This is a genomic window from Rathayibacter sp. PhB186, assembly GCF_003751825.1.
In the GTDB taxonomy this organism is placed as follows: domain Bacteria; phylum Actinomycetota; class Actinomycetes; order Actinomycetales; family Microbacteriaceae; genus Rathayibacter; species Rathayibacter festucae.
In genome coordinates, this window is sequence record NZ_RJKO01000006.1 from 1 (window position 1) to 229,392 (window position 229,392).

Below are 229,392 nucleotides of genomic sequence, written 5' to 3' on the forward strand. Positions count from 1 at the left end.
AACGCCCTCCGAACCCTCGCGACCCTCGGCTACGACGTCACCCTCACCCCCAGAACCGCGTGAAAGGTCACCATCCCTTTCCAAGTAGATCCACCACCGTCAAAACGCGAGTTTGCAGACCCGCTCTGCTGGTGGTGGCGGGTCTCGATACGCCCCTGCGGGGCTACTCGACCAACATGATGCGGTGCCGCCGCGCCCTTTTTCTCACCACCGAGACGCGAAGCGGCTTCGCCGCTCGATACGCCCCTGCGGGGCTACTCGACCAGCATGGTGAGCCGCGTCCGCGATCGGCGCGAGGCGCGTCCGAGGTCAGCCGGGGGGTGCGCCCGCGTCGACCGCCTGGACCGGCGCCGCGTCGGGGTGCAGCAGGCGCCAGACGCGGTCGCGGGAGACGGGCAGGGCGTGCGGCCGGACGCCGACGGCGTCGCGGACGGCATTGGCGAGTGCGGGCGCCACCGGGTTGTAGGGCGCCTCGCTCATCGACTTCGCGCCGAACGGGCCCAGCTCGTCGGCCGTGTCGGCGAAGCAGACCTCGGTCGGCGGCACGTCGGCCATCTGCGGGATGTGGTAGTTCCTCAGGATCGCCGTGGTCACGGTGCCCTCGCCGTCGAGGATCACCTCCTCGTACAGCGCCGAGCCGATCGCCTGGGCGACGCCGCCCTCGACCTGCCCGCGGAGCTGCGCCGGGTTGATCACGAAGCCGGCGTCCACCGCCTGGACCGACTGCAGGATCCGCACCTCACCGGTCGGCGCGTGCACCGCGACGCGGAAGCCCTGCACGTTGAAGGCGAGCGAGCGCTGCGCTCCGTCCTCGCTGCCGGTCGCCGACACCGGTCCGCCGGCCGCGAGCACCAGGTCGGCGTAGCTCACCCGGGTGCCGTCTGCGGCGAGCAGCCCCTCGTCGTCCGGCTCGAACTCGCTGCCGTCGTGCCCGGTGAGCCGCTTCGCCAGCGAGCGCAGGTCGGCGAGGAGCCGCAGCGCCGCGCTGTAGACGGCCTTGCCGGCGACGACCGTCCCCGCGGAGCCGAACGCGCCCGTGTCGTACCGGGCCGCGGCGGTGTCCGATTGGCGGATCCGCACCCGATCGGCCGAGGCCCCGAACGCACTCGCGACGAGCTGGGTGTGCACGGTCGTCGTCCCGTTGCCGAACTCCGCGGTGCCGACTCCGATCGTGAGCACGCCCTCGGCGTCGACCGACACGGTGGCCTCCGAGAAGTGGCCGCGCGGAGGCAGCGTCGCGATCATCGCGACCGCCATGCCGCGCCCGGTGCTCCAGCCCGGTCCCTCGGGAGCCTCAGCGCCCGTCGCGCGGTCGAGCGCCGCCTCCGCGAGATCGAGGCACTGGTCGAGCCCGTAGGAGGCGAAGCCGATGTCGTCGCCCTCCACGTGCGTGACGACGAGCGGCTCGCCCGGCTTCACCGCGTTGATCCGCCGCAGCTCGAACGGGTCGATCCCCAGCTCGCCGGCGAGCTCGTCCATCGCCGACTCGATGCCGAAGATCACCTGGCCGAGGCCGTAGCCGCGGAACGCGCCCGAGGGCAGGTTGTTCGTGTAGACCGCCTGCGCGTCGACGCGCTTGTTCGGCGCCGTGTAGGCCGCGACCGACTCCGACGTGCCGTGGAACATCACGCCGGGGCCGTGGTTGCCGTAGGCGCCGGTGTCCGAGAGCACATCGACGCTCAGCGCGGTCAGCCGCCCGTCGCGGCGCGCGCCGAGCGTGACGTCGACCCGCATCGGGTGCCGGCAGGGCGCCATCGTGAACTCGTCGGAGCGGGTGAACTCGAACTGCACCGGCCGCCCGGTCGCCAACACGGCCAGTGCGACGACGTCCTCGGTGAGGATCTCCTGCTTGCCGCCGAAGCCGCCGCCGACCCGCGCGGTGAAGACCCGCACGCTCGCGGGGTCGCGGTCGAAGATCCGCGCGATCTCGTCCCGGACCAGGAACGGCACCTGGGTGGAGGTGCGCAGCACCAGCTCGTCGCCCTCGAGCCAGCCGATCGTGCCGTGGGTCTCCAGCGCGGTGTGCGCGACGCGGGAGGTGGTCCACCGGCCCTCGACCACGACGTCCGCCTCGGCGAGGCCGGCGGCGACGTCGCCGTACTCGCCGTGCAGCTCGGCGACCACGTTCGAGCCGGGGTCGGCGATGCGCGAGGCGATCGGGTCCTTGTCCGCGTGCAGGAGCGGGGCACCGGGCGCGCGCGCCTCCTCCGGGTCGAAGACCGCGGGCAGCAGCTCGTACTCGACCTCGATCGCGCGGCAGGCGGCCTCGGCCACTCCTACCGACTCGGCGACGACGACCGCGACCCGCTGGCCGCGGAAGCGCACGACGGTGTCGAGCATCCGGGTGTCGTCGGGGTCGTCCAGCCGCGACTCGTGCCGCGCGGTGGAGTACAGGATGTCCGGCACGTCGGCGGCGGTCAGCACGGCGACGACGCCGGGCATCGTCGCGGCGACCGCGGTGTCCATCGAGAGGATGCGGGCGTGCGCGTGCGGGCTCTGCAGCACCTTGAGGTGCAGCAGCCCGGGCACGGCGACGTCGAGCGTGTACGGCTCGTGGCCGGAGACGATGCGGCGGCCGGCCGGGGCGCCGAGCGAGCGGCCCACCCGCGACTCGTCGGCGGAGGTGCGCCCGGTGCGCCGCACGGGGGTCAGCCCGGTGGGCGGCTCGCAGAGGTGCTCGGACAGCGCCTCGCGGATCGGCCGGTAGCCGGTGCAGCGGCAGAGGTTCCCCTTCATCAGGCGGGGGAGGTCCTCCTCGCGCGCCCCCTCGAGGGCGCTCGCGGTGACGACCATGCCGGCGGTGCAGAAGCCGCACTGGAACGCGGCGTGGTCGACGAACGACTGCTGCACCGCGCCGGGTTCCTCCGGAGTGCCGAGTCCCGCGGCGGTGGTGACCTCGCGCCCCTCGATGCGGTGCGCGGGGTAGAGGCAGGAGTGGAAGGGCGTGCCGTCGACGAGCACCGAGCAGGCGCCGCAGTCTCCGGCGTCGCAGCCCTTCTTGACTTCGAAGTGCTCGTGGTCGCGCAGCAGCGTCCGCAGCACCTGGCCGGGGCGGGGCGATGCGTCGACCGGCTCGCCGTTGACGGTGAATCTCATGCGGTGTCTCCCGCGGTCGGGCTGGTCTCGCCGCTCGTCGCCGGCTGGTCCGCTCCGCCCAGCTCGCCGCGGATCTCCTCGGCCAGCACGCCGACCACCGCGCGCCGCCAGTCGGCCGCGCCGTGCGGGTCGGTGAACCAGGTCGTGATCCCGCCGAGCGCGGCGTCGAGCTCCTCGGACGTCGGGAGCGCCGTCCACCGCAGCACCTCGGGCCGGATCGTCGCGGCGGTCACCGTGACCACGACCTCCCCGTCGGCGTCCACCCGGCCGATGACGAGCGCGCCGGAGCGCCCGAGCGGCGACAGCGCGATCTTCCGGTACGCCGTCCGCGCCGCCAGCGCCCGGCGCGGGAACTCGATCGAGCGGATCACGTCGCCGTGCCCGAGCGAGGTGGTCATGTTGCCGGTCACCAGCTCGGCGACCGGCACGAGAGCGTCGGAGCCGTCCGCGCGCCAGACGAGCGCCTCGGCGTCGAGCGCCGCGGCGAGGCTGATCATCGGCCCGGCGGGGAGTGCGTTGGCGATGTTGCCGCCGACGGTCGCGACGTTCCAGATCTTGAAGGAGCCCAGCAGCGCCGTGCAGCACTGGAAGAAGAGCGGGTGCGCGGGCCGACCGCCGTCCGGCATCGCCGACAGCTCAGCGAGGGTGCAGGTCGCCGCGATCGAGAGGCCCTCGGCCGTCTCGCGGTACGGCTCCCAGCCGAAGCCCTGCAGGTCGAGCAGCTCGTCGAGGTGGTCGTGCGGGAGCGAGAACACCCAGGACCCGCCGCCGATCACCGCGGTGCGCGGACCCATCGCGGCCAGCTCGGCGCGCTCGCGGACGACGCGCACGCGCTGGATCGTGTTCAGGTCCATGCCGCGCCCTCCGCTCCGTGCGCCGACGGCGCGCTCCTCCCAGTGAACCCCAGACGTGTGACGCTCGTGTTTCCGAGCCCGCCGCGGCCGATCAGCCGAGCGACGCGACCCACTCCGAGCTGCCGTCGACGAACGACTGCTCCTTCCAGATCGGCACGGTCGCCTTGATGTCGTCGACCAGCGCCGCGCAGGCCTCGAAGGCCGCGGCGCGGTGGGCTGAGGCGACGGCGCAGGCGAGCGCGAGGTCGCCGACCACGAGGTCGCCGACCCGGTGCACCGCGGCGACCCGCACCTCGGGGAAGCGCTCCGCGATCCGCCGGGCCGAGGCGAGCAGGGCCGCCGGCGCCTCCGGGTGCGCCTCGTAGGAGAGCCGGAGCACCCCGCGTCCCTCGTCGTGGTCACGGACGATCCCGGCGAAGGTGACGACGGCGCCGTGCGTCGGCGACTCGACGGCGTGCTCGCACTCGTCGACGGTGACGGGGTCGCGGGCGATCCGGGCCAGGGCGACGGGATCAGCGGACATGATCGCCCCCGCCCAGCTGGTCCAGCACGTGGCCGATGATCGGCTCGAGCACCTCGATGCCGTCGCGGACGCCGCCGGGGGAGCCGGGCAGGTTGACGATCACGCTCCGGCCGCTGACCCCCGCGCGCCCGCGGCTGAGCACGGCGGTGGGCACGTGTGCGGCACCGCGCGCGCGGATCGCCTCGGCGAGTCCGGGCAGCTCGCGCTCGAGCAGCGGCGCGGTCTGCTCCGGAGTGACGTCGCTCGGTGCGACACCCGTGCCGCCGGTGGTGATCACGACGTCGATGCCGGCCGAGAGGGCGTCGGAGATCGCCTCGCCCACCGCCTCGCCGTCCGCGACGACGACCACGCGGCCGCTCCAGCCGCGGCTCTCGAACCAGGTCAGCAGCGCCGGACCGGTGCGGTCCTCGTAGACGCCGGACGCGGCGCGGGTGGAGGCGACCACCGCGAGCGCGGTGCGGCTCACGACCGGCTCCACGAGCCGCTCCTGCCGCCCTCTTTCGCCAGGACGCGGATCCCGGTGATGACGGCGCCGCGGTCGACGGCCTTGATCATGTCGTAGACGGTGAGCGCGGCGACGCTGACGGCGGTGAGCGCCTCCATCTCGACGCCGGTGCGGCCGCTCGTGCGCACGCGCGCCTCGATCCGGACCCGGTCGTCGCCGGGCTCGAGGTCGATGTCGACGCCGTCGAGCACCAGCGGGTGGCAGAGCGGGATCAGCGCGGAGGTGGCCTTCGCGCCCATGATCCCGGCGATGCGCGCGACGCCGAGCGCCTCGCCCTTGGGCAGCTCGCCCTGCGCGAGGAGGCGGACGACGTCGGGGGTCGTCTCGACGAACCCCTCCGCGACCGCGACCCGCGAGGTGACCTGCTTGCCGCCGACGTCGACCATGTGCACGGCGCCGTCGCCGCGGACGTGGGTCAGCTCCGTGCCGTCGGGTGCTGCGCCGTTCCCGGGCGCTGCGCCGCTCCCGGTCGTTCCGCTCGTGTCAGTCATCGATCCTCCAGATCTCGACCGTGTCTCCGGTCGCGGCGTGCTCGGTCCCGATCGGGACGTGGATCAGCACGTTCGATCGAGCGTAGGACGCGAGCAGGTGCGAGCTCGGCCCGCCGACGGCGTGCACGAGCCCTTCGTCGTCGAGGGTGCCGCGCCGGATCTGGTGCAGATGCCCGGGGGAGTCGAGCGGTGTCGCCAGCCGCGCGCGCAGCCGCGGGCGCTCGGCCGGCAGCCGGCCCGCGAGCGAGCGGAGCACGGGCCGCAGGAACAGCTCGAACGAGACCAGGGCGCTGACCGGGTTGCCCGGCAGCGAGACGATCGGCAGGTGCAGGTCGTCGCGGACCCGGACGAGCCCGAGGCCCTGCGGTCCGCCCGGCTGCACGGCGACGTGGCCGAACTCCGAGCCGGCCGCCCCGAGCGCGTCGCGGACGACCTCGTAGGCGCCCGCGCTGACCCCGCCGACGGTGATCGCGAGGTCGGCGTCGGCCGCGTGCGCGTCGAGGAGCGCGAGGAGATCCTCCGGCCGGTCGCTGCCGCAGGGCACCACGATCGGCAGGCCGCCGGCCTCGCGGACCGCCTCGGCCAGCAGCGAGCCGTTCGCGTCGTAGATCTGCGCGTCCTCGAGCTCCGAGCCGGCCGCGCGGATCTCGTGCCCGGTCGGCACGACCAGCACGCGGACGCGGGGGAGCACCTCGACCTCGGTCAGGCCGAGCGAGGCGAGCAGCCCGTAGTGCGCGGCGCGGAGGACGGTGCCGGCGGGCAGCGCGAGCTCGCCCTGCCTCGCGTCGCTGCCCCGGGCGCGGACGAAGGCCGACGCGACGACGGGGCGCGAGAACGCCACCTGGGCGTCGGTGCTGCCCGGGGCGGGGAAGCGCGGCGGGTCGACGGTCTCGATCGCGACGACGGCGTCGGCCCCGGCCGGCAGCGGCGAGCCCGTCATGATCGGCACCGCGGTGCCCGCCTCGTGCCGGGGAGCGCGGTCGCCGGCCGGGATCGGCGCGGCCACGGGCAGCGAGACCGGGCTGCCGGCGCTCGCCGCGGCGAGGTCCGCCGCGCGCACCGCGAAGCCGTCCATCTGCGAGTTGTCGAAGCGGGGCAGATCGAGCGGAGCGTCGACCGAGCGCGCGAGCACCCGGCGGTCGTACGCACCCGGGTCGGCGGCGACGGCGGCGGGAGCGAGCGTCAGCGTCTCGCGGGCGCCGCGGGTGGCCAGCGGCGAGAGCAGCGCGCGCACGCGGGCGGCGTGCAGATCGATCGAGGTCATCGGGTCCTCTCGGAGGTCCTGGCCGGCGAAAGCGTTCCTGACGGGGCGGGGCGTTCCTGACGGGGCGGAGGCGTTCCTGACCGGCGGCAGGGACGTCTCCATCTTGCCCGCTCCGGCCCGGATCCGGCGCGTAGTCTGTCCGGATGAGCACAGCACTCGGGTTCCCCGGCATCCGGCCCCGCCCACGCGGTGCGGTCCTCCCGGCCGAGCGGCCCGAGACCCCGCTGCTGCTCGACAGCTACGGACGCGTCGCCGACGACCTGCGGATCTCGCTCACCGATCGCTGCAACCTCCGCTGCACCTACTGCATGCCGGCCGAGGGCCTGCCGTTCCAGCCGCCCGCCTCGCTGCTGAACCGCGAGGAGATCGTCCGCCTCGCCCGCATCGCCGTCGAGCAGTTCGGCGTCCGCCAGATCCGCTTCACCGGCGGCGAGCCGCTGCTGCGCAAGGACCTCGTCGACATCATCCGCGACGTCGCCGCGATCGAGCCGCGCCCCGAGATCTCGCTGACCACCAACGCGATCGGCCTCTCCGGCCGCGCGCAGTCGCTCGCCGACGCGGGCCTGGACCGGGTGAACGTCTCGCTCGACTCCATCTGCGCCGAGACCTTCGCGAAGGTCACCCGCCGCCCCTTCCTCGACCGGGTCCTCGCCGGCATCGACGCGCTCGGCCCCGCCGGGCTCCAGCAGACCAAGATCAACGCGGTTCTGCTGCCCGGGATCAACGACCACGAGGCGCCCGAGCTGCTCGCCTGGGCGCTCGCCGGAGGGCACCAGCTCCGCTTCATCGAGCAGATGGCCCTCGACGCCGACCACGGCTGGGACCGCTCCACCATGATCACGGCGGCGATGATCCGCGACCTGCTCTCGGAGCGCTTCGTCCTCACGCCGAACGCCGCGCCGCGCGACGGCGCGCCCGCCGAGCTCTTCGACGTCCGCGCGATCGGCTCCGACGAGCTGCTCGGCACCGTCGGCATCATCGCCTCGGTCACCGAGGCCTTCTGCGGCGACTGCCGCCGCACCCGGCTCACCGCCGAGGGCGGCGTCCGCAGCTGCCTCTTCTCCAACGAGGAGACCGACCTGCTCGGCGCGATGCGCTCCGGCGCCGACGACCACCACGTCGCCCAGCTCTGGCGCGGCGCGATGTGGGCCAAGCCGGCCGGCCACGAGATGAACCGGGCCGGATTCGTGCAGCCCGAGCGCACCATGAGCGCGATCGGCGGCTGAGCGTGCGCGTCCGCTACTTCGCCGCGGCGAAGGCCGCCCTCGGGCGCGCCTCCGACGAGCTCGACGGCGTGGCCGACCTCGCCGCCCTGGAGGCGGAGCTCGTCGCCTCCGCGCCGTCCGCCGCCGACGTCCTCTCCCGCTGCAGCTACCTGGTCGACGGCGTCTCGACGACCGACCGCGCCACTCCGCTGCCCGCCGGTGCGTCGGTCGACGTCCTGCCGCCCTTCGCCGGCGGCTGACCCCCGCCCCCTCTCGCCGTTCTGCAGGCTCCTGTCTGTTGTGCAGGAGATCTCGGCTCCGGTCGGCCTCGCCACGCGGCGAGACGGCACAGGGAACGCGGAAGACCTGCGAATCGAACCGCCGACCGGATCAGCGCCAGCCCACCATCCCGCCGAGCAGAGAGTCGGAGGCGACCCCCGCCGCCGCCGCGCGGTCGGCCGCGATCCTGGAGCGCACGCCCGAGGCGCAGTGCAGCACCAGCGGCCCCGCGGGCAGCAGCACCGGATCGAAGTGCGACATCGGCAGCCGCACGGCCCCGGGGATCGCGACGGAGCGGTCCTCGTCGTCCTCCCGCAGATCGACGACCGTCGGCGGCCTCGGCCCCGCGAGCCGCGCCCGCAGCTCGTCGGCGGTCACCGCTCCGGCCACGGCGAGCACCGCGGCCACCGGCGGCACCGCGCGGGCCAGCGGCAGCTCGCTCCACGAGCCGTCCAGTGCGTCGTGCACCACGACCCGCCCGAACAGCGGCTCGCCGACGCCCGTCACGAGCTTGACCACCTCGCTTGCCATCGCCGAGCCGATCGCCGCGCAGAGCGGGCCGAGCACCCCGACCGTCGCGCAGCTGTCGGCCGCGTCCTCGGCCCCGGGGTGCAGGGCGCGCAATGTGACCCCGCCGCCCGGCGCGGCCGCCCAGAAGGTGGACAGCTGCCCGTCGAAGCCCAGCGCCGACCCCCAGACGTGCGGAACGCCGGCCCGGGTCGTCGCGTCCGAGGCGAGGTAGCGCGAGCCGAAGGTGTCGAAGCCGTCGACCACCACGTCCCAGCCCGCGACGAGCGCGTCGGCGTTCGCACCGGTGAAGGAGACGGGGAAGGCCTGCACGTCGATCCCGGGGGAGAGCCGCCGCGCGGTCGCCGCCGCGGACTCCGCCTTCGACGAGCCGATCGACGACTCGTCGTGCGCCGTCTGCCGCGCGAGGTTCGACGCCTCGACGACGTCGCCGTCGACGATCCCGAGGTGCCCGATCCCGGCCGCGGCGAGCGCCGTGATCACCGGGGAGCCGATGCCGCCCGCGCCGAGGACGAGCACCCGCGCGTTCCGCAGGCGGCGCTGCCCGAGCTCGCCGAGCGGCGACAGCCGGATCTGCCGGGCGAAGCGCTCGCGCTCGGCGGCGCTCAGCGCCGGCCCCGGCTGTACCAGCGGGATCACGGCGCCACCTCGTCGAGCCGCCACTGGCCCTCCACTGCGATCGCGCGGAACCCCACGGCCTCGTTGACGGCGAGCATCGGCCGGTTCTCCTCCGCGTTCCAGGTGTAGACGGCACGGCAGTCGGGGTCGGCCGCGGCCAGGTGCTCGAGCGCGTCGAGCTTGAGCAGCATGCCGAGCCGGTGCCCACGATGCGTCGGCTGCACGAGCGTCGCGCCCCAGAGCGCGGCGCGGCCGGGCAGCACGTCGACGGTGCAGTAGCCGACCGGCCGGCCCTCGTGCAGGGCCACCGAGGTCAGCTCCACCCGTCCACCGGCGGTCGACTCGCGGTCGTGCGCCTCGAGGCGCTCGCGGGTCCAGGTCTCCTCCGGCACCGACAGCCCGGCCGTGGGCGCCTGCGCGGACATGCTCGCGCGCAGGGCGAGCATCCCGTCGACGAGCTCGGCGGGCGTCGCGCCGCTCCAGTGCCGCAGCTCGTAGCCCTCGGCGTGCGCCAGGGCACCGCGACGCCGGGACGCGGCGAGCACGGGGTCCAGCGGCAGCCGCACCGCGCTGACCCGCTCCACCTGCTCCAGCACCCAGCCGCGGGAGGCGAGCCAGCGCGCGCCGGGGTCGTCGGCGGGCACGGAGCCGGCCCCCGAGCGGGCGGCCAGGCGCGGCGCCGAGCGGTCGGCCCGGTGCGCCGTCCAGGTCTGCAGCACGGTGCGCCCGAGCGCGTGCGCCTCCGCCGTCAGCCGCTCCAGCAGGGCGGAGCCGACCCCGTGGCCGCGCTCCCCGGCGAGGACGGAGAACGCCAGCCAGGCCGCGTCGTCGCCCTCCTCGGTGCTCCAGTGCAGCTCGCCGCTGCCGACCGCGCGGACGCCGTCGTCCGTCATGACCTCGGCGAGGAACGCGCGGCGAGGGTCGAACTCCTGCTGCCGCCACTCGCCCAGGTTCGTCTCGGCGGGGAAGCCGAGCTCGTCCGTGCCGGTGCCCTCGGCCTCGACGGCGTTGCCGATCGCGGTGAGGGTGACGAAGTCGTCCCAGCCCTCGGCGCCCGGGTGCTCGGGGATCGGCAGCTCGCGGATCCGGAGCGCGGGGTCGGTGGGGCTCGTCACCTCCCCAGTGTGCACGCCGCCGGGCCGCACCGCGCGGTTCCGGGGCACGACGGAGCCCGTCGAGTACCGTAGGGAGCGTTTTCGAGCGGAGCGAGGCGGCCGGGTGTACCTGAAGAGCCTGACCCTCAAGGGGTTCAAGTCCTTCGCGCAGCCGACCACGTTCGCCTTCGAGCCCGGGGTCACCTGCGTCGTCGGGCCCAACGGCTCGGGCAAGAGCAACGTCGTCGACGCTCTCGCCTGGGTGATGGGGGAGCAGGGCGCGAAGACCCTCCGCGGCGGCAAGATGGAGGACGTCATCTTCGCCGGCACCTCCACCCGCGGCCCGCTCGGCCGCGCGGAGGTCGCGCTCACCATCGACAACACCGACGGCGCACTGCCGATCGAGTACACCGAGGTGACGATCAAGCGCACCCTGTTCCGCAACGGCGGCAGCGAGTACGCGATCAACGGCCGCGCCTGCCGGCTGCTCGACGTGCAGGAGCTGCTGAGCGACTCCGGTCTCGGCCGCGAGATGCACGTCATCGTCGGCCAGGGCCAGCTCGACGCCGTCCTGCACGCGACCCCGGAGGAGCGCCGCGGCTTCATCGAGGAGGCGGCCGGCATCCTCAAGCACCGCCGCCGCAAGGAGAAGACCCTCCGCAAGCTCGACGGCATGCAGGCGAACCTGACCCGCCTCTCCGACCTCGCCGGCGAGATCCGCCGCCAGCTCAAGCCGCTCGGCCGCCAGGCGGAGGTCGCCCGGCAGGCGCAGACCATCGCCGCCGTCGTCCGCGACGCCCGCGCGCGCCTGCTCGCCGACGACGTCGTCACCCTCCGCACCGCACTCGACGGCTTCGCGCGGACCGAGAACGAGCGGCACAGCGAGCGCCTCGTGCTGCAGGAGCGGCTCGAGCAGAGCACGCTGCGCACCGCCCGGATCGAGTCCGAGATGGTCGGCGACGCGGTCGACGACGCCCGGCGCACCACCTTCGAGCTCGAGTCGGTGCAGGAGCGGCTGCGCAATCTGGCGGCGCTCGCCGGCCAGCGCCTCGCCCTGCTCGAGGCGGAGTCGGAGCAGCCCGCCGTGCAGCCCCGCGTCACGGCGCCGATGGTCGAGGAGGCGCGCGCCGAGCTGGAGCGACTCCGCATCGCCGTCCTCGACGCGGAGACCGCGTGGACCGACTCGCAGAAGGCGACGGTGCGCGCCCGCGGCGCCCTGGACGCGACCGACGAGGAGATCGCGGCGCAGTCGGCGCTGGTCTCCCGGCACGACCTCGAGCTGTCCAAGCTGACCGGCCAGGCCGACACCGCGTCCTCCCGTCTCGCGGCCGTCCGCGGCGAGGTCCTCCGCGCGCAGAACACCCTCGACTCCGCCGTGCAGCGCCGCGAGGCGGCCCAGCGCCAGCTCGACGCGCTGGAGGACGAGATCGGCGAGGCGGGCGGCGGCACCGACGGCACGCTCGACGAGGGCTACGAGCTCGCGCAGTCCTCGGTCTTCGAGGCCGAGGGCGAGATCGAGCGGCTCCGCGAGGAGCTGCACGCCCTGGAGCGCGAGCGCGACGGACTCGCCGCCCGCCGCAGCGCCCTCTCGCTCGCCCTCGACGTCTCCGACGGCTCGGCCGAGCTGATCGCCACCCGCCTCGACGGCATCCGCGGCCGTGTCGCCGAGCGGATCCAGGTCCGCGGCGGCTACGAGGCGGCGATCGCGGCGGCCCTCGGTGCGGCCGCCGACTCCGTGCTCGCCGACTCGCAGCCGCACGCCGAGGCCGCACTCGACGAGGCGATCCGTCGCGAGCTCGGCCGGGTCGAGCTGCTGATCGGCGACGCCGCCCGCCCCGCCCTCGCGATCGAGGTGCCGGAGGGAGCGACCCGCGCCCGCGACCTGGTCACCGGCCCCGACGGCGTCCTCGCCCTGCTCGAGCAGGTCGTCGTCGTCGACGACCTCGACACCGCCCGCCGGCTCTGGCCCGCGCTGGCCGGCGGCGAGCACCCCGTCACCGTGGTCACCCGCGACGGCGCCTCGGTCTCCGACGCCGTCCTCAGCGGGGGAGCGGGCGGGCAGCGCAGCCGTCTCGAGCTGGTCTCCGAGCGCGACGCCGCCGCGAGTCGGCTGGAGGAGATCGAGGGCCGGATCGACCGCCTCCGCTTCGACCTCGCCGAGCAGACCGGCGCCCTGCGCGCCGCCAAGGAGCAGTCGCGCCTGGCCCTCGCCGCCCTGCGCGAGCACGACGCCGCCCGCGCCGCGCACACCGAGCGCCTCGGCCGGGTGCGCGCGCAGCTCGAGGGCGCCACCGCCGAGCTCGGGCGCGGCGAGAAGGCCCTGACCATCGCCACCGAGCGGGTCGGCGACGCCGAGGCCGCGGCGCAGAAGGCGAAGGGCGAGCTCGACGTCGCCCGCTCGCGCCCGCGCCCGGTCCTCGACGTCAGCGCCCGCGACGGCCTCCAGCGCGAGGTCGACGCGGCCCGCGAGCGCGAGATCGAGGCGCGCCTCGGCGTCGAGACCGCCAAGGAGCGGGTGCGAGCCGAGCAGTCCCGCGGCGAGTCGCTCGAGCGCCAGCTCGCCGCCGACCGCGCCGCCGCCGACGAGGCCGCCCGCCGCGCCGTGATCCGCCGCCGTCAGCAGGACGCCGCGGCCGACGTGACCGGCGCCATCCCCGCCGTGCTCGCCTCCGTCGACCGCTCGGTGCAGCAGTCGCGTGCCGAGCTGCTGCGCGCCGAGACCGCCCGCTCGCAGCAGAACGAGGAGCTGCAGGCGCTGCGCCGCGAGGAGGGCGTGCTCCGCGACCGGCTGCAGAGTGTCACCGAGAGCGTGCACGGTCTGGAGCTGCAGATCTACGAGAAGCGCCTGCAGCTCACCGGGCTGCTCGAGCGCGCCGGCTCCGAGCTCGGACTGGTCGAGGACGTGCTGGTCGCCGAGTACGGCCCCGAGGTCCCGGTCCCCGATGAGACCGACGCCGAAGCCGCCGCGCGCCCCTTCGTCCGCGACGAGCAGCGCCGCCGGCTGGACAAGGCCGAGAAGCAGCTCGGCCAGCTCGGCCGGGTGAACCCGCTCGCCCTCGAGGAGTTCGCGGCTCTGGAGCAGCGCCACGTCTTCCTCACCGAGCAGCTGACCGATCTGACGAACACGCGGCGCGACCTGCTGACGATCATCGAGGAGCTCGACGAGACGATGCAGACGGTCTTCGCCTCGGCCTTCGACGACACCCAGGCCGCCTTCGCGGACGTCTTCCCGGTGCTCTTCCCCGGCGGCACCGGCAGCATCCGGCTCACCGACCCGGAGAACCTGCTCACCACCGGCATCGAGGTCGCGGTGCGCCCGGCCGGCAAGAAGATCGAGCGGCTGTCGCTGCTCTCCGGCGGCGAGCGCTCGCTCGCGGCGGTGGCCTTCATGGTCGCGATCTTCAAGTCGCGGCCGAGCCCGTTCTACATCATGGACGAGGTGGAGGCGGCGCTCGACGACGCGAACCTCGGCCGCCTGCTCAGCATCTTCCAGGACCTCCGCACGTCGAGTCAGCTGATCGTCATCACCCACCAGAAGCGCACGATGGAGATCGCCGACGCCCTCTACGGCGTCTCGATGCGCCAGGACGGGGTCTCCGCCGTGGTCGGTCAGCGCGTGGAGGCGCCTGCGGTCTGATCCACGGGTTCGATTCGCAGGCGATGCCGGCCGGCAGGCCCGTCCTGCCGCAGGTCCAGGCTCCGCGAAGGGCGGATCGCCTGCAGATCGGACGTCCACCCGCCGGTAGCCTGGGCGCATGGCAGAACGCAGCTCCTGGTCGCTCGGTCGCGCACTCCGCGGCCTGTTCGAGAAGCGCACGATCGACGAGCAGACCTGGGACGACCTCGAGACGGCCCTGATCACCGCCGACTTCGGGCCGGACATCACCGAGGAGATGGTCGAGGACCTCCGTGCCAAGGTCGACCGCTACAACACGACCGACCCGCGCGACCTCCAGCGGATGCTCCGCGAGTCGCTGGAGGAGCGCCTCGCCAAGTACGACACGACCCTGAAGCTCAGCGAGCGGCCCGCGGTCATCCTGGTCGTCGGCGTCAACGGCGTCGGCAAGACCACGACCATCGGCAAGTTCGCGAAGTTCCTCCGCAACTTCGACCGCAGCGTCGTGGTCGGCGCCGCCGACACCTTCCGCGCTGCCGCGGTCGACCAGCTCGCCACCTGGGCGCAGCGCGCCGACGCGCAGATCGTCCGGCCGCAGCAGGAGCGCCAGGACCCGGCCTCCGTCGCCTACCAGACCGTCGAGTACGCGAAGACCCACGGCATCGAGATGGTCATCATCGACACTGCGGGCCGCCTGCACACCAAGGGCGGCCTGATGGACGAGCTCGGCAAGATCAAGCGCGTCGTCGAGAAGCAGGCGCCGATCTCCGAGATCCTGCTCGTCCTCGACGCGACCACCGGCCAGAACGGCCTGATGCAGGCCCAGGCCTTCATCGAGCACGCCGGCGTCACCGGCCTCGTCATCACCAAGCTCGACGGCTCGGCCAAGGGCGGCTTCGTCCTCGCCGTCCAGGAGAAGACCGGCATCCCCATCAAGCTCGTCGGCCAGGGCGAGGGCATCAACGACCTCACCGGCTTCACCCCCCACGTCTTCGCCGCCCAGCTCGTCGCCTGACCCGGGAGTCCCTCCTCCTCTTCTGCGAGATGCCACTTGTGCACGCGACACGCCGTGAAACGCGTGCACAACTGGCATCTCGCGAAGCAGTTCAGTCCCCGGCGCAGCGTGAGTCACCACTGACCGCCGGGCCGAGAGTGGACGCGAACCGAGTTCTGCGGGCGGGCCATGGCCCGAGACGGATCGACTCGGCGAACAGCCCTCTCGGAAGACCGGCCACTTTGCTGACCGAGTAGCCCGCGGAGCGGGCGTATCGAGATCCACCAGCGTCAGACAGCGAGTCTGCAGACCACCCCTGCTGACGATCGTGGGTCTCGATACGCCCCTGCCGGGCTACTCGACCAGCAAGGGCCCCCAGGACCCCATCCGCGAGATGCCACTTGTGCACGCGACACGCCGTGCAAGGCGTGCACAAGTGGCATCTCGCGGGGAGAGCGGGTCAGACCGCCTGGGAGAAGCCGAGGGCCGCGTCGGCCAGGTGGCGCAGGTGCTCCGGGACCGGCCGGCCCTTCGACTCCATCGAGCGGGCCCAGAGGCGGCCGGCGCGGTAGGAGGAGCGGACGAGCGGGCCGGAGAGCACGCCCAGGAAGCCGATGTCCTCCGCCTCCTCCTTGATCGCGACGAACTCCTCCGGGTGCACCCAGCGGTCCACCGGCAGATGCCGCGGCGTCGGGCGGAGGTACTGCGTGATCGTCACGATGTCGGTGCCCGCGTCATGCAGATCCTGCAGCGCCTGCGAGATCTCCTCGCGCTCCTCGCCCATGCCGAGGATGAGGTTCGACTTGGTGATCAGCCCCGCGTCGCGACCCTGGGTCAGCACGTCGAGCGAGCGCTCGTAGCGGAAGGCCGGCCGGATCCGCTTGAAGATGCGCGGCACCGTCTCGACGTTGTGCGCGAACACCTCCGGCCGGGCGTCGAACACCCGCTGCAGGTGCTCCGCCCGCCCGGTGAAGTCGGGGACCAGGATCTCGACCCCCGTCCCCGGCGCCTGCGCGTGGATCTGCCGGATCGTCTCGGCGTACAGCCAGGAGCCCTCGTCCGGCAGGTCGTCGCGGGCCACCCCGGTCACCGTCGCGTAGCGGAGGTTCATCCGCGCCACCGACTCGCCCACCCGGCGCGGCTCGTCGGCGTCGTAGTCCGCGGGCTTGCCGGTGTCGATCTGGCAGAAGTCGCAGCGCCGCGTGCACTGCGAGCCGCCGATCAGGAAGGTCGCCTCGCGGTCCTCCCAGCACTCGAAGATGTTCGGGCAGCCGGCCTCCTGGCAGACGGTGTGGAGCTCCTCGTCCTTCACCAGCGACTGCAGCTGCCGGTACTCCGGGCCCATCACGGCCTTGGTCTTGATCCACTCGGGCTTGCGCTCGATCGGCGTCTCGGCGTTGCGCACCTCGAGGCGCAGCAGCTTCCGGCCGCCGGTCTCGGCGCTCACGCCGCGACCCCGGCGACGACGTCCACGACCGCGAAGGCGGGCGCCGCCTCGCGGAACCGCGCCTCGACCCGGGCTCTCACCGACTCCATCGAGGGCGCCTCGCCGCGCTCGCGCTCGACGGTGGTCACTCCGGCGTCGGCGATGCCGCACGCGACGATCCTGGAGTAGGGCTCCAGGCTGTTCGACACGTTGAGCGCGAAGCCGTGCATCGTCACGCCGTGCGCCACCCGGATGCCGATGGCCGCGATCTTGTCGGCGCCCTCGCCCCGGCGGATCCAGACCCCCGAGCGACCGTCGACCCGCACCCCGGTGACACCGAGGTCGTCGAGCACGTCGATCAGCACGCCCTCGAGCGAGCGGACGTAGGCGACCACGTCCACCGGCTCGCGCAGCCGCACGATCGGGTAGCCGACCAGCTGCCCCGGCCCGTGCCAGGTCAGCCGTCCGCCTCGGTCGACATCGACCACCGGCGAGCCGTCGACCGGCCGCTCGTGCGACTCCGTGCGCTTGCCCGCCGTGTAGACGGCGGCGTGCTCGCAGAGCACGAGCGTGCCCGGCCGCGAACCGGCGACCACCTCGCCGTGCAGCCGGCGCTGCAGCTCCCAGCCGTCGCGGTAGTCCAGGGGATCCGCGGCGTCGCCCGCGAGCAGTGTCTCGATCACCCGGCCACCTTAGACGGGTTCCTGCACTCGGTACAGTTAATCGACGCGGGCCGCGGTCGTCCGACCTCCGGGAAGGCTCCGGTAGAATTCCCGGCATCATGGCTACTTTCGGCACCCTCTCCGATCGACTCGTCGAGACCTTCAAGAACCTGCGCACGAAGGGCAAGCTCTCGGCCTCGGACGTCGACGGCACCGTCCGCGAGATCCGGCGCGCGCTGCTCGACGCCGACGTCGCGCTCGACGTCGTCAAGTCGTTCACCGGCAAGATCCGGGAGCGCGCCCTCGGAGACGAGGTCAACAAGGCGCTGAACCCCGCGCAGCAGGTCGTGCAGATCGTCAACGAGGAGCTCGTCGCGATCCTCGGCGGCCAGTCGCGCCGCCTCGAGTTCGCCAAGCGCCCGCCGACGGTCATCATGCTCGCCGGCCTCCAGGGCGCGGGAAAGACGACCCTCGCCGGCAAGCTCGGCAAGTACCTCGGCAAGGACGGCCACACGCCGCTCCTCGTCGCGGCCGACCTCCAGCGCCCCAACGCGGTGCAGCAGCTGCAGGTCGTCGGCGAGCAGGCAGGCGTCGCCGTCTACGCGCCCGAGCCCGGCAACGGCGTCGGCAACCCGGTCAAGGTCGCGCAGAACGCGATCAAGTTCGCCACCGACAAGCAGTACGACACGGTCATCATCGACACCGCCGGCCGCCTCGGCGTCGACGCCGACATGATGAAGCAGGCCTCCGACATCCGCCGGGTGACGAACCCGGACGAGGTCCTCTTCGTCATCGACGCGATGATCGGCCAGGACGCGGTCGCCACCGCGAAGGCCTTCCAGGAGGGCGTCGACTTCACCGGCGTCGTCCTCTCCAAGCTCGACGGCGACGCCCGCGGTGGTGCGGCTCTCTCCGTCGCCTCGCTCACCGGCCGCCCGATCCTCTTCGCCTCCACCGGCGAGGGACTCGACGACTTCGAGCAGTTCCACCCGGACCGCATGGCGAGCCGCATCCTCGACCTCGGTGACGTCCTCACCCTCATCGAGCAGGCGCAGAGCGCGTTCGACGAGGACGAGGCGCGCAAGATCGCCGAGAAGATCATGGGGGACACGTTCACCCTCGACGACTTCCTCGGCCAGATGCAGCAGCTGCGCAACATGGGCTCGATCAAGAAGATGATCGGCATGCTGCCCGGCGCGAAGGGCATGCGCGAGCAGCTCGACCAGTTCGACGAGCGCGAGATCGTCCGTACCGAGGCGATCATCCAGTCGATGACCAAGGCCGAGCGGGTGAACCCGAAGCTGCTGAACGGCTCGCGGCGCCTGCGCATCGCGCGCGGATCCGGCATGACCGTGACCGACGTCAACCAGCTCGTCCTGCGCTTCGACCAGGCCGCGAAGATGATGAAGACCGTCGCCAAGGGCGGCGTGCCGAACGTCCCCGGCATGGGCCCCGTACCCGGTGCCGGCTACCAGGGCCGCCCGAAGCCGCAGAAGAAGAAGAGCAGCAAGTCGGGCAACCCGGCCAAGCGCGCCGCGGAGAACGCGGCGATCAGCTCCGGCCCGCAGTCCACGAACGCGGGCGGTTCGGGCTTCGGCCTCGGCGGAGGCTCCGGTGCGGGTGCGCAGCCCACTCCGGAGGAGCTGGAGCAGCTGCAGAAGCTCCTCGGCCGATGAGGGGCCTGCGCGCCGGTGTCGCAGTCGCAGCGGCGGCCGCAGTGGCCCTCGGGCTGGCCGGCTGCTCCGAGGGCTCGGGAGTGGACGCCGCCTCGGCCCCGTCGCCGGACGAGCTCGTCGGCCGCTGGGTCACGGGAGTGTCCTACGAGTCGCCGGACGTCCCGTTCCTGCTCCTCGCTGAGGACGGCACCTGGACCGGCTCCGACGGGTGCAACGGCGTGCAGGGCGAATGGTCGATCGACGGCGAGGGCGCGCTGACCGTCGACGCCGGCCCCAGCACGATGATCGCCTGCGACGGCGTCGCCCTGCCGATGATCTTCGCGGACGCGATGATGGCCTCGATCGACGGCGGCCGCCTCCGCCTCTTCGACGCCGACGGCGCCACCACCGTCAAGCTCGCCCGCTCCACCAGCGACGACGCCCCCACCGCGTCCCCCGACCCGGCCGGCGAGTAGCCGCCCCGATCGGATCTCGATACGCCCGCTGCGCGGCCTGCTCGATCAGCAGGGGTCCGCCTCATGCTGGTCGAGTAGTCCCGCAGGGGCGTATCGAGACCCACCACCGGCACGCCGCCCGCCGCGAGGTCTAGCGTGAAGGCATGACAACCGCTTCTCCGCGCCCCGTCCGCATCGGCGTCCAGATCGCTCCGCAGCACGTCTCCTACGAGGTCATCCGCGACACGCTCGCCGAGCTCGAGGACATCGGCGTCGACATCGCCTTCAACTGGGACCACTTCTACCCGCTCTCCGGCGAGCCCGACGGCCTGCACTTCGAGGGCTGGAGCATGCTCGCCGCCTGGGCCGAGCAGACCAGCCGCATCGAGTTCGGCCCGCTCGTCACCTGCAACAGCTACCGCAACCCCGACCTCCTCGCCGACATGGCCCGCACGGTCGACCACATCAGCGCCAAGGGCGCCGAGGGCCGCCTGATCTTCGGCATCGGCTCCGGCTGGTTCGAGCGCGACTACCAGGAGTACGGCTACGAGTTCGGCACCGCCGGCTCGCGCCTGGACGAGCTCTCCGAGGCCATGCCCCGCATCCGCGCCCGCTGGGACAAGCTGAACCCCGCTCCCACCCGCGACATCCCCGTGATGATCGGCGGCGGCGGCGAGAAGAAGACCCTCCGCATCGTCGCGGAGCACGCCGACATCTGGCACAGCTTCTCCGACGTCCCCACCCTCGAGCGCAAGCTCGGCGTCCTCGCCGACTGGTGCGGCCGCGTCGACCGCGACATGGACGCCATCGAGATCTCGACCGGCGCGAGCGTCCGCGGGGGAGTCGGCGACGCCTCCTTCGGCGTGCTCGACCAGCAGTTCGATCTCGGTGCCCGCCTCTTCACTCTCGGCATCACCGGCCCGGACATCGACCTCCAGCCGGTGCGCGACCTGCTCTCCTGGCGCGACGGCAAGAACAGCACCACCCGCTGAGCGGCTCCCCGGGGGTCAGCCGGGCGCGTCCGTCGCCCGCTGGTCCCCGGGGATCGCCTGCGCGAGCCCGGCCTTCTCGGCGGCGAGCACGAAGGCGTCCGCGAGCGCGACCTGGCCCTCGGCCGTCGGATGCACGCCGTCCTCGGCGAGCAGCCCGTCGGCGCGCAGCGGGTCCGGGTACTCGAGGGCGATCCCGCCCGCCGCGTCCACGGCGCCCACGAGCGCCGCATCGTAGGCGTCCAGGTCCTCGGGTCGCGGATCCGGCCCCCACACCGAGTCGAGCGCGATCAGCTTCGCGGAGGGGGAGGCCTCCGCGATCGCCTGCACCGCCGGGCCCATCGCGTCGGCGACCTCCTCGGGCGTCCAGCCGAGGTCGTTGCTGCTGGCGATCAGCACGATCGCGTCGGGCCGGGTGTCGGCGATCTCCTCGGCCCGGTCGCCGATCGCGACGCCGCAGTCGCCGGGCTCGATGAAGCCGCCGCCGTCGCAGCCCAGGTTGACGACGCTCCAGCCCAGGTCGGCGCCGACGAGCGCGGGCCAGGCCTGTCCGGGATCGAGGCCCAGGCCGCGGACGATGCTGTCGCCCACGATGGTCACCCGCGCGCCGGCCGGCAGTGCCCCGCCGAGCGCGAGCGGCGCGGAGTCGGACAGCGGATCCGAGGTCGGCGACGGCAGGGCAGTGGCCGTCGCGGCGGACGCCGTCGGTGTCGCACCCGCTCCGGCGGGAGCGCCGCTGGCACTCGAGCACCCGGCGAGAGCCAGCGCGCTCGCGCCGAGCAGCAGCGCGCCCGCGAGGAGCCGTCGGGTCATGCCCGCGGGTCCTTCAAACCGTCACGCAGCTCGCCGGCGAGCGCGCGGACGACGGCCTTCAGATCGCCGTCGTTCTCGGCCGCGGTGCGCAACTGGCGCTGGTAGCTGGCGCCCGCGACGAGGATCAGCTCGACGTCCGCGAGCTCCGCCGCGCAGCCGAGCCGCTCCGCCACCGGCGCGAGCGTCGTGAGCAGATCGCGGATGTCGTCCGTGACGAGCCGCTCGTTCCCGGCGGCGTCGAGGATGATCTCGGCGTCGAGTCCGTAGCGCGCGGCGCGCCACTTGTTCTCCCGGACGTACCAGGGCTGCATCGTCGCGAGCGTCCCGCCCTCGTCGAGCTGGGTGGAGAGGTGCTCGACCAGGCACTGGATCAGCGCCGCGACCGCACCGATCTCCTCCGGCGAGGACAGCCCGTCGCAGGCGCGCATCTCGATCGTGCCCCACTGCGGGGAGGGGCGGATGTCCCAGCGGACCTCGGTGTGGTCGTCGATGACGCCGGTGCGCATCATGTCGTCGACGTACTCCTCGTAGTTCGCCCAGGCGCCGAACTGCGGCGGCAGCCCGGCGGTCGGGAGCTGCTGGAACATCAGCGCGCGGTTCGAGGCGTAGCCGGTGTCGACGCCGCCCCAGAACGGGCTGGAGGCCGAGAGCGCCTGGAGGTGCGGGTAGTAGTCGAGGAGCGCGTTGAGGATCGTCAGGACCTTGTCGCGGTCCTCGATCCCCACGTGCACGTGGATGCCCCAGATCATCATGTTCCGACCCCACCACTGGGTGCGGTCGATGAGCCGGTGGTACCGCTCCTTGTCGGTGATGGTCTGGTCGTACCACTGCGCGAAGGGGTGCGAGCCGGAGCAGACGAGGTCCAGGCCCATCGGGTCGGTGATCTCGCGCACCTGGCGCAGCTGGTCCTGCAGGTCGGCGACGGCGTCGCGGACGGTGCGGTGCACCCCGGAGACCAGCTCGACCGTGTTCTTCAGCAGCTCGCCGGTGATCCGCGGATGCGGCGATCCGTCCTCGCCGCGGAGCGCCTCGAGCACGACGTCGGCGACGTTGGCGAGATCGCCCGTCTGCCGGTCGACGATGGCGACCTCCCACTCGATCCCGAGGGTGGAGCGGTCGGATTCGGCGAAGGTGATCTCCATGACGGCGTCCTCGTCAGTCCGGCGTCCACCGGGGCGGGACGCGCCCCCACATCCTCGCACCAGAGACCGGAGCGGACGCCGAGTGACGGGTGTCCGTGTCGGGGCCGCAGGCCGGGGGTTTTTCTGGCAGAATGATCCGTCGGGTCCGAGGCGGTCGACCCTCTACTCACCGCCGAAGAAACCCCCTCGAGCTTCCGGCCGGGTGTGCACCCCACGCTCACGGCTCAGTTCATCCATCATCGACCTCACGGTCAACGACCACACAGGAGAATTGTGGCTGTCAAGATTCGTCTGAAGCGCCTCGGCAAGATCCGAGCGCCCTACTACCGCATCGTCGTCGCCGACTCGCGCACCAAGCGCGACGGCCGCGTGATCGAGGAGATCGGCCAGTACCACCCGACCGAGCAGCCCTCGTTCATCAAGGTCGACTCGGAGCGCGCGCAGTACTGGCTCGGAGTCGGCGCGCAGCCGACCGAGCAGGTCGCCGCGATCCTCAAGCTGACCGGCGACTGGGGCCGCTTCAAGGGCGACGCCGACGCCGTCAGCACCGTCCAGGTGAAGGAGCCCAAGGCTCCGTTCGTCGTCGACGCCAAGAAGAAGCCGGTCCTCAAGCCGAAGTCCGAGGCTCCCGCCAAGGCCACCGCGCCCGAGGCGCCCGCCGCCGACGAAGCCTCCACCGAGGCGTAGTCCATGCTCGCTCCCGCCGTCGAACACCTCGTCAAGGGGATCGTCGAGAACCCCGATGAGGTCAAGGTCGTGGCTACGAGCTCCCCGCGCGGAGAGGTCCTCGAGGTGCGCGTGCACCCCGAGGACCTCGGCCGCGTGATCGGACGTTCCGGTCGCACCGCCAAGGCCGTCCGCACTCTCGTCGCTGCCCTCGCCGACGGGCGACGCGTGCGCGTCGACGTCGTCGACACCGACAAGTAGGGTGGCGGCCCCCGCAGCGGGCACGACGCAGCTCCGCGTCGCCCGACTCACCAAGGCCCACGGGCTCAAGGGCGCGATCAAGCTCGAGCTCTACACCGACGAGCCCGACAAGCGCTTCACCCCCGGCGCCTCCTTCACGCTCCAGGTGCCGCGCACCTCCGAGTGGCACGGCAAGAAGCTCGAGCTCGTCGAGCTGCGCTGGTACAACAGCCACCCCGTCGCGTTCTTCAAGGGCATCGCCGACCGCGACGCCGCCGAGACCCTCCTCAAGGCGATCCTCTGGATCGACGAGGAGGTGCAGACCGAGCCCGGCGACGACGACTCCTGGTACGACTACCAGCTGGTCGGCATGTCCGTCGTCCGCGACGGCCGCGAGGTCGGCACGGTCCGCCGCGTCGACCACTTCCCCGCGCAAGACCTCCTGATCGTCGGCACGCCGTCCGGCGAGGTGATGGTCCCGTTCGTGAACGCGATCGTCCCGTCCGTCGACCCGGTCGCCGGCGTCGTCACCGTCACGCCGCCGATCGGCCTCTTCGAGGAGGCTCCCGAGGAGGAGCCCGCCGAGGTGGACCTCAGCGGCGTCGACCTCTCCGACCCCGAGCTGGCCGCGGCCGCGCCGGTCGAGGACGAAGCCGACGCCGAAGCTGAATCCGAGTCCGCCGACGTGACAGCCGACTCCGCGGATGCCGCGACCCCGGACTCCCAGGAGGAGCCGCGGTCGTGAGGATCGACATCGTCACGATCTTCCCGGAGTTCTTCGGCGTCCTCGACATCAGCCTGCTCGGGCGCGCGCGCCAGAGCGGGCTGATCGAGCTCGGGGTGCACGACCTCCGCTCCTTCACGCACGACCGGCACCGCACCGTCGACGACACGCCCTACGGCGGCGGCGCCGGCATGGTGATGCGGCCCGAGCCGTGGGGTGAGGCGTTCGACACGATCCTCGATCCCGCGGCGGACCCGCTGGTGATCTTCCCCTCGCCCGCCGGCGAGGTCTTCACCCAGGCGACCGCGCGCGAGCTCGCGCAGGAGTCGTCCCTCGTGTTCGGCTGCGGCCGCTACGAGGGCATCGACCAGCGCGTCGTCGACCACACCGCCGAGCGCGCCCGCGTGCGGATGATCAGCCTCGGCGACTACGTCCTCAACGGGGGAGAGGTCGCCGTGATGGCGATGATCGAGGCCGTCGGCCGCCTCGTGCCCGGCGTCGTCGGCAACCCAGCGAGCCTGGTCGAGGAGAGCCACTCCGACGGCCTGCTCGAGTACCCCAGCTACACCAAGCCCGCGTCCTGGCGCGGCCTCGACGTCCCCCCGGTGCTGCTCAGCGGCAACCACGGAGCGATCGCCGCCTGGCGCCACGAGCAGAGCGTCGAGCGCACCCGCCGGGTCCGCCCGGAGCTCCTGCCCTGACCCACCTCCGCGAGATGCCACTTGCGTTCGCCTTCCTCGGCGTGTCGCGTACCGAAGTGGCATCTCGCGACTTCACGCCTGGCCCCGATCCCGCGAGATGCCACTTGTGCACGCCTTCTGCGACGTGTCGCGCTCATAAGTGGCATCTCGCGGCGGGGGTCAGGGCGCGCGCGTCAGGGTGAGGTGGCGTTCGCGGAGGGCGAGGAAGAGGGGGAAGGCGAAGGCCAGGGCGACCAGGGGCGCGAGCAGGACGAGGATCCAGACCCGCTTCATGCCGATGCGGCGCCCCTCCGCCAGCATGAAGGCGACGGCAGCGATCGCCACCACCAGCAGGTCCGTCGTGATCGACGAGACCGCCGGTCCGCCGCCCGCGAGGTCGCCGAGGATGTCGACGCTCTCCAGCACGGCGCGGACGTTGTACGTCCAGGTACCGACGAGGCCGGCGACGGCGAGCAGAAGGTAGATCACGGCGGGCGGCGTCCAGCCGCGGCGCAGCCGGCTCATCGCGCCACCTCGGCGGAGGCGCGGCGGACCGCGACGACTCCCGCGATCACGAGGGCGAGCGCGACAGCGCCGCCGACGGCGAGGGTGAGCGCATCCGGGGCCACGATCGACTGCCCGCGCAGCGCCTGCCAGCAGGTCAGCGCGACGAGGGCCGACCACGCGAGCGCCGCGAGCGCGACCAGTCGGAGGCGGAGGGTCGCGTCGCCGAGCAGCCGCACCCGCGTCGCCAGCCGTGCGAGCGCGAAGGCCAGCAGCGGCAGCCCCTGCAGCGCGTGCATCCCGAGGAAGTGCGGGATCCGGAGGTCGCCGCCCGTGGTGCTCCAGCCGAGCAGTGGCAGTCCTGCGCCGCCGTCGTCCACGCCGACCGCGTGCGCGCCGACGACGCCCTGGTAATCCGAGAGCTGCGAGGCGGTCGGCCCGGTCATCAGGAAGGCGAGCGCCATCCCGACGAGTCCGATCACGAGGCCGGCCCGGACCGCGAGAGTGAGCGAGGGGTCGCCGAGCGGCACCCGCGCCAGGAGCGCCGCGAGCACCAGCGTGACCAGCCAGACGACGACGATCGACACCGCCATCGCCGCCCAGAGCGCCGAGTGCAGCGGGGTGGTGACGTTGAAGTGGCTGGTGACGCCCACCGCGGCGGCGCCGCCGATGACGACCATCTCGATCGCAAGGCCGGCGACCGCGATGCTGCCGAGGATCCGCGCGAGTCGCCGGCGGCGCTCGGGGACGAGGCCGATCAGCCAGGCGAGCGTCAGTGCGTAGACGGCGATGGAGAGGCAGAACTTCAGCGGCTTCGCCCAGAGCGGCTGGCCGCCGAGCTCGCGCGGGTCGACGAGCAGCAGGACGAGGCAGGCCAGGACGCCGACCGCCATCGCCGCGGCGAGGACGAGGAGCGGGCGGTGCGGACGGGCGAGGACCGCTGCTGCACGCTCCGGACGCTGGATCGTGGCGGTCATCGCGCGACCTCGGCGTTCTCTCGCGCCACGACGTGCTCGGAGGCGGACGCCGAGTCCTGCCGCTCCCCGAACCTCCGCTGCGTCTCGCGGGCCTGGGCCACGCGGCGCATCGACTGCAGCACGACGTCGCCGAGGGCCGTGCCCACCGCCGCGATCGACGTCTGCTCGCTCACGCTGCTGCGGGCCTCGAGCTCGTCCAGGTCCGCGCCCGCGACGATCGCCGCCGCCCGGGCGTAGGCGTCGAGCCAGGACGGCGTCATCCCGCCCCCGGAGAGCTCCAGGGCGTCCAGCGCCCGCGCCGCCGTCCGCACCGCCGGGTGCTCGCAGTAGTCGTCGCCGACCACCGACCGCACCCGCTCGAGCGCGTCGTCCGAGGCGACGGCCTCGGAGTCGACGTTCGCGGAGACGACGTCCTGCGCCACCTCGAACGCGACCGCCGGGGGAGCGCCCTCGTCCAGCACGGCCGTGATCCGCTTCGCGCCGGCGATGCCGACTCCGCCGCTCTCGATCAGCGCGCGGAGCAGGCGGAGCCGGGCGAGGTGCTCGTCGCCGTACTCGGACCGCTGCGGCCCCGAGGCCGTGCCCGGTGGCAGCAGCCCCTCACGGATGTAGTACTTGATCGTGGGCAGGCTGACGCCGCTGAGGCGGCTGAGCTCCGAGACTCGCATGCGGATAGTATTGCTATCGGATACCGCTGCTGTCCAGTGCTCGCGGGAGAACCTTCCGGGGCTGGGCTCAGTCGCGCGCGGAGAGGACGATGTTGCCGGTCTCCGTGATCGCGATCGTGTGCTCCATGTGCGCGCCGCGCGAGCCGTCGCGGCTGCGGAGGGTCCAGCCGTCCTTGTCGGTGTAGATCTCGTCGGTGCTCTGCAGGAACCACGGCTCGATCGCCACGACCAGGCCCGGGCGCAGCGGGTAGCCGCGGCCGGCGCGGCCGTCGTTGGCGATGTGCGGGTCGCCGTGCATGGTGCGGCCGACGCCGTGGCCGCCGAAGTCGGTGTTGATGCTGAGCCCCTCGGCGCGGGCGACCGCGGCGATGGCGGCGGAGATGTCGCCAATCTTCTTGCCCGGCTGCGCGGCGGCGATGCCGGCCTCGAGCGCGCGGGTCGTGGTGTCGACGAGCTTCAGGTCCTCGGGGCGGGGCGTGCCGACGGCGACGGTGATCGCGGAGTCGGCGACCCAGCCGTCGACGGAGGCGGCGAAGTCCAGGGTCAGCAGGTCGCCGTCGCGCAGGCGGTAGTCGAAGGGGAGGCCGTGCAGCACGGCGTCGTTCACCGACGTGCAGATCACCTTGCCGAACGGGCTGGCGCCGAACGACGGGTGGTAGTCGATGTAGCAGGACTCCGCTCCGGCCGAGCGGATCATGTCGTGGGCGAGGCGGTCGAGCTCGAGCAGGTTGACGCCCACGGCGGCCGCGGCTGACGTCGCCGTCAGCACCTCGGCGACGAAGCGGCCGGCCGGGCGCATCTCCTCGATCTCGGCGGGTGTGCGCAGCTCGATCATGCTGATCCTCTCGGGGGTCGCTGAGGCGTTCTTCAGCGGTCATGGGTACCGTCGGTGCATGCGCACGAGACGGGCTTTCGGTTCCTGGCTGTACCCTGCGGCGGTCGTCCTGCCGCTCTGGATCCTCCTGGGGTACGGACTCTTCGGAGGATCGAGCGGCTGGACCGTGCTCGGCCTGGTCATCGCCCTCCCCATTCTGGCGGTCGCTCTGGCCGTCGTCGCGAGCGTCGTGGCGTTTCGGGTGACCGTGCGGCCCTCGCGGACCCCCGCCTGGGGCGACGTGGCGGCGCTCGGCGCCTGGCACGTGTCGCTGATCGCCTTCGGCTTCTTCCCTCCCGGGGCGTGGGCGCTCGGCCTGCTCTCGATCCTGCTGGGCGTCGTCGCGTTCACCCACTCCGTCTGGCGCTTCTTCACGGACGCGCGGGCGACGCTCCTCGCCTTCGCCGCGGCCGCCGAGGTGCAGGCCCAGGGCGGCCCGCAGCCGCAGCCGGTGACGGACGACCGCTTCGACCCGGAGCGCCCCCAGGACGGGCAGACGATCGTCCTCTGAAGCGACCGTGCCGGATCGCGGCTTCCACTCCTCGCAAGTTGTCGTAGTGGGCATCCGAGTACGACAACTTCTGCGCAGTTGCCCTCGCGCATCTGTCCTCAGGACCTCGCCGGGACCGCCGCTTTGACGCGCGCTCCGGCGCCATGGCAGAATGAGCGCTTGTGCCTCGCGCAGGCTCTGCCACAGGGGAGCCGCGACGACGTGGGCACGACCGACTTCCATCAACGAAACGGTGTTCGACCTGTGGCGGGCACGGAGAGCGATACAGCATGCACATCCTCGACTCACTCGATGCGGCGTCACTCCGCACCGACATCCCCGAGTTCCGCGCCGGCGACACCGTCAAGGTGCACGTCAACATCGTCGAGGGCACCCGCTCGCGCATCCAGATCTTCCAGGGCGTCGTCATCGGCCGCTCGAACGAGGGCGTCCGCGAGACCTTCACGGTCCGCAAGGTCAGCTTCCAGGTCGGCGTCGAGCGCACCTTCCCGGTCCACTCCCCGGTGATCGACCACATCGAGGTCGTCACCCGCGGTGACGTGCGTCGCGCGAAGCTCTACTACCTCCGCAACCTCCGCGGCAAGAAGGCGAAGATCAAGGAGAAGCGCGACTCCTGAGCGGCGTCCGCACAGCGATTCCCGGACCCCGGCCCATCTATGATGGACCGGGGTCCGACCCTTTTCCGGGGCGGTACGACCCGGTGATCCACAGACCGGCGCGGCACCGCGCGGGTCGACCACAGTAGGGGCCACGGCGAGCGATGACAGACAGCACGGCCCCCGTGACCCTCCCGCACGACGGCGGCCGCCACTCCGCCGATCCGGACGGCGAGCACCGGCCCCGCCGTCGCCGACGGGGAGTGCTCCTCTTCCTCCGCGACGTGCTCATCATCGTCGTCGTCGCCGTCCTGGTGTCCTTCCTCGTCAAGACGTTCCTGATCCGCTCGTTCTACATCCCGTCCTCCTCGATGGAGCAGACGCTGGTCGAGAACGACCGCATCCTCGTGAACGAGCTGGTCCCCGGGGTCGTCCCGATCTCGCGCGGCGACGTGGTCGTCTTCCGCGATCCGGGCGGCTGGCTCTCGCCGACCACCGAGCCCGAGGTCCCCGCCTTCCAGGCCGCCATCGACTCCGCACTCGCGCTCGTCGGCCTCACCGCGCCCGACAGCAACGACCACCTGATCAAGCGGGTGATCGGGCTGCCGGGCGACCACGTCACCTGCTGCACACCGCTCGGCCAGGTCGAGATCAACGGCAACCCCATCTCGGAGCCGTACGTGAAGCTCCCCGACGGCGTCCAGGCGGTCTCGGCGACCCCGTTCGACGTGGTCGTGCCCGAGGGCTCGCTCTGGGTGATGGGTGACAACCGCTACAACTCCGCCGACTCCCGCTACAACACCGACAAGCCCGGCAACGGCTTCGTGCCGATCGACAACGTCGTCGGCCGCGCGATCCTGGTCACCTGGCCGGTGCAGCAGTGGGCCTGGCTGGACGACTACCCGTCGGTGTTCCGTGGCGTCGACACCGAGGCGTCCGACGAGCAGTCGGAGGACGACCGGGCCAGCGCGGGCGGGCGCTAGGTGGTCGTCGCCGACCCGGACCTCCGCGAGGAGCGCCGGCTCTTCCGTCAGGGCTTCGAGAGCGTCATCGGCTGCGACGAGGTCGGCCGCGGCGCGATCGCCGGACCGGTCTCCGTCGGCGTCGTCGCGATCGGCTCGCGCTGCGGCCGCTTCCCGGAGGGCCTGCGAGACTCGAAGATGCTCGCCCCCGCCCGTCGCGAGGCGTTGCTGCCCGGCGTGGTGAAGTGGGTGTCCGGCTGGGCGATCGGCGAGTCCTCCGCCGACGAGATCGACGACACCGGGATCATCGCCGGCCTCGGCCGCGCCGCCTCGCGCGGCATCGAGCGCCTCGTCGACCAGGGCGTGGAGCTGTCCCGCGCCGTCGTCCTGCTGGACGGCAAGCACGACTGGCTCACGCCCGCGCTCGGCCCGTGGGCGGCGGGACTGACGATCGTCACCCGCGTCAAGGCCGACCGCGACTGCGCCTCCGTCTCGGCCGCCTCCGTGCTGGCGAAGGTCGGCCGCGACGGCCAGATGGTGCGCCACCACGACGACTTCGCCGACTACGCCTGGGACAGCAACAAGGGCTACGGCAGTGCCGCGCACTGGGCCGGCCTCGACCGCGTGGGGCCGTCGCCGCTGCACCGGGTGACCTGGCTGTCGCGCTCGCGCGAGGCCGGAGTGGATGCCGTCTCCGCCTAGGGCGGTCCCGGCGCCGGGCGGTGTCGCGTAGAATCGACGGACGATGGATGAGGACGAGTTCGAGGACTACGACCGCGAGGTCGAGCTGGCACTGTATCGGGAGTACCGCGACGTCGTCTCGCAGTTCTCGTACGTCGTCGAGACCGAGCGGCGCTTCTACCTCGCCAACGAGGTCGAGCTGGTCCGCCGCGACACCGAGCACGACTTCTACTTCGAGCTGACCATGCGCGACGTCTGGGTCTGGGACGTCTACCGCTCCGACCGCTTCGTGAAGTCCGTCCGCGTCCTCACCTTCAAGGACGTCAACGTCGAGGAGCTCTCCCGCAAGGAGTTCGAGCTCCCGAAGGAGCTGGCCCTCGACGAGTAGGGCTTCCGGCTCGTTCTCTCCGGGTTGAGAAGCGCTTCCGGCGCACACTCCCCCCTGCCGAGGAGCGCTTGCAGCGCTCCATTCTCCGGCTGAGGAGCGCCTGCAGCGCACCCTTCTCCGGCTGAGGAGCGCTTGCAGCGCACTCTTCCCTCCGCTGATCGAGTAGCGGTGGCGCTCATCGAAACTTCGCAGACGGACGTCGCTGACGGCTCTTCCCTCGGGCCGCGGCCGGCCTCATTCATGCTGGTCGAGTAGCCGCCGCAGGCGGTGGATCGAGACCCACCCTCACAAGGGGCCGGCACCGGCTGTTCCTCCGCTTCCGGAGCGCATCACGCACCGCCCGGCCTTCATGCTGGTCGAGTAGCCGCCGGAGGCGGCGTATCGAGACCCACTGTCGACGGACGATCCCGCGCCGATCGACGCCGCCGGACCCGCCCTCCACAGCTCCGGATTCCCCGCTCCCTCCCCAGTTCTACCGCCGCCCGCCCCGTGCCACCTCTCTCTCCGCGACCCTTCCCTCGGGAGGTTCTGCATGGACAAGGACGAGTTGGGCCGTCGCGGCGAGGAGATCGCTGCGGCGCACCTGAGGGAGCGCGGTTTCGAGATCCTCGACCGCAATTGGCGGGTGCGGGAGGGGGAGCTGGACATCGTGGCGCGGGAGGGTTCGGCGTTGGTGGTGGTGGAGGTGAAGACGCGGTCCTCGACGCGGTTCGGGTTGCCGATCGAGGCGATCACGCGGGTGAAGGCGCAGCGGCTGCGGCGGCTGGCGTATGCGTGGGCGCGGGAGCACGACGAGCGCTCGCGGCACCTGCGCATCGACGCGGTCGGCATCGTCGCGCCGGACGGAGTGCCGTCGCAGGTGCGTCATGTGCGGGCGGTGGCCTGATGGGGCTGGGGCGGACATCCGCGGTCGGTCTGGTCGGCTTCACCGGCGCGGTGGTGGGGGTGGAGGCGCACTCGGCGGACGGCACTCCGGGGATGGTGATCATCGGTCTGCCGGATGCGGCGCTGTCGCAGGCGAAGGAGCGGGTGCGGTCCGCAGCGATCAACTCGGGCAGCGGGATCGCGGAGTACAAGATGACGGTGAACCTGTCGCCGGGGGCGATGCCCAAGCACGGGTCCGCGTTCGACCTCGCGATCGGGCTCGCGGCGCTGGCGGCGCTGGGGGAGGTGAACCGGGAATCGGTCGCGGCGGTCGTGCACATCGGCGAGCTCGGGCTCGACGGGCGACTGCAATCGGTGCCGGGAGTGCTGCCCGCGGTACTCGCCGCGGCCCGGGCCGGCCGATACAGGGTGATGGTGCCCGAGGACGACCGGCTCGAAGCGGAGTTGGTGGACGGGGTGGACGTCATCCCGGTCTCGTCCCTGGCGGCGGCCGCCGTGTGGCACGGGGCGGAGTGGGACGTGCCGGTCCTGCCGGAGCGTTCCGCTGCGCCTCCAGCCGTTCGTGAGCCGGAGTCCCGGCTCGACTTCGCGGACGTGATCGGCAACGAGGAAGCGGCGTCCGCGATGATCGCCGCAGCGGCGGGCGGGCACCACGTGTTCCTCCTCGGTCCGCCCGGAGCGGGGAAGACGATGCTCGCCTCACGCCTGCCCGGGATCCTGCCGGATCTCGACGACGAGGCGGCACTCGAGGCGACCTGCATGCGCTCCCTCGTCGGCGAGCACACCGGCGGCACCCTTGTGAGGCGTCCGCCGTTCGAGAGTCCGCACCACTCCGCCTCCGCCGCAGCGATCGTCGGCGGCGGCAGCGGCAGGATCCGGCCGGGAGCCGTCGCACGCGCGACCCGCGGGGTCCTCTTCCTGGACGAGGCTCCGGAGTTCTCCGCGGTTGCCCTCGACGCGCTGCGGCAGCCGCTCGAGTCGGGCGTGATCCGCATCCACCGTGCGAACGTCATGGCGGAGTTCCCGGCCCGCGTGCAGCTCGTGCTCGCGGCGAATCCGTGCCCCTGCGGGCGCCACGGCATCCGGGGTGAGATCTGCTCGTGCTCGCCGCCGGTGCGGCGGCGCTACCTGGCGCGGCTGAGCGGTCCGCTGCTCGACCGCGTCGACATCCGGCTGACCGTACGGCGCATCGGGGCGGCACAGCTCGCCGTCCGTCGCGACGAGCCTGGGCTTTCGACGGCGCAGGCTCGCGCTCGGGTGGTCGCCGCGCGGGCCCGCGCTCGGGCGCGCTTGGCAGGCACCCCGTGGTCGGTGAACGCCGAGGTCGACGGCGCGTGGCTCCGCGCGACCCCGCAGCGCCCGACCGCCCGGGAGTCGGGCACCCTCGACCTGGCCCTGGAGCGCGGGCTGGTGACGATGCGCGGCTACGACCGCGTGCTGCGCCTCGCCTGGACGCTCGCCGACCTCGACGAGATCGACCGCCCCGCTGCGAGTCACCTGGCCCGCGCACTGATTCTGCGGGGAGCGGGCTCGTGACGGCCGTCGCCGAGCTCTTCGACCGGACCGAGACGCGCCTCGCGCGGCGGCTGCTTCCCGAGGACAGCGAGTCCGATCCGGTGGAGGCGCTCGCGCGCGCGGCGTGGTCCTCGCTCGCCGAGCCGGGCGACGCGGTGGCCGGGACGCTGATCGAGCGATTCGGCGCCGGCGGCGCGCTCGCACACGTCGTGGGGACGGCGTCGGCGGGGGAGATCCTCGCGGAGTCGGCAGCGGCGGACGTGCGCCGGAGGGGGACCGGATGCGCGGATGACGCTGCCGCGGAGACCGGCCGCTCCGAGAACTCGTTCGACTCGACAGGCGACGGAGAGAGCGACGGGGACGACTCCCGCAGCGGAACGCGGGTCCTCGCCGCAGGTCTGGCGCGCTGGCGCGCCCGGGTCGACAGGGCCCTGCTCCTCCGCCGCCTCGAGATCGCGCACCGTCTCGACGCACGCCTGCTGCTGCCGGGATGCGACGGCTGGCCGCAGCCGCTCGCCGACCTGGGGGAGCACGCGCCGTTCGTGCTCTGGAGCCGCGGCGATCCGCTCGCCCTCGCCGCTCCGCATCGGCTGGCCGTCGTCGGGGCCCGCGCGGCGACCGGCTACGGCGAGCACGTCGCCGCGGACCTCGCCGCCGGCACCGCCGAGCGCGGCGTCCTCATCGTGTCCGGTGCCGCCTTCGGTATCGATGCGGTCGCGCACAAGGCGGCACTCGGTGCGGGCGGGCGCACGGTCGCCTTCCTCGCCGGTGGTTCGGACCGGCTGTACCCGACGGCGCACACCGACCTCCTGCACCGCGTCATCGCGACGCCCGGCTGCTCGGTGGTGACGGAGGTGCCGCCGGGCACCACTCCGACGCGCTGGCGCTTCCTGCAGCGCAACAGGCTGATCGCCGCGTCGACCGCTGCCACGGTCGTCGTGGAGGCGGGAGCCCGCTCCGGGTCGTTGAACACCGCCGGCCACGCGGCGGCGCTCGGAAGGCCGCTCGGCGCGGTACCCGGCCCGGTGACGAGCGCCTCGTCGGCGGGCTGCCATCGGCTCCTCCGGGAGTACGCCGCGACCTGCGTGACGTCGGCTCCGGAGGTCGTCGAGCTGCTCGGCATGTCCGCGGTGCTCGCCACCGCGCCGGACGTCACGCGAACGGCCGCGCGCGTCCTCGACGTCCTTCGAGCGGAGGGCGCGCACGAGACGGAGCTGCTCGCTCAGCGCTCCGGTCTGTCCGTTCCCGAGACCCTCGACGTCCTCGGGACCTGCCTCGCGGGCGGGCTCGTCCAGCGCGACGCGGAGGGGAGGTGGCGGGCAGCCGCGTGAGGATCAGCGGCGCCGATCGGCGTCGCGGTCGCCGTCCACGGCAGCGCGACGACGGTCGGCCACACGAGTTCACGCCTTGGGGGAGCCGCCGCTCGAACCGACCGCCGCCGTTCGCTGCCGGCGCTGTCGGCGGTGCGCCCTACGCTGTCGATCAAGCAGCGAGGGGAGCCGCATGGGTGACGAGACGACGACGAGGACGCAGCCGGAGCATCCGCAGCTCGGGTACTTCCGGGCCGCCGACCGGGTGCTCGCGCACCTCAGCGACACGCACTTCCTCGCGGAGGGCGCTCCGCTCTACGGGCGCGTCGACACCGTCTCCCGGCTCGAGCAGGCCGTCGCGCGGCTCGTCGAGCGCGGCGGTCGGCTCGACGCGATCGTCGTCACGGGGGACGTCGCCGATCGCGGTGAGGAGGACGCCTACCGGCGGGTCAAGGACGTCCTCGATCCTATGGGCGAGCGCTTCGACTGCCCGATCGTCTGGGTGATGGGCAACCACGACGAGCGCGGCGCGTTCCGCCGGGTGCTCCTCGACCAGGAGGCGGGTGATGCGCCGATCGATACCCCGATCGACCAGGTCGTCGACCTCGGCGGGCTGCGGCTCATCGCGCTCGACAGCGCGGTGCCGGGCTACCACCACGGCGCGCTCACCGGCGAGCAGCTCGAGGCGCTCCGAGCCGAGCTCGCGACGCCTGCTCCACTCGGCACGATCCTCGCGCTGCACCACCCGCCGCTGCCGACACCGCTCGGCGCGATGACCGTGCTCGAGCTCCGAGGGATGGACCGGCTGGAGGAGGTGGTGCGCGGGACCGACGTGCGCGCGATCCTCGGCGGGCACCTGCACTATCCGACGGCGGCGACCTTCGCCGGCGTCCCGGTCTTCGTCGCCGGAGCGACCAGCTACACGATGGACCTCGGCGCTCCGGAGCGCGAGCTCGCCGGCATCGACGGAGCGCAGAGCTTCTCGCTCGTCCACGTACATCCCGAGACCGTCGTCACCTCGCTCGTCCCGAGCGCCACCGCGCCGATCGCCACCCGCTTCGGCACGGACCTGATCGAGAAGCTCGAGAGCCTCGACGAGCAGGGCCGCATCGACCTCTGGTCGCGGATGCCGGGCACCGATGGCTGACACTCCTCCCGCAGGCCTGCCCCCGCGTGGCGAGCCGCTCGCGGCGGCCGTGGAGGACTTCCTCCGCTACGTCCTCGACGAGCGCTCCCTCTCACCCGCCACGGCTCGCGGCTACAGGGCCGACCTCTCGACCCTCATCGACTTCGCCGCGAGCCGGAAGCAGCCGATGCTCGCCCAGCTCGACCTCGAGCTGCTGCGCGACTGGCTCTGGCACGAGTCGCAGACCGGCGTCGCCCGCGCGACGCTCGCCCGGCGGACCGCGGCCGTCCGCTCCTTCTCGTCCTGGGCGCAGCGCTCCGAGCGCCTGCCGATCGACGTCGCCGCGCGCCTGCGCACCCCGAAGGGCGGGCGCCCGCTGCCGCGCGTGCTCACCGAGCCGCAGACCGAGCACCTGATCGACGTGGTCGCGGCGCGCGGGGCGACCGAGGACCCGGTGGCCCTGCGCGACCTCGCGATCATCGAGCTGCTCTACGCCTCCGGCATCCGCGTCTCCGAGCTCGTCGCGATCGACGTCGGCGACCTCGACCTGAGCCGGCTCACCGTGCTGGTCACCGGCAAGGGGAGCAAGCAGCGCGTCGTGCCGTTCGGCGTGCCGGCGAAGGAGGCGCTCGTCGCCTACCTGGAGAAGGCCCGCCCGCAGCTGCTCCCGGACGCGGAGACCAGCACGACCGGGACGAGCACGACGGCCCTCCTCCTCGGCCGCCGCGGCGCCCGCCTCACGCCGCGGACCGTCTACGGCGTCGTCGCCCGGCTCCTCGACGGCGGCCAGGGCTCCGGCCCCTCCGGCCCGCACACCCTCCGGCACACCGCCGCGACGCACCTGCTCGACGGGGGAGCGGACCTCCGCGCCGTGCAGGAGCTGCTCGGCCACGCGAGCCTCGGCACCACCCAGATCTACACGCACGTTTCGACCGAGCGGATCCGCGAGGCCTACCGCCTCGCCCACCCGCGCGCCTGAGGTCGCCGCAGCAGGCGCGGCCACTCCGTCGATCGGCAGCAGCACCGCCCGCGGGATCCCGCCGAAGAACCGCATCGGGTTCACGTACTCCCCGTCCTCGCGCGCCCCGAGGTGCACGCACGAGCCGTCGCAGTGCCCGCCCGAGCCCACCGAGCCGATGACGTCCCCGGCGCGCACCTCCTGACCCTCCGCGACGGACGGCTCCACCGGCTCCACGCTCGACACCAGCCCGTCGGCGTGCGCGATGCTGACCACGCTCCGGTCGACCACCCGCCCCGCGAAGGACACCCGCCCGTCCGCGACGGCCCGCACCGGAGAACCCGCCGTGGCAGCGAGGTCGATCCCGCGATGCCCCGCGGCGTAGCGATGAGCGGGCGCCCGCCACGGCTCGACGACGGAGAAACCGTCCACCGGCGGGGTCCAGAGCATCGGAGCGAGCAGGGCGAGCACCAGGAACACGCCCGGGCGGAGGAGGAGAGGAGCAACCATGCGGACACCCTCGCCGACAGCGCAGAGGCGCGGGCGACTCGCGGCCCGACCGGGGGAGAAGCACCGGAGGACGCCGCCTGTGGAGGAGCGACTGCGAAAGCAGCGCTCCGCAACCCGTCCCGGCGGATTGGCAGGCGGGAGTAACGTGCCTGTGATCCGGAGCGGGCGCGGAGACACCGCACCCACCGGCGGCGAGAATCGGAGACGACCATGACCAGCGGACGATCTGACACCATCCCGAACCCCTCGGCGGCGAAACTGAAGAGGAAGGTGATCGGTCTCGCCATCGCGGCGGCGGTCGGCGGCTTCCTCTTCGGCTTCGACTCGTCCGTGGTCAACGGAGCGGTCGAGGCGGTGCAGGGCGAGTTCGAGCTGTCGGCCGCGCTGATCGGCTTCGCCGTCGCGTCGGCCCTCCTCGGCTGCGCGGTCGGCGCCTACCTCGCCGGTCGCCTCGCGGACCGCTGGGGCCGCATCAAGGTCATGCTGCTCGGCGCAGGCCTCTTCTTCATCTCCTCGATCGGCGCCGGCGCGGCCTTCGCCGTGTGGGACCTCGTCCTCTGGCGCGTCGTCGGCGGCCTGGGCATCGGCATCGCCTCGGTGATCGCCCCCACCTACATCTCCGAGATCGCGCCGAAGGCGATCCGCGGGGCGCTCGCGTCGCTGCAGCAGCTCGCGATCACGCTCGGCATCTTCGCCGCACTGCTCTCGGACACCGTCATCGCCGAGGGCGCCGGCGGAGCGTCCGAGCCGTACTGGTTCGGCGTCGCGGCCTGGCGCTGGATGTTCATCGCCTGCGCCGTGCCCGCCGTGATCTACGGACTGCTAGCCCTGACGCTGCCGGAGTCGCCGCGCTACCTCGCCACGCGGGGTCGCTCGCAGGACGCGCGCAAGGTCCTCGCGACGGTCACCCCGCGCGACGAGGTGGACGAGGCACTGGCCGACATCCAGAAGAAGATCGACGAGGACGCCGAGAACGCCCAGCGCTCGAGCCTGCGCGGTCCGGCGCTCGGCCTGCTGCCGGTGGTCTGGGTCGGTATCCTGCTCTCGGTGTTCCAGCAGTTCGTCGGCATCAACGTGATCTTCTACTACTCGACCTCGCTCTGGAGCGCGGTCGGCTTCGACGAGTCGAACTCGTTCGCCATCTCGGTCTTCACCTCGGTCGTGAACGTCGTGGTCACCTTCGTCGCGATCTTCCTGGTCGACAAGGTCGGCCGGAAGCCGCTGCTGCTCGTCGGCTCCGCCGGCATGGCGATCTCACTCGGACTGATGGCGCTCGCGTTCAGCCAGTCGACGATCAGCGGCGAGGACGTCTCGCTGCCCGGTGCCTGGGGCCCGATCGCCCTCGTCTCGGCCAACGCCTTCGTGGTCTTCTTCGGCGCGACCTGGGGCCCGCTGGTCTGGGTGCTGCTCGGCGAGATCTTCCCGAACCGGATCCGCGCCGCCGCCCTGGGCCTCGCCGCCTCGGCGCAGTGGATCGCCAACTTCGCAATCACGGTGACGTTCCCGATCCTGTCGCAGGACGTCTCGCTGACCCTCGCCTACGGCCTCTACGCGGCGTTCGCCCTCATCTCGTTCTTCTTCGTCTTCCTGTTCGTGCCCGAGACCAAGGGCCGCTCGCTGGAGGAGATGGACACCTTGCACATCCGCACCGTGATGAAGTCGGCGCGCAAGTAGCGCACGGCCTCGCCTTGCTCCGAGCTCCGGCTCGCGAGAACGCCTCCGGCTCGTGGAATCCCAGCGGTTCTGCGTGCCGGAGGCGTTTCCGCGTGCCGGAGCCGCGTGGCTGAGCTGCGCGGCGGACTTCGGGCACGTGATTGCGGGTCTGGCTCGTCAGATCGGGTGGTTCCTGCGTGCCGGAGGTGTTTCTGCGTGCCGGAGCCGCGCGGCGGGACGTCGGGCCCGAGGTTTCGGTCCGGGCTCGTGGGATCGGGCGGCTTCCGAGTGCCGGAGGTGTACTCACCTGCCGAACGTGGGTGGTGGAGCCCCGGGCTCGCGATTTCGGCTCGGGCTCGTCGGATCGGAGATTCTCCGCGTGCCGGAGGTGTTTCTGCGTGCCGGAGGTGAGCAGCGGGACCTCGGGCTCGTGATCTCGGCTCTGGCTCGTCGAATCGGGCGGTTTCCGCGTGCCGGAGGCGTCTCCGCGTGCCGGAGGTGGTCGGCAGCCGGGCGGCGGACGCGCGGGTCCCGCACCCGCGGGGGAGGCGGCCGTCCTGGTGCTAGTCTTCTCGGAGCACCTCGCTCGTCGGGGTGACTACGCGCGCCCATTCGGCCAACGCTCCCCACGGTCCCCTTCGCCCAGTGCGAGGAGGGCGGGAGCGCGCCGGGCGCCAGGGCGACGTGCCGACCGGCCGTCGCGGACAACCGAACGGGAGTTCGGCGCCGTCGTGCGCCCGAGCCCCAGAGAAGGAGAACGACTCATGGCAGTCGTCACCATGCGCCAGCTGCTCGACAGCGGCGTCCACTTCGGGCACCAGACCCGTCGCTGGAACCCGAAGATGAAGCGCTTCATCCTGACCGAGCGCTCGGGCAGCTACATCATCGACCTCCAGCAGTCGCTGGCCTACATCGACAAGACCTACGACTTCGTCAAGGAGACGGTCGCCCACGGCGGCACCATCCTCTTCGTCGGCACGAAGAAGCAGGCGCAGAACGCGATCTCCGAGCAGGCGACCCGCGTCGGCCAGCCCTACGTCAACCAGCGCTGGCTCGGTGGCCTCCTCACCAACTTCCAGACGGTCTCCAAGCGCCTCGCGCGCATGAAGGAGCTCGAGGAGCTCGACTTCGACGACACGTCGAAGAGCGGCTTCACGAAGAAGGAGCTCCTCATCAAGAAGCGGGAGCTCGACAAGCTGCACAAGTCGCTCGGCGGCATCCGCAACCTCTCGAAGACGCCGTCGGCCCTGTGGGTCGTCGACACCAAGAAGGAGCACCTCGCGATCGACGAGGCCAAGAAGCTGGGCATCCCGGTCATCGGCATCCTCGACACGAACTGCGACCCGGACGAGGTCCAGTACCCGATCCCGGGCAACGACGACGCGATCCGCTCGGTGAGCCTGCTCACCCGCATCGTCGCCGACGCCGCCGCCGAGGGCCTCATCCAGCGTCACCAGAAGCCCGAGGCCGAGGGCAACGTCTCCGCCGTCGAGCCGCTGGCCGAGTGGGAGAAGGAGCTGCTCACCACGAGCGACGACTCCGCCGCCTCGACCGACGCCGCCGCGACCGACGCCCCGGCGTCCGACGTCCAGGAGCCCGCCGAGCAGGCCGGCGCCGAGACCGAGAAGGTCGCCGACGCCGAGCTCGCGACCGCCGACGAGGCCGTCGCCGAGGCCGAGGCGCCCGCCGAGGCCGACTCGACCACCGAGTCCGTGACCGACGAGACCCCCGCGTCCGTCTGACACCCGCACTGAGCCGGGGGTCGGACGGGTCGCGAGAGCGCCCGGCCGACCCCCGCTCATTCGGTGCACGTTCACCACGAAGCAGAACCGCCGACACCCCGGCGTGACGGAGTCCTCGACACCGAGGCCCGTCGCCGCGGGACCGGCAGACCACGACGTCCTGGCGGGCGCGGGTGCGCGAAGCACCGCGCCGACCGGACACAACAGAGGAGTTCGCAGAACTATGGCTAATTTCAGCCTCGCTGACGTCAAGACGCTGCGCGAGCAGCTCGGAACCGGCATGGTCGACACCAAGAACGCGCTCGTCGAGGCCGACGGCGACCTGGACAAGGCGGTCGAGATCCTCCGCCTCAAGGGCGCCAAGGGCAACGCGAAGCGCGCCGACCGCTCCACGAGCGAGGGCCTCGTCGCCGCCGCCGAGAAGGACGGCGTCGCCACCCTGATCGAGCTCGCCTGCGAGACCGACTTCGTCGCCAAGGGCACGAAGTTCATCGCCCTGTCCGAGGGCGTGCTGGACGCGGTCGTCGCCGCCGGCGCCACCACCGTCGAGGAGGCTCTCGCGGCCCCCGCCGGCGACAAGACCGTCGCCGACCTCATCAACGACGAGGCCGCGATCCTCGGCGAGAAGGTCGAGCTCCGCCGCGTCGCCACCGTCTCCGGCGAGCACTTCGCCGTCTACCTGCACAAGACCAACAAGGACCTGCCCCCGCAGGTCGGCGTGGTCCTGGGCTACTCGGGAGACGACGCGGAGACCGCCCGCTCGATCGCGCAGCACATCTCGTTCGCCAACCCCTCCTACCTGTCGCGCGAGGACGTGCCGCAGTCGGAGGTCGACAACGAGCGCCGCATCGTCGAGGAGATCTCGCGCGGCGAGGGCAAGCCCGAGGCCGCCCTGCCGAAGATCATCGAGGGTCGCGTCAACGCGTACTTCAAGCAGGTCGCGCTGCTCGACCAGGACTACGCCAAGGACAACAAGCTGTCCATCAGCAAGGTCGTGGCGGACGCCGGTCTGACCGTGTCGGGCTTCGCCCGCTTCAAGGTCGGCGCGTAGCACGCACAGCGAGGGGAGTCCGGGTCGTTCAGTCGACCCGGACTCCCTTCGCTCTGCCCGGGGGAGGCGCCCGGGCGTGGTCGCGGGGCGTCCCCCGCGCGGGATAGGTTTGTACGGGTCTACGGGAGGAAACGTCCATGACGGAGACGGATGCGAAGACGACGGGCAAGCGCCGCAGGGTGCTGCTGAAGCTGTCGGGGGAGGCGTTCGGAGCCGGCACTCTCGGGGTGAACCCGGACGTGATCAGCGCCCTGGCGCGCGAGATCGCCGACGCCGCGACCGAGGTCGAGATCTCGGTGGTCGTCGGCGGCGGCAACTTCTTCCGCGGGGCCGAGCTCTCGCAGCGCGGCATGGACCGCGGCCGCGCGGACTACATGGGCATGCTCGGCACGGTGATGAACGCCCTCGCCCTGCAGGACTTCCTCGAGCAGGCCGGCGCGGAGACGCGCGTGCAGTCCGCGATCGCGATGACGCAGGTCGCCGAGCCCTACATCCCCCGCCGGGCGATCCGGCACATGGAGAAGGGCCGCGTCGTGATCTTCGGCGCGGGCGCGGGCCTGCCCTACTTCTCCACCGACACCGTCGCCGCGCAGCGCGCGCTCGAGACGCACGCCGACGTCGTGCTCGTCGCGAAGAACGGCGTCGACGGGGTCTACGACGCCGACCCGCGGACCAACCCGGACGCGAAGAAGCTCGACACCCTCACCTACCAGGAGGCGCTGCAGCGCGGTCTCAAGGTCGTCGACTCGACCGCCTTCAGCCTCTGCATGGACAACGGCATGCCGATGCAGGTCTTCGGGATGGAGCCGGCCGGCAACGTCGCGCGCGCCATCCGGGGCACCCGACTCGGCACGCTCGTCTCCAACTAGGGCGCCCCCGCCCCGAACTAGACTGACCACTTCCCTCTCTTAAGGAGCCCCCTGTGATCTCGGATGTACTCGCCGACGCGACCGTCAAGATGGACAAGGCCGTCGGAGTCGCCAAGGAGGACTTCTCCACGGTGCGCACCGGTCGGGCCAACCCCGGCCTGTTCCAGAAGGTGCTGGTGAGCTACTACGGCACGCCCACCCCGCTCTCGCAGCTCGCATCGCTGCAGAACATCGAGGCGCGAACCCTGCTGGTCACCCCCTACGACAAGGGCGCCCTGCGCGACATCGAGCAGGCCATCCGGGACATGCCCAACCTCGGCGCCAACCCGACGAACGACGGCTCGGTCATCCGCATCAACCTCCCCGAGCTCACCGCCGAGCGCCGCAAGGAGTTCGTGAAGATCGTGCGCACCAAGGCGGAGGACGCGAAGATCGCCGTCCGCAACATCCGCCGCAGCGCGAAGAGCGACCTCGACGCGCTCAAGGGCGACATCGGCGACGACGAGCTCTCGCGCGGCGAGAAGGAGCTCGAGGCCCTGACCAAGCAGCACGTGGACGCCATCGACGAGGCGCTCAAGCGCAAGGAATCCGAACTGCTCGAGGTGTAGTGCCGTGCCCGTGAACCCCGAGGATCCCGAGAGCAGCGACGACGCTCCGGCGCCGCACGTTCCGGGCGCCCGGGGTTCGCGCATGGTCACGCGCGACGCCCTGCGCGCGCGGGCCCAGCAGGGCCGGGCCGACGTCGAGCGACAGCTCGAGGCGACCCGTGCCCAGCTCGAGGCGACCAACGAGCGCCTCACCGCGCGCTCGGGCCGGAACCTCGTCTCCGCGACCGTCATCGGCCTCATCGGCGGCGGCGCGATGGTCGTCAGCCTGCTGGTCGTCAAAGAGCTCTTCATGGTGCTGGCCGGCGCGTTGGTGCTGCTGGCGGCGCTCGAGCTGTCGAACGCGCTGCGCCACGCCGGCCGCGACATCCCGCGCATCCCCACCGGGGTCGTCGCCGTGGTCGCCGTGCCGGCGGCCTACTACGGCGGGATGCAGGCCGCCTGGTTCGCCGTGCTGGGCGGCTCGGCGCTGGTCGCCCTCTGGCGGCTGGGGGAGCAGCTCCTCCGCCGGACGAGGTCGACCGGTCGCGAGCTCCTGCTCGACGTCGGGCTCGGCGCGTTCGTGCAGATCTACGTCACGTTCCTCGGCGCCTTCGCGATCCGTCTCGTCGCGGAGGAGGGCGGCCAGCTCTGGGCGCTGTCCTTCCTGATCCTCGTGATCGTCGTCGACACCGGCGCCTACGTCAGCGGTCTCACCTGGGGCAAGCACCCGATGGCGCCGCGGATCAGCCCGAAGAAGACCTGGGAGGGGTTCGCGGGAGCGGCGGTCGCGGGCGTCGTCGTCGGCGTGCTCCTCGCCCTCCTGCTGCTCGGCCAGCCCTGGTGGGTCGGCGCCGTGTTCGGCGCGGTCGTCCTCCTGACGGCGACGCTGGGCGATCTCGCCGAGTCGCTGATCAAGCGCGACATCGGCATCAAGGACATGAGCTCGTGGCTGCCTGGGCACGGCGGCTTCCTCGACCGGCTCGATTCGATCCTCCCGTCGGCCGCCGCGGCCTACGTGCTCTACTTCGTCTTCGCGCACTGACCGTGCGCGCGGTGATCGGGCCGTGGCCGAGCGCACGGGCTCCGGCCCCTCGCGGCGCGGTCGACGCGCCGATTCCCGGACCGGGCCGCCGTCTTGGCAGAATGACGGGATGAACGCTCCCTTCCCCCGCGCGCGCGAGTCCCGGCCCGGCTACGACACGGACGAGGTCGACTCCTTCCTCGCCTCGGCCAGGGACGCCTACGCCCAGCTCTCGGGCGGTCCGGCCGACCTGCGCGCGGTGGATCTGCGGCACACCGCCTTCTCGCTGAAGAAGGGCGGCTACTCGGCGCCGCACGTCGACGCCGCGCTGGAGCGCCTCGAGGACGCCTTCGCGGTGCGCGAGCGCCAGTACGCGATCGCGGCGCAGGGCGAGGAGGCCTGGCTCCGGAACGCCCGCGAGACGGCGCAGGAGATCGTGAACCGCCTGGCGCGGCCCGCGCGTGAGCGCTTCACCCGCGCCGGCGTGCTGACCACCGGCTACAACATCCGCCAGGTGGACGCCTTCTCGGACCGCGTCTCCGGCTACTTCCGGGACGGCTCCGTGCTGACCGTGGACGACGTGCGGACGGTGTCGTTCGCCCCGCAGCGCGGCGGCTACTCCGAGCCGCAGGTGGACCTCGTGCTCGACGCCGTGGTCGACGTGATGCTGGCGGTGCGCTGAGCGGTCGGCCCCGCACTGGCGGATCGAGAGGTCCTCCGTTATGCTTTCGTGATCGTGGGTATGCATCAGAGAACGTCCGTCGCGCAGCCACCCGTCTCCCGATCCTCGGTCGAGACCTCGAAGCGCCCGGCGGCCCGTCGGTCCAGGACCCGTGTCCCGCTGGCGTTCCTCGCCTTCGCCGCCTCCATCGGCTTCGTCGCCGTCAGCGCGGTCGACCCGTCGAGCGGCGCCGTCGCGTCGCCCTTCTACCAGGCCCCGGAGCGCTTCAACGGCGACCCGGCCCAGCGCCTCGTCGTCGCCGAGGCGGCGGTCGAGCGCACCGTCCAGCGCGACACCTTCGACGCGCAGGCCAAGCCGACCCCCACGCCGACTCCGACGCCGACCCCCACTCCGACGAAGTCGAAGCAGGCCGTCGTCGAGGACGACGAGGAGGAGGAGTCGGCCGCCGCGGCGCCCGTCGCCCGCTCGGCCGCCCCGGACCCCGGCTCGGCGAAGGCCCTCGCCTACGACCAGATCGTGCAGCGCGGCTGGGCCGACAGCGAGTACGACTGCCTCGTGCTGCTGTGGAACCGCGAGTCCGGCTGGAACGTCTACGCCGAGAACAAGTCCAGCGGTGCCTACGGCATCCCGCAGGCGCTCCCCGGCAGCAAGATGGCGACCGTCGGCGGCGACTGGCAGACCAACGCCAACACCCAGATCACCTGGGGTCTCGGCTACATCTCGGGCCGCTACGGCTCGCCGTGCGGCGCCTGGGCGCACTCGGAGAGCGTCGGCTGGTACTGATCGCCGCCGCCGTCCGTCCCCGGGGCGGTCGGTCCGCCCGATAGCCTGAGAGCGTGGATTACGCGCTGCTCGGGGTCGTCGGGATCATCACCGTCGTCACCGTCGCGCGCTTCTCGAGCCGGCTCGGAGTCGCGGCGCCGCTGCTGCTCGTCGTCATCGGCATCGGCGCGTCCTACCTCCCCGGCGTCCCCGAGATCGAGGTCGAGCCGGAGCTGATCCTCGCCGGGGTGCTGCCACCGCTGCTGTACTCCGCGGCGATCCAGGTGCCGCTCGCCGACTTCCGGCGGAATCTGCGCTCGATCTTCGGGCTGTCGGTGCTGCTCGTCGTCGTCACGGCGCTCGTCGTCGGCTTCTTCCTCTACATGCTGCTGCCGGACCTCAGCCTCCCGGCCGCCATTGCGCTCGGCGCCGTGGTCAGTCCGACCGATGCGGTCGCGGCCACCTCGATCGGCAAGAAGCTCGGCCTGCCACCCCGGCTCGTGACCGTGCTCGAGGGCGAGAGCCTCGTCAACGACGCGTCGGCGCTCGTGCTGCTGCGCGCCGCCACGGCCGCGACCGCCGTGGTGGGCGCCTCCGTCTCGAGCGACGCCATCGACATCGGCGAGGTCGGCGTGCTCTTCGTCTACTCGGTCGTGATGGCCGTCGTCCTCGGGCTGGTGATGGGCGTGCTGACCGTCTTCGTGCGCTCGAAGCTGCGCGACCCGGTGCTGGACACCGCGGTCTCGTTCGCGGTGCCCTTCCTCGCCTACATCCCGGCGGAGGAGCTCGGCGCCTCGGGTGTCCTCGCGGTGGTCGTCACCGGCATCTACACCGGGCACAACAGCGCGCGGTTCCTCAGCCCGCAGTCGCGGATCAGCGAGCGCGTCAACTGGCGGACGGCGCAGTTCCTGCTGGAGAACGGCGTGTTCCTCCTGATGGGCGCCGAGATCAAGGCGATCGTCGGCGACATCGAGCCGGGCGGCGTCGGCGTCGACACCGCGGTCCTCCTCGGGCTCGCGACGGTCGTGATCCTGATCGTGCTGCGCACCCTCTTCGTCTGGCCGCTGCTGCTCTGGCTGCGCGGCTCGGGCCGGCGGGCGGAGCGGATCAACCGCCGGCTCGCGGTCGGGGTGATGCGCCTGCGCAACAGCGCCAGCAGCGACGAGCGTTTCGTCCGCCGCCGGCAGCGGGCGGAGCGGCTGTACCAGCGGCGGGAGACGGACCTCGCGGCGACGACCAGCGAGGCGTTCGGCTGGCGCGGCGGCGTCATCCTCTCCTGGTCCGGGATGCGCGGCGTGGTCACGCTCGCGGCGGCGCAGTCGCTGCCGGAGGAGACGCCGTACCGCTCGCAGCTGATCCTGATCGCCTTCACGGTCGCGGTGGTCACCCTCCTGCTGCAGGGGGCGACGCTGCCGGCGCTCATCCGGGTCACGGGCATCCAGGGGAGCGACGGCGACGCCGACCGCCGCGAGCTGGCCACGCTGCTCGACGAGGTCGCCTCGACCGGCATCCAGGCGCTGCCGGAGGCGGTCGAGGACCTGCCGGCCGGCAGCGTCGGCGAGCGGGTGCTGGAGCGGGTCCGCCGGGACACGCTGACCCGCTCGCAGGTCGCGTGGGAGCAGGTGGAGCGCGAGGCCGACGGCCCGCTGGGCCCGCAGGGGCAGTATCTGCACCTGCGGCGGGCGGTGCTCAGCGCAGAGCGCGAGGCGCTGCTGGAGGCGCGCGGTCGAGGGGTCTACTCCTCGCGGATCCTGCGGCGGGCGCAGCTGATGCTCGACGCCGAGGAGACAAGGCTCGAGATGGACGACTCCTCGCACTGACCCGCCCGGGCGGGACGGCTGCGAGCGAGTGCTCGCGCGGCGGCTCCTAGACTGGAGCAATGCCGCGCAGCAATCGACCCCGCGGACGCGGGCGCGAGGACGACGACGAGCAGCGCGACCTCTCGCAGATGCTCGCCGGCTGGCGCCGCACCGAGACGCGCCGCGGCCGGGAGTGGAACGTCCAGCCCGTCTCCTCGTCGCGCGCGGTCAAGAACTACCTCTGCCCGGGCTGCGGCCAGACCATCGACATCGGCCTCGCGCACGTCGTCGTCTGGCGCGGCGACGGAGCACTCGGCGACGCCGCGGACCTCGCCGGCCGTCGCCACTGGCACACCCACTGCTGGCGGATCGAAGGAGCACGATGACGCACGAGATCCGCGGAGGCGTCGTCCTCCCCGCCCGCCGCGAGGAGGTGGAGCTGCACACCGCCGACGGGCTGACCCTGGTCGGCGAGCTGGCCCTGCCGCTCGAGGGCGAGCCGGTGGCCACGCTGGTCACCCTGCACCCGCTGCCGACGCACGGCGGCTTCATGGACTCGCACATCCTGCGGAAGGCCGGCGCGCGGCTGCCCGCCCTGGCCGGCGTGGCGGTGCTCCGCTTCAACACCCGCGGCACGAGCTCGCCGCGCGGGACGAGCGAGGGCGCCTTCGACGGCGGCGCCGCCGAGCGGGCCGACGTCGCCGCGGCGATGGCGCTCGTGGCCGAGCGCGGGCTGCCGCACCCCTGGCTGGTCGGCTGGTCCTTCGGCACCGAGCTGGCGCTGAAGTGGGGGAGGGAGCACCCCGTCGACGGCGCGATCCTGCTCTCGCCGCCGTTGCACCGGGCGACGGCCGAGGAGGTCGCGGCCTGGGGCGAGGACGGACGGCCCCTGGTCGCGCTCATCCCGGAGTTCGACGACTACCTGCGGCCGGAGGCGGCCGCCGAGCGGTTCGCCTCGGTCCCGCAGCTCGAGCTGGTCGCCGTCGAGGGCGGCAAGCACCTCTGGGTCGGCGAGGCGCAGACGCGCCGCGTGCTCGACGAGATCGTGCGGGTGGTGGCGCCGGAGTCGTCACCGCTGCCGACGGAGTGGGCGGGCGAGCTCGGCTGAGCCCGCCCACGCCGGTCAGCGGCTCTTCGAGCTGTCCTTCGAGTCGCCGTCGTCGTCCTTCGAGTCGTCGTCGTCGTCCGACAGGCCGTCGATGTGCCCGATCAGGCCGCGGAGGCCCGTGACGTAGCCGGCGATCGCGTCGCGCTCGGTGCGGATCTCGTCGAGACGGGACTCGGCCGTGTTCTGCAGCTCTCTGGTGCGGCGCTCGGCGTCGGCGATCATCTCGCGGGCGCGGTCGCGCGCGGAGTCGAGCAGCGCGTCCGACTCGTCCTGCGCCTCGCGGCGCAGGCGCGTGACGTCGTCGAGGGCGTCGCTGCGGAGCGCGTCGGCCTCGAGGCGCTTGTCGTTCGCGCGGCGGATGGCGTCGGCGAGCTGCAGGTTGGACTCGTCGAGGTAGCGCTGCGTCTGGGCGACCGCCTCCTGGTGGCGGAGCAGGTAGTCGCGGTCCGCCTCCTCGCGGCGGGCGGCGAGCTCCACGACGAGATCGATCCGGGCCTGCTCGACCTCGCGCGAGAGTGCGGCGGCCTCGTCGGAGGCGGCGGAGCGCAGCGCGGCGAGCTCGGCGTCCAGGAGTGCGACGGCGTCGGCTCGGTCGCGGGCGAGCGCGGTGCGCAGATCGGCGAGCTCGCGGGCGCCCTCGGCGCGACCGGTGGCCAGCTCGGCGGCGAGGTCGGCGCGGCCGGACAGGACCTCGGCCTCGAGGTCGGCGCGGGCGGCCAGGACCTCGGCCTCGATCGCGGCGCGGGCCTCGGCGACCTCGGCGGTGACGGCGGCGCGCAGGCGGTCGACCTCGGAGGCGACCTCCGCGCGCAGCAGCTCGTTGCTCTGCGCCAGGCGGGCGGCCTCGGCGCGGGCCACCTCGACCTCGCGGGCGGCGACGGCGCGCATCTCGGCGGCCTCGCGGCCGGCCTCGGAGCGGATCGCTGCGGCCTCGCGTTTCGCGGTCGCGCGGGTCTCGGCGGCCTCGGTGGCGACGGTGCCGCGGATGGCGGCGGCCTCGCGGACGGCGTCCTGGGTCATCACGTCGCGGTCGTCCGCGGCCTTGCCGAGCGTCGCGGCGGCCTGCGCCTCGGACTCCTCGCGGGTGCGGTCGGCGCGGCGGCGCGCCTCCGTCACGAGGCGCTCGGCCTCGTCGCGCGCGTCCTTCAGCAGGCCGTCCCGGTCGTCGCGAGTCGAGCGGCGCAGCGCGGACGCGTCGTTCTCCGCCTGCGCGATGATGCGCTCCGACTGCTCCTCGGCCACCCGGAGGGTGTGCTCGAGCTTCGCACCGAGTCCCGCGTAGGTGGGCGCACCGACCTGCTGCAGCTCCTTCTCGAGCCCGTCGATGCGGGAGGAGAGGCGCTTGGCCTCGCGACCGCTCTCGGCGGCCTGGGTGTTGGCGTGGATGAGCTCGCGGCGCAGACCCTGGATGGCCTTGTCGACCTCGTCCCGGTCGTAGCCCCGGAACACCTGGGTGAATTCGGCCTCGTCGCTTGCCACGTCGTCTCCTCCGGAACACGGCCGCGGTGGGGTCGCGGCACTCCAGGGAGTTTAGTCAGCGGGTGCCTCGCGGCCCGGGCCGACACCCGCACCGCGCGCCCCTGGATCGGGGCTCTCGGCCGATCCCTGGGTTCGGCTCGGCCCATCCGCTAACCTGGACTGTCTTTGTCTGTTGCCGTCGCGCCCCGGTCCGGCCGTCACCGGAGCCGTCCCGGGCCGCCACCCCCCGATCCGGCAACGCAGGAGGAGTTCTTTCGTGCGGTTCGTCTTCGCCATCATCGCCACCGTCATCGCCGCGGCGCTCATCGCGCTCGGCATCGGCCAGCGGACGGTGTGGGCTCCACCGGAGTCGCTCACCGCGCAGACCGCGCTCGAGTCCGGCGCCCCCTACGCCGTCATCGACGGCAGCACGCTCGGCGCCAATCCCGGCCGGCAGACCATCACGGTCGAGGGCGAGGGCGACCTCGTGATGGCGTACGCGCCGACGACCGACGTGCTGGGCTGGGTCGGCGGCTCCGACTACGACCGCATCGACTACGCGAGCAGCGAGGACGGCGCGGACAGCCTGTCCGCCGAGCAGGAGACCGGGACGGCGCTGACGCTGGCCTCCGACGTGGCGGACGCGAACGCCGCCGTCGTCGATCCCCGCGACTCCGACCTCTGGCTCGAGCAGTTCGAGGGCACCGGCAGCATCACCGTCGCCCTCGACCTGCCGGAGGACGTCTCGCTGATCGTCGCCACCGACGGGACCGCCCCGGCCGCGAGCGACATCCGGGTGAGCTGGCCGGTCGACACCGCGACGCCGCTGGCCGGTCCGCTGCTGCTGGGGGGAGCCGTGTTCCTGCTGATCGGGCTGATCCTCTACATCTGGGCGTTCCTGCACCTGCGCCGCCAGCACGGACCGCGCCGCAAGGGCCCGCAGGGCAAGGTGCCGCGCGGCGTCCGGCTGCCTCGCGCCCGCGCCGGCATCCAGTCCTCCCTCGCGGCGGCTCAGCCCTCGCGGCGCCGCCGGCTGCTGGTGCTCCCGATCGCGCTCGGTGCGACCGTGCTGCTCGCCGGCTGCAGCTCCGACTACTGGCCCGACCTCGCCGCGAGCGCCTCCGGGACGCCGACCGCGTCCGCCACCGCGACCCCGGGCGCCGAGCCCGTCGCCGAGGAGCCGACCCCGGTCGTCACCACCCAGCAGGCGGAGGCGATCGTGGCCTCGGTCTCCGAGGTCGCGGCCGCCGCCGACGCCGCTCGCGACGCGAGCATCCTCGCGGAGCGCTTCCAGGGCGAGGCACTGACCGAGCGCACCACGAACTACGAGGTCCTGACGAAGGGCGGCACGATCGACGCGCCGCAGGCGATCCCGGCGTCGCCGGTGAGCCTCGTCCTCCCGCAGGACACCGACAGCTGGCCGCGGCTGGTCACGGCGGTCGTGCAGAACACCGCCGACGCCACGCAGGCGCCGATCGCCCTGATGATGAGCCAGGCGAGCCCCCGCGTCGACTACAAGGTCGACTACGCGATCTCGCTCGAGGCCAACGCGCGGATCCCCGACGTCGCGCCGGTCACGGTCGGCACCTCGATCGTCGCCCCCGACTCGAAGCTGATGAAGCTCGCTCCGGAGAACGTCGGCGCGGCCTACGCGGACATCCTCGCCAACGGCGACTCCAGCCAGTACGCCGGGACCTTCTCGGGCGACGGCGACACCCTCCGCGGCCAGGTCGGCGTCGACAAGAAGAACGCCGATCGCGAGGCGCTGCCGGACACCGCCTCGATCGAGTTCACCAACGCGGCGGGGACCTCGGACACCATCGCCCTCGCCACCAACGACTCCGGCGCGCTCGTCGCCGCGAGCATCGCCGAGACCGCGACGGTCCGCCCGACCGCCGAGGGCTCGACCGTGTCGACGTCCGGCGCCTCGCAGACCCTGCTCGGGATCGACAAGTCGACCACGGGCATCGCGACCACCTACGGTTATCAGTTGCTGTTCTACGTACCGCCCGTCGGATCGGAGGAGAAGATCGTCATGCTCGGATGGAGCCAAGGACTCGTCTCGGTGGTGCAGCTGCCGTGAGCACCCCCCTGCCCCCGCTGCCCGGCAACCTGCGCGGTGCCGTCGACCTGTCCACCCTCGTGAACCGGCGCACCCCGCCGGCCGCGCCCTCCGCACCCGCGGGCGGCGGTGAGGCCCCCCAGGGTGCCCCCGTCGCCAATCCGCTGCTGCTCTCGGCCGGTGACGCCGAGTTCGACCAGGTCGTCCAGCTGTCCTCGCGGGTCCCCGTGATCATCGACCTGCGCGGCTCGTGGTCGGACCAGAGCCTGAGCATGACCGCGCTGCTCGAGAAGGTCGTGATCTCCTACGCCGGGGCCCTCGTGCTGGTCGGCGTCGACGTCGAATCGAGCCCCCAGCTCGCGCAGGCGTTCCAGGTGCAGTCGGTCCCGACGATCGCCGCCGTGATCGCCGGCCGGCCGGTGCCGATGTTCAACGGCCTCATCACCGAGGAGCAGCTCCGCGACCTGCTCGAGCAGGTCCTCCAGCTCGCCGCGCAGCAGGGCGTCACCGGCACCGTTCCCGTCGACCCGGCCGCCGGTGCCGAGCCGGGCGCCGAGCCCGAGGCCGCCCCGCTGCCCCCGCACCACCAGGAGGCGTACGACGCGATCGACCGCGGCGACTACTCCGCCGCGATCACCGAGTACGAGACCGCCATCGCGCAGAACCCGCGCGACGACCTCGCCGTCGCGGGACTCGCCCAGGTGAAGCTGCTGCAGCGCCTGCAGGGCCGCACCCTCGACGACATCCGCTCGACCGCGGCCGCCGAGCCCGCGAACCTCGATGCGCAGCTCGCCGTCGCCGACCTCGACGTCTCCGGCGGCCACGTGGAGGACGCGTTCGACCGCCTCCTCTCGATGTACCCGCGCCTCGACGTCGACGGCAAGGCGAGCGTCCGCGCCCGCCTGCTCGAGCTGTTCGAGATCGTCGGCACGACCGACCCGCGCGTGAACAAGGCGCGGGCGCGGCTCACGGGGCTGCTGTATTGAATTGCGGGAGGAGCGCGAGCGCTCCTCCCGCCGCGGTCGGCTGGGTCTGTGGTTGCGATTCGCAGAGCGTGTCGCCGACGGCTCGCGAGAAACGCTGGCACGCGTTTCTCGCCCATCGCCTCGAGGGCGGTCGGCTGGTTCTGCGGCCGTCGGCTCGGTAGTCGGTGCCCTCGGCGCTCGGGCTCCGCAGACGCCGGACCGGGCGTCAGTAGACGCGACCGGCCATGCTGGTCGAGTAGTCCGGCAGGGGTGAGCCGATCATGCTGGTCGAGTAGCCCGGAGGGGCGTATCGAGACCTGCCGTCGACCGGGGTGGAGGCTGCCGCCTCGGTGGATCGAGGGGTGCGATCGGGCCGCTGCGCGAGCTGCTCCTCGCGTGAGGTACCAGTGTTGAGGCCTGAGGTTGCGGGTCGGGCAGTGCACACGGCTCAGCGGCGCCCGCCGATCGAGGGCGGCGGGGGGCTGGCGTTGCCGCTTCCGACCGTGGTGGATCTCGATACGCCCGCTGCGCGGGCTACTCGATCAGCAGGAAGGGGACACGGTCGAAGCGTTCGGGCGGGGCGTCGCGCTCAGCTGCAGGGGCAGTTCGCGGAGCGGGGGGCGGTGATGCTGCGCTGGTGGACGAGCACCTCGCGGGCCACGATCGACAGGTCGAGGCCGCTCGCCGCCGCCTCGGCGCGCAGCGTGAGGAAGGCGACGTCGGCGGAGATCCGCAGGCTCGCGCTCAGGAAGCCGACGGCCTGGAGGACCGCCGCCTCCTCGTCCGTGACGTCGGGCAGGGACTCCACCCAGGAGACGAACACGCCGTCGACCGAGTCCTCAGGCACGGGGGCCACCACCGGCACGACGACGGCTCAGGGAGGTGCGGGACGGTGACAGCATTCCCACCAGTGTCACCGAAACGGTGACATGAGCGCGGGGGGCTCGCCGCTTCGGGAGGAACACGGACGAGGACGACCGGTCCCGCCTCGTGTCGGGCGCCTCAGTGGCGGTGCGTGCCGGGTGAGGAGTGGACACCCGGCGCTCGGAGTCGACGCGAGGTCCCGCGGGCAGCCGATCCGGCGGATCGCTTCGCGTCGGCGCGGATCGACCGCGGAGAAGTCCCATGATGGTCGTCCTGCCTGCCGGGGTCTCGGGTGGATCGGATTGTCGGATCGACGCAGACAAGGTAACTTTTTTGCCGGTATCGCCTTCCTGCGCGGTTGTCCGCTCAGCGCACTCCTCGCACCGCGAGGTCGCTCACGGCGGCGGCTACCGCGCATCGGCCCGGGCGGAAGGGGGAGCAGTGGCGGAGCACCTGCAGTTCGAGCCGAGCGGCGACCGGGCCGCGCGCCTCGTGGAAGCGGTCGTGCACGCGCAGGACGCCCAGCGCCGGCTGACCGCCCGAGGGCGAGTGCAGCTCGGCCTCGGCGCGACCGACATCGCGGCCCTGCAGTACGTGGCGCGGGCCGGCCGCTCCCCGGTGACCCTCGGCCAGCTCGCCGACTGGCTCGACGTCACTCGCGCTGCGGCGTCGATGGCCGCCAAGCGGCTGGTCGCGGCCGGCTACCTGCACCGCGTCGACGACGAGTCCGACGGCCGACGGCGGTGGCTCGCCCTCACTCCACGCGGTCGCGAGGCGATCGACGAGGCGTTCGGCGCTGCCGACCGGGAGGCGTCGGCGCTCGTCGCGCAGCTCGACGACACCGTGGTCGAGTCCGTGCTCTCGACCCTGCAGCAGCTCGCGACCGTGCTCGACCCGCCCGGTGGGCCGGAGCGGACGAGAGCGCCGCATGGCGACTGATCGGGCTCCGGACTCCGCACGGGAGGATCGGGGGAGCATCCGCATCGAGGCGGTCGGCACCGACCTCGAGCGCGCCTCCGAGGTCCTCGGCGGCTTCTACTCGGGGACGGGGTGGTCGGTGGCGGCCACCGAGCAGCCGTTCTCGTTCCGCTACGCGGCGCTCGGCGACCCGGTGATGACGCTGCGCACCTCGCAGATGCGCGGCGCGACCACCGGGGAGGACCCGGCCGGCGGCGACTACGTCGTGCAGTGGCTGGTCGAGGGCAGGGGGATCGTCGACGTCCACCGGGACGCGATGCCGGTGACGCGCGGCGTGCCGCTCCTGAATCCGGCCCACCGACCGTTCGTCTTCTCCTACGCCGACTACGACCAGAAGCTCGTGCATCTGAGCCGTGAGCACGTCGACCGCAGCGCCCGCGAGCACGGCTACCGCCGCACGGGCGTGCTCCGCTTCGACCACCTGCACCGCCACGGCGGGGAGCCCGTGGCGCAGTGGCACGCGGTGATCGGCGAGATCTCCACGGCGATCCGCACCGGCCGGGTGACGCCGCTGCTCTGGGACCGGCTGACCCGCCGGGCGGCGGCCGCGTTCCTGGAGCTGTACCCGCCCGAGGGCGCGGCGCTCCCGGAGGTCCTGCTCGCCCCGAGCAACGCCGGGATGCGCTCCGCCGTCGAGTTCGTGCACGAGAACGCGCATCTGCCGATCGGACCGATCGAGATCGCCGCGGCCGCGCACCTCAGCGTGCGCGGGCTGCAGGTCGCGTTCCAGCGCCTGCTCGGCACCACGCCGCTGCAGTACGTCCGGGACGTGCGCCTCGACCGGGTGCACGCGGACCTGCGCCTGGGCGACCCGGCACGATCGAGTGTCGCCGGCACGGCGCGCAGCTGGGGCTTCGGGCACCTCGGCCGGTTCTCCGCCGCCTACGCCTCGCGCTTCGGCGAGTACCCGAGCCGCACGCTCGGCCGCTGATGCGGGCGCCAAATCAGGGACGGTAGAGCGCCCACTCGTCCCGGGGCAGCTCGCGCAGCTCGTCGACGACCCGCAGCTGCCAGATCGCCGGCGTGTGCCCCTCGAGGCGCCCGTGCACGGTCTCGCTGGTCCAGCCGTCGCGGGTGCGGGTGTAGCGGATGAATCGGACGTGCCGGCCCTCGAGGGGTGCTCCGCTGGTGGCCATCCCTCGATGGTCCCCGATCCGGGGGGCGGTTATCCGCTCTTGACAATGCGCGCGTCCAGCTGGGCGACGCACGGGCAGGGGATCGGCGGCTGAGCACCGACCGCGGAGTGAGGTCGGGGCGCTCGCCACCGCACCCTAGGGTGAGCGGATGAGCACCGCCGCCCTGTCCCCGAGCGCCCGATTCCACCAGCGATTCCTCGTCGAGCAGCGGGAGATGACGGAGCCCGCCCGCCGCCGCCTGATGCGCGCGGGAGGCGGTTCGGTGGCGGTCGGGCTCGTGCTCTTCGCCGCGCTGATCGTGCAGGTCGCGACGGGCACCGGCCTCGCGGCGCTCGATCCCGCGGTCTCGGAGTGGTTCCGCGCGAAGCGCTTCGCGGAGGGGACGGTGGTGATGGACACGCTGGCCACGGTGTTCGGCCCGGTCTTCCTGCCGATCATCATCCTCGGCGTGCTCGTGCTGTGGATCGCGCTCGCCCGGCACCTCTGGCGGCCGCTCCTGCTCGCGGGCGGGATGATCACGGGGATGCTCAGCGTCCAGCTCGCCGCGCACCTGGTGCAGCGGATGCGGCCGCCCGTGGAGTACATGCTGCTCGGGGCCGACGGGACGTTCTCCTTCCCGTCCGGCCACGTGACCGGCGTCTGCGATTTCTTCCTGATCACGACCTTCCTGCTCGCGTCGCGCCGCTCCTCGCCCGTCTGGGCGATCGGCGGCTTCGCGCTCTCGCTCGGGATGATCGCCGGCCAGGTCGTCGCCCGCCTGTACCTCGGCTACCACTGGCTCACCGACACTCTCGCCTCGGTGGCGCTCGCGCTGGTGATGCTCGGGTCGGTCGTGCTCATCGACACCTGGCGCACCGCGGTGGCGCGCGGGGACGAGGCCTGACCGGAGGTCGCCGAACCGCACCGCTGAACGACGACACCCCCGGGCCGGAGGGCTCGGGGCGTCGTCGTCCATCGGGGGAGCGTCAGCCGCCGACGGCCTGGCGTGCGCTGTCGAGTCCGGAGGAGAAGGCGTCCGCCGACGACACGTTGCCGGACTCCAGCTCGACCAGGGCGCCGGAGAGCGCCGCGCCGATCACGCCGGTGTCGGGTCCGTTGACGAAGGACGGGAACTGCTCGACGGAGGTGGCGATCACGTCGCCGATCTTCGAGTCGCCGAAGAACGGGTCCGTGTAGGCGCGGACGCTCTCGCTCTCGAGGGCGTCGGTCGCCGCCGGGAAGGTGCCCGAGGTGGCGAAGTGTTCCTCCTGGCCCTCGGCCGACATCATCGTCTCGATGTACTGCCAGGCGGCCTCGGGGTGCTCGGCGCGGGCCGGGATGGCGATGACGCTGCCGCCCCAGTTGCCGCCGACGCCGGGGACCGTGGTGACCCGCCAGTTCCCCGCGGTGTCGGGAGCGTCGGTCTTGATGCCCTGCAGGATCCAGGACGGAGCGACGGTCACCGCGAACGCGCCGTTCGCGCGCCCGGGGCCCCAGCCCGAGGAGAACGCGGCGATGCCGGCGCTGATGCCCGCGTCGTGCGCCTGCACGGCGGTGTCGAAGGCGTCTTCGACCTGCGGGTTGGTGTCGTAGACCAGCTCGCCGTCGGGGGAGTAGTACTTCTCGGTCACCTGGTTGATGGTCGAGTAGAAGACGCTGGTCTCCACGTTGTCGACGAACGGCTTGCCGGTCGCGGCGGTGTACTTCTCGCCCGTCGCGAGGAAGCCGTCCCAGTCGCTCCAGAGCGCCGCGACCTCGGCAGGGTCGGTCGGGAGGCCGGCCTGCTCGAAGAGGTCGGCGCGGTAGGCGAAGCTCAGTCCGCCGACGTCGGTCGGGATGCCGACGACCGAGCCGTCCTGCGCGGTGCCGGCGTCGGCGGCCCACTTCAGAGAGGAGGCGTCGAGGTCGTCGCCGCCGAGGGTGCGCAGGTCGAGGAAGTTGGCGCTGTTCTCGACGAAGCGGGGCAGGTCGTCGCCCTGGATCATGACCAGGTCTGGCACCTTGCCGCCGGCGAGCGCGGCGGTCAGGGCGGTGGCGGTCTCCTGGGAGGAGCCGACCTCGGTCAGCTTGACCTTCGCGTCGGGCTTCTTGGCCAGGTACTCGCTGACGTTGTCCTTCGCCTGGATTCCGGTGAAGGACCAGAACTGGACCTCGGCGTTCGGGTCGTCGGACGCGCCGCCGCCACCGCCCGAGGAGCAGCCGGTCAGGGCGAGGGCGACGGTGGCGACCGCGGCGGCCGCGGTCAGGATTCTTCTTCTCACGGGGGAGTCCTCTTCATCGGGGAGTCGCGGTGGTGCCCGCGCGCGGGCGGGAGAACGATCTCTAGCTCGACGCTATCCCGCGCCTGCTCCCCTACGCAACAGCTGTCGGTCTCGGCGAGAGTTCGATCTCCCGTCGGTGGCGGATCCGTGCATGCTGGTCGAGTAGCCCCGCGGGGGCGTATCGAGACCCCACGTCCTCTGCAGTGCGGCCTGGAGACTCGGCTTCTGATGCCGGTGGATCTCGATACGCCCGCTCCGCGGGCTACTCGATCAGCATGAGGCTCGGTCCGCTGCGCGGGCCGCCCGACCGGCACGACGACGAAGGCGGGCGGAGGGACGCGTGTGCGTCCGCTCCGCCCGCCTCCGGGTGGGGTGGTGCCGGTCAGCCCAGGTGGCGCAGGAAGAGCGCGCCGAGCGGGGGCAGGATCAGCTCGGCCGAGGCGGGGCGGCCCGCCCAGGGCTCGTCGCGGGCCTCGACCGCGCCGAAGTTGCCGACTCCGGAGCCGCCGTAGATCTCGGCGTCCGTGTTGAGCAGCTCCTCCCAGCGGCCGGCCTCGGGGAGGCCGACGCGGTAGCCGTGCACCGGCGAGCCGGAGAAGTTGACGATGACCGCGACCGCGCGGCCGGCCTTGTCCTTGCGGAGGAAGGAGATCACGTTCGGCGCCGCGGCACCGCCGTCGATCCACTCGAAGCCGGCCTGGTCGTTGTCGAGCTCGTTCAGCGACGGGACCTCGCGGTAGAGCCGGTTCAGCTCGCCGACGAGGCTCCACAGCCCGCGGTGGCTCGGCTGGTCGAGGATCCACCAGTCCAGCCCGCGCTCCTCGGACCACTCCGAGTACTGCCCGAACTCCTGGCCCATGAAGAGCAGCTGCTTGCCCGGGTGCGCCCACATGAACGCCAGGTAGGCCCGCACGTTCGCCAGCTGCTGCCAGTGGTCGCCCGGCATCTTCTGGATCAGCGAGCCCTTGCCGTGCACGACCTCGTCGTGGCTGATCGGCAGCACGAACTGCTCGCTGAACGCGTAGACGAAGGAGAAGGTGATCTCACCCAGGTGGTACTGGCGCCACAGCGGGTCGTTCGCCATGTAGCGCAGCGAGTCGTTCATCCAGCCCATGTTCCACTTGAGCCCGAAGCCGAGCCCGCCGGAGACGGTGGGCTGGGTGACGCCGGGCCAGCTGGTGGACTCCTCGGCGATCATCATGATGCCGGGGTAGAGCTTGTAGGCGGTGGCGTTCACCTCCTGCAGGAAGCTGATCGCCTCGAGGTTCTCGCGGCCGCCGAACTGGTTTGGCAGCCACTCGCCCTCCTTGCGGGAGTAGTCGAGGTAGAGCATCGACGCCACGGCGTCGACCCGCAGGCCGTCGACGTGGAACTCCTCGAGCCAGAACAGCGCGTTGGCCACGAGGAAGTTGCGGACCTGGGTGTGCCCGAAGTCGAAGACGTAGGTGCCCCAGTCCATCTGCTCGCCGCGGCGCCAGTCCGGGTGCTCGTAGAGGGGCTCGCCGTCGAAGCGGGCGAGCGCGAAGTCGTCCTTCGGGAAGTGCCCGGGCACCCAGTCGACGAGCACGCCGATGCCGGCCTGGTGCAGCCGGTCGATCAGGTACTTGAGGTCGTCGGCGGTGCCGAAGCGGCTCGACGCGGCGTAGTAGCCGGTGACCTGGTAGCCCCAGGAGCCGCCGAAGGGGTGCTCGGCGAGCGGCATGAACTCGACGTGGGTGAAGCCCAGCGTGGTGACGTACTCGATCAGCGGATCCGCGAGGTCGCGGTAGCCGAGACCGGGCTTCCAGGAGCCGAGGTGCATCTCGTAGACGCTGATCGGCTGGGTGTGCGGGTCGACGCTCGCGCGCTGCTCCATCCAGCCGGAGTCGCTCCACTGGTGGTGCGAGACGGGGACGCGCGAGGCGGTCGCCGGCGGCACCTCCGTCGCGCGGGCCATCGGGTCGGCCTTGCGGACCCAGCGGCCGTCCCGCGAGAGCAGGTCGAACTTGTAGGAGGCGCCGGGCTCGACGCCGGGGACGAAGATCTCCCAGACGCCGTTGACGCCGAGGTTGCGCAGGGCGTGACCCTCGCCGCTCCAGTCGTTGAAGTCGCCGACGACGCGGGCGGCCTGAGCGTGCGGCGCCCAGACGGCGAACGAGGTGCCCCAGACGCCCTCGTGCTCGCGGTGCCGCGCGCCGAGCGCCTCCCAGAGCCGCTCGTGCCGGCCCTCGCCGATCAGGTAGAGGTCGAAGTCGCCGACCGTCTTCGAGAAGCGGTACGGGTCCTCGGCGGTCCAGGAGGAGCCGTCGCCGTAGTGCGCCTCGACGGTGTACGCCTGCGGGTCCTCGTCGTGGACGCCCTGCCAGAGGCCGTCGTGCAGGTGCTCGAGCTCGACGCGGACGCCGCCGGCCAGGACGGCCGTGACGGCGTCGGCGAGCGGTCGGCGCACGCGGACGACCGCGCCGCCGCCGGGGAGCGGGTGCTGACCGAGGACGTCGTGGGGGAGCGCGTTGCTGCCGGTCGCCAGCTGCTGGAGGACCCACTCGGGGAACTCGGGGAGCGCGTCGACCTCGGCGTCCGGCGTCGGGGCGGGGTCGGAGTCGCTCGTCTCGGCGATCGGTGCGTCGGCCGCGGCGGTCGGCTCGGGCGGCAGGAGCCGCTCGGGCGGCGCGACCGGCTCGGGCGGGGTGAGCCGCTCGGGCGCTGCGGACTCCTCGGCCGCGGGCTCCGCGACGTGCGCGCCCGTGGTCGTGGCCGAGCTCGTGCCGGTCGTCACGACCGTCTCCGCGCGCGGCTCGACGCCCGCCGCGTCGGCGGGGCTGCCGGCCTCGGCGGGGACGACGTTCTGCGCCGGCCCCGTCCCGCGCCTGCTCTCGTCCGTGCTCTCGGCCGGGCTCGTGCCCTTGTCCTCGGGAACCGTCATCGTCCGTCCGCCTTCACGCTCAGGATGTGCACGGGCTCGACGAAGGAGTCGAGCCGCACGTAGTTGTCGCTGCCCCAGGTCCACACGGCACCGGTGATCAGGTCCTCGACCTCGTAGGTCGAGCTCCAGTCCAGCCCGAGGGACGGCAGGTCGATGTGCACCGTGGTCTCGCGCGCCGAGTGCGGATCGGTGTTGACGACGACCAGGAGGGTGTCGTCGCTGCCGGTGCCGGTGAACGCGCGGTCCAGTTGCTTGGAGTAGACGAGGATCGCGTCGTCGTCGCTGCCGTGCACCTGCAGGTTGCGGCGCTGGGCGAGCGCGGGGTGCGCCCGGCGGATCTCGTTGAGCCGGGTGATGTACGGGGCGATCGTCGAGCCGTCGGCGTCGGCCGCCGCCCAGTCGCGCGTCTTGTACTCGAACTTCTCGTTGTCGATGTTCTCCTCGGCGCCGGGGCGTGCGACGTTCTCGATCAGCTCGTAGCCGGCGTAGACGCCCCAGAGCGGCGAGGCCGTCGCGGCGAGCGCGGCGCGGACCTTGTAGGCCGAGCGGCCGCCGTACTGCAGGTACTCGGTGAGGATGTCCGGCGTGTTCACGAAGAGGTTCGGCCGCATGTAGTCGGCCGTCTCGTGCGAGATGCTCGTGAAGAACTCCTCGAGCTCCTCCTTGGTGTTGCGCCAGGTGAAGTACGAGTACGACTGCTGGAAGCCGACCTTGCCGAGCGCCCGCATGATCGCCGGGCGGGTGAACGCCTCCGCGAGGAAGACGACCTCGGGGTTCTCGGCGTTGACCTCGTGGATGATCCACTCCCAGAAGTCGAGCGGCTTGGTGTGCGGGTTGTCGACGCGGAAGATCTTCACGCCGAGCGAGATCCAGTAGCGCAGGACGCGGAGCGCCTCCTGGCGGATGCCCTCGGGGTCGTTGTCGAAGTTGATCGGATAGATGTCCTGGTACTTCTTCGGCGGGTTCTCGGCGTAGGCGATCGAGCCGTCCGGCAGCGTCGTGAACCACTCCGGGTGGCTGGTCACCCAGGGGTGATCGGGCGAGGCCTGCAGCGCGAAATCGAGCGCGAGCTCGAGGCCCGCGGCGGTGACGGCGTCGTGGAAGGCGGTGAAGTCCTCGACCGTGCCGAGGTCCGGGTGGATCGCGTCGTGCCCGCCCTCGGGGGCGCCGATCGCCCACGGCGAGCCGGGGTCGCTCGGGCCGGCGTTCAGCGTGTTGTTCGGGCCCTTGCGGAAGTTGCGGCCGATCGGGTGGATCGGCGGCAGGTAGAGCACGTCGAAGCCCATCGCCGCGACGGCGGGGAGGCGGTCGATCGCGGTGCGGAAGGAGCCGGAGGTGACGGTGCCGTCCTCGTTCCGGACCGCGCCCTCGGAGCGGGGGAAGAACTCGTACCAGGCGCCGACGCCGGCGCGGGTGCGCTCGACGTGCACCGTGCGCGGCTCCGAGACGCTCGCGAGGCTCATCACGGGACGCGCGGTGAAGGCGCCGTGCACGGCGGGGTCCTCGGCGGCGGCGAGGCGCGCCTCGGGAGTGAGCGACTCGTCCGCCACGGTGGCGGCGGCATCGGAGAGCAGGGAGCGCTCGGCGTCGGAGCGGGAGTCGTCGCCCGCCGCGGTGCGGAGGAGGCCCTCGCCGATCGCGAAGGTGACGGCGATGTCCAGGCCGGCCGGGATCTTGACCTCGGCGGTGTGCAGCCACGTCGCCCAGTCGTCGGCGAAGGCGCGGATGCGGTACGTCCAGTCGCCCTCGTCGTCGAGGAGGACGAGGCGGCCGTAGCGGTCGGTCCCGGTGGCGATCAGCGCCATCCGGTGCTCCGACTCGGTGCCGGTGGGGGAGGTGAGCAGCAGGTCGACGCCGATCAGGTCGTGCCCCTCGCGGAACGCGGTCGCCGCGAACGGGACGACCTCGCCGACGAAGGCCTTCGCCGGCCAGCGGTCGTCCTCGAGCCGCGGCTGCGGGTCGATGATCGGGATGCGCTCGGCGCGCACCCGGTACCCGGAGCCGGTCGGAGGGGACTGCTCCGCGGTCTCCGCCGCAGCCTCGGGAGTCGGCGCCGTGTCGGCCGTCCCCGGTGCCACGGGCGCCTGCGCCTGCGCGGCCGGAGCCGGTGCCGTGCGATCCTGCGCATCCGGTGCCGCCGCCTCGGGCGACGGGGGTGTCTGCGCGGCGGGAGTCTCCTCCCGGGCCGCACCTCCCCGAGCCGCTCGTCGTGCGTCCTTGCCGTGCGAAGCCTTGCCGAAAGGTGTCTGAGCCACGTCACGACAGTAGCGACCGGCGATGCCTTTGGCACGCCGGTTGCGAACGCGCGCGCCGCTGTGCAAAAGGGCCTGCGCCACGGCCGACGGCGCCCGTGGGCACTCCGCTACAGTGTGCGAGCGCGACCGCCCCGGCCGTCCGCAGGGGGTGCTCGCCGGGGTCCGCAGTCGCCGGGATCAGCCGGTCGTCGTACCGGCAGAGAGTCGAGGAGTGCCGTGAAGGCCATCCGCCGCTTCACCGTCCGATCGGTCCTGCCGCCCGAGCTGTCCGCGCTCGGCGAGCTGGCGGGCAATCTGCGCTGGGCCTGGCACGAGCCGACCCGGCGCCTGTTCGAGCGAGCTGACGCCGAGCTGTGGCAGCGCAGCGGCGGCGACCCGACCGCGCTCCTCGGCGCGATCGCGCCCGAGCGCCTCGCCGAGCTGGCCCGCGACCAGGGCTTCGTCGACGACGCCTGGCGCCTCCGCGACGACCTCGAGCGCTACCGCACCGAGCCGCGCTGGTACCAGTCGCTGCCGGAGTCGGCGCCGCGCTCGATCGCCTACTTCTCGCCCGAGTTCGGCATCGCCGCGGCGCTCCCGCAGTACTCCGGCGGTCTGGGCATCCTCGCGGGCGACCATCTCAAGGCGTCCTCGGACCTCGGCGTCCCGCTGACGGGCGTCGGCCTCTTCTACCGCTCGGGCTACTTCTCCCAGGGCCTCTCCGCCGACGGCTGGCAGCTCGAGTCCTACCCCTCGCTCGACCCCGACGGTCTGCCGCTGCGGATCGTGCGGCTGGCCGACGGCTCGGCGGCGCGGATCGTACTGGCCCTCCCGGACGGGCGCGCGCTCTACGCCCGGGTCTGGCGGGCCGAGGTGGGCCGGGTGACGCTGCTGCTCCTCGACACCGACGTCCGCGAGAACGAGGACGCCCTGCGGACGGTCACCGACCGGCTCTACGGCGGCGGCGGCGAGCACCGCCTGCTGCAGGAGCTGCTGCTGGGCATCGGCGGCGTGCGCGCCCTTGAGCTGTGGGCCGAGGTCTCGGGCACGCCGCTCCCGGAGGTGTTCCACACCAACGAGGGGCATGCGGGCTTCCAGGGGCTCGAGCGCATCTCCGGCCTGATCGGCTCGGGTCTCGACTTCGACCAGGCGCTGCAGGTCGTGCGCGCGAGCACGGTCTTCACCACGCACACGCCGGTGCCGGCGGGCATCGACCGCTTCGACCGCGGGATGATCGAGCAGTACTTCACCACCGAGCTGCTGCCGGGCGTGCAGATCGAGGACGTGCTGGCGCTGGGCTCCGAGTCGACCACGGGCGGCGCGAGCGACGTCTTCAACATGGCGTTCATGGGGCTCCGCCTGGCGCAGCGCTCCAACGGCGTCTCGAAGCTGCACGGCGAGGTGAGCCGCTCGATGTTCTCCGGTCTCTGGCCGGGCTTCGACACGGCGGAGGTGCCGATCGGCTCGGTCACCAACGGCGTGCACGCGGCGACCTGGACCGATCCGATCCTCCGGGGTCTCGCCCGCGACCGGCTCGGCACCGACGACACCACCCGCGCCGACTGGGCCTCCGGCGCCCTGAGCGACGGCGAGCTCTGGCAGGCGCGGCGCTCGATGCGCGAGCAGCTGGTGCGCGACGCCCGGGCGCGCGCCGCCCGCTCCTGGCGCGAGCAGAACCCCGGCGGCCTCACTCCGGCCTGGCTGGACGAGCTGCTCGACCCGGACGTGCTCACCATCGGCTTCGCCCGGCGAGTGCCCACCTACAAGCGGCTGACGCTGATGCTGCACGACCCGGAGCGGCTGCGCGCGCTGCTGACCCACCCGGAGCACCCGATCCAGATCGTGATCGCCGGCAAGTCGCACCCCGCCGACGAGGAGGGCAAGCGGCTGATCCAGAAGCTGGTCCGCTTCGCGCAGGAGCCGGACGTGCGCCGGCGGATCGTCTTCCTGCCCGACTACGACATCGCGATGGCGCAGCTTCTCTACCCGGGCACCGACGTCTGGCTGAACAACCCGCTGCGTCCGCTCGAGGCCTGCGGCACCTCCGGGATGAAGGCCGCGCTGAACGGCTCGCTGAACCTGTCGATCCTCGACGGCTGGTGGAACGAGTACTTCGACGGCGAGAACGGCTGGGCGATCCCGTCCTCCGACCGCGACCTCGACCCGGAGTCGCGCGACACGCTCGAGGCGGACGCGCTCTACGAGCTGCTCGAGAGCGAGGTCGTGCCGCGCTACTACGAGCGCGACCACGACGGAGTGCCGCGCCGCTGGGTGCGCTCGATCCGCCACACGCTGGCGACGCTCTCGCCGGAGCTGTCGGCCGAGCGGATGGTGCGTCAGTACGTCGAGGCGCTCTACCAGCCCGCCGCCGAGGCCGGGCGCGAGATCGCGGCCGACCACTTCGAGCCGGCCAAGGAGCTGTCGGCGTGGAAGCAGCGGGTGCGCGCGGGCTGGCCGGGAGTGGCGGTCGCCTCCGTGGAGTCCGGCGGCATCGACGCGGTGCCCCAGCGCGGCGACCGGCTCGCCCTGCGCGCGGGGGTGCGCCTCGGCGAGCTCTCGCCGGAGGACGTCACCGTGCAGGTCGTCTCCGGCACGACCGGGGCGGACGGGTCGCTCGTCGACGTCCGCCTGCACGAGCTCGAGGTGGCGGAGGAGTCGGGCGCGGTCGTGCCCGCCGACGCGGTCGGCCGCGTGCCCTACGCCGGCGAGATCGTCCTCGACCGCAGCGGCTCCTTCGGCTACACCGTCCGCGTCGTGCCGCGGCACCCGCTGCTCGCCCGCTCGGCCGAGCTCGGCCTGGTCGCGGCGGCCGGCTGACGCGCCCGCGTGCCGGTCGAGTAGCCGCGCAGCGGCCGGTCAGATCCATGCTGGTCGAGTAGCCGCGCAGCGGCGTATCGAGACCCGGCCTCCGGATGACGGTGGATCTCGATACGCCCGCTCCGCGGGCTACTCGATCAGCATGGGAGCCCTCTGCGGGCGCTGCACGATCAACAGGGAAGCCCTCTGCGAGGGCTGCGCGATCAGCATGGAGGCGGCCTCCGTCCATGCTGATGGAGCTGCCGCGAAGCGTCCTCTCAGATGCATGCTGGTCGAGTAGCCGCGCAGCGGCGTATCGAGACCCGCCCCGCTCAGCGCGCGATGTCCGCCAGGGTCGCGCCCGTCGCGGCGACGAGGTCCGTCGGCGCGAGCTCGATGTCGAAGCCGCGCCGCCCGCCGGAGACCAGGACGGTGTCGTACAGCTCCGCCGTCTCGTCGAGCACGGTGCGGTGCCGCGTCTTCTGACCGATCGGCGAGATGCCGCCGAGCACGTAGCCGGTGCGCCGCTGCGCGAGCGCCGGGTCGGCCATCGCCGCCCGCTTGCCGCCGACCGCCGCCGCGAGCTCCTTGAGCCCCAGCTGCCCGGTCACCGGCACGATGCCGACGACCAGCTCGCCGTCGACGTCGACCAGCAGGGTCTTGAACACCCGCTCCGGCTCCACCCCGAGCGCCTCGGCCGCCTCGCCGCCGTAGCTCGCCGCCCCGGGATCGTGCCGGTACTCGCGCGGCACGAAGGCGATCCCCGCCGTGGTCAGCGCGAGCGTCGCCGGAGTCCCCGGTCCGCCCTTCATCAGCTCGCGGCGGCCGGACGCGGGCCGTGCGCGGCGAAGAGCTGCATCGACGTGCCGGCGACGCGGACGACCTGCCCCGGCTCGAACGACTCGCCGTGCTCGAGCGGCACCGACTCCTCGCTGCTCCACAGTCGCGTGTACCCGGTGACCCCCTCGCTCTCGGCGAGGACCACCGAGGTGTCCGCCTCGACGCCGTGCACGATCAGCAGGACGCGGTCGAACTCCTCCGTCTCGGGAGTGGACGCGGCCAGGTACTGCAGCGTGCGGTTCTCCGCGGAGGTCCAGTCGTGCTCCGACATCGTCCGCCCGTGCGCGTCGAACCACTGCATGCTCGTGGCTCCCGGTGTCACCGCACCGCCGCGCCCGTAGCGCGAGGGCCGCAGCGCCGGGTGCTCGCGGCGCAGGCGGATCAGCGTCCGTGCGTGCTCCCGCAGCTCGAGCTGCCAATCGCTGCGCCCGTCCCAGCGCAGCCAGGTGAGGTCGGAGTCCTGGCAGTAGGCGTTGTTGTTGCCTCGCTGGCTGCGGCCGAACTCGTCGCCGGCGGTGATCATCGGGACGCCGGCCGAGAGCAGCAGCGTCCCGAGCAGATTCCGCATCGCCTTCCGCCGGCCCTGGTTGACGCCGTCGTCGGCGGTCGGGCCCTCGAAGCCGTGGTTGAAGGAGCGGTTGGTGTCGGCGCCGTCCCGGTTCGACTCGCCGTTGCCGATGTTGTGCTTGACGTTGTAGGAGACCAGGTCGGCGAGCGTGAAGCCGTCGTGCGCCGTGACGAAGTTGACGGAGGCGAGCGGCCCGCGCTCGAGCGAGAACGTGTTCGACGAGCCGGAGAGCCGGGTCGCGAAGCCGCCGATGCCGACCGGCGCCGTTCCCGCGCGCCGGGCGTAGTCGATGTCCGAGAGCCAGAAGTTGCGGGCGCGGTCGCGGTAGCGGTCGTTCCACTCCGACCAGCCGTCCGGGAAGTTGCCGGTCTGCCAGCCGCCCATGCCGACGTCCCAGGGCTCGGCGATCATCTTCACGTCGGCGAGCGACGGGTCCTCGACGGCCGCGCGCAGCAGCGGGTGGTCGCGCTGGAAGTGCGCGATCTCGTCCCGCCCGAGGGTCGCGGCCAGATCGAGTCGGAAGCCGTCGACCCCGACCTCGTCGGACCAGTAGCGGAGCGAGTCGAGCACCAGGCGCTGCGCGACCGGCCGGCCGAAGTCGATCGTGTTGCCGCAGCCGGTCACGTCGATGTAGTGGCCCTCGCCGGTCTGGCGGTAGTACGCCTGGTCGTCGATCCCGCGCAGACTCGAGCGCGGACCCTGCGGCCCCTCCTCGGCGGTGTGGTTGTAGACCACGTCGAGGATCACCTCGAGCCCGGCCTCGTGCAGCAGCTTGACCATGCCCTTGAACTCGCGCAGCACCGCGGTCGGGCCGCCGCGCTGCGCGGCGGGGGAGGCGTAGGCGGCGTGCGGGCTGAAGAAGTTGAGGGTGTTGTAGCCCCAGTAGTTGGTGAGCCCCTGGCGCAGCAGGCGCTGCTCCGAGACGAACGCGTGCACGGGGAGGAGCTCGACGGCGGTGACCCCGAGGTCGAGGAGCGACGAGACGGTCGACTCGTGCGCGAGGCCGGCGTAGCTGCCGCGCAGCTCGACGGGCAGCGCCGGGTTGAGCTTAGTCAGGCCCTTCACGTGCGCCTCGTAGATCACGGTGCGATCCAGCGGCGTGCGCGGCTTCTCGGAGGAGCCCCAGTCGAAGGAGTCGTCCACGACGACGGAGCGCCACTCGTTCTCGGCGACCCGGTGCAGCCCGCGGGAGTAGGGCTCGAGCAGGGGGACCCGCGGATCGAAGCGCCCGGGGACGCCGGAGGGCCCGTCCACCTTGATCGCGTAGCGGCGGCCGACGGTCAGCTGCGCGGCCCGGGCCGACCAGACGGCGTCCTCCCCGCGCACCAGCGGCACCGTGCGGGTGACCCAGCTCGGGTCCTTCTCGTCGTAGAGCAGCAGATCGATGGCGGTCGCGTGCTCCGACCAGACCCGCAGCTCACCGCCCTCACGGTCCACGACGACTCCGAGGCGGGCCAGGGAGTCGCGTGTCTGCATGCGACCTACAGTAGTGAGGGGCCGGAGACCTGCTCCGCACCCCGGACGCGGGACGGAGGGCGCCATGATCTATCTCGACCACGCTGCGACCACCCCGCTCCGGGCCTCCGCGCTCGCCGCCTTCGCCGAGGCGTCCGCGCTCCCCGGCAACCCCTCCTCGGTGCACGGCTCGGGCCAGGAGGCGCGCCGCCGGCTCGAGGACGCCCGCTCGGCGATCGCCGTCGCGCTCGGCTGCGAGCCGATCGAGGTGATCCTCACCGCGGGCGGCACCGAGGCGATCAACCTGGCGCTGAAAGGCCTCTACTGGCAGCGCGTCGCGGAGTCCCCGGCGCGCACGCGCATCCTCGTGCCCGGCGGCGAGCACCACGCCACGATCGACACGGTGGAGTGGCTCGCCGCCCACGAGGGAGCCCGGATCGAATGGCTCGCGCTCGACGCGGAGGGGACGCTGCGGCCCGAGACGCTCGAGGCGGCGCTCGCCGCGGATCCCGGCTCCGTCGCGCTGGTCTCCGCGCTCTGGGTGAACAACGAGATCGGCACCATCGCCCCGGTCGCCGAGCTGGCCGCGGTCTGCGCCCGCGCCGGCGTGCCGCTGCACCTCGACGCCGTCGCGGCGCTCGGCCACGTCCCGCTCGAGATCGCAGCGGTGCGGCGCGCCTCCGGCTCCCGCGATGGCGCGGGTCTCGTCGCGGTCAGCGTCTCGGGGCACAAGGTCGGCGGGCCGATCGCGACCGGCGCCCTCGTCCTGGCGCGCGACGCCCGGGTCGTGCCGGTGCTGCACGGCGGTGGCCAGCAGCGCGGGGTCCGCTCGGGCACCCAGGACGTCCCCGGGGCGGCGGCGTTCGCGGCGGCCGTGACGGAGGCGGTCGCGGAGCTGCCCGGGGAGGCGCTGCGATTGGCGGCTCTGCGCGATCGGCTCGTCGCGGGGATCCTCGCGGCCGTCCCCGGTGCGACGCTGACCGGACCGGCCGTCGACTCCGGCCGGCGGGTCGCGAGCAACGCGCACGTCGCCTTCCCCGGCGCGCAGGGCGACTCGCTCCTCTTCCTCCTGGACATGGCGGGCGTCTCGGTGTCCACCGGCTCGGCCTGCACGGCGGGCATCCCCGAGCCCTCGCACGTGGTGCTGGCGCTCGGCCGCAGCGAGGACGAGGCGCGCGGCGTGCTCCGGATGACGCTGGGCTGGACCAGCACGGACGCCGACGTCGACGCGCTGCTCGCGGCGCTGCCCGACGTTTACGCGCGGGCGGCCCGCGCCGGCCTGTCCCGCCGCGCCGTGCTCCCCGCCTGACGCCGCCTCCGCGCGGTGCCCACCCGTTGTGCAGGCGCTCGTCCGTTGTGCAGGCGTCCGGCGCGAGTCGCCCGATCCTCCGTGCAGGTCTGCGCCGAATGCGCGCGATCACCTGCAGATCGGACGCGACCGGGGACGGACCGCCGCGAATCGCGCACACCGCACGCCCGCCGCCCGCTCGTAGACTCGAACGGTGAAGGTTCTTGCGGCGATGAGCGGTGGAGTGGACTCGGCGGTGGCCGCGGCCCGCGCGGTGGAGGCGGGGCACGAGGTGGTCGGCGTGCACCTCGCGCTGAGCAGGATGCCCGGCACGCTGCGCACCGGCAGCCGCGGCTGCTGCACGATCGAGGACTCGATGGACGCCCAGCGCGCCGCCAACGTCCTCGGCATCCCCTACTACGTGTGGGACTTCTCCGAGCGGTTCAAGCTCGACGTGGTCGACGACTTCGTAGCCGAGTACGCCGCCGGCCGCACCCCCAACCCGTGCATGCGCTGCAACGAGCGGATCAAGTTCGCTGCCCTGCTCGAAAAGGCGCTCGACCTCGGCTTCGACGCCGTCTGCACCGGCCACTACGCCTCCCTCGAGACGGCGGCCGACGGCAGCCCCGAGCTGCACCGCGCGAGCGACGAGGCGAAGGACCAGTCCTACGTCCTCGGCGTGCTCACCACCGCGCAGCTCGAGCACTCGATGTTCCCGCTCGGCTCGACGCCGTCGAAGGCGGTCGTCCGGGCGGAGGCGGCGCGTCGCGGCCTGAGCGTCGCGAACAAGCCGGACAGCTACGACATCTGCTTCATCCCCGACGGCGACACCCGCGGCTGGCTCTCGGAGCGCGTCGCCCCCGAGACCGGCGCGATCGTCGACCGCGACGGCGCGGTGGTCGGCGCCCACGAGGGAGCGCACGGCTACACCGTCGGCCAGCGCCGGGGCCTGCATCTCGGCGTGCCCGCGCCGGACGGCCGCCCGCGCTTCGTCCTCGAGGTGCGGCCGAAGACCAACGAGGTCGTCGTCGGTCCGCGGGAGGCGCTGCGCATCGGCGAGATCGCCGGCTCGCGCTTCACCTGGGCCGGCGCCGCGCCGGAGGACGCGTCGACGCCGTTCCGCTGCGACGTGCAGATCCGCGCGCACGCCGACCCGGTCCCGGCGACCGCCGTGGTGTCGGACGTCTCTGGGAAGGTGGAGCTCGTGATCACTCCCGACTCGCCGCTCGACGGCGTCGCCCCCGGCCAGACGGCCGTCGTCTACCTCGGCACCCGCGTGCTCGGCCAGTGCACCATCGACCGCACGGTCGCGGCCGACCTCGTCGGTGCCTCCGCGAACGGAGTGGTGCTCTGATGGCCGCGACGCCCGAGGCGAGCGCGACGCCGGCGGCGGACCTCGATCCGGCGCAGCGCGTCGACGAGCTGCGCGCGCGGATCCGCTCGGCGAGCGAGGACTACTACGCGGCCGACGCCTCGCCGCTCGCCGACGCCGAGTACGACGCGCTCGTCCGCGAGCTCGCCGAGCTCGAGACGGCGCACCCCGAGCTGGCCAGCGAGGACTCGCCGACGCAGACCGTCGGGGGAGTGGTCGCCGCCGGTCTCGACCCGATCGATCACGCCGAGCGGATGCTCTCGCTGGACAACGTCTTCTCGGCCGAGGAGCTGCGCGAGTGGTGTGACAAGACCGTCGCCTCCGCCGCCCGCCCGGTCGCCTGGCTGACCGAGCTCAAGATCGACGGCCTCGCCATCTCGCTGCACTACGAGAACGGCCGCCTCGTCACCGCGGCCACCCGCGGCGACGGGCGGACCGGCGAGGACGTCACCGTCAACGCTCTGCGCGTGGCCGGCATCCCGCAGCAGCTGGCAGGCGAGGGGCACCCCGCGCTGGTCGAGGTCCGCGGCGAGGTCTTCATCTCCGTGCGCGAGTTCGCGGCACTGAACGCCCTGCAGGAGACCCTGCGGGACGAGGCCGTCGAGGAGGCGCGCGAGCGCTGGTCGGCTCGGCCGAGCGCCACCCGCAAGCCCTTCGACGAGGAGCGGGTCCGCGACAGCGCCCTGCGCCGCTTCCCCACCTTCGCCAACCCGCGGAACGCCGCGAGCGGCGGGCTCCGCCAGCAGCTCGACAAGAAGTCCGGCCTCGACCTCCGCGCCGGCGAGGCCCGGGTCGGCTCGCTCGCGCTCTACGTGCACGGCATCGGCGCCTGGCCCGACCCGCCGGTGCAGAGCCAGTCCGAGGTCTACGGCCTGCTCGCCTCCTGGGGGCTGCCGGTCAGCGCGCACAACCGGGTCTCGGAGTCGGTCGACGAGGTCCTCGCCTTCGTCGAGCAGTACGGCCGCGAGCGACACTCGGTCGAGCACGAGATCGACGGCGTCGTCGTCAAGGTCGACGAGCTGGAGCTGCACGACGAGCTCGGCGCCACCAGCCGTGCCCCGCGCTGGGCCATCGCCTACAAGTACCCGCCCGAGGAGGTGCACACCAAGCTCCTCGACATCGTCGTCAGCGTCGGTCGCACCGGCCGGGCCACCCCGTTCGCGCAGATGGAGAAGGTCAAGGTCGCCGGCTCCGAGGTGCGCCAGGCCACGCTGCACAACGCCGACGTGGTGAAGGCCAAGGGCGTGCTTATCGGCGACACCGTCGTGCTGCGCAAGGCCGGCGACGTCATCCCCGAGGTGCTCGGCCCGGTGATCGAGCTGCGCGACGGCAGCGAGCGCGAGTTCGTGATGCCGACGCAGTGCCCCGAATGCGGCACGACCCTCGCTCCCGCCAAGGAGGGCGACGTCGATCTGCGCTGCCCGAACGCCCGCTCCTGCCCCGCGCAGGTGCGCGGCCGCGTCGAGCACATCGGCAGCCGCGGCGCGCTCGACATCGAGGTGCTCGGCGAGGTGACCGCCGCGGCGCTGACCCAGCCGTTCGTGCCCGCGGAGCCGCCGCTCGACACCGAGGCCGGTCTCTTCGAGCTGCGGATCGAGGACGTCTTCCCGATCGAGGTCGTCGTCCGCGACAGCGAGACCGGGCTGCAGAAGCTCGACGACCGGGGCGAGGCGAAGGTCGTCGGCCCGTTCAAGCGCAAGCGGCAGAAGCGCGACGGCCCGTTCGACCCGTCGGCGGAGGTGTTCGGCGGCGACGCGGAGTACGTGCCGTCGACGACCGGTCTCGCGCTGATCGCCAACATCGAGAAGGCGAAGACGTCGCCGCTCTGGCGCTTCCTGGTGTCGCTCAGCATCCGGCACGTCGGCCCGGTCGCCGCGCGCGCCCTGGCCGGGCACTTCGGCTCGCTCGACGCGATCCGCGCGGCCAGCCGCGAGGAGCTCGCCGCGGTCGACGGCGTCGGCGGCATCATCGGCGACGCGGTGCTCGCCTGGTTCGAGGTCGACTGGCACGCCGAGATCGTCGACCGCTGGGCGAAGGCCGGCGTGCAGTTCGCCACGCCCGGCCACCCCGGCCCCGGTGCGGCCGACGCCGCGGGCGGCGTGCTCGCCGGGCTGACCGTCGTCGCGACCGGCTCGCTCGAGGGCTACAGCCGCGAGGGGGCACAGGAGGCGATCCTCGCCGCCGGCGGCAAGGCCGGCTCGAGCGTCTCCAAGAAGACGCACTACGTCGCCGCCGGCCCCGGCGCCGGCAGCAAGCTCGGCAAGGCGGAGGCGCTCGGCGTGCGGATCATCACCGCCGCGGAGTTCCACCTGCTCGTGACCGAGGGGCCTGACTCGATCGCGCTGCCCGAGGAAGCGGCCTCGGAGGAGGCGGCCGGGGACGCGCCTGTGGCCGACGCACCCGCCGCCGACGGCACCGACCCGGTCGCCACCGAGGCGCCGGCCGACGAGACTGCCGATGCGCCGACCGCCGATGCGCCCGCCACTGAGGAGACCCCCGACGCGGATGTCTGACCGGCCCGGCGAGGAGCGGCGGGCGTTCCTCCGCCGCTCCTTCGCCGAGGCCGCCTCGACCGCGCTGGACGCCGCCGCCCGCGCCGTGCCGCTGACGCCGCGCGAGCGCGACGCCGCCGCCGCGCTGGCCCGGATCGATCACCTCGTCGTCCTGTCCTTCGACGGCCGGCCGCGCCGCCAGGTCTTCGGTGCCCTCGACGGCGAGCCGGGCAGCGACTTCGCCGGCGGCACCGACGAGGTGCTGACCGCCCCCGGCCCCGGGACTCCGGGCGACCGCTTCACCCCCGCGATGCTCCCCGTGCACACGCTGCTCGCGCACTCGTTCGCGCGCGCCGACCACTGGCGCGCGGACGGCCGTGACCCGCTCCGGTCGCTGCTCGACTCGGTCCGGCACGCCGGAACCGACTGGTCCCTGGTCGTCGACGATCGCCAGGGCGTCTCCACCACGCTGCTTGCCGATCCCGAGTGGCCGCACCACGATTTCGCGGTCGCCGCCGCCGCCGGGGGAGCCCTCCTTCCGCTCTCCGGTTTCGCGGGCGTGGCCGCCGCGGGCTCACTGCCGCCGGTCGTCCTGGTCGAGCCCCGCTCGCTCGTCGATCCGGCCGACTTCGCCGCCGCCGACGATCCGAGCGCCTCGCGGTCCGCGGACGCGCGCGTCGCCGAGCGGCTCCTGCACGAGAGCGTCGACGCGGCCAGGGCGGCGGAGTCGGCCGGGCGCCGGGTGCTGCTGCTCGTCACCGCGCGGGGGCAGGCCGATCGCCCCGGCGACGTCCCGGCCCTCCTCGTCGCCTCGAGCGCGCGGCCGGGCGAGCGCCTGAGCGCCGCACTCGCTCCGACCACCCCCGCCCTCCTGCACCGCGCCCGCTTCGCCGCGGACCGCCGGGCCCTGGCCGACGCCGGCGTGCTCGCCGTCGCCGAGGCGCTGTCCGGACCCGCCCGGCCGCTGTCGCGCTACCCGCGCACGGCACCCGCCTTCGCGCCGGAGGACCGGGGTCACTCGATGGGGCCGGCCCTGGCCGCAGCCCTCGCCGCGGCGGGCGTCACCGCCGAGCCCGGCGACGTCGAACAGGCCCTCATGATGCTCCGAGCCGCCGCGCCGGGCGCGTCGCTACACTCCCCGGAGGCACGGATCCGCGGCACGCGGGAAGGGCGGGACGCATGAGCGGCACCGACGGCGGCGGCGATCGCACCCCGCGCGACGACGCCCCTCGTTCGCGCTCCCGGCGGCGCTTCCTGGCCGGCAGCGCGGTCGCCGGCGGAGTCGCCGCCGCGGGCCTCACCGGCGGAGCGATCGGCGCGGCCGTCGCCTCCGGCCGGGACCGCGAGGCCGAATCGCCGCTGCCCGAGCGCAGCGAGCCGGGCTTCGACCACGTCGTCGTCGTGATGTTCGAGAACCGCTCCTTCGACAACATCCTCGGGCAGCTCTACGCGGCCGGCGGCCCGCCCGCGGGCGAGACCTTCGAGGGCCTGCAGACCGGCGAGCACTCCAACACCACCGCCGCGGGCGACACCGTCACCGCGCACGTCTACGAGGGCGCGACCGACACCGTCATGCGCCAGCCCGATCCCGACCCGGGCGAGGAGTACCCGCACGTCAACACCCAGCTCTTCGGCACGATCGACCCGCCGTCGAACGCCGGGGCGTCCGTCGGCGCGATGACGGCTCCCTACAACGCGCCCGCCGACGCCTCCGCGCCGACGATGAGCGGGTTCCTCGAGGACTACGTGCAGAACCTCCGCCACCTGAAGAAGGGCGAGGAGCCCACCCGCGAGGAGTACGGCACGATCATGGGCGGCTTCTCGCCGGACATGCTGCCCGTCTTCTCGACACTGGCCCGCGAGTTCGCCGTCTTCGACCACTGGTTCTGCGCCGTCCCCTCGCAGACCTTCTGCAACCGCTCGTTCTTCCACGCCTCGACCTCGCACGGCTTCGTCACCAACAAGCACGGCGGCGGCTACGAGAAGTGGCTCGCCGACGACCTGGCCGATGCGCCGACGGTCTTCAACCGCCTCGAGGAGGCCGGGAAGAGCTGGCGGGTGTACTTCGACGCGCTGCAGGTCGTCTCCTACACCGGCTTCCTGCACGCGCCGGTGCTCGAGAAGTACTGGAAGACCAACTTCGCCCCGATGGAGCAGTTCTACGCGGACGTCGCGAACGGCGAGCTGCCCGACTACGCCTTCGTCGAGCCGCGGCTCGTCTTCGACCACAACGACATGCACCCGCCGACCGGCGTCCTGCACGAGGACGAGGTCGACGGGCAGCCGCTCTACGACAGCGCGCTCTCCGACGTGCGCGCGGGGGAGCTGCTGCTGCACCAGATCTACTCGGCGATCCGCGAGAGCGCGTCGACGACGGGCTCGAACGCGATCAACACCCTGCTGCTGGCCACCTTCGACGAGCACGGCGGTCTCTACGACCACGTGCCGCCGCCCGCCGCGACCCCGCCCGGCGACGGCCGCGAGGGCGAGATGGGCTTCGGCTTCGATCGCCTCGGCTGCCGCGTGCCGGCCATCGCGATCTCCGCCTACACGCGGGCCGGCACGATCCTGCACGACGAGATGCACCACGGCGCCCTGATCCGCACCCTCAGCCGCCTGCACGGGCTCGAGCCGCTCACCGCCAGGGACGCGGACGCGCCCGACTTCTTCGGTGTGGTCACCCTCGACAACCCGCGGCAGATCGACGACTGGCCGACCACCGTGCCGCAGTACCTGCCGCCGAATCCGGAGGCGACCCCGCCGCACCCGGCCAACGCGAACAGGGACAAGCCGCTCAGCCCGCCGGCCCTCGGGCTGATGGGCCTGCTGCTCGCCCGCTACGGCGACCCGGGCGACGACCTGCCGACCACCTACCAGGGCGCCTACGAGGCGCTGCTGAAGCACGGCACGAGCCTCTTCGGCACCGGCACGGTCACCGCGTCGCCCACCCCATCGCCCACCCCGTCGCCCGGGGCCTGAGCGGAGGGAGCGTCGGTGCCCCTGGCTAGACTGGACGCCGATTCCCACGAACCACCCGACGGAGACGCATGTCCGAGATCACGGCCGACACGGTCGCCCATCTGGCCTCGCTGGCCAGGATCGACCTCACCACCGAGGAGATCGAGAACCTCACCCGGGAGCTCGGTCAGATCGTCGACTCGGTGACGGCGATCCAGGCCGTCGCCACGCCCGACGTCCCGGCCACCAGCCACCCCATCCCGCTCGAGAACGTGTTCCGCCCCGACGTCGTGGGCGAGACGCTGACCCTCGAGCAGGCGCTCTCCGGGGCTCCCGAGCACGACGGCAGCCGCTTCCAGGTCTCCGCGATCCTGGGGGAGGAGCAGTGAGCGCCCACGGCGACGAGCTCGTCCGCCTCAGCGCCTCCGCCCTCGCCTCGCGCCTCGCCGACGGCTCCGTCTCCTCGCGCGAGGCGACGCAGGCGCACCTCGACCGCATCGCCGCGGTCGACGGCGCCGTGCACGCCTTCCTGCACGTCGCGGGCGACGCCGCGACCGCGACGGCCGACGCGATCGACCGCCGCCGCGCGGAGGGCGAGTCGCTGCACCCGCTCGCCGGCGTCCCGCTCGCGGTCAAGGACGTCATCGTCACGAACGACATGCCGACCACCGCGGGCTCGCGCATCCTCGAGGGCTGGCGCCCGCCCTACGACGCGACCGTGATGCAGAAGGTCCGCGCGGCCGGCCTCGTGCCGATCGGCAAGACCAACATGGACGAGTTCGCGATGGGCTCGACAACCGAGCGCTCCGCCTACGGCCCCACCCACAACCCCTGGGACCTCGACCGCATCCCCGGCGGCTCCGGCGGCGGCTCGGCCGCGGCCGTCGCGAGCTACGAGGCGCCGCTGGCCCTCGGCTCCGACACCGGCGGCTCGATCCGCCAGCCCGCGCACGTCACCGGCACCGTCGGCGTCAAGCCGACCTACGGCGGGGTCTCCCGCTACGGCGCCGTCGCGCTGGCCTCGAGCCTCGACCAGATCGGCCCGGTCTCGCGCACGGTCCTGGACTCGGCGCTGCTGCACGACGTCATCGCCGGGCACGACCCGCGCGACTCGACCTCGCTCCGCGACGAGTGGCCCTCCTTCGCCGATGCGGTCCGCCGCGCCGACGTGAAGGGCCTGCGGATCGGCGTGCTCAAGGAGCTCGACGGGGGAGAGGGCTTCCAGCCCGGTGTCCTCGCCCGCTTCCACGAGGCCCTCGCGGTGCTGGAGAAGGCCGGCGCCGAGATCGTCGAGGTCAGCGCGCCGAGCATCGAGCACGCCGTCGCCGCGTACTACCTGATCCTCCCCGCGGAGGCGTCGAGCAACCTCGCGAAGTTCGACTCCGTCCGCTTCGGCCTCCGGGTCACCCCGAAGGGCGGCGGCACGGTCGAGCAGGTCATGGCCGCGACCCGCGAGCAGGGCTTCGGCCCCGAGGTGAAGCGCCGCATCATCCTCGGCACCTACGCGCTCTCGGCCGGCTACTACGACGCCTACTACGGCAGCGCGCAGAAGGTGCGGACCCTGGTCCAGCGCGACTTCGACGCCGCCTTCGCCTCGGTCGACGTGATCGCCTCGCCGACCGCGCCGACCACCGCCTACCGGCTCGGCGAGAAGCTCGACGACCCGCTGGCGATGTACCGCGGCGACATCGCCACGATCCCGGCGAACCTGGCCGGCATCCCCGGCATCTCGGTCCCCGCCGGTCTCGCCGACGAGGACGGCCTGCCGGTCGGCGTCCAGTTCCTGGCCCCCGCCCGCCAGGACGTCCGGCTCTACACCGTCGGCGGCGCGCTCGAGGCGCTCCTGGAGGAGCAGTGGGGCCACCCGCTGCTCTCGCAGGCGCCCGATCTCGCCGCCGCCCAGCTCTCCGCCCCCCAGGAAGGTGCCGTCTGATGGCCTCCGCGCACGCGTCCGCCCCCGAGCTGATGGACTACGACGAGGTCTTCGAGCGCTTCGAGCCGGTCCTCGGCTTCGAGGTGCATATCGAGCTCAACACGAAGACGAAGATGTTCTCGGACGCCCCGAACATCGCCGGCTCCGAGCCGAACACGAACACGACGCCCGTGTGCCTGGGCCTGCCCGGCTCGCTGCCGGTCGTCAACGAGCAGGCCGTCCGCTACTCGATCAGCCTCGGCCTCGCGCTCGGCTGCTCGATCGCGCCGTCCAGCCGCTTCGCTCGGAAGAACTACTTCTACCCGGACATGGCGAAGAACTACCAGATCTCGCAGTTCGACGAGCCGATCGCGTTCGAGGGCTCGGTGGAGGTCGAGCTCGCCGACGGCAGCGTCGTGCACATCCCGATCGAGCGTGCGCACATGGAGGAGGACGCGGGCAAGCTGACCCACGTCGGCGGCTCCACCGGCCGCATCCAGGGCGCGGAGTACTCGCTGGTCGATTACAACCGCGCCGGCGTCCCGCTGGTCGAGATCGTCACCAAGCCGATCCACGGCGCGGGCAAGAGCGCTCCGGAGTACGCGAAGGCCTACGTCGCCACCATCCGCGACATCGTCCTCGCGCTCGGCATCTCCGACGCGAAGATGGAGCGCGGCAACCTCCGCTGCGACGCGAACGTCTCGCTCAAGCCGATCGGCCAGGAGAAGCTCGGCACCCGCACCGAGACGAAGAACGTCAACTCGCTCCGCTCGGTCGAGCGCGCCGTGCGCTACGAGATCCAGCGCCAGGGCGCGATCCTCGCCGCCGGCGGCACGATCACGCAGGAGACACGGCACTGGCACGAGGACACCGGCCGCACCTCGGCCGGGCGCCCGAAGAGCGACGCCGACGACTACCGCTACTTCCCGGAGCCCGACCTGCTGCCCGTGGTGCCGAGCCCCGAGCTGATCGAGGAGCTGCGCGCCGCGCTGCCCGAGAAGCCCGCCGCCCGTCGCCGCCGGCTGAAGGCCGATTGGGGCTTCACCGACCTCGAGTTCCAGGACGTCGCGAACAGCGGTCTCCTGGTCGAGATCAGCGAGACCGTCGCCGCCGGTGCCTCGCCGCAGGCCGCCCGCAAGTGGTGGACCGGCGAGATCGCCCGGCTCGCCAACGCGGCGGGGCAGGACCCGGCCGCGCTGGTCGCTCCCGAGCAGGTCGCCGAGCTCGGCAGGCTGATCGACGCGGGCACCCTCACCGACCGCCTCGCCCGCGAGGTGCTCCAGGGCGTCATCGCCGGCGAGGGCACCCCGCAGGAGGTCGTCGACGCCCGCGGGCTCGCGGTCGTCTCGGACGACGGCGCCCTCATCGAGGCGATCGACGCCGCCCTGGCCTCGCAGCCCGACGTGCTCGCGAAGATCCGGGACGGCAAGGTCCAGGCCGCCGGCGCGGTCATCGGCGCGGTGATGAAGGCGATGAAGGGCCAGGCCGACGCGGCCCGCGTCCGCGAGCTCGTCCTCGAGCGCGCGGCCGGCTGAGTCGATGCGCGGGGAACGGACGGCGGCGTGAGCACCCTGCCCGGCGACGCGTCCGTCCCCGCTCGGCTCGATCTGCCGGGCGGGGCGTTCCTCCGCCCGCTCGCGACGAGCGACGCGGATCTGCTGCACCCGGTGATCGGGCAGCGCCGCGGCTGGCTCGCAGCGCTGCTGCCCGAGGGCGACCCGAGCGGCCTGCCCTCCGCTTCCCCGGGTGACGACCTGCGCGCGCTCCGGCTGCTCGAGACCGCCGCGCGCGATCGGCGCCTCTTCGCCTACCTCCTGGTCGGCGCGGACTGGACCGAGGTCCTCGGTGCCCTGAGCGTCCGGCCCGTCGGCGACGACCACGCCGAAGCGTCCTGGTGGGTGGTGCCGAGCCTCGTCGGGTCCCGCCTCGAGGAGGAGCTCGATGCCTACGCGCGACGCTGGCTGCTGCTGCGCTGGCCGTTCGAGCGCGTCGAGACCCCCGACAACCACCCCGAGGAGCCGGCCGCCCTCGCCGGGGCCAACCTGCTCCCACTGCTCCCCGACACTCCGGCGCGCACCCCGCTGCCCGAGCCGGACCTCGCGGCGGCGGAAGCGCTCTGGGCCGCCTACCGGGCGCACGAGCCGACCGCGCCCGAGGAACTGCCCCTCGTCGAGTCGTTCGGCGACTCGGTCGAGCTCGCCGACGAGCTGCTCGCCCTGGTGCGGCGCGGCGTCAAGACCGCGACGGCCTCGCTCGTCGGCGACGAGCCCGTGCCCCGCGTCGGCGACCACTGGATCGTCTGCGACGGCGCCGGTGTCGCCCGCGTCGTGCTACGGACCGTCGAGATCCGTCTCGGTCCGCTCGACAGCGTGGACGACGCCTTCGCCTGGGACGAGGGCGAGAACGACCGCTCGCGGGAGTCCTGGCTCGCCGGGCACCGCCGCTACTTCGAGCGCGAGTCGCCGGGCGGAATCGGCACCGTCGTCTTCGAGCGCTTCCGTCTGGTCTGGCCGGAGGAGGATGCGACCGTCGCCGCGGGCTTCTCGCGGCGGATCGCCTCCGAGCGGCCGGACGGCGCACCCTAGGCCGGTTCGGGGGGTTCCCCTGATGCTCCACTCAGCGGCCCTGCGCCAGAGTGGAGTCATGGCTACTCTCGTGCGCCCCCGTCGGGGCAAGATCATCGCCGGCGTCTGCGCCGGCCTCGCAAACCGCTTCGGCTGGAGCCCCTTCCTGGTCCGGCTGCTCTTCGTGCTCTCCTGCCTGCTCCCCGGGCCGCAGATCATCGCGTACCTCGTGATGTGGGTGGTCGTCCCGAAGCAGAAGTGATCCCGGCGCTCCTCCGTCAGTCGGCCTCCCTCGGGAGCGGCGGCGGGGGAGCGTCTCTCTTCGCGTGGTGAACGTTCACGGCGACGTACCGCGCCACGCTTGACCCGACCCCTCGTGCCCCTCTAGCGTGGTGCGTGAACGTTCACGTCGACGACGCCGCGAAAGGGCCACGCATGACCGACTCCACCCCGACCACCACCACCGCACCGGGCTGGGCGGTGCTCGGCCCCGGCAGCATCGCGCGCCGGTTCCTCTCCCAGCTCCCGGCGAGCAGCCGCGGCGCCCGACTCGTCGCGGCGGGCAGCTCCGATCAGGGGCGCGCCGCCGCCTTCGCCGCCGAAGCGGTCGAGCACGGCTTCCCGGACGCGACCGCGGGCGACTACGCCGCGGTCCTCGCCGATCCGCAGGTCAGTGCCGTCTACATCTCCACGGTGCACACCGGCCACGCGGCGCTCGTCCTCCAGGCGCTCGAGGCCGGCAAGGCCGTGCTCTGCGAGAAGCCGCTCGCCGTCAACCACGGCACCGCGATGGCCCTCGTCGACGCCGCCCGCAGCGCCGGGCTGCCGCTGGTCGAGGCGTACATGTACCGCTTCCACCCGCAGACCGCCGCGCTGCTCGACCTCGTCCGCGACGGCGCGATCGGCGACGTCGTGCACATCGACGCCTCCTTCTCCTTCCGCACCGGCGCCCGCGAGGGCCGCCTCTACGACGTCGCAACGGCCGGCGGCGGCATCCTCGACGTCGGCGGCTACACCGTCACCGCCGCGGCGGCCGTGGTCCAGGCCGCGACCGGCGTCGCCGTCGCCGAGCCCGTCGAGTTCGACGCGCAGGGCACGCTCGGCCCGACCGGCGTCGACGAGTGGAGCGTCGCCCGCGCGACCTACCGCGGCGGCATCACCGCGACCCTCCGCACCGGAGTGGCGCTGGACGACGTGAACGCCCTGACCGTCCACGGCACCCGCGGCCGTCTGCACGTGGCCGACCCGTGGTTCGGCGCGGCCGAGACGGGCATCGAGATCAGCGTCGTCGGCGAGGAGCCCCGCATCGTCGCCTTCGAGGGGGAGAGCCCCTACGCGCTCGAGGCGGACGCGACGACCGACGCCCTCGCCGCCGGGCAGGTCGAGGCCGCGCAGATGACCCTGGACGAGACGCTCGCGACCGCGCGCACGCTCGACCGCTGGCGCGCAGCGGTCGGCCTGCGCTTCCCGTTCGAGGCCGAGACCGCGGACATCCCCACCGTCTCCGGCCGGCCGCTGCGCGTCGCTGTGGACGCGCCGATGCTCTCCGGCGAGATCCCCGGCGTCGGCAAGCGGATGTCGCGGCTCGTGATGGGCGTCGACAACCAGCCCGACCTCGCGCACGCCTCGGCGATCTTCGACGCCTTCGTCGAGCAGGGCGGCACCGCCTTCGACACCGGCTACATCTACGGCGGCGGCGTGCTCGAGGGCCGTCTCGGGCAGTGGATCCGGAACCGCGGCATCCGCGAGGACGTCGTCGTGATCACCAAGGGCGCGCACACCCCGTACTGCGACCCGGAGTCGCTCACCCGCCAGCTGCTCGAGAGCCTCGAGCGCCAGGGCACCGACTACGCCGACATCTACCTGATGCACCGCGACAACCTCGAGGTGCCGGTGGGCGAGTTCGTCGACGTGATGGACGAGCACCAGCGCGCCGGGCGGATCCGCGCCTACGGCGTCTCGAACTGGACGCCCGCGCGCTTCGACGAGGCGCAGGAGTACGCCCGGGCCAACGGCCGGGCCGGCTTCCAGGCGCTGAGCAACCACTTCGGCCTGGCCGAGGCGTACGACGTGCCGTGGGAGGGCTGCGTGCACGTCACCGACCGGGCCTCGAAGGAGTGGCTGGTCGAGCGGCAGATCCCGCTGCTGCCGTGGTCCTCGCAGGCCCGCGGCTTCTTCACCGGCCGAGCCCGCCCGGACGACACCAGCGACGCCGAGCTGGTGCGCTGCTACTACGGGCCCGACAACTTCGAGCGGCTCCGGCGGGCCGAGCAGCTGGCGGCCGGGCACGGCGTCGGAGCGACGGCCATCGCCCTGGCCTACGTGCTCGCGCAGCCGTTCCCGACCTTCCCGCTCTTCGGACCGCGCACTATCACCGAGCTGCGCTCGTCGATGCGCGGCCTGTCGATCGAGCTGACTCCGGAGCAGACGGCGTGGCTCGACCTCCGCGCCTGAGCGGTGCCGAGGCCGGCGGCCGCGCGACGATCCACGACGTCGCGGCGGCCGCCGGGGTCTCCCGCCAGACCGTCACCCGGGCGATGAACGGCATGCCGGGCATCAGCGAGGAGACGAAGCAGCGTGTCCTCGACGCGGCGGAGCAGCTGTCCTACCGGCCGTCGCGCTTCGGCCGCGGCCTGGTGACGGGTGGCGAGCACCAGCTCGGACTCGTCGTCGACGACCTGCGGAACCCGTGGTCGCCGGAGCTCGCCTCCGCCGTCGTCCGGGTCGCCGCGGCGCGGGGCTGGAACGTGTCGCTCGCGGACGTCGGCCTCGCCGCCGACTCCGATCGGATGATCCAGGCGCTCGGCGCGCAGACGGACGCGGTGATCGGCACCTTCGGCGATCGGGCCGCGGAGTGGATCGAGCGGCTCGGCTCCGTGCCCGTGGTGGAGCTCGATCCCACCGGTGATCCGCTGCGGGCCGCGGTCGTGCTCGACCACTCCGACGCGGTCGAGGCGCTGGCCGAGCACCTCGCCGGAGCGGGCGTGCGGAATCCGGTGATCGTCGACGTCTCGGGGAACGCGCGGCCGAGCAGGCGGGCCCAGCTGCTGCTGGGCGCCTTCGCCGCGCACGGCCTCGAGCCGTCGGTCGTCCGCGCCGACGGCCCGACCGCCCAGGCCGCGGCGGAGGCGACCGAGCGGATCGTCGCCCGACCGCGGGTCGCCGACGCGATCGTCGCGTTCAACGACCTCTGCGCGCTCGGCGTGCTCTCCGCCTGCCGCCGGGCGGGCGTGGACGTGCCCGGCGACGTCCGGGTGGTCGGCATCGACGGCCTCTCGATCGGACGCCTGCTCGCCCCGACGCTGACGACCCTCGCCGTCGACCTCGACGAGCTCGCCCGGCACGCCCTCGACCTCGCCGTCGCCATGATCGCCGGCGACCTCCCGAAGGGCGGCCCGTCGGTGCACCGCACCGTCCGACACCAGCTCGTCCTCCGCGAGTCCGCCTGACCCCCGCGGAGGACCCGCGTTCCGCGAGTCGGGTCCCGAGGAGGACTCGCGTGCCGCGGGCCGCTCTCCCACGGGGGTCTCGCGTGCCGCGAGCCGCGCCCTCACGGGTCCGCCTGACCGCGACGAAGAGGACTCGCGTGCCGCGAGCGGCGCCCTCATGCTGGTCGAGTAGCCCCGGAGGGGCGTATCGAGACCCGCCGTCGTCAGCAGGGCGGGTCTGCAGACTCGTCTTCTGACGCTGGTGGATCTCGATGCGCCCGCTCCGCGGCCTACTCGATCAGCAGGGAGACGGAGTGGCGCTTCGCGCCACCTCTCCTGTCTTCGTCGACGGCTGATGACCGACGCTGGGCTCGCTCTGAGTGAACCCTCAGCGATCCCTGCGGAGGGAGGCCTAGCGTTGCGCTGTGCGTGCGCATCCTGCCGCGCCGAGGAGGAGATCATGGGATTCCTGGACCGACTGCTGGGCCGCGAAGAGCGACCCGAGGAGCGCCGCCCCGCCGCCGGCTACCCGGCCCCTGCGGCCGCGGAGCGCCGCGCCGACGCCCCGTCCTACGGCACCCCGCCCGCGCAGTCCGCGCGCAGCAAGGACGAGATCGCGATCGAGCGCTACCGCTACCTCCTGCGCACCGCGCCGCCCGAGGCGATCGAGCAGGTGCACCGCGAGGCGTTCGAGCAGCTCACTCCCGAGCAGCGGCAGCAGGTCTTCCGCGAGCTGAGCGAGGGTGCGCCCGCGGGCGACGCCCCGCGCGCCGACGACGCGCAGTCGCTCGCCCAGTCGGCGACCCGCAGCGAGCTGCGCCAGCCCGGCTTCATGGAGCGGCGCTTCTCCGGCGGCGGCGCCGGCGGCATGGGCTTCGGCGGCGTGCTCGCCTCGTCGATGCTCGGCACCATCGTCGGCTTCGTGATCGGCTCCGCCATCGCCGACGCGTTCATCCCCGACGGGGTCGGCGAGTCGGTCCAGGCCGAGGGTGCCGACGGTGCAGACGGCGGAGACGCGGGAGCGGACGGCGGCGACACCGGTGCCGGCGACGCGGGGGGCGACTACGGCGGAGGCGACTACGGCGGAGGCGACTTCGGCGGCGGAGGCGACATCGGTGGCGGCGGCGACTTCGGGGGCGGCGACTTCGGCGGAGGCTTCGACTTCTGACCCCCGCGAGTCCTGAGGCCGGCGAAGGACCGCCCGGCCTCAGGACTCGTCGAGCAGCAGCGCTTTCACCTCGCGGCGCAGCACCTTCCCGATCATGCTCCGCGGCAGCTCGTCGACGACGACGATCCGCTTGGGCACCTTGTAGGGCGTGAGCGCCTCGCGCACGGTGCGGCGCGCCTCCTCCTGATCGAGGTGAGCACCCGGCTCGAGGACGACCGCGGCAGCGACCTGCTCGCCGCTGCGGGCGTCCGGCAGGCCGACGACGGCCACGTCGCGGACGGCGGGCAGCCGGCGGAGCACCTCCTCGACCTCCGACGGCGAGACGTTGAACCCGCCGGTGATGATCAGCTCCTTGATCCGGTCGACGATGGTGACGAAGCCGTCCTCGTCGATCGTCGCGATGTCGCCGGTGCGGAACCAGCCCTCGGCGGTGAACACGGCCGCGGTCTCGTCGGGCTTGCGGTGGTAGCCGCGGAACACCTGCGGGCCGCGGACGACGAGCTCGCCCTGGCCGCCCGCGTCGACCTCGGTCTCCGGGTCCTCCGGATCGACGATCCGCACGTCCGTCCCCGGCAGCGGCAGCCCGACGGTCCCGGCCCGGCGCGCGGTGCTGACCGGGTTCGCCATCAGCACGGGCGAGGTCTCCGAGAGCCCGTAGCCCTCGACGAGCGTGCCGCCGGTCAGCGCCTCGAACGACTCGACCAGGTCCGGGTCGAGCGGCATGGCGCCCGAGATCGCGATCTCGATGCCCTGCAGCGAGACGCCCTTCTCCTTCGCACGGAGGGCGAGCCGCTCGGCGATCGGCGGGACCGCGGGCAGGAACGTCGCCGGGTGCTTCCGGACGACCTTGAGGACCAGGTCCGGATCGAACTTGGGGAACAGCACGAGCCGCGCGCCCATGCTCATCGCGAAGGTGAGGCAGAGGGTCAGCCCGTAGGCGTGGAACATCGGCAGGACCGCGTAGACGACGCAGTCGCCGCGACGGACCGTCGGCACCCAGGCGCGGGACTGCGCGGCGTTGGCCGTGAGGTTGAGGTGCGTCAGCTCCGCGCCCTTCGGGGCGCCGGTCGTCCCGCTGGTGTACTGGATGACCGCGAGGTCCTCCGCCGTCGGCCGCGGGTGCGCCGGGTCGAGCCGGCGGCGCAGCAGCGAGTCCCACTCGATCGCGCCGCGGACCTTCCCGGTCAGGGCGGCGCGCGACTCGCGGGCCTTGCGGATCGGCAGCCGGAGCGCCGCGCGCATCGGCGCGGGCATCGCCCGGGTCAGGTCGACGGAGACGATCGTCTCGACGCCGAGGTCCTCGGGGAGGTCCTGGACGAGCGGCACCACGCGGTCCCAGGCGATCGCGACCCGCGCGCCGTGGTCCTCGAACTGGTGCCGCAGCTCACGCGGCGTGTAGAGCGGGTTGTGCTCGACGACGACCGCGCCGAGACGCAGGACCGCGTAGAAGGCGACCACGTGCTGCGGGCAGTTCGGCAGGATCAGCGCGACCGGGTCGCCGGACCGCACGCCGAGCCGGCGCAGGCCCTCCGCGGCCTTCTCCACGTCGTCCGCGAGCTGGGCGTAGCTGGTCGAGCGGCCGAAGAACTCGAGCGCGACCTGGTGCGGATAGAGCCGCGCGGACTCGGTGACGATGTCGACGAGCGAGCCGGTCGGGAGCTCCAGCTCCTCCGGCACTCCCTCGGCGTAGCTGCGGATCCAGGGGCGGGGCGGGTGAGTGCTCACCCGCCCCACTCTAGGTGCAGGGCTCCCGGCGCCCGACGGGCCGGTGAGCGCTCAGGCGCCCTTCGCGACCGCGTCCTCGATGGCGACGTCGCCCGAGACGATCTCCCAGGTCCTTCCGATCGAGGAGGGATCGGCGAGCACCGCGATCACGGTGGCGGCGACGTCCTCGCGCGGGATGCTGCCCCGCTCGACGCTCTCGCCGAGCTCGATCCGGCCGGTGCCCTCGTCGTTGGTCAGACCGCCCGGGCGGAGGATCGTCCAGTCGAGGTCGGTGCCGCGCAGCGCCGTGTCGGCGTCGCGCTTGGCCTCGACGTAGGCGCGCCAGCCCTCCTCGGTGTCGTCGTCGAGCGGGGCGTCGACGCCGATCGCGCTGATCTGCACGAAGCGGCGGATGCCGGCGATCGCGGCCGCCTCCTGGCTGAGGACGGAGGCGCCGAGGTCGACGGTGCGCTTGCGCTCGGGACCCGAGTCGGGCCCGGCGCCGGCGGTGAAGACGAGGGCGTCCACGCCCTCCAGCCGCCCGGCGAAGTCCTCGGCGGTCGAGTGCTCGAGGTCGTGGACGAGCGGCTCGCCGCCGAGGCGGACGATGTCCTCCGAGTGGTCGGGGTTGCGGACGACTCCGACCGCTTCGTGTCCGGCGTCGTAGAGCAGATGGAGGATCTGCTGGCCGACCTTGCCGTGTGCTCCGATGACGGCGACGCGTGTCATGGGTGTCCCTTCCTCGTCGGGGCGCTGGGCCCCTGGTGCCGTCCGCGCGGTGGGCGCGGACCTCCCCATCCTGCCGTCGGCAGCCTGGGGTCGTTCTCAGGTGGTGCGGCTCGTGCGGCGCCGCTCAGGTGCCGCGGCTCACGCGGCGAGGCGGTCGTCGCGGCCGGTGACCGCCAGCAGCCGGCTCTGCAGCGGCGCGGTGGCGTCGATCGGCACGGGCGCCGCGAACAGCCCGCTCGCGCGCAGCGTCTCCTCCTGCGGCGCGAAGAGCTCCCACACGGCGGCGACGAGGCCCTCCTCCATCGCCTCCTCGCTGCCGGTGGCCCGCGCGAGATCCCAGGTGTGCACGGTGATGTCGGCGACCTGCTCCTGCAGCAGCTCCAGGGCGGTGACGGTGTCGCGGCCGAGGCGGAGCTCCGCGGCGGGGTCGACCTCGCGGGACACCGCGCGCAGCAGGGTCGTGACCCGGGTCCACTCGCTCCGCAGATCGGCGGCGACGGGCTCGAGGCGGATCGGCGACTCGTCGCCGCCGGAGAGGAGCGTGCGCGCGCGCTGCTGCTCGCGGACGACGTGCAGAACGAGCGCGCGGGTGTCCCACTCGGTGTCGGGGGTCGGCGCCGTCCAGTCGACGACAGCGTCGAGGCGGACCTCGAACGCGGCGTGCGCGCGGGCCTGCAGGTCGAGCCAGAGGCTCAGGTCGGAGTCGGGGGAGGCGGGCTCGTGCTCGTGCGTCATGTCTTCTCCGATGGAGTGATCGTGGGTGCTCGGGTCAACCGCCTGAGCGGCGCCGCCATTCCCACCGGGGCGGGTCCGCGCGAGGGCGGCCCGGTGTCGGTGGTGCGTGCGACCATGATCCTCGGAAGCACCGCCGTCAGGGGAGCGGTGCGCCACTCGAGCAGGGCGGAACGTGAGCAAGCAGGACGGCAGCGGGCGGCAGGTCACCACCGAGCCCTTCGACGACCCGCGCGCGAGCATCCTGCACGTCGACATGGATGCGTTCTTCGCCTCCGTCGAGCTGCTCGAGCACCCGGAGCTGCGCGGCAAGCCGGTCGTCGTCGGGCACATCGGCTCGCGCTCGGTGGTCACCGCCGCCACCTACGAGGCGCGCAAGTACGGCATCAACTCGGCCATGCCGATGGCCGTCGCCCTGCGCCGCTGCCCGCACGCGATCATCCTCGAGCCGCACATGGACCGCTACCGCGAGGCCTCGCGCCGGGTGATGGCGATCTTCGACTCCTTCACCCCGCTCGTCGAGCGGCTCAGCATCGACGAGGCGTTCCTCGACGTCGCCGGTGCGCGGCGCATCTCCGGCTCGCCCTGGGCCATCGGCACCGAGATCCGCCGGAGGGTGCACGACGAGCTCGGTCTCACCTGCTCCGTCGGCATCGCCAGCACCAAGTTCGTCGCCAAGCTCGCCTCCGGCCGCTCCAAGCCCGACGGCCTGCTCGTCGTGCCGTCCGACGGGGTGCAGGCCTTCCTCGATCCGCTGCCGGTGAGCGCGCTCTGGGGCGTCGGGGCCAGCACGGAGGAGGCGCTGGTGCGCCGGGGCCTGCGGACCGTCGCCGACGTGGCGACCACGCCGCTCGCCTCCCTCGTCTCGGCGCTCGGCGAGGCCACCGGCCGCCGCCTGCACGCGCTGTCCAACGGCGTCGATCCCCGCCCGGTCGACACCCGGCAGATCGAGAAGAGCGCCGGCCACGAGATCACCTTCGCGGACGACGTCGCCGACCCCGAGCTGGTCCGCCGCGAGCTGCTGCGCCTCTGCGACAAGGTCGCCGTGCGGATGCGCCGCTCCGGAGTGCGCTGCCGCACCGTCGCCGTCAAGGTCCGCTTCGGCGACTTCAGCACGCTGACCCGCTCGCGCACGCTGCCCGAGGCGACCGACGTGGCCCGCGTGCTCTACGACGCGTCGTCGGCGCTGCTCGAGGCGGCCAATCCGCTGCGCCGGCCCGTGCGCCTGATCGGCGTCCGCGGCGAGCAGCTCGTCGAGGGCGACGACGTCGCCTTCTCGCTCTGGAGCGACTCCGACGACTGGCGCGATGCCGAGCTGGCGGTCGACGGCGTCTCGGCGCGCTTCGGCACCGGGGCCGTCCGGCCTGCGTCGCTGCTCTCGCGCTCCGCTCCCGAGTCGGCCAAGGGCATCGACATCAGCGACACCCTCGCTACGCGGAACCGATCGTCAGACTGATCGGCCGGTGGTCCGAGCCGTTCGGCGGCAGGACCTCGAGGGTCGCGGCGGGCACCCCGTCCGCCAGAGCGTGATCGAGGGAGACCAGCGGCAGCAGAGCCGGCCAGGTCGCCGGGAAGCCGATGCCGGAGGTGCGGACCAGCGCCGCCTGGTCGAGGACCGGCGCGAGCAGGTGGTCGTCGGTCGCGGTGTTGAAGTCGCCGACCACGAGCGTGCGGTCCGACGCGTCGTCCGCGAGCGCCGAGGCGAGGCCGCCCAGCATCGTGTCGCGCTCGGCGTGATCGCCGAGGCGGAACGAGGCGAGGTGCACCACGAAGAGCCGCGTCGCCCCGAGCGGGGTGTCGACGTCGACCGCGAGGGCGCGGTTCCAGTCCAGCCCGAGATCGAGCGGCTCGCCGTTCGAGAGCTCGGTGCGGCTCCACAGCCCGACCGTGCCGACCACGTAGGAGTGCGGGTACGCGTCCGAGAGCTCCGCGTCGACCGCCTCGCGGTCCTCGCCCGCGAGCTCCTGGAAGGCGAGCACGTCCGGCTCCCTCGTCGCCAGCTCCGCTGCCAGCGCTCCGGCGTCGTCGCCGGTGCCGAGGTTCTGGCTGATCACGGTGAACGATCCGGAGCGGACCGCCGGTGCGGGCAGCGCCACCGGGAGCACGAGCACGCCGTAGACCATCACGAGCACGGTCACCGCCGCCCCGGCGCCGCGCGAGCGCAGAGCGACCGCGGCGGCCACGAGGAGGAGCACCGCGAGTCCGGACCACGGGATCGCGGTCTCGACCACCGACAGCCAGCCGGCCGCGTCCCCCAGCACGCGGTGGAAGGCGAGGAACGCCGCCAGCAGCAGGCTCGCGATCGCGACGGTCGCGGCGCGACCTGGTCGGCGGCGGCGCGGGCGGGACGGCATCCGACGATCATCGCAGCAGACCTCGGGGAGGAGGTGGGGGAGTCCTGTGCGCGCCGGTGCGCCGCTTGTCGCCCGTTCGGCCCGCGGAGTAGCGTCGGGCCATGCCCAACATCGCTGTCTCCCTGGCCGACAAAGTGACCTCCGCGGGTGCCGCGACGAGCTACGGAGACCCGATCGAGGTCGACGGCGTCTCGCTCGTCCCCGTCTCGCTGCGCTGGTTCGGCTTCGGCGGCGGCAGCGGCTCCGAGGACGGCCAGGAGGGCGGCGGAGGCGGCGGCGGCGGTGCCGTGGTGCCGATCGGCGCCTACATCAAGGACGACCTGGGACTGCGCTTCCAGCCGAACATCGTCTCGGTGCTCGCCGTCGGCGTCCCGCTGGTCTGGGTCTCCGGCAAGGCGCTCGCGCGGATCATCCGCGCGCTCAAGAAGTAGCGGCCCGAGCGCGGTCTCAGCGCTGGGGCCTTGCAGCGAACCAGGTCTTCTTCGTCCGGCCGAAGCCGACGATCAGCCGCTCGGCGTCGTTCGGCCGCCGCGGGTCGTAGATGACGGCGACGGGCTCGCCCGCCATCCAGGCGTCGCCCCGCCGCTGCGGGGTCTTCACCAGGTGCCGCTCCTCGCCGTCGACGAGGCGGTAGGCGACGAGCAGGCGACCGAGATCGCGAGCCGCCGAGGCGTCTCCGCGGGACGGATCCTGCGCGACCACCCGACCGGACACCCGCGTGCCGTAGCTGAGCAGCTCGCGGCGGATCCGGAAGCGGCGCCGCCAGAGCAGCACCTGCAGGAGCACCACGAGGACCGCGGCGAGGACGAGCACCACCGACCACGACATGCTGTCTATGATTGCTGACGAACACGGGAGTCCGGTGCACCGGGCTGAGAGGAAGGCAGCAGCCTTCGACCGTCGAACCTGATCTGGGTCATGCCAGCGAAGGAACGTTTCGATCTCCTCTTCTTCGACCCGTGCCCCGTTTCGCTTCCACGAAAGGGCACGTCAGTGCAGAACACACCAGCGCAGAACTCAGCAGCGCAGACCACCTCCGGTCCCACGAAGGCCTCCTCCGCCGGCCGTCCCCGGGACCTCCGCTGGCGGGTCGTCGACATCGTCGTGGCCAGCGTCGTGGCCGTCGCCGCCGGCATCGTCTTCTGGGCGTGGGGTCTCGCGACCAACGTCCTCGGCCTCGCCTTCGAGTTCCTCCCCGGCCTGGGCGGCCTCCTCGGCGGCGGCTGGCTCTTCGCCGGCGTCCTCGGCGGCCTCATCATCCGCAAGCCGGGTGCGGCGCTCTACACCGAGCTGCTCGCCGCGGTCGTCTCGGCCCTGATCGGCACGCAGTGGGGCTTCCTCGTCCTGCTCTCCGGACTCGTCCAGGGTCTCGGCGCCGAGATCGTGCTCGCCCTCTTCCTCTACCGCAGCGGCCGTCCGCTCGTCGCAATGCTCGCCGGAGCGGGCGCGGGCCTCGCCCTCGCTGTCAACGACCTGCTGATCTACTACCCCGCCGTGGACGGCCTCTTCCGGACGGTCTACGTGATCTCGTCTCTCGTCTCCGGCGCCGTGCTGGCCGGGCTCCTGCCCTGGTTCGCGGTGCGCGGCCTCGCCGCCTCAGGGGCACTGGACCGCTTCGTCTCCGGCCGGGAGGGCCGCGTGGTCGAGGGGGCGGGCGCGGGCGCTCGATGAGCGGCGCGTCGATCCGGGCCCGCGGCTGGAGCTGGCGCCACGCGGGCCGGTCGACCGCGGCCGTGACCGGGCTCGACCTCGAGGTGCAGCCGGGCGAGCGCGTCCTGCTCCTCGGTCCGTCCGGCGCGGGAAAGAGCACCCTCCTGCACGCGCTGGCCGGGGTGCTCGGCGGCGAGGAGGACGGCGCCGACGAGGGCGAGCTGAGCATCGACGGCGCCTCTCCGGCGGAGCGCCGCGGAGTGGCCGGACTCGTCCTCCAGGACCCGGACACCCAGGCCGTGCTGGCCCGCGTCGGCGACGACGTCGGCTTCGCCTGCGAGAACCTCGGGGTGCCGCGAGCGGAGATCCCGGCGCGGGTCCGGCGTGCCCTCGACGACGTCGGTCTCGACGTCGCCCTCGACCGCTCGACCTCCGCGCTCTCGGGCGGGCAGAAGCAGCGGCTCGCCCTCGCCGGCGTCCTCGCGATGCAGCCCCGCCTCCTGCTGCTCGACGAGCCGACCGCGAACCTCGATCCGCGCGGGGTCGAGGAGGTGCGCTCCGCGGTCGAGCGGACCACGGCGCGCACCGGCGCCACCCTGATCGTCGTCGAGCACCGCGTCGACGTCTGGATCGACCTCGTCGACCGGATCGTCGTGCTCGGCGCCGACGGCACGGTCGTCGCCGACGGCGAGCCGCGTCCCGTGATCGAGGGCGCCCGCAGTGTCCTCGTGGCAGCGGGTGTCTGGCTCCCCGGCGAGCACCCGGAGCGGCGCGTCGAGTCGCCGGCACCCGCATCGACCGCCCTCACCGCCGCCGCGCTCGATCTCGCCCGCCCCGTGTTCGGCCGCCGCACGCCGCCCCTCATCGCGACGGGCCTCGACCTGACGATCGACGCCGGCCGGGTGACCGCAGTGCTGGGCCCGAACGGCGCGGGCAAGTCCACGCTCGCCCTGACGCTCGCCGGTCTCCTCCCGCCGGCCGGGGGCGAGGTCGCGGCCTCCCCGTCGGTGCGCGACGGAGCGTCGCCGCACCCGCACCGCTGGAGCTCGCGACAGCTCGCCGATCGGGTCGCGATGGTCTTCCAGGAGCCGGAGCACCAGTTCCTCACGGCGCGGGTGCGCCAGGAGCTGCACCTCGGCGCTCGCGACGAGGCGGAGCGGCGCCGCGCCGACGAGCTGCTCGAGCGCCTGGGCCTCGCGCACCTCGCCGAGGCGAACCCCTTCACCCTGTCCGGCGGTGAGAAGCGGCGACTCACCGTCGCGTCGGCGCTGGTCCGGCGTCCCGCCGTCGTCGTGCTCGACGAGCCGACCTTCGGGCAGGACCGGCGGACCTGGGACGTGGTCGTCGACCTGCTGGCCGAGCTGCGCGCGGACGGCCGCGCGGTGCTCGCCGTCACCCACGACGAGCACCTGGTGTCGGCCCTCGCCGATGCCGTGGTCCGCCTCGGCGAGCCGACGGTGGTGACCGGATGACGCTGCTCGACGCGGTGCCCGCCCGCGGACGCATCGCCGGTGCGAACCCGGTCGCGAAGCTCCTCGCGAGCCTCCTCATCGCCGTGGTCCTCGTCCTGACCGTCGACGTCGTCTCGGCGGCGACCGCTCTCGTCCTCGAGCTGCTCGTGCTGCCCTTCGTCGGTCTGCGTCCCGGCGACCTGGTGCGCCGCACCGCACCGATCTGGATCGCGGCCCCGCTGGCCGGCGTGACGACGGTGCTCTACGGCCGCGACAGCGGCGCCGTGCTGGGGCAGTTCCTCTTCGTCTCCGTCACGGAGGGCTCCGTCGCCCTCGGCGCCGCGATCGCCCTGCGCGTGCTCGCCATCGGCCTGCCGAGCGTCGTGCTGATCGCGACGACCGATCCGACCGATCTCGCGGACGGGCTCGCGCAGATCCTCCGGCTCCCGGCGCGCTTCGTCCTCGGCGGCCTCGCCGGGATGCGGCTCGTCGGCCTGCTCACCGACGACTGGCGCACCCTCGCGATGGCACGCCGCGCGCGGGGCGTGGCCGACGGACGCGGACCGATCGCCGCGCTGAGGAGTCTCGGTGCCCGCAGCTTCTCGCTGCTGGTGCTGGCGATCCGGCGCGGCAGCCGCCTGGCCACGGCGATGGAGGCGAAGGGCTTCGGCTCGGACACGCCGCGCACCTGGGCACGCGAGTCGCGCCTGAGCGCGTTCGACGTGCTGCTGGTGCTAAGCGGCGCGGCGATCGCGGCGGTCGCGGTCACCGCGGCCGTGCTGACCGGCGCCTGGAGCTTCGTGCTGAATGGCTGACCCGCAGCACCTCACCGGGGCGACCGCACGGTCACTCGCCGCCGGCCTCGTCGCCCGCCGCGCGCGCACGGTGCTGCTCGACGGCCCGAGCGGCTCGGGGAAGTCGACGTTCGCGCTGGCGCTGCTGGCGGAGCTGTCGCGGTCCGCCCGCGCTCCTGCGGCGACGCTCGTGCGGATGGACGACGTCTACCCCGGCTGGTCGGGGCTGGACCGCTCGGTCGTGATCGCGGCGGACCGGATCGTCCGGCCGCATGCGCTCGGGCTCGGCGCTTGGTGGCAGGCCTGGAACTGGGCGGCCGCCACGACCGCTGGCCCGCGCACCGCCGAGGCACCGCTCCTCCTGCTCGAGGGCTGCGGCGCCGCGGGGGAGCGGAGCCGGCGCTTCGCCGATCTCACCGTCTGGATCGAGGCGGACGAGGCGCAGCGGAAGCAGCGCGCGCTCGCCCGCGACGGCGCGCTCTTCGAACCGCACTGGGACTCCTGGGACGAGCAGTTCCGGCGCTACTGCGCGCGGGAGCGTCCCCGCGAGGGCGCCGACCTGGTGCTGGACTCGAGCGACCCGGAGGCCATCGCTCCAAGCTGAGAGGTCAGGCCCAGCCGAGCTCGTGCAGCCGGTCGTCGTCGATGCCGTAGAAGTGCGCGATCTCGTGCACGAGGGTGACGTGGATCTCGTCGCGCAGCTCGTCGAGGCTCTCGCAGGCGGCGAGGTGCGGCTCGCGGTAGAGGATGATCCGGTCGGGCATCTCGCCGAAGCCGTAGCGCTCGCGCTCGGTCAGCGCGACGCCGTCGTAGAGCCCGAGCAGATCGAGCGAGCCGTCCTCGGGACGGTCCTCGACCACGAAGACCACGTTCTCGAGCCCGTCGACCATGTCGTCCGGGAGGGCGTCGAGCTCGGCGACGACCAGCGTCTCGAACTCGGCCTCGTCGAGGGTGAGCATCGCCTGGCCTCTCGTCGTCGATCGGGTAGGGGAGCGGTCGGATCTCCGGCGGTGGAAAGACGGAAGGCCCGGAGCCATCGACTCCGGGCCTTCCGAGCTGGTTCTTCTACAACTGGGGTGAGTAACGGGGCTCGAACCCGCGACCTCCTAGACCACAACCAGGCGCTCTGCCAACTGAGCTATACCCACCAGGACGGTGTTCCGCGGGGCGAACCCGCGAAGCAACTGTACGAGAGTACTACATCCGCGAGGCGAACTCGTCCACGACGGCGGCCGAGACGGCCTGCACCTCGGCGGAGGTGGGGCCCGGCTCGGGGACGAAGACGGCCCGGCGGTAGAAGCGGAGCTCGCGGATGCTCTCGAGGATGTCGGCGAGGGCGCGGTGGCCGCCGTGCTTGGCCGGGGCGTTGAAGTAGATGCGCGGGAACCAGCGGCGGGCCAGTTCCTTCACGGTCGAGACGTCGACGTTGCGGTAGTGCAGGTGCGCGTCGAGACGCGGCATGAACTTGACCAGGAACGCCCGGTCGGTGCCGATGGAGTTGCCGGCGAGCGGCGCCTGCTGCTCGGCGGGGACGTGCTTGAGCACGTACTCGAGCACCTCGTACTCGGCCTCGGCGACGCTCACGCCGTCCGGGATCTCCTTCAGGAGGCCCGACGTCTCGTGCATGTTCCGGACGAAGTCGCCCATGTTCTCGAGCGCCGACGCGTCGGGGCGGATGACGATCGACAGCCCCTCGTCGAGGGGTTCGAGATCGAAGTCGGTGACGATCACGGCGATCTCGACGAGCTCGTCGACAGCGAGGTCGAGTCCCGTCATCTCGCAGTCGATCCAGACAAGACGGTCGGGGGCGCTACTCATGCGCCGAAGTCTATCCGCGGCCACCGACACGGCCGGGGCGGCGGGGGAGCGCCTCCTAGAATCGTTCTCCGTGATGATCCTCGTCTGCGTGCTGCTGATCGCCAACGCCGTCTGGAACGCCGTCGTCTGGCCGCCGTTCCTCCGCCGCGTGCGCAAGGACCCGCGGGCCCGCGACGCCTCCGGCCGCGCCACGACCTTCCTCCGCGTCCACACGATCCTGATCGGGATCTCGCTGCTGCTCGCCGTCGTCTCCCTGGTCGTCGGCGTGCTGGGTCTCGTGCAGGGCGCCTGACCCGGCCCCGCTGCCGGCGCCGTGGCGACGCCGCCCCGTGGAGGCGCCGTAGTAGCCTGGCGAGACGCCCCCGTAGCTCAGCGGATAGAGCAGCAGCCTTCTAATCTGACGGTCGCAGGTTCGAGTCCTGCCGGGGGCACTTCCGCGTCACGACGACCGCGGCGATCGCTCCGCCCGCCCGTCGGATCCTCACCTTCGAGCCCCGTCCGCTCGTGCCACCCGGACGCGGGTCGGCAGGTCCCCCGGACGCGGGCTCGCGGTCCGCGCGGCGCTAGCACAGTGCAGATATCTGAGCAACACCGGCGTGTTTCGCCGCATCAGCCGTTTCGCCCCTCCACCCGCCCCTAGGCTGATCGAGCACCGGAATTACAACGACGTAAGAAACGGAGGTACGACCATGTTGCTCCTCGCCATCCTCGGCGGAATCGCCGTCGCGTGGACGATCATCGCGGCGCCCCTCGCTGTGCTGGTCGGTCGAGTCGCTCGTGCTCGAGATGCGCACGTCTGAGGCGTACGAACTGCACCACGGAGAAGGCCCCGATCGCACTCGCGATCGGGGCCTTCTCTTCTTCCCGGGGACGGCTACTCGGCCGGGCGGGTGGTCGCGGCGCTCTGATCGCGCTCGGCCGAGTAGCCGTCCGGCTCCTCCGCGGAGTCCGCCTCCGTGCTCGTGGCGCGCTGCTCGACGGGCGGCAGCTCCTCGACGGGCCGCTCGCGCGACGGGACGTCGAGGCGGTCGACGTCGGCCATGAGTCGGCGCGTTTCGTCGTTGTGCGGTCCGTCGGAGACGGGCGGCAGGACGATGGTCGGCGTCGACGGCCGCTCGAAGGCGGTCGTCGGCTCGCTCGAACCGGCGCCGACGACCACCGGGGTGGCCGCCGCCATGGAGGGAGTCGGACGGACGGGCTCCGGGGCGCGGTCGGCCGAGCCCTCCGTCGAGCCGGACGTCGACCCGGTGGTCTTCGCGGCCTCGGGGCGCGAGGTCTCCGAGAAGCGCCAGCGCTCGAGGTCGGCGAGGAACGCCTTCCGGGCGCGGTTCGGCTTGTCGCGCCAGAGCACGAGGCGGTCGCGGAACTCGCCGACGCTCGCCTGCGTCTGGTACCCGCCGGTCGACGAGGTGTGCTTGAGGTCGGCGAGCTCGTGCGCGGCCCAGTTGGCGGCGACTCCCGAGCCCTTGACGGGCAGCAGGCGGAGGTGCGTCTCGGCCTGCGCGGCGGCGCGGTCGCTCAGGATGCGCTCGGACTGGCTGAGCACGTTCCAGGCGGAGGCGTCGACCGCGGCATCGATCAGCGTCGCGATGACCGCGTTCTTGCGCTCGTGCTCCTGCTGCCGGATGAGGCGCGCGATCGCCGAGCGGAGGACGAGCGCGGCCACGATCACCCCGATGATCACGGCGAGGAGGACGAGTGCGCCGACGAACACCGACTGGCGCCCTTCGGCCGTCTGGACCCAGGTCACGAATTCGTTCCACCACTGCATGAGCCGAACGTTAGCCCGGGGCCCGGCGGCACACCGGTCAGGCGCGCCGCCCCCCGGGGGATCGGCGCGCCGAGCCGGGGCTCAGGCGACCCGGAAGACCTCGACGGCGTCCTCGACGCTCCAGAACTCGCCGATCTCGGCGCCGGCCGGCATGCCCGCGCGCAGCAGCCGGGCGCGGTACTTCTCGCCCTGCGGGCCCTCGACGAGCTCGACGTGCCCGATGATCGAGCCGGCTCCGGTGCTCACGCGCCAGAGGCGGGCGTTCACGCGGGTGAGGGTGGGCGGGACGCGGGTGGCGTGAAGGGTGGTGAGGGACACTGCTTCCTCCTGCTGGTCGTCGAATGCGGGAGCACCCACCGGCCGAGTGCTCTCGCAGACTACGAGCGACCACCGACATCGCCGCCGGCCCGCGGCGGCCGGTTCGGAGACGTCAGCCGGGAGCGTCAGTTCAGCGACGTCCCGTGCACCGCGAACTCCTCGATCGCGGCGGTCTCCGACTCGGTCAGCGGTCCGGCCTCGAGGGCCGCGACGTTCTGCTCCAGCTGGGCGACGCTCGAGGCGCCGATGATGGCGCTCGTGACCGTCGGCACGCGCAGGACCCAGCTCAGGGCGAGCTGCGCGAGGGTCTGGCCGCGGCCCTCGGCGATCGCGTTCAGACCGCGGACGCGCTCGAGGTACTTCTCGTCGATCCGATCGGAGGAGAGGAAGCGCGAGGTCGCCGCGCGGGATCCCGCCGGGACCGTGCCGTCGAGGTAGCGGTCCGTCAGCAAGCCCTGGGCGAGCGGCGAGAAGACGATGCAGCCCGTGCCGATCTCGTCGAGGACCGGGAAGAGGCCGTCCTCGATGTGGCGGTCGAAGAGGGAGTAGCGCGGCTGGTGCAGCAGCAGGTGCACGTCGCTGCCGGCCAGGGCGGCCTCGGCGGCGCGGGTCTGCTCCGGGCTGTAGTTCGAGATGCCGACGTAGAGCGCCTTGCCCTGCTCGACGGCCGAGACCAGCGCGCCCATCGTCTCCTCGATCGGCGTCTCGGCATCGGGGCGGTGCGAGTAGAAGACGTCGACGTGGTCGAGTCCGAGCCGGGTCAGGCTCTGATCGAGCGAGGAGAGCAGGTACTTGCGCGAGCCGCCGTCGCCGTAGGGACCCGGCCACATGTCGTAGCCGGCCTTGGACGAGATGATCATCTCGTCGCGGTAGGGGCGGAAGTCCTCGGCGAACAGGCGGCCGAACGCCGTCTCGGCGGCGCCGTAGGGCGGGCCGTAGTTGTTCGCGAGGTCGAAGTGGGTGATCCCCAGGTCGAACGCGCGGCGCAGGATCGCGCGCTGGGTGTCGAGGGGACGGTCGGATCCGAAGTTGTGCCAGAGGCCGAGCGAGAGGGCGGGCAGCTTCAGCCCGCTCCGTCCAGCGCGTCGGTAGTCCATGGCGTCGTAGCGGGCGGGGGCGGCGTCGTAGCTCACGCGCCGACTCTATTCCAGCGCCCGAGCCGTGCGGAATGCGCACAGCCCCGGAGGTGTTGGATCGAGAGACGTGCCCGGCACCCCGGCCGCGTCGATGCGACAGGAAGTGAGTCACACGCAATGCGCACATTCGTACTCGCCGGAGGATGCTTCTGGTGCCTGGACGCCGTCTACCGCGTCCTCGACGGCGTGACCGACGTCGTCTCCGGCTACACCGGCGGAGCGACCCCGAACCCCGACTACGAGTCCGTCTGCACGGGCCGCACCGGGCACGCGGAGGCCGTCGCCGTCACCTTCGACCCCGAGGTCGTCCCGGAGCAGGTGATCCTCGACGTGTTCTTCACGCTGCACGACCCGCGGCAGCTCAACCGACAGGGCAACGACGTCGGGACGCAGTACCGCTCGGCCATGTACTACTCCTCCGACGAGGAGAAGGAGCTGTTCGAGACCGCCCGCGACCGCGCCTCCGAGTGGTGGGACGGCCCGATCGTCACCGAGATCGCGCCGCTGGGTGTCTATCACGAGGCCGAGGACTACCACCAGGACTTCTTCGCCAAGAACCCCGGCCAGGGCTACTGCCTCGCGGTTGCGCTGCCGAAGGTGAACAAGATCCGCAGGTCGTACTCGAAGTACATCCTCGCCTCCTAACTCTCCTCCCCAGGCGACGATGTCGCCCGGTCTCCACCGAAGGGCCCGCCTCCACCACGGAGGCGGGCCCTTCGTCGCGACACTGTCCCTGCGTCGCCCGGGTGGTTCCGGCCCCCTCCGCCCGGGCGGCGTCCCCGTCGCAGTCGCGTCGGGAGCAGAGGAGCGCCGCCCGTGGCGGCGACCGAGGAGAGGACAGCAGCATGACCGACACCCTGACCGTCATCGGAGTCATCGGCACCGAGCCGCGCAGCGTCGACACGGCGAGCGGCACCGCGATGACGACCTTCCGCCTGGCGTCCGCCCAGCGGCGCTACGACCGCTCCACCCAGCGCTGGGTGGACGGCTCGACCAACTGGTACACCGTGAACGCCTTCAACGGGCTGGCCGGCAACGCCCTGGCCTCGCTCGCGCGCGGCGACCGCGTCCTCGTCACCGGGCGCCTCTCCGTCCGCTCGTGGGAGTCCGGCGGCAAGACGGGGACGGACGTCAGCGTGATCGCCGAGGGCCTCGGCCACGACCTGGCCTGGGGCACGACCCGCTGCACCCGGACGGTCGGGCGGGCGAAGGCGGCCGCACCCGAGGCGGCCGCGCCTGAGGCGGCCACGAGCAGCGCGAGCGGCTGGAGCCCGGAGGCGCCGGCCGCCGTCGAGGGCGCGACCTCCGTGTCCTCAGGCGGCGACTGGGGCGCAGCGCGCGCCTCCGCGTCGGAGCCGTCCGAGGCCTCGTTAGACTCGGCCGACGCCCCGTTCTGACGCGGCGTTCGGCGCGCGTCCGGCCGCCGCGGGAGGGATTCGAGTGAGCACACGGACCGTCGTCCGCGCCGGCCTGCGAGCGGGAGCGGTGCTCGCGCTGCTGACCGGGATCGCCGGCTGCACGGCCCCCGCCGCGCCGCCCGCCGCGGAGAGCCCGTCGGCGTCGGCCGCCCCGTCCACCGAGGAGCCGGCCACCCCGGTCGCGTTCGTGCCCGGCGGCACCGCCGAGGAGAACCTCCCCTTCTTCCGGGAGATCGTCACCGCCGCCGCCGGCTCCGACCCGGAGACACCCGGCCGGAGCGTCGTCGACGCTCTCGTGGCCGCCGGCTTCGCGAAGGAGTCGATGCAGCTCACCGCCGACGAGACCTCGGTCGGCCTCGAGGCGGACTCCGTGCAGGTCTCGGTGAAGGCGAGCGACGCCTGCCTCATCGGGCAGTACGGGCCGAAGGTGGACGGGGTCCGCACCGTGGTCGCCGCTCCGATCGCGACGGGCGCCTGCCTCATCGGCAGCACCGTCCCGCTCGACGGCTGAGCATGGGCGGTTATTCTCCAAGCTCGAAGAACGTAGACACCCGCCCCTCAACTCAGTCTCGCGACGTGCGTAATTGCGGTTCGCAAGATTGACATACTTCAACTGTGCTGGAGCAAAGATGCACTCTAACTTTCTTCCGACTCCTTCGCCTGATCGGCGAGCGACTGTCGACTGAGAAACTTCGAGAGCTCCGTACCCAACTCTGTTAGCGACCAATATTCTTTAGAATCGGAAACGGGGTGGCGTTTTTGCGATGGCATCATCAGGTCGAGAGCCATGAATTTTGCAAGGATGCCGCCTAGCTCATTAAGGGGTATGGTTCGTCCCTTGATGCTGGCGTCTAGCCCTTGTGGGACGGAGTTGATCGCTACGACGCTTGCTAATTGTTCTGTGGAAGACTCGACAAGCATCAGGGGAGAGAGAAAACGAAAAATGAAGGAGAGGCTGTGGTTGGCAGAGTCCTGCCATTCGCTCTTGTCGCTCAGACGGACCGAGTATATCTCCGTGTGCCGACGCATGATCTCATAGACATCTGTCAGGGCCGACTCGCGATCCCTAGCAGAATCCTGTTGAGCTTTGGCGAGGTCATCGCGAAGTTTTGAGTTCTCGGAACTGAGACGTGAGATTTCTGCGGTGACCTCTGGTCCTATAACGGACGACGCCCTGACCCAGCCAGTGCGAGGATTAGTGGCCATCGCTTTCACTAGTGCAACGCTAGACTTCCCGTACAGATCATGTGCGGAAGTCCAGAATCCAACCGGCTTTTTTTCGACAAGAGTTTTAAACTCTTGTAGCTTTCTTACGTCTTCATGTTTGGTGTCGACTCGGTCCGCGGGCCATAGTGCTGTCGAATCAATTACAAAACCGATGACTGGGATGCCGGATGCTACAGCGTACTCATATTCCTTTCGTGTATAACTGATTCCACCCACCTGTGAACCGTATCGATGCGCTAGGATGACGACGTAGTAATCACTTTCATCGATATGGCGAGCAATGATCTGCCATTGTTCTTCATCGGCTGCGCTGAACATTTCCATTCCAACTGGGATGTGCCCCATCTCTAGGACGCCTTGTATTACACGATCTCGCTCCTCTTTCAAGTCCCCATAAGTTGAGCTTACAAAGATCTGGTATTTTGTAGCCATCGCTTCCCCCACTTGTAGTTTTTTGATCGCACGCACGCGACAACAGACTCGATACGCGTTGAGGGATAGATTACTCTTATTGTGTGAGATTCCGGCAACTACTGGATCGAGTTGTCGGCCAGGGTCATTCGCTGTGCTGGATCTAGACGAGAGCCCGACGCGTGAAGTCCCCCTCAATGTCGTGCAGGAGGCTCCATACTTTGCCAGGCTCCTACGTAGCTCCGGACACTGACCCACGCGCCGCGCGTCCAGCCGGTATCCTCGGTACCGGCCCGGCCTCCGACCTTCCCGCCCGCGCTCCCGCGTGCGGTGGTCGATCACCGGCGACATTCCGGCCGAGGGGCACCCGACGAACGGGACGCCCGCGGCGGAGAGCGGGGCTCCGAGAACGTACGAGCGGTTGAGGGACTGAAGTGGCTGAATACATTTACTCGATGGTGCGCGCCCGCAAGGCGGTCGGCGACAAGCTGATCCTGGACGACGTCACGATGTCGTTCCTGCCCGGGGCGAAGATCGGCGTGGTCGGCCCGAACGGCGCCGGCAAGTCGACGATCCTGAAGATCATGGCGGGGCTCGACACCCCGAGCAACGGCGAGGCGCGGCTGAGCCCGGGCTACACCGTCGGCATCCTCATGCAGGAGCCGGAGCTCGACGAGACGAAGACGGTGCTCGAGAACGTCCAGGAGGGCGTCGGCGAGATCAAGGGCAAGATCGACCGCTTCAATGAGATCTCGCTGGCGATGGCCGACCCGGACGCCGACTTCGACACCCTCCTCGCCGAGATGGGCACCCTGCAGGAGGCCATCGACGCCGCCGACGCCTGGGACCTCGACTCCCAGCTCGAGCAGGCGATGGACGCGCTGCGCACCCCGCCGGGGGACTCGCCCGTCACCAGCCTCTCCGGTGGCGAGAAGCGCCGCGTCGCGCTGACGAAGCTCCTGCTGCAGAAGCCCGACCTGCTGCTGCTGGACGAGCCCACCAACCACCTGGACGCCGAGAGCGTGCTCTGGCTCGAGCAGTTCCTCTCCAAGTATCCCGGCGCCGTCCTCGCCGTGACCCACGACCGGTACTTCCTCGACAACGTCGCGGAGTGGATCGCCGAGGTCGACCGCGGTCACCTCTACCCCTACGAGGGCAACTACTCGACCTACCTCGAGAAGAAGAGCGCCCGCCTCGAGGTGCAGGGCAAGAAGGACGCGAAGCTCGCCAAGCGCCTGACCACCGAGCTCGAGTGGGTCCGCAGCAACGCCAAGGGCCGCCAGACCAAGTCGAAGTCGCGCCTCGCGCGCTACGAGGAGATGGCGGCGGAGGCGGAGAAGACGCGCGTCCTCGACTTCGAGGAGATCGTCATTCCGGTCGGCCCGCGCCTGGGCTCGCAGGTCATCGACGCGAAGAAGCTGCACAAGTCGTTCGGCGACCGCGTCCTGATCGACGACCTCAGCTTCACCCTGCCGCGCAACGGCATCGTCGGCGTCATCGGCCCGAACGGCGTCGGCAAGACCACGCTCTTCAAGACGATCGTCGGCTTCGAGCCGCTCGACTCGGGCGACCTGAAGATCGGCGACACCGTCGACATCTCCTACGTCGACCAGACCCGCGGCGGCATCGACCCGAACAAGAACCTGTGGGAGGTCGTCTCCGACGGACACGACTACATCCAGGTCGGCAAGACCGAGATCCCCTCGCGGGCCTACGTCTCGCAGTTCGGCTTCAAGGGCCCGGACCAGCAGAAGCGCGCCGGCATCCTCTCCGGTGGTGAGCGCAACCGCCTCAACCTGGCGCTGACGCTCAAGCAGGGCGGCAACCTGCTCCTGCTCGACGAGCCCACCAACGACCTGGACATCGAGACGCTCGGCAGCCTCGAGAACGCGCTGCTCGAGTTCCCCGGCTGCGCCGTGGTGATCACCCACGATCGCTGGTTCCTCGACCGGATCGCGACGCACATCCTCTCCTACGAGGGCACCGAGGAGGACCCGGCCAACTGGTACTGGTTCGAGGGCAACTTCGAGTCGTACGAGCAGAACAAGATCGAGCGCCTCGGTCCGGACGCGGCGAAGCCGCACCGCTCCGCGTACCGCAAGCTCACCCGCGACTGATGCGCCTGCACGTCGCCATCCCGCTGCGCTGGTCGGACTTCGACGCCTACGCGCACGTCAACAACGCCGAGATGCTGCGCCTGCTCGAGGAGGCGCGCATCCAGGCGTTCTGGCGCCCCGACTCCCCGGAGCCGGGCGGGAGGGCGACGGCGGTGCTCGACGCCCGGCCCGGCGCGCGCACGATCAGCCTGATCGCGCGGCAGGAGATCGAGTACCTCGCGCCGATCCCGTACATGCGCGCCCCGCTCGACATCGAGCTGTGGATCGGGCGGATCGGCGGCGCCAGCCTCGAGGTCTGCTACGAGCTGTACTCGCCGACCGGAGTCGAGCCGCGCGTGCTGTACACGAAGGCCGCGACGACGCTCGTCATGGTGACCGCTGCGACGGGTCGCCCGGAGCGCATCCCGGAGGAGCTCCGCGAGGTCTGGGCGCCGTACGTCGAGGAGCCCGTCGCCTTCTCCAAGCGGAGCTGACGCCGTCCCCTCCGGCGGGCGGTCCCGACGCGAGCCGGACCGCTCAGCCGAGCGGGACGCGGACCATGCCCTCCTGGGCGACGCTCGCCACCAGGCGGCCGTCCCGCGAGTAGATGCGGCCGAGCGAGAGACCGCGGCCACCGGAGGCGCTCGGCGACTCCTGCACGTAGAGCAGCCACTCGTCGACGCGCGCGGGGCGGTGCCACCACATCGCGTGGTCGAGGCTCGCGATGCGGAGCCCGGGGGTGATCCAGGCCGCGCCGTGCCGGCGCAGCGTCGACTCGAGGATCGTGTAGTCGCTCGCGTAGGCGAGGGCGGCGCGGTGCAGCAGCGCGTCGTCCGGCAGCGGGCCGAGCGCGCGCATCCAGACGCACTGGTGCGCCGTGCGGCTCGGATCGGCACGGAGATACACCGGCTGCTCGACGTGGCGGACATCGAACGGCCGCTGCGTCGCCCAGAAGCTGCCGACCGGGTGGTCGACGCCCTTCAGCACCTCGGCGGTGCTCGGCAGCGACTCCGGATCGGGCACGCCCTCCGGCATCGGCGTCTGGTGGTCCAGGCCCTCGTCCTCGGTCTGGAACGAGGCGATCATCGAGAGGATCGGCGCCCCGTTCTGGTAGGCCTGCGTCCGCCGGGTGGCGAACGAGCGTCCGTCGTGGATCCGGTCGACCGAGAAGGTGATCGGCTGCGAGACGTCGCCCGGGCGGAGGAAGTAGCCGTGCATCGAGTGCACGCTGCGCTCGTCCACGGTGCGGCCGGCGGCGATCAGCGACTGCGCCAGCACCTGGCCGCCGAAGACGCGGCCCTCCGGCATCCACTGCGAGGGACCGGTGGAGATGTCCTCGCTGGTGCGCGCGCCCGTGTCGACCAGATCGAGGGCGGTGAGGAACGAGGAGAGCGGATCGGACACGGGACCTCCGGGGTGTCTGCCGGTCAGGAGAGCGGCCTCGGGTAAGTTTATCGACGCGATGATGTCGTCCTTCTCCCTGGCGGATCCGCCCAGCCTCTCCGATCTGCGCGTGTTCCTCGGCCGGTCCGCGCGTGTCGAGGACGGCGCCGTGCGCCTCCTCGCGCAGGATCGCATCCTGGCCGCGTACACCGCGATCCTCCAGCCGCGCGGCCTGCTCGACCGGTCCTCCACCGTGCTCGGCCTGCGGGTCTTCGCACTCGACGAGCCCACCGCCTTCGACCGCGTGGTGCCGATCCGCGCGCTCTCCGACCGGCTCGCCCGCCTGCAGTGGGAGCCCGGGGGAGCGGACGGCAAGCCGGTCGTGCTGCCTGACGGCGACGACGCCACGGCGGGCGCCTGGGCCGGCATCTCGCCGCCGCGCGGCGGCTGGCAGCGGCGCGAGCCGGTCGACCCGGCGTTCCTCGAGAAGGTCGCCCGCGACGGCATCGACGAGATCGCCGCGGCGGTCGGCTCCGAGACCGGCGAGCAGATCGTCGGCCGCGTGCGCTCCACCGTCTGGGGCCGTCCGCTCGACGGTCTCGAGGACGTGCCCGCCGGCGCCGCCTTCGCGCTGTTCGCGCTCGGCTTCCTCGGCGCCGACGACCCCGTCGCGCTGCTCGAGAGCGGCCAGTGGCGGCGGCTCACCTCGCGGCGCGGGCACGTGCTCGTCCGCACCCCCGCCTGACCCGACGCCGGCGGGAAGCGCCGAGCGCTACTCCTCGAAGGTGTTGACCATCGCGTGCGCCGCGCGCTCCAGGTAGTCCCAGAGCATCGCGTCGTCGGCCGGAGCCAGCTCCAGCTCGTCGACCGCGACCCGCATGTGCGCGAGCCAGTGGTCGCGCGCCTCCGGGTTCACCTTGAAGGGCTGGTGCCGCATCCGCAGGCGCGGGTGCCCGCGCTCCTCGCTGTAGGTGCCCGGGCCGCCCCAGTACTGCTCGAGGAAGCCGGTGAGCCGCTGGATCGCGCCCTCGAGGTCGTGCTCGGGGTACATCGGCCAGAGCACCTCGTCCTCGCGGACGCCCTCGTAGAAGCGGCGGACGAGGCGCTCGAAGGTCGGTCGCCCGCCGAGGTGCTCCCAGAAGGAGCGCATCGGGGGAGTGCCGCCGATCTGCAGCCCGCTCACGGGCGCGGTCCCGTCTGGGGCGGCACGGAGCCGCCGTCCTGGGGACGCTCGGTGGACTCGGTCGCCTTCGGCCGCCGCAGAGCACGCGGCAGGCGCACCGGCTTCCCGTGCTCGGTCGTGACCGTGGCGGTCGGCGTCGTGCGCGGTCCCTTCACGCCGCCGACGCTCGTCGCGCCCTCGAAGCCGCTGAGCACCACCGCGCTGAGCGAGGGCAGCTTGACGTCGAGGGTGTCGAGCGCGCGCTTGAGGCGGATGCGGAGCTCGCGCGCGACGTCGTCCTTCGCGGTGGTGCGGGTCTTCAACACCACGCGGATGACCAGCGCGTCGTCGGCGATCGACTCGAGTCCCCAGAGCTCGGGCTTGTCGATGATCCGGGCCCGCCAGCGGCTGCTCGCCGCGAGCTCGTTCGCGGTGCTGAGGATCGTGCTCTGCACCGACTCCAGGTCGGTCTCGTAGGGCACGGCGAGGTCGATGATCACCCGCGACCAGCCCTGCGACATGTTGCCGACGCGGACGATCTCGCCATTGCGGACGAACCAGAGCGTGCCGTTGACGTCCCGGATCTGGGTGATCCGCACGCCGACGTTCTCGACCACTCCCGTGGCCTGGCCGGTGTCGACGACGTCGCCGACGCCGAGCTGGTCCTCCGCGACCATGAACAGGCCGTTGAGGACGTCCTTGACGATGTTCTGCGCGCCGAAGCCGAGGCCGGCGCCGAGCGCGGCGGTCAGCAGCGCGAAGGAGCCGATCAAAGTGTTGTCGATGGTGTTCACGATCATCACGACGGCGATGACCACGATGAGGATCGAGCTGATGTTGTTGAGGATCGAGCCGAGGGTCCTCGTGCGCTGCACGACCCGGACGGCCGCGAGCGGGGAGGCGGCGATCGCCTGCGTGTCCTCGACCCGCTGGCGCTTCTTCACCCCCGAGACGATCTGGTCGACGACCCGCCCGACGACGAAGTGCGCGATGACGCGGGCGAGCAGGGCGCCGAGCACGATCGCGAGGACGGCGACGCTCTTCCAGAAGAGCTCGGAGTCGAAGAAGGAGATGGTCGCGGCGACGGGGTCTGGGGTGGAGGTCTCGAGTAGCAGCATCCCGTCCAGGTTAAGGGACGCGCGCTGGCCGGCTCCGGTGACGCCGGAACGACGCTGAGCGGCGTCCGGGGGATAGATTCGACGAGGGCCTGCCGGGCCCCCGAACTCCGCACCCGAACTCCGCCCCAGGGGAAGGACGCCCGATGCTCCACTCCACCCGGACTCCCGCCGAGAAGCGCCGCCTCTTCCGCGAGCGGCTCGCGACCGGCGAGCTGCTGCAGCTGCCGGGGGCGTTCACCCCGCTGTCGGCGCGGCTGATCGAGGAGAAGGGCTTCGACGGCGTCTACGTCTCGGGCGCGGTGCTGTCGGCCGAGCTCGGCCTGCCGGACATCGGCCTGACCACGCTGAGCGAGGTCGCGGGCCGCGGCCAGCAGATCGCGCGGATGACCGATCTGCCCGTCCTGATCGACGCCGACACCGGCTTCGGCGAGCCCCTCAACGTCGCGCGCACCGTGCAGATGCTCGAGGACGCCGGAGTGACGGCCCTGCACATCGAGGACCAGGTGAACCCCAAGCGCTGCGGGCACCTCGACGGGAAGGCCGTCGTCGATGAGAGCACCTCCGTGCGGCGCATCGCCGCCGCGGTCGACGCCCGCCGCGATCCGGGTTTCGTGATCATGGCCCGCACCGACATCCGCGCCCTCGACGGGCTGCAGGCCGCGATCGACCGGGCGAAGCGCCTCGTCGACGCCGGCGCCGACGCGATCTTCCCCGAGGCGATGCGCGACCTCAGCGAGTTCGAGGCCGTCCGCGCCGCGATCGACGTCCCGGTGCTGGCGAACATGACCGAGTTCGGCAAGAGCGAGCTCTTCACGACGCAGCAGCTCGCCGACGTCGGGGTGAACATCGTGATCTACCCGGTGTCGCTGCTCCGCATCGCGATGGGCGCGGCGATGCGCGCGCTCGACGCGCTGAAGGCCGAGGGCTCGCTGCAGTCCGAGGTCGCCGGGATGCAGACCCGGGCCGAGCTCTACGAGCTGCTCGACTACTCGTCCTACAGCCGCTTCGACGAGGGCGTCTTCGACTTCAGCCTCGCCGGCCACCACGGCGCCTGAGCCACGACCCACCCCGGCGGCTCCGGCCGCCGATCCGATCGCGAAGGAGCGAGCGTTGAGCACCACCGAGCAGGACATCCGCAAGGGACTCGTGGGGGTCGTCGTCGACACCACGGCGATCTCGAAGGTCGACCCGGAATCGAACTCGCTGCTGTACCGCGGCTATCCGGTGCAGGAGCTGGCGGCGTCCTGCTCCTTCGAGGAGGTGTCCTGGCTGCTGTGGAAGGGCGAGCTGCCGACTCCGGCCGAGACCGAGGAGCTCCGCGCCTTCGAGCGCGCGCACCGGGAGCCGGCGCCGGGGGTGCGCGCGGTGGTCGACCTGCTGCCGGTGACGGCGCATCCGATGGACGTGGTGCGCACGGCGGTGAGCGTCCTCGGCGCGCTCGAGACGGACCCCGAGGACGAGTCGCCGGAGGCGGTCCTGGAGCGCTCGATGCGGCTCTGGGCGGTATTGCCCGCCGTCGTCGCCGCGATCCAGCGCCGCCGGCACGGGCAGGAGCCGATCGCCGCGCGCGACGATCTCGACTACTCGGAGAACTTCCTCTGGATGACCTTCGGCGAGTTGCCCGACCCGGTGGTCGTCGACGCCTTTCGAGTGTCCCTGGTGCTGTACGCCGAGCACTCGTTCAACGCCTCGACGTTCACGGCGCGCGTCGTCACCTCGACGCTCTCGGACGTCCACTCGGCCGTGACGGCGGCGGTCGGCGCGCTGAAGGGGCCGCTGCACGGCGGCGCGAACGAGGCCGTTCTGCACGTCTTCGACGAGATCGGCCTGGGGCCGGAGGCGGGTCCCCGCGCGCGGGCCTGGCTGGCGGAGGCGCTCGGGGCGAAGCGCAAGGTGATGGGCTTCGGCCACCGCGTGTACAAGTCGGGCGACTCGCGCGTGCCGACGATGGAGGCGGCGCTCCGCCGGGTCGCGGACCAGGCCGGGGCGGACGACATGCTCGAGCTCTACGACGCGCTGGCCGCGGAGATGGCCGAGCGCACGGGCATCCTGCCGAACCTCGACTACCCGTCCGGTCCGGCCTACCGCCTGATGGGCTTCGACACGGAGCTCTTCACCCCGCTCTTCGTCGCGGCCCGCGTCGTCGGCTGGACCGCGCACGTCCTGGAGCAGCGCGCCTCGAACGCGCTGATCCGCCCGCTGTCCGCGTACGACGGCCCGGCCCGCCGCACGGTCCCGGAGCGCTGACCCCCCGCATCTCGCTGTCCTGCGGAGCCGGCGCGGTCGGCGCGGTTCCCAGTACGCGCTGCGCGCGCCTCCCATGCTGGTCGAGTAGCCGCAGAGCGGCGTATCGAGACCCACCCTCCTGGTGACGGGGGATCTCGATACGCGCGCTGTGCGCGCTACTCGATCAGCAGGGCCGGCGCGCTCAGAGCGCCGCGTCGCGCTCCTGCGCGCGCAGGGCGCGCTCGACGCCGGCCAGGTTCTCGATGACGAGGCGGCGCAGCGCCGGCACGTCGGGGTTCGCGTCGAGCCACGCGCGGGTGGCGTCGACGATCGCGGGCGTCGGCGTCGCCGCCGGGTAGAAGCCGACGACGAGGTACTCCGCGATCTTGTAGCTCTTCGCGTCCCACAGCGAGCGGAGGGCGTCGAAGTACACCGGCACCATGGCCTCGAGGACGGCGGGGTCGCTGGTGTGCTGGAAGCCGAGGCCCGTCGCGCGCACGATGGTGTTCGGCGCCGAGTCGTCGAGCGTCACCGAGTCCCAGGCCGCGCGCTTGGCCTCCGCCGTCGGGATCGCCGCGCGGGCGTTCGCCGCGGACTGCGCTCCGGTCGCGGTGTTGTCGGCCGCGAGGGCCGCGTCGATGTCCGAGGCGTCCGCCCGTCCGCCGGCCACGAGCGCGATCAGCAGCTCCCAGGAGAGGTCGGTGTCGATCTCGAGCCCCGGCAGCGTCGAGGTCCCGTCGCGCAGCGCCTGCACCGCGTCCAGGTGCGCGGGCGTCGTGGCCACCGCGGCGAGCACCTTCACGAACTGGAACTGCGCGTCACTGCCGGCCTCGGCGCCCTGCGCCAGCGTCCACAGCCGGTCGCCCACCTCCGCGAGGACCTCGTCGCGGTGCTCCGGCGCGACGTACTGCGAGGCGGTGCTCACGAGCTGGCCGAGGACCGTGCGCAGCGTCGTCGACTCGGTCTCGGTCGCGATGTTGCCGAGCACGAGGCGGACGAAGTCGCGCGGAGCCGACTCGGCGTCGCGGGTCGCGTCCCAGACCGAGCCCCAGGCCAGCGAGCGCGCGAGCGGGCTGCTGATGCTCGCGAGGTGCTCGATCGCGACGGCGAGCGAGGCGTCGTCCAGCCGGATCTTCGCGTAGGCGAGGTCGTCGTCGTTGAGCAGCACCAGCGCGGGGCGGGTGCGGCCGATCAGCTCGGGCACCTCGGTGCGCTCGCCGTCCACGTCGAGCTCGAGGCGGTCGATGCGCACGAGGCGGTCGCCCTCGAAGTCGTAGAGGCCGATCGCGAGACGGTGCGGGCGGATCGTCGGGTAGTCGGCGACCGCGCTCTGCAGGATCGCGAACGAGGCGATGGCGCCCTCCTCGTCGACCACGATCTCGGGGCGGAGCGTGTTCACGCCGGCCGTCTCGAGCCACTGCGCCGACCACTCGGTCAGGTCGCGGCCGCTGGTCGCCTCGAGCTCGACCAGCAGGTCGCGCAGCTCGGTGTTCGAGAACGCGTGCTTGACGAAGTACTCGTGCACGCCGGCGAGGAACTCCTTCTCGCCGACCCAGGCCACCAGCTGCTTGAGCACCGAGGCGCCCTTGGCGTAGGTGATGCCGTCGAAGTTGACCTGGACGTCCTCGAGGTCGTTGATCGTCGCGACGATCGGGTGCGTCGAGGGCAGCTGGTCCTGGCGGTAGGCCCAGCTCTTCTCCATCGCGGCGAAGGTGGTCCAGGCCTCGGTCCACTCGGTCGCCTCGGCCGTCGCGAGGGTGGAGGCGTACTCGGCGAACGACTCGTTCAGCCAGAGGTCGTTCCACCACTTCATGGTCACCAGGTCGCCGAACCACATGTGCGCGAGCTCGTGCAGGATCGTGACGACCCGGCGCTCCTTGACCGCGTCGGTCACCTTGGACCGGAAGACGTAGGTCTCGGTGAAGGTGACCGCTCCCGCGTTCTCCATCGCGCCCGCGTTGAACTCCGGCACGAAGAGCTGGTCGTACTTCGCGAACGGGTACGGCACCCCGAACTTCTCCTCGTAGAAGGCGAAGCCCTGCTTGGTCTTCTCGAAGACGTAGTCCGCGTCGAGGAACGGCGCGAGCGAGGCGCGGGCGAAGACGCCGAGCGGGACGGTGCGGCCGTCGGAGGAGACCAGCGAGTCGGTCTCGACGACGTAGGGGCCCGCGATGAGCGCGGTGATGTAGGAGGAGATCCGCGGAGTGGGCTCGAAGCTCCAGGTCGCGACGCCGTCGCCGGCGGGCACGGGCTCGGGGGTGGGCTGGTTCGAGACGACCTGCCAGGCGGCGGGCGCGGTCACCGTGAAGGAGAAGGCGGCCTTGAGGTCGGGCTGCTCGAACACCGCGAAGACGCGGCGCGAGTCCGGGACCTCGAACTGCGAGTAGAGGTAGACCTCGCCGTCGACCGGGTCGACGAAGCGGTGCAGGCCCTCGCCGGTGTTCGTGTAGAGCGCGTCGGCGTCGACGCGCAGCACGTTCTCGGCGGCCAGCGAGTCGAGGCGGATCCGCACGCCGTCGGCGACGTCGGCCGGATCGAGCTCCACGCCGTTCAGCGTGACCGAGTGCACGGTCTTCGTGATCGCGTCGATGAAGGAGGAGGCCCCCTCCGTCGCGGTGAAGCGCACGATCGTGATGCTGCGGAAGGTCTCGGCCCCCCGCGTCAGGTCGAGGGCGACGTCGTAGGCGTCGACCTGGATCAGCGAGGCGCGCTCCTGCGCTTCGCTCCGGGTGAGGTTGTCTCCAGGCACAGGGTGCTCCATCCGTTCGTCTCGGCGCTGCCGCTTCGGCGCCGGGGTGCGGGCGCCACCGATCCACCCTAGGGCCGCGCCGCACCCGCGCACCCGAGAGGCGCCGAGAGGCGTAGCGTTGCCTCATGACCGCCGTTGACTTCTGGTTCGATCCCTCCTGCCCCTGGGCCTGGATGACCTCCCGCTTCGTGGACGAGGTGACGGAGGGGCGCGACCTCGACGTCACCTGGCACATCATGAGCCTCGCCGTGCTCAACGAGGACCAGGACGTGAGCGACGACTACCGCGCGTTCTTCCCGCGCGCCCTGCGCTACACCCGCCTCGTCGCCGCCGTCGGCGAGCGCGAGGGCCAGGAGAAGGTCAAGCCGCTCTACGACGCACTGGGCACGCGGATCCACAACGGTGGCCGCACGGACGTCGACGCGGTCATCGCCGAGTCGCTCGCCGAGCTCGGCCTCGACGCGAGCCTCGCCGCGTTCGCCGACACCGACGAGTACGACGAGCCGATGCGCGCCTCGCACTTCGACGGCATCGGCCGGGTCGGCCAGGACGTCGGCACGCCGGTCATCGCGATCGGCGACATCGCCTTCTTCGGACCGGTCATCTCGCCGATCCCGCGCGGCGAGCAGGCGCTCTCGCTCTGGGACGGCCTCGTCGCCGTGGCCTCGTACGACGGCTTCTTCGAGCTCAAGCGCTCGCGCACACGCGACCCGATCTTCGACTGAGCCGCGGTCCGCGCGGGCGACCCGGTCCTCTCCTGAGGACCGGGCCGCCGCGCGAGCGGTACCCTGACTCCCGGCCCGGATCCACGGGCCACGAACGGCTTTCCGGAGGACGAGCGCGTGCGCATCCACATCGCAACGGACCACGCCGGGCTGGACTTCAGCCGGCACCTGATCGAGCACCTCGGTGCCGCCGGCCACGACGTGGTCGACCACGGCCCCACCTCGTACGACCCGCTCGACGACTACCCCTCGTTCTGCATCAACGCGGCCGCCGCGGTCGTGCGCGACCAGGAGGCCGGCGTCGAGGCGCTCGGCATCGTCTTCGGCGGCTCCGGCAACGGAGAGCAGATCGCGGCCAACAAGGTCGCGGGCGTCCGCGCCGCGCTGGTCTGGAGCCTCAGCACCGCGGTGCTCGCCCGTCAGCACAACGACGCCAACGTGATCTCGATCGGAGCGCGCCAGCACTCGGTCGAGGAGGCGACGGACTTCATCGACGCCTTCGTCGCCGAGCCGTTCTCCTTCGAGGAGCGCCACATGCGCCGCATCGCGCAGCTCGCGGAGTACGAGACCACGGGCGACATCGCCGGCCGCACGGTCGACTCCGCCGCGAGCGGCCGCTAGGTGCCCGAGGGCCACTCCGTCCACCGCATCGCGCTGCAGTTCGAGCGCGACATCGTCGGCCACGCCGTCGCGACGAGCAGCCCGCAGGGCCGCTTCACGGAGGGTGCCGCGCTGCTGGACGGCCGCACCGTGCTCGAGTCGACCGCGGTCGGCAAGCACCTGCTGCTGCGCTTCGAGGGCGACGCGACGCTGCACGTGCACCTCGGCCTCTACGGCGCCTGGGACTTCCTCGGTCACGTCTCGCCGCTGTTCGACGACGGCAAGGCCGGCAGCAGCATCGGCGCCCCGCGCCGCCGCCGGGCCGTCCGGCTCTCCGAGACCGAGCACGAGACCGACAGCGAACTCGAGGAGTTCCCGCCGCCGCCGATCGGCGCCGTGCGCGTGCGCATCCAGACGGAGGAGACGGTCGCCGACCTGCGCGGCCCGACGGCCTGCGAGGTGATGGACGACTCGCAGGTGGAGGCGCTGCTCGCTCGGCTCGGTCCCGACCCCGCGGCGGACGACTCCGACGAGGCGCGCGACCGCTTCGTGAACCGGCTGCGCAAGACGGCCACGCCGGTGGGGCTCGTGCTGATGGACCAGTCGGTCGTCAGCGGCATCGGCAACATCTACCGCGCCGAGCTGCTCTACCGCGCCGGCCTCGACCCGCACACGCCCGGCAAGCTGGTGCCGCTCGAGCTCGCGCGCGAGCTCTGGGCCGACTGGGCGCTCCTGCTCGAGGACGGCATCCGGACCGGGATGATGATCACGCGCCGGGGCCTGACGAAGACGCAGCGCTCCGCCGCCGTGCGCAGCCGGGCCGAGCGCAACTACGTCTACAAGCGCGAGGGACTGCCCTGCCGGGTCTGCGGCACGAACGTCCTGCTCGAGGAGATCGGCGCGCGCAAGCTCTACTGGTGCCCGGTGTGCCAGTCGTGACCGCCTGAAGTGCCCGTGACGAGCGACGACCGAGAGGACCCCGTGACCCCGAGCCTGCTCCTGCGCACCGCGCGGCTCCCGGGCCGCGACGAGCCGGTGTCCGTGCTGCTCCGCGACGGCCGCATCGAGGAGATCGCTCCGGACGGCGCTCTCGACGCCACCCGTTCGGGCGACGCCGAGGTGCGCGACCTCGACGGCCGCTGGCTGCTGCCCGGGCTCTGGGACGAGCACGTGCACTTCTCCCAGTGGTCGATGACCGCTCCCCGCCTGGACGTCTCGACGGCGCGGTCGGCGGCGGAGACGGTGGCTGCGGTCCGCGCGCGGCTCGCCCTCGCACCGGACTCGCCGGCGACCCTCGTCGGCTTCGGCTTCCGCGACGGGCTCTGGCCCGACCTGCCGACGACCGCCCTGCTCGACGCGGTGGCGCCGGAGCGACCGGTGGTGCTCGTCAGCGGCGACCTGCACTGCGCCTGGGTCAACTCCGCCGCGCTGCGCCGCTACGGCTTCGCGCCGCAGGACGACATCCTCCGCGAGGAGCCCTGCTTCCGCCTGGTCACGGCGCTCGGTGCGCTCAGCGACGACGAGCTCGACGAGCTGGCCGACGAGGCGGCGCGCCGTGCGGCCGCCCGCGGCGTCGTCGGCGTCGTCGACCTCGAGATGCGCTGGAACGCGGGGGACTGGACGCGGCGGATCGCCCGCGGCACCCGCTCGCTGCGCGTCGACATCGGCGTCTACCGCGACCACCTCGACCGGGCGATCGCGGAGGGCCTGCGCACCGGGGACGAGATCGAGGGCGGTGAGGGCCTGCTCCGGATGGGTCCGCTCAAGGTGCTGATCGACGGCTCGCTGAACACCCGGACCGCCTACTGCGTGCACCCGTACGCCGGGCACGAGGGCAGCGGCGTCCTCACCGTGGACCCCGCGGAGCTCGACGAGCTGCTCGCGCAGGCGGCCGCGGCGGGCATCCGGCCGACGGTGCACGCGATCGGCGACGCGGCCGCGACGGTCGCGCTCGACGCGCTGGCCAAGGTCGGCGGCGGGCGGATCGAGCACGCGCAGCTGCTCTCGGACGCCGACCTGCCCCGCTTCGCCGAGTTCGGCGTCGTCGCCGGAGTGCAGCCGGCGCATGCGCTGGACGACCGGGAGGTCGCCGACCGCTACTGGGCCGGACGCACCGGCCGGGCCTTCGCGCTGCGCTCGCTGATCGACTCCGGAGCGACGGTCGTGCTCGGCTCGGACGCCCCGGTGGCGCCGCTCGACCCCTGGGTGGCGATTGCCGCCGCCGTCTCCCGCGCCCGGGACGGCGACGAGCCGTGGCACCCCGAGCAGCGGGTCACGATCGCGGAGGCGCTCGTCGCGTCGACCCGCACCCGGCGGCTCGCTCCGCAGGCGGGAGACGCCGCCGACCTGGTCGTCGTTGAGCGCGACCCGCTCGCCTCCGACGGCGAGCAGCTGCGCTCGATGCCCGTCGCCGCGACGCTGCTCGCCGGACGCGTCACGCACGAGGTCTGACCGGATCGTGAACGACGGACGGCCCGCCGGATCCGAGGATCCGACGGGCCGTCGCGGCGTAGGAGGCGCGTGCTCAGCTCTCGCTGACGTGCGCGAACAGGAACCAGCGGTCCTTCTCGAGGCCGCGGCCGATCTCGATCGCGACGTCCTGGCTGCTCGCGTCGATGTCGGCGAGCTCGGCGATCGCGGTGTTGACCGTGGTGATCGCGACGTCCATCAGGCCGATGACCTCGACGATGGCGTTCTCGGAGCGCTGGAAGCCCGGGGTGAGCGGGGCGGTCTGCGTGGCCGAGGCCACGGTCTGGATGCGGGCGTCGACGGGGAGGCCCAGGGCGACGACGCGCTCGGCGGCCAGGTCGGCCCACTCGATCGCGTGGCCGACGACGACGTCGAGCAGCTCGTGCACGCCGATGAAGTTGGCGCCGCGCACGTGCCAGTGCGCCTGCTTGCTGTTGACGGCCAGGGCGGTCATCTCGACGACGACCGGGCTGAGGAACTGGGCGACTCCGGATGCGACATCCGGGTTCGACGAGGTGAGCGACGTGACGGATGCAGTGGACATCGTCTGTTCCTTTCGAGAGGGGGTGACTGATCGTCAACACTACGCCGCAGCCCAGTGTTCGCAAGGAAGTGCAGGCTCGGCTAAGGCGGGAGAAGGGGAGCCTGGCCTGTGCCGGCCCGGCACGTTCGGTGCGCTTCCGAGACGGAACCGGGGGTCAGCCCCCGCGTCACTGCGAAGGGTCGCCGGTACCCTCGAGAGGATGTCCGCGCGCCCGCGAGGACCGGGGGAGGAGGCTCGCGTGCCCGCAGCGCCGACCGCCCTCGGTGAGGCCTCCGCGGCGTACCTCCGGCTCTGGCGCGAGCTGCCCCGCGAGGCCCTGTCGCTCCTGCTCGCCGTGCCGCTCGCGCTGGCGGGTGCGTTCGCGACCGGAGTCTCCCTCGCTCTGGGCCTCGGCCTGATCGGCGTGCTGATCGGGGCGGTCTTCCTCCCGCTGGCGCTGCACACCGCCCGGGGCTTCGCTCGGGCGACCCGAGCGCTCGACCGGCTCGCCGGCCGCCCTCGGATCGAGGAACCGCAGTGGCGGCGTCCGCCCGCCTCGGTCGCGCCCGCCACCTTCGCCCTCTACGGCCCGGTCGTCGACGGGCACTACTGGCTCGCGCTGCTGCACACGCTCGTCGTGGCGCCGCTGCTCGCGCTCGTCTTCGCGGCGGTCCTCGGGCTCTGGAGCTGGGCCGGCCTCGGCTCGCTGACTGCGCTGCTCGCCGGCGACTCCTCGGCGATCGTCCGGCTCGTCTCCGGGCAGTCGAGCGCAGTCCTCGGCGTTCCCGGGCCGCCCACGGCCTTCCTGGTGCTGGCCGATGTCGCGCTCGTCGTCCTGTTCCTCGCGACGCTGCCGTTCGTCACCCGCGGGCTCACCCTCGCGCGATTCCTCGTCGATCGGCTGCTGCTCGGGCCCTGGGGCTCGGAGGCGCTGCAGCGCGAGGTCGCGGAGCTCAGCGTCTCCCGCGGTGCGGCGGTCGCCGCCGAGGACCGGGCGCTGCGCCGGCTCGAGCGCGACATCCACGACGGTCCGCAGCAGCGGCTGATCCGGGTGCAGATGGACCTCGGATCGGCTCTCAACCGGGTGCGCTCCGATCCCGACTCCGCGGCGGCGCTGATCGACGAGGCGCGCGAGCACGTCCGCTCGGCGCTCGACGAGCTGCGCGCGCTCTCCCGGGGAGTCGCGCCGCCGATCCTGCAGGACCGGGGCTTCACCGCTGCGGTGCACTCGCTGGCGGTCATGAGCCCGGTGCCCGTCGAGGTGCTGGTCGAGCATCCGGTGACGGAGGTGCCGCCCGAGGTCGAGCGCAGCGTCTACTTCGTCGTCGCGGAGCTGCTCGCGAACGCGTCGAAGCACGCGTCGGCCCGCTCGATCCGCGTGCACCTCGACGTGCGGGGGACGGGCGGACCGGAGCGCTGGCTGGACGTCTGGGTCGTCGACGACGGCGTCGGCGGCGCCTCGCCCCTGCCCGGTCACGGGCTCGAGGGGGTCGCCGGGCGCGTCAGCGGGCTGCGCGGGCTGTTCACCGTCGATTCGCCCCCGGGCGGCCCGACCACGGTGGGCGTCCACGTGCCTTTCCGGCCGGTGCCCGCCCTATCCTGAGGGCGTGCCGCCCGCCTCACCGATCCGTGTCGCCCTCGCCGAGGACTCCGTGCTCCTGCGCGAGGGCCTGGTCCGACTGTTCGAGGACGCCGGCTTCTCCGTCGTCGGAGCCCACGGCGACGCCGAGGGGCTGCTCGCGGCCGTCGCCGCGGAGCCGTCCTCGGTGGACGTGGCCGTGCTCGACGTCCGCATGCCGCCCACCTTCCGCGACGAGGGCGTCCGCGCGGCCCTCGACCTCCGGCGCCTGCACCCGCGGATCGCCGTGCTCCTGCTCAGCCAGTACGTCGAGGTGACCTACGCGCACGAGCTGCTCGGCTCGGGCGAGGGCGGCATGGGCTACCTGCTCAAGGACCGCGTCGCCTCGGTGGAGGAGCTGCGCGACGCCGTCGAGCGCGTCGCGGCGGGCGGGACGGTGCTCGATCCGCAGGTCGTCGCGTCGCTGCTCCAGCGCAACCGCGACCCGCTGGCGCTCCTGACCCCGCGCGAGCGCGAGGTGCTCGAGGCGATGGCCGAGGGGCGCACGAACGCCGGCATCGCCGCCGCGCTCTTCATCGGCGTCGGCGCGGTCGAGAAGAACGTCACCTCGATCTTCCAGAAGCTCGGACTCGAGGACTCCGGCTCGGACCACCGCCGCGTGCTCGCGGTCCTCGCCTGGCTCCGCGCCGCGCGCTGAGCCGGCCCAGCAGTCGCGTCGCGTCTCCTTGGCGGAGACGCCCGCACACATGCTGGTCGAGTAGCCCCGCAGGGGCGTATCGAGACCCGCCACCGCATGCACGTCGGTCTCTTCCCCGCCCTGCGCTGGCGCCGGCGCCCCCTCCGCTCGATACGCCCGCTCCGCGGGCTACTCGATCAGCATCGACCTGACAGCCGTCCCCGCGCGCCTACTTCAGCGCCGTCCGCTCCGTGTCGTAGAGCGCCTTGACCTGGTCGGCGGTGAGGGCCTTGTCCCAGACCCGGATCTTCGCGAAGGTGCCCTTCGCGTAGTTGCCGGGGCCCGAGGTGAGCTCGACCGCGCCGACCGTGAAGTCGCCGGCGTTCGGGTTCAGGCCCTCGGTGAAGAGGTACGGGTTCTTCGCGTAGGTCGCGCCCTTGTTGTCGACGAAGCGCGGGTAGGCGACCGAGGTGCCGTCCAGGTAGGAGACCGCGTAGGTGCCGTCGTAGGTGCCGACGTGCAGCTGCCAGGTGTTCCGAGTGAACGTGTTCCCCGAGGCCGAGTAGTCGCGGGAGTACGGATAGCCGGGGGTCGGGCCGCCGGTCCGCGAGACGTGGAAGGCCGATCGCTCGTCGCCGCCGTAGAGGCCGAGGTCGTAGAAGAGGCCGTAGGAGCGGCCCGCGCGCTCGCCGTGCTCGTTCCAGGCGCCCGCGACGTAGCCGGTGCTGTCGTCGGTCATGTAGACCCAGCTCGCGACGGTGACCGCGTTGCCCGTGGCGCCGATCGTCAGGCGTCCCGCCGACTCCAGCGGCACCCGGAGGAAGCTCGTCCCGGTCATCGAGATCCCGGAGCCCCAGGGCGTCGAGGTGGTCGTGGCCTTGGTCTTGCCCGCCTGGAGCAGGGGCAGGTCGTTCGCGGTGGAGTAGTACGGCGCGGCGGACTGGGTGAAGTCCCACTGCGCGAGCGGCGCCGGAACGCCGGGCACGGTGGGGGGAGTGGTGGGCGTCGCCGTGGGGGTCGGCGTCGCCGTGGGGGTCGGCGTCGCGGTCGGTGTCGCGGTGGCGGTCGGCGTCGCCGTGGGCGTCGGAGTCCTCGTCGGAGTCGCGGTGGGTGTCGGGGTCGCGGTCGGCGTCGTCGTCGGTGCCGTGGCCGAGACGGTCAGCGCGATCGAGCCGCTGCTGCCGATGTTGCCGGCGGCGTCGCGGGCCTTGGCGATGATCACGTGCGAGGTCACGGCGAGGCTCGAGGTGGTGAGCGACCAGTCGCCGGAGGCCTGCTGCACGGCGTTCCCGACCCGGGTGGAGCCGGACCAGAAGGAGAGAGCGGTGACTCCGACGTCGTCCGACGCGGTGGCGACGAGCGTCACGGTCCGCGGGACGGTGCTCCCCGTGGCGGGCGAGGTGATGCGCGCAGTCGGCTTCGTCGTGTCGGGCTTCGGCGAGCCCGTGGCGGTCGGCGTGGCGCTGGGGCTCGGCGCGGTCGTCGGGCTCGCGGTCGGCGAGGGAGTGGTCGTCGCGGTGGGCGTCGCCGACGGGACCGGGGTCTGCGTGGGGGAGGGACTCGTCGTCGGAACGGGGGTCGAGCCGGTGTTCTGCACGGTGACGCGCGTGGCGGCGCTGTTGCCGATGTTCCCCGCCGCGTCCTTGCCCTTGGCCACGAAGACGTGCGAGCCCTCGGCCAGCGTCAGCGTGTCGAGCGGCAGCGTCCAGACGCCCGCCTGCACGGTGGCGTAGCCCAGACGGCGGGTGCCCTCCCAGAACGAGAGCTGAGTGGTCCCGACCGCGTCCGTCGCGGTTGCCGCGAGGGAGATCGTCCCCGCGACCGTCGATCCGCTCACCGGAGCGGTGATGCTCACGACCGGCTTCACCGTGTCGGCGGCGGCGCTCGCCGAGCTGCCGGGCGCGGTGGCCGCCATCGGCACCAGGAGGAGGGCTGCGAGCGCTCCCATGATCGTCGCCCGTGCGGTACGTCGTCGCATTGCAGTCCCCTTGTTCCGTCGGTCACGGAAATCCCCCCGGACCGGGGTCAGCCTAGGTCGTGCCGCCTCCTCCGCGCGTGCCCCGGACGGGGACAGATCGTGGTCGGGGTCCGACGACCGGCCAGGATCGCCGCCCGGGCGGTGACCGACGCCCCTGCGACACTGGGATCCGGCGACCGCGGAGTCCGCCGAGGAGGAGGACCGATCGCATGGCACCAGGAGCGCACCCGGACGCCCGATTGATCGCTCTGCCGAGCGGATCCCCGGTCGTCGCCGACTCGGCCTGGGTCGCCCCGGGCGCGACCCTCGTCGGAGCGGTGGTGCTGGAGGAGGAGTCGAGCGTCTGGTACGGCGCCGTCCTCCGCGCGGAGAAGGCGCGCATCCGGATCGGCCGCGGCAGCAACCTGCAGGACGGCGTGATCGTGCACGTGGACGAGGGCTTCGACGCGACTCTCGGCGCGGGGGTCTCGGTCGGGCACAACGCCGTGCTGCACGGCTGCACCCTCGAGTCCGACGTGCTCGTCGGGATGAACGCGACCGTCCTGAGCGGGGCGGTGATCGGCTCCGGGTCGCTCGTGGCCGCCGGCGCCGTGGTGCTCGAGGGCACCGTCGTGCCGCCGGGCTCCCTCGTCGCGGGCGTTCCGGCGAAGGTGCGCCGCGAGCTGTCCGAGCAGGAGCGGGACGGGATCCGCCGCAACGCCGCGTCCTACCTCGTCCTGGCCGATCTGCATCGGGGAGCGGCCGGCGGCGGGACCGACTGAGGCGGTCAGGGAGCGCCAGGGGATCGATCGGCGCCAGAAGTTTCCGCCTCGGCGGTGAGGATCTCTACCGTTCGGGAACAGGTTCCGCCGCGTCACTCCCGGTGCGCGGTCGCCGCCCTCGGATCGACGGCTCGCCGATCGATCGGACACCTCTGTCTCCGTCCCACTCTTCCCGAGGAGAATCGTGTCCCCGCACCGACCCCGCCGTTCCCCCCTGATCGTCCTCGGCCTCGCCGCGGCCGTGCTCGCGGGAGGGGCGATCGCCCCCGCCGCCGCCGCGACACCGTCCGAGCTGTCCGTCGTCGCCTTCGGCGATTCGATCACCCGAGCCGCCGCGACCTGCGGCACGGAGGAGGACTGCCCGGTCAACTCCTGGTCGACCGGATCCGCGCCCGAGGTCCGCTCCATCGCGACCCGCCTCCAGGAGGTGGCTCCGCAGCGCACGGTCACGACCGACAACCGCGCGAAGTCCGGCAGCCGCATCGCCGAGGTCTCCGCGGCGGTCACGGCGGCACAGGCGGCCGGGGCCGCTCCGGATGTGGTCACGCTCCTCATCGGCGGCAACGACCTCTGCAGCCCCGACGTCCCGGCCGGGCCGGACGGCTACGCGATGACGCCCGCCGCGGACTTCTCCGCCTCGGCGTCGAGTCTGCTCCGGCAGATCAGCTCGGCCTGGCCTCGGGCGACCGTGCTGCTCGGGTCGGTGCCGGACATCGGGTCCGAGTGGGAGGTCGTCCAGGGCACACCGGGCAAGCTGATCTGGGGACTGTTCAGCATCTGCCGGACCACGCGCGGGGCCAAGGCCGACAACCACGTCCAGAGGGGGGCCGCCTTCGAGGCGGCGGTCGCCGCAGCCGAGGAGCGCACGGATCAGTACAACGAGGCTCTGGCCGCGGCCTGCTCCGCAGCGGGCCCGCAGTGCGTCTGGGACGGCGGAGCCCTGACCAGGACCCCTGTCACGAAGGACGTCCTCTCGACGGTCGACTACTTCCACCCGAACGTCGCCGGCCAGGCGCTGGTCGCCAGCGTCCTGTGGGGCCCGGCGGCGGTTCCCGCGTGGGCGGTCCCGCACTCCGCAGGCGCTCCGGCTCCGGCTCCGGCGGACCTCCCGACGCTCGACGAGATCGGCATCGCCGATTCGACGAGCGGCGCCCCGGACGAGTCGAGGACGCGGGTCGGCATGCCCGAGAACGTGACCGAGCGCGTGACGCTCGGCCGTCCGGCTGGAGCGCAGCCGTCCGAGGGGAGCCCGTCTCCGGAGGACCTCCAGCAGACCGCCGCCGTCGGCCGCTAGCTCGAAGGAGGCGCACCGATCGTCAGAGTGCGCCACGTGGTCAAATGCCGACAACTGCTCGATGAACGCCAGTCGAGTCGATCCGTGCCACAAGTTGGCGGCCTGCGGAGGAGCGGAAATACCTTTCCCCACGAGGTTCCGCCGGCGTCGTCCGCGGTCCTCATCGCGGTCGGTCGACCGCTGGAGCCGACGGTCGAACGACCGTGCTCCGCCCTCCTTCATCACCGTCCTTGAGAAGAGCCATGTCCCTCCGTTCCCGCCTGTCCACCGTCGCTCTCGCGGCACTGCTCCTCGCCGGAGGAGCCGCCGCCCCGTCCGCCACCGCCGCCGAGGCCCCCGCGCTCTCGGTCGCCTCGTTCGGCGACTCGATCACCCGCGCCGCCACCACCTGCGGAGGCCGGGGCGACTGCCCCGTCAACTCCTGGGCCACCGGTTCCGCACCCGCGGTCCACTCCGTCGCCACCCGCCTCCAGGAGCTGAACCCGGGTCGCACCGTCACGTCGACGAACTACGCCAAGTCAGGCAGCCGGATCGCGGGAGTCGCCTCGGCGGTGTCCGCCGCGGCGGCCGCCGGGGCCCGACCCGACGTCGTGACGCTGCTCATCGGCGGCAACGACCTCTGCCACCCCGATCTCCGGGCCGCCGCCGACGGCTACGCGATGACGCCCGCCGACGCGTTCGCCGCGTCCGCGACGAGTGCGCTGCAGCGGATCAGGTCCGCCTGGCCGGAGGCGACCGTCCTCGTCGGGTCGGTCCCGGACGTGGCGTCCGAGTGGGCCGCGGTGCAGACCGGCGCGGGCGCGAGGACCTGGCCGTCGGCCAAGCTGTGCCGGACGACGCGCGGGGCCCTCGCCGACAACGTCGTCCAGACCGGTGACGCCTTCACCTCGACGGTGGCGGCCGCGGCCGAGCGCACGCGGCAGTACGACGACGCGCTCGCCTCGGCTTGCGCGGCCGAGGGCCCGCACTGCGTCTGGGACGGCGGCGCCCTCAGCCGCACGGAGATCAACCCCGAGATCGTCTCGAGCGTCGACTCCTTCCACCCGAACGTCCAGGGCCAGGCCCTGATCGCGCGGGTGCTCTGGGGTCCCGAGGCGGTCCCCGCCTGGGCCGCGCGCCTCACCCAGGGCGCTCCGGTCTCCCCGCCGGTGCCGGCGGTCACCGACGCACCGGTCCCGACGACGCCCACTCCGACGACGACTCCCGCCCCGACGACCACCCCGTCGTCGAAGACCACCCCCGCGCCGAAGGCCACTCCGGCCCCGGCCGGCGCGCGCCGAGCGACGAAGACCGTGACTCCTGCGCGGCCCACGACCCCGGCACCCGCAGGGACCCGCGCTCCGGCGTCCGGCTCGACCCCGAGCACGACTACGAGCCGAGGCCTCGCCGGCACGAAGGACACGACCGCGCCGACGGTGCGCATCACCGGCCCGGTCGCCGGCGGCTCGGTCTCGGGGAACGTCGCCCTGGCCGCCGTCTCCGACGACGACACCGCGTCGCTCGTCTTCTCGAGCGAGGGTCGCCGCCTCGGCTCGGCGAAGCACGCGGCGAACGGCGGCTGGACGCTGACCGTGTCGACCAGGGGCTTCCCGAAGGGCGAGCACGATCTCGTCGCCACCGCGACCGACCGCTCGGGCAACACGGGGACGAGTGCCCCCGTCACCGTCACGGTCCGCTGACCAGCAGGGGCCGCCGTCAGACGCCCAGGGGACCGCGGTGGTCCTCGTCGGAGCCGTGCAGGACTCACCGAAGGATTCGACCCGTGCCGCGCCTCACCTATGGGGGGAGCAGGCCGGTCCTGAGGCGGTATCGCGGTGCTGCGCCGTCGGCCAGGCTCTGAGCAGCCGGCACCGCCGGAGTGGCCGGGCTCCCTGAGCGGCGCTTCTCCGGGCGGATCCGGCGGTTCCCCTCCCCGTCCCCCCGGTCGCCCGGTCGACGGAGCCCGCGCCCCCGCCTCGCTCCGCCGCCGCGGCACCACGTCGCCCCACGAGAGCAGAGTCATGCCCCCGCGCCCGGCCCGCCGTTCCCCCCTGTCCGTCCTCCTCCTCATCGCCCTCCTCGTCGGCGCGGCCGCGGTGCCCGCCGCGGCCGCCGAACCGGCCCCGACCCTGTCGGTCGTCTCCTTCGGCGACTCGATCACCCGTGGCGCCTCGAGCTGCGGCACCCGCGCCGACTGCCCGGTCAACTCCTGGTCGACGGGAACCGCGAGTGCGGTCCGCTCGATCGCCACCCGCCTCCAGGAGGTGAACCCGGGCAGCGTCGTCACCACGGCGAACTACGCCAAGTCGGGGAGCCGGATCAACGCCGTCGCCTCGACCGTGACCGCTGCCGCCTCGGCCGGCGCGGACCCCGACGTCGTCACCCTCCTGGTGGGCGGGAACGACCTCTGCCACCCCGACCTCACGGGCGCCGCCGACGGGTACGCGATGACTCCCGCCGCGTCCTTCAGCGCGTCGGCGTCGAGCCTGCTGCGTCAGATCGGCTCGACCTGGCCGGAGGCGACGGTCCTCGTCGGCTCGATGCCGGACATCGCGTCGGAGTGGGCGGGCCTGCGCGGGGGACCGGCCGAGGCGGGCTGGCCGGCGAACCGGCTCTGCCGCACGACCCGCGGGGCGACGGCCGACAACGTCGTCCAGACCGGTGACGCCTATACCGCGGCGGTCGCCGCAGCGGCGCAGCGCACCCGTCAGTTCAACGACGCCCTCGCCGCGGCCTGCTCCGCCGTCGGCTCCCGCTGCGTCTGGGACGACGGCGCCTTCACCGCCGCCACCGTCTCGCCCGACATCGTGTCCACCGTCGACTACTTCCACCCCAACGCCCGCGGCCAGGCCCTGATCGCCGACATCCTCTGGGGTCCCGAGGCCGTGCCCGACTGGGCGGCGTCCGAGCCGACGTCGACGCCCGTGCCGTCCGCGCCGCCGACCGCTGAGCCGACGAGCGTGCCGACGCCCAGCGCCTCCCCGGCACCGACAGCCGTCCCCGAGCCGACCGATCCTGCCGAGACCCCCACCCCGACGGCCTCCCCGACCACCACCCCGACTCCGTCTCCGGCCGCGACTGCTACGCCGACCGCGACTGCCACGCCGACCGCGACTGCCACGCCGACCGCGACTGCCACGCCGACCGCGATGCCGAGTGCGACCGCGACTCCGATCGCCGCCCCGAGTCCGACTGCAACCGCGACTCCGACTGCATCGCCGACTCCGACTCCGACCGCGACCGCGACTCCGACTCCGACTGCCTCTCCGACCCCGACGCGCACGCCGACGCCGACACCGACTCCGGCCCGAGACACGGCTGCACCGTCCTCGCGCGTCACCAGCCCGACCGCGGGCAGCACCGTCGTCGGAACGGTCACCCTCGTCGCGGTCGCGGACGCCGACACCACGTCCCTGGTCTTCTGGACGGGCAGCACGCGGATCGGGACGGCGAAGAAGGCGGCCGACGGCACCTGGAAGCTGACCGTCTCCACCAAGGGCTTCCCCAAGGGCGAGCACCAGGTCGTGGCGAAGGCGTCGGACGCCGCGGGCAACACCGCGACGAGCGCCCCGGTCGCCGTCACCGTCCGCTGAGCTCCGCCGCCGTGCTGATCGAGTAGCTCTTGCAGGGGGCGTGTCGAGATCCACCTCTGCTGAGGACGGTGGGTCTCGATACGCCGCTGCGCGGCTACTCGACCAGCATGCGGAAGCGCGCGGAAGCCCAGCTGATCGAGCAGCCCTCGCAGAGGGCGTGTCGAGATCCGTCCCTGCTGAGGACGGTGGGTCTCGATACGCCGCTGCGCGGCTACTCGACCAGCAAGAAGGAAGAAAGAATCGGAGGGGCTGACGAGAATCGAACTCGCATCATCTGTTTGGAAGACAGAGGCTTTACCACTAAGCTACAGCCCCGAAATCGGCAGTCCGGAGAACCCGCCGCGGGCCGCCCTCTCGGGCGGGGCCCGTCGTCTCGACCGGGCACCAGGACACTGTAGTACACGAGGCGAAGCGGCGGCGACGCCGACCCGCGGAAGCCGCCCCGCGCGCCTGTTCCGGTCGCAGGAGTGCGGTGCAGTACACTTGCGAAGGCCATTTCGGCGTGTCGCGCCAGTGACCGTGCAGGAAGGGCTCGACGAGAGTCCTCATCGGCACGGTGCACCGGCCCGCGCAACCGGGGCGTAGCTCAGCTTGGCTAGAGCGCCCGCTTTGGGAGCGGGAGGTCGCAGGTTCGAATCCTGTCGCCCCGACCACGAGTACTCATCGTGACGACATCGACCCGTGACGACCGGTCACACGGCGCCGACACCAACCAGCACAGGAGATCCCCTCACGTGAAGACCACGGTAGAAAAGCTGAGCCCGACCCGCGTCAAGCTCGCGATTTCGGTCACCCCGGACGAGCTCGGCCCCAGCATCACCCACGCCTACGGCCACATCGCCGAGCAGATCAACGTCCCCGGCTTCCGCAAGGGCAAGGTCCCGCCGGCGATCGTCGACCAGCGGGTCGGCAAGGCCGCCGTCCTCGAGCACGCCGTCAACGAGGGGCTCGACGGCTTCTACCGCGAGGCCGTCCGCGAGACCGAGGTGCGCCCCCTGGGCCGCCCGCAGGCCGACATCGTCGCCTGGCCGAGCGACAAGGACTTCACCGGCGACCTCGAGCTCGCCATCGAGGTCGACGTCCGCCCCGAGATCACCGTCCCGGCCTACGACGGCCTCGAGCTGACGGTCGACGCGGCCGAGGTGACCGACGCCGACGTCGACGCCGAGCTCGACAAGCTCCGCAGCCGCTTCGGCACGCTCGTCACCGTCGATCGCCCCGCGACGACCGGCGACTTCGCGCAGATCGACCTCATCGCGACCATCGACGGCGTCGAGGTCGACACGGCCAACGCCATCTCCTACGAGCTCGGCTCGGGCGAGCTGATCGAGGGCATCGACGAGGCGCTCGACTCGCTCACCGCGGGGGAGAGCACCACGTTCACCGCTCCGCTGCTCGGTGGCGACCACGCCGGCCAGCAGGCCGAGATCGCCGTCACGCTCACCGCCGTCAAGGAGCGCGAGCTCCCCGACGCCGACGACGACTTCGCGCAGATCGCCAGCGAGTTCGACACCATCGCCGAGCTGCGCGACTCGCTCAAGGAGCAGGCCGCCCAGCAGAAGACCTTCGGTCAGGGCGGCCAGGCGCGCGAGAAGCTCGTCGAGGCCCTCCTCGGCCTCGTCGAGGTCCCCGTCCCCGCCGCGCTCGTCGAGGACGAGGTGCACCGCCACCTCGAGGGCGAGAACCGCCTCGAGGACGCCGAGCACCGCGCCGAGGTCACCGAGGCGAGCGAGAAGACCTTCAAGACCCAGATCCTCCTCGACCACGTCGTCGAGCAGGAGAAGGTCCAGGTCAGCCAGGACGAGCTCACGCAGTACCTGATCCAGGGTGCGGCGCAGTACGGCATGGAGCCGAACGAGTTCATCAAGATCCTCTCCGAGAACAACCAGATCGGCCAGATGGTCGGCGAGGTCGCCCGCAACAAGGCGCTCGCGATCGTCCTGGGCAAGGCGAAGGTCACCGACACCGAGGGCAACGCCGTCGACCTGACCGCGTTCACCGCCGTCCCCGGCGACGACGCGGACGAGACCGCCGACGACGCCGCGACCGACGAGGTCGACGCACCCGCTGCCGAGGCCGTCGAGGAGGCCGTCGTCGAGGAGGCCCCCGCCGCCGAGGCGCCCGCCGAGGAGGAGGCCGCTCCGGCCCCCAAGAAGAAGCGCGCCCCCGCGAAGAAGAAGGCTCCGGCCTCCGAGGAGACCCCGGCCGCCGAGTAGTCCTCGACGCAGAACGACAGGAGCCGCTCCCGGATCACCGGGGGCGGCTCTCGTCGTCTCGGCCCGAGTCCGGGGTCGAGTCCCGGCCCGGGTCCCGCCCGCAGTCCGCCCCGGGCGAACACCGGCCGCTCCGGCTCCGCCCCCGGCGAACACGGCCGGGTCGCCCGGGTGCCGTCCGATAGATTCGCCTCCGAAGCGACAACTGAAACGGAGCGACACATGGCCGATATGGCGATGCCCAACAGTGTTTTCGACCGCCTTCTCAAGGACCGGATCATCTGGCTCGGTTCTGAGGTGCGCGACGAGAATGCGAACGAGATCGCAGCGAAGCTCCTGCTCCTCGCGGCCGAGGACGCCGAGAAGGACATCTTCCTGTACATCAACTCGCCCGGCGGCTCGATCACCGCGGGAATGGCGATCTACGACACGATGCAGTTCGTGCCGAACGACATCGTGACGGTCGGCATCGGCATGGCGGCGTCCATGGGTCAGCTCCTGCTCACCGCGGGGACCCAGGGCAAGCGCTACATCACGCCGAACGCGCGCGTCCTACTGCACCAGCCGCACGGCGGGTTCGGCGGCACCGCGTCCGACATCCAGACGCAGGCGCAGCTGATCCTCGACATGAAGAAGCGCCTCGCCGAGATCACCGCGAAGGCGACCGGCAAGACCGTCGAGCAGGTCAACGAGGACGGCGACCGCGACCGCTGGTTCAGCGCCGAGGAGGCCCTGGCCTACGGCTTCGTCGACCACATCCGCTCCTCGGCGACCGACGTCGCCGGCGGCGGCGGAACCGCCACCGACAGCTGAGCACCCCGACGCGCCGAGAGATCAGGAAGAGACAATGAACACACCCACCTTCGGCGGGACGGCCTTCGGCTCCGGAGCCGCGCCCTCCTCCCGCTACATCCTCCCCACGTTCGAGGAGCGCACGGCCTACGGCTACAAGCGCCAGGACCCCTACGCGAAGCTCTTCGAGGACCGCATCATCTTCCTCGGCGTGCAGGTCGACGACGCGTCCGCGGACGACATCATGGCCCAGCTCCTCGTGCTCGAGAGCCAGGACCCGGACCGCGACATCGTGATGTACATCAACTCGCCCGGTGGCTCCTTCACCGCGATGACGGCGATCTACGACACGATGCAGTACATCCGCCCGCACATCCAGACCGTCGTCCTCGGTCAGGCCGCGTCGGCCGCAGCGGTGCTCACCGCGGCGGGCACGCCCGGCAAGCGCCTGGCGCTGCCGAACGCGCGCATCCTGATCCACCAGCCGGCCGTGCAGCAGGGCGGTGGCCAGGCCTCGGACATCGAGATCCAGGCCGCGGAGATCATGCGCATGCGCGAGTGGCTCGAGAAGACGCTGTCCTTCCACTCCAACCGCTCCCCGGAGCAGGTCAAGAAGGACATCGACCGCGACAAGATCCTCGGCGCTGACGACGCGCTCGAGTACGGACTGATCGACCAGATCCTGACCAGCCGCAAGGGCGTTCCCGCCCTCACGGTCTGACCTCGGGAGCCCGACCGATCGTCGAAGGGCCGGGAGGCGGAGCGATCCGCCGCCCGGCCCTTCCGCATGCCGGCGGGCGGATCCGCGCCGCCGGACCGTAGCAAACCGACACGGACGGGGCAATGGTCCGCCGATCCGGCCCGCCTGCCGAGCCCCCTCGGCTCAGCGGCTAGGCTCGGTCCTGAGTTCGGCGGTTCCGCATGACCGCCCTCTGCGAGACGCTCGACGGCACCGCCGCCCGAGAGCACCGACGCACGACAAGGAAGTGGGGCATCCCCGTGGCACGTATTGGCGAAAGCGCCGACCTGCTGAAGTGCTCGTTCTGCGGCAAGAGCCAGAAGCAGGTCCAGCAGCTCATCGCCGGTCCCGGCGTCTACATCTGCGACGAGTGCGTCGAGCTGTGCAACGAGATCATCGAGGAGCGCCTCTCCGAGTCGAGCGAGGAGACGAGCCACGAGTTCGACCTCCCGAAGCCGAAGGAGATCTACGGCTTCCTCGAGGAGTACGTGATCGGCCAGGAGCAGGCCAAGCGCGCCCTCGCCGTCGCGGTCTACAACCACTACAAGCGCGTGCGGGTGCGCAACACCATCACCGCCGCGGACGCGATCCACGACGAGATCGAGATCGCCAAGAGCAACATCCTGCTGATCGGCCCCACCGGCTGCGGCAAGACCTACCTCGCGCAGACGCTGGCCAAGCGGTTGAACGTCCCGTTCGCCGTGGCCGACGCGACGGCGCTGACCGAGGCGGGCTACGTCGGCGAGGACGTCGAGAACATCCTGCTCAAGCTGATCCAGGCCGCGGACTACGACGTCAAGCGGGCCGAGACCGGCATCATCTACATCGACGAGGTCGACAAGATCGCCCGTAAGGCCGAGAACCCGTCGATCACCCGCGACGTCTCGGGCGAGGGCGTGCAGCAGGCGCTGCTGAAGATCCTCGAGGGCACCGTCGCCTCGGTGCCGCCGCAGGGCGGGCGTAAGCACCCGCACCAGGAGTTCATCCAGATCGACACGACGAACGTGCTGTTCATCGTGGCCGGCGCCTTCGCCGGGCTGGAGGACATCATCTCCTCGCGCGCGGGCAAGCGCGGCATCGGCTTCGGCGCCCCGCTGCACAACAAGCAGGACGAGATCAACATCTTCAGCGAGGTGCTCCCGGAGGACCTGCACAAGTTCGGGCTCATCCCCGAGTTCATCGGCCGCCTCCCGGTGGTCACCACCGTCACGCAGCTCGACCAGGTCGCGCTGATGCAGATCCTGACCGAGCCGCGCAACGCGCTGGTCAAGCAGTACCAGCGGATGTTCGAGATCGACGGGGTCGAGCTCGAGTTCGACCGCGGCGCCCTCGAGGCGATCGCCGATCTCGCCGTGCTGCGCCAGACCGGAGCCCGCGGCCTCCGCGCCATCCTCGAGGAGGTGCTCGGTCCGATCATGTTCGAGGTGCCGTCCTCCGACGAGGTCGCCCGCGTGGTCGTCACCCGCGCCGCTGTCCTCGACAACGCCGCGCCGACCATCGTGCCGCACGCTCCGCGCCGCCAGGAGAAGAGCGCCTGAGCCGCCTCCGCCGGGCCGTCGCGTGACCAGTTCGCGCTGATTGGCCCGGCGTTCGCACGCCCGGGCGGGACGCGGTTCCCTACTCTGGCGGAGCGCGTCGCCGATGCGTCCGCCGGCTTCGCGCCCGGCCGGGTCAGCGACCGGAGGCACCGTCATCGTCCAGCCGCTCCTCGCCGGGATCGTCGCCGCGCTCACCGGCTTCTCCAGCTCCTTCGCGATCGTCCTCGCGGGCGTCGTCGCCGTCGGCGCCACCGATGCTCAGGCCGCGTCGGGTCTGCTCGCGGTCTGCGTGCTGCAGGGCGTGCTCTGCATCGCGCTGAGTGTGCGCTACCGGGTGCCGATGACCTTCGCCTGGAGCACCCCGGGCGCCGCGCTGCTCGCCGCCACCGCGACCCTGCCCGGGGGCTTCGACCGCGCGGTCGGCGCGTTCCTCGTCGCGTCCGCGCTGATCGTCGTGACGGGTCTCTGGCCGGCGCTCGGGAGGCTCGTGGCGCGCATCCCGCGGCCGCTCGCCAACGCGATGCTGGCCGGCATCCTGTTCCCGCTCGTGCTGGCGCCCGTGCGGGCGGCGGTCGAGATCCCGCTGCTCGCGCTGCCGGTCATCGCGCTCTGGCTGATCCTGCTCCGCCTCCTGCCGCGCTGGGCGGTGCCGGCGGCGATCGCGCTCGCGATCGTGCTGCTGCTCATCACGGACGGCGCCGCCCTCGCCGGCGCGCCGCTGCTGCCGGTCCCCGAGTTCGTCGTACCGGTCTTCGAGATCGGCGCGATGGCCGGCATCGGGCTGCCGCTCTACGTCGTCACGATGGCGGGGCAGAACATCCCCGGCATCGCGGTGCTGTCGAGCCTCGGCTTCGAGGCGCACTCCCGTCCGGCGATCGTGTCGAGCGGCCTCGCCTCCGGCGTCTCCGCGGTGTTCGGGGGAGTGCCGGTCAACTACGCGGCGCTGAGTGCTGCTCTGACCGCGGGTCCGGAGGCCTCGCCGCAGCCGGAGAAGCGGTGGATCGCCTCGGTCTCGGCGGGAGCGTCCTATCTGGTGCTCGGCGCGGTCGCGGGAGCGGCCGCAGCGCTCGTCTCCTCCGCCAGTCCGCTGCTGATCGAGGCGGTCGCCGGGCTGGCGCTGCTCGGCGTGTTCGTCTCGTCGGTGCAGGCCGCGGTCGAGGACGCGCGACTGCGCCTCCCGGCCGCCTCGACCCTGCTCGTCACCGCGTCCGGCATCGCGGTCGCGGGGATCGGCTCCGCGTTCTGGGGCCTGGTGGTGGGGCTGGTCGTGCTGGCCTGGCTGCACCCGCGTCGGGTGGCCCGCCACTCCTGACCCCCGGGACGAGCCCTCGGATCAGGCGAGTCCGCGGCGCCGCAGCAGGGGCTCGGTGCGCGCGTCGCGCCCGCGGAACTCCCGATAGGCGACGAGCGGGTCGCGCGAGCCGCCGATCTCGAGGATCCGCCGCCGGAACCGCTCGCCGGCCGCGCGGTCGAGTCCGCCGTTCTCCTCGAACCACTCGACGGTGTCGGCGTCGAGGATCTCGCTCCAGATGTAGGAGTAGTAGCCCGCGGAGTAGCCGCCCGAGAAGACGTGCTTGAAGTACGTGCTGCGGTAGCGCGGCGGGATCGCAGGGACCAGCAGCCCGGCGGCCTCCAGCGCTCGCGTCTCGAACTCCACGACGTCGGCACGGTCGGCGGAGGCCGGCGTCTCGTGCCAGGCGAGGTCGAGCAGAGCGGCGGCCAGGTACTCCGTGGTCGCGAAGCCCTCGCCCCAGAGCGCCGCCGCCTCGAGCTGCTCGACGACGGCGGCCGGCAGCGGTTCGCCGGTCTCGACGTGCCGGGCGTAGACGGGCAGCAGCTCCGGGTGCCGGATCCACATCTCGTTGACCTGACTCGGGAACTCGACGAAGTCGCGGAAGACGCTCGTCCCGCCGAAGCGCGGGTAGCGCGTGGTCGCGAAGAGGCCGTGCAGCGCGTGCCCGAACTCGTGGAAGAGGGTCTCGACCTCGTCGAGGCTGAGCAGCGCGGGCTCCCCGTCGCCGGGCGCCGAGATGTTCAGCGTGTTGACGACGACGGCGGAGTCGCCGAGCAGCGTCGTGCGAGTGCGGAGCGAGTTCATCCAGGCGCCGCCGCGCTTGGAGTCGCGCGTGAACGGGTCGAAGAGGAACAGACCGAGCGGGGTGCCGTCCTCCTCCGCGACCTCGAAGACACGGACGTGCGCGCTGTGCCCGACCAGGTCGGGCCGCTCCGCGAACCGGACGCCGTAGAGCCCGGTCGCGGCGGCGAAGACGCCCTCGCGCAGGACGCGCTCGAGCTCGAAGTAGGGGCGGAGCGCGCTGGAGTCGACGGCGTAGCGCGCGGTGCGGACGCGCTCCTCGTAGTAGGCCCGGTCCCAGGCCTCGAGCGTGAAGCGCGGCTGCCCCGCGGCGTCCTGCTCGGCGTCGGCCTGCTGCTGCATCTGCTCGAGCTCGGCGCGGGCGTTCCAGGCGGCGGGGATCGCGAGCTCCTCGAGGAGAGCGCGGACGCGCTCGGGTGTGCCGGCCGTCTGGCCCGAGATCACGAACGCTGCGTGCGAGGAGTGGCCCAGCAGCGCGGCGCGCTCGGCGCGCAGGGCGACGATGTCGAGCAGGACTTCCCGATTGTCGTGCAGTCCGCCCTCCCCGGCGCGGCCGAGGGAGGCGCGCACGATCCGCTCGCGGACGGAGCGATCGCGCAGGCGGGCGAGCCACGGGTGCCCGGAGTAGAGGGGAAGCGTCACGAGGTGGCCGTCGGCGCCGCGGTCCGCGGCGGCACGGGCGGCGGCGGAGATCTCGGACGCGTCGAGTCCGTCCAGCTGCTCGGCGCGCTCCAGCAGCACGGCCCGCTCGTTGGTGTCGGCGAGCAGGTTCTTGTCGAATCGGGTGGTGAGGCTCGACAGCCGCTCGTTCAGCGCGCTGAGCCGGGTCTTGCCGGCGTCGTCGAGGAGGGCGCCCGCGCGCTCGAAGCGCAGGAGGACGCGCTCCAGCAGGTAGGCGGTCTCGTCGTCGAGGTCGAGCGCCGCCTCGCGGTCGGCGAGCGAGCGGACCCGGGCGTAGAGGCGCGGGTCGAGGGTGATCGCGTCGTCGTGCGCGGAGAGCAGGGGAGCGAGCTCCTCCTCGACGGCGTCGGTCAGCGGCGTGCGATCGGAGGCGCCCACCGTGAAGAAGACCGCGCTGACCCGGCGCAGCTCCCGCCCGGAGCGCTCGAGCGCCACCAGCGTGTTCTCGACCGTCGGTTCGTCGGGGGAGGAGGCGATGGCCTCGATCTCCGCACGGTGCCGCCGCAGCGCCTCCTCGAAGGCCGGGCGGTACGCCTCCGGCTCGACCGCCGCGAAGTCGGGCAGCCCGTGCGGCAGCCCGCTCGGCTCGAGGAGGACGGCGACGGCATCGGAGGTGCTCATCCAGCGAGCCTAGAGCCGCCGCCGCCTGCCGATCGCGCAGCCGATGGAGCGCCTCGCGCCTCATGCTGATCGGAGCGCCCCGCATCATGCTGATCGAGTAGCCCGCGGAGCGGGCGTATCGAGATCCACCGTTGCAACAAGTGGAGTATGCAGGCCCGCCATGTCGTCGACGGTGGGTCTCGATACGCCCCTGCGGGGCTACTCGACCAGCATGGGCTGGGTATCGCGGGCTACTCGACCAAGATGAGACCCCATGCTGATCGAGTAGCGCGCGCAGCGCGCGTATCGAGATCCACCCCGTCAGTGGCTCAGCCCCAGTCGTCGTCCTCGCCCTCGACGCGGCCCTGCGGCTGGGTGATGTAGGCGGCGTCCTCGTCCGGGCGGTAGGTGATGGTGGTGCCGTCGTCGAGCTCGAGCACGGGCTTGCCCTCGAGCCAGGTCAGCGTCCAGCGCCAGGCGGAGCTGTCCGTGCCGGCGGCGGCGAGCTCGCCCTCCACGTCGCGGACGGCGGTGACGACGATCTCGGGCAGGGTGGACGGCGTGTCTCCGCCGACCGGCCAGCGCGTTCCGAGCTGCATGGGTGTTCCTCTCGAGAGAAGGGAAGGGGAGCGGACCGTGGCCCGCTCCCCGGGTGATCAGGCGGTCGGCTCGGTCTCGAGCTCGATCTGCACGGCCAGCGCGTCGCCCTCGGCGAAGTCGAGTGCCGCGATCCGGCCGACGGCCGCGAGGTCGCCCGCGGCGAGCCGCAGCGACGCCACCAGCTCGGCCGGCGCGGTGACGACGGCGGAGCGGGCCGGCGTCTTCTGCGAGGCCTTCGCATCGGTCTTCGCCCGGCGGATCGCGGTCAGCACGGTGCTGGCCGCGCTGAGAACGGCCGGGTCGCCGCCGAGAGCGGCCTGCTCCGGCCACGGCTGCACGTGCACCGAGCCGTCGTGCGACCAGGACCAGGTCTCCTCGACCGCGAACGGGATGAACGGCGCGAACAGCCGCTGCAGGACGTCCAGCGCACGGTGCAGGGCGGCGGCCGCGGACGCGCCGTTCTCGCCGTACGCGCGCTCCTTCACCAGCTCCAGGTAGTCGTCGCAGAACGTCCAGAAGAACGCCTCGGTGATCTCGAGCGCACGGGCGTGGTCGTAGTTCTCCAGCGCCGTCGTGGCGTCCGCCACCACGCCGTCGAGTGCGGCGAGCATGCTCAGGTCGAGGGGATCGCTGACCGTCGCGCCCTCCGGCAGCGGGAAGCCGTGGATGAACTTCGCCGCGTTGAGCACCTTGATCGCCAGGCGGCGGCCGATCTTGATCTGCGTCGGGTTCTGCGGGTCGAACGCCGCATCGGTGCCCAGGCGCGAGGAGGCGGCCCAGTAGCGCACCGCGTCCGAGCCGTGCTGCTCGAGCATCCCGGCCGGAGTGACGACGTTGCCCTTCGACTTCGACATCTTCTTGCGGTCGGGGTCGACGATGAAGCCGGAGACCGTCGCGGTGCTCCACGGCGCGCGGCCGTCCTCGAGCTGCGAGCGCAGCAGGGTCGAGAAGAGCCAGGTGCGGATGATGTCCTGCCCCTGGGGGCGCAGGTCGTAGGGCGCGACCAGCTGCCAGAGCTCGTCGTCGCGCTCCCAGCCGCCGGCGAGCTGCGGGGTGAGCGAGGAGGTCGCCCAGGTGTCCATCACGTCGAGCTCGCCCTGGAAGCCGCCGGCCACGCCGCGCTGGTCCTCCGAGTAGCCGGGGGCGGCGTCCGAGGACGGGTCGACGGGCAGTGCCGACTCCTCGGGGACGATCGGCGCGTCGAAGACCGGGTTGCCGTCGCCGTCGAGCGGGTACCAGACCGGGATCGGCACGCCGAAGAAGCGCTGGCGCGAGATCAGCCAGTCGCCTGCGAGGCCGTTCACCCAGTTCTCGTAGCGGACGCGCATGAACTCGGGCACGAACCGCACGTCGCGGCCGAGCTCGAGCAGGCGCTCCTTGAGCGCCGCGTCGCGGGCGCCGTTGACGATGTACCACTGGCGGGTCGAGACGATCTCGAGCGGCTTGTCGCCCTTCTCGAAGAACTTCACCGGGTGCACGATCGGGCGGGGCTCGCCGACCATCTCGCCCGACTCGGTGAGCAGCGCGACCACGGTCTGCTTCGCGGAGAACACGGTCTTGCCGGCGAGCTGCGCGAACGCGGCACGGCCGGCCTCGCTCTCGATGGCGGCGGGCGCCTCGGAGATCAGGCGGCCGTCGAAGCCGATGACCGCGCGGTTGGGCAGATCGAGCTCGCGCCACCAGACGACGTCGGTCAGGTCGCCGAAGGTGCAGATCATCGCGATGCCCGAGCCCTTGTCCTTCTGCGCGAGGTGGTGCGCGAGCACGGGCACCTCGACGTCGAAGAGCGGGGTGCGCACGGTCGTGCCGAAGAGGGCCTGGTAGCGCTCGTCGTCCGGGTGCGCCACGAGCGCGACGCAGGCGGGCAGCAGCTCGGGGCGGGTCGTCTCGATGAAGACGTCCTCGGCGCCGTCGCGGTGGAAGCCGATGCGGTGGTACGCGCCGGGCTGGTCCTTGTCCTCCAGCTCGGCCTGCGCGACCGCGGTGCGGAAGGTGATGTCCCAGAGGGTCGGCGCCTGCGCCTGGTAGGCCTCGCCGCGCGCCAGGTTGCGGAGGAAGGCGCGCTGCGAGGCGGCCTGCGACTCCTCGCCGATGGTGCGGTAGCTCTGCGTCCAGTCGACCGAGAGGCCGAGGGTGCGCCAGAGGTCCTCGAACTGCTTCTCGTCCTCGACGGTGAGGCGCTCGCAGAGCTCGATGAAGTTGCGGCGCGAGATCGGCTTCTGGTCGGCCGCCTTGCTGCTCTTGTTGTCGCCGCCCTCGAACGGCGGCACGAAGCCGGGCGTGTAGGGGAGGGTCGGGTCGCAGCGGACGCCGTAGTAGTTCTGCACCCGGCGCTCGGTGGGCAGGCCGTTGTCGTCCCAGCCCATCGGGTAGAAGACGCTCTTGCCGCGCATGCGCTGGAAGCGGGCGACGACGTCGGTGTGCGTGTAGGAGAAGACGTGCCCGATGTGCAGCGAGCCGGAGGCGGTCGGCGGCGGGGTGTCGATCGAGTAGACGTCCGCGCGGGAGAGGCCGGTGCGATCGAACCGGTAGGTGCCGTCCGTCTGCCAGACGAGGCCCCACTTGCTCTCGAGGCCCTCGAGGGCGGGCTTGGCGGGGAGGCGGTCGGCGACGGTCATGGTTCTCCGGTTCGATATGGGCGGCACCGCGTCGGTGGTGATGATGCCTGGGTGGGGGCTCTCGGAGCGTGTCGCTCACCGGCCGCGACGATCCTACCGCGGGGCCGGGAAGCCGCGACGGGCGGGCGCGGTCAGCCGACGACGGGCGCGAAACCGCGGCAGACCGGCGTCAGCGCCTCGTCGAGGTAGGGCACCAGCTCCCCGCGGGTCGGCCCCGCGGCCGCCCAGGCCTGCACCGCGGCGACCGCCGCACCGACGCTCGCGTAGGCGACGGCGTGCGCCACGTGGGCCGGCAGCGGACGTCCGGCCCGCGCTCGCACGAACTCCGCGACGATCGCCGCCTGCCGAGCGAGCCGCGAGAGAGCCGACGCCTGCAGCTCGTGCACGCTGCCGATCAGCTCGGTCTGGGTCAGCGCCCACGGCACGCTCGACGGACCGAAGCCCGCGCCGACCGCGAGCAGCGCGCCGCGCAGAGCGTCCATCGTCGACGCGTCCGGGGAGGCCGTCTCGAGCGCCGCCGGCAGCTCGGCCAGCCGGTCGTCGACGAGCACCCAGAAGACGTCGCTCTTCGAGGCGAAGTAGTTGAAGAAGGTGTTGCGCGAGACGCCGGCGCGCTGGGCGATCTGCTCGACCGTCGTGCCCGCGTAGCTCTGCTCGACGAAGAGATCGAGAGCCGCGTCCTCGAGCATGGAGCGCGACGACGCCCGCGGCCGTCCGCGACCCGCTCCCGCTGTCCGCGCCATGACCGCCTCCGCCCCTGTCCGGCGACCGCCGACGCGCTAGGATAACGGCTGGACGACTTCGACCCGGCCATCACCGGTGAGTCTCCGGAAGAACAGCCCGGCCCCGGCCGCGGCCCAGTAGACCCGGACGGGTACGGCCCGTGACAGCCGATCGAGTGGGAGCGACCAGGGACAGCCCGTGAGGGCCGGTCCTGGGCGGTTCAAGCGAGGTGGTACCGCGACCCGGCCCGGGGTCTGAGATCCGGGCGGGCCGTCCTCGTGCAGACCAGCAGCACTGCCAGGAGACCGCACGTGACCTACCCCCTGACCCCGCCCACCCCCCGCGATGCCGAGAGCGCCGGAGACGACCCGAGCACCGGCGTCCCCGCGAGCACCGGCTCCGCCTTCGGCCGCGGCGTCCCCGCGTCGCCGCGGTTCCCGCAGATCGAGGAGAAGGTCCTCGCCTACTGGAAGGCCGACGACACCTTCCAGGAGTCGATCCGCTCCCGCGAGGGCGCTCAGGAGTGGGTGTTCTACGACGGCCCGCCCTTCGCCAACGGCCTGCCGCACTACGGGCACCTGCTGACCGGCTACGCCAAGGACGTCTTCCCCCGCTTCCAGACGATGCGCGGCAAGCAGGTGCACCGCCGCTTCGGCTGGGACACGCACGGCCTGCCCGCCGAGCTCGAGGCGGAGCGGCAGCTCGGCATCACCGACAAGTCGCAGATCGAGGAGATGGGCGTCGCCGCCTTCAACGCGGCCGCCAAGGAGTCGGTGCTGCGCTACACGGGGGAGTGGCAGGACTACGTCACCCGCCAGGCGCGCTGGGTCGACTTCGACAACGACTACAAGACCCTCGACCCCACCTTCATGGAGTCCGTGATCTGGGCCTTCAAGCGGCTCTACGACAAGGGCCTCGCCTACGAGGGCCACCGCGTGCTGCCGTACTGCTGGCGCGACCAGACGCCGCTCTCGAACCACGAGCTGCGGATGGACGACGACGTCTACAAGATGCGCCAGGACCAGACGGTCACGGTCACCTTCCCCCTCGTCGGCGAGACCGCCGAGGCGCTGAACCTCACCGCCGTCCGCGCCCTCGCCTGGACGACGACCCCGTGGACGCTGCCCACCAACGCCGCGCTCGCCGTCGGCCCCGACATCGAGTACGCCGTGCTGGCGGCCGGCCCGAACGGCGCCGCCGACGGCAAGGGCGAGCCGGAGGAGCGCGAGCTCTCGGCCGAGTACCTGCTCGCCATCGACCAGATCGGCGCCTACGCGAAGGACCTCGGCTACGAGGACGCGGAGTCGGCCCTGGCCGCCGTCTCGCGCACGCACCGCGGCCGCGAGCTCGAGGGCATCAGCTACGACCGCCTCTGGGACCACTACGCCGACACCGAGCAGTGGGGCACGCAGAACGCGTGGCGCATCCTCGTCGCCGACTACGTGACCACCAGCGAGGGCACCGGCATCGTGCACCAGGCGCCCGCCTACGGCGAGGACGACCAGAAGGTCTGCGAGGCGGCGGGCATCCCCGTCATCATCTCCGTCGACGACGGCGGCCGCTTCCTGCCGCAGATCAGCGAGGTCGCCGGCCTGCAGGTCTTCGAGGCCAACAAGCCGCTGACGCAGCTCCTCAAGGCGCAGCACCGCCTGCTCCGCCAGGCCAGCTACGAGCACAGCTACCCGCACTGCTGGCGCTGCCGCAACCCGCTGATCTACAAGGCCGTCTCGAGCTGGTTCGTCCGCGTCACCGCGATCCGCGACCGGATGGAGGAGCTGAACCAGGAGATCACCTGGGTCCCCGAGAACGTCAAGGACGGCCAGTTCGGCAAGTGGCTCTCCGGAGCGCGCGACTGGTCGATCAGCCGCAACCGCTACTTCGGCTCGCCGATCCCGGTCTGGAAGAGCGACGACCCGGACTACCCGCGCATCGACGTCTACGGCTCGCTCGACGAGCTCGAGCGCGACTTCGGCGTGCGCCCGGAGGACCTGCACCGTCCGTACATCGACGAGCTCACCCGCCCGAACCCCGACGACCCCACCGGCCGCTCGACGATGCGCCGCATCAGCGACGTGCTCGACGTCTGGTTCGACTCCGGCTCGATGCCGTTCGCGCAGGTGCACTACCCGTTCGAGAACTCCGACTGGTTCGACTCGCACAACCCCGCCGACTTCATCGTCGAGTACATCGGGCAGACCCGCGGCTGGTTCTACACGCTGCACGTGCTCTCGACCGCGCTCTTCGACCGGCCGGCCTTCCGCAACGTGGTCAGCCACGGCATCGTGCTCGGCAACGACGGGCAGAAGATGTCCAAGTCGCTGCGCAACTACCCGGACGTCGCCGAGGTCTTCGACCGCGACGGCTCCGACGCCATGCGCTGGTTCCTGATGTCGAGCCCGGTCCTGCGCGGCGGCAACCTCGTCGTCACCGAGGAGGGCATCCGCGAGGGCGTGCGCCAGGTGCTGCTGCCGCTCTGGAACACCTGGTACTTCTTCTCGCTCTACGCCAACGCCTCCGTCGACGCGGCGGGCGAGGGCTACAGCGCCCGCCGCCGCACCGACTCCGAGGACGTGCTCGACCGCTACCTGCTGGCCAAGACGCACGACCTGATCGAGACCGTCACCGGCCACCTCGAGGCGCTCGACTCGACCCTCGCGGCGGCCGCGCTCCGCGACTTCGCCGACGTGCTGACCAACTGGTACGTCCGCCGCTCGCGCGACCGCTTCTGGCAGGGCGTCGACGCCGAGGGCCGCGGCACGGAGGCGTTCGACACGCTCTTCACCGTGCTCGAGACCGTCTGCCGGGTGGCCGCGCCGCTGCTCCCGCTGATGACCGAGGAGATCTGGCAGGGCCTGACCGGCGGCCGGAGCGTGCACCTGGCCGACTGGCCGGACGCCGCCGAGTTCCCTGTCGACGAGTCGCTCGTGCACGCGATGGACGCCGTCCGCGGCATCTCCTCCACCGCGCTGTCGCTGCGCAAGCAGGCCGGCCTCCGGGTCCGCCTGCCGCTCGCGCGGCTCACGGTCGTCGTCGACGACGCCGCCGAGCTGGCGCCGTTCGAGGCGATCCTGCGCGACGAGCTGAACGTCAAGGAGGTGTCGCTGGTCCCCCTGGTCGAGTCCAGCGCGGCCGACTACGGCGTCACCTCGCGCCTCTCCGTCAACGCGCGCGCCGCGGGCCCCCGCCTCGGCAAGGGCGTGCAGACCGTCATCAAGGCCGCGAAGGCCGGCGACTGGAGCGAGACCGACGGCGTCGTCACCGCCGGCGGCGTCGAGCTGGTCGAGGGCGAGTACGAGCTGACCCTGGAGGTCGGCGGCTCGGGAGCCGACGACCGCGCGATCGCGCTGCTGCCGCGCGGCGGCTTCGTGCTGCTCGACACGGCGACCACGCCGGAGCTGGAGGCCGAGGGCCTGGCCCGCGACCTGATCCGCGCCGTGCAGGACGCCCGCAAGGCCGCCGGCTTCGAGGTCAGCGACCGCATCGAGCTCGAGATCGTCCTCGACGAGATGAGCATGGCGGCTCTCGAGCCGCACGCGCTCTGGATCGCCGAGGAGACCCTCGCGACCGGCTTCGGGTTCGCCGCGCTCACCACTGCGCTGGAGGGCGGCGAGGGTGCGATCGCCTTCGGGCCCGCCGGCACCGCCATCATCCGCGTCGAGAAGGTGGAGGCCTTCGATGTCTGACAAGGACCGCTACTCCGAGGAGGACGCCCGGCTCGCGCGTGAGGCGGCCGACGCCGTCTACGCGAGCCTGCTGAAGCGGCTCGGCGAGGCGAGCCCCCGCCCGCGGCTCGCACCGACGCGGCGGGCCGTCGACTACATGGGCGACCCGCAGCAGGCCTACCCCGTCATCCAGGTCGCCGGCACCAACGGCAAGACCTCGACCAGCCGGATGATCGAGAGTCTGCTCCGCGCCCACGGGCTGCGGGTCGGCCTCTTCACCAGCCCGCACCTCGAGCGCTTCAACGAGCGGATCGTCATCGACGGCGCGCCGATCTCCGACCTCAGCCTCGCCACGAACTGGCTCGACGTCGAGCCCTACCTCACCATGACCGACGCCGAGCTCGTCGGCCGGGGCGAGAGCACGCTCTCGTTCTTCGAGGCGCTCACCGTGCTGGCTTACGCGGCCTTCGCGGACGCTCCGGTCGACGTCGCGGTGATCGAGGTCGGCATGGGCGGCGAGTGGGACTCGACGAACGTCGCGGACGCGCAGGTCGCGGTCTTCACGCCGATCGCGCTCGACCACACCCGGCAGCTCGGAGCGACGATCGAGGAGATCGCCCGCACCAAGTCCGGCATCGTGAAGCCCGCGGCCGCCGTGGTGTCGGCGAAGCAGACCCCGGAGGCGGAGGCGGTACTGCGGCAGGCGGCCGAGCTGACCGAGTCGACGATCGTGTTCGAGGGCGCCGACTTCGACGTCGAGTCGACCACGGTCGCCGTGGGCGGCCAGCTCGTCTCCGTCCGCGGTCTCGTCACCCGCTACGAGCAGCTGCTGCTGCCGTTCTTCGGCGACCACCAGGCCGAGAACGCGGCGGTCGCGATCGCCGCGGTCGAGACGTTCCTCGGCGGCGGCACGCAGGAGCTGACCGGGAACGTCCTCGAGGAGGGCTTCGCCGCCGCGACCTCGCCGGGCCGCCTCCAGATCGTCGGCCAGTCGCCGCGCACGGTCGTCGATGCGGCGCACAATCCGCACGGCGCGGCCTCCCTCGCCTCCGCGATCGAGCGCTACTTCGACTTCGACCGCGTCACCGCGGTCCTCGGCGTCCTCGCCGAGAAGGACGCGGAGGGCATCCTGCGCGCGCTCCTGCCGGTCGTCGACGAGCTCATCGTCACGACCGCCCCGAGCGAGCGCGGAGTCCCGGCCGAGGAGCTCGCCGCCCTCGCGCGCACCGTGTTCCCCGCGGAGTCGGTCCGCGTCGCGGAGGATCCGGACGGCGCGCTCACCGCGGGCCGCCTCCTCGCCGCCCGCACGGACAAGGGCGCCCTGCTCGTGACCGGATCGATCACCCTCGTCGGACGGACGATGACGGTCGCGCGCGACGAGAACTGGCTGGGCGCGTGAGGGCCGGCCGGCCCCGCCGCACCCGGACCGTCCGCGAGAGCCTCGGCTCGATCGTCCTCGGCTTCGAGGCCGTCATCGTCTTCCTCGCGACACTCGTCGCCTTCGGGCTGAAGGCCGCCGATCCGGTGATCGTCCTGGTCGGGGGAGCGGTCGTCTGCCTCGCCCTCGTCGCGACCCTCGGCCTGCTGAACCGGCCGGCCGGCTTCCGGATCGGCTGGGTCCTCCAGTTCGTTATCGTGGCCACCGGTGCCCTGGTGCCGATCATGTTCGTCATTGGCGCGGCGTTCGTCGCCCTGTGGACCTACTGCATGGTCACCGGCACCAAGCTCGACACCCAGGACCGCCGCGCGGCGGACGGGCCCACCGACCCCACCCCCACCGAAGGAGACCGCTGAACCATGGCCATCCAGGAGACCCTCGTCCTCGTCAAGCCCGACGGAGTCGCCCGCAACCTCACCGGCGAGATCCTCCGCCGCATCGAGGCGAAGGGCTACTCCCTCGTCGACATCAAGCTCGTCGAGGCCGACCGCGAGCTGCTCGCCGCCCACTACGCCGAGCACGAGGGCAAGCCGTTCTACGAGCCCCTCGTCGAGTTCATGGAGAGCGGCCCCATCGTCGCCCTCCGCATCGCCGGTGACCGCGTCATCGAGGGCTTCCGCTCCCTCGCCGGCACGACCGACCCCACCACCGCCGCCCCCGGCACCATCCGCGGCGACCTCGGCCGCGACTGGGGCCTCAAGGTCCAGCAGAACCTGGTGCACGGCTCCGACGGTGTCGAATCCGCGGAGCGCGAGCTCGCGCTCTGGTTCGCGTAGCGAACCGCCGCGCGAGCTCGCGCTCCGCGGTGTTTCGCGGTAATCCGCGAAACCGCGGTCGGCTCTCGTAGGCGGGCGCGTTCCGCAGAGCGTCTTGCCTTCGGCGACGGGAAAGCGCTGACACGCGCTTTCCCGGATGCGCCTCCGAGGCGGTCGCCCGCGTGCTCAGGTCCTTCGGCGAGAGCTGCCCGAGCGGGCTGGTCCTCTGAGGTGGGGACGGGAGCGCACATGCTGATCGAGTAGCCCGCGCAGCGGGCGTATCGAGATCCACCGATGTCAGCAGGCTGGTCTGCAGACTCCCGTCCGGACGACGGTGGGTCTCGATGCGCCGCTGCGCGGCTACTCGACCAGCATGTGGCGCGCCGCGTCCGGCTTCGGGCGCCCCGCGCATGCTGAAGGCAGCGCGATGGCCGGCAATCATGCTGATCGAGCAGCCCGCGGAGCGGGCGTGTCGAGATCCTCCGCCTCCCGGGGGCGGCGTCGGGCGTCAGCCCGGCAGCGTCAGAGGTAGGACAGCACGTCGAGTCGCACCTGGGCCATCACGGCGATCGCCAGGTAGCAGACGATCGTGATGAACGGCACCCAGCCGTACGCGGCGCCGGCGAAGCGGCGGACCGCGGCGGGGACCGGGAACACGCCCTCGCGGAGGTTGCGGAGGGTCACCAGCCAGAAGCCGGGGATGACGACGGCCCAGGTGAGCATGCACCAGGGGCAGAGCGTCCCGAGGGCGAAGATGCTCGTCGCGATCAGCCAGCCGACGAAGGCGAGCGCGAAGACGAAGCCGAGGTTGAACAGCGCCCAGAACCAGCGGTCGAAGCGCGCCCCCGCCAGCAGCCCGGCGCCGACGACGATCGGCGCGATCCACGCCGCGACACCGATCAGCGGGTTCGGGAAGCCGAAGATCGCGCCCTGCGCCGACTTCAGGTTGGCGCTGCACTGCACGAGCAGGCTGAAGTCGCAGCCGAGGGCCTCCGACGATCCGCTGAGCGACGTGAACTTGTCGAGGGTCAGCGTGAACGCGGCGATCCAGCCGATCACGCCGAGCACGATCAGGAGCACCGCGAAGAGGACCGGACGCTGCTGGGTGGGGGCGCTCGGCACCTCGGGATCGCTGGACACCGGGGGATTATGGCACGCGGCGAATCGGCGGCTCTGGGAATGCGTGCGATAATCGGAGCCGTCGGCCCGGAAGATCCCGCACCGACGCGAAGAAGGTTTACCGGGCGAGCACCGGGCCACAGGAGATCGACAGCGTTCCGCGAATGAGCGCGACGCATCTCCACGTGTCGGATAGTCAGTTCCGAGGAGAAGCTGCAACCGGAGTCCTGCGCCACGTGAGCGACGGGACCGGGGGAGCGGAAGGATTCGCGGCGGGCCGAGGCCCGTCGCTCGAGAACAGCATCCGGGTCGACGGCGCGGCGCACGACCCGGCCGAGGAGTGCACCAGGAATGGTGGAAGACAACAGCACGGGCGGATCCGAACCGGACCGCGACGAGCCCCGCAGCGGGGCCAGGAAGATCAGTCGCCTCTTCGGTGGCCGTCGGACGAACCGACGGGCCGGATCGAGCGCATCAGCGACAGGGGAAACGATCATCGACACGAACGACGCCGAGCAGAACGGGTCGGACACCGCCGCCCCGGACACGGCAGCCCAGGACACCGAGCAGACCACCGCGCCGGACGCGAGCGCCGAGTCCGGCGAGACGGAAGGGCCGGCCTCGACCGGCGCCGCCTTCTTCACCGCCGGCCCGGAGTCGCCGGCCGACGCCGAGCAGGCCGCGACGGAGGAGTCCGCTCCCCGCCGCCCGCCGCTGCCGAGCACGTCGCTGCTCTTCCAGGCGCCGATCCTGCCGGACTACGTCCAGCTGACCCCGCTCCCGCCCCGCGGCGCGCCGCTCGGCGTCCGCGAGGAGCGCGACGAGCCGGAGGAGGAGCAGGGCTCCGTCCGCCGCCGCTCGCGCCGCCGCAGCGGCGAGAGCGACCGCGGCGGTTCCGACGACCCCGAGAACACCGTCGTCCGGGTCCGTCAGCCGCGCGAGCAGCGCGAGCCCCGCGAGGCGCGCGAGCCGGAGCTCATCACCGAGCCGCAGCGCATCAAGGGCTCGACCCGCCTCGAGGCCAAGAAGCAGCGCCGCCGCGACGGCCGCGACGCCGGCCGCCGCCGCACGGTCGTCACCGAGTCCGAGTTCCTCGCCCGCCGGGAGGCCGTCGACCGCGTCATGGTCGTCCGCTCGAAGGAGGACAGCATCCGCATCGGCGTGCTCGAGGACGGCGTCCTCGCCGAGCACTACGTCGCCCGCTCGCAGGAGGCGTCGCTGATCGGCAACGTCTACCTCGGCCGCGTGCAGAACGTCCTGCCCAGCATGGAGGCGGCCTTCGTCGACATCGGGCGCGGCCGCAACGCCGTGCTCTACTCCGGCGAAGTCGACTGGGACGCCGCGAACAACGCCGGCGGCCCCCGCCGCATCGAGCTCGCGCTCAAGCCCGGCGACCGCGTGCTCGTCCAGGTCACCAAGGACCCGGTCGGCCACAAGGGCGCCCGCCTCACCAGCCAGATCTCGCTCCCGGGCCGCTACCTCGTCTACGTGCCCAACGGCTCGATGAACGGCATCTCGCGCAAGCTCCCGGACACCGAGCGCGCGCGCCTCAAGAAGATCCTCAAGGAGGTCCTCCCCGAGAACGTGGGCGTCATCGTCCGCACGGCCGCCGAGGGCGCCACGGAGGAGCAGCTCACGGTCGACGTCGAGCGCCTCACCGCCCAGTGGACCGCGCTCAGCACCAAGGCCGCGACCGGCCAGGCGCCGGCGCTGCTGCACAGCGAGCCCGACCTGCTGATCAAGATCGTCCGCGACGTCTTCAACGAGGACTTCGAGAAGATGGTGATCGCCGGCGACGACGCCCGCGAGACCATCGAGCTCTACCTCAGCCAGGTCGCTCCCGACCTGCTCGAGCGGGTGCAGGTCTACTCGGGCGAGCAGGACGCGTTCGACGAGTTCCGCATCACCGAGCAGATCGAGAAGGCCCTCGAGCGCAAGGTCTGGCTGCCCAGCGGCGGCTCGCTCGTGATCGACCGCACCGAGGCCATGACGGTCGTCGACGTGAACACCGGCAAGTTCGTCGGCTCCGGCGGCAATCTCGAGGAGACGGTCACCAAGAACAACCTCGAGGCAGCGGAGGAGATCGTCCGCCAGCTCCGGCTGCGGGACATCGGCGGCATCATCGTCGTCGACTTCATCGACATGGTGCTCGAGTCCAACCGCGATCTCGTGCTCCGGCGCCTGGTCGAGTGCCTGAGCCGCGACCGGACGAAGCACCAGGTCGCCGAGGTCACCTCGCTCGGCCTCGTGCAGATGACCCGCAAGAAGCTCGGCCTCGGCCTCCTGGAGACCTTCAGCGAGAACTGCGAGGTCTGCGCGGGCCGCGGCGTCATCGTCCAGCACGACCCGGTGGTCAAGCACCGATCGACCGCCGCTCCGCAGCAGGAGCGTCGCCGCGGCGGCAAGCCCGCCGGCGAGCAGCCCTCGAACGGCCGCAGCGGCTCGGCCGGTCAGAACGGCTACAGCGCCCAGAACGGCGCCGGCGCGCAGAACGGCTCCAAGCCGGTCAGCACCCACGCCATCACCGACGACGCCAAGAACGCGCTCGCGCAGATCGCCGCGAGCACGATCCACCCGGCCGCCGTCCGGCACGCCGCGGAGGAGGCCGTCGCCCTCGTCGACGAGGCCACGACCACCGCGGAGACGCAGCCGGCCGAGCGGCCGGCCGATCCGTCCGCCGAGCAGTCGGGCGAGCAGTCCGCGGAGCGTCAGGGCGAGTCGTCCGGCCGCCGCGAGCGTCCCGCCCGGGGCGAGCGCCGTCGCCGGGGCCGCGACCGCGAGCCGCGCCAGGAGACGCCGGAGTCCGGCGAGCAGCAGGAGTCCGCTCCCGCCGCCCGCGAGACGGCCCAGGAGCCCGCAGCGCAGGAGCCCGCGGCTCAGCCCGTCGCGGCCGAGGCTCCTGCGGCCCAGGCCCCGGTGGTCCCGATCCTCGACATCCCGATCCCGCCCGCTCCGGTCGTGACCGAGCGCCGGGTGCCCAGCGCGGTCGCCGAGCACCTGCTCGACTCCGTCCTGGACGCGCTGCCCGCACCCAAGCAGCCCGGCCAGGGCCGCGCCAAGAGCCGTCGGGTCACCACGGCGGCGCTCACCGGGATCGCGGTCGTGCCCGAGCAGACGCCGCGCCGCGCGCAGTAGCGCGACCAGCGACGATCAGTGGGGCCCGGTGCCCGGCGAGAGCCGGCGCCGGGCCCTCTCCGCGTCCCGGTCCCGGCCCTTCACGCGCAGGCCGCTGTCGCGGAGCCGCTCGACCAGCTCCCGGCTGCCCACGGGCACGGCGCCCGCCGCGAGCAGCTCCTCGCGACGCGCGGCGGGCACGTCGTAGTGATCGAGGTCGAAGCCGCGCTCCGGCAGCCCGACGAGGCGCGCGAAGGCGTGCAGCTCCTCCAGGGAGGAGTCGCTGACGAGGTGGGCCCAGAGCGTGTCGTGGGCGGGCCAGCGCGCCGCGTCGAGGAGGATCGCCATCCGTCGATCGTAGGCGGCGCGCCTGCCCGATCCGCGGCACGGCCTGCACTATCGTGACGGGGTCGTTGGTCGGGCGGCACCCCCTCCGGGGCGGTGCGCGTTTGACCGGGGAGCACGGATCCCGTACTCTTGACCGTTGGTGTGGCGCGATCCATGTGCTCACGCAGATTTCCGTTGCCGCTCGGTCCCTCACGGGATGCGAGCCGCGGTGCCGGTCCCCTCGTCCCGTACGAGAGACGGGTACGACCGGGAAGACCGGGGTACGACCCCGTCCTTACAAGCCCCGGACAGCGCTCACGCGCCGTCCAGATGAGAAAACAGGTACGAGAAGTGGTTTACGCAGTTGTGCGCGCCGGTGGCCGGCAGGAGAAGGTCGAGGTCGGCACCATCGTGACGATGGACCGCATCAAGGCCGACGAGAACGGCACCGTGCAGCTGGCTGCCGTGCTCCTCGTCGACGGGGACTCCATCACCTCGGACGCCGCGGCGCTCGAGAAGGTGTCGGTCACGGCCGAGGTGCTCGAGGAGCTCCGCGGTCCGAAGATCATCATCCAGAAGTTCAAGAACAAGACCGGGTACAAGAAGCGCCAGGGGCACCGTCAGGACCTCACGCGCGTCAAGGTCACGGGCATCAAGTAACACCCACACTTCGCTGATCTGCGGCGGGAGCCATCGCTCCGCAGAGCATCAGCACGGGGCTGCGGCCCCCCGGTCTCGAGGAGATGAGAAATGGCACACAAGAAGGGCGCAAGCTCCACCCGCAACGGTCGCGACTCGAACGCGCAGCGTCTCGGCGTGAAGCGCTTCGGCGGTCAGGTCGTCAGCGCGGGCGAGATCATCGTCCGCCAGCGCGGCACCCACTTCCACCCCGGCGTCAACGTCGGTCGTGGCGGCGACGACACCCTGTTCGCCCTCTCGGCCGGTGCGGTCGAGTTCGGCCAGAAGGGCGGCCGCAAGGTCGTCAACATCGTGGTGGCCGCCGCTTAGGCAGCTCTCCTCGGCCGAGCAGGCACAGGACGCAAGGGGCGGGCTTCGGCTCGCCCCTTGCGCGTTGCTGCGGCACCCTCACCGCGAGCCCCGTGCTCGTGAGCGCCGCGCACCTCGGCACCCGGCGTCGGACACTCCGACGCTCCCACCTCCCCATCGGACGGAACACACCATGGTCACCTTCGTCGACAACGTCACGCTGCACCTGCGCGCCGGGCACGGCGGCAACGGCTGCGTCTCCGTCCGCCGCGAGAAGTTCAAGCCGCTGGCCGGCCCAGACGGCGGCAACGGCGGTCACGGCGGCGACATCGTCCTCGTCGCCGATGCGCAGACCACCACGCTGCTCGCCTTCCACCGGCACCCGCACCGCTCCTCGGCCAACGGCGGCCCCGGGATGGGCGACCACCGCGCCGGCGGCAACGGCGACCTCCTCGAGCTGATGGTCCCGGTCGGGACCGTCGTCAAGTCGCCCACGGGCGAGGAGCTGCTCGACATGGACGAGCCGGGCTTGCGCTTCGTCATCGCCCCCGGCGGCCAGGGCGGCCTCGGCAACGCCTCGCTCGCCACCACCAAGCGCAAGGCCCCCGGCTTCGCGCTGCTCGGCACTCCCGGCTGGGAGGGCGACGTCGTCCTCGAGCTGAAAACCGTCGCCGACGTCGCGCTCGTGGGCTTCCCCTCGGCCGGCAAGTCCAGCCTCGTCGCGGCCATCTCGGCGGCGAAGCCGAAGATCGCGGACTACCCGTTCACCACCCTCGCGCCCAACCTCGGCGTCGTCCAGGCGGGGGAGTCGCGCTACACCGTCGCCGACGTCCCCGGCCTGATCGAGGGCGCGAGCGAGGGCAAGGGCCTGGGCCTGGAGTTCCTCCGCCACGTCGAGCGCTGCACCGCTCTCGTGCACGTGCTCGACTGCGCCACGCTCGAGCCGGGCCGCGACCCGCTGACCGACCTCGACATCATCCTCGGCGAGCTGGCCGCGTACCCGGTCGGCGACGGCCAGGTGCCGCTCCTCGAGCGCCCGCAGCTGATCGCTTTGAACAAGGTCGACGTGCCGGAGGCCCAGGAGCTCGCCGACTTTGTCCGCGCCGACCTCGAGGCCCGCGGCTACCGCGTCTTCGAGATCTCGACCGTCTCCCACTCGGGACTGCGCCAGCTGACCTTCGCCCTCGGCGAGATCGTCGAGCAGCACCGTCTCGCCCTCGCGGCCGAGCCCAAGGTCGAGCGGATCACCATCCGCCCGCGCGCCGTCGACGAGAAGGACTACGAGATCCGCGTCGAGGGCGGCTCCTACGGCAACGTCTACCGCGTGCTCGGCACCAAGCCGCAGCGCTGGGTCGCGCAGACCGACTTCACGAACGACGAGGCCGTCGGCTTCCTCGCCGACCGGCTCGCGAAGCTCGGCGTCGAGAACGGCCTCTTCTCGGCCGGGGCCGTCGCCGGCTCGACCGTCGTCATCGGCCCGGGCGACGGCGTCGTCTTCGACTGGGAGCCCACGCTCACCTCGACGGCGGAGCTGATCACCGCCCCGCGCGGCACCGACCTCCGCCTCGAGGAGAACAACCGCAAGACCCGCGCCGAGCGTCGCGACAACTACCTCGAGCGGATGGACGCCAAGGCGGCCGCCCGCGCCGAGCTCGACCGCGAGCGCCAGGGCGGCGTCTGGCGCGTCTCCGACGAGGACGACCTGGTGGGCGACGCCGAGGAGGTCTGACTCCTCGGCACCGCCCTCGGCGAGGGGCCGTCGGCGAATACACTGGCCGGATGCCGCAGACGACCCTCGACAGCTCCGTCCTGACCGAGCGGTTCGCCGCCTCCCGCACGGCCTCGCGGTCCCTGCGCAGCGCGACGACCGACCTCAAGAACCGCGCCCTGCTCGCGATCGCCGACGCCGTCCGCGGATCCGTCGAGCGGGTCGTCCCGGCGAACGGGCTCGACCTCGCGAACGGCCGGGAGAACGGCATGAGCGCCGGGCTGCAGGACCGCCTCCGTCTCGACGAGGCGCGCCTCGGCTCGCTCGCGGACGCCGTAGTCGCGGTCGCCGGTCTCGTCGACCCGGTCGGCCAGACGGTCCGAGGCTCGAACCTGCCCAACGGCGCCTCGCTCACCCAGGTGCGCGTGCCCTTCGGCGTCGTCGGCGCCATCTACGAGGCGCGTCCCAACGTCACGATCGACATCGCCGCCCTCGCGCTCAAGAGCGGCAACGCCGTGATCCTCCGCGGCGGCAGCGCGGCCGAGAACACCAACCGCGTCCTCGTCGAGCTGCTGCAGGAGGCGGTCGCCTCCGTCGGCCTGCCCGCCGAGCTGATCCAGACGGTCGACGACTTCGGCCGCGAGGGCGCCAAGGCTCTGATGCGCGCCCGCGGCTACGTCGACGTGCTCGTGCCCCGCGGCAGCGCCGGTCTGATCGAGTCGGTCGTGACCGAGTCGACCGTGCCGGTGATCGAGACGGGCGCCGGAGTGGTGCACGTCTTCCTCGACGCGAGCGCGGACGAGCAGTGGGCCGTCGACATCGTGCACAACGCCAAGACCCAGCGCCCGAGCACCTGCAACGCGCTCGAGACACTGCTCGTGCACCGCGACGCCGCCGAGCGCCTCCTGCCGCCCGTCCTCGGCCGCCTCGCCGCCGCCGGAGTGACCGTGCACGGCGACGAGCGGGTCCGCGCGATCGTCGCCGATGCGGTGCCCGCCACCGAGGAGGACTGGACGGCCGAGTACTACTCGCTCGACATCGCGGTCGCCGTCGTCGACGATCTCGACGCGGCGATGGACCACATCGCCCGCTACTCCACCCACCACACCGAGTCGATCGTCACGAACGACCTGCGCAGCGCCGAGCGCTTCCTCGCCGAGGTCGACTCCGCGGTGGTGATGGTGAACGCGTCCACCCGCTTCACCGACGGCGGCGAGTTCGGCTTCGGCGCCGAGGTCGGCATCTCGACGCAGAAGCTGCACGCCCGCGGCCCGATGGGACTGCCCGAGCTGACGAGCACGAAGTGGCTGCTGCGCGGGTCCGGTCAGGTCCGCTCCTAGCGCCGCACCCGGCTCGCGGCGGTGTCCGGGTAGACTCGACGACGCCCTGAGTGGGCGATCCCGATTCCAAGGAGCACCGCATGTCCCTCGTGACGACCGTCCTCGCTGAAGCAGCGCACACCGAGCTGCCGATGCCGACCATCGTCTACGGGCTGATCGCCGTCGTCGCCTTCACCGCGCTCGGCTTCGTCACGTGGAGCTACCGCGACGTCGCCAACCGCCACTCGCACAAGACCGGTGCCGGCTCGCACGATTCCCACGGCCACGGCCACTAGTCCGGCGGCCCTGCGATCGTGACGTCCGCCGCGAGCGGAGACCCGCGGCGTCCGCGAATCGGCGTGATGGGTGGCACCTTCGACCCGATCCACCACGGGCACCTCGTCGCCGCCTCCGAGGTGGCGCAGTCCTTCGACCTCGACGAGGTCGTCTTCGTGCCTACCGGCCGGCCGTGGCACAAGAAGACGGTCACGCCGCCGGAGCACCGCTATCTGATGACGGTCATCGCGACCGCGTCCAACCCGCGCTTCACCGTCAGCCGCGTCGACATCGACCGCATCGGCACGACGTACACGATCGACACGCTCCGCGACATCCACCTCGCCCACCCCGATGCCGAGCTGTTCTTCATCACGGGAGCCGATGCCGTCGAGCAGATCCTGAGCTGGAAGGACTACGACGAGCTCTGGGAGCTGGCGCACTTCGTCGCCGTCAGCCGGCCGGGTCATGCCCTGTCCGTTTCGGGATTGCCGGCTCAGGACGTATCCTTGTTGGAAATTCCGGCGCTAGCGATTTCCTCGACGGACTGTCGGAGCCGCGTGAACCGGGGTGATCCGGTCTGGTATCTGGTTCCCGACGGTGTCGTCCAGTACATCTCGAAGCACCACCTGTATCGGAGCACGCCATGACAGTTCAGCACGAGGGCGCGCCGCTCACCCGGCGCGAGATCCGCGAGCGCGAGCGAGCCGCGGCCGGCGCCGCGCCCGCCGCCGCACCGACGACCTCCCGCCGCGCCGCGACCGCGTCCGTCACCGCCGCGGGCGAGATGCCCGTCCTCACCGCGACCCAGGCCCTGCGCGTCCCCGTCGTCGCGCCCACTCCCGCCGCCGAGCCAGAGCTCAGCACCTCCGCCATCGAGGTCGTGCTCCCCGAGGGCGTCGACCGCAGCACGCTCACCCGCCGCGAGCTCCGCGCGCTGCTCGCCCAGCAGCAGGCCGAGCAGGTCGCCGCGACCCCTGAGGCCGCGCCCGCCGACGCCGCGCAGGAGTCGGCGAAGGCCGAGCCCGAGGCCGCCGCGGAGGAGACCGCCGCCGAGGCGTCCGCTCCCGAGGCGTCCGACGTCGAGCAGCCGGCCGACGAGTCCGAGCAGTCGGACGACGAGCCCGAGCAGCCCAAGCTCAACACCGCCCTCTTCGCCACCGTCGGCACGCTCGACATCGCGGACGAGAAGGCCACAGAGATCACCGGCAGCTTCCACCCGCCGATCGAGCACCTGGCCATCACCGACGAGCTCGACAGCAAGTCCAAGGAGGAGGTCGACGCCTCCTTCGACTCCCTCATCGCGAGCGGAGTCGCCGCGACGGGCGCCGTCACCACGACGAACGCCCTGATCCTGCCGACCGCGGGAGACGCGTCTCCCGTCCGCACCGACACGGGCGAGGTGCTCGTCACGGGCTCCTTCGACCTGCCGCGCAGCCTCGGCTCCACCGGTCAGCACCCCAACCTCTACGACTCGCCCGATGTCGACCGCTATGTCGACCGCATCGACCGCGAGCAGCCCGCCTCCGACTCGGAGCCCGTCCGGGCGTCGAGCGCCGTCTCCACGCACGCCGCCGGCACCGCGATGATCGCCCCGCAGAAGCGCCGCGCCGTCAGCGTCCCGGTCGTGCTGGCCATCACCGCCGCCGTGCTGCTGGTCGCCTCGATCGCGCTGTTCATCGGCGGCTTCGTCCTCAACATCTTCTGATCCACCACCGACACTGAAGGCTTCATGACTGCGACCGCTTCCGCCCGCGCCCTGCTCGACCTCGCGGCCACCGCCGCCGACTCCAAGGGCGGGGAGGACCTCGTCGCGCTGGACGTCTCGGGTCCGCTGCCGCTCGTCGACATCTTCTTCCTGGTGACGGGGCGCTCCGAGCGCAACGTCGTCGCCATCGCCAACGAGGTGGAGGACCGCCTCAACGAGTCCGGCGCCAAGCTCCTGCGCCGCGAGGGCCGCGCCGAGGGCCGCTGGATCCTGCTCGACTTCGGCGACCTCGTCGTCCACGTCTTCCACGAGGAGGACCGCATGTACTACTCCCTGGAGCGCCTCTGGAAGGACTGCCCGGTCGTCCCGATCACGGTGGCGAACGCCGTTCCCGCCGACTCCGCGGCCTCCTCGAACTGAGGAACACGCCCGGCGTCGCCGCTCGATTTCACTCCACGCGCTTCGTGTTGTAGTTTATTCGAGTTGCTTCCGCCGGGCGGAGGAGCGGGCCGCAAGGCCGGTACCTCGAGTCCGAGAAGCGCACCAAGGGTCCGTGGCGCAGCTGGTAGCGCACCTGCATGGCATGCAGGGGGTCAGGGGTTCGAATCCCCTCGGATCCACCGCAAGGCAGAAAGCCCCGCACTTCTCCGGAAGTGCGGGGCTTCTCTCGTTCCCGCGCGTGCAGCGCCCGGTCGTTCGGCGCCACCGCGCGTGAGCTCCCGGCACCTCCGTACCATCCGTGGGATGCGCACCCACCTCTCGAGATCTCACCGAGCTTCGAGCGCGGCCCCGCTCCCGCCGGTCCGGCTCCCCACGATTCTTCTCGACGCACTTGCCGGCGACCCTCTCCGTCGCTCGACGACCCTCGCCTTCTTCCGCGACTCCGGCTCGGGTGATGTCGTCCTCCGAGCATGGTCGGCTGACGACGGCAGCGCCGCCGTCGTCGGGTTCGAATACTCAGGCGAGCGCGCGCCGTTGACGTTCGACCTCTCGCGCCTCCTCGCGCTCTCGCCCGCGGCGCTCGGCGAGCGCTGGCTGGTCCTCGGCACACCGGTCCGCTTCCGGCACACGCTCTACGGCTCGCCGGCAGCCCTCGCCCCACTCCTGGAGCGTGTCGTGCGCGAGTGCCGATCGATCGGCATCGACGGGGTCGTCGTGCCGTGGGTCGACCTCGACGACGAGGCCATGAGTGCCCTGCTCACCGAACTCGGCTGCCGCTCGGTGTTCTCCGACGCGGATTGGCGGCTCGACACCGGCGGGCACGCCGATCTCGACGGTCTCCTCGCCGCCCTGCCCCGCACGGCCCGCAAGCAGTTCGCGAGTGACCGGAACCACTTCGCCCGGACGCGCTGCACGATCCGGGACTGGCAGCCGGGCGACGAGGCGTTCGCCCCGCGGCTGCACCGCGAGTTCATGGTCGACCACGGGCACCATGGAGCCGAGTTCACCGACGACGCGTTCGGCTCCTTCTCGGAGCTCCCGGGCGCGCGGGTGCGGGTCGCGGTAGATCCCGAGGAGCGGCCGGTCGGATTCGCGATGGCGATCCACGACGACACGACGATGCACGTCCTGCGCTGGGCGCGTCCCTCCCGGGGAGTCCCGGACCGTCTCTACGCGACGCTCGGCTACCTCGATCCCGTCGAGTTCGCGATCGGGGCCGGGGTGGAGCGCGTGTGGCTCGGCAAGAGCGCGCACCGCTTCAAGCGGCTGCGCGGGCTGACCCCGGTGCCCGCGGCCTTCCACTTCCTCGCGTTCGATCCGGACCGGCAAGCGCGGCTCGCCCGTGCGGCGGAGACGGCGGACCGGACGGCGCGGGAGCGGTATCGGCTGGCGCTGGAGAGCTGAGTGCTCCGCCAGAATGGCGGGATGCCGACTCCGACCGCGCCGCGCGGCCTCATCACCCAGTTCTCGATCGTCGACGCGCTGCTGGCCGGTCTGTTCGACGGCGTCGTCACGCGCGCCGAGGCCGACGAGGCCGGCGACTTCGGATTGGGCTGCGGCGACCACATGGAGGGCGAGCTGGTCGTGCTCGACGGCGTGCACCGGCTGTTCCGCGGCGACGGCTCGGTCGTCGTCCTCGAGCCGGAGGACACGATCGCGTTCGCCGAGCTGGCCCGGTTCGCTCCGGACAGCACAGAGTCGGTCGAGGCAGTGCCGTCGCTCGACGCCCTGCTGACGGCGGTGCGGCGGACCGTGCCGAGCCCGAACGTGTTCGTCGGCGTCCGGCTCCGAGGCCGCGTCGAGCACCTGACGCTGCGGCAGCCGATCGCCCAGGTGAAGCCGTACCTCCGCCTGGCGGACGCGATGCGCGACCAGCGCGAGGTGCACCTGAGCGACGTCGAGGGCACGATCGTCGGCTTCTACGGCCCCAAGCCGTTCCAGGGGATCAGCGTCGCCGGGCTGCACACCCACTTCGTCGACTCGAGCGGCTCCGTCGGCGGCCACGTCCTCGCAGCGTCCGGGCTGAGCGGCGAGCTGGCGGTCGAGCAGTACGCCGGGCTCACCGTGCGCCTCCCGGAGTCGGAGGACTTCCTCGCCGCGGACCTCGACGACGAGGTCGGCAGCTCCGACGCCGCCATCCGCGCCGTCGAGACCGACCACGCGCACTGAGACGTGCACTGAGGCGCACTCCTGCGGGGGAGCGGCGGCCCTACCCTGGACGCATGCCCACGCTGCGCGACGTCCACGCCGTCATCGACCGTCTCTGGCCCGAGGGGGCCGCGGAGGACTGGGACGCTCCCGGTCTCGTCACCGGTGACCCGGCTGCGCAGGTCGAGCGGATCCTCCTCGCGGTCGACGTCGTCGCCGACACCGTCTCCGAGGCCGTCGACGGCGGCTACCAGCTCCTCCTGGCCCACCACCCGCTCCTGCTCCGCGGGGTCACCTCGATCGCGGAGGACGGCTACAAGGGCCGCCTGCTCGCCGAGCTGATCCGGCACGGCTGCGCCCTCGTCTCCGCGCACACCAACGCGGACATCGTGGCGGACGGCGTCTCCGACGTGATCGCGACGCGGCTCGGGCTCACCGGCACGACGCCGCTGGTCCCCGGCGAGGACCCGTCTGTCGGCCTCGGCCGCGTCGGCGACCTCGCCGAGGAGGTCACGCTCGGCCGTCTGGCCCGCGCCGTGGCCGAGCTGCTGCCCGCGACCGCCGGGGGAGTCCGTGCCGCCGGCGACTACGAGGCGCCCGTCCGTCGGGTCTCGCTCTGCGGCGGAGCCGAGGACTCCCTCCTCGACAGCCCTGCGGTCCGCACGAGCGACGTCTACCTCACGGCCGACCTCCGGCACCACCCGGCGTCGGAGGCGCGCGAGAAGGCCCGCCACGGCACCGGACCGGCGCTCCTCGACGTCTCGCACTGGGCGAGCGAGTGGCTCTGGCTCGACGTCGCCGCCGAGGCCCTGCGCACCGCGCTGCCGGGGGTCGTCGTCGACGTCAGCGAGACCCGCACCGACCCCTGGGATTTCGCCATCGTCCACTGACGCTCCGCGAGCGCGCGAGAATGGAGCCGGCACGCCCACCCTCCGTGCCGGGAACGAGGACCGCGACGTGATTGCCAGCCCCGCCGACCAGCGAGAGCTCCTGACTCTGCAGAGTCTCGACACGAGGGGCAACCAGCTCCGTCACGCCGTCGCCACCCTGCCGCAGATCGCGGCGATCAAGGCTATGCAGACCCGCGACAACGAGACCCGCCGCACCCTCGCGGAGCGCAACGGCCGCCTGGAGGACGCCCGCACCGAGCTCGGCCGCATCGAGTCCGACGTCGAGGTCGTCGACAAGCGCCTCGCCCGCGACCGCGACCGCCTGCAGACCGCCTCGTCCGCGAAGGACATCGCCGCACTCGAGGGAGAGATCACCTCGCTGGTCAAGCGCCGCGGCGACCTCGAGGATATCGAGCTGACGCTGATGGAGCGGATCGAGGGCATCGAGGCCGAGGTCGCCGCCGCCCAGGCCGAGCGCGACGAGGTCGTCGCCGGCATCGCGACCCTCGCCGAGGAGCGCGACGCCCAGGCCGAGAAGCTCGCCGGCAAGCAGGAGGCGCTCGCCCGCGACCGCGCCTCGCTCGTCGAGAAGATCCCGGCCGACCTGGTGGAGCTCTACGAGAAGCAGCGCGCCCGCTACGGCGTCGGCGCGGCGCTCCTGCGCGGCAAGGTGTCGGAGGGGAGCGGCGTCGCCCTCACCGAGTCCGACCTCGCCTGGATCCGCACCACTGCGCCCGACCAGGTCGTGCTCTGCCCCGACAGCGGCTGCATCCTGGTCCGCGGCGACGAGTCGACGCTCGCCTGACCCGGCCCGTACACTGGGTCCGCGAACGGGCCGGCAAGACGGTCGCGTCGCCGGGGTGAGAGCCCCGGCGCCGAGGAACGTCCGGGCTCCGCAGAGCAGGGCGGTGGGTAACACCCACCCGGGGCGACCCGCGAGACAGTGCCACAGAGAACAGACCGCCACGGGCTCCGGCCCGCGGTAAGGGTGAAACGGTGGTGTAAGAGACCACCAGGGGCCGGAGTGATCCGGTCCGCTCGGTAAACCTCGCCCGGAGCAAGGTCAGACAGAGGACGATGCGGCTGCTCGTCGGGTCCTCGGGTAGACCGCTGGAGGGTCACGGCGACGTGCCCCCGAGAGAGATGGCCGTCCAGCGCCCGCCGAGAGGCGCGGCGTGAACAGAACCCGGCGTATCAGCCTGCCCCTTCGCCCCGAAATGCCCCGCTTCGCGGGGCATTTCGTGTCTCGGGGCAGGCTGGTGCTTGTTACCGCGGCGGTCCCCGCCCGCCGCGGCGCGGTCGGCTCGAGCGGAGGGTCGCGTTCCGCAGAGCGTCCCGCGTCCGGCTCCGGAGAAACGCTGGCACGCGTTTCTCCGACTCGCCTCGCACTCATGCTGATCGAGTAGCCCTCGGAGAGGGCGTATCGAGATCCCGCCCTGCTGGACGAGTGCCTGGGGCCGCCGTTCGGTGACGTCGGTCTCGATACGCCGCTGCGCGGCTACTCGACCAGCAAGAGGGAGGCGGGCCCGTCCGGGCAGGAGGGGCGCCACGTCAGTCGCGCAAAAGGTGCGCCGCGATCCTGCTGATCGAGTAGCCCTCGGAGAGGGCGTATCGAGATCCCGCCCTGCTGGACGAGTGCCTGAGGCTGCCGTTCGATGACGTCGGTCTCGATACGCCGCTGCGCGGCTACTCGACCAGCATGGAGGGGGCGGGCGTCAGAGGCGCCGACCCTGCCGACCGCTCTCGCGCAGCGAGGCTCACCGGCGAAACGCGTGCCAGCGTTTCGTCGTAGCCGAAGGCGAGACGCCCTGGCGAACGCGGCCACCTGTCGGGGCCGACGGCGCCGCGGCGGGCGGGGACCGCCGCGGAAGGAGGTACCGCCTCAGCGGCGGACGCCGCCGCCTGCCAGGGCCGCGGCGCCGAGGATACCGGCGTTGTTGCGCAGCGCCGCCGGCACGATCGGGGTGCGCAGGTCGAGCAGGGGCAGGAACTCCTCGTGGTGCTTCGAGATGCCGCCGCCGACGATGATCAGGTCCGGCCAGAGGAGCGCCTCGAGGTGGGAGTAGTAGCGCTGCAGGCGCTTGGCCCAGTGCTTGTAGTCGAGGTCGTCCCGCTCCTTCGCGGCGAAGGACGCCTTCTTCTCGTAGTCGCCGCCGTGGATCTCGAGGTGGCCGAGCTCGGCGTTGGGGATGAGGACGCCGTCGTAGATCTGCGCGGTGCCGATGCCGGTGCCGAGCGTGGTCATCAGGACCAGGCCCTTCTTGTCCTTCGCCGCGCCGAAGCGCGACTCGGCGTAGCCGGCGGCGTCGGCGTCGTTCACGAAGAAGATGTCGCGGCCGATGGCGACCTCGAACAGCTTCTCGGCCTCGAGTCCGATCCACTCGTCCGAGACGTTCGCGGCGGACATGGTGCGCCCGTGCACCACGGCGGCCGGGAAGCATATCCCGACGGGGGTGTCGGCCGGTGCGTCCGGGAGCATGCCCAGGATCTGCTGCACCGTGGCGACGATGTCCTTCGGGCGGCCGCCCTCGGGGGTGGCGACCTTCATCCGGTCGCTGAGGAGGGCGCCCTCGCCGAGGTCGACGTACGCCCCCTTGATGCCGGTCCCTCCGATGTCGATTCCGATCGCGGTCGCAGCAGCAGTCATACCGGCCATGCTAGCGAGGCGCGAGGGGGAGCGACCGGCGACCGGCCCCGGCGTAGGATCGCGACATGTCTGACGGTGATGCGAACTCCTGGTGGTACAACCTCAAGTCCGGCGCGGTGGAGCAGGGCTTCCAGTCCCCGTCCGTCGACCGCGCGGGCCCCTACTCGTCCCGCGAGGAGGCGTCGCACGCCCTCGAGAAGATGCGCGAGAACACCCGCCGCTGGGACGAGGAGGACGCGGAGGATCGCTGATCCCGCGCTGAGCCGGGTCGCGCCCCGCTACTCGTAGCTGTGCTCGGCTCCGGGGTACGCGCCGGCCTCGACGTCCTCGCGGAACGCGGTCACCGCGCCGGTGAGGACACCGCGCAGGTCGGCGTACTGCTTGACGAAGCGCGGCACGCGGCCGGTGGTCAGCCCGGCGAAGTCCGTCCACACGAGCAGCTGACCGTCCACGTGCGGGCCGGCACCGACGCCGATCGTCGGGATGCTCAGCTCCTCGGTGACCCGGCGGGCGGCCTCGCTCGGCACCATCTCGAGCACGACGGCGAACGCGCCGGCGTCCTGGACGGCGCGGGCGTCGGCGAGCAGCTGCTCGATCCCCTCGCCGCGGCCCTGGATCATGTGCCCGCCGAGGCCGTGCTCGCTCTGCGGGGTGAAGCCGATGTGCGCCATCACCGGGATGCCGGCCTCGACGATCCGCCGGATCTGCTCCGCGGAGCGGACGCCGCCCTCGAGCTTCACGGCGTGCGCGTGCGTCTCCTTCATGAAGCGGAAGGCGGTGTGCAGCGCGTCGTCCGGGCCCGACTCGTAGGAGCCGAAGGGCAGGTCGGCGACGACGAACGCGCGCTCGACGGCGCCCGCGACGGCCCGGGCCAGCGGGATCAGCTCGTCCACCGTGACCGGCAGGGTCGTGTCGTAGCCGAGCACGGTGTTGCCGGCCGAGTCGCCCACGAGCAGGAAGTCGATGCCCGCCTGGTCGAAGATGCGGGCCGTGAGCACGTCGTAGCTGGTGAGCCCGGTGATCCGCACCCCCGCGTCCTTCGCGGTCTGGAAGTGGCGGGTTCTCACGCGTTTCACGGGCTGCGCTGACATGCGGTCGAGTCTATCCGCGCCCCGTCGGGGCTCCGCGGGGAACGGCCGGGCGCCCAGCAGGGGAGGGGCGGAGCCACTAGCCTGGGAGCGAAACAGGAAGGGCCTTGATGGACAAGCAACGGGACTTCGTTCTTCGCACCATTGAAGAGCGAGGGATCAAATTCGTTCGCCTCTGGTTCACGGACGTCGTCGGCACGCTCAAGTCGGTCGCGATCGCGCCGGCCGAGGTCGAGGGGGCGTTCGCCGAGGGTCTCGGCTTCGACGGCTCCGCGATCGAGGGACTGACCCGCTCCTACGAGGCCGACGTGCTGGCGCACCCGGATCCGTCGACCTTCCAGATCCTGCCGTGGCGCGGCGAGATCGATCCGACGGCGCGGATGTTCTGCGACATCACCACGCCGGACGGCCAGCCCGCCGTCGCCGACCCGCGGAACGTGCTCAAGCGCACGCTCGCGAAGGCGGCCGAGCGCGGCTTCACGTTCTACACGCACCCCGAGATCGAGTTCTACCTGCTGAAGTCGTCGACCTTCGGCGCCGAGGGGCCCGAGCCCGTCGACTCCGCCGGCTACTTCGACAACGTCCCCGGCGGCACGGCGCACGACTTCCGCCGCCGCTCGGTCCGGATGCTCGAGGACCTCGGCATCTCGGTCGAGTTCAGCCACCACGAGGCGGGCCCCGGCCAGAACGAGATCGACCTCCGCTACGCGGACGCGCTGACCACGGCCGACAACATCATGACCTTCCGCACGGTCATCAAGGAGGTGGCGATCGAGCAGGGCGTCTACGCGACCTTCATGCCCAAGCCGCTCTCCGGCCACCCCGGCTCGGGCATGCACACGCACCTCTCGCTCTTCGAGGGCGACATGAACGTGTTCTACGAGCAGGGCGCGCAGTACCAGCTGTCCAAGCTCGGCCGCCAGTTCATCGCCGGGCTGCTCAAGCACGCGCCCGAGATCACCGCGGTGACGAACCAGTTCGTCAACTCGTACAAGCGGCTCTGGGGCGGCGACGAGGCGCCGAGCTACGTGTCGTGGGGCCACAACAACCGCTCCGCGCTCGTCCGCGTGCCGCTGTACAAGCCCAACAAGGGCCAGTCCTCGCGCATCGAGTACCGCGCGCTCGACTCGGCCGCGAACCCCTACCTCGCCTACTCGCTGCTGCTGGCCGCGGGACTCAAGGGCATCGAGGAGGGCTACGAGCTCCCCGCCGAGGCCGAGGACAACGTCTGGACGCTGTCGGACGCCGAGCGCCGCGCCCTGGGCTACAGCCCGCTGCCGGCGAGCCTCGACCGCGCGATCTCGCTGATGGAGGAGTCGGAGCTCGTCGCCGAGACCCTCGGCGAGCAGGTGTTCAACTTCGTGCTGCTCAACAAGCGGAAGGACTGGGCCGAGTACCGCGCCCAGGTCACCCCGTACGAGCTGCGCAGCAACCTCGAGATGCTCTGACCCCTCCCGCCATGCCCCGCGAACGCACGCTGAGCGAGGTCGCCCGCCTCGGTTTCGCCGCACTCGGCGAGACCGGGGCGCGGCTCGCCGAGGCGGAGGAGCTGGCGAGCCGCTCGCTCGAGTCGGTGGTGCCGGCCTTCGCGACGGTGGCCGATCCCGACGCGGCGCTCGGCGCGCTGCTCGATCTGCTGCGCAGTCACCGCGGCCGGATGGACGCGGTGCTCGCGGACGACGCCGCGATCACGCGCCTGCTGCTCGTCCTGGGGGCGTCCTCCGGTCTCGCGTACTTCCTGCAGCGCCGGCCCGACGAGCTCATCGGCTTCCTCGACCCCGTCCGGGTCCTGCCGGGTCGCGGCGAGCTCAAGCAGGAGCTGCTCGACTCGGTCGGCGCCGTCGACGGTGTCGCGTCGCTGCACGAGGAGGACGGCTGGACGGCCCTGCGGGTCCGCTACCGCCGACTGCTCACCCGCGTCGTCGTGCACGATCTCGGCCAGGCGGATCCCGTCGCGGCGATCGATCGCGTCGCCCGGACCCTCGCCGACCTCGCGGGGGCGGCCCTGGAGGCGTCGCTCGCCGTGGCGCGCGCCGACCTGATCGCGGGCTCCGGACCCGGTCGCTTCTCTCGCGAGGAGGTCGTGGCGACCCGCTTCGCCGTCATCGGGATGGGCAAGGCCGGCGCCTCCGAGCTCAACTACGTCAGCGACGTCGACGTCATCTTCGTGGCCGAGGGCGACCCCGAGCGCGGCCTCTCGAACGCCCGCGCGATCGACATCGCGACTCGGCTCGCCGTCCTGCTGATGCGCGGCACCTCCGCGCTCGCGCTCGAGCCGGAGCTCTGGGAGGTCGACCCCAACCTGCGGCCGGAGGGGAAGCAGGGCGCGCTCGTGCGGACCCTGGAATCGCACATCACCTACTACGACCGCTGGGCGAAGAGCTGGGAGTTCCAGGCCCTGCTGAAGGCCCGCCCGCTCGCGGGCGACCTCGAGCTCGGCCGCGCCTACGTCGACGCCGTCGCGCCCAAGGTCTGGTCGAGCGCGTCGCGGGAGAACTTCGTCGAGTCGGTGCAGCGGATGCGCGAGCGCGTCACCGAGAACATCCCGCAGAACGACGTCCACTACCAGATCAAGCTCGGCCCGGGCGGGCTGCGTGACATCGAGTTCACGGTCCAGCTGCTCCAGCTCGTGCACGGTCAGACCGACGACGAGATCCACATGCCGGGCACCCTGCTGGCCCTCGGTGCTCTCGCCGACCGCGGCTACATCGGCCGCGCGGCGGCGGAGGAGTTCGCGCAGGACTACCGCGCACTGCGCCTGCTCGAGCACCGGCTCCAGCTGCGCAGGCTCCGGCGCACCCACCTGATGCCGCGGGACGAGCACGAGCTGCGCACCCTGGCCCGGGCGAGCGGCCTCGCCCGCAGCGCCGAGGAGCTCCTCGTCGTCTGGAACTCCATCAAGCACCGGGTGCGCGGGCTGCACGAGCGGCTGTTCTACCGCCCGCTGCTCTCCGCGGTGGCGGCGCTGCCCGACGGCGGGATCGAGCTGTCGACCGGTCAGGCGGAGGCGCGACTGGCGGCGATCGGCTTCGCGGACGCCCGCGGCGCCCTCGGCCACATCGCCGCGATGACCTCGGGTGTCTCTCGGCGCGCGAGCATCCAGCGGCACCTCGTCCCCGTCATGCTGCAGTGGTTCGCGGACGGCGCGGATCCCGACTACGGGCTCCTCGCCTTCCGGCGCCTCAGCGACACCCTCGGCGGGACGCCCTGGTTCCTCCGGATGCTGCGCGACTCCTCCGGGGCCGCGAAGCGCCTGACGACGGTCCTCTCCGGCTCGCGCTTCGTCGGCGAGCTCCTCGACCGCATCCCGGAGTCCGCGGCGTGGCTCGAGGACGACGACGCGCTGCGACCGCGCAGTGCCGAGGGGCTGGCCGAGGAGGTTCGCGCGGTGCTCGCACGGCATGAGACTCCGGAGGCGGTCGCCACGGCGCTGCGGGGCATGCGCCGCCGGGAGGTGCTCCGCACCGCGATGGGCGGCGTCCTCGGCCTCAGCACCATCGAGGAGATCGCGACCAGCCTCTCCGACATCATCTCCGCGCTCCTGGGCGGCGTGCTCGCTGCCGTCCGCCGCTCGAGCACCGGTCGCCGCGGATCCGCCGCGGAGTTCGCCGTGATCGGCATGGGGCGTTACGGGGGAGCGGAGCTGGGCTTCGGCTCCGACGCGGACGTGATGTACGTGCAGCGACCGGGCGAGGCGGACCCGCACGAAGCGCAGCTCTACGCGCAGTTCCTGGTCGCCGAGCTCGTGCGCCTCACGGAGGACTCGCGCCTGCCGCTCGACCTCGACGCCGATCTGCGGCCCGAGGGCAAGAACGGTCCGCTGGTGCGCTCGCTCGACTCCTATCGCGCCTACTACGCCCGCTGGTCGCTGACGTGGGAGGCGCAGGCACTGCTGCGGGCTCGCGGGGTGGCCGGCGACGCGGCGCTGATCGCCGACTTCGAGGAGCTGGCCGACGGTGTCCGCTACCCGGCCACGATCTCGGACCGCGACATCCGCGAGGTGAAGCGGATCAAGGCCCGCGTCGAGAGCGAGCGGCTGCCGCAGGGCGCCGACCCGAAGCGCCACCTCAAGCTCGGCCGCGGCTCGCTGAGCGACGTCGAGTGGCTGGTGCAGCTGCTGCAGCTGCAGCACGCACGGACGATCCCGGCGCTGCGGACCACCTCGACGCTGACCGCGCTGAGCGTGGCGGAGGAGGCGGAGCTGATCTCGCCGCCCGACGCGGAGCGGCTGCGCGCGGCCTGGCTCCTCGCCTCGCGGGTGCGCTCGGCGATGACCCTGTTCACCGACCGCACCGCCGACGTGCTGCCGGCCGACCGCCGCCAGCTGGACGGCGTGGCACGGCTCCTGGAGTACCCCGCCGATTCGGCCACGCAGCTCGAGGACGACTACCTCGGCGTCACCCGCCGGGCCCGCGCCGTCTTCGAGCGCCGCTTCTACGGCCCCGTCGAGGTCGACGCTCCGACCTACCGCTGACGCCCGCGGGTCCGTCCAGGAACGCGGAAGGGCCGCTCCTCCGGAGAGGAACGGCCCTTCGTGCAGTGCGCGAGCGCTGCGATGCGTCGGATCAGACGCCGTAGTACAGCTCGAACTCGAAGGGGTGCGGGCGCTGCGCGAGGGGCTTGATCTCCTTCTCGCGCTTGTAGTCGATCCAGGTCTCGATGAGCTCCTGGGTGAACACGCCGCCCTGGAGCAGGAAGTCGTGGTCGGCCTCGAGGGCGGCCAGGGCCTCCTCGAGCGAGGCGGGGACCTGCGGGATGAGCTTGGCCTCCTCCGGGGGCAGCTCGTACAGGTCCTTGTCGACGGGCTCGTGCGGCTCGATGCGGTTCTTGATGCCGTCGAGGCCCGCCATCAGCTGCGCGGCGAACGCGAGGTACGGGTTGCCCGAGGCGTCCGGCGCACGGAACTCGATGCGCTTGGCCTTCGGGTTCGTGCCCGTGATCGGGATGCGGATCGACGCGGAGCGGTTGCCGGCCGAGTAGACCAGGTTGACCGGCGCCTCAAAGCCCGGGATCAGGCGGTGGTACGAGTTGACCGTCGGGTTCGTGAACGCGAGGACGGCGGGGGCGTGCTTGAGCAGGCCGCCGATGTACCAGCGCGCGACGTCCGAGAGTCCGCCGTAGCCGTTCTCGTCGTAGAACAGGGGCTTGCCGTCGTTCCAGAGCGACTGGTGGGTGTGCATGCCCGAGCCGTTGTCTCCGAAGAGGGGCTTCGGCATGAACGTGGCGGTCTTGCCCCACTGCTCGGCCGTGTTCTTGACGATGTACTTGAACTTCAGGATGTCGTCCGCGGAGTGGACCATCGTGTCGAAGCGGTAGTTGATCTCCGCCTGGCCGCCGGTGCCCACCTCGTGGTGCGAGCGCTCGAGGATGAGGCCGGCGTCGATCAGCTTGAGGCAGATGTCGTCGCGGAGGTCGGCCTGCTTGTCGACCGGGCTGACCGGGAAGTAGCCGCCCTTGTAGGGGGTCTTGTTGCCGAGGTTGCCGCCCTCTTCGACGCGGCCCGAGTTCCAGGCGCCCTCGACGGAGTCGACGGAGTGGAACGCGGAGTTCTGGGTGACCTCGTAGCGCACGTCGTCGAAGATGTAGAACTCGGCCTCGGGGGCGAAGAACGCGGTGTCGGCGATGCCGGTCGACGCGAGGTACTTCTCGGCCTTCTTGGCGACCTGGCGCGGGTCCTTCGAGTAGATCTCGCCGTTGCGCGGGTTGTAGATGTCGAAGACGATGATCAGCGTGCGCTCGACGCGGAACGGGTCCACGTAGGCGGTGGTCACGTCAGGGATCAGTTGCATGTCCGATTCGTGGATGTTCGCGAATCCGCGGATCGAGGACCCGTCGAAGAGCTGGCCGACGGAGAAGAACTCCTCGTCGACCGTCGAGGCGGGGATGTTGAAGTGCTGCTGGACACCGGGGAGATCGGTGAACCGGATGTCGAGGAACTTGACGTCCGTGTCCTTGATGAACTTGAGCACCTCGGAAGAATCTTTAAACATGCAAAGGTCTCCAATGGCGTAACGGGTGGCTGCAGACGCAGCCGTTCCACAGTAGTCACCGGCGGTTACCCCGCCGTGTCCCTCGTGTTTCGGGCGTGTTACACGGGGTCCCGCCGAGCGGGTCGCGGCCGGCCTCCGCTCCCGGCGGGCGCGCGGGCTGCGCGGGTAGCATCGGAGGATGCCAGCACCCGAGCGCAGGACCTTCGCCGACGTCGCCCCGAGCACGCGGCCGGGGGAGCGGCTCGGGCTCCCCGAGACCGGCCGGATGTCGATCGCCCGGCCCGGTCGCCGCTTCGCCGCCCTCGCCGTCGACTTCGCGATCGTCGCGCTGCTGTCCTTCGTCTTCTTCGGCTACGACCGCTGGGCGAGCATCGTCCTCTTCGTGGTGCTGCAGGCGGTGTTCATCCCGACCATCGGCGGGAGCATCGGCCACCGGCTGCTGGGTCTGCGCGTCGTCCGCCTCGGCGGCGGCTGGGTCGGCGTCTGGCGTCCGCTGGTGCGGTCGGTGCTCCTCGCCGTGCTCGTCCCCGCCCTCGTCTGGGACTCGGACCAGCGCGGCTTCCACGACAAGGTCGCGGGCACGGTGCTCGTCCGCTACTGATCGGGCCGTCGCCCGGGAACGACGAACGGGCCGGCGGGAGTGATCCCGGCCGGCCCGTTCGTGTGCTCGTCCCGTGCGTCAGCGGGAGCGCTGCGGCCGCACCTTGAAGGGGTCGACGCCCTTGGGGATCGGCAGCGAGGTGTTCAGCGAGGCGAGGCGGTTCTTGACGGCCAGCACCTCCGCCTTGGTCAGCACCTTCTTCGTCTTCGCGAGGGCGCGGGGCACCTTGTGCAGCGGGACGGCGCCCTCGTCGGGGCCGACGTTCACGAAGGTGACGGGGACGTTGGGGAGGATGCGGGTCACCTTGCGGCGCTCGTCCTCGAGCATGCGCTTGGTGCGGCCGGTCGGGCCCTCCGCGATCAGCACGACACCGCCGCGGCCGACGGCGCGGTAGACCGCGTCCTGCGTCTTGCCGTTGACGGCGACCGGCATCTCGCCGCCGGTCCAGGTGCCGCGGAGTCCGCTGCGCAGGACGGCGCCCACGGCGCCCGGCTGGCCGGCGATCTGCCCGTAGGCGGCGCGCTCGGCGCGGCGGGAGAGGACCGCGAGGCCGGCGACGAGTCCGGCCATCACGCCGACGACGATCCAGAGCGCGATGACGAAGCCGTTGCCGTCGCCGAGGAGGACGCCGAGGAGGATCCCGATCAGGATCGGGACCAGCAGCGCCAGCAGGATGATCCAGACCGCGCTGCTGTCGTAGCGGCGGGTCATCTGGAACACCTGCCACATCTGCTTGAGACGTCCTGGTTCCTTGACCGCCTTCGTCGACGGTTCCGTGCTGCGTGCCATTCCTCCAGGATACCGAGCGGACCCGGTGGGGGAGACCGATCCGAGCGGATCCGCCGGACCTCCCCTCCTCCCCAGCGACGGCACACCGGATCCGTCCACCGATCGGGCCTCCGCCGCCCCGGCGAGCCGGCTCGCTCGACACCCTCGGAGCATGGCAGCGAGCGGTGAGAGCGAACGGAGCGGCGGACAGCCGCTCGAGGGGGTCGCCGGTCACGCCGTGGTGGGCTCCGGAGCGCACGGGCCGGTCGTCCGCGACGGCGACGGCCGGCTCCTGAACGCTCTCCGGCTCTCGCAGGAGCGGGCGGAGGGCGCGCTGCGGTCGGGGATCGAGCGGCTCGCGCCGCACGAGCACCGGCAGCGCCTCGTCGACGTCGGGGTGCACGCCGATGGAGCCGTCCTCCTCACCACCCCGGCCGTCGTCTCGACCCTCGAGCAGGTGCTCGAGTCCGGTGCGGTGCTGCCGCCGGGGGTCGTCGTCACCCTCCTCGCGCCGGTCGTCGGCGCCCTGCGTGACGCGGCGGCGTCGGGAGTCCACCCGCTCCCCGGTGCCGAGGCGATCGGAGTGACGGAGGAGGGACGTCCGGTGCTGCTGCTCACCGAGGCGCCGACGGGATCGACCGAGGCCGACGTCGTGGCCGCGGTGATCGGGCTCCTCGGACGCTGCCGTCGGAGCTGCCCTGCCTGGCGGGGGAGCCCGCGGGACGACGACGACCTCGCGGCGCTGGAGGCGCTCCTCTACCGCTCCGCGGCGCCGTTGCCCCTCCGCGTGGTTCACCGGCCCGAGACGGCGGCCGACCGGGAGCGGTCGAGCGGGGTCGTCGAGAGCCCGCCTGCGCGACACCGCCGCACGCATCCGCTGGACGGCTGGCGCGATCGGGTGCGCGCGCTGGTGGTCCGCCGCCGCGGCCCCCTCGTGACCGCGGCCGTCGTCCTCGTCGGCGCGCTGGTGATGACGGGCCTCGGCCCAGACCGGAGCACGGGAGCGGAGACGGCCGCGTCGACGCGGACGCCGGCGCCGGTGCCGTCAGCGTGGACGCCGGCACCGAGTCCCGTCGCTCCGACGAGGCCGGTACCGGCGACCACGCCAGCGACCGCGGGAGCGACACCGACACCTCCGGTGAGAGCCGTGGCGACGCCGACACGGGCACCGGCACCGGCGACGCCGAGCGCCGGGCCGACGGTCCGGCCGCCGCGCGCGGAGCTCGGGGCGGAGGAGGCGGCGACTGCCCTTCTCGCGGCGGCCCGGCACTGCGGCGACTCGGACAGCGCCTGCGCGGCGGCGCTGACCACCCCCGACTCGCCGATCCGCATCGACGGGGGCTCCGCGTTCGCAGCGCTCCGCACACCGGCCTCCGCCGTCATCGCGGTGCGCGTGGACGTGAACGGCGCCTCCGCCGTGGTCGCCGTCGGTCCGGATCCGGGAACGACGACGGCCTCCGTCCTGATGATCAGGACGGAGGCCGCCTGGCTTCTCCGCGACGTCTTCACCGACGCGGGCCGCTAGTGCGGCGCGTCAGCGTGGCGGCGTCAGATGCCGAGGTCGTTCTCGAACGAGCCCTCCTCGAGGCGCTCCTTGATGGCCACCAGGAAGCGGGCCGCGTCGGCGCCGTCGACCGTGCGGTGGTCGTAGGAGAGGGCGAGGAACACGGTCGAGCGGATCGCGATCGCGTCGCTGCCGTCGACCTGCACGACGGCCGGCTTCTTCGTGACGATGCCGGTGCCGAGGATCGCGGTCTGCGGCAGGAACACGACGGGCGTGTCGAACAGCGCGCCGCGCGAGCCGGTGTTCGTCAGGGTGAAGGTGCCACCGGCCAGCTCGTCGGGCTTGAGCTTGTTGTTGCGGGTGCGCTCCGCGAGGTCGCCGATGGTGCTGGCGATCTGCGCGAGGGTGAGCTCCGACGCGTTCTTCAGGACCGGCGTGAGCAGTCCGCGCTCGGTGTCGACCGCGATGCTGATGTTCTCGTGGTCCGGGTAGACGATCGAGTCGCCGTCGAGCGTCGAGTTGATCACCGGGTAGGCCTTGAGGGCTTCGGCGGCCGCGAGGGCGAAGAACGGCAGGAAGGACAGCTTGGCGCCGGTCTTCTCGTTGAAGGTCTTCTTGACCGAGTCGCGGAAGCGGGCGACGGCGGTGACGTCGACCTCGACGACCGAGGTGAGCTGGGCGGTCGACTGCATCGACTCGACGGCGCGCTGCGCGAGCACCTTGCGCAGGCGGGTCATCGGCTGCGTCGTGCCGCGCAGGGGCGAGGTCTCGAGCGGCGTGCGAGCGGCCTTCGCGGCGGCGGCGGCCGGAGCCGAGACCGGGGCGGGAGCCGACTTGGCGGCCTCGACGGCGTCGAGCACGTCCTGCTTGCGGATGCGCCCGCCGACACCGGTGCCGGTGAGGGTGGAGAGGTCGATGCCGTTCTCGCCGGCGAGCTTGCGCACCAGCGGGGTGACGTAGCCGGGGTTCGAGTCGGTGGGCTCGGGGGTCGCGGCCGGCGCGGGGGCGGCGGCGGCGGGGGCCGGAGCGGCGGCGGCGGGAGCCGGGACCGACGGAGCGGGGGCGGACGCCTCCGGAGCGGCGGGCTTCTCGGCGGCGGGGGCCGGCTCGGGCTCGGCGGGGGCCGGAGCCTCCTCCTCGGTCTCCGCATCGACGGACGGGGTGGCCTCGTCGGTCGGCTCGGTCTCGGCGGCCTCGGCCTCGGGAGACTCCTCGGCGGCCGGCTCCTCGGCGGGGGCTTCGGGCGCGGACGTGGCTCCGGAGCCGTCGCCGATGCGCACCAGCTCGGCGCCGACCTCGACGGTCTCATCCTCCTGGACGAGGATCTCCTCGATGACACCGGCGACGGGCGAAGGGATCTCGGTGTCGACCTTGTCGGTCGAGACCTCGAGCAGCGGCTCGTCGACCTCGACGCGGTCGCCGACGTTCTTCAGCCAGCGGGTGACCGTTCCTTCCGTGACACTCTCTCCGAGTGCCGGGAGGCTGACGGATTCGCTCATGAGCCTGTCTCCTTAAGACGCTTGTGTACGTGGTTTCAGTTTAGTGAGGCGGGAACGGCCGGTCGCCGTCCCGCGATGGTCCTAGAGGGCGTGCAGCGGCTTCCCCGCCAGCGCGAGGTGCGCCTCGCCGAGCGCCTCGTTCTGGGTCGGGTGCGCGTGCACGAAGGGGGCGACGTCCTCGGGGTGCGCCTCCCAGTTCACGATGAGCTGCGCCTCGCCGATCAGCTCGCCGACGCGGGCGCCGATCATGTGCACGCCGACGACGGGCCCGTCGACGACGCGGACGACCTTGACGGAGCCCGCGGTGCCGATGATCGTGCTCTTCGCGTTGCCGCCGAGACCGTAGTCGTAGCTCGCGACGCGCTCGGCGCCGTACTCGGCGACGGCGCGCGCCTCGGTCAGGCCGACGGACGCCACCTCGGGGTCGCTGTAGGTGACCTTCGGGATGTTGAGGTCGGCCACCGTCTGCGGCTTCAGACCGGCGAGCTCCTCGGCGACGAAGATTCCCTGCTGGAAGCTGCGGTGCGCCAGCTGCAGGCCGGGCACGATGTCGCCGACGGCGTAGACGCCGGGGACCGAGGTCTGCAGGCGCTCGTCGGTGATCACGTAGCCGCGGTCGAGCGTGACGCCGATCTCCTCGAGGCCGAGCCCGGCGGTGACCGGGCCGCGGCCGACCGCGACGAGGAGGAGGTCGCCCTCGACGCTCGCCCCGCTCTCGAGCGAGACGGAGACGCCGCCCTCGGTCTGGACGACGCCGGTGACGCGCGAGCCGAGGGTGAAGGAGATCCCGCGCTTGCGGAAGGCGCGCTCGAACTGCTTGCTGACGCTCTCGTCCTCGTTCGGCACGAGGTGGGGGAGCGCCTCGACGATCGACACCTCGGCACCGAAGGAGCGCCAGACGCTGGCGAACTCCACGCCGATGACACCGCCGCCGAGCACGACGACCCGCTCGGGGACGTGGTCGAGCTCGAGGGCCTGGTCGCTGGTGATCACTCGGCCGCCGATCTCGATGCCCGGGAGGGTGCGCGAGGCGGAGCCGGTCGCGACGACGATCGAGCCGCCGTGCAGCACGTGCTCGCCGACCGTGACGGTCGTCGGCCCGGTCAGCCGGCCCTCGCCGGAGACGACGGTGATGCCGCGGGCGGAGACGAGGCTCTGCAGGCCCTTGTACTTGCCGGCGACGACGCCCTCGCGGTAGCGCGTGACGCCGGGGACGTCGATGCCCTGGAAGCCGGCGAGGACGCCGTACTTCTGCGCGTCCCGGGCGCCGTCGGCGAGCTCGGCGGCGTGCAGGAGGGCTTTGGTCGGGACGCAGCCGCGGTGCAGGCAGGTGCCGCCGAGCTTGTCGCGCTCGACGATCGCCACGCTCATCCCGAGCTGGGTCGCGCGCAGAGCCGCCGCGTACCCGCCGCTGCCACCTCCGAGCACGACCAGGTCGTAGCGCTCTTCCGACACCCAGTGACTCCCTTGCGACGTGCGGTTCCCCTCGCCTCCGCGGATCTCCACGCCTGTGCGCGGGCCGGTCGGAGGGGGGACGAGGCGGGAGATCCCGCCCCGTCGACCCTACTACGCGCTCGCCAGGCCCTCGGCCAGGGCGAGGAGGGCGCGGACCGAGACCCCGGTGGGGCCGGTGCCGGTGAAGCCGTACCCGCCGCCGCCGTTGTTCGCCGGGCCGGCGATGTCGAGGTGCACCCAGGGGATGCGCGCCGCGTCCGGGCCCTCGCCACGGGTGCCGACGAACTCCTGGAGGAAGTGCGCGGCGATCAGCATGCCGCCGGCGGTGTTGCCCGGCTTGATGTTGGCGATGTCGGCGATCTCGGAGTTGAGCAGCGGGCGCAGCTCCGCGGGGAGCGGCATGTGCCAGAAGAGCTCGCCCGTGCTGCGCGCCGACTCCAGCACGGAGGCGACCAGCTCGTCGTCGCCGAACACGCCGGTGTAGCGGTTGCCGAGCGCGACGACGGCGGCGCCGGTCAGCGTCGCGACGTCGACGATCGCGTCGGGCTGCTCCTCGCTCGCGGCGACGAGGCCGTCGGCGAGCACGAGGCGGCCCTCGGCGTCCGTGTTGAGGACCTCGACGGTCTTCCCGCCGCGGATCGTGAGCACGTCGTTCGGGCGGATGGCCGTGCCGGAGGGCATGTTCTCGGCGATGCAGAGCCAGGCGGTGACCCGCACCGGCAGGCGGAGCTCGGCGACCGCGCGCACGACCGCGTAGACCGTCGCCGCGCCGGTCATGTCGTCCTTCATGCCGATCATCGAGGCCGGCGGCTTGAGGGAGAGTCCGCCGCTGTCGAAGGTGATGCCCTTGCCGACCAGCGCGAGGTGCTTCGGCGCCGCCGACTCAGGCGTCTTCTCGGGCGTGTAGGCGATCTTGACGAGGCGCGGCGGGCGGGACGAGCCGCTGCCAACACCGAGGATGCCGCCGAAGCCGTCGCGCTCGAGCGCCGACTCGTCCCAGACCGTGACCTCGAGGGGGAGCCCTTCGACGCCCTCCTGCACGGCCTCGGCCAGGGTCTGCGGATAGAGGTGCGACGGCGGGGCGTTGACCAGGTCCTTCACGGCGGACACGGCGCGACCGACGACCTGCGCGCGCTCGAGGACGGCCGCGTCGGCGGACTCGTCGGAGGTCACGAGGAGCACGCGCTCGACGGGAGCCTTCGCGGCGTCGAGGGTGCTGTGCCGGAAGGCGGTGTAGCTGTAGGAGCCGAGCGCGGCTCCCTCGGCGACGGCCGCGAGCGCGTCGTCGTCTCCGGTGGGCAGGGCGAGGGCGACCGAGGCGGTGCCGGCGAGGCTGCGGACCGCGAGTCCGGCGGCGGTGCGCAGCACGGTGGCGCTCGGCTCCGCGGAGCCCAGGCCGACGAGGACGACCACGCCGGCGCGGACGGAGGAGGGGACCCGCGTCAGCGACTCCGCGGAGCCGGTCACCCCGAGCGCGGGGAGCGCGGCGACGAGGTCGTCGAAGCCGTCGACGCCGACGAGACGGGGGCCGTCCGGTCCGGGCGCGACGCCGAGGACGAGAGCGCCGGTGTCGAGATCGGAGGCGGGAACGGTCGTGCACTCGAGAGAGGAGAGGGGCATGAGCGCAATGCTAGGCGCGGCCGGGACGGCGCTCGGCCGCCCCGTCGCGGCTGTTCGCTCAGGGCTCAGCGCCGCCGGGGAGCCGCCCCGGTGGGCCGTCTAGGCTGGATCGCATGCCGGATCCTGCAGACCTCTTCGCGATCGAGGGCGACCTCGCCGACGTCCCGCGGGGCCTCCACCTCGTGGCCGGCCTCACCGGGTTCGCCGATGCCGGAGGTGCGGTCGGCCAGCTCGCCGAGCACCTGCACGGGACGCTCGAGCACCGGACCGTCGTCGAGTTCGATCCCGACCAGCTGCTCGACTACCGCGCACGACGGCCGATCATCACCTTCGATCAGGACCACCTCACCGACTACACCCCGGCGAGCCTCCGCCTCTCGCTCGCGCACGACGAGCTGCACCAGCCGTTCCTCCTGCTCACCGGGTTCGAGCCGGACTACCAGTGGGAGCGCTTCACCCGGGCGGTGCTCGAGCTCATCGATCGGCTCGAGGTCGCGAGCACCACCTGGGTGCACGCGATCCCGATGCCCGTCCCGCACACCCGGCCGGTCGGCGTGACGGTCAGCGGTAACCGCGAGGACCTGATCGAGGCCATGTCGGTCTGGAAGCCGGTCACCCAGGTGCCCGCGAACGTCCTGCACCTGCTCGAGCTCCGCCTCTACGACCGGGCTCTCCCGGCCGTCGGCTTCGCCCTGCTGATCCCGCACTACCTCTCCGACACCGCCTACCCCCAGGCGGCCGTCGCCGCGCTCGAGAGCATCTCGGCGTCGACGGGGCTGATCTTCCCGACCGACAGCCTCCGCGAGAGCGGCCGCGAGTTCCTCTCGAAGGTCGACGAGCAGGTCGGCTCGAACGAGGAGCTGCAGAAGCTCGTCGCGGCCCTCGAGTCCCGGCACGACACCTACATGGAGGGGACGAGCCTGCGCTCGCCGCTCACCGACGAGGACGGCTTCGTCCCGACCGCCGACGCGCTCGCGGCCGAGCTGGAGAAGTTCCTGGCCATCAAGCGGCCCGGCGAGGAGCCCACGGCCCAATAGCAGGCGGCCCGCGCTTGGTAGTCTCTGCCGAGTGCGATCTCGTCGAGCCTGGTTCGTCTTCGGTGCCGGTGCGTTCGCGTACCTGGTCGCCGTCCTCGACCGCACGACGCTCGGAGTAGCGGGCGTCGACGCGGCGGAGCGGTTCGGCATCTCGGCCGCGATGCTCTCCTCGCTCGCCGTCGTCCAGCTGATCGTCTACGCCGGCATGCAGATCCCGGTCGGCATCCTCATCGACCGCTTCGGCCCGAAGACGCTGATCCTCAGCGGGACAGCGCTGATGATGGTCGGCCAGATCGTCCTGGCCTTCGCGCCGTCCCTCGGCGTCGCCATCGTCGGACGGATCCTGGTGGGTGCGGGCGACGCCGCGATCTTCACCTCGGTGATCAGACTGACCGTGACCTGGTTCAGCGGACCGATCGTCCCGCAGCTCTCGCAGTGGATCGGCAACATCGGCCAGGTCGGCCAGATCCTCTCCGCCCTGCCGTTCGCCGCGATCCTGCACGCGGCGGGCTGGACTCCCGCCTTCCTCTCCGTCGCCGGGATCGGCGCCGTCGCCTTCCTCGGCGTGCTCCTGCTGATCACCGACGTCCCGCCGCGGACCGAGCCGATCGTCCTGGTGCCGCCGACGCTCCGGGCGACGATCGCCCAGCTGGGTGTCAGCCTGCGCCGCCCGGGCACGCAGCTCGGCTTCTGGTCGCACTTCGTGACGCAGTCCTCCGGCACCGTGTTCACGCTGCTCTGGGGGTATCCCTTCCTCGTCTACGCGATCGGATTGGAGCCGGGAGTGGCCGCTCCGACGCTGACGATCGTCGTGGTCGCCGGCATCGTCGTCGGCCCGATCCTCGGCGTCCTGACCGCCCGGCACCCGATGCGGCGGAGCAACCTCGTGCTCGGCATCGTCTCGGCGATGGCGGTGGCCTGGACGGTCGTCCTGCTCTGGCCGGGGGTCCCGCCGTACTGGCTGATCGTCCTGCTGCTGATCGTCATCGGCGCCGGCGGGCCGGGATCGATGATCGGCTTCGACTTCGCGCGCACCTTCAACCCGTCCCGGAGCCTCGGCGCCGCGAACGGCGTGGTGAACGTCGGCGGCTTCCTCGCGAGCTTCACGATGATGTTCCTGATGGGGCTGCTGCTCGACTCGCTGGCGGGCCCGGGCGCGGACTCCGCCCGGCTCTACTCGATGGACCACTTCCGGCTCGCCTGGTGCATCCAGTACGTCGTCGTCGGCCTCGGAGTGATCGGACTGGTCACCGCTCGCCGCAGGACGCGGCGCCGGCTCGCCGAGGACGAGGGAATAACGGTGGCCCCTCTGTGGGTTGCATTGAACGACCGTCTCCGTCGTGGCCGCGCAGGACGCTGACCGTCGGACCCGCCCTTCCCCGTCCTTCCGCGAGGCCCCGCATGGTCTCGCGTCGGACTCCTCCCGGAGTGCCGAAGCCCTGAGCGCACGGCCGCACTACTCAGGCGTGCAATAATTGTCAATAGGACCCGTTCGGGTCGAGGAGCACGGCGCCCACGTCGGGCGTGCGATCCCCTCGACTTGACATGGGTCCTCGTAATGCCCACCGACGGACGACGCCTCCCGGCCTCGCCCGCAGCCGGGACGCAACGGATGGAGAGGTGCCGCCATGGCCACCAGAGCTACCAAGACCGCAACGCTCGACGCCGTCGACGACGACGTGACGACGACCAAGAAGCCCGCCGCGCGCAAGCCGGCGGCGAAGACCACCCGCGCCCGCGCGACCACCAAGGCCGCGGCTCCCGCCGCGACGGAGGAGGAGCCCACCGAGCCCGAGGACGTCGACGGCGACGCCGACGCCGAGGAGGAGACCGCGGTCGTGGTCGAGGAGACCGAGACCGAGGCCAAGGACGACACCGAGACGCCGGTCGTCGCGGCCGCCGCTCCGGCCGAGCCGCTGCCCAGCGGCGCGCTCGTCCTCTCCTTCGGCGGCGACGACGACGAGGTCCCCGTCTACTCGACGGCGATCACCGGCGCCACGGCCGACCCGGTCAAGGACTACCTGAAGCAGATCGGCAAGGTCGCGCTCCTGAACGCGGCCGAGGAGGTCGAGCTCGCGATGCGCATCGAGGCGGGCCTCTTCGCCGAGGACAAGCTCGCCAACTCGAGCGACCTCAGCCCGGAGCTCGTCCGCGAGCTGCGCTGGGTCGCGAAGGACGGGCAGCGGGCCAAGAGCCACCTGCTCGGCGCGAACCTCCGCCTCGTGGTCAGCCTCGCCAAGCGCTACACCGGCCGCGGCATGCAGTTCCTGGACCTGATCCAGGAGGGCAACCTCGGTCTGATCCGCGCGGTGGAGAAGTTCGACTACACCAAGGGCTTCAAGTTCTCGACCTACGCGACGTGGTGGATCCGCCAGGCGATCACCCGCGCGATGGCCGACCAGGCTCGCACCATCCGCATCCCCGTGCACATGGTCGAGGTCATCAACAAGCTCGCCCGCGTCCAGCGCCAGATGCTGCAGGACCTGGGCCGCGAGCCCACGCCCGAGGAGCTCTCCCGAGAGCTCGACATGACCCCCGAGAAGGTCATCGAGGTGCAGAAGTACGGTCGCGAGCCGATCTCGCTGCACACCCCCCTGGGTGAGGACGGCGACAGCGAGTTCGGCGACCTCATCGAGGACACCGAGGCGGTCGTGCCGGCCGACGCGGTGGGCTTCACGATGCTGCAGAAGCAGCTCGAGTCGCTGCTCGACTCCCTCTCCGAGCGCGAGGCCGGCGTGATCCGCATGCGCTTCGGCCTGGGCGACGGCATGCCCAAGACGCTCGACCAGATCGGCGACACCTTCGGCGTGACGCGCGAGCGCATCCGCCAGATCGAGTCCAAGACGATGGCCAAGCTCCGCCACCCGTCCCGCTCGCAGTCGCTCCGCGACTACCTCGAGTAAGCCGGTGATCCGCTACGCGCCGGCGGTCCTCCTCGGGAGGGCCGCCCGGTTCGCAGCGCGCGTCCGCAAGCCCGGCGGAGGCTCCGCCGTGCCCGGACTCGTCGTGAACCGCCTCGCGCCGGGCTTCCTCCCGACCGTGCTCGACGGCTTCACCGACGGCCTCGTCGTCGTCACCGGCTCGGCCGGGAAGTCGACGACGACCAAGATGCTCGTGGCGGTGCTCCGTGCCCACGGGCTGCGGGTCTTCACCAACCCCTCCACCGCGAACATCGCGCAGGGACTGACCTCCGCGCTGCTCGAGCGCACCGACCTCCGCGGGCGGATCGACGCGGACATCGCCGTCCTGGAGATGGACGAGGGCCATGGCGCCCGGCTCGCGCCGCGGATGAGCCCGCGCGTCGTGCTGCTCACCAACGTGGTCGTCGACCAGATCGACCGCTTCTTCGACCCGGCCATGGTCGCCCGGATGCTGGCGACCATCGCGACTCGGGCCACGGGCCCCGTCGTCCTCAACGCCGACGACCGCCACGTCGCCGACATCGCGACGAGCCTGCCCAGCGACCGACTGCGCTGGTACGGCACCTCGTCCGCCGTCCGCGATGCGGCTGTCGGGGGGCTCGGCTACGCGGCCGACGCCGAGGGCCAGGAGGGTCGTGCGACGACCGTCGTCGAGACCACGGCCGGTGCCGCCGCGACGATCCGGAGCGACGGCGACGTCCTCGACGTCCGCCTGCCCGCTCGCGGCGTGCACTACGCGGTCGACGCCGCCTCGGCGGTCTCCGCGGCCCGCGCGATCCTCGGCACCCGCTTCCTCCCGGCGACGACCGCCTCCGCGCTCTCGTCGATCGACCCCGTGTTCGGGCGCGGCGAGATCGTGACGGTGCGCGGCCAGGAGGTCGAGTTCGTCCTGGTGCAGAACCCGGCGAGCTACCGCCTCAACATCGCGGAGATCCCCGAGGGCACCGAGCAGATCATGCTCGCCGTCGGCTCCGACGTCCGTGACCCGTCCTACTTCTGGCCGGTCGACACCGCCCGCCTCGGGCGGGTCCGGGTCGTCTCCGGCTCGAAGGCGCACGAGGCCGCGCTGCAGCTGCGCTACGACGGGGTCGCGATCGACGCGGTCGACGACGATCTCGGTCGTGCGCTCGACGCCTTCCTCGCGCTGCCCGCTCCGAGCCACGGGCGGAAGACGATCGTCTTCTCCGCCGACTCGATGCGGCGCACCCGCGCCCACCTCCAGCTCGCCTCCAACCGCGAGGAGACCGCGTGACCACCCTGTTGATCGGCGTGCTCGCCCCCGACGTCCTGGACAGCAACGGCGATGCGGCGAACGCCCGCGTCCTCGCGGCACGCGCCGGCTGGGCCGGTCTCGACGCCCGCGTCCTGCCGCTGCGCGAGGAGGCCGACTTCGCCGAGCGGCCCGACGTGCTCGTGGCCGGCACGGGAGCGGACGAGGACCTGCCCGCCGTGCTCGACCTCCTCCGCGCGGTCGGCGACACGGTCCACGGCTGGGTGCGCGACGAGACCGAGGTCGTCGCCGTCGGCGCGGGCTGGGAGCTCCTCGCCGAGTCGTTCGCGACGTCCGAGGCCGTCATCGCCGGCATCGGGGTCCTCCCCGGTCGTGCCGTGACCTCCGAGCGCACGACCGACGACCTCGTCGTCGAGTCCGCGGCGGGCGTCCTCGTCGGCTTCGAGAACCACGCCCGCCGTTTCGAGGGCATCGATCCCGCGCACGTCCTCGGCCGGGTGCTGCACGGCACCGGTGACGGCGGGGGAGCGGAGGGCTACGCCGCAGGTCGGCTCCTCGGCACGCACCTCCACGGCCCCGTGCTCGCGAAGAACCCCGCCCTCGCGGACGCGATCCTGACCCGGGTGGCCGGGCGGCACGGTCTGGCCTACTCGACGCAGGACGAGCGGATCCGTGCGGCGGATGAGACAGCTCGAGCCGCCCGCGAAGTGATCGCGAAGCGGCTCGGAGTCGGCCGGTAGGGAGTCCCGCTCCCCACCGGCGAAGGGCGGGCTGACTAGGGGCGCTGCTCCTCGAAGAGGCGCGCCGACTCGTCGTGCCAGCTCTGGGCGATGCTGGAGAGCTTCTCCTGGTACTTCTTGCCGTGGTGCGCGCAGAACAGCAGCTCGCCGCTGTTCACCACGACACGGATGTAGGCCTGGGCTCCGCAGCTGTCGCAGCGGTCTGCCGCGGAGAGCTGCTGCGATCCAGCGAGCTCGTCCACGCCGTTCTGGGTTGCTGTGGTCGACATGACGTCGCCTCCTGCGCTCGGGTCTTCGACTTCGGTGGACTCGGCCTCTCAGCTCCGTCCTTCCCTTGGTCCAACCATCAAAGCACGCGGATGTTTCCCGGCAGAGTCGATCCCGTGGCATTTCGCTCTGCGCGTAGGTCCCCCGCCGCACTTCCCAGCCCGCGAGCACCGTGATCGCGCTCCGCCGCGCCGCGGCCGGGGTGTCGTCCCTCGAACCTAGACTGATCGGATGGCCTCCACCGACTACTCCGCACGGCACCTCTCCGTCCTCGAAGGCCTCGAGGCGGTGCGCAAGCGTCCCGGCATGTACATCGGGTCGACGGACTCCCGCGGGCTGATGCACTGCCTCTGGGAGGTCATCGACAACTCCGTCGACGAGGCCCTGGCCGGCCACGGCACCGAGATCAGCGTGGTGCTGCACGAGGACGGCAGCGTCGAGGTCCGCGACCGCGCCCGCGGCATCCCGGTCGACATCGAGCCCAAGACCGGGCTCACCGGCGTCGAGGTCGTCTTCACCAAGCTGCACGCGGGCGGCAAGTTCGGCTCCGGCTCCTACGCCGCCTCGGGCGGCCTGCACGGCGTGGGCGCCTCGGTCGTGAACGCGCTGTCGGAGCGGCTGGACGTCGAGGTCGACCGCGACGGCCGCACTTACCGGATGTCCTTCCATCGCGGCGAGCCCGGCCGCTTCGCGGACTCGGGCGAGCCGACCCCGGACGCTCCGTTCTCGCCGTTCGAGAACGGCTCCGAGCTGGAGATCGTCGGCAAGGTGAAGAGGGGCGTCACCGGGACGCGGGTCCGCTACTGGGCGGACCGGCAGATCTTCACCAAGGGCGCCGCCTTCCAGACCGACGACCTCGTCACCCGGGCCCGGCAGACCGCCTTCCTGGTGCCGGGGCTCACGATCGACATCGTCGACGACCGCGAGGAGGAGCGCCGCGCTGAGATGTTCCGCTACGACGGCGGCATCTCGGAGTTCGTCGAGTTCCTCGCTCCGGACGCGGCCGTCACCGACGTGCTGCGGCTCACCGGCAGCGGCACCTTCACCGAGACCGTGCCGGTGCTCACCCCCGGCGGCGCGATGGTTCCCACCGAGGTGGAGCGCACCTGCGAGGTCGACATCGCGCTGCGCTGGGGCACCGGCTACGAGACGGTGCTGCGCAGCTTCGTCAACATCATCTCGACGCCCAAGGGCGGCACCCACCAGACCGGCTTCGAGCAGGGGCTGCTGAAGCTGCTCCGCGCGCAGGTCGAGGCGAACGCCCGCAAGCTCAAGGCCGGCTCGGACAAGCTGGAGAAGGACGACGCGCTCGCTGGTCTCACCGCGGTGCTGACCGTGCGCCTGCCCGAGCCGCAGTTCGAGGGCCAGACGAAGGAGGTGCTCGGCACGCCGGCCGTGCGCGCGATCGTCGCGCAGACGATCACCTCGACCCTCGGCGCCGTGTTCGCCTCGACGAAGCGCGAGGACAAGGCGCAGATGTCGCAGCTGCTCGAGAAGCTCGTCGCCGAGATGAAGTCGCGGATCTCGGCCCGCGCGCACAAGGAGACGCAGCGCCGCAAGAACGCGCTCGAATCCTCCTCGCTGCCGGCCAAGCTCGTCGACTGCCGCAGCAACGACGTGGAGAACAGCGAGCTGTTCATCGTCGAGGGCGACTCGGCGCTGGGCACCGCGAAGCTCGCCCGCAACAGCGAGTACCAGGCGCTGCTGCCGATCCGCGGCAAGATCCTCAACGTGCAGAAGGCGAGTATCGCCGACATGCTCTCGAACACCGAGTGCGCCTCGATGATCCAGGTGATCGGGGCCGGATCCGGTCGCTCCTTCGAGCTGCCGGCCGCGCGCTACGGGAAGATCATCCTGATGAGCGACGCCGACGTCGACGGCGCGCACATCCGCACGCTCCTGCTCACGCTGTTCTTCCGCTACATGCGGCCGCTGGTCGAGGCCGGCCGGGTCTTCGCCGCGGTGCCGCCGCTGCACCGCGTCGTGGTGATGAACTCCGGCAAGAAGCCGAACGAGACGATCTACACCTACTCCGAGAAGGAGCTGCAGGGCGTCCTCGCCGGTCTGTCGAAGGCGAACCGGCGCTACCAGGACCCGATCCAGCGCTACAAGGGCCTCGGCGAGATGGACGCCGACCAGCTCGCGCTGACGACGATGGACCGCTCGCGGCGGACGCTGCGCCGGGTCAAGGTGTCGGACGCCGAGAACGCGGGCCGGGTCTTCGAGCTGCTGATGGGCAACGAGGTGGCGCCGCGCAAGGACTTCATCGTCCGCGGCTCCGAGACGCTCTCGCGCGACCGCATCGACGTCTGAGGCCCGTCCCGCGCCGGGGCGGCGCGGGACGACGGTCTAGAACTGCTCGGGGGCCGCGCCGATGCTGGCGACCGGGGCCGCGAGGGCGACGCCGGAGCCGTCGCGCTTCATCCCGGAGTCCGGGAGCGCCGCGACGCTGCCGTCGGCCTCGAGCGCGTGCGCCGGGCCGGGGCCGACCCAGGCGACGCCGAGGGCGGTCTCGCCCTTGAGGAAGCGCTGGGCGCGGACGCCGCCGGTCGCGCGGCCCTTGGGCGGGAACTCCGAGAACGCCGACACCTTGGCGCTGCCGGTGTCGGTGCCGGTGAGGGCCCAGCTGTCGACGGCGACGGTCGCGACGACCGTCTCGTCGCGCTCGGACTCGGGGACGACCGCGAAGGAGACGACCTCGTCGGTCTCGCTGATCTTGACGCCGGCCATGCCCGCCGCGGTCCGGCCCTGCGGACGCACCGCCGAGGCGGAGAAGCGCAGCAGCTGGGCCTCGCCGGTGACGAAGACGAGCTCGTCCTCGTCGGCCGACGGCGCGGCGCCGACGACCGCGTCCTTCGGCCGCAGGGCGATCAGCTCGATGTCCGGGCGGTTGGGCAGGTCGCCCGGGGCGACGCGCTTCACCGTGCCCTGCAGGGTGCCCAGCGCGATCGGGCGCGGATCGTCGAGGGCGACCAGGGCGAGGACGCGCTCGTCCTTCGCGAGGTGGGTCAGATAGTCGCTCATCCGCACGCCCGCGCCGAGCTGCACCGAGGAGGAGGGGACGGACGGGACGTCGACGGGGGAGAAGCGCAGCAGGCGGCCGGCGGTGGTCACCGCGCCGATCTCGGCGCGCGTGGTGGTGTCGATCGTGCTGAGCACCGCGTCGTGCTTGCTGCGGCGGGTCGCGCGCTCGGGGTGCGGCGCGGCCTCCGGGTCGCGGTCGATGCGCACCATCCGCCCGGTGGTGCTCAGCAGCACCCGGCAGGGCAGGTCGGCGATCTCGAGCACGGCGGCGGCCTTCCGGCCGGTCGTGGCGACGGAGGGACGCGCCTCGGTGAGCAGCGTCCGGCGCGGCGTGCCGAGACGCTGCGCCACGTCGTCGAGCTCGTCGGACACGAGTGCCTCGAGGCGGCTGCGGCTGGCCAGCAGCGCCTCGAGCTCGGCGATCTCGGCGAGCAGGGTGTCGCGCTCGGTCTCGAGCTCGATCCGGGAGAACCTCGTCAGGCGGCGCAGCTGCAGCTCGAGGATGTAGTCGGCCTGGATCGTGCTGAGGTCGAAGACCTCGATCAGCCGGGCCCGGGCGGCGGCGGTGTCGTCGCTCGCGCGGATCAGCTGGATGACCTCGTCGATGTCGAGGATCGCGATCAGCAGTCCCTCGACCAGGTGCAGCCGCTCCTGGCGCTTGCGGAGACGGTAGCGGGAGCGGCGGGTCACCACGGTCAGGCGGTGGCCGACGTAGACCTGCAGCAGCTCCTTGAGGCCGAGCGTGCGGGGCTGGCCGTCGACGAGGGCGACGTTGTTGATCGAGAAGGCGTCCTCGAGCGGGGTGTAGCGGTACAGCTGCTCCAGCACCGCCTCCGGGCTGAAGCCGGTCTTGATCCCGATCACGAGGCGGAGGCCGTTGTCGCGGTCGGTGAGATCGGTGACGTCGGCGATCCCGCTCAGCTTCTTGTTCTGGACGCCGTCCTTGATCTTGTCGATGACCTTCTCGGCGCCGACGAGGTAGGGCAGCTCGGTGACGACCAGGCCGGACTTCCGGGCGGTGATGCTCTCGACCGAGACGCGGGCGCGGGTCTTGAAGCTGCCGCGGCCGGTCGCGTAGGCGTCGCGGACGCCGGCGAGCCCGACGATCGTGCCGCCGCTGGGGAAGTCGGGGCCGGGGACGAACGACATCAGATCGTCCAGCGAGGCGTCGGGGTGCGCGATCAGGTGCCGCGCCGCTCCGATCACCTCGATCAGGTTGTGCGGGGCCATGTTGGTCGCCATGCCGACCGCGATGCCGCTCGCGCCGTTGACCAGGAGGTTCGGGAACGCCGCGGGGAGCACCTCGGGCTGGTCGTGCGAGTTGTCGTAGTTGGGGACGAAGTCGACGACGTCCTCGTCGAGGTGCTCGGTCATCGCCGTCGCCGCGGCGGCGAGGCGGGCCTCGGTGTAGCGGGCGGCGGCGGGGCCGTCGTCGAGCGAGCCGAAGTTGCCGTGGCCGTCGACGAGCGGGACCCGGAGCGTGAACGGCTGCGCGAGGCGCACGAGGGAGTCGTAGATGGAGGCGTCGCCGTGCGGGTGCAGCTTGCCCATCACCTCGCCGACGACGCGGGCCGACTTCACGTGGCCGCGATCGGGGCGCAGGCCCATCTCGCTCATCATGTAGAGGATGCGGCGCTGCACCGGCTTCAAGCCGTCGCGGGCGTCGGGCAGGGCGCGGGAGTAGATCACCGAGTAGGCGTACTCGAGGAACGACCCCTCCATCTCGGCCGAGACGTCGACGTCCTCGATGCGCTCGGTCAGGGAGGATCCGGAGGGAGGGGGTGCAGCGTTCATGTCTCACTTCGGTAGCGGGCGCGGGCACGGCGGGGCACGCTCCGCGGAGGGGCGCAGCGTGCGAAACTGGGCGCGATGACCCCCATGCTACCGGCCGTCCCCGCCGGGCGGCGGAGCCTCGCCGACGTCCTCCCCGGCGCTCTCGACGCCCTCCTCGGCCGCCCGGGGACCTTCGGCTCGCCGCGCGTCGAGCGGATCGTCGTCGTCCTCGTCGACGGGCTCGGGGCGGCCAACCTGCGGCAGCGCGCCGGGCACGCCCGCACGCTCGCGCCCGCGCTCACCAAGGCCACGACCCTCGCCTCCGGCTTCCCGACGACGACCGCGGCGGCCCTCGCCAGCCTCACCACGGGCCGGCGCCCGGGGGAGCACGGCATGGTCGGCTACCGCGTGCTCGACCGGGCGCACGACCGCCTGGTGAACCAGCTCTCCGGCTGGGACGACCGGATGGTCCCCGAGCAGTGGCAGCCGCGCCCCACTGTCTTCGAGCGGGCCGTCGAGGCGGGTGTCGCGGCGAGCGTCATCGGCGCCGCCCGCTACGCGCACTCGGGGCTCACCCGCGCGATCCTGCGCGGCGCCGAGTACCGGGTCGCCGGGGGAGTCGCCGAGCGCTTCGCCGCGGCGCGCGATCTGCTCGACCGCGGCGGCCGGCAGCTCGTCTACCTCTACGTCCCCGAGCTCGACATGACCGCGCACGCCCGCGGCTGGGAGTCGCCGGAGTGGACGACGGCACTGGAGCAGCTCGACGGCGAGGTCGCGGCGTTCGTCCGCGGACTCTCCGGGCGCGAGGGCGTGCTCGTCACCGCCGACCATGGCGTGCTGGACGTGCCCGCCTCGTCGCACGTCCTCGTCCGGGAGCCCGCAATGCTCGAGGGTGTCCGCCACCTGGCCGGCGAGCCGCGCTGCCTGCAGCTGCACCTCGAGGCCGGGGTCGATCCCGCGGTGGTCGCGGCGCGCTGGAGCGAGGCGGAGGGCTCCCGCGCCTGGATCGCGACCCGCGACGAGGTCGCGGCGAGCGGCTGGTTCGGCGAGATCGGCGCTCCGGCGGCGGAGCGGATGGGCGACGTCTTCGTCGCCGCCCGCAAGGCGATCGCCTACTACTCGGCGGAGGACGCCTCCGGCCGGTCGATGATCGGTCAGCACGGCTCGCTCACCCCCGAGGAGACCCAGGTGCCGCTGCTCGGCTTCGGCGCGCTCTCCGGGATCTGAGTCCCGGGAGCGCGCTCGCCCGCTCCGTCGTCGACCGGTCAGGCGTCGACCGGTCAGTCGTCGCTGCGGGCCCCGAAGACGATCTCGTCCCAGCTGGGGATGGCGGCACGGCCGCGGCGCATCGAGGTGCGTCCGCTCGCGGCGGGGTGCTCGGCAGCGGGTGCTGCGGGGCGCTCGGGCTCGGGGGCCTTCGGGGCGACGACCGCGGGCGCCTCCGGCTGCGGCTCCTCGCGGACCCGCGCCGAGGAGGCGTGGTCGCGCTCGCCGCGACGGCGCCGGAGCGCGTCGAGGAGGTCGGCCGTGTCGTTGAGGTTGCGCTCGCGCTGCTCGGTCGTGCTGGTCACCGGGCGGGGGAGCGTGGAGACCGGACGCGGCGTGTCCGAGAGGGCCGGCTGCGGCTCGGTGTCGGAGGGCCGGGAGGCGGCGGGACGCGAGTGCGGGAGACGCGAGGGCCCCTGGCGCTCGGAGCCCGCACGCTCGGAGCCCGCACGCTCGGAGCCCGGGCGCTCGGGGCGCGACGGCTCCGCGGGCTTCGCGAACGCGTCGGTGTCGAAGCGGGTCGCCAGCTCGTCGACCGCGGCGGGGATGACGGCGCGCAGGCGCGGGATGAGCGTCGGCCGGATCTCGCCCTGCTGGGAGAGCGTGGTCGCCTCGGCGGTGAGGGGGGAGAGGAGCGCCTTCTTGGGGTCGAAGCGCCAGCGGGCGTCGTGGTCGATCTCGTCGGAGCGGAAGAGCAGCTTGACGACCCAGCCCTCCTCCTCCTTCCAGCTCGACCACTGCTCGCCGTCGGCGCCGAGGGCGCCCAGGCGCTCGCGGATGACGTCGCCGAAGGGCGTGCCCTCCTCGAGCGGGTCGGGGTCGGCGCTGGTGTAGACGCGGACCGCCAGGGCGGAGGCGACGATGTGCTCGCGCTCGGCCGTGACCGGGCCCTCGAAGCGGGCGACGTAGTCGAGGTCGGCGCCGGTGAGCTCGGCGACCTCCTCGGCGGAGAGGCCCGAGCGGATGTGCGACTGGATCTCGCGGGGCGACACGCGCTTCTCCCGCGGGGGCAGCGAGTGCACGCGCGGGCGCAGCTGGCTCTGCAGCGTCTCGTCGATGCGGACGGAGAACCGCTCACCGCCGTCCGAGACGAGGACGAGCGATCCGCTCTCGACGCCGATCACCTTCAGTTCCATCATCGTGCTGGACCTCCTTCTGGCCGCGGACGAGCCCGTGCCTGCCGCGAACCGGCTCAGGATCGCACGCCGACGGGCCGTTCCCCGGGAATACCGCGGGCGGGTCGAAAGTTGGTGCGGAGGAGGGCGCGGCAGCGGCTGTCAAGACGCGTTCGAAGCGGTTTGCGCATCGATACTTCTTGATGCACACTGTCCCCGCCGATTTGTTGAACGACTGAATTTAAGAAGTGGATGGGAATGGCTACGGACTACGACGCCCCCCGCAAGACCGATGACGACTCCGAGTCGATCGAGGCCCTGAAGGAGCGAGTCCCCGACAAGATGTCCGGTGTCGTCGACGTCGATGACGCCGACAACCCGGGCGGATTCGAACTGCCCGGTGCCGATCTGTCCGACCTCGATCTGGACGTCGTGGTCCTTCCGCCGCAGGCGGACGAGTTCACGTGCGTCAGCTGCTTCCTGGTGAAGCACCGCTCGCAGATCGACCACGAGGAGAAGCTCGGCCCGATCTGCCTGGAGTGCGCCGCCTAGGCCTCTCCCGGCTCCGAAAGACCAGCGCCCCGTCGCCGTGATCCCTCCCGGATCGCGGCGACGACGTCGTTGGGGCGCCTGCTCGACAGCAGCCAGTACGGCGTCGGGTCGGCGGGGTCCTCGATCGGGACCCGGACGACGTCGCGAACCCAGCCGCGGATGACGAGGAACGCCCTGGCGTCCAACCGCGGTCCGCGCTGAGCGAACGCCCGCTCGCCGGTGAAGGCGACCGCGTCGCCCACCAGCTCGAGCGGGATGTGCGCGCGGCCGGCCCGCAGCTCGCCGTCGACGACCTCGATGGTCGGCGACGTGGCGAGCAGCGTGCCGACGGTGCCGCCGTAGAGCACCAGCGCGACGAGGAAGCCGACGGGCAGGTTGATCGGCGCGAAGACCAGGATGCTGGCGGGGATCACGAGGGCGGTGGAGACGAAGAGCCAGGGCGCGGGCCACAGCCTCTCTCGGTAGGACGGCATGTCCCTATTGCATCAGACGATTGGTCTACCCTCGTCACGTGAACGAAACCGTCGACGTCCCGATCCGCGCGGACGAGGTCCCGTTCTACGCCCACCCCGGTGACGCCGGAGCCGATCTGCGCTCCACGGAGGAGCTCGTGCTCGCTCCCGGCGAGCGGGCGAGCGTCGGCACCGGGGTCTCGATCGCCCTTCCCGACGGCCACGTCGGCTTCGTCGTGCCGCGCAGCGGGCTGGCCTTCAAGCACGGCCTCACGATCGTGAACGCGCCCGGCACCATCGACGCCGGCTACCGCGGCGAGATCCGCGTGGCCCTCCTGAACACCGACGCCCGCGAGCCGTACCGCATCGCCGCGGGCGACCGGATCGCGCAGCTCGTCATCCTGCCCGTCGTCCGGGCCCGCTTCACCGCCGTCGAGGAGCTGCCGGACTCCGTCCGCGGCACCGGCGGCTTCGGCTCGACCGGCTACGCCACCGCAGCACCAGCAGACGCCCGCACCAACGAGGAGAACGCATGAGCGACATCCAGCCCGCCGGCACCGAGGACGCGGCCGTCGAGACCGCCGCGCAGGACTTCGAGAAGTCCGCGCCCGCCGACCGCGCCGAGGCCGGCCCGCTCGACGAGCGCGAGGCCAACCCGGTCCGCCCCTACATCGACCTCGGCGGAGTGAAGGTGCTGCCCCGCGAGGGCATGCACATCCGCCTCGAGGTCGAGGAGGCGACCAAGCGCGTCATCGCCGTCGGCCTCGACTACGCCGGGTCCACCCTCCAGGTGCAGCCGTTCGCGGCGCCGCGCTCCTCGGGCCTCTGGCACGAGATCCGCGGGCAGATCGCGGAGCAGATCGGCCGCCAGGGCGGCAGCACCGAGGAGCGCGAGGGCGTCTTCGGCCCGGAGATCGTCGCGCAGCTCCCGCTGGCCGGCGGTGGCGTGCGCGTCGCGCGCTTCGTCGGCGTCGACGGTCCGCGCTGGTTCCTCCGCGGCGTCATCGCCGGCGCGGGGGCCACCGACGAGCAGGCCGCGGCCGCCGTCGAGGACCTCTTCCGCAGTGTCGTCGTGGTGCGCGGCTCCGGCCCGATGCCCCCGCGCGACCTCATCCCGCTCAAGATGCCGGACAGCGGCCAGACCCAGCAGAGCGCGAGCTGAGCGGGATGGGCGCCGAGGGCGACCAGCAGCCCGAGCGCGCCGATCAGCCCGAGCGGCCCGAGCGTGCTGTCCAGCCGGAGGTCGGCGACGCGATCGCGAAGGCCGCCCGCCGCTCCGGACTCGGCGTCGTCGCCGACGGCGAGCCGTTCGACGGCCGCGCACTGCTCGGCTCGATGGGCGGCGTCCGCGGCATCCTCGAGGCCGTCGTGCCCGGGGTCGCCTTCGTCCTCCTCTTCACGATCACGGGAGAGCTCGTGCTCTCGCTGGTCGCCTCGGTCGGGATGGCCGTGCTGTTCACCGTCGCGCGGATCCTCGGGCGCACCCCGGTCATCCAGGCGGTCGGCGGTCTGCTCGGCGTCGTGATCTCGGCCGCCCTCGCGCTGATCACCGGCCGCGCGGTCGACAACTTCGTGCCCGGTCTGATCACCAACCTCGTCTACGGTCTCGTCTTCCTGGTGTCGGTGCTCGCGCGCTGGCCCCTGATCGGCGTCGCGGCCGGCTACCTGATGGGCGACGGCACGGCCTGGCGGAACGACCGCCGGAAGCGCCGGCTCTTCTCGCTGCTGACGCTCGCCTGGGCGGCCCTGTTCTTCGTCCGGCTCGCGGTGCAGTACCCGCTCTTCCTCGCCGGCGACGCCACGGCCCTGGGCACCTGGAAGCTCGTGCTCGGCCTGCCCCTCTATGCGCCGCTGCTGGTGCTCACCGTCCTGGCCGTGCGCGCGGAGTACCGCGGCGCGGCGGAGCGGGACGAGGCGGCTCCGCCCGCCGAACGCGCGTAGAGTTGTCTCGACGTCAAGATAAATAGTTAGGTCCTCCTTGGTGGCGGGGCGCTGTGCGCGGTCGCCAAGATGGAGACGGATATGTGGGTGCGCCCGTCGGCGGAGCCCACGTCAGCGAAGGAGAGGGCGACGTGTCCGCGGTAGACAGCTTTGGATCGAAAGACAACCTGAAGGTCGGCTCGACCGACTACGAGGTGTTCCGCATCGACCGGGTCCCCGGTCACGAGAAGCTCCCGTTCAGCCTGAAGGTGCTGCTCGAGAACCTGCTCCGCACGGAGGACGGCGCCAACATCACGGCCGATCACATCCGCGCCCTGGGCGAGTGGGTCCCGGAGTCGGAGCCCGACACCGAGATCCAGTTCACGCCCGCGCGCGTCGTGATGCAGGACTTCACCGGCGTGCCCTGCATCGTCGACCTCGCCACCATGCGCGAGGCCGTCGCGGCCCTCGGCGGCGACGCCAACAAGATCAACCCGCTCGCGCCCGCCGAGATGGTCATCGACCACTCGGTCATCGCGGACCTCTTCGGCACCGCCGACGCCCTCGAGCGCAACGTCGAGCTCGAGTACGAGCGGAACGGCGAGCGCTACCAGTTCCTCCGCTGGGGCCAGACCGCGTTCGACGACTTCAAGGTCGTCCCGCCCGGAACCGGCATCGTCCACCAGGTCAACATCGAGTACCTGGCCCGCGTCACGATGACCCGCGAGGTCGGCGGCGTCCTCCGCGCCTACCCCGACACCTGCGTCGGCACCGACTCGCACACCACCATGGTGAACGGTCTCGGCGTGCTCGGCTGGGGCGTCGGCGGCATCGAGGCCGAGGCGGCCATGCTCGGCCAGCCCGTGTCGATGCTCATCCCCAAGGTCGTCGGCTTCAAGCTCGCCGGGGCGATCCCGGCCGGTGTGACCGCGACCGACGTCGTCCTCACGATCACCGAGATGCTGCGCAAGCACGGCGTCGTCGGCAAGTTCGTCGAGTTCTACGGCGCCGGCGTCGCCCAGGTGCCGCTCGCCAACCGCGCGACCATCGGCAACATGAGCCCCGAGTTCGGCTCGACCGCCGCGATGTTCCCCATCGACGACGTGACCCTCGACTACCTGCGCCTCACCGGCCGCAGCGACGAGCAGATCGCCCTGGTCGAGCAGTACTCCAAGCTGCAGAAGCTCTGGCACGACCCCGCGGTCGAGCCGGTCTTCAGCGAGTACCTCGAGCTGGACCTCAGCACGGTCGTCCCCTCGATCGCCGGGCCGAAGCGCCCGCAGGACCGCATCGAGCTCACCTCGGCGAAGACGCAGTTCGAGTCGGACCTGAACAACTACACCGACGTCACTCACGACATCGTCGACCTCACCCTCGCCGAGTCGTTCCCCGCGTCGGACCCGGGCGAGCTCCAGCCGCAGGACGAGTACAGCTCGCACTCGCACACCCACCGCTCGCACGCGCCGACCACCGCGTCGAAGCCGACGACCGTCGAGCTGGGCGAGGGCCACGAGAGCTTCACCATCGACCACGGCGCCGTCGCGATCGCCGCGATCACCTCCTGCACCAACACGTCGAACCCGTCGGTGATGCTCGCGGCCGGCCTGCTGGCCCGCAACGCCGCGCAGAAGGGCCTCAAGGCCAAGCCGTGGGTCAAGACCACGCTGGCGCCGGGCTCGAAGGTCGTCACCGACTACTACGAGAAGGCCGGGCTCACCGAGTCGCTCGAGGCCCTCGGCTTCTTCACCGTCGGCTACGGCTGCACCACCTGCATCGGCAACTCCGGCCCGCTGCTCGAGGAGATCTCGACCGCGGTGCAGGAGAACGACCTCGCCGTCACGGCCGTCCTCTCGGGCAACCGCAACTTCGAGGGCCGCATCAACCCCGACGTGAAGATGAACTACCTGGCGAGCCCGCCGCTCGTCATCGCCTACGCGCTCGCCGGCTCGATGAACTTCGACTTCGAGGTCGACGCCCTGGGCACCGACACCGACGGCAACGACGTCTTCCTCAAGGACATCTGGCCCGACGCGGCCGAGGTGCAGGCGACGATCGACTCCTCGATCGACAAGTCGATGTTCGACACGCAGTACGCCGGCGTGTTCGACGGCGACGAGCGCTGGCGCTCGCTGCAGACCCCCGAGGGCTCGATCTTCGAGTGGGACGAGGACTCCACCTACGTGCGGAAGCCCCCGTACTTCGACGGCATGACGATGGAGACGACCCCGGTCACCGACATCGCCGACGCCCGCGTGCTCGCCAAGCTGGGCGACTCGGTCACCACCGACCACATCAGCCCCGCCGGCTCGATCAAGGCGGACAGCCCCGCCGGCCAGTACCTCGCCGAGCACAGCGTGGACCGCAAGGACTACAACTCCTACGGCTCGCGCCGCGGCAACCACGAGGTGATGATCCGCGGCACGTTCGCGAACATCCGCCTGCGCAACCAGCTCCTGGACAACGTGGAGGGCGGCTACACCCGCGACTTCACGCAGGAGGGCGGCCCGCAGTCGTTCATCTACGACGCGTCGCAGAACTACCAGGCGCAGGGCACCCCGCTGGTGATCCTCGGCGGCAAGGAGTACGGCTCCGGCTCGTCGCGCGACTGGGCGGCGAAGGGCACCAGCCTCCTGGGCGTCAAGGCGGTCATCGTCGAGAGCTTCGAGCGGATCCACCGCTCGAACCTGATCGGCATGGGCGTCGTTCCGCTGCAGTTCCCGCAGGGCGAGACCTGGGCCTCGCTCGGGCTCGACGGGACGGAGTCGATCAGCATCTCGGGCATCGAGGCGCTGAACGAGGGCGTGACCCCGAAGACGGTCCACGTCGTCGCCTCGCCGACCTCCGACTCGCCCGAGGGCAAGCAGCCGATCGAGTTCGACGCGGTCGTCCGCATCGACACCCCCGGTGAGGCGGACTACTACCGCAACGGCGGGATCCTGCAGTACGTGCTGCGCTCCCTGGTCTGATTCCGAGCAGATCTGCGCGCCTCCCTGCAAGCCGGGGAGGCGCGCACCTGTTCCACCGGACCCCGTGCGTAGACTCGGGAGACGTCCACACCCCTCAGACATCCCCCGGAAAGGCGGCGCGAATGGCTGTTCTCGAGACCATCTCCGGACCGCGCGACCTCGACCGCCTGACCCGGACCGAGCTCGAGACGCTGGCGCTGGAGATCCGCGACTTCCTCGTGCGCGAGGTGTCCAAGACCGGCGGCCACCTCGGTCCCAACCTCGGCGTCGTCGAGACGACCATCGCGATCCACCGGGTCTTCGACTCGCCGCACGACGCGATCATCTTCGACACGGGGCACCAGTCCTACGTGCACAAGCTGCTGACCGGGCGCCAGGACTTCTCCGGCCTCCGCCAGCGCGGCGGACTCGCCGGCTACCCGCAGCGCTCCGAGTCGCCGCACGACATCGTCGAGAGCTCGCACGCGTCCAGCTCGCTGTCCTGGGCGGACGGCATCTCCCGCGCCTTCACGATGACCGGGCAGACCGACCGCCACGTGGTCGCCGTCGTCGGCGACGGCGCGCTCACCGGTGGGATGACCTGGGAGGCGCTGAACAACATCAGCGACGACAACTCCCGCGGGCTCGTCATCGTCGTCAACGACAACGGCCGCTCCTACGCCCCGACCATCGGCGGCATGGCGCGCTTCCTCAACGGCGTCCGCACCCGGCGCACCTACCGCACGCTGCACCGCGGCTCCCGCGCCGTCTCCGAGCGCCTGGGCGGCCCCGCGGCGGCGGTCTACCGCGGTGTGCGCGGCGGCCTGCACGGCTTCCTCAGCCGCTTCATCAACAACGAGGCGCTCTACTCCAACCTCGACATCAAGTACCTCGGCCCGATCGACGGACACGACCTCACCGCGATGGAGGAGGCGCTCCAGCAGGCCAAGGACTACGGCACGCCCGTGATCGTGCACGCGATCACGCAGAAGGGCAAGGGCTTCGAGCCCGCCGTCCAGGACCTCGCCGACCAGTTCCACGCGGTCGGCCAGATCGATCCCGAGACCGGCGAGCCGCTGAGCGCGAGCGGCGCCCGCTCCTGGACCTCGGTCTTCGCGGAGGAGATCGTCACCCTCGCGGACGAGGACCCGACGATCGTCGGCATCACCGCCGCGATGCTCCGCCCGGTCGGCCTCGACCGCCTCGCCGAGAAGTACCCGGACCGGGTGTTCGACGTCGGCATCGCCGAGCAGCACGCCGTGACCTCCGCCGCAGGCCTCGCCTTCGGCGGTCTGCACCCGGTCGTCGCGCTCTACGCGACCTTCGTGAACCGCGCCTTCGACCAGGTGCTGATGGACGTGGCGCTGCACCGCGCCGGCGTCACCTTCGTGCTCGACCGCGCCGGGGTCACCGGCCCCGACGGCCCGAGCCACCACGGCATGTGGGACCTCGCGATCCTCCAGGTCGTCCCGAACATCCGCCTCGCCGCGCCCCGCGACTCCGTCCGGCTGCGCGAGGAGCTGCGGGAGGCCGTGGGTGTGAAGGACGCCCCGACGGTCGTGCGCTTCTCCAAGGGCAACGTCGGCGACGAGATCGACGCGCTCGAGCGCCTCGACGACGGCGTGGACGTGCTGCTGCGCTCGGAGCGCCAGGACGTGCTGATCGTGACCGTCGGCCCGATGGCCGCGATGGGCCTCGACGTCGCGCAGCGGCTCGCCGCGCAGGGCATCGGCGCCACCGTCGTCGACCCGCGCTGGGTCGTGCCGGTGCCGCGCAGCGTCATCGACCTCGCGGCCGAGCACCGCCTCGTGATCTCGATCGAGGACGGCGTCCGCGTCGGCGGCATCGGCACCCGGATCCGCCAGGACCTCCGCGAGGCCGGCGTCGACACGGCCGTCACCGAGCTGGGGCTGCCGGACCAGTTCCTCGACCACGCCAAGCGCGAGGAGATCCTCGAGGACGTCGGACTGACTCCGCAGCACATCGCCCGCGACGTCGTCGCCCAGGTGCTCGGCAGCAAGATCCCGGTCGCGCGCCCGCTGCCCGAAGAGGTCGCGGCGCACGACGACGCGCGCAAGGACTGAGCGCTCGAGGACTGAGCACGCTCCACGCGCGGAGGAGGGCGCCCACCGGACCGGTGGGCGCCCTCCTGCGTTCTCGCGTTCCTGCGGCTACTTCACTCCGCGGATGGCCGGGTCGTGGAACGTGCCGCCGAAGGCGCGCTCGCTCGCGCCGACGCGGTCGAGGTAGGGCGTCAGGCCGCCCATCTGGAACGGGTAGCCGGCGCCGAGGATGAGGCAGAGGTCGATGTCCTCCGCGGCGTGCACGACATCGTCGTCCAGCATCCGCTTCACCTCGTCGGCGAGGCCGGTCTCGACGCGCAGCCGCAGCTCCTCGGCGGTCATCGGGTCGGAGCCGCCCTGGACGATGGCGACGGCGCGCTTGTCCACGCCCTTCACCCGGCCCTTGGCGTCGCGCTCGAAGACGTGGCCGAGCTCCGCCAGGCGGTGCAGGTTGGCGCTGTCGTAGAAGCGGTCCGGGAAGGCGGCGTGGTGGGTGTCGAGCACGTGCGCGCCGACCTTGAGTCCGACGAGCTCGAGCAGCTCGAACGGCGTCATCGGCAGGCCGAACGGCTCGAGCGAGGCCTCGACGACCTCGAACGGGGTGCCGGTGTCGACGGCGTGCATCGCCTCGCCGAGCACCTTCGCCAGCACGCGGTTGACCACGAAGCCCGGGGTGTCGCGGGTGATGACGGCGTTCTTCTTCAGCTTCGCCGCCGTGACCATCGCCGTCGACAGCGTCTCGTCGTCGGTCTGCGGCGTGTTCACAACCTCGATCAGCGGCATCACCGCGACCGGGTTGAAGAAGTGGAAGCCGACGAGGCGCTCCGGGTGCTGCAGCCGCTCGCCGATCCGCTCGACCGAGAGCGACGAGGTGTTCGTCGCGAGGACGGCGGTGGGGGAGACGTAGCGCTCGATGTCGGCGAAGACCTCCTGCTTGACGGAGAGCTCCTCGAAGACGGCCTCGATGACCCAGTCGGCGTCGGCGAAGTCGGCGCGGTCGGTGGTGCCGGTGACGAGACCGCGGAGGCGGTTCGCGTCGTCCGGCGAGAGGCGGCCCTTGGCGAGCAGGGTGTCGATCTCGCCGACGATGCTCGCGACGCCGCGGTCCACCCGCTCCTGGTCGAGGTCGGTGATGACCACCGGCACCTGGAGGCGGCGGACGAAGAGCAGCGCGAACTGCGTGGCCATGAGACCCGCGCCGATGACGCCGACCTTGGTGACCGGCTTGGCGAGACTCTTGTCCGGCGCGCCGGCGGGGCGCTTGGCCCGCTTCTGCACCAGGTCGAAGGCGTAGATGCTCGCGCGGAACTGGTCCCCGGAGACGAGGTCGGCCAGCGCCTCGTCCTCGGCGGCGAAGCCCTCCTCGCGGGTGCTGCTCTTGGCGGCCTTCAGCAGGTCGAGCGCGCGGTAGGGCGACGCGGCGACGGTGCCGATCTTCGACTCGAGCTGCTTGCGGGCGATCGCGATCGCGGCGTCCCACTTGACCAGCCGCTCGATCTTCCCGGGCACGTTCGGCCGCTTCACCTCGACGGTCCCGCCGAGGACGCCGTCGGCCCAGACCAGCGAGTTCTCGAGGAAGCTCGCGGAGGGGAAGATCGCGTCGGCGATGCCGAGGTCGAAGACGTCCTGGCCCTTGAGGGTCCGGTTGTTCTTCAGCGGGTTCTCGACGATCACCTTGAGGGCGTTCTCGATGCCGATCAGGTTCGGCAGCAGCCAGGCGCCGCCCCAGCCGGGGATGATGCCGAGGAACACCTCGGGCAGCCCGAGCGCGGGGATCGAGGCGTCGACGGTGCGGTAGTCGGCGTTCAGCGCGATCTCGGTGCCGCCGCCGAGCGCGAGCCCGTTGATGAAGACGAACGAGGGGACGCCGAGCTCGGAGAGCAGGCCGAGGGTCTTGTGCCCTAGGCGAGCGAGCTGGCGGCCGATCTCGTGGCTCGGGATGCTGCCGACCTTGCTGAGGTCGGCGCCGGCGGCGAGGATGAACGGCTTGCCGGTCACGCCGACCGCCTGGATCTCACCGGCCTTCGCGCGCGCCTGCTGGGCGAGCAGCGCGTCGGCCAGCTCGAACAGCCCGGCGGGGCCGAAGGTGCTCGGCCGGGTGTGGTCGCGGTCGTTGTCGAGAGTGATCAGCGCCAGGACGCGGCCGCTGGGGAGCGGGACGTCGCGGACGTAGGAGTGGGTGACGACCTCGCCCTCGGCGAGTTCGACCAGGTCCTCGAATCCTTCGAGCATGGGTCAGCGTCCCTTCCGTCGTGCGCGCTTGCCGTCGAAGTGCGGGTTCTCCCAGATGACCGAGCCGCCCTGGCCGAGACCGACGCACATCGCGGTCAGGCCGTAGCGGACCTCGGGGTGCGCCTCGAACTGGCGGGCGAGTTGGATCATCAGCCGGACGCCGGACGAGGCGAGCGGGTGTCCGATCGCGATCGCGCCGCCGTACTCGTTGACCCGCGGGTCGTCGTCGTCGATGCCGAAGTGGTCGAGGAAGGAGAGCACCTGCACGGCGAAGGCCTCGTTGAGCTCGAAGAGGCCGATGTCCTCGATGCCGAGCCCGGCCTTCTTCAGCGCCTTCTCGGTCGAGGGGACCGGGCCGATGCCCATGATCTCGGGCTCGACGCCGGCGAAGGCGAAGCTGACCAGGCGCATCTTCTCGGGCAGGCCCAGCTCCTTCGCGGCGTCGGCGCTGGCGAGCAGCGAGACGGCGGCGCCGTCGTTGAGACCGGAGGAGTTGCCGGCGGTGACCCGGCCGTGCGGGCGGAACGGGGTGCGCAGATTCGACAGGCCCTCGAGCGTGGTCTCGGGGCGGGGCGCCTCGTCGGCGGTGGCGAGGCCCCAGCCGGCGGCGCTGCGGGTGGCGACCGGGACGAGATCGGGCTGGATGTCTCCGTTGCGGTAGGCCTCGGCCAGCTTCTGCTGGCTGCGCAGGGCGTAGTGGTCGGAGCGGCTCTTGGTGAGCTGCGGGAAGCGGTCGTGGATCTTCTCCGCGGTCTTGCCCATGTTGAGGGCCTCCTCGCCGACCAGGCGCTCGGAGAGGAAGCGCGGGTTGGGGTCGGCGTTGAAGCCCATCGGGTGGCGGCCCATGTGCTCGACGCCGCCGGCGATCACGACGTCGTAGGCGCCGAAGGCGATGCCGCCCGCGGTCGTGGTGACCGAGGTCATCGCTCCCGCGCACATCCGGTCGATCGCGTAGCCCGGGACCGAGCGCGGCAGGCCCGCGAGGAGCGCGGCGGTGCGGCCGAGGGTCAGGCCCTGGTCGCCCTGCTGGGTGGTCGCGGCGATGGCGACCTCGTCCACGCGCTCCTTGGGCAGGGCGGTGTTGCGCTCCAGCAGACCGATCATGGCCTTGACGACGAGGTCGTCGGCCCGGGTCTGCCAGTACATGCCCTTCTCACCGGCTCGCCCGAACGGAGTACGGACTCCGTCGACGAACACGACTTCGGATCTCTCGGCCACAGTGCCTCCTGAAAACGGGACGCCCTCTCGGAAACCGGACGTCGTTCCGATCGTAGGAAAGCGGCGACGGGCGCCGGAATCCTTTGCTTCTTCCTACGAAGCGGGTTCCGTGCCCTCGACGGGTGCTTGCCCGGCTTCCACAAACGCGGTGGCGAGCGAGCCGGCGGTCGCGTCGATCTGCCAGGAGCGCGCACCGGCGCGCTCCAGCTCGGCGGCGACGGAGTCCCGGTCGAGCGGCTCCGGCGGGTTCCAGGCGAGGCGGCGGACCAGCTCGGGGGTGAGCAGGTTCTCGACCGGGAGCGAGAGCAGCTCGGCGATCTCGCCGACGACGGCGCGGGCGGCCTTCAGCCTGGCATCGGCGACCGGGTTGCGGTCGCCCCAGGCGCGCGGCGGCGGCAGGGTGTCGGCGGCGGGACGGACGGGGCCGGGCAGGTCCTCGGTGCTCTGACCGCGCTCGATCGCGGCCCACCAGCGCTCGACCTCGCCGCGGCTGGCGCGGCCGGTGAAGTCGCGGCGGCCGGAGAGCTGGCCGAGACTCGTGGGGACGTTGCGCGACACGGCGATGATCGAGGAGTCGGGGATCAGCCGGCCGGGCGCGATGTCGCGCTCGCGGGCGAAGGCGTCGCGGGTCAGCCAGAGCTCGCGGGCGATGGCGAGGGCGCGGGGCCCGCGCAGGGCGTGCATGCCGGAGAGGCGGCGCCACGGCTCGGCCGGGACCGGCTTGGGCTGCCGTGCCAGGGTCGCCTCGAACTCCTCGCGGGCGATCCGGGTCTTGCGGGCCTCGACGAGCATCTCGGCCATCCGGTCGCGCAGGTCGGGCAGCAGCTCGACGTCCTTCGCGGCGTAGACCAGCCAGCTCTGGGGGAGGGGGCGGGTCGACCAGTCGGCGGCCGAGTGCTCCTTGGCGAGGTGGATGCCGAGCAGGTCCTCGACGACGGCGCCGAGACCGACCTTGGGCAGGCCGAGCAGGCGGGCGGCGAGCTCGGTGTCGAAGATGCGCACCGGGTCGAGGCCGACCTCGCGCAGACAGGCGAGGTCCTGGCTGGCGGCGTGCAGGATCCACTCCTCCTCGCCGATCACGGCCTGGAGGGCGTCCATCCGGCCGATCGCGGGCGGGTCGAAGAGGAACGCTCCGGCGCCGCGGCGGTAGACCTGGATCAGGTACGCGCGCTGCGAGTAGGTGAAGCCGGAGGCGCGCTCGGCGTCGACGGCGACGGGACCCTCGCCGGCGGCGAGGGCGTCGACCGCGGCGAGGAACTCGTCGGGGGTGGAGAGGACACGGTAATCAGTCACGGTTGTTCCGTCGGAAGGCGAGCGAGGTCACACCGTCGCCCGATACGGGCGGGAGGCCCGCGAGCATGCACAACAGCTCCCCCCAGCCTTCCACGTGGGGAGCGAGCTGCGCATCCTCGGGGCTCCAGGAGGCCCGGATCTCGATCTGCGCGCCGTCTCCCTGGGCGGCGAGCTCGCCGAATCCGGTGGAGAGGACCTTGGTCGCGGTGCCGGAGGCGGCGGTGTAGAAGGCGCCGCGGACCTCGAGGGCGTCCATCAGCCAGGACCAGGCGACCTCGGCGAGGAAGGGGTCGGTGCCGATCTCGATCTCGAGCGGGGCCTGGGCGAAGCAGACGACGCGGAACGGGCCGCCCCACTGCTCCGGCTCCTCGGGGTCGTAGAGCAGGATGAACCGCCCGGTGCCCAGCTCGGAGTCGCGGCCGTGGGCGCGCGGCGAGACGTCGCCGGAGAGGGCGACGGCGTAGGGCGCGAGTCCGGCCGGCGAGGCGATCTCGGAGACGGTGAGCTCGGAGCGGGTCGTCGCCCGGCGCAGGGAGTCGACCGCGGCGCGGAACTCCTCCGGGAGCTGGGACGGCGCTGGGAATTCGGGCACGCTCGCAGACTAGAGTTCCCGCATGCTCGAAGCCCGCAGGCACGCCGCGGAGAGCGCGCACACCGGTGTCGTCCTCGCCGCGGTCCTCGCGGCCCCCGCCCTCGCCGCGCTGACGGCCCTCGGCGGCGCCGCGCTCGGGACGGCCTTCCTCCGCGGAGTGGTCACTCCGCCCTCCCGGCGCGCGCAGGACGTCCGGGTCCTCGCCGTGCGACCGGACGTGCATGAGATCGAGCTGTCGGCGTCGGTCGGCACCGCGGTCCGCGGCGGCTTCAGCCTCTGGTTCGACCACGGGCGCGGGCACGCGCGGATCGGGCGGCTGCTCGCGACCGGGCGCGGCCGGGTCGTGCGGGAGCTCGGGCAGGTCGATCGCGGGACGCTGCGGCCCGGTGCCCGCGGGCGGCTGAACGGCTGGCTGCTGCTCTCGCCGCGCGAGACCGGGCTGCCCTTCACGGCCGAGGAGGTGCCGACGCAGTTCGGCGCGGCTCCGGCCTGGCTCTTCCCGGCCGAGGCGGACGGCGGCGTCTGGGCGATCCACGTGCACGGCCGCGCGACGACCCGCGAGGAGACGCTGCGCGGGATGGCCGCGTTCCACCGGGCGGGGGTCACCTCGCTGGTCGTCTCGTACCGCAACGACGGCGACGCTCCGGAGAGCCCGGACCGGCGCTACGCGCTGGGGGAGACGGAGTGGCGCGACGTCGACGCCGCGATCCGGTTCGCCGAGCGGCGCGGCGCCCGCCGGGTCGTGCTCGTCGGCTGGTCGATGGGCGGTGCGATCGTGCTGCAGACCGCGCTGCGCTCGAGCCGCCGCGAGCTGATCGCGGGGCTGGTGCTCGACTCGCCGGTGATCGACTGGCGGGTGACCCTGCGGAAGCAGGCGCAGCTGAACCGGATCCCGGCGCCGATCGCGGCGCTCGCCTTGACGGCGATGCAGCGGCCGTGGTCGGCCGCGCTGACCGGGCAGAGCAGTCACGTCCCGCTGGCCGCGATGGACCTGGTCGAGCGGGCCGCCGAGCTGACCGTGCCGGTCCTGCTGCTGCACAGCGTCGACGACGACTTCGTGCCGAGCGGCCCGTCCGAGGCCCTCGCGGCGGCGCGGCCCGATCTGGTCGAGCTCGTGCTCTTCCACGGGGCCGGGCACACCCGGCTCTGGAACGACGACCCGGAGCTCTGGGAGGGGTCGGTCGAGCGCTGGCTGGCGGAGCGGGCGCTCAGCCGGTCCGGGTCCAGCGCGCGTAGGTGAAGCCGGCGTCGTCTGCGGCGAGCGACGTCAGGGAGTAGGCGTCGTCGATCCGCTGGCCGGTCGACGCGACGGGGAGGCCCGGCAGCACGACGCGGGGCGCGGTGGTCAGGCAGAGCTCGTCGACGCGGCCGGAGGCGAGGAACTGGCCCGAGAGCGAGGCGCCGCCCTCGCAGACGACCCGCTCGAGACCGAGGGCGCGCAGGGCCGCGAGGATCGCGTCGACGCTCATCCGCCCGCCGGTCGCGGGCACCGGGACCACCTCGACGCCGCGGGGGAGATCGGCCGGCGTCGCTCGCCCCTCCGGCAGCAGCAGGAGCACGCGGGCGCCCTCCTGCACTTCGAGGCGGTGGCCGGCCAGGTCGCCGGAGGAGGAGACGATGGCGAGCGGCGCGCGCTTGGGCACGCGGTAGCCCTCCGCGCGGACGCTCGCGGCGCCGACGAGGACGACGTCGGCCTGAGCGCGGATGACCCCGAGGATCGTGCGGTCGACGCGGTTGGTCAGCGTTTCGCTGGTGCCGTCGGAGCCGATGCTGGAGCCGTTGACGCTCGCGATCATGTTGAGCCGCACGCGGACGCCGGCGCCGGGGAGGTAGGCCGCCTCGATCGCCGCTCGCGCGCCGTCCTCGCCGAGGCGGATCGGCTCGCCGGCGGGGACGAGCGGCTGCAGGATCACGGTGCCGGGCTCTCGCGCCGGGCTCAGGCGGCCAGGTGGGCGCGGATCTGGCGCTTGGTGCGGCCGAGCAGCGCGCTCATCCCGCGCAGCCGCAGCGGCGAGACCGCCTCGGACAGGCCGATGGTCTGCGGGAAGTCGTCGGGAACGGCGAGCACCTGCTCGGGCGTCAGACCGTCCAGGCCCTGGGCGAGGATCGAGGCGAAGCCGCGGGTGGTCGGCGCCTCGCGCGGCGCGGTCGCGTGCAGGTGGATCACGTCGCCGTCGAACTCGACCACGATGAAGACCGGCGACTGGCACTCCTCGACCCGCTCGAACAGGTCGGGGTGATCGCGGTAGCGCTCGGGCAGCTCGGGGAGGTCGTTGGAGAACTCGAGGAGGAGCTGGAGGCGCTCCGGCTTCTCGAGGGCGAGGAACTCGTCGCGGATCTCGCGGAGCGCGGGGCCGAGCAGGTCGGTGGCGGGGGTGTCGGTGGTCATCGCTTCCATTCTTCCCTACGCGGGGACGACGGGGCAGGACGCCGAGGGCCCCGGCACAGGTGTGCACGGGGCCCTCGGGTCACGGTCGGAGCCGGTCGATCAGCGGGGCGCGGGGGCCTCGCCGGGCTCGGCGCCCTGGACGATCGGGACACGGACGGCGCTGCCCCACTCGGTCCAGGAGCCGTCGTAGTTCTTGACGCCCTCGAAGCCGAGGAGGTGGGTGAGCACGAACCAGGTGTGCGAGGAGCGCTCGCCGATCCGGCAGTAGGCGATGACGGTGTCGCCGTCGGCGAGGCCGGCGCCGTCGCGGTAGATGCCGTTCAGCTCGTCGAGGGAGCGGAAGGTGCCGTCCTCCGCCGCGGCCTTGCCCCACGGCACGTTCTGCGCGCTGGGGATGTGGCCGGCGCGCAGGGCGCCCTCCTCCGGGTAGGCCGGCGCGGTGGTGCGGGCGCCGGAGAACTCCTCGGGGGAGCGGACGTCGATCAGCGGGTTGCCGAAGTGGGCGAGCACGTCCTCCTTGAAGGCGCGGATGTCCTCGTCGCGGCGCTCGACCGCCGGGTACTCGGCCGCGGCCGGGCTCGAGGCGTCGGTCGTGGTCGGCCGGCCGTCGGCGATCCACTTGTCGCGGCCGCCGTCGAGCAGGCGGACGTCCTCGTGGCCGAAGAGCGTGAAGACCCAGAGGGCGTAGGCGGCCCACCAGTTGTTCTTGTCGCCGTAGATGACGACGGTGCTGTCGCGGGCGATGCCCTTGGCGCCGACGAGCGCGGCGAAGGCGGCGCCGTCGATGTAGTCGCGCTGCACCGGGTCGTTGAGGTCGGTGTGCCAGTCGATCTTGACCGAGCCGGGGATGTGGCCGGTCTCGTAGAGCAGGACGTCCTCGTCGGACTCCACGACGACGAGGCCGCGGGTGCCGAGGCGCTGCTCGAGCCACTCGCCGCTGACGAGCCGTTCGGGGTGCGCGTAGGCGGCGAACTTCGGCGACGGATCGAGTTCAACGGGCAAGGGGGACCTCCAGGATGGTGCGCGGGGCGCAGACGTGGTTCTCGGATGGGCGGCGGTGCGGGCGGGCTACGCTGGAGACCGCCCTCAGCGACAGTACGCGCCCTCGTGCGCGGGTGCACGGACGGCCCCGTAAGAGTTCGACACAGTGCCGCCGGCGTCCGCCGACGTGCGGCTCGACACAGTACTGCGACCCTGGATGCGAGACCGCGTGACCCCCGACGACGTCCGTTCGACGAGCAGCCTGACCGCGCGCTCGCCGCAGATCAGCGGCCACGAGATCGCCTCGACCCTGGTGCCGCCGCGGCAGTTCGAGGGCGCGACCTTCGAGAGCTACCGGCCGGACCCGGAGTACCCCTCGCAGGCGGAGGCCGTCGAGGCGCTGCGGGCGTTCGCGGCCGGCGGCGGATCCAAGGGCGGCGGCGGCTTCCTCGGCTTCGGCCGGAGGAAGGCGCCCGCGGTGAAGCCCGGCGTCTACCTCGACGGCGGCTTCGGCGTCGGCAAGACCCACCTGCTCGCGGCGATCTGGCACGCGGTGCCCGGCCGCACCTACTTCGGCACCTTCATCGAGTACACCGCCCTGGTCGGCGCCCTCGGCTACGCGGCGACCGTGTCCCTGCTCAAGGGCTCGGCGCTGCTCTGCATCGACGAGTTCGAGCTGGACGACCCGGGCGACACGATGCTGATGACCCGGCTGCTGGGCGAGCTGGTCGCCTCCGGCACCCGCATCGCGGCGACCTCGAACACCCCGCCGAACGCGCTGGGCGAGGGGCGCTTCGCCGCCGCGGACTTCCTCCGCGAGATCCACGCGATGGCCGAGCACTTCCAGACGATGCGGATCGACGGCACCGACTACCGCCGCCGCGACATCGAGGGCCACGCGGTCACCCGCTCGGACAGCGAGATCGACGAGCTCGTCGCCACGGCCCCCTCCGGCGCCGTCGTCACCGACGACTCCTTCCGCGCCGCGGTCGACCACCTCGGCTCGGTGCACCCCTCGCGCTACATCAAGGTGATCGACGGGGTCGACGCCATCGTGCTCCGCGACGTCGCCACGCTGACCGACCAGACGGACGCGCTGCGCCTCGTCGCCTTCATCGACCGCGTGTACGACGCGCAGATCCCGGTGCTGGCCTCCGGCGTCGCGCTGGACGAGGTCTTCGGCGGCGACATGCTCAGCGGCGGCTACCGCAAGAAGTACCTCCGCTCGATGTCGCGCCTGATCGCGCTGACCTCGATGCAGGCGTTCTCCTGACGACGGGCTGACGCGACGCGTCGGTCCTCCGCGGCATCTCCGCGGCTCGCGCGCGGGGGATCCGCGGCGCGCTGTAACGCACTGTTCACACGGGAGCCGTGCTCGTAACATCCGCGAAACCTCGTGCCGCACGGGTCGTAACGTCGCGCGGCCAGACTGTCGGCTACCCGAGGTGACCCGACACCCCGCGTCCTCCGAGACGCCGTGTCTTCGGGGTCGTGCAGCGACTGCCGGCCCGCATCGGGCTCTGCACTGCCCTCACTCACGACTCCTGCACGACTCTGCTTACTCACGAGAGGTTCAACAATGGATCAAGGCAATACCGCGTTCCTGCTCCTGGCGGCGGCGCTGGTCCTGCTCATGACCCCCGGGCTCGCCTTCTTCTACGGCGGTCTGGTCCGAGCGAAGAGCGTCATCAGCATGATGATGCTGAGCTTCGGCGCGATGGGCCTGATCGGCGTGCTGTGGGTGCTCTACGGCTACGCGATCACCTTCTCCAACGCCGGTGTGGGCGACTTCGTCGGCATCGACGGCGTCCTCGGCATCGACCTCAGCCAGCTCGGCCTCGCCGGTGCCTACGCCGAGGCCCGCGGTGACATCGAGTCCGCGTACCCGACGCTCGCCTTCGCGGCCTTCCAGGCCACCTTCGCGATCATCACCGTCGCGCTCATCTCCGGTGCGATCGCCGATCGCGCCAAGTTCGGCGCGTGGATGGTCTTCGCCGGCGTCTGGGCGACCATCGTCTACTTCCCGGTCGCCTCGTGGGTGTTCAACTTCGCCCTCGACCCCGAGACCGGCGCCACCTCGGACGGCGGCTGGATCGCCTACAACGTCGGTGCGATCGACTTCGCCGGCGGCACCGCGGTGCACATCAACGCCGGTGCGGCGGCCCTCGCCCTCGCCCTGGTCCTCGGCAAGCGCGTCAACTTCACCAAGGGTGCGCACCAGCCGCACAACCCGCCGTTCGTCCTCCTCGGCGCCGGCCTCCTCTGGTTCGGCTGGTTCGGCTTCAACGCCGGCTCCGAGCTCGCCGCCGACGGCATCGCCGCGATCGCCTTCCTCAACACCATCGCCGCTCCGGCCGCCGCCATCATCGGCTGGCTGATCATCGAGAAGATCAAGGACGGCAAGCCCACCTCGATCGGCGCCGCCTCCGGTGCCGTCGCGGGCCTCGTCGCGATCACCCCGGCCTGCGCCGTGCTCTCGCCCTTCTGGGCGATCGTGCTCGGCCTGATCACCGGTGCCGTCTGCGCCCTGGCGATCGACCTCAAGTACAAGCTCGGCTACGACGACTCGCTCGACGTGGTCGGCGTGCACCTCGTCGGCGGTCTGATCGGAACGCTCTACATCGGCTTCTTCGGCACCGATGTCGGCCTCTTCCTCACCGGCGACGCCAGCCAGCTCGGCAAGCAGGCCCTCGCGGCCTTCACCGTCCTGATCTACTCCTTCGTCCTCACCTACGCGATCGGCTGGGTCATCCAGAAGACGATCGGCTTCCGCGTGAAGAACGAGGACGAGATCGCCGGCATCGACACCGCCATCCACGGCGAGGCGGGCTACGTCCTCGCGGACTAGTCCTCGCCGACGGGCGCCGCGCTCGACGCGCCACCCCGGGGGAGCCGGCTCTTCGGAGCCGGCTCTTCTCGTTTCCGGGCTAGGGTTTTCAGGTGCCCTCCTCACGCTCGGTCGTGTCCCTGCTCCTCCGACTGCTCGGCCGCGCGAGCGCCCCGCGCGCCGACGCCGGCGCCCCCGCGCAGCGGCCGTACCTGAGCACCACGGCGCCCACGCCGGGCGCGAACGGCATCGGCCGGACCTCCGAGGTCGACCCGACCCGGCTGCGCGGCGTCCACCTCGGCTACGCGCCGACGCCGGACGGCGATCCCGACCCGGGCGAGGTCGTCTGGACCTGGGTGCCCTACGAGGAGGACGACGGCCGCGGCAAGGACCGCCCCGTCCTCGTCCTCGCGGTCGAGAAGGCCGGCACGGCGCTGGCGATCCGGCTGAGCTCGAAGGAGCACGACGGCTACCTCGCGGTCGGCGCGGGGCCGTGGGATCCGGAGGGGCGGCCGAGCTTCGCGGATCCGGAGCGGGTCTTCCGCGTGCACCCCGCGGGGATGCGGCGCGAGGGCGCGGCGCTCGAGCGGGCGCGGTTCGATGCGGTCGCGCGGGTCGTCTCGGCGCGCTACGGCTGGCGCTGAGCCGGTGTCGACCTCCGGCGGCCCCGCCTAGGCGCTCGGAGCGATGCGCACGAGCTCCGGGTACTTGGCCGTGCGGCCGTCTCCGGAGGACGTGCCGGTGAGCCGGCGGCGCAGCCACGGCGCGACGTGGGTGCGGTAGTACTGCGCGGAGCCTCCGCTCGCTGCGGTCGGCCGCTCGGGCGCCTCCTGGGCAGCGGGCGGGACAGGGAGGCCGAGCGAGCCGAGCACGCGGGCGCTGACGCGGTGGTGACCGCGCGGGCCGAGGTGCAGGCGGTCCTCGGACCAGAGCGACGGGTCGGCGAAGGCCGGGTCGGTCCAGTTGTCGGCGACGACGATGTCCTGACGCTGCTGCGTGCGGCGCAGGACGGCCGAGGTGAGGGCGTCGCCGCGGCGCTTGATCAGGCGGCCGAGCGGGAGCCGCGCGGACGGGTCCGGGGCGGAGAGGGCGATCAGAACGACGCCCTCGGCGTCGCAGCGGGCGAGGACCTCGAGGTAGCGGTCCGCGATGCGCTCGATGTCGGCGCGTGGTCGGAGCATGTCGTTGCCGCCGCCGTTGAAGGAGAGGTGGGTCGGCCGCAGGGCGAGCGCGGGCTCGAGCTGCTCGTCGACGATCGGGTCGATGAGGCGGCCGCGAATGGCGAGGTTGGCGTACTCGATCGGCTCGCCGAGCGCATCCGCCCAGCTCTGCGCGGTGAGGTCGGCCCAGCCGCGGGCGGTGCCGTCGGGGAGCTCGTCGCCGACGCCCTCCGAGAAGGAGTCGCCGATCGAGACGAAGCGGACGGCGGTCATCGGCGCGGCGATCGGGGCGGGGTTCCGGTGCGGGGCATCGTCGCACTGTAGCCCGGGAAAGCGTGTACCGTCGGCCGCATGGATCAGGACTCGCCGACCTCCGTCGAACTGCCGGACGGGGTCGGGCGCCTCGTGCTCACCGATCCGGACACGCCGCCGAAGGACTCGCCGCGGCCGTATCTGCATCCGCTGCGGACGCCCGCCGGGCGCGTCGTCAGCGATGTGCGGCCCGCCGACCACGACTGGCATCTCGGGCTGTCGCTCGCGGTGTCGAACGTCACGATCGGGGACGCCGAGCTCGACACGAACCTCTGGGGCGGACCGACCTGGCTGACGGGGACCGGCTACCGGCAGGTGGACAACAACGGGTCGCAGCGGCCGGAGGGCGTGGACCCGGGGGACCTCGCCCTCGGGTGGTTCGATGCGCGCGGGCGGCGCTTCCTCGACGAGCGGCGGCGGCTGAGCGTGCGGCGGCTCGGGGACGTGACGGTGCTGCGGATCGAGAGCCGGTGGCGTGCGCTCGGGGAGCGGCTCGTCTTCGGCTCGCCGACCACGGCGGGGCGGCCGGACGCGGGCTACGGCGGGCTGTTCCTGCGGCTGGACCCGTCGTTCGAGGGAAGCACGGTGAGCGGGCCGGACGGGGCCGTCGCGGAGCCGATGGGGGTCGTGTCGCGCTGGCTCGCGGTGGCGGACGGGAGCGCGACGGTCGCGCTGCGGGCGGACGAGGGCAGTCCCGTCGATCCGTCGACGTGGTTCGTGCGGACGAGCGGGACGCCGATGCTGTGCGCGGCGCCGTTCTTCGGCGAGACGTGGACGTTGGACGCGGGGGCGGAGGCGAGCTGGAGCTGGCAGCTGCTGCTCGCGGATCGGGTGCTGGGTGCGGAGGAGATCGAGGCGATCTGGGGGCGGCGCGGCTGAGTGCTGGCGGGGCGGGTCTCGATACGCCGCTGCGCGGCTACTCGACCAGCATGAGGCGGCTGCTCGGTCATCATGAGGCGGCTGCTCGATCATCATGAGGCGGCTGCTCGATCAGCATGAGGAGGCTGCTCGGTCAGCAGGAAGTGAGGGGGCGGTGCCCCCGGGACGAGGAGGAGGCGGACATGGAGCGGACCGGGAACCTGGTGCTGCACGGCGCGCGGAAGGTCGACGCGGGCGGGACGGTCGAGGAGTTCTGGCTGGTCGCGGTCGACGGGGTGATCGTCGAGGTCGGGGCCGGGCGGGGCTGGGAGCGGGCGGCGGACGGTGCTCGGGTGCACGACGCGAGCGGGCTGACCGCGACTCCGGGGTTCGTCGATCTGCACGTGCACGGCGGGGCGGGCCGCAGCTTCGACGAGGGTGCGGACGGGATGCGGGCGGGGCTCGCGCTGCATCGCACGCACGGGACGACGCGCTCGCTGGTGAGCCTGGTGTCGGCTCCGCTCGCGCAGCTGGAGGCCTCGCTCGACGCGGTCGCCTCGCTGGCGGCGGAGGATCCGCTGGTCCTCGGCGCGCACCTGGAGGGGCCGTTCCTCGCGCCGTCGCGCTGCGGGGCGCACGACCCGGAGGCGCTGATCGCGCCGACGGCCGAGGCGGTCGAGCGGCTGCTCGGCGCGGCCCGCGGGAGTCTCCGGCAGATCACGATCGCTCCCGAGCTGCCGGGGGCCCTCGCGGCGATCGAGCGGCTCACCGAGGCGGGGGTCGTCGTCGCGGTGGGACACACGGAGGCGGACGCGGCGACGACGCGCGCGGCGATCGAGCGCGGGGCGCGGCTGGTCACCCACGCCTTCAACGCGATGCCGGGCATCGGGCACCGCGCGCCGGGGCCGATCCCGGTGGCGCTGGCCGACCATCGGGTGGTGCTGGAGCTGATCCTTGACGGCGAGCACGTGGACGCGGACGTCGCCCGGATCGCCTTCGCGTCGGCGCCCGGACGGATCGCGCTGGTCACCGACGCGATGGCGGCGGCGGGAGCGGGCGACGGTGCGCACCGGATCGGCCGGCTGCGCGTCGATGTGCGAGGCGGCGTCGCCCGGCTGGAGGGCACGGAGACACTCGCCGGCTCGACACTGACGCTCGACGCGGCGCTCCGGCGCGCGGCCGGGGCGGTCGGCCTGGGGCTCGAGGCAGCGGTCGGCGCGGTCACCGCGACTCCGGCGCGCGTGCTGGGAGCCGAGGGCGCGCTCGGCGCGCTCGCGGTGGGCCGGGCGGCGGACGTGGTGCTTCTGGACGACGCGCTGCAGGTGCGGGCCGTCTGGGCCGCCGGCGGGCCGATCGCGACGGCCTAGAGCCTCCGCAGGGCGAGGTGCAGGGGCGCGCCGTCCCGCAGGTCGACCGAGAGGGTGCGCGGGTCGATCTGGAGCGCTCCGGGCGTGCCCTCCTCGAGCTCGACGTCGATCGGCAGCCGCACGAGCACGCGCTCGCCCAGTCGCGCCGCCGCCGCGTCGAGGGGACTGCGGAGCAGGCACTCGACGGACTCCGGGCTCCAGGAGAGCGACTCGACCCGGAGGGCGCCGCGCAGGTGCAGGCCGGTGATCCGTCCCGCCGCCCAGCGGTCGGGCAGTGCGGGCAGCAGGTGCAGCGTCGTGCCGTCCGAGCGGGTGAGCATCTGCGCGACCAGGGCGGGCAGGCCGCCCGCGGCGTCGACGTTGACGATCGCGTCGGCGTCGTGGGTGGGCATCATGTTCGGGCGCCAGTGCAGGCGGGCGAGCCAGTCGACGCACTGCAGTGCCGCCTCGGCGTCGCCGAGCGTGGCGGCGGCGACGCCGGCCTGCACGAGTCCGAACGCCATCTCCATCCGGCCGGGCGGGGCGGTCGGCTCCTCGGCGCGCCAGCGCAGCCGGGCGCGGACCGCCTCGAGGGCCGCGGCACCGAGCAGGGGATCGGCGGTCGCCGGGTCGCCCTCGTACCACCAGGGGTAGAAGTGCGAGGCGTGCCGGTGCTCCGGCCGGTCGGTGAGCGCCGGGTCCTGCCACTCCGCCAGCTGCCCGTCGGGGCTGATGCGGTAGCCGGGGAGCCGCGAGGCGAGCGCCTCCCACTCGGCGGCGGCACCGGGATCGCGGGGCGCGACCAGCCGCTCGATGCGCGCGGCGATCAGCAGCGCGTCCCGGACCATCGCGACCTCGGAGGTGGCGTCCCGGGTGATCGGGGTCCGCTGGTCGCCCGGGTGGTTCTCGGGGGAGTAGCCGGGAGAGACGTGCGCCGTCCCGTCCAGGTCGATCACCAGGGCGTGCCGGTAGCAGGCGACGACCTCGCGGGCGAAGGGCCGGGCCCAGCCGCGCAGGAACTCCTCGTCGCCGGTGCTCGACCAGTGGTCCCAGGCGAGGCGGAGGATCCAGCCGCCGCCGCCGAGCCAGTACTGCAGCGGGTACTCGGCGGTGAAGTGGTTGGCGCGGCCGTGCCCGGAGATGCGGGTGGGCAGCAAGAAGCCGGGCGCGCCGAGGATCCGCTCGGCGTTGAGGCGGTAGTCGTCCTCGAACTCCGCGACGGCGGTGAAGAACGACCGCAGCAGCTCGGGTGTGCCGGTCGTGCCGAGCGAGGCGACGCCGCCGTTCTGCACGTTCCCGTTGAGCGTGTAATCCGAGGACCAGGCCGGCGCCCAGGAGCCGGCCCAGACGCCCTGCAGGCTGGCGGGCAGCTCGCCGGTCGCCGCGATGATCGCGTGCCGGCCGGCGGCGAAGGCGCGCTCGACGAGCTCGTCGGCCGCCGCGGGGTCGGCCCGCACGTCCTCGATGCTGCGCGGAGTCGCGGCGCCGAGGGAGAAGGAGCAGGCGCCGACGAGCTGCTCGTGCGGGGTGGTCGCGGCGGGGTAGCGGGCGAGGACCGGCGGAGTGACGGGCGCGGGCGCGGTCGAGGTCACCGAGACGCGCAGCTCCAGCTCGAGCTCGCGGGCGCCGCAGACGCGCCAGGCGGGCCAGGTCGCGTCGCGCTCCCTCACGGCGGACTCCTGGCCCCGCAGCAGGCGCGCGACGACGAGGGCGGAGCGGAGGCCCGTGGGGCGCGGGTGGCGGGGCACCGTCTCGAGGGCGAGGGTCTCGCCGCCGTCGACCGCGCGGACGAGGGCGTGCTCGCGGTGGTCCCGCGGCGCGTCGGGGCCGAGATCGGGCTCGGTCGGCTCGTCGGCCGGGGCGAGCCGGAGCAGGCCGGAGAAGGGCGAGTCCGCGTGCACCGAGACGAGGAGCCGGTCCGCCGCGCGGTCGGCCCGGACGCTGACCGTGAGTCCCGTCGGGAGGGTCAGGGCAGCGGTGCCGGTCGGGTAGTCGACCGAGCGCTCACGGGTGCCGCCGGACGACCCGGTCGCCAGCTCGAGCCGGAGGACTCCCGCGGGCACCAGGGGGTCGGCGTCGAGGAGCGTGCCGTCGTGCCCCTCCTCGGCCCAGGCGCGGGTGTGCCACTCCTCGATCCGCTCCGCGTCGGCGTCGCTGACGGGCGCCCGGTCGAGCAGCGCGCGGATCGCCGGCAGCAGCGGGGCGAGCAGCGGCGGCCCGACCAGCGGGTCGACCGGCAGGCGGAGCCGCTCTTGCGAGAGCGAGACGACCGCGCCTCCGCCGTCTCCCTCGCCCTCGGGGCCCTCGTACAGCGCCGCACCGGTCGTCCCGGTGCCGACCATCAGCCCGGTCTCCCAGCCGGTGGCGGCGGTGCTGCCGTGGAAGCCTCCTGTGCCATCGGCGGTGCTCATCGTGTTGCTAGTCGGCGAGCTCATCGGGGCGCGATCGCGAGTCGCAGGCGGCGCGGCTCGGCCGTGGAGCCGCCGAGCAGGATCCGGGTGCCGGCGATGCGGTCGGCACCGCCGACGTAGGTGAACATCTCGCCGTCGTCGAAGACCGGCGGCACGCCGTCGCCGGGCTCAGTGTCGATCGACAGCACGGCCGCGTCGGTGGCGACGGTTGCGGAGGCTCCGTCGAGCCACCAGCCGTCCTCGAGCGCCGCGGCGCCCGACACGAGTGCGTCGCCGTCGACGACGAGCTCCAGCGCGTAGCGCGTCTCGAGGCCGGTGAAGGAGACCCGCACGTCGATGCCCGTCTCGTCGACCTCGACCGCCACCTCCGTCCGCAGCTCGACGTCGAAGCGCTCGCGCCGGGCGAAGTCCATCACCGAGAAGAAGCGGCCCTCGCTGTCCGGGACGGCGGTGACCGCGGGCGCGTCGGCGCCGAGCGTGTCGTAGTAGCCCGAGACCCGCCGCTCGACGAGCACCGCGCCGCGCTCGGTCGGCTCGAGGGACTGCGGTCGGGCGCAGCCGAGCGAGAAGAACGCGGGCGAGACGCGCAGCGAGCGGAGGACCAGCCCGTGCGCGCGCGCACGGAGCAGTGTCGCGGAGTTGGCGAGGCCGGAGCCGATCCGGCCGGTGCTAGCGAAGTCGCTGCCCGCCGAGACGGACACGGAGAGCGCGCCCTCCCGGCGGCGGAGCAGCCGGCTGACCGGATAGCCGCGGGTGACGGACACCGGCGTCGCGGCCGGCTCGGGCAGGAGTCCGCCGATCTCCGGGCGGCGCAGCAGCTCGGCGAGGTGCCGCTCCGGCTCGCGCAGCGTGCGACCGAGGATCTGCCCGACGATCCGGGCGGCGTCGCGGTCGCCGTCCTCGAGGGCGAGCAGGCGATAGGGCGAGAGCAGGTTCTCGACGTCGTAGGGGATGGTCTGGTCCTGCCGGCGCGAGTGCACGCACTCGATCTCGCCGTCGTCCTCGACCAGGCCGGCGATCGCGCGGAGGTTCCGCCGCACCGGCGCGAGCAGGGACGGCCGGTCGAGGTCGTGCGCCAGCGTCAGCAGGCTCGGGTTGGTGACCTCGGTGGCGTAGACGGCGCTGCGCTCGCTGTACTGCCCGTCGGCGTCGATGTCGACGCCCTCGGCCAGCCAGGCGTCGGCTCGGTCGAGCAGCGCGGCGGCGAGTGCGCCGGATGCGCCGCCCGCCGAGCGCCCGCCGTGCACGTGCACCGCGAGGGCGGCGAGGGCGCTCGCCAGCTCCCAGCGGTGGTTCGGCGTGTGCACGCCGCCCGCCAGCATCGCGGGCGTGGCGGCGACGGCGATGTCCGCGAGTCCCGCTCGGAGCTCGTCGAAGCCCGCGGGCCGGCAGCGGTCGAGCAGCTCGACGCAGCCGCAGAGGTCGTTGATCGTGAACGCCGTGTCGGGCGGGGAGGCGAGATTGCCGCTGCTCGAGAACAGGCCGCTGTCGAGCTGCTGGGCGGCGAGGTGCCGCAGGTACGTCTCGGCGGCGTCCCGCGACTCCGGGCCCTCGTCGCCCTCGGCGATCGCCAGGGCGACCAGGGAGGTGATGGCGCGCATGGTGGGTCGCGGGCCGAGCCCGGTCAGCGGCCGCCGGGCGCGCGCGACGAACTCGTCGCCGCGCACGCGGGCGTCCGCGATCAGCCGGGCGGCGTAGGGGGCGTCGTCGACGGTGATCACGGGGTCTCCTCGGGGCAAGGATCGGAAGCGGGGGAAGGAACGGAAGCGGGGGAGAGGCGCAGGCTCACGACCTCGAACGGCCGAAGCTCGAGCGCGATCCGGCCGGGGTCGACACCCAGCAGCGCCGTCCCCTCGGCGTCGCGGTCGAGCAGGTCGACCTCGCGGACGCCGCTGAGCGGATGCGCGACGACCAGCGCCGTGCGGACGCGCCCGCCCAGGGCCTCGTGCAGCCGGACGATCACGTCGCCGCTGCGGTCGGCGGCGAGCGTGACCGTGTCGACGACCACGGCCGGGTCCTCGACGACGACGAGCGCCTCCGGGACCGAGCCGCCGAGGACGACGCGCGGCGCGGTGCTCGCGGCGAAGCCTGCGCGGACGGCGTCGGCGATGCCGGGCGCGACGGTGATCGTGCTGAGGAACGCGTGCTCGCCCTGGTCCGCCTCCGGATCGGGGAAGGTCGGCGCGCGCAGCAGCGACTGGCGGACGACGGTGCTGACGCGGCCGCCGTCGATCGTGCGCTGCACGTCGTAGCCGTAGACCGCGTCGGAGGCCACGGCGACGCCGAAGCCCGGCTCGCCGACGTGCAGCCAGCGGTGCGCGCAGATCTCGTACTTCGCCGCCTCCCAGCTGGTGTTGGTGTGCACCGGGCGGCGGACGTGGCCGAACTGCGTCTCGGCCGAGGAGTGCTCGGCGTGCACGTCGAGCGGGAAGGCGAGCTTGAGCAGCTTCCGCCGCTCGTGCCAGTCGACGACCGTGCGGATCCGGACCGCGGGCTCGCGCGGATCGAGGGCGATCGTCTGGGTCGCCGTGCTGCCGCCGCGCCCGAAGCTCCGGCGGACGACGACGCCGGCGCCGTCCTCGCCGAGCTCGACCGTGCCGTCGACGAGGTCGACGACGGTGTCGCGGTAGGCGGCGTCGAGGTCCCAGGCGTCCCACTGGTTGGGCTCGTCGCGGTGCAGCTGCAGCAGGTTCCCGACGCGACCGGCGGGCAGCAGCTCGCGCCCGGAGTCGCGGTCGAGGATGCTCGACAGCTGCCCGGTGGCGGTGACCACGACGACGAGGCGCGGCGACTCGAGGACGAAGCCCTCGCCCTCGTCGCGCACGGAGAGTCCCTCGGCGGCCGCCACGACAGCCTCCACCGCGGCCCCGCCCCGCGCCGGTACCCCGCCGACGACGACGGGCGCCGCGTTCAGCGCGATCCGCCGCTCGCCCGGCCCGACGAGCACCGCGAGCCGCTCGTCGATCATCCGCTCCAGGGCCGCCGTCACCTCGGCGTGCGTGCGCTCGGCCTCACGGTGCACCCAGGCGATCGCGGTGCCGGGGAGGATGTCGTGGAACTGCAGCAGCAGCACCCGCCGCCAGAGCGCGTCGAGCTCGTCGAACGGGAACGGCACGCCGTGCCGCAGGAACGCGACGCTCGCCCAGTGCTCCGCCTCGGCCAGCAGCCGCTCGTTGCGGCGGTTGCCCTGCTTGGTGCGGGCCTGCGAGGTGAGGATGCCGCGGTGGAACTCGAGGTACATCTCACCGGACCAGACCGGCGGGTCGGCGTACTCGGCCTCGGCGGCCGCGAAGAAGTCGTGCGCGGAGGAGAACTCGAGGCGCGGCGAGCCCTCGAGATCGGACTGCAGCCGAGCGAGCGCCATCATCTCGCGGGTCGGCCCGCCGCCGCCGTCGCCGTAGCCGAACGGCATCAGCGAGCGCGTCGCCCGCCCGTGCTCCTGGAAGTTGCGGACGATGCGCGCCAGCTCGGTCGGCCGCAGGTCGCCGCTGTAGGTGTTCGAGGGCGGGAAGTGGGTGAAGATCCGCGAGCCGTCGAGGCCCTCCCAGACGAAGGAGTGGTGCGGCATCGCATTGGTCTCGTTCCAGCACATCTTCTGCGTGAAGAACCAGCGCAGGCCCGCCTTCCGGAGCAGCTGTGGCAGCGCGGCCGGGTAGCCGAAGGAGTCCGGCAGCCAGCCGACCTCGCTGATCGCGCCGAACTCGTCCTGGAAGAACCGCGCGCCCTGCTGCAGCTGGCGCACCAGCGACTCGCCGGAGGGCAGGGTGACGTCGGACTCGACCCACATGTTGCCGACCGGGACGAAGCGGCCCTCGCGGACGCGCTCGACGATGCGGGCGAAGATCCCGGGGTGGTGCTCCTTCATCCAGGCGAACTGCTGGGCGGAGGAGCAGGTGAAGACGGCGTCGGGATCGCGGTCCATCAGATCGAGCACGTTGGAGAAGGTGCGCGCGCACTTGCGGACGGTCTCGCGGGTGGGCCAGAGCCAGGCGGAGTCGATGTGCGCGTGGCCGGTGGCCGAGATCCGGTGCGCGGAGTGCGCGGCCGGGGCGGCGAGCAGCGGCGCGATCACCGCGCGCGCATCGGCGACGGTGCCGGCGAGGTCGTCGGGGTCGAGGGCGTTCAGGGCCCGGGTCAGCCCGGCGAGGATCTCGTGCCGGCGCGGTTCGGTGGACGGCAGCTCGTCGTGCAGCCCGCGCAGGACGCTGAGCTCGAGGCCGAGGCGCTCGGAGACGGTGTCGACGAGCACGAGCGAGAAGCGGCCCAGCCGGTAGAGCGGCTCGACGGGCGCGGTGGCGCGGTCGCCGAACGGGGTGGGCGAGAAGCCGCCCGGGCCGGCGAAGTCGTTCCCGCCGGTGAGGTCGGGGTTGGACGCGCCCTCCACCCAGACGAGGAACTCCTCGCCGGGGGCCGCGTCGAGCGGCACGTGGTGGTTGCGCGGCTCGAGGCCCTTGAGCACCCGGCCGTCCGCGGCGCGGGCCAGGCCCTCGCACTGGAAGCCGGGCTTGGCCCGGTCGAAGCCGAGGTCGAGCGAGAGCTCGATCCGGAACCGGTCGCCCGCGTCGCTCCACAGGGCGGGCACCGTCCCGGTCACCCGGAACCAGGTGGTGTCCCAGGCGGCGCCCCACGGCGCTCCGGGCTCGATCGTCTCGTACGCGTTCCGCGGGTCGGTCGCGGTCTCGAAGCCGACCGGCTCGCCGACCGCCGTCCACGCGGCGACGGCGAGCGGGATCCGCTCGGCCGTCACCGCGAGGGGGAGGCGCTCAGCGAGGAAGCGGTCGACGCGGGCGGCGGCCTTGGTCTCGTCGTGGTGCATCTCTAGTCGCGCAGCCCCGCGTTGATGTCGGACCCGGTGATGTACTTCTGGAACACCAGGTAGATCGCCACCAGCGGCAGCATCGAGAGCACCGAGGCCGAGAGCAGGATCGCCCAGTCGATGTTCTGCGCGCCGATCAGCTGGCGCAGCGCGATCTGCAGGGTGAAGTTCTTCGGGTCGCTGAGGATGATCAGCGGGAAGATGTAGTCGTTCCAGCGCCACTGGAACGAGATGATCGACAGCGTCAGGATGATCGGCTTCGACAGCGGCAGCATGATCCGGAAGAAGATCGACAGCTCGCGCGCCCCGTCGATCCGGGCGGCGTCGAGCAGCTCGTCCGGCACGGTGATGAAGAACTGCCGGAACATGAAGACGCCGGTCGGGGTGAGGATCGACGGCATGATGATGCCCATCAGGGTGTTGTACATGCCGAGGTCGCGGACCACGGTGAAGACCGGGTTGAGGATGACCTCGCCGGGCAGCATCGTCGTCGCGAGGATGCAGAGCGCCAGCACGCTCAGCCACGGCGACTTGTACTTCGCCAGGGCGTAGCCGGTCGTCGCGCTGAAGAAGACGGTGAGCAGCGTGGTCAGCGTCGCGACCACGAAGGTGTTCGAGAAGTAGCGGACGAAGTCGACCCGCTCGAGTGCGCGCTGGTAGCCGTCCAGGGTCCACTCGCGCGGCAGCAGCGTGAGCGGGTAGGTGAAGAGGTCGCCGCCGCCCTTGAAGGAGCTGAGCAGGAACCAGAGCAGCGGGAAGAGCGTGAGGATCGCGATCGCCCAGAGCATCGCGGTCGGGCCGATCGAGCGGCGGAACTCGCCGGTCTTCTTCCGGGTCATCGGCGCGGGTGCCGCCGGCGTGCGCTTCGCGCGGGTGGTGCGGGCGGGGGCGGGGGTCGTGGTCACCATGCCTGGCTCCTCTTGCTGATGGCGAGCTGAATGGCGGCGATGATCAGGAGGATCACCAGCAGCACCATCGAGGCGGCGCTGGCGTAGCCGACGTTCGACTGCGCGAATCCGGTCTGGAAGATGTACTGGACGATGAGCTGGTTCTCGGTGCCCGGGCCGCCGTTGTTGAGGGCCTGGATCATCGCGAACTCCTTCATGTGCCCGAGCGTCGAGAGCAGGACCACGAGCAGCGTGGTCGGCGCGATGCCGGGGAGGGTGATCGAGACGAAGCGCTGCCAGGGGTTCGCGCCGTCGAGCTCGGCCGCCTCGTAGTGCGAGGTCGGCACGTTGTTCAGCGCCGCGATGAACAGCAGCATGTTGAAGGCCGCTCCGCCCCACGCGGAGGCGAGGATCACGACGAACAGCGAGAGGTCGGCGTTCGAGGACCACGGCACGGCGCCGCCGCCGAGCGAGGTGATGGCGAAGTTGACGAAGCCGAAGCTCTCGCCGAACATCCAGCGCCAGATGACGCCCGCGACGATGGGGGACACCAGCCAGGGCAGGAAGAAGATGATGCGGGCGCCGATCTTGCCCTTGGCCCGCGCGTTGTTCAGCGCCACGGCCATCAGCAGCGAGAGGCCGCAGGCGAACGGCACCGAGAACAGCGCGTAGACGAGCGTGCGGCCGACCGCGGCGTAGAAGACCGGGTCCTGCGCGAGCGCCGTGTAGTTGTCGAGCCCGACGAACTCGATGTCGCCGAAGCCCCGGTAGGAGGTGAAGGAGTACATCACGCCGAGCGCGCCCGGCCAGACGAAGAAGAGGGCGAAGAGGATCGCGACGCCGACCGTCAGCAGCACGGTGCTGACGACGTAGCGGGGGCGGCGCACGGGGCGCCGGCGCGAGCCCTTCGATCCGCGACCCGCGCCGGGGACCGTGAGGACCGCCTCCGGTGGCGAGGACGGCGTGACGAGCGGCTGGACGGTCATGGTGCTCTCCTGATCGGGTGGTCCTGCGTGGGGGAGGGCGGTGCGGGGAGGACCCCGCACCGCCCGGTGGGGGGACCTACTCGCCGAGAGCGGCCTGGGTCGTCGACAGGATGTTGTCGATGGTCTCGTCGACGCTCTGCTGGTCGTTGAGGTACTTGATCGTCTCGTCCTTGAGCGGCTCCGACTGGAGGAACTTGCCCTCGTAGCCGCCGATCAGCTGGTCGACGGTCTGCAGCGACGAGACGGCGGGCGAGGCCGCGATCTCGGCGTTGTAGAGCGCGAACGCGTCCTGGTTGGCCGGGTAGTTCATCTCGAGGCCGGTGACGGCGGGCAGGCAGCCGGCGATCTCGCAGTACGCGGAGTACTGCTCGGGCTGGTAGAGCCAGTCGATGAACTTCTGGGCCTCCTCCTCCTGGCCGGTGCCGTCGAAGGCGACGATCCAGGAGGCGGCACCGTAGTTGGTCGCCTTGACGGGCTGCTGCGGGGTCGGCACCGAGGCCCACTCGAACTGGGTGATGTTGGACTGGAAGTCCGCGATCTGCCAGACGCCGGAGTAGTAGGAGACGACCTGGCCGCTCTTGAAGGTCGCGCTGGCGTCCTCGCCCGCGGTCCAGACCGACTTGGGCATGAAGCCGTCGTCGTTGAGCTTCTTGAAGTACTCCAGCGCCGTCTTGGTCTCGTCGTTGGCGGTGAAGGTGCCGCCGTCGTCGACGATGCCCTCGCTGCCGAACTCGTAGAGGAAGGAGCGGAGGCGGTGCGCGGAGTTGTCCATCACCATGCCGTACTGCGCGCCGGTGGCCGCCTGGACCTCCTCGGACTTGGCGACGAACTCGTCCCAGGTCCAGCTCTGCGTCGCGTCGGTGGGGTACGAGACGCCCGCCTCGTCGAAGAGCGACTTGTTGATGAACATGCCGACCGAGGTGAGGCTGGTGGGCAGCGCCTTGACCTTGCCGTCCTCGGGGTCCGGCACGGCGAGCAGCGGCAGGATGTCCTGGTCCTCGGCGATCTGCGAGAGGTCGAGGATCTGGTCCTTCCACAGCGGGTCGACGTTGGCCGCCGCTGCGAGGGCCGGCAGGTCGTTCGCCTGGGCGCTGTTGCGCAGACGGGTCGTCAGGTCGTCGCCCGGGACGTCCACGATCTCGACCTCGACACCGGTCTGCTCCTGGTAGAGATCGGCCATCTTCTGGTAGCCGCCGCCCTGGGTGCCGTCGCCGGAGAGGACGAACTGGAGGGGCTCGGAGGCGCCGGCTCCGGAGGAGCCGTTCGCGCACCCGGCGAGAGAAGCGATCAGCACTCCCGTGCCGAGGAGCGCCAGGGTGGCGCGTGCTGTCTTCTTCAACGGAACACCTTTCATGTGTCTGTCAGTCGACGAGGCGCGGGCGCTTCGTCGTCGAGGCGGTAGTGCTTTCTTATCAATACGAGACATATAGGTCAACAGATATCTCCGAGGCGCGTGAAGTCGTGATCGGGCCGTAACTCGCGGAAACAGCGCCGTAACGCGGAGGTGTGCGAGGGGCCGCATCCCGCGCCAGCCGCCTTGTCCCCCGGGCCGAGAGGTGCTTTCATGCCACTGTGACGAATAATCCTCCCCGAGCCGCAGCCCACCTCGTCGGTGTCGACGTGGGCGGGACCAAGACGCACGTCCGCCTGCTCGACACGGCCGGCGCGGAGGAGGACCTGGTCCTCCCCTCGAGCGCCTGGCGCTCGGGCGAGCTCTTCGCCGACCCCGAGAACCTGCCGCGTCTGGCCGGCGTGCTGCTGCGCCTGCGCCCGCTCGCCGAGGACGCCGTGGTGGTCCTCGGCGTGCACGGCTGCGACACCCCCGGGCAGATGCGCGAGGCGACGGCGACTCTGTCGCTGCACCTCGGCCGCGCGGTGACGGTCGTCAACGACGCCGAGCTGCTCGGCTTCGCGGAGCAGGAGGAGCCGAGCATCCAGATGATCGTCGGCACCGGCGCCGTGATCTGCGGAACGACCATCGACGGCACGCGGATCACGGTCGACGGCCACGGCTGGCCGCTCGGCGACCGCGGCAGCGCGCACGACCTGGTGTCGACGGCGCTGCGCGAGACGCTGGTGGCCTGCGACCGCGGCATCGCCTCCGACGGCGGGGCGCCGGACCCGCTGATCGGCGCGGTCCTCGCCGCCTTCGGCGCGAGCGACGCGGCCACCCTCGCCGCCGAGGCGACGCGCATCGCGGGCGGCGCGGCCTGGGGGGCGTTCGCCCCGCTCGTCTTCGAGCAGGCGGCCTCGGGCTCGTCGCTCGCCGAGCGGATCCTGGAGGACGCCGCCCGTGCGCTCGCGGCGGGCGTCGCCTCGCTCGTGCGCCGCGGCGCGATCGGCTCGCTCGTCGTCGCGGGCGGCGGCGTGATCGTGAACCAGCCCGCGTACGAGCGGCGGATCCGCGAGCGGCTGGCCGAGGAGGCCCCGCAGCTCGGCTTCGTCGTCGTGCGGCGCCCGCCGGTGGTCGGCGCGATGGCGCACGCCCACGCCCTGGCGGCCGCCGAGCGCACGCTCTCGGAGGTGGCCTCGTGACCATCGCCGGTCCGACGACGGGCAGGACGGGCTTCGCCCCGGGGACCTCGGTCCGCGTCGTCGACTCCTTCGCCGAGGCCTCGCGCGCCGCGGCCGACCTGGTCGCCGAGCGGGTCCTCGCCGACCCGCGCGCGGTGCTCGGCGTCGCGACCGGCTCGACGCCCTCGCTGCTCTACCGCGAGCTCGCCGGCCGGGTCGCGGCGGGCAGGCTCGACTTCACCGGGGCGAGCGCCTTCGCGCTCGACGAGTACGTGGGGATCGACCCCGGACATCCCGAGAGCTACCGCGCGGTCCTGGACCGCGAGGTGCGCGTGCCGCTCGGCGTGGGCGCCGTGCACGTCCCGGACGGCACCCGCGCGGACGGCGAGCAGGCGGGCCGGGACTACGACGCCGCGATCCGGGCGGCCGGTGGCGTCGAGCTGCAGATCCTCGGCATCGGCGGCAACGGCCACATCGGCTTCAACGAGCCCGGCACCCCGCACGACGTCGGCACGCACGTCGTCCGGCTCGAGCGGAGCACCCGCGAGGCGAACGCGCGCTTCTTCGACGGTCGTCTCGAGCTGGTGCCGGAGTCGGCGATCACGCAGGGGATCGCGACGATCCTCGCCGCGCGCTCGCTGGTGCTGCTCGCTTCGGGCACGGCCAAGTCGGACGCCGTCGCGCGCGCGCTGCTCGGCCCGGTCGACGTCGACTGCCCGGCCTCGGCGCTGCAGGGCCATCCGGACGTCACGGTGCTGCTCGACCGCGAGGCGGCCGCGGTGCTGGAGCGGGAGCTCGGCTGAACCGGGCCCTCAGCTGAGGTAGGTCGCCGTGCGCGAGCGGGCGATGATCAGCTGCGCGACGCCGACCAGCGCCGCATCGGCGCCCAGCTCGGCGGTGACGATGCGCGGCGGGATGGTGATCCGGCCGACGAGGCGACGGGTCACCTCCTGCACCGCGTACTCGGGCTGGCGCGAGAGGTGGCCGGCCAGCACGATCAGCTCGGGATCGAGCACCGTGCAGAGCGCGATGCAGGACAGGCCGATGTAGTCGAAGATCTCGCCCGCCGGCGCGAGGGCCCCCTCGTCGCCCGCCGCGGCCGCGTCGAGCAGGGCCTCGAGCGGGTTCGTCGCGTCCGCCGCGTGCTCGCGCGCGTAGCTCCGGGAGATCCCGGCGATCCGCGACTCCAGGTCGCCCTGGGTCGTGTACGGCCGCTCCAGGTGCGAGCGCTCGGTGACCAGGTAGCCGATCTCTCCCGCGGCCGAGCGCGAGCCGCGCAGCAGCGCGCCGTCGTGCACGATGCCGGCGCCGACTCCGACGCCGAGGACGTAGGTGGCCAGGCTCTGCGCGCCGCGGCCGGCGCCGCGGGACCACTCGCCGAAGCCGATGGCGTTCGCGTCGTTCTCGACCAGCACCGGCACGCCGACGCGCGCCTTGAGGATGCTGCCGAGCATGACGTCGCTCCAGCCGAGCTCGATCGTGTTGGTGACCCGGCCCTCCGGACCGTGCACGATGCCCGGGATGGTGACGCCGACGCCGGCGCAGGGCTTGCGGATCCGCTTCGACGCGGCCATCAGCAGGTCGACCGTCTCGATGGTGCCGGCGAGGCGGCGGTCCGCGTCGGAGCCGTCGCCGGAGAGGTCGAAGGCGAGGACCTCGTCGCGCACGGTCTTGCCGTCGAAGTCGACGAGGCGGCCGTGCGCCTGCGTCTCGGAGACCTCGATCGCGGCGACCACGCGGGCGTCGCCGGCGTAGCGGTAGAGCGAGGACGGCCGGCCGCCGGAGGAGCGCTCACGGCCGTCGAGGACGATGACGCCCTCGCCGAGCAGCGCTGAGCAGAGCCGCTCGACGGTCGCGGGGCTGAGGCCGGTGTGGCGCGCGATGGCGCTGCGGGAGGAGGGGCCGTGCAGGCGGAGGGCGTCGACGATCGCCGTCCGGTTGATCTCGGTGACGACGCGGGTCGTCGCGGTGCGCGGAACCTTCATCCGACCCTCCCTCGCGGAGTTTCCCAGCATAGTGATGCGGATCGGCGCGCTCGTGCGCGGTGCGGTCAGCGCCGGTGCCACCACCGGCGGCGGGGCGGCACGGGATGCTGCGCCTCGGCGGCTGCGAGCCGCGCGCTCCGGCGCTCGGTCCAGGCGGAGACCTCCGCGTCGATGTCGCGGAGCGGCGTGACCACCGGCGGGCCGCCGAGCAGCTGCCGGCGCGCTTCGACGACCCGCTTGTTGAAGTCGGCGAGCACCGCCCGCACCTCGGACTCCCGCATCAGCCGGTCGAGCTGCTCGTCGAGCCGCCGGTCCTCGGCGCGGAGGAGGAAGGCGGCGGGACCGATGCCGGTGAGGTTCTCGCGCTCGATCTTGCGGCGGATCCACCAGTCCGGGTCGTGGTGCTCGCCGAGTCCCTCGAGCGGCTTGCCCGCGCCGGGCAGGCCGTCGAACTCGCCCCGGCGGATCGCCTGCTGGATCGACGTCTCGATGAACGCGGCGCGGTCCTCGGCGTTCTCGGGAAGGGAGCCGGTGCGCTCGTCGCCGGTCTCCGGGCGGCCGCCGGTCGCGCGCTCCGCGGCGTAGCGAGCGGCGCGATCCCTGGCTTCGGACATGGGGACCTCCTCTCCCTCCAGGCTAGAAGACCCCCGCCGAGGAGGGGTACCGTGCGGTGGCATGCGCGACCTCGTCTACTACATCGCCACCTCGCTCGACGGCTTCCTCGCGGATCCCGAGGGGGACGTCTCCGCGTTCCCGACCGAGCCGGAGACCCTCGCCGACCTCTTCGAGCGCTACCCGGAGACCTGCCCGGCGCACCTGCGGGCGGCGCTCGGCGTCACGGCGTCGCCGCGCCGGTTCGACACCGTGCTGCTCGGCCGCCGCACGCACGCTCCCGCGGTGGACGCCGGGCTCGTCGACGGCGCCTACCCGCACCTGCGCCAGATCGTGGTGACGCACGGCGAACTGCCCGCCTCCGATCGGGTGGAGACGATGGCGGGCGACGTCCGGACGCAGGTCGCGGCGCTCAAGCGGGAGCCGGGGCGCGACGTCTGGCTCTGCGGCGGCGGCGACCTCGCCGCGCAGCTGATCGAGGAGATCGACGAGATCCAGGTGAAGATCTCGTCGCTGCTACTGGGCGCGGGGGTCCCCCTCTTCGGCGGGCTCCCGCAGCCGGTGGCGCTCGAGGCCGTCGACCTGCGCGCGCTGCCCGGCGGAGTGGCGCTGGCGACCTACCGAAGGCGGCGCGGCGATCAG

The 229,392-nt window shown here is 72.4% G+C and carries 200 protein-coding genes, 5 tRNA genes, 1 other RNA gene, 1 pseudogene and 1 riboswitch (2 of these 208 cut by a window edge); of the genes and pseudogenes, 129 read left to right on the forward strand and 78 right to left on the reverse strand.

Annotated elements, in window-relative coordinates; genetic code table 11:
- Nucleotides 1-309: 309 nt before the first annotated feature.
- The 6 genes from EDF45_RS14860 to glp form a co-directional block, all read right to left on the reverse strand.
- The gene (locus EDF45_RS14860) at nt 310-3,096 is read right to left on the reverse strand and encodes a molybdopterin-dependent oxidoreductase (protein WP_123736832.1); all 2,787 of its coding nucleotides are present in this window, start codon (nt 3,094-3,096) and stop codon (nt 310-312) included.
- On the reverse strand, nt 3,093-3,950 hold the full coding sequence (locus EDF45_RS14865; protein WP_123736833.1) for an FAD binding domain-containing protein: 858 nt from the start codon (nt 3,948-3,950) through the stop codon (nt 3,093-3,095). Before EDF45_RS14865 ends, EDF45_RS14860 begins: the two co-directional genes overlap by 4 nt.
- Nucleotides 3,951-4,041: 91 nt before the next feature.
- The gene (locus tag EDF45_RS14870) at nt 4,042-4,473 is read right to left on the reverse strand and encodes a molybdenum cofactor biosynthesis protein MoaE (RefSeq protein WP_123703271.1); all 432 of its coding nucleotides are present in this window, start codon (nt 4,471-4,473) and stop codon (nt 4,042-4,044) included.
- Nucleotides 4,463-4,939, reverse strand: coding sequence for a molybdenum cofactor biosynthesis protein B (locus EDF45_RS14875; RefSeq protein ID WP_123736986.1), 477 nt, complete (start codon nt 4,937-4,939; stop codon nt 4,463-4,465). Before EDF45_RS14875 ends, EDF45_RS14870 begins: the two co-directional genes overlap by 11 nt.
- Nucleotides 4,936-5,469: a cyclic pyranopterin monophosphate synthase MoaC gene (gene moaC, locus EDF45_RS14880; protein ID WP_123736834.1), complete on the reverse strand. Its 534-nt coding sequence runs from the start codon at nt 5,467-5,469 to the stop codon at nt 4,936-4,938. The genes EDF45_RS14875 and moaC overlap by 4 nt, the downstream gene beginning before the upstream one ends.
- On the reverse strand, nt 5,462-6,733 hold the full coding sequence (gene glp / locus EDF45_RS14885; protein ID WP_123736835.1) for a gephyrin-like molybdotransferase Glp: 1,272 nt from the start codon (nt 6,731-6,733) through the stop codon (nt 5,462-5,464). Before glp ends, moaC begins: the two co-directional genes overlap by 8 nt.
- A gap of 143 nt (nt 6,734-6,876) precedes the next feature.
- Between glp and moaA the strand changes: the two genes are divergently transcribed.
- Complete coding sequence (moaA, locus tag EDF45_RS14890) at nt 6,877-7,959, forward strand: GTP 3',8-cyclase MoaA (protein WP_123736836.1); 1,083 nt, start codon at nt 6,877-6,879, stop codon at nt 7,957-7,959.
- Nucleotides 7,960-7,961: 2 nt separating this feature from the next.
- Nucleotides 7,962-8,198 (forward strand): MoaD/ThiS family protein, encoded by a 237-nt coding sequence (locus tag EDF45_RS14895; RefSeq protein WP_221181137.1) that lies wholly within the window; start codon nt 7,962-7,964, stop codon nt 8,196-8,198.
- Nucleotides 8,199-8,328: 130 nt separating this feature from the next.
- On the opposite strand, the gene EDF45_RS14900 is transcribed toward EDF45_RS14895, so the two are convergent.
- Together EDF45_RS14900 and EDF45_RS14905 are read right to left on the reverse strand one after the other, a co-directional pair.
- On the reverse strand, nt 8,329-9,384 hold the full coding sequence (locus EDF45_RS14900) for a HesA/MoeB/ThiF family protein (RefSeq protein ID WP_123736837.1): 1,056 nt from the start codon (nt 9,382-9,384) through the stop codon (nt 8,329-8,331).
- Nucleotides 9,381-10,478: a GNAT family N-acetyltransferase gene (locus tag EDF45_RS14905; RefSeq protein WP_148060301.1), complete on the reverse strand. Its 1,098-nt coding sequence runs from the start codon at nt 10,476-10,478 to the stop codon at nt 9,381-9,383. Before EDF45_RS14905 ends, EDF45_RS14900 begins: the two co-directional genes overlap by 4 nt.
- A gap of 103 nt (nt 10,479-10,581) precedes the next feature.
- Between EDF45_RS14905 and smc the strand changes: the two genes are divergently transcribed.
- The gene (gene smc, locus EDF45_RS14910) at nt 10,582-14,094 is read left to right on the forward strand and encodes a chromosome segregation protein SMC (protein WP_123736839.1); all 3,513 of its coding nucleotides are present in this window, start codon (nt 10,582-10,584) and stop codon (nt 14,092-14,094) included.
- Nucleotides 14,095-14,212: 118 nt separating this feature from the next.
- Nucleotides 14,213-15,088: a signal recognition particle-docking protein FtsY gene (gene ftsY / locus EDF45_RS14915; protein ID WP_123703286.1), complete on the forward strand. Its 876-nt coding sequence runs from the start codon at nt 14,213-14,215 to the stop codon at nt 15,086-15,088.
- Between the two features lie 439 nt (nt 15,089-15,527).
- Here ftsY and lipA read toward each other — a convergent pair whose 3' ends face one another.
- Entirely contained in the window at nt 15,528-16,514 is a 987-nt protein-coding gene (lipA, locus tag EDF45_RS14920; RefSeq protein ID WP_185020206.1) for a lipoyl synthase, read from the reverse strand.
- Nucleotides 16,511-17,176 (reverse strand): lipoyl(octanoyl) transferase LipB, encoded by a 666-nt coding sequence (lipB, locus tag EDF45_RS14925; protein WP_123736840.1) that lies wholly within the window; start codon nt 17,174-17,176, stop codon nt 16,511-16,513. The genes lipA and lipB overlap by 4 nt, the downstream gene beginning before the upstream one ends.
- Nucleotides 17,177-17,274: 98 nt before the next feature.
- Between lipB and ffh the strand changes: the two genes are divergently transcribed.
- The 3 genes from ffh (at nt 17,275) to EDF45_RS14940 (ending at nt 20,257) form a co-directional block, all read left to right on the forward strand.
- Complete coding sequence (gene ffh, locus EDF45_RS14930) at nt 17,275-18,831, forward strand: signal recognition particle protein (RefSeq protein ID WP_123736841.1); 1,557 nt, start codon at nt 17,275-17,277, stop codon at nt 18,829-18,831.
- A complete protein-coding gene (locus EDF45_RS14935; RefSeq protein ID WP_123736842.1) occupies nt 18,828-19,286 on the forward strand; it encodes an META domain-containing protein in 459 nt (152 codons plus the stop codon). Before ffh ends, EDF45_RS14935 begins: the two co-directional genes overlap by 4 nt.
- Nucleotides 19,287-19,429: 143 nt before the next feature.
- Complete coding sequence (locus EDF45_RS14940) at nt 19,430-20,257, forward strand: LLM class F420-dependent oxidoreductase (protein ID WP_123736843.1); 828 nt, start codon at nt 19,430-19,432, stop codon at nt 20,255-20,257.
- 15 nt (nt 20,258-20,272) lie between these two features.
- On the opposite strand, the gene EDF45_RS14945 is transcribed toward EDF45_RS14940, so the two are convergent.
- Both EDF45_RS14945 and EDF45_RS14950 read right to left on the reverse strand, forming a co-directional pair.
- A complete protein-coding gene (locus tag EDF45_RS14945) occupies nt 20,273-21,067 on the reverse strand; it encodes an SGNH/GDSL hydrolase family protein (protein ID WP_123736844.1) in 795 nt (264 codons plus the stop codon).
- On the reverse strand, nt 21,064-22,209 hold the full coding sequence (locus EDF45_RS14950; protein WP_123736845.1) for a glutamate--cysteine ligase: 1,146 nt from the start codon (nt 22,207-22,209) through the stop codon (nt 21,064-21,066). Before EDF45_RS14950 ends, EDF45_RS14945 begins: the two co-directional genes overlap by 4 nt.
- 273 nt (nt 22,210-22,482) lie before the next feature.
- On the opposite strand from EDF45_RS14950, the gene rpsP reads away from it, so the two are divergent.
- The 4 genes from rpsP to trmD are packed head-to-tail and all read left to right on the forward strand — an operon-like array spanning nt 22,483 to nt 24,540.
- Complete coding sequence (rpsP, locus tag EDF45_RS14955; protein WP_123445713.1) at nt 22,483-22,896, forward strand: 30S ribosomal protein S16; 414 nt, start codon at nt 22,483-22,485, stop codon at nt 22,894-22,896.
- 3 nt (nt 22,897-22,899) lie between these two features.
- Nucleotides 22,900-23,136: an RNA-binding protein gene (locus tag EDF45_RS14960; protein ID WP_123445714.1), complete on the forward strand. Its 237-nt coding sequence runs from the start codon at nt 22,900-22,902 to the stop codon at nt 23,134-23,136.
- 1 nt (nt 23,137) lies between these two features.
- Nucleotides 23,138-23,860 (forward strand): ribosome maturation factor RimM, encoded by a 723-nt coding sequence (gene rimM / locus EDF45_RS14965; protein ID WP_123736846.1) that lies wholly within the window; start codon nt 23,138-23,140, stop codon nt 23,858-23,860.
- Nucleotides 23,857-24,540, forward strand: coding sequence for a tRNA (guanosine(37)-N1)-methyltransferase TrmD (trmD, locus tag EDF45_RS14970; RefSeq protein WP_123445716.1), 684 nt, complete (start codon nt 23,857-23,859; stop codon nt 24,538-24,540). The genes rimM and trmD overlap by 4 nt, the downstream gene beginning before the upstream one ends.
- Nucleotides 24,541-24,699: 159 nt before the next feature.
- Here the strand turns inward: trmD and EDF45_RS14975 are convergent, their stop codons facing one another.
- The 4 genes from EDF45_RS14975 to map form a co-directional block, all read right to left on the reverse strand.
- Complete coding sequence (locus tag EDF45_RS14975) at nt 24,700-25,044, reverse strand: DUF2834 domain-containing protein (protein ID WP_123736847.1); 345 nt, start codon at nt 25,042-25,044, stop codon at nt 24,700-24,702.
- Nucleotides 25,041-26,000, reverse strand: a complete 960-nt coding sequence (locus tag EDF45_RS14980) for a hypothetical protein (RefSeq protein WP_123736848.1) — start codon at nt 25,998-26,000, stop codon at nt 25,041-25,043. The genes EDF45_RS14975 and EDF45_RS14980 overlap by 4 nt, the downstream gene beginning before the upstream one ends.
- Nucleotides 25,997-26,668 carry a MerR family transcriptional regulator gene (locus EDF45_RS14985; RefSeq protein WP_123736849.1) on the reverse strand — a complete coding sequence of 224 codons (672 nt, stop codon included), beginning with the start codon at nt 26,666-26,668 and terminating at the stop codon, nt 25,997-25,999. Before EDF45_RS14985 ends, EDF45_RS14980 begins: the two co-directional genes overlap by 4 nt.
- 67 nt (nt 26,669-26,735) lie before the next feature.
- Nucleotides 26,736-27,503 (reverse strand): type I methionyl aminopeptidase, encoded by a 768-nt coding sequence (gene map / locus EDF45_RS14990; RefSeq protein WP_123736850.1) that lies wholly within the window; start codon nt 27,501-27,503, stop codon nt 26,736-26,738.
- Between the two features lie 58 nt (nt 27,504-27,561).
- On the opposite strand from map, the gene EDF45_RS14995 reads away from it, so the two are divergent.
- The 10 genes from EDF45_RS14995 (at nt 27,562) to EDF45_RS15040 (ending at nt 36,495) form a co-directional block, all read left to right on the forward strand.
- On the forward strand, nt 27,562-28,053 hold the full coding sequence (locus EDF45_RS14995; RefSeq protein ID WP_148060302.1) for a hypothetical protein: 492 nt from the start codon (nt 27,562-27,564) through the stop codon (nt 28,051-28,053).
- Between the two features lie 269 nt (nt 28,054-28,322).
- Entirely contained in the window at nt 28,323-28,670 is a 348-nt protein-coding gene (gene rplS / locus EDF45_RS15000) for a 50S ribosomal protein L19 (RefSeq protein ID WP_123445722.1), read from the forward strand.
- Between the two features lie 143 nt (nt 28,671-28,813).
- Nucleotides 28,814-29,632, forward strand: coding sequence for a signal peptidase I (gene lepB / locus EDF45_RS15005; protein WP_123736852.1), 819 nt, complete (start codon nt 28,814-28,816; stop codon nt 29,630-29,632).
- A complete protein-coding gene (locus tag EDF45_RS15010; protein WP_123736853.1) occupies nt 29,633-30,313 on the forward strand; it encodes a ribonuclease HII in 681 nt (226 codons plus the stop codon).
- Between the two features lie 43 nt (nt 30,314-30,356).
- The gene (locus EDF45_RS15015; protein WP_056044100.1) at nt 30,357-30,680 is read left to right on the forward strand and encodes a DUF2469 family protein; all 324 of its coding nucleotides are present in this window, start codon (nt 30,357-30,359) and stop codon (nt 30,678-30,680) included.
- A 532-nt stretch (nt 30,681-31,212) separates the two neighbouring features.
- A complete protein-coding gene (locus tag EDF45_RS15020; RefSeq protein WP_123736854.1) occupies nt 31,213-31,566 on the forward strand; it encodes a YraN family protein in 354 nt (117 codons plus the stop codon).
- Complete coding sequence (locus EDF45_RS15025; protein ID WP_123736855.1) at nt 31,566-33,101, forward strand: YifB family Mg chelatase-like AAA ATPase; 1,536 nt, start codon at nt 31,566-31,568, stop codon at nt 33,099-33,101. The genes EDF45_RS15020 and EDF45_RS15025 overlap by 1 nt, the downstream gene beginning before the upstream one ends.
- The gene (gene dprA, locus EDF45_RS15030) at nt 33,098-34,411 is read left to right on the forward strand and encodes a DNA-processing protein DprA (RefSeq protein WP_260312230.1); all 1,314 of its coding nucleotides are present in this window, start codon (nt 33,098-33,100) and stop codon (nt 34,409-34,411) included. Before EDF45_RS15025 ends, dprA begins: the two co-directional genes overlap by 4 nt.
- A gap of 172 nt (nt 34,412-34,583) precedes the next feature.
- Nucleotides 34,584-35,537, forward strand: coding sequence for a phosphodiesterase (locus EDF45_RS15035; RefSeq protein WP_123736856.1), 954 nt, complete (start codon nt 34,584-34,586; stop codon nt 35,535-35,537).
- The gene (locus EDF45_RS15040; RefSeq protein ID WP_123736857.1) at nt 35,530-36,495 is read left to right on the forward strand and encodes a tyrosine recombinase XerC; all 966 of its coding nucleotides are present in this window, start codon (nt 35,530-35,532) and stop codon (nt 36,493-36,495) included. Before EDF45_RS15035 ends, EDF45_RS15040 begins: the two co-directional genes overlap by 8 nt.
- Nucleotides 36,496-36,582: 87 nt before the next feature.
- Here the strand turns inward: EDF45_RS15040 and EDF45_RS15045 are convergent.
- A pseudogene (locus EDF45_RS15045) lies at nt 36,583-36,984 on the reverse strand (M23 family metallopeptidase); the annotation flags it as partial.
- 210 nt (nt 36,985-37,194) lie between these two features.
- Between EDF45_RS15045 and EDF45_RS15050 the strand changes: the two are divergent.
- The 11 genes from EDF45_RS15050 to EDF45_RS15100 all read left to right on the forward strand — a co-directional run bounded on the left by EDF45_RS15050 (nt 37,195) and on the right by EDF45_RS15100 (nt 48,258).
- Nucleotides 37,195-38,658: a sugar porter family MFS transporter gene (locus tag EDF45_RS15050; protein ID WP_123445729.1), complete on the forward strand. Its 1,464-nt coding sequence runs from the start codon at nt 37,195-37,197 to the stop codon at nt 38,656-38,658.
- A gap of 743 nt (nt 38,659-39,401) precedes the next feature.
- Nucleotides 39,402-40,379, forward strand: a complete 978-nt coding sequence (rpsB, locus tag EDF45_RS15055; protein WP_123736858.1) for a 30S ribosomal protein S2 — start codon at nt 39,402-39,404, stop codon at nt 40,377-40,379.
- 223 nt (nt 40,380-40,602) lie between these two features.
- Nucleotides 40,603-41,430 (forward strand): translation elongation factor Ts, encoded by an 828-nt coding sequence (gene tsf / locus EDF45_RS15060; protein ID WP_123732203.1) that lies wholly within the window; start codon nt 40,603-40,605, stop codon nt 41,428-41,430.
- Between the two features lie 137 nt (nt 41,431-41,567).
- On the forward strand, nt 41,568-42,299 hold the full coding sequence (gene pyrH / locus EDF45_RS15065; RefSeq protein WP_123445732.1) for a UMP kinase: 732 nt from the start codon (nt 41,568-41,570) through the stop codon (nt 42,297-42,299).
- 53 nt (nt 42,300-42,352) lie between these two features.
- Nucleotides 42,353-42,907, forward strand: a complete 555-nt coding sequence (gene frr / locus EDF45_RS15070) for a ribosome recycling factor (RefSeq protein WP_123445733.1) — start codon at nt 42,353-42,355, stop codon at nt 42,905-42,907.
- 82 nt (nt 42,908-42,989) lie between these two features.
- A complete protein-coding gene (locus tag EDF45_RS15075; RefSeq protein ID WP_123704777.1) occupies nt 42,990-43,928 on the forward strand; it encodes a phosphatidate cytidylyltransferase in 939 nt (312 codons plus the stop codon).
- 109 nt (nt 43,929-44,037) lie between these two features.
- Nucleotides 44,038-44,589, forward strand: a complete 552-nt coding sequence (locus EDF45_RS15080; RefSeq protein WP_123703370.1) for a DivIVA domain-containing protein — start codon at nt 44,038-44,040, stop codon at nt 44,587-44,589.
- A gap of 60 nt (nt 44,590-44,649) precedes the next feature.
- Nucleotides 44,650-45,372 carry a lytic transglycosylase domain-containing protein gene (locus EDF45_RS15085; RefSeq protein WP_123736859.1) on the forward strand — a complete coding sequence of 241 codons (723 nt, stop codon included), beginning with the start codon at nt 44,650-44,652 and terminating at the stop codon, nt 45,370-45,372.
- Between the two features lie 53 nt (nt 45,373-45,425).
- Complete coding sequence (locus EDF45_RS15090) at nt 45,426-47,171, forward strand: sodium:proton antiporter (protein WP_123736860.1); 1,746 nt, start codon at nt 45,426-45,428, stop codon at nt 47,169-47,171.
- Between the two features lie 59 nt (nt 47,172-47,230).
- Nucleotides 47,231-47,536, forward strand: coding sequence for a hypothetical protein (locus tag EDF45_RS15095; RefSeq protein WP_123445737.1), 306 nt, complete (start codon nt 47,231-47,233; stop codon nt 47,534-47,536).
- The gene (locus EDF45_RS15100; RefSeq protein WP_123736861.1) at nt 47,533-48,258 is read left to right on the forward strand and encodes an alpha/beta hydrolase; all 726 of its coding nucleotides are present in this window, start codon (nt 47,533-47,535) and stop codon (nt 48,256-48,258) included. The genes EDF45_RS15095 and EDF45_RS15100 overlap by 4 nt, the downstream gene beginning before the upstream one ends.
- Before the next feature lie 15 nt (nt 48,259-48,273).
- On the opposite strand, the gene EDF45_RS15105 is transcribed toward EDF45_RS15100, so the two are convergent.
- A complete protein-coding gene (locus tag EDF45_RS15105; protein ID WP_123736862.1) occupies nt 48,274-49,737 on the reverse strand; it encodes a DivIVA domain-containing protein in 1,464 nt (487 codons plus the stop codon).
- 256 nt (nt 49,738-49,993) lie between these two features.
- On the opposite strand from EDF45_RS15105, the gene EDF45_RS15110 reads away from it, so the two are divergent.
- Together EDF45_RS15110 and EDF45_RS15115 are read left to right on the forward strand one after the other, a co-directional pair.
- Nucleotides 49,994-51,799 carry a hypothetical protein gene (locus EDF45_RS15110; protein ID WP_123736863.1) on the forward strand — a complete coding sequence of 602 codons (1,806 nt, stop codon included), beginning with the start codon at nt 49,994-49,996 and terminating at the stop codon, nt 51,797-51,799.
- Nucleotides 51,760-52,764, forward strand: coding sequence for a tetratricopeptide repeat protein (locus EDF45_RS15115; RefSeq protein WP_123736864.1), 1,005 nt, complete (start codon nt 51,760-51,762; stop codon nt 52,762-52,764). The genes EDF45_RS15110 and EDF45_RS15115 overlap by 40 nt, the downstream gene beginning before the upstream one ends.
- Nucleotides 52,765-53,332: 568 nt before the next feature.
- On the opposite strand, the gene EDF45_RS15120 is transcribed toward EDF45_RS15115, so the two are convergent.
- A complete protein-coding gene (locus tag EDF45_RS15120; RefSeq protein ID WP_148060303.1) occupies nt 53,333-53,590 on the reverse strand; it encodes an ANTAR domain-containing protein in 258 nt (85 codons plus the stop codon).
- 458 nt (nt 53,591-54,048) lie between these two features.
- Between EDF45_RS15120 and EDF45_RS15125 the strand changes: the two genes are divergently transcribed.
- Entirely contained in the window at nt 54,049-54,546 is a 498-nt protein-coding gene (locus EDF45_RS15125) for a MarR family winged helix-turn-helix transcriptional regulator (protein ID WP_132437840.1), read from the forward strand.
- Nucleotides 54,536-55,516: an AraC family transcriptional regulator gene (locus EDF45_RS21605; protein WP_221181138.1), complete on the forward strand. Its 981-nt coding sequence runs from the start codon at nt 54,536-54,538 to the stop codon at nt 55,514-55,516. The genes EDF45_RS15125 and EDF45_RS21605 overlap by 11 nt, the downstream gene beginning before the upstream one ends.
- Before the next feature lie 13 nt (nt 55,517-55,529).
- Here EDF45_RS21605 and EDF45_RS15135 read toward each other — a convergent pair whose 3' ends face one another.
- Nucleotides 55,530-55,721, reverse strand: a complete 192-nt coding sequence (locus EDF45_RS15135) for a hypothetical protein (protein WP_123445744.1) — start codon at nt 55,719-55,721, stop codon at nt 55,530-55,532.
- Between the two features lie 148 nt (nt 55,722-55,869).
- On the opposite strand from EDF45_RS15135, the gene EDF45_RS15140 reads away from it, so the two are divergent.
- On the forward strand, nt 55,870-56,604 hold the full coding sequence (locus EDF45_RS15140) for a phosphatase PAP2 family protein (protein WP_123736867.1): 735 nt from the start codon (nt 55,870-55,872) through the stop codon (nt 56,602-56,604).
- Between the two features lie 82 nt (nt 56,605-56,686).
- Here the strand turns inward: EDF45_RS15140 and EDF45_RS15145 are convergent, their stop codons facing one another.
- The 3 genes from EDF45_RS15145 to EDF45_RS15155 all read right to left on the reverse strand — a co-directional run bounded on the left by EDF45_RS15145 (nt 56,687) and on the right by EDF45_RS15155 (nt 62,851).
- Nucleotides 56,687-57,961: an extracellular solute-binding protein gene (locus tag EDF45_RS15145; protein ID WP_123736868.1), complete on the reverse strand. Its 1,275-nt coding sequence runs from the start codon at nt 57,959-57,961 to the stop codon at nt 56,687-56,689.
- A gap of 382 nt (nt 57,962-58,343) precedes the next feature.
- The gene (gene glgB / locus EDF45_RS15150; RefSeq protein ID WP_123736869.1) at nt 58,344-60,863 is read right to left on the reverse strand and encodes a 1,4-alpha-glucan branching protein GlgB; all 2,520 of its coding nucleotides are present in this window, start codon (nt 60,861-60,863) and stop codon (nt 58,344-58,346) included.
- Entirely contained in the window at nt 60,860-62,851 is a 1,992-nt protein-coding gene (locus tag EDF45_RS15155; RefSeq protein ID WP_397460056.1) for an alpha-1,4-glucan--maltose-1-phosphate maltosyltransferase, read from the reverse strand. Before EDF45_RS15155 ends, glgB begins: the two co-directional genes overlap by 4 nt.
- 483 nt (nt 62,852-63,334) lie before the next feature.
- Here EDF45_RS15155 and glgP point away from each other — a divergent pair, with 483 nt between their 5' ends.
- Nucleotides 63,335-65,914, forward strand: coding sequence for an alpha-glucan family phosphorylase (gene glgP / locus EDF45_RS15160; RefSeq protein ID WP_123736871.1), 2,580 nt, complete (start codon nt 63,335-63,337; stop codon nt 65,912-65,914).
- A 311-nt stretch (nt 65,915-66,225) separates the two neighbouring features.
- On the opposite strand, the gene ybaK is transcribed toward glgP, so the two are convergent.
- Together ybaK and glgX are read right to left on the reverse strand one after the other, a co-directional pair.
- On the reverse strand, nt 66,226-66,705 hold the full coding sequence (ybaK, locus tag EDF45_RS15165; protein ID WP_123736872.1) for a Cys-tRNA(Pro) deacylase: 480 nt from the start codon (nt 66,703-66,705) through the stop codon (nt 66,226-66,228).
- A complete protein-coding gene (gene glgX, locus EDF45_RS15170) occupies nt 66,705-68,777 on the reverse strand; it encodes a glycogen debranching protein GlgX (protein ID WP_123736873.1) in 2,073 nt (690 codons plus the stop codon). Before glgX ends, ybaK begins: the two co-directional genes overlap by 1 nt.
- Nucleotides 68,778-68,841: 64 nt before the next feature.
- On the opposite strand from glgX, the gene EDF45_RS15175 reads away from it, so the two are divergent.
- The 13 genes from EDF45_RS15175 (at nt 68,842) to EDF45_RS15235 (ending at nt 85,938) form a co-directional block, all read left to right on the forward strand.
- A complete protein-coding gene (locus tag EDF45_RS15175; RefSeq protein ID WP_123736874.1) occupies nt 68,842-70,065 on the forward strand; it encodes a cysteine desulfurase family protein in 1,224 nt (407 codons plus the stop codon).
- 193 nt (nt 70,066-70,258) lie between these two features.
- Complete coding sequence (mnmA, locus tag EDF45_RS15180; RefSeq protein ID WP_185020207.1) at nt 70,259-71,398, forward strand: tRNA 2-thiouridine(34) synthase MnmA; 1,140 nt, start codon at nt 70,259-70,261, stop codon at nt 71,396-71,398.
- Complete coding sequence (gene ligA / locus EDF45_RS15185; protein ID WP_123736876.1) at nt 71,398-73,929, forward strand: NAD-dependent DNA ligase LigA; 2,532 nt, start codon at nt 71,398-71,400, stop codon at nt 73,927-73,929. Before mnmA ends, ligA begins: the two co-directional genes overlap by 1 nt.
- Nucleotides 73,922-75,091 (forward strand): hypothetical protein, encoded by a 1,170-nt coding sequence (locus tag EDF45_RS15190; RefSeq protein ID WP_123736877.1) that lies wholly within the window; start codon nt 73,922-73,924, stop codon nt 75,089-75,091. Before ligA ends, EDF45_RS15190 begins: the two co-directional genes overlap by 8 nt.
- On the forward strand, nt 75,088-76,887 hold the full coding sequence (locus EDF45_RS15195; protein WP_123736878.1) for an alkaline phosphatase family protein: 1,800 nt from the start codon (nt 75,088-75,090) through the stop codon (nt 76,885-76,887). Before EDF45_RS15190 ends, EDF45_RS15195 begins: the two co-directional genes overlap by 4 nt.
- A gap of 68 nt (nt 76,888-76,955) precedes the next feature.
- Complete coding sequence (gatC, locus tag EDF45_RS15200; protein WP_123445757.1) at nt 76,956-77,255, forward strand: Asp-tRNA(Asn)/Glu-tRNA(Gln) amidotransferase subunit GatC; 300 nt, start codon at nt 76,956-76,958, stop codon at nt 77,253-77,255.
- Complete coding sequence (gene gatA, locus EDF45_RS15205) at nt 77,252-78,799, forward strand: Asp-tRNA(Asn)/Glu-tRNA(Gln) amidotransferase subunit GatA (protein WP_123736879.1); 1,548 nt, start codon at nt 77,252-77,254, stop codon at nt 78,797-78,799. The genes gatC and gatA overlap by 4 nt, the downstream gene beginning before the upstream one ends.
- Nucleotides 78,799-80,313 carry an Asp-tRNA(Asn)/Glu-tRNA(Gln) amidotransferase subunit GatB gene (gene gatB / locus EDF45_RS15210; RefSeq protein WP_123736880.1) on the forward strand — a complete coding sequence of 505 codons (1,515 nt, stop codon included), beginning with the start codon at nt 78,799-78,801 and terminating at the stop codon, nt 80,311-80,313. Before gatA ends, gatB begins: the two co-directional genes overlap by 1 nt.
- 27 nt (nt 80,314-80,340) lie before the next feature.
- Nucleotides 80,341-81,363, forward strand: coding sequence for an ASCH domain-containing protein (locus tag EDF45_RS21815; protein ID WP_260312231.1), 1,023 nt, complete (start codon nt 80,341-80,343; stop codon nt 81,361-81,363).
- Between the two features lie 58 nt (nt 81,364-81,421).
- Nucleotides 81,422-81,604 carry a PspC domain-containing protein gene (locus tag EDF45_RS15220; RefSeq protein ID WP_123445760.1) on the forward strand — a complete coding sequence of 61 codons (183 nt, stop codon included), beginning with the start codon at nt 81,422-81,424 and terminating at the stop codon, nt 81,602-81,604.
- Nucleotides 81,605-81,777: 173 nt separating this feature from the next.
- On the forward strand, nt 81,778-83,796 hold the full coding sequence (locus EDF45_RS15225; RefSeq protein ID WP_123736881.1) for an aldo/keto reductase: 2,019 nt from the start codon (nt 81,778-81,780) through the stop codon (nt 83,794-83,796).
- A complete protein-coding gene (locus EDF45_RS15230) occupies nt 83,775-84,791 on the forward strand; it encodes a LacI family DNA-binding transcriptional regulator (RefSeq protein WP_123736882.1) in 1,017 nt (338 codons plus the stop codon). Before EDF45_RS15225 ends, EDF45_RS15230 begins: the two co-directional genes overlap by 22 nt.
- A gap of 439 nt (nt 84,792-85,230) precedes the next feature.
- Nucleotides 85,231-85,938, forward strand: coding sequence for a hypothetical protein (locus tag EDF45_RS15235; protein WP_123736883.1), 708 nt, complete (start codon nt 85,231-85,233; stop codon nt 85,936-85,938).
- Between the two features lie 39 nt (nt 85,939-85,977).
- Here EDF45_RS15235 and EDF45_RS15240 read toward each other — a convergent pair whose 3' ends face one another.
- The 3 genes from EDF45_RS15240 to EDF45_RS15250 form a co-directional block, all read right to left on the reverse strand.
- Complete coding sequence (locus tag EDF45_RS15240; RefSeq protein WP_123736884.1) at nt 85,978-87,663, reverse strand: long-chain-fatty-acid--CoA ligase; 1,686 nt, start codon at nt 87,661-87,663, stop codon at nt 85,978-85,980.
- A gap of 51 nt (nt 87,664-87,714) precedes the next feature.
- Nucleotides 87,715-88,371: an SDR family oxidoreductase gene (locus EDF45_RS15245; RefSeq protein ID WP_123736885.1), complete on the reverse strand. Its 657-nt coding sequence runs from the start codon at nt 88,369-88,371 to the stop codon at nt 87,715-87,717.
- A 138-nt stretch (nt 88,372-88,509) separates the two neighbouring features.
- Nucleotides 88,510-89,106 carry a TIGR03086 family metal-binding protein gene (locus EDF45_RS15250; protein WP_123736886.1) on the reverse strand — a complete coding sequence of 199 codons (597 nt, stop codon included), beginning with the start codon at nt 89,104-89,106 and terminating at the stop codon, nt 88,510-88,512.
- Nucleotides 89,107-89,278: 172 nt separating this feature from the next.
- Here EDF45_RS15250 and dinB point away from each other — a divergent pair, with 172 nt between their 5' ends.
- The gene (gene dinB / locus EDF45_RS15255; protein WP_123736887.1) at nt 89,279-90,559 is read left to right on the forward strand and encodes a DNA polymerase IV; all 1,281 of its coding nucleotides are present in this window, start codon (nt 89,279-89,281) and stop codon (nt 90,557-90,559) included.
- Here dinB and EDF45_RS15260 read toward each other — a convergent pair.
- The gene (locus tag EDF45_RS15260; protein WP_123736888.1) at nt 90,534-91,457 is read right to left on the reverse strand and encodes an endonuclease/exonuclease/phosphatase family protein; all 924 of its coding nucleotides are present in this window, start codon (nt 91,455-91,457) and stop codon (nt 90,534-90,536) included. The genes dinB and EDF45_RS15260 overlap by 26 nt on opposite strands.
- 101 nt (nt 91,458-91,558) lie before the next feature.
- Here EDF45_RS15260 and EDF45_RS15265 point away from each other — a divergent pair, with 101 nt between their 5' ends.
- On the forward strand, nt 91,559-91,888 hold the full coding sequence (locus EDF45_RS15265; protein ID WP_123445768.1) for a hypothetical protein: 330 nt from the start codon (nt 91,559-91,561) through the stop codon (nt 91,886-91,888).
- 16 nt (nt 91,889-91,904) lie between these two features.
- On the opposite strand, the gene EDF45_RS15270 is transcribed toward EDF45_RS15265, so the two are convergent.
- Nucleotides 91,905-92,285, reverse strand: coding sequence for a DUF3592 domain-containing protein (locus tag EDF45_RS15270; protein WP_123736889.1), 381 nt, complete (start codon nt 92,283-92,285; stop codon nt 91,905-91,907).
- Nucleotides 92,286-92,299: 14 nt separating this feature from the next.
- Nucleotides 92,300-92,407, forward strand: a riboswitch (TPP riboswitch).
- A 43-nt stretch (nt 92,408-92,450) separates the two neighbouring features.
- On the opposite strand from EDF45_RS15270, the gene EDF45_RS15275 reads away from it, so the two are divergent.
- Genes EDF45_RS15275 through EDF45_RS15290 form a run of 4 tightly spaced genes read left to right on the forward strand, consistent with a single transcriptional unit; the run spans nt 92,451 to nt 95,956 of the window.
- Complete coding sequence (locus EDF45_RS15275; RefSeq protein WP_123736890.1) at nt 92,451-93,128, forward strand: ECF transporter S component; 678 nt, start codon at nt 92,451-92,453, stop codon at nt 93,126-93,128.
- Nucleotides 93,125-94,579 (forward strand): ABC transporter ATP-binding protein, encoded by a 1,455-nt coding sequence (locus EDF45_RS15280; protein ID WP_185020209.1) that lies wholly within the window; start codon nt 93,125-93,127, stop codon nt 94,577-94,579. Before EDF45_RS15275 ends, EDF45_RS15280 begins: the two co-directional genes overlap by 4 nt.
- A complete protein-coding gene (locus EDF45_RS15285; RefSeq protein ID WP_123736891.1) occupies nt 94,576-95,373 on the forward strand; it encodes an energy-coupling factor transporter transmembrane protein EcfT in 798 nt (265 codons plus the stop codon). The genes EDF45_RS15280 and EDF45_RS15285 overlap by 4 nt, the downstream gene beginning before the upstream one ends.
- Nucleotides 95,366-95,956 (forward strand): ATP-binding protein, encoded by a 591-nt coding sequence (locus EDF45_RS15290; protein WP_123736892.1) that lies wholly within the window; start codon nt 95,366-95,368, stop codon nt 95,954-95,956. Before EDF45_RS15285 ends, EDF45_RS15290 begins: the two co-directional genes overlap by 8 nt.
- Nucleotides 95,957-95,960: 4 nt before the next feature.
- Here the strand turns inward: EDF45_RS15290 and EDF45_RS15295 are convergent, their stop codons facing one another.
- From EDF45_RS15295 to orn, 3 genes are all read right to left on the reverse strand, one after another.
- Nucleotides 95,961-96,311 (reverse strand): metallopeptidase family protein, encoded by a 351-nt coding sequence (locus tag EDF45_RS15295; RefSeq protein ID WP_123736893.1) that lies wholly within the window; start codon nt 96,309-96,311, stop codon nt 95,961-95,963.
- 113 nt (nt 96,312-96,424) lie between these two features.
- A tRNA-His gene (locus tag EDF45_RS15300) sits at nt 96,425-96,500 on the reverse strand.
- Between the two features lie 49 nt (nt 96,501-96,549).
- Entirely contained in the window at nt 96,550-97,170 is a 621-nt protein-coding gene (orn, locus tag EDF45_RS15305) for an oligoribonuclease (RefSeq protein WP_123445774.1), read from the reverse strand.
- A 73-nt stretch (nt 97,171-97,243) separates the two neighbouring features.
- On the opposite strand from orn, the gene EDF45_RS15310 reads away from it, so the two are divergent.
- Together EDF45_RS15310 and EDF45_RS15315 are read left to right on the forward strand one after the other, a co-directional pair.
- Nucleotides 97,244-97,462, forward strand: coding sequence for an SCO4848 family membrane protein (locus tag EDF45_RS15310; protein ID WP_123445775.1), 219 nt, complete (start codon nt 97,244-97,246; stop codon nt 97,460-97,462).
- Nucleotides 97,463-97,528: 66 nt separating this feature from the next.
- Nucleotides 97,529-97,601, forward strand: a tRNA-Arg gene (locus tag EDF45_RS15315).
- A 443-nt stretch (nt 97,602-98,044) separates the two neighbouring features.
- Here the strand turns inward: EDF45_RS15315 and EDF45_RS15320 are convergent.
- From EDF45_RS15320 to EDF45_RS15330, 3 genes are all read right to left on the reverse strand, one after another.
- Entirely contained in the window at nt 98,045-98,920 is an 876-nt protein-coding gene (locus EDF45_RS15320) for a hypothetical protein (protein ID WP_123736894.1), read from the reverse strand.
- Nucleotides 98,921-99,022: 102 nt separating this feature from the next.
- Nucleotides 99,023-99,259, reverse strand: coding sequence for a hypothetical protein (locus tag EDF45_RS15325; RefSeq protein ID WP_123736895.1), 237 nt, complete (start codon nt 99,257-99,259; stop codon nt 99,023-99,025).
- A 125-nt stretch (nt 99,260-99,384) separates the two neighbouring features.
- On the reverse strand, nt 99,385-100,392 hold the full coding sequence (locus EDF45_RS15330; RefSeq protein WP_123736896.1) for an aldo/keto reductase: 1,008 nt from the start codon (nt 100,390-100,392) through the stop codon (nt 99,385-99,387).
- A gap of 120 nt (nt 100,393-100,512) precedes the next feature.
- Here EDF45_RS15330 and msrA point away from each other — a divergent pair, with 120 nt between their 5' ends.
- The 3 genes from msrA to EDF45_RS21345 all read left to right on the forward strand — a co-directional run bounded on the left by msrA (nt 100,513) and on the right by EDF45_RS21345 (nt 102,324).
- A complete protein-coding gene (msrA, locus tag EDF45_RS15335) occupies nt 100,513-101,040 on the forward strand; it encodes a peptide-methionine (S)-S-oxide reductase MsrA (protein WP_123736897.1) in 528 nt (175 codons plus the stop codon).
- A gap of 200 nt (nt 101,041-101,240) precedes the next feature.
- Nucleotides 101,241-101,792, forward strand: coding sequence for a single-stranded DNA-binding protein (locus tag EDF45_RS15340; protein WP_123736898.1), 552 nt, complete (start codon nt 101,241-101,243; stop codon nt 101,790-101,792).
- Nucleotides 101,793-101,835: 43 nt separating this feature from the next.
- The gene (locus EDF45_RS21345) at nt 101,836-102,324 is read left to right on the forward strand and encodes a DUF6993 domain-containing protein (RefSeq protein ID WP_185020210.1); all 489 of its coding nucleotides are present in this window, start codon (nt 101,836-101,838) and stop codon (nt 102,322-102,324) included.
- Between the two features lie 125 nt (nt 102,325-102,449).
- On the opposite strand, the gene EDF45_RS15350 is transcribed toward EDF45_RS21345, so the two are convergent.
- Entirely contained in the window at nt 102,450-103,508 is a 1,059-nt protein-coding gene (locus tag EDF45_RS15350) for a DUF4062 domain-containing protein (protein WP_185020211.1), read from the reverse strand.
- A gap of 377 nt (nt 103,509-103,885) precedes the next feature.
- Between EDF45_RS15350 and ettA the strand changes: the two genes are divergently transcribed.
- The gene (gene ettA, locus EDF45_RS15355) at nt 103,886-105,568 is read left to right on the forward strand and encodes an energy-dependent translational throttle protein EttA (protein WP_123445782.1); all 1,683 of its coding nucleotides are present in this window, start codon (nt 103,886-103,888) and stop codon (nt 105,566-105,568) included.
- Nucleotides 105,568-106,041, forward strand: coding sequence for a thioesterase family protein (locus EDF45_RS15360; RefSeq protein ID WP_123703462.1), 474 nt, complete (start codon nt 105,568-105,570; stop codon nt 106,039-106,041). The genes ettA and EDF45_RS15360 overlap by 1 nt, the downstream gene beginning before the upstream one ends.
- A 43-nt stretch (nt 106,042-106,084) precedes the next feature.
- Here EDF45_RS15360 and EDF45_RS15365 read toward each other — a convergent pair whose 3' ends face one another.
- Complete coding sequence (locus EDF45_RS15365) at nt 106,085-106,951, reverse strand: acyl-CoA thioesterase II (protein ID WP_185020212.1); 867 nt, start codon at nt 106,949-106,951, stop codon at nt 106,085-106,087.
- A 61-nt stretch (nt 106,952-107,012) separates the two neighbouring features.
- On the opposite strand from EDF45_RS15365, the gene EDF45_RS15370 reads away from it, so the two are divergent.
- A complete protein-coding gene (locus EDF45_RS15370) occupies nt 107,013-107,675 on the forward strand; it encodes a hypothetical protein (RefSeq protein ID WP_308197316.1) in 663 nt (220 codons plus the stop codon).
- 27 nt (nt 107,676-107,702) lie between these two features.
- On the opposite strand, the gene EDF45_RS15375 is transcribed toward EDF45_RS15370, so the two are convergent.
- Both EDF45_RS15375 and EDF45_RS15380 read right to left on the reverse strand, forming a co-directional pair.
- Entirely contained in the window at nt 107,703-108,080 is a 378-nt protein-coding gene (locus EDF45_RS15375; protein ID WP_123704787.1) for a globin, read from the reverse strand.
- Between the two features lie 29 nt (nt 108,081-108,109).
- Nucleotides 108,110-109,210: a mechanosensitive ion channel family protein gene (locus EDF45_RS15380; RefSeq protein ID WP_123736900.1), complete on the reverse strand. Its 1,101-nt coding sequence runs from the start codon at nt 109,208-109,210 to the stop codon at nt 108,110-108,112.
- A gap of 143 nt (nt 109,211-109,353) precedes the next feature.
- Here EDF45_RS15380 and prpB point away from each other — a divergent pair, with 143 nt between their 5' ends.
- Together prpB and EDF45_RS15390 are read left to right on the forward strand one after the other, a co-directional pair.
- Nucleotides 109,354-110,265 (forward strand): methylisocitrate lyase, encoded by a 912-nt coding sequence (gene prpB / locus EDF45_RS15385; RefSeq protein WP_123736901.1) that lies wholly within the window; start codon nt 109,354-109,356, stop codon nt 110,263-110,265.
- Between the two features lie 55 nt (nt 110,266-110,320).
- Entirely contained in the window at nt 110,321-111,457 is a 1,137-nt protein-coding gene (locus tag EDF45_RS15390; protein ID WP_123736902.1) for a bifunctional 2-methylcitrate synthase/citrate synthase, read from the forward strand.
- A 181-nt stretch (nt 111,458-111,638) separates the two neighbouring features.
- On the opposite strand, the gene pepN is transcribed toward EDF45_RS15390, so the two are convergent.
- Nucleotides 111,639-114,185 carry an aminopeptidase N gene (pepN, locus tag EDF45_RS15395; RefSeq protein WP_123736903.1) on the reverse strand — a complete coding sequence of 849 codons (2,547 nt, stop codon included), beginning with the start codon at nt 114,183-114,185 and terminating at the stop codon, nt 111,639-111,641.
- A 125-nt stretch (nt 114,186-114,310) separates the two neighbouring features.
- On the opposite strand from pepN, the gene EDF45_RS15400 reads away from it, so the two are divergent.
- The 4 genes from EDF45_RS15400 to EDF45_RS15415 all read left to right on the forward strand — a co-directional run bounded on the left by EDF45_RS15400 (nt 114,311) and on the right by EDF45_RS15415 (nt 117,961).
- Nucleotides 114,311-114,910 carry a DsbA family protein gene (locus tag EDF45_RS15400; protein WP_123736904.1) on the forward strand — a complete coding sequence of 200 codons (600 nt, stop codon included), beginning with the start codon at nt 114,311-114,313 and terminating at the stop codon, nt 114,908-114,910.
- A gap of 117 nt (nt 114,911-115,027) precedes the next feature.
- On the forward strand, nt 115,028-115,531 hold the full coding sequence (locus tag EDF45_RS15405) for a ribose-5-phosphate isomerase (RefSeq protein WP_123445790.1): 504 nt from the start codon (nt 115,028-115,030) through the stop codon (nt 115,529-115,531).
- Complete coding sequence (locus EDF45_RS15410; protein ID WP_123736905.1) at nt 115,532-116,449, forward strand: Fpg/Nei family DNA glycosylase; 918 nt, start codon at nt 115,532-115,534, stop codon at nt 116,447-116,449. It begins immediately after the preceding gene.
- A 42-nt stretch (nt 116,450-116,491) separates the two neighbouring features.
- Nucleotides 116,492-117,961 (forward strand): amidohydrolase, encoded by a 1,470-nt coding sequence (locus EDF45_RS15415; RefSeq protein ID WP_123736994.1) that lies wholly within the window; start codon nt 116,492-116,494, stop codon nt 117,959-117,961.
- 73 nt (nt 117,962-118,034) lie between these two features.
- Here the strand turns inward: EDF45_RS15415 and EDF45_RS15420 are convergent, their stop codons facing one another.
- Nucleotides 118,035-118,523: a Dps family protein gene (locus tag EDF45_RS15420; protein ID WP_123445793.1), complete on the reverse strand. Its 489-nt coding sequence runs from the start codon at nt 118,521-118,523 to the stop codon at nt 118,035-118,037.
- Nucleotides 118,524-118,761: 238 nt separating this feature from the next.
- On the opposite strand from EDF45_RS15420, the gene EDF45_RS15425 reads away from it, so the two are divergent.
- Both EDF45_RS15425 and EDF45_RS15430 read left to right on the forward strand, forming a co-directional pair.
- Nucleotides 118,762-120,105 carry a sensor domain-containing protein gene (locus EDF45_RS15425; RefSeq protein WP_185020213.1) on the forward strand — a complete coding sequence of 448 codons (1,344 nt, stop codon included), beginning with the start codon at nt 118,762-118,764 and terminating at the stop codon, nt 120,103-120,105.
- Nucleotides 120,106-120,109: 4 nt separating this feature from the next.
- Nucleotides 120,110-120,778: a response regulator transcription factor gene (locus EDF45_RS15430; protein WP_123703482.1), complete on the forward strand. Its 669-nt coding sequence runs from the start codon at nt 120,110-120,112 to the stop codon at nt 120,776-120,778.
- A 208-nt stretch (nt 120,779-120,986) separates the two neighbouring features.
- On the opposite strand, the gene EDF45_RS21350 is transcribed toward EDF45_RS15430, so the two are convergent.
- Nucleotides 120,987-122,735, reverse strand: coding sequence for an Ig-like domain-containing protein (locus EDF45_RS21350; RefSeq protein WP_185020214.1), 1,749 nt, complete (start codon nt 122,733-122,735; stop codon nt 120,987-120,989).
- Between the two features lie 209 nt (nt 122,736-122,944).
- On the opposite strand from EDF45_RS21350, the gene EDF45_RS15450 reads away from it, so the two are divergent.
- From EDF45_RS15450 to EDF45_RS15465, 4 genes are all read left to right on the forward strand, one after another.
- Nucleotides 122,945-123,496, forward strand: a complete 552-nt coding sequence (locus EDF45_RS15450; RefSeq protein ID WP_123736909.1) for a gamma carbonic anhydrase family protein — start codon at nt 122,945-122,947, stop codon at nt 123,494-123,496.
- Between the two features lie 184 nt (nt 123,497-123,680).
- Entirely contained in the window at nt 123,681-124,790 is a 1,110-nt protein-coding gene (locus tag EDF45_RS15455) for a GDSL-type esterase/lipase family protein (RefSeq protein WP_185020215.1), read from the forward strand.
- A 242-nt stretch (nt 124,791-125,032) separates the two neighbouring features.
- The gene (locus EDF45_RS15460) at nt 125,033-126,469 is read left to right on the forward strand and encodes a GDSL-type esterase/lipase family protein (protein ID WP_123736911.1); all 1,437 of its coding nucleotides are present in this window, start codon (nt 125,033-125,035) and stop codon (nt 126,467-126,469) included.
- Between the two features lie 321 nt (nt 126,470-126,790).
- Nucleotides 126,791-128,362 (forward strand): GDSL-type esterase/lipase family protein, encoded by a 1,572-nt coding sequence (locus EDF45_RS15465; RefSeq protein WP_123736912.1) that lies wholly within the window; start codon nt 126,791-126,793, stop codon nt 128,360-128,362.
- Nucleotides 128,363-128,606: 244 nt separating this feature from the next.
- On the opposite strand, the gene EDF45_RS15470 is transcribed toward EDF45_RS15465, so the two are convergent.
- Nucleotides 128,607-128,677: transfer RNA gene (locus tag EDF45_RS15470), tRNA-Gly, on the reverse strand.
- A gap of 260 nt (nt 128,678-128,937) precedes the next feature.
- Here EDF45_RS15470 and EDF45_RS15475 point away from each other — a divergent pair.
- The 6 genes from EDF45_RS15475 to EDF45_RS15500 all read left to right on the forward strand — a co-directional run bounded on the left by EDF45_RS15475 (nt 128,938) and on the right by EDF45_RS15500 (nt 134,956).
- Nucleotides 128,938-129,015: transfer RNA gene (locus EDF45_RS15475), tRNA-Pro, on the forward strand.
- A gap of 81 nt (nt 129,016-129,096) precedes the next feature.
- Entirely contained in the window at nt 129,097-130,578 is a 1,482-nt protein-coding gene (tig, locus tag EDF45_RS15480) for a trigger factor (RefSeq protein WP_123736913.1), read from the forward strand.
- A 168-nt stretch (nt 130,579-130,746) separates the two neighbouring features.
- Complete coding sequence (locus tag EDF45_RS15485) at nt 130,747-131,388, forward strand: ATP-dependent Clp protease proteolytic subunit (protein WP_260300538.1); 642 nt, start codon at nt 130,747-130,749, stop codon at nt 131,386-131,388.
- 34 nt (nt 131,389-131,422) lie between these two features.
- Entirely contained in the window at nt 131,423-132,088 is a 666-nt protein-coding gene (locus tag EDF45_RS15490; RefSeq protein WP_123445811.1) for an ATP-dependent Clp protease proteolytic subunit, read from the forward strand.
- Between the two features lie 278 nt (nt 132,089-132,366).
- The gene (clpX, locus tag EDF45_RS15495; RefSeq protein WP_123445812.1) at nt 132,367-133,644 is read left to right on the forward strand and encodes an ATP-dependent Clp protease ATP-binding subunit ClpX; all 1,278 of its coding nucleotides are present in this window, start codon (nt 132,367-132,369) and stop codon (nt 133,642-133,644) included.
- A 103-nt stretch (nt 133,645-133,747) separates the two neighbouring features.
- Nucleotides 133,748-134,956 (forward strand): benzoate/H(+) symporter BenE family transporter, encoded by a 1,209-nt coding sequence (locus EDF45_RS15500; protein WP_123736914.1) that lies wholly within the window; start codon nt 133,748-133,750, stop codon nt 134,954-134,956.
- Between the two features lie 21 nt (nt 134,957-134,977).
- On the opposite strand, the gene EDF45_RS15505 is transcribed toward EDF45_RS15500, so the two are convergent.
- From EDF45_RS15505 to EDF45_RS15520, 4 genes are all read right to left on the reverse strand, one after another.
- Nucleotides 134,978-137,041: a M3 family metallopeptidase gene (locus EDF45_RS15505; protein WP_123736915.1), complete on the reverse strand. Its 2,064-nt coding sequence runs from the start codon at nt 137,039-137,041 to the stop codon at nt 134,978-134,980.
- 308 nt (nt 137,042-137,349) lie between these two features.
- On the reverse strand, nt 137,350-137,619 hold the full coding sequence (locus EDF45_RS15510) for a hypothetical protein (RefSeq protein WP_123736916.1): 270 nt from the start codon (nt 137,617-137,619) through the stop codon (nt 137,350-137,352).
- Between the two features lie 57 nt (nt 137,620-137,676).
- Entirely contained in the window at nt 137,677-140,238 is a 2,562-nt protein-coding gene (valS, locus tag EDF45_RS15515) for a valine--tRNA ligase (RefSeq protein WP_123736917.1), read from the reverse strand.
- A 131-nt stretch (nt 140,239-140,369) separates the two neighbouring features.
- Nucleotides 140,370-140,927 (reverse strand): TetR/AcrR family transcriptional regulator, encoded by a 558-nt coding sequence (locus tag EDF45_RS15520; protein ID WP_260312371.1) that lies wholly within the window; start codon nt 140,925-140,927, stop codon nt 140,370-140,372.
- Nucleotides 140,928-141,272: 345 nt separating this feature from the next.
- Here EDF45_RS15520 and ileS point away from each other — a divergent pair, with 345 nt between their 5' ends.
- The 4 genes from ileS to ndk are packed head-to-tail and all read left to right on the forward strand — an operon-like array spanning nt 141,273 to nt 146,837.
- Nucleotides 141,273-144,644, forward strand: coding sequence for an isoleucine--tRNA ligase (ileS, locus tag EDF45_RS15525; RefSeq protein ID WP_397460054.1), 3,372 nt, complete (start codon nt 141,273-141,275; stop codon nt 144,642-144,644).
- Nucleotides 144,637-146,022 (forward strand): folylpolyglutamate synthase/dihydrofolate synthase family protein, encoded by a 1,386-nt coding sequence (locus EDF45_RS15530; RefSeq protein WP_123736919.1) that lies wholly within the window; start codon nt 144,637-144,639, stop codon nt 146,020-146,022. Before ileS ends, EDF45_RS15530 begins: the two co-directional genes overlap by 8 nt.
- Complete coding sequence (locus EDF45_RS15535) at nt 146,019-146,417, forward strand: DUF4233 domain-containing protein (protein WP_243582029.1); 399 nt, start codon at nt 146,019-146,021, stop codon at nt 146,415-146,417. Before EDF45_RS15530 ends, EDF45_RS15535 begins: the two co-directional genes overlap by 4 nt.
- Before the next feature lie 3 nt (nt 146,418-146,420).
- Entirely contained in the window at nt 146,421-146,837 is a 417-nt protein-coding gene (ndk, locus tag EDF45_RS15540) for a nucleoside-diphosphate kinase (RefSeq protein ID WP_123736920.1), read from the forward strand.
- A 501-nt stretch (nt 146,838-147,338) separates the two neighbouring features.
- Here the strand turns inward: ndk and EDF45_RS15545 are convergent.
- Complete coding sequence (locus EDF45_RS15545) at nt 147,339-147,956, reverse strand: vitamin K epoxide reductase family protein (RefSeq protein ID WP_243624527.1); 618 nt, start codon at nt 147,954-147,956, stop codon at nt 147,339-147,341.
- A 330-nt stretch (nt 147,957-148,286) separates the two neighbouring features.
- On the opposite strand from EDF45_RS15545, the gene EDF45_RS15550 reads away from it, so the two are divergent.
- A complete protein-coding gene (locus tag EDF45_RS15550; RefSeq protein WP_123736921.1) occupies nt 148,287-151,070 on the forward strand; it encodes an Rne/Rng family ribonuclease in 2,784 nt (927 codons plus the stop codon).
- Nucleotides 151,071-151,085: 15 nt separating this feature from the next.
- Here the strand turns inward: EDF45_RS15550 and EDF45_RS15555 are convergent, their stop codons facing one another.
- Nucleotides 151,086-151,397 (reverse strand): DUF4031 domain-containing protein, encoded by a 312-nt coding sequence (locus EDF45_RS15555; protein ID WP_123732276.1) that lies wholly within the window; start codon nt 151,395-151,397, stop codon nt 151,086-151,088.
- Between the two features lie 330 nt (nt 151,398-151,727).
- On the opposite strand from EDF45_RS15555, the gene rplU reads away from it, so the two are divergent.
- The 14 genes from rplU to rnpB all read left to right on the forward strand — a co-directional run bounded on the left by rplU (nt 151,728) and on the right by rnpB (nt 162,063).
- Nucleotides 151,728-152,036, forward strand: coding sequence for a 50S ribosomal protein L21 (rplU, locus tag EDF45_RS15560; RefSeq protein WP_123445822.1), 309 nt, complete (start codon nt 151,728-151,730; stop codon nt 152,034-152,036).
- A gap of 90 nt (nt 152,037-152,126) precedes the next feature.
- Nucleotides 152,127-152,384 carry a 50S ribosomal protein L27 gene (rpmA, locus tag EDF45_RS15565; RefSeq protein WP_123445823.1) on the forward strand — a complete coding sequence of 86 codons (258 nt, stop codon included), beginning with the start codon at nt 152,127-152,129 and terminating at the stop codon, nt 152,382-152,384.
- Nucleotides 152,385-152,556: 172 nt separating this feature from the next.
- Nucleotides 152,557-154,092: a GTPase ObgE gene (gene obgE, locus EDF45_RS15570; RefSeq protein ID WP_123703517.1), complete on the forward strand. Its 1,536-nt coding sequence runs from the start codon at nt 152,557-152,559 to the stop codon at nt 154,090-154,092.
- A 50-nt stretch (nt 154,093-154,142) separates the two neighbouring features.
- Nucleotides 154,143-155,411, forward strand: coding sequence for a glutamate-5-semialdehyde dehydrogenase (locus EDF45_RS15575; RefSeq protein WP_123736922.1), 1,269 nt, complete (start codon nt 154,143-154,145; stop codon nt 155,409-155,411).
- 80 nt (nt 155,412-155,491) lie between these two features.
- Nucleotides 155,492-155,686, forward strand: a complete 195-nt coding sequence (locus EDF45_RS15580; RefSeq protein WP_123445826.1) for a hypothetical protein — start codon at nt 155,492-155,494, stop codon at nt 155,684-155,686.
- An 18-nt stretch (nt 155,687-155,704) separates the two neighbouring features.
- Nucleotides 155,705-156,316 carry a nicotinate-nucleotide adenylyltransferase gene (gene nadD, locus EDF45_RS15585; RefSeq protein WP_123732279.1) on the forward strand — a complete coding sequence of 204 codons (612 nt, stop codon included), beginning with the start codon at nt 155,705-155,707 and terminating at the stop codon, nt 156,314-156,316.
- Entirely contained in the window at nt 156,313-157,374 is a 1,062-nt protein-coding gene (locus EDF45_RS15590) for a hypothetical protein (protein ID WP_123736923.1), read from the forward strand. Before nadD ends, EDF45_RS15590 begins: the two co-directional genes overlap by 4 nt.
- Nucleotides 157,375-157,398: 24 nt before the next feature.
- Nucleotides 157,399-157,794, forward strand: a complete 396-nt coding sequence (rsfS, locus tag EDF45_RS15595) for a ribosome silencing factor (protein ID WP_123445829.1) — start codon at nt 157,399-157,401, stop codon at nt 157,792-157,794.
- A 127-nt stretch (nt 157,795-157,921) separates the two neighbouring features.
- Nucleotides 157,922-157,994 (forward strand) — tRNA-Ala (locus EDF45_RS15600).
- A 355-nt stretch (nt 157,995-158,349) separates the two neighbouring features.
- On the forward strand, nt 158,350-159,219 hold the full coding sequence (locus EDF45_RS15605) for a peptidogalycan biosysnthesis protein (protein ID WP_185020216.1): 870 nt from the start codon (nt 158,350-158,352) through the stop codon (nt 159,217-159,219).
- Between the two features lie 21 nt (nt 159,220-159,240).
- The gene (locus tag EDF45_RS15610; protein ID WP_123741030.1) at nt 159,241-159,984 is read left to right on the forward strand and encodes an acetolactate decarboxylase; all 744 of its coding nucleotides are present in this window, start codon (nt 159,241-159,243) and stop codon (nt 159,982-159,984) included.
- A 53-nt stretch (nt 159,985-160,037) separates the two neighbouring features.
- Nucleotides 160,038-160,853: a Nif3-like dinuclear metal center hexameric protein gene (locus tag EDF45_RS15615; RefSeq protein ID WP_123736926.1), complete on the forward strand. Its 816-nt coding sequence runs from the start codon at nt 160,038-160,040 to the stop codon at nt 160,851-160,853.
- 67 nt (nt 160,854-160,920) lie between these two features.
- Nucleotides 160,921-161,658: a zinc ribbon domain-containing protein gene (locus EDF45_RS15620; RefSeq protein WP_123445833.1), complete on the forward strand. Its 738-nt coding sequence runs from the start codon at nt 160,921-160,923 to the stop codon at nt 161,656-161,658.
- Nucleotides 161,659-161,684: 26 nt separating this feature from the next.
- An RNA gene (rnpB, locus tag EDF45_RS15625) (RNase P RNA component class A) lies at nt 161,685-162,063 on the forward strand.
- Between the two features lie 672 nt (nt 162,064-162,735).
- Here the strand turns inward: rnpB and ppgK are convergent.
- A complete protein-coding gene (ppgK, locus tag EDF45_RS15630; RefSeq protein WP_123736927.1) occupies nt 162,736-163,500 on the reverse strand; it encodes a polyphosphate--glucose phosphotransferase in 765 nt (254 codons plus the stop codon).
- Nucleotides 163,501-163,565: 65 nt separating this feature from the next.
- On the opposite strand from ppgK, the gene EDF45_RS15635 reads away from it, so the two are divergent.
- A complete protein-coding gene (locus tag EDF45_RS15635; RefSeq protein WP_123445835.1) occupies nt 163,566-163,751 on the forward strand; it encodes an SPOR domain-containing protein in 186 nt (61 codons plus the stop codon).
- A gap of 27 nt (nt 163,752-163,778) precedes the next feature.
- Here EDF45_RS15635 and panB read toward each other — a convergent pair whose 3' ends face one another.
- Nucleotides 163,779-164,591 (reverse strand): 3-methyl-2-oxobutanoate hydroxymethyltransferase, encoded by an 813-nt coding sequence (gene panB, locus EDF45_RS15640; protein WP_123736928.1) that lies wholly within the window; start codon nt 164,589-164,591, stop codon nt 163,779-163,781.
- A 107-nt stretch (nt 164,592-164,698) separates the two neighbouring features.
- On the opposite strand from panB, the gene EDF45_RS15645 reads away from it, so the two are divergent.
- Both EDF45_RS15645 and EDF45_RS15650 read left to right on the forward strand, forming a co-directional pair.
- A complete protein-coding gene (locus EDF45_RS15645; protein WP_123736929.1) occupies nt 164,699-166,036 on the forward strand; it encodes a glutamine synthetase family protein in 1,338 nt (445 codons plus the stop codon).
- An 11-nt stretch (nt 166,037-166,047) separates the two neighbouring features.
- The gene (locus tag EDF45_RS15650; RefSeq protein ID WP_123736930.1) at nt 166,048-169,062 is read left to right on the forward strand and encodes a bifunctional [glutamine synthetase] adenylyltransferase/[glutamine synthetase]-adenylyl-L-tyrosine phosphorylase; all 3,015 of its coding nucleotides are present in this window, start codon (nt 166,048-166,050) and stop codon (nt 169,060-169,062) included.
- 91 nt (nt 169,063-169,153) lie between these two features.
- On the opposite strand, the gene glnA is transcribed toward EDF45_RS15650, so the two are convergent.
- Nucleotides 169,154-170,578, reverse strand: coding sequence for a type I glutamate--ammonia ligase (gene glnA / locus EDF45_RS15655; protein ID WP_123445839.1), 1,425 nt, complete (start codon nt 170,576-170,578; stop codon nt 169,154-169,156).
- Between the two features lie 178 nt (nt 170,579-170,756).
- On the opposite strand from glnA, the gene EDF45_RS15660 reads away from it, so the two are divergent.
- Nucleotides 170,757-171,179, forward strand: coding sequence for an RDD family protein (locus EDF45_RS15660; protein ID WP_123703545.1), 423 nt, complete (start codon nt 170,757-170,759; stop codon nt 171,177-171,179).
- Between the two features lie 78 nt (nt 171,180-171,257).
- On the opposite strand, the gene EDF45_RS15665 is transcribed toward EDF45_RS15660, so the two are convergent.
- Entirely contained in the window at nt 171,258-171,968 is a 711-nt protein-coding gene (locus EDF45_RS15665) for a DUF4191 domain-containing protein (RefSeq protein WP_123445841.1), read from the reverse strand.
- Nucleotides 171,969-172,119: 151 nt separating this feature from the next.
- Between EDF45_RS15665 and EDF45_RS15670 the strand changes: the two genes are divergently transcribed.
- Nucleotides 172,120-173,472, forward strand: a complete 1,353-nt coding sequence (locus tag EDF45_RS15670) for a hypothetical protein (RefSeq protein WP_148060305.1) — start codon at nt 172,120-172,122, stop codon at nt 173,470-173,472.
- Nucleotides 173,473-173,495: 23 nt separating this feature from the next.
- Here EDF45_RS15670 and sucB read toward each other — a convergent pair whose 3' ends face one another.
- From sucB to EDF45_RS15685, 3 genes are all read right to left on the reverse strand, one after another.
- Nucleotides 173,496-174,950 (reverse strand): 2-oxoglutarate dehydrogenase, E2 component, dihydrolipoamide succinyltransferase, encoded by a 1,455-nt coding sequence (sucB, locus tag EDF45_RS15675; protein ID WP_123736932.1) that lies wholly within the window; start codon nt 174,948-174,950, stop codon nt 173,496-173,498.
- 81 nt (nt 174,951-175,031) lie between these two features.
- Nucleotides 175,032-176,405, reverse strand: coding sequence for a dihydrolipoyl dehydrogenase (gene lpdA / locus EDF45_RS15680; RefSeq protein WP_123736933.1), 1,374 nt, complete (start codon nt 176,403-176,405; stop codon nt 175,032-175,034).
- A 111-nt stretch (nt 176,406-176,516) separates the two neighbouring features.
- Entirely contained in the window at nt 176,517-178,025 is a 1,509-nt protein-coding gene (locus EDF45_RS15685) for a leucyl aminopeptidase (protein ID WP_123736934.1), read from the reverse strand.
- A gap of 113 nt (nt 178,026-178,138) precedes the next feature.
- Between EDF45_RS15685 and EDF45_RS15690 the strand changes: the two genes are divergently transcribed.
- The 5 genes from EDF45_RS15690 to EDF45_RS15710 all read left to right on the forward strand — a co-directional run bounded on the left by EDF45_RS15690 (nt 178,139) and on the right by EDF45_RS15710 (nt 183,954).
- Nucleotides 178,139-179,062, forward strand: coding sequence for a proteasome assembly chaperone family protein (locus tag EDF45_RS15690; RefSeq protein ID WP_123736935.1), 924 nt, complete (start codon nt 178,139-178,141; stop codon nt 179,060-179,062).
- A gap of 31 nt (nt 179,063-179,093) precedes the next feature.
- Nucleotides 179,094-180,422 (forward strand): nitrate/nitrite transporter, encoded by a 1,329-nt coding sequence (locus tag EDF45_RS15695; protein WP_123736936.1) that lies wholly within the window; start codon nt 179,094-179,096, stop codon nt 180,420-180,422.
- Nucleotides 180,423-180,690: 268 nt separating this feature from the next.
- Nucleotides 180,691-181,965 (forward strand): RNA polymerase sigma factor, encoded by a 1,275-nt coding sequence (locus tag EDF45_RS15700; protein WP_123703559.1) that lies wholly within the window; start codon nt 180,691-180,693, stop codon nt 181,963-181,965.
- Between the two features lie 88 nt (nt 181,966-182,053).
- Nucleotides 182,054-183,235: a Mur ligase family protein gene (locus tag EDF45_RS15705; protein WP_148070837.1), complete on the forward strand. Its 1,182-nt coding sequence runs from the start codon at nt 182,054-182,056 to the stop codon at nt 183,233-183,235.
- Nucleotides 183,232-183,954 carry a cobyric acid synthase gene (locus tag EDF45_RS15710; RefSeq protein ID WP_123736938.1) on the forward strand — a complete coding sequence of 241 codons (723 nt, stop codon included), beginning with the start codon at nt 183,232-183,234 and terminating at the stop codon, nt 183,952-183,954. Before EDF45_RS15705 ends, EDF45_RS15710 begins: the two co-directional genes overlap by 4 nt.
- Before the next feature lie 35 nt (nt 183,955-183,989).
- On the opposite strand, the gene EDF45_RS15715 is transcribed toward EDF45_RS15710, so the two are convergent.
- Nucleotides 183,990-184,223, reverse strand: a complete 234-nt coding sequence (locus EDF45_RS15715) for a hypothetical protein (protein ID WP_123445851.1) — start codon at nt 184,221-184,223, stop codon at nt 183,990-183,992.
- Nucleotides 184,224-184,452: 229 nt separating this feature from the next.
- Here EDF45_RS15715 and EDF45_RS15720 point away from each other — a divergent pair, with 229 nt between their 5' ends.
- Nucleotides 184,453-186,534: a type IIA DNA topoisomerase subunit B gene (locus EDF45_RS15720; RefSeq protein WP_123736939.1), complete on the forward strand. Its 2,082-nt coding sequence runs from the start codon at nt 184,453-184,455 to the stop codon at nt 186,532-186,534.
- Nucleotides 186,535-186,570: 36 nt separating this feature from the next.
- Here the strand turns inward: EDF45_RS15720 and EDF45_RS15725 are convergent, their stop codons facing one another.
- Complete coding sequence (locus tag EDF45_RS15725) at nt 186,571-189,039, reverse strand: DNA topoisomerase (ATP-hydrolyzing) subunit A (RefSeq protein ID WP_123736940.1); 2,469 nt, start codon at nt 189,037-189,039, stop codon at nt 186,571-186,573.
- Nucleotides 189,040-189,114: 75 nt separating this feature from the next.
- Between EDF45_RS15725 and EDF45_RS15730 the strand changes: the two genes are divergently transcribed.
- The gene (locus EDF45_RS15730; RefSeq protein ID WP_185020217.1) at nt 189,115-190,245 is read left to right on the forward strand and encodes an alkaline phosphatase family protein; all 1,131 of its coding nucleotides are present in this window, start codon (nt 189,115-189,117) and stop codon (nt 190,243-190,245) included.
- Between the two features lie 53 nt (nt 190,246-190,298).
- On the opposite strand, the gene sepH is transcribed toward EDF45_RS15730, so the two are convergent.
- Complete coding sequence (gene sepH / locus EDF45_RS15735; RefSeq protein WP_123736941.1) at nt 190,299-191,423, reverse strand: septation protein SepH; 1,125 nt, start codon at nt 191,421-191,423, stop codon at nt 190,299-190,301.
- Between the two features lie 234 nt (nt 191,424-191,657).
- Between sepH and EDF45_RS15740 the strand changes: the two genes are divergently transcribed.
- Complete coding sequence (locus EDF45_RS15740) at nt 191,658-191,951, forward strand: DUF4193 domain-containing protein (protein ID WP_055792269.1); 294 nt, start codon at nt 191,658-191,660, stop codon at nt 191,949-191,951.
- On the opposite strand, the gene EDF45_RS15745 is transcribed toward EDF45_RS15740, so the two are convergent.
- Nucleotides 191,948-192,424 (reverse strand): DUF3093 domain-containing protein, encoded by a 477-nt coding sequence (locus EDF45_RS15745; protein ID WP_123736942.1) that lies wholly within the window; start codon nt 192,422-192,424, stop codon nt 191,948-191,950. The two genes, EDF45_RS15740 and EDF45_RS15745, sit on opposite strands and share 4 nt — an antisense overlap.
- 38 nt (nt 192,425-192,462) lie before the next feature.
- On the opposite strand from EDF45_RS15745, the gene dut reads away from it, so the two are divergent.
- The 5 genes from dut to dxs all read left to right on the forward strand — a co-directional run bounded on the left by dut (nt 192,463) and on the right by dxs (nt 199,352).
- Nucleotides 192,463-192,939 carry a dUTP diphosphatase gene (gene dut / locus EDF45_RS15750; RefSeq protein ID WP_123445857.1) on the forward strand — a complete coding sequence of 159 codons (477 nt, stop codon included), beginning with the start codon at nt 192,463-192,465 and terminating at the stop codon, nt 192,937-192,939.
- Nucleotides 192,936-193,565 carry a DUF3710 domain-containing protein gene (locus EDF45_RS15755; RefSeq protein WP_123445858.1) on the forward strand — a complete coding sequence of 210 codons (630 nt, stop codon included), beginning with the start codon at nt 192,936-192,938 and terminating at the stop codon, nt 193,563-193,565. Before dut ends, EDF45_RS15755 begins: the two co-directional genes overlap by 4 nt.
- A 5-nt stretch (nt 193,566-193,570) precedes the next feature.
- A complete protein-coding gene (locus EDF45_RS15760) occupies nt 193,571-194,344 on the forward strand; it encodes a DUF3159 domain-containing protein (protein ID WP_123736943.1) in 774 nt (257 codons plus the stop codon).
- Nucleotides 194,345-194,475: 131 nt separating this feature from the next.
- Nucleotides 194,476-197,289, forward strand: a complete 2,814-nt coding sequence (gene acnA, locus EDF45_RS15765) for an aconitate hydratase AcnA (protein WP_123736944.1) — start codon at nt 194,476-194,478, stop codon at nt 197,287-197,289.
- Between the two features lie 122 nt (nt 197,290-197,411).
- Nucleotides 197,412-199,352 (forward strand): 1-deoxy-D-xylulose-5-phosphate synthase, encoded by a 1,941-nt coding sequence (dxs, locus tag EDF45_RS15770; protein ID WP_123703583.1) that lies wholly within the window; start codon nt 197,412-197,414, stop codon nt 199,350-199,352.
- 87 nt (nt 199,353-199,439) lie between these two features.
- On the opposite strand, the gene EDF45_RS15775 is transcribed toward dxs, so the two are convergent.
- The 4 genes from EDF45_RS15775 to EDF45_RS15790 form a co-directional block, all read right to left on the reverse strand.
- A complete protein-coding gene (locus tag EDF45_RS15775) occupies nt 199,440-201,563 on the reverse strand; it encodes a 3-hydroxyacyl-CoA dehydrogenase NAD-binding domain-containing protein (protein ID WP_123736945.1) in 2,124 nt (707 codons plus the stop codon).
- 3 nt (nt 201,564-201,566) lie between these two features.
- A complete protein-coding gene (locus EDF45_RS15780; RefSeq protein ID WP_123736946.1) occupies nt 201,567-202,781 on the reverse strand; it encodes a thiolase family protein in 1,215 nt (404 codons plus the stop codon).
- Between the two features lie 93 nt (nt 202,782-202,874).
- Nucleotides 202,875-204,074, reverse strand: coding sequence for a ribonuclease D (locus EDF45_RS15785; protein ID WP_123736947.1), 1,200 nt, complete (start codon nt 204,072-204,074; stop codon nt 202,875-202,877).
- Nucleotides 204,067-204,666: a DUF3000 domain-containing protein gene (locus tag EDF45_RS15790; protein ID WP_123445865.1), complete on the reverse strand. Its 600-nt coding sequence runs from the start codon at nt 204,664-204,666 to the stop codon at nt 204,067-204,069. The genes EDF45_RS15785 and EDF45_RS15790 overlap by 8 nt, the downstream gene beginning before the upstream one ends.
- Before the next feature lie 22 nt (nt 204,667-204,688).
- Here EDF45_RS15790 and EDF45_RS15795 point away from each other — a divergent pair, with 22 nt between their 5' ends.
- Nucleotides 204,689-205,906 (forward strand): S9 family peptidase, encoded by a 1,218-nt coding sequence (locus EDF45_RS15795; RefSeq protein WP_123736948.1) that lies wholly within the window; start codon nt 204,689-204,691, stop codon nt 205,904-205,906.
- Here EDF45_RS15795 and EDF45_RS15800 read toward each other — a convergent pair.
- The 3 genes from EDF45_RS15800 to EDF45_RS15810 form a co-directional block, all read right to left on the reverse strand.
- Complete coding sequence (locus EDF45_RS15800; RefSeq protein WP_123736949.1) at nt 205,875-206,579, reverse strand: dihydrofolate reductase family protein; 705 nt, start codon at nt 206,577-206,579, stop codon at nt 205,875-205,877. The genes EDF45_RS15795 and EDF45_RS15800 overlap by 32 nt on opposite strands.
- A 23-nt stretch (nt 206,580-206,602) precedes the next feature.
- Nucleotides 206,603-207,055: a SufE family protein gene (locus EDF45_RS15805; RefSeq protein WP_123445868.1), complete on the reverse strand. Its 453-nt coding sequence runs from the start codon at nt 207,053-207,055 to the stop codon at nt 206,603-206,605.
- A 99-nt stretch (nt 207,056-207,154) separates the two neighbouring features.
- Nucleotides 207,155-208,057 (reverse strand): sulfurtransferase, encoded by a 903-nt coding sequence (locus EDF45_RS15810; RefSeq protein ID WP_123736950.1) that lies wholly within the window; start codon nt 208,055-208,057, stop codon nt 207,155-207,157.
- A 208-nt stretch (nt 208,058-208,265) separates the two neighbouring features.
- Here EDF45_RS15810 and zapE point away from each other — a divergent pair, with 208 nt between their 5' ends.
- The 3 genes from zapE to EDF45_RS15825 all read left to right on the forward strand — a co-directional run bounded on the left by zapE (nt 208,266) and on the right by EDF45_RS15825 (nt 211,507).
- The gene (gene zapE / locus EDF45_RS15815) at nt 208,266-209,309 is read left to right on the forward strand and encodes a cell division protein ZapE (RefSeq protein ID WP_260312233.1); all 1,044 of its coding nucleotides are present in this window, start codon (nt 208,266-208,268) and stop codon (nt 209,307-209,309) included.
- A 306-nt stretch (nt 209,310-209,615) separates the two neighbouring features.
- Nucleotides 209,616-210,884, forward strand: a complete 1,269-nt coding sequence (locus EDF45_RS15820) for an ammonium transporter (RefSeq protein ID WP_123445871.1) — start codon at nt 209,616-209,618, stop codon at nt 210,882-210,884.
- Nucleotides 210,885-210,976: 92 nt separating this feature from the next.
- Entirely contained in the window at nt 210,977-211,507 is a 531-nt protein-coding gene (locus tag EDF45_RS15825; protein ID WP_166649619.1) for a type II toxin-antitoxin system PemK/MazF family toxin, read from the forward strand.
- 27 nt (nt 211,508-211,534) lie between these two features.
- Here the strand turns inward: EDF45_RS15825 and EDF45_RS15830 are convergent, their stop codons facing one another.
- A complete protein-coding gene (locus tag EDF45_RS15830; RefSeq protein WP_123736952.1) occupies nt 211,535-212,296 on the reverse strand; it encodes an SGNH/GDSL hydrolase family protein in 762 nt (253 codons plus the stop codon).
- A 78-nt stretch (nt 212,297-212,374) separates the two neighbouring features.
- Here EDF45_RS15830 and EDF45_RS15835 point away from each other — a divergent pair, with 78 nt between their 5' ends.
- Complete coding sequence (locus EDF45_RS15835) at nt 212,375-213,214, forward strand: DUF6807 family protein (RefSeq protein WP_123736953.1); 840 nt, start codon at nt 212,375-212,377, stop codon at nt 213,212-213,214.
- A 182-nt stretch (nt 213,215-213,396) separates the two neighbouring features.
- Nucleotides 213,397-214,560, forward strand: a complete 1,164-nt coding sequence (locus tag EDF45_RS15840) for an N-acetylglucosamine-6-phosphate deacetylase (protein WP_123736954.1) — start codon at nt 213,397-213,399, stop codon at nt 214,558-214,560.
- Here EDF45_RS15840 and EDF45_RS15845 read toward each other — a convergent pair.
- From EDF45_RS15845 to EDF45_RS15870, 6 genes are all read right to left on the reverse strand, one after another.
- Nucleotides 214,557-216,950 carry a glycosyl hydrolase family 95 catalytic domain-containing protein gene (locus tag EDF45_RS15845; protein ID WP_123736955.1) on the reverse strand — a complete coding sequence of 798 codons (2,394 nt, stop codon included), beginning with the start codon at nt 216,948-216,950 and terminating at the stop codon, nt 214,557-214,559. The two genes, EDF45_RS15840 and EDF45_RS15845, sit on opposite strands and share 4 nt — an antisense overlap.
- 20 nt (nt 216,951-216,970) lie before the next feature.
- On the reverse strand, nt 216,971-218,671 hold the full coding sequence (locus tag EDF45_RS15850; RefSeq protein WP_123736956.1) for a hypothetical protein: 1,701 nt from the start codon (nt 218,669-218,671) through the stop codon (nt 216,971-216,973).
- Entirely contained in the window at nt 218,668-221,766 is a 3,099-nt protein-coding gene (locus EDF45_RS15855) for a glycoside hydrolase family 38 C-terminal domain-containing protein (protein ID WP_123736957.1), read from the reverse strand. The genes EDF45_RS15850 and EDF45_RS15855 overlap by 4 nt, the downstream gene beginning before the upstream one ends.
- A 2-nt stretch (nt 221,767-221,768) precedes the next feature.
- The gene (locus EDF45_RS15860) at nt 221,769-222,674 is read right to left on the reverse strand and encodes a carbohydrate ABC transporter permease (protein ID WP_243582016.1); all 906 of its coding nucleotides are present in this window, start codon (nt 222,672-222,674) and stop codon (nt 221,769-221,771) included.
- Entirely contained in the window at nt 222,668-223,639 is a 972-nt protein-coding gene (locus EDF45_RS15865; protein ID WP_123736958.1) for a carbohydrate ABC transporter permease, read from the reverse strand. Before EDF45_RS15865 ends, EDF45_RS15860 begins: the two co-directional genes overlap by 7 nt.
- Before the next feature lie 76 nt (nt 223,640-223,715).
- Entirely contained in the window at nt 223,716-224,978 is a 1,263-nt protein-coding gene (locus tag EDF45_RS15870) for an ABC transporter substrate-binding protein (protein ID WP_243582014.1), read from the reverse strand.
- Between the two features lie 281 nt (nt 224,979-225,259).
- Here EDF45_RS15870 and EDF45_RS15875 point away from each other — a divergent pair, with 281 nt between their 5' ends.
- Together EDF45_RS15875 and EDF45_RS15880 are read left to right on the forward strand one after the other, a co-directional pair.
- Nucleotides 225,260-226,174 carry a BadF/BadG/BcrA/BcrD ATPase family protein gene (locus EDF45_RS15875; RefSeq protein ID WP_185020218.1) on the forward strand — a complete coding sequence of 305 codons (915 nt, stop codon included), beginning with the start codon at nt 225,260-225,262 and terminating at the stop codon, nt 226,172-226,174.
- The gene (locus EDF45_RS15880) at nt 226,171-226,956 is read left to right on the forward strand and encodes a glucosamine-6-phosphate deaminase (RefSeq protein ID WP_260312234.1); all 786 of its coding nucleotides are present in this window, start codon (nt 226,171-226,173) and stop codon (nt 226,954-226,956) included. The genes EDF45_RS15875 and EDF45_RS15880 overlap by 4 nt, the downstream gene beginning before the upstream one ends.
- Nucleotides 226,957-226,965: 9 nt before the next feature.
- Here the strand turns inward: EDF45_RS15880 and EDF45_RS15885 are convergent, their stop codons facing one another.
- Nucleotides 226,966-228,138, reverse strand: coding sequence for an ROK family transcriptional regulator (locus tag EDF45_RS15885; RefSeq protein WP_185020219.1), 1,173 nt, complete (start codon nt 228,136-228,138; stop codon nt 226,966-226,968).
- A 65-nt stretch (nt 228,139-228,203) separates the two neighbouring features.
- Nucleotides 228,204-228,752: a DUF1992 domain-containing protein gene (locus tag EDF45_RS15890; protein ID WP_123736962.1), complete on the reverse strand. Its 549-nt coding sequence runs from the start codon at nt 228,750-228,752 to the stop codon at nt 228,204-228,206.
- 61 nt (nt 228,753-228,813) lie between these two features.
- Here EDF45_RS15890 and EDF45_RS15895 point away from each other — a divergent pair, with 61 nt between their 5' ends.
- Nucleotides 228,814-229,392, forward strand: partial view of a dihydrofolate reductase family protein gene (locus EDF45_RS15895; protein ID WP_123736963.1) — the 5' portion only. Its footprint extends 6 nt past the window's final position; 579 of the gene's 585 nt are visible here — the first part of the coding sequence; the start codon lies at nt 228,814-228,816; its stop codon lies off the right edge, out of view.
- Nucleotides 229,389-229,392 carry the 3' portion of a hypothetical protein gene (locus EDF45_RS15900; RefSeq protein WP_123736964.1) on the reverse strand. 452 nt of this gene lie beyond the right edge of the window, so 4 of the gene's 456 nt are visible here — the last part of the coding sequence; its start codon lies off the right edge, out of view; it ends in the stop codon at nt 229,389-229,391. The genes EDF45_RS15895 and EDF45_RS15900 overlap by 10 nt on opposite strands.

Coding starts and splice junctions, on each gene's coding strand:
- EDF45_RS15250 (WP_123736886.1), bottom strand. CDS start 89,106: ATGACGCACGAGCACGAGCCCGCCTCCCCCGACTCCGACCTGAGCCTC.
- EDF45_RS15085 (WP_123736859.1), top strand. CDS start 44,650: ATGCATCAGAGAACGTCCGTCGCGCAGCCACCCGTCTCCCGATCCTCG.
- glp (WP_123736835.1), bottom strand. CDS start 6,733: ATGACCTCGATCGATCTGCACGCCGCCCGCGTGCGCGCGCTGCTCTCG.
- EDF45_RS15840 (WP_123736954.1), top strand. CDS start 213,397: ATGGAGCGGACCGGGAACCTGGTGCTGCACGGCGCGCGGAAGGTCGAC.
- EDF45_RS14865 (WP_123736833.1), bottom strand. CDS start 3,950: ATGGACCTGAACACGATCCAGCGCGTGCGCGTCGTCCGCGAGCGCGCC.
- EDF45_RS15670 (WP_148060305.1), top strand. CDS start 172,120: ATGGCAGCGAGCGGTGAGAGCGAACGGAGCGGCGGACAGCCGCTCGAG.
- EDF45_RS15715 (WP_123445851.1), bottom strand. CDS start 184,223: ATGTCGACCACAGCAACCCAGAACGGCGTGGACGAGCTCGCTGGATCG.
- EDF45_RS15855 (WP_123736957.1), bottom strand. CDS start 221,766: ATGCACCACGACGAGACCAAGGCCGCCGCCCGCGTCGACCGCTTCCTC.
- msrA (WP_123736897.1), top strand. CDS start 100,513: ATGCGCACATTCGTACTCGCCGGAGGATGCTTCTGGTGCCTGGACGCC.
- EDF45_RS15775 (WP_123736945.1), bottom strand. CDS start 201,563: ATGCTCGAAGGATTCGAGGACCTGGTCGAACTCGCCGAGGGCGAGGTC.
- EDF45_RS15095 (WP_123445737.1), top strand. CDS start 47,231: ATGCCGCGCAGCAATCGACCCCGCGGACGCGGGCGCGAGGACGACGAC.
- EDF45_RS14945 (WP_123736844.1), bottom strand. CDS start 21,067: ATGACCCGACGGCTCCTCGCGGGCGCGCTGCTGCTCGGCGCGAGCGCG.
- EDF45_RS15650 (WP_123736930.1), top strand. CDS start 166,048: ATGCCCCGCGAACGCACGCTGAGCGAGGTCGCCCGCCTCGGTTTCGCC.
- EDF45_RS15740 (WP_055792269.1), top strand. CDS start 191,658: ATGGCTACGGACTACGACGCCCCCCGCAAGACCGATGACGACTCCGAG.
- EDF45_RS15660 (WP_123703545.1), top strand. CDS start 170,757: ATGCCAGCACCCGAGCGCAGGACCTTCGCCGACGTCGCCCCGAGCACG.
- EDF45_RS14995 (WP_148060302.1), top strand. CDS start 27,562: ATGCGCACGAGACGGGCTTTCGGTTCCTGGCTGTACCCTGCGGCGGTC.
- panB (WP_123736928.1), bottom strand. CDS start 164,591: ATGTCAGCGCAGCCCGTGAAACGCGTGAGAACCCGCCACTTCCAGACC.
- rplS (WP_123445722.1), top strand. CDS start 28,323: ATGCACATCCTCGACTCACTCGATGCGGCGTCACTCCGCACCGACATC.
- orn (WP_123445774.1), bottom strand. CDS start 97,170: ATGAGTAGCGCCCCCGACCGTCTTGTCTGGATCGACTGCGAGATGACG.
- EDF45_RS15020 (WP_123736854.1), top strand. CDS start 31,213: ATGGACAAGGACGAGTTGGGCCGTCGCGGCGAGGAGATCGCTGCGGCG.
- EDF45_RS15245 (WP_123736885.1), bottom strand. CDS start 88,371: ATGACACGCGTCGCCGTCATCGGAGCACACGGCAAGGTCGGCCAGCAG.
- EDF45_RS15690 (WP_123736935.1), top strand. CDS start 178,139: ATGCCGGATCCTGCAGACCTCTTCGCGATCGAGGGCGACCTCGCCGAC.
- EDF45_RS15520 (WP_260312371.1), bottom strand. CDS start 140,927: ATGCTCGAGGACGCGGCTCTCGATCTCTTCGTCGAGCAGAGCTACGCG.
- EDF45_RS15100 (WP_123736861.1), top strand. CDS start 47,533: ATGACGCACGAGATCCGCGGAGGCGTCGTCCTCCCCGCCCGCCGCGAG.
- tsf (WP_123732203.1), top strand. CDS start 40,603: ATGGCTAATTTCAGCCTCGCTGACGTCAAGACGCTGCGCGAGCAGCTC.
- EDF45_RS21605 (WP_221181138.1), top strand. CDS start 54,536: ATGGCGACTGATCGGGCTCCGGACTCCGCACGGGAGGATCGGGGGAGC.
- EDF45_RS14975 (WP_123736847.1), bottom strand. CDS start 25,044: ATGAGCCGGCTGCGCCGCGGCTGGACGCCGCCCGCCGTGATCTACCTT.
- EDF45_RS15225 (WP_123736881.1), top strand. CDS start 81,778: ATGACCGACTCCACCCCGACCACCACCACCGCACCGGGCTGGGCGGTG.
- EDF45_RS15290 (WP_123736892.1), top strand. CDS start 95,366: ATGGCTGACCCGCAGCACCTCACCGGGGCGACCGCACGGTCACTCGCC.
- EDF45_RS15820 (WP_123445871.1), top strand. CDS start 209,616: ATGGATCAAGGCAATACCGCGTTCCTGCTCCTGGCGGCGGCGCTGGTC.
- EDF45_RS15890 (WP_123736962.1), bottom strand. CDS start 228,752: ATGTCCGAAGCCAGGGATCGCGCCGCTCGCTACGCCGCGGAGCGCGCG.
- EDF45_RS15295 (WP_123736893.1), bottom strand. CDS start 96,311: ATGCTCACCCTCGACGAGGCCGAGTTCGAGACGCTGGTCGTCGCCGAG.
- EDF45_RS15190 (WP_123736877.1), top strand. CDS start 73,922: ATGTCTGACCGGCCCGGCGAGGAGCGGCGGGCGTTCCTCCGCCGCTCC.
- EDF45_RS15465 (WP_123736912.1), top strand. CDS start 126,791: ATGCCCCCGCGCCCGGCCCGCCGTTCCCCCCTGTCCGTCCTCCTCCTC.
- dxs (WP_123703583.1), top strand. CDS start 197,412: ATGGCTGTTCTCGAGACCATCTCCGGACCGCGCGACCTCGACCGCCTG.
- EDF45_RS15615 (WP_123736926.1), top strand. CDS start 160,038: ATGCCCACGCTGCGCGACGTCCACGCCGTCATCGACCGTCTCTGGCCC.
- EDF45_RS15795 (WP_123736948.1), top strand. CDS start 204,689: ATGCTCGAAGCCCGCAGGCACGCCGCGGAGAGCGCGCACACCGGTGTC.
- EDF45_RS15830 (WP_123736952.1), bottom strand. CDS start 212,296: ATGACCGCCGTCCGCTTCGTCTCGATCGGCGACTCCTTCTCGGAGGGC.
- gatB (WP_123736880.1), top strand. CDS start 78,799: ATGGCCTCCGCGCACGCGTCCGCCCCCGAGCTGATGGACTACGACGAG.
- EDF45_RS15500 (WP_123736914.1), top strand. CDS start 133,748: ATGCGTCCGCCGGCTTCGCGCCCGGCCGGGTCAGCGACCGGAGGCACC.
- EDF45_RS15685 (WP_123736934.1), bottom strand. CDS start 178,025: ATGCCCCTCTCCTCTCTCGAGTGCACGACCGTTCCCGCCTCCGATCTC.
- EDF45_RS15860 (WP_243582016.1), bottom strand. CDS start 222,674: ATGGTGACCACGACCCCCGCCCCCGCCCGCACCACCCGCGCGAAGCGC.
- sepH (WP_123736941.1), bottom strand. CDS start 191,423: ATGATGGAACTGAAGGTGATCGGCGTCGAGAGCGGATCGCTCGTCCTC.
- moaC (WP_123736834.1), bottom strand. CDS start 5,469: ATGACTGACACGAGCGGAACGACCGGGAGCGGCGCAGCGCCCGGGAAC.
- EDF45_RS15380 (WP_123736900.1), bottom strand. CDS start 109,210: ATGCTGCTACTCGAGACCTCCACCCCAGACCCCGTCGCCGCGACCATC.
- ffh (WP_123736841.1), top strand. CDS start 17,275: ATGGCTACTTTCGGCACCCTCTCCGATCGACTCGTCGAGACCTTCAAG.
- EDF45_RS14870 (WP_123703271.1), bottom strand. CDS start 4,473: ATGTCCGCTGATCCCGTCGCCCTGGCCCGGATCGCCCGCGACCCCGTC.
- EDF45_RS15280 (WP_185020209.1), top strand. CDS start 93,125: ATGAGCGGCGCGTCGATCCGGGCCCGCGGCTGGAGCTGGCGCCACGCG.
- rsfS (WP_123445829.1), top strand. CDS start 157,399: ATGACTGCGACCGCTTCCGCCCGCGCCCTGCTCGACCTCGCGGCCACC.
- rpmA (WP_123445823.1), top strand. CDS start 152,127: ATGGCACACAAGAAGGGCGCAAGCTCCACCCGCAACGGTCGCGACTCG.
- EDF45_RS15635 (WP_123445835.1), top strand. CDS start 163,566: ATGTCTGACGGTGATGCGAACTCCTGGTGGTACAACCTCAAGTCCGGC.
- ftsY (WP_123703286.1), top strand. CDS start 14,213: ATGGCAGAACGCAGCTCCTGGTCGCTCGGTCGCGCACTCCGCGGCCTG.
- glgX (WP_123736873.1), bottom strand. CDS start 68,777: ATGCAGACACGCGACTCCCTGGCCCGCCTCGGAGTCGTCGTGGACCGT.
- EDF45_RS15375 (WP_123704787.1), bottom strand. CDS start 108,080: ATGCGCTCCTTCTGGGAGCACCTCGGCGGGCGACCGACCTTCGAGCGC.
- EDF45_RS15885 (WP_185020219.1), bottom strand. CDS start 228,138: ATGAAGGTTCCGCGCACCGCGACGACCCGCGTCGTCACCGAGATCAAC.
- EDF45_RS15550 (WP_123736921.1), top strand. CDS start 148,287: ATGGTGGAAGACAACAGCACGGGCGGATCCGAACCGGACCGCGACGAG.
- ybaK (WP_123736872.1), bottom strand. CDS start 66,705: ATGAAGGGCGGACCGGGGACTCCGGCGACGCTCGCGCTGACCACGGCG.
- moaA (WP_123736836.1), top strand. CDS start 6,877: ATGAGCACAGCACTCGGGTTCCCCGGCATCCGGCCCCGCCCACGCGGT.
- EDF45_RS15025 (WP_123736855.1), top strand. CDS start 31,566: ATGGGGCTGGGGCGGACATCCGCGGTCGGTCTGGTCGGCTTCACCGGC.
- EDF45_RS15760 (WP_123736943.1), top strand. CDS start 193,571: ATGGGCGCCGAGGGCGACCAGCAGCCCGAGCGCGCCGATCAGCCCGAG.
- EDF45_RS14950 (WP_123736845.1), bottom strand. CDS start 22,209: ATGGAGATCACCTTCGCCGAATCCGACCGCTCCACCCTCGGGATCGAG.
- ndk (WP_123736920.1), top strand. CDS start 146,421: ATGGCCATCCAGGAGACCCTCGTCCTCGTCAAGCCCGACGGAGTCGCC.
- EDF45_RS14860 (WP_123736832.1), bottom strand. CDS start 3,096: ATGAGATTCACCGTCAACGGCGAGCCGGTCGACGCATCGCCCCGCCCC.
- sucB (WP_123736932.1), bottom strand. CDS start 174,950: ATGAGCGAATCCGTCAGCCTCCCGGCACTCGGAGAGAGTGTCACGGAA.
- EDF45_RS15220 (WP_123445760.1), top strand. CDS start 81,422: ATGGCTACTCTCGTGCGCCCCCGTCGGGGCAAGATCATCGCCGGCGTC.
- EDF45_RS15310 (WP_123445775.1), top strand. CDS start 97,244: ATGATCCTCGTCTGCGTGCTGCTGATCGCCAACGCCGTCTGGAACGCC.
- EDF45_RS15135 (WP_123445744.1), bottom strand. CDS start 55,721: ATGGCCACCAGCGGAGCACCCCTCGAGGGCCGGCACGTCCGATTCATC.
- EDF45_RS15845 (WP_123736955.1), bottom strand. CDS start 216,950: ATGAGCACCGCCGATGGCACAGGAGGCTTCCACGGCAGCACCGCCGCC.
- EDF45_RS15645 (WP_123736929.1), top strand. CDS start 164,699: ATGGACAAGCAACGGGACTTCGTTCTTCGCACCATTGAAGAGCGAGGG.
- EDF45_RS15370 (WP_308197316.1), top strand. CDS start 107,013: ATGTCGTCCTTCTCCCTGGCGGATCCGCCCAGCCTCTCCGATCTGCGC.
- EDF45_RS21350 (WP_185020214.1), bottom strand. CDS start 122,735: ATGCGACGACGTACCGCACGGGCGACGATCATGGGAGCGCTCGCAGCC.
- ligA (WP_123736876.1), top strand. CDS start 71,398: ATGGCCGCGACGCCCGAGGCGAGCGCGACGCCGGCGGCGGACCTCGAT.
- glgB (WP_123736869.1), bottom strand. CDS start 60,863: ATGACGGTTCCCGAGGACAAGGGCACGAGCCCGGCCGAGAGCACGGAC.
- EDF45_RS15725 (WP_123736940.1), bottom strand. CDS start 189,039: ATGAACGCTGCACCCCCTCCCTCCGGATCCTCCCTGACCGAGCGCATC.
- EDF45_RS15420 (WP_123445793.1), bottom strand. CDS start 118,523: ATGTCCACTGCATCCGTCACGTCGCTCACCTCGTCGAACCCGGATGTC.
- EDF45_RS14935 (WP_123736842.1), top strand. CDS start 18,828: ATGAGGGGCCTGCGCGCCGGTGTCGCAGTCGCAGCGGCGGCCGCAGTG.
- EDF45_RS15575 (WP_123736922.1), top strand. CDS start 154,143: ATGCCGCAGACGACCCTCGACAGCTCCGTCCTGACCGAGCGGTTCGCC.
- pyrH (WP_123445732.1), top strand. CDS start 41,568: ATGACGGAGACGGATGCGAAGACGACGGGCAAGCGCCGCAGGGTGCTG.
- map (WP_123736850.1), bottom strand. CDS start 27,503: ATGATCGAGCTGCGCACACCCGCCGAGATCGAGGAGATGCGCCCGGCC.
- EDF45_RS15115 (WP_123736864.1), top strand. CDS start 51,760: ATGGAGCCAAGGACTCGTCTCGGTGGTGCAGCTGCCGTGAGCACCCCC.
- EDF45_RS14985 (WP_123736849.1), bottom strand. CDS start 26,668: ATGCGAGTCTCGGAGCTCAGCCGCCTCAGCGGCGTCAGCCTGCCCACG.
- EDF45_RS15360 (WP_123703462.1), top strand. CDS start 105,568: ATGCGCCTGCACGTCGCCATCCCGCTGCGCTGGTCGGACTTCGACGCC.
- EDF45_RS15285 (WP_123736891.1), top strand. CDS start 94,576: ATGACGCTGCTCGACGCGGTGCCCGCCCGCGGACGCATCGCCGGTGCG.
- EDF45_RS15805 (WP_123445868.1), bottom strand. CDS start 207,055: ATGACCACCGACACCCCCGCCACCGACCTGCTCGGCCCCGCGCTCCGC.
- EDF45_RS15505 (WP_123736915.1), bottom strand. CDS start 137,041: ATGAGCACCTCCGATGCCGTCGCCGTCCTCCTCGAGCCGAGCGGGCTG.
- rpsB (WP_123736858.1), top strand. CDS start 39,402: ATGGCAGTCGTCACCATGCGCCAGCTGCTCGACAGCGGCGTCCACTTC.
- EDF45_RS15700 (WP_123703559.1), top strand. CDS start 180,691: ATGGCCACCAGAGCTACCAAGACCGCAACGCTCGACGCCGTCGACGAC.
- valS (WP_123736917.1), bottom strand. CDS start 140,238: ATGACCGTCGCCGACCGCCTCCCCGCCAAGCCCGCCCTCGAGGGCCTC.
- EDF45_RS15450 (WP_123736909.1), top strand. CDS start 122,945: ATGGCACCAGGAGCGCACCCGGACGCCCGATTGATCGCTCTGCCGAGC.
- EDF45_RS15730 (WP_185020217.1), top strand. CDS start 189,115: ATGACCCCCATGCTACCGGCCGTCCCCGCCGGGCGGCGGAGCCTCGCC.
- EDF45_RS15490 (WP_123445811.1), top strand. CDS start 131,423: ATGAACACACCCACCTTCGGCGGGACGGCCTTCGGCTCCGGAGCCGCG.
- EDF45_RS15050 (WP_123445729.1), top strand. CDS start 37,195: ATGACCAGCGGACGATCTGACACCATCCCGAACCCCTCGGCGGCGAAA.
- EDF45_RS15865 (WP_123736958.1), bottom strand. CDS start 223,639: ATGACCGTCCAGCCGCTCGTCACGCCGTCCTCGCCACCGGAGGCGGTC.
- glnA (WP_123445839.1), bottom strand. CDS start 170,578: ATGTTTAAAGATTCTTCCGAGGTGCTCAAGTTCATCAAGGACACGGAC.
- EDF45_RS14960 (WP_123445714.1), top strand. CDS start 22,900: ATGCTCGCTCCCGCCGTCGAACACCTCGTCAAGGGGATCGTCGAGAAC.
- EDF45_RS15555 (WP_123732276.1), bottom strand. CDS start 151,397: ATGGCGATCCTCCTCGACGCGGCGCGCTGGCCCGCCCACGACACGCTC.
- EDF45_RS15610 (WP_123741030.1), top strand. CDS start 159,241: ATGCCGACTCCGACCGCGCCGCGCGGCCTCATCACCCAGTTCTCGATC.
- EDF45_RS15665 (WP_123445841.1), bottom strand. CDS start 171,968: ATGGCACGCAGCACGGAACCGTCGACGAAGGCGGTCAAGGAACCAGGA.
- EDF45_RS15720 (WP_123736939.1), top strand. CDS start 184,453: ATGGCCTCCACCGACTACTCCGCACGGCACCTCTCCGTCCTCGAAGGC.
- EDF45_RS15745 (WP_123736942.1), bottom strand. CDS start 192,424: ATGCCGTCCTACCGAGAGAGGCTGTGGCCCGCGCCCTGGCTCTTCGTC.
- EDF45_RS15080 (WP_123703370.1), top strand. CDS start 44,038: ATGAACGCTCCCTTCCCCCGCGCGCGCGAGTCCCGGCCCGGCTACGAC.
- obgE (WP_123703517.1), top strand. CDS start 152,557: ATGGTCACCTTCGTCGACAACGTCACGCTGCACCTGCGCGCCGGGCAC.
- EDF45_RS15195 (WP_123736878.1), top strand. CDS start 75,088: ATGAGCGGCACCGACGGCGGCGGCGATCGCACCCCGCGCGACGACGCC.
- EDF45_RS15460 (WP_123736911.1), top strand. CDS start 125,033: ATGTCCCTCCGTTCCCGCCTGTCCACCGTCGCTCTCGCGGCACTGCTC.
- ppgK (WP_123736927.1), bottom strand. CDS start 163,500: ATGACTGCTGCTGCGACCGCGATCGGAATCGACATCGGAGGGACCGGC.
- EDF45_RS15235 (WP_123736883.1), top strand. CDS start 85,231: ATGGGATTCCTGGACCGACTGCTGGGCCGCGAAGAGCGACCCGAGGAG.
- EDF45_RS15140 (WP_123736867.1), top strand. CDS start 55,870: ATGAGCACCGCCGCCCTGTCCCCGAGCGCCCGATTCCACCAGCGATTC.
- EDF45_RS15015 (WP_056044100.1), top strand. CDS start 30,357: ATGGATGAGGACGAGTTCGAGGACTACGACCGCGAGGTCGAGCTGGCA.
- EDF45_RS15400 (WP_123736904.1), top strand. CDS start 114,311: ATGACCGCCGTTGACTTCTGGTTCGATCCCTCCTGCCCCTGGGCCTGG.
- EDF45_RS15265 (WP_123445768.1), top strand. CDS start 91,559: ATGCCCAACATCGCTGTCTCCCTGGCCGACAAAGTGACCTCCGCGGGT.
- EDF45_RS15175 (WP_123736874.1), top strand. CDS start 68,842: ATGATCTATCTCGACCACGCTGCGACCACCCCGCTCCGGGCCTCCGCG.
- EDF45_RS15530 (WP_123736919.1), top strand. CDS start 144,637: ATGTCTGACAAGGACCGCTACTCCGAGGAGGACGCCCGGCTCGCGCGT.
- EDF45_RS15035 (WP_123736856.1), top strand. CDS start 34,584: ATGGGTGACGAGACGACGACGAGGACGCAGCCGGAGCATCCGCAGCTC.
- EDF45_RS15755 (WP_123445858.1), top strand. CDS start 192,936: ATGAGCGACATCCAGCCCGCCGGCACCGAGGACGCGGCCGTCGAGACC.
- EDF45_RS15260 (WP_123736888.1), bottom strand. CDS start 91,457: ATGCCGTCCCGCCCGCGCCGCCGCCGACCAGGTCGCGCCGCGACCGTC.
- prpB (WP_123736901.1), top strand. CDS start 109,354: ATGCTCCACTCCACCCGGACTCCCGCCGAGAAGCGCCGCCTCTTCCGC.
- EDF45_RS15835 (WP_123736953.1), top strand. CDS start 212,375: ATGGATCAGGACTCGCCGACCTCCGTCGAACTGCCGGACGGGGTCGGG.
- EDF45_RS15075 (WP_123704777.1), top strand. CDS start 42,990: ATGGTCACGCGCGACGCCCTGCGCGCGCGGGCCCAGCAGGGCCGGGCC.
- EDF45_RS14980 (WP_123736848.1), bottom strand. CDS start 26,000: ATGACCGCCACGATCCAGCGTCCGGAGCGTGCAGCAGCGGTCCTCGCC.
- gatC (WP_123445757.1), top strand. CDS start 76,956: ATGTCCGAGATCACGGCCGACACGGTCGCCCATCTGGCCTCGCTGGCC.
- EDF45_RS15590 (WP_123736923.1), top strand. CDS start 156,313: ATGACAGTTCAGCACGAGGGCGCGCCGCTCACCCGGCGCGAGATCCGC.
- EDF45_RS15580 (WP_123445826.1), top strand. CDS start 155,492: ATGTCCCTCGTGACGACCGTCCTCGCTGAAGCAGCGCACACCGAGCTG.
- EDF45_RS15270 (WP_123736889.1), bottom strand. CDS start 92,285: ATGTCGTGGTCGGTGGTGCTCGTCCTCGCCGCGGTCCTCGTGGTGCTC.
- lepB (WP_123736852.1), top strand. CDS start 28,814: ATGACAGACAGCACGGCCCCCGTGACCCTCCCGCACGACGGCGGCCGC.
- EDF45_RS15040 (WP_123736857.1), top strand. CDS start 35,530: ATGGCTGACACTCCTCCCGCAGGCCTGCCCCCGCGTGGCGAGCCGCTC.
- EDF45_RS15510 (WP_123736916.1), bottom strand. CDS start 137,619: ATGCAGCTCGGAACGCGCTGGCCGGTCGGCGGAGACACGCCGTCCACC.
- EDF45_RS14940 (WP_123736843.1), top strand. CDS start 19,430: ATGACAACCGCTTCTCCGCGCCCCGTCCGCATCGGCGTCCAGATCGCT.
- EDF45_RS15340 (WP_123736898.1), top strand. CDS start 101,241: ATGACCGACACCCTGACCGTCATCGGAGTCATCGGCACCGAGCCGCGC.